The sequence below is a fragment of the Pseudoduganella guangdongensis genome, from assembly GCF_009857475.1.
Taxonomy (GTDB): domain Bacteria; phylum Pseudomonadota; class Gammaproteobacteria; order Burkholderiales; family Burkholderiaceae_D; genus Rugamonas; species Rugamonas guangdongensis.
This window is the reverse complement of the sequence record NZ_WWCJ01000005.1, coordinates 1-221,543: the sequence shown is the minus strand read 5'-3', so window position 1 is coordinate 221,543 and position 221,543 is coordinate 1. Positions and strand designations below refer to the sequence as shown.

The window sequence follows — 221,543 nt, the reverse complement described above, 5'->3', positions numbered from 1 at the left end:
CCGCCTCCAGCCGGCGGCCAAACCCGCCGCCCAGCAAATGCTCGTGCAGGATCACGTCGTCCTCGCCGACGTCGGCCACGCGCGCTGCGGCGCGCACGGCGAAGGTGGAGGACTGGGTGCCCAGCCACAGGTGCACCTTGCCATCCTTGACCTGGGCCGTGCAATTGACCGGCTCCATGGTGGCATGGGCCAGGAAAGGCGCACGGTATTCGGAGCGGATAGTGCGCAGGGCATCCTTGGCCTTCTCCATCTCGCCCACGGTGTAGTAGGTAAAGCCGTCGTCATTGGCCAGCGCCGCCGACAGCTCGGCATATATCTTCTCGCTCGACAGGGAGCCGTTGCCGCCGTCGTTCCAGCGCACCGGCAAGGCGGCTGCCGCCTGGCGCGCCTGCCAGAAGGTGCGCGCCACCACCGCCACGCCGGCGCCCGCGCCGGAGTTCTTCGGTAAGGCGCCGCTGAAATCGATCACGGCCAGCACGCCCGGCATGCCGCTCACTTCGCCCGGACTGATGCCCTGCACCGTGCCGCCCACGTAGGGCGACATGCGCAGCGCCGCATAGACCATGCCTTCCGGTCGCGCGTCGATGCCGTATTTGGCCGTGCCCTCGGACTTGATGCGCGAATCGCGCCTCGGCAGCGGCTGGCCGATCAGGCGGAAGCTGTGCGGGTCTTTGAGTTTGACTTCATGCGGCTGGCCCAGCGCGGCGCGCGCCGCCAGGGTGCCGTAGCCGGCCTGGCGCTTGCTGATATCGTGATACAGCACGCCGTTTTCGGTGCGTACCTGCGCATGCGGCACCTTCCATTCGCGCGCCGCTTCCGCCACCAGCAAGGCACGCGCCGTGGCGCCCGCTTCGCGCATCGGCTCCCAGGCGTCGGCCACGCTGGACGAACCGCCGGTGATGATGATGCCCAGCTCGCGCCCGACTTTCTCCAGCATACGCGTTGCCACGCGCCGCGTCTGGCCCATATCGTCCGGGTGGAAATGCCAGTTGTCGTGCATGACGGCCAGGTTGCTGTAGATCTTGTCGACCGGCGCCTGGATCAATTTGATCGCATCCAGCGCCACATCGAGTTCCTCCGCCACCAGCATGGCCAGCGCGGTATGCACGCCCTGCCCCATTTCCGCGCGCGGCATGGCCAGCTGCACGCTGCCGTCCGGCGCGATGGCGATCCAGCCATTCAGCGGCACCGCGCCATTTTCCACGGGCAGCGGCTCCCTGCCGCGCAAACGCTGGCGCGGCGGCATCACGCCCCAGCCGACCACCATGGCGCCGGCAACGGCAACACCGCTCAGCAAAAAGCGGCGGCGGGTAAGTTTCTTCGGTTGCAGCATATTGTTCTCGTTATGGCAGCCAGCGCTGCAGCAGGTCGTCCGGCATCACCGGGCGGCTGTAGTAAAAACCCTGCGCCTGGTTGCAGCCATGGCGCAGCAGGAAGGCCGCCTGCTGCTCCGTCTCCACGCCTTCCGCGATGACGGACAGGTTCATGCTGCGGCCCAGCTGGATAATGGCGATGGCGATGGCCTCGTCGTTGACGTCGGTCGAAATGTCCTTGATGAAGGAGCGGTCGATCTTCAGGGTTTGCACCGGCATCTGCTTCAGGTAGGCCAGCGAGGAGTAGCCGGTGCCGAAATCGTCGATCGCCAGCGACACGCCCACCGCGTGCAAGTCGTTGATGAAGGCCAGCGCATCGCCCGTGTTCATAATGACCGATTCGGTCACCTCCAGCTGCAGGCGGTGCGGCTCCAGGCCGGTCTCGCGCAGGATCTCGGCCACGGTGCCGACCATGCTGCCGCGTTCGAACTGTTTGGCCGACAGGTTGACCGCGATCTTGGGCACCACCAGGCCCGCTTCCTGCCAGCGCACCATCTGGCGGCAAGCCTCGACCAGCACCCACTGGCCCAGCTGGTTGATGAAACCCGTATCCTCCGCCAGCGGGATGAAGCGATTCGGCGGCACCAGGCCCAGCTCGGGATGGTTCCAGCGCACCAGCGCCTCCACGCCCAGCAGCTTGCCGGTATCGATTTCCACCTGCGGCTGGAAGTTGAGGAAGACCTCCTCCTTCTCGATCGAGCGGCGCAGGTAGGTCTCCAGGCGCAGGCGCTCGACGCCCTCGCCCGTCATGGATGGCTGGTAGAAGCGGTAGCCGTTGCGGCCGCGCGCCTTGGCCTGGTACATGGCCACGTCGGCATTGCGGATCAGCATATTCAGGTCGCTGGCATCGGTCGGGAACACCGAGATGCCGACCGAACAGGTCACGAACAGCTCGTGGCCCGCCACCATGAACGGATGCTCGAACATGGCCACCAGCTTTTCGGCCACCTGGCCGGCGCCGTACTGGCCTTCCACATCCTCCAGCAGGACGATGAATTCGTCGCCCCCCAGGCGCGCCAGGGTATCGCCTTCGCGCAGCTTGTCCGACAGCGCGTGCGCCACCTGTTTCAGCAGCTCGTCGCCGATGTGGTGGCCCAGCGTGTCGTTGACGTTCTTAAAGCGGTCCAGGTCGATGAACAGCAGCGCCAGCTGCTCGTTGCCGCGCACCGAGCGCTGGATGGCGTGCTGCAGGCGGTCGTGGAACAGCAAGCGGTTCGGCAGCTGCGTGAGCGGGTCGTGGTGGGCCAGGTGGTCCAGCTTTTCCTGCGACTCCTTGACCAGGGTGATGTCGCTGAACACGCCCACATAGTGCGTGGTCAGGCCGCGCGTATCGCGCACGGCGGTCAGGGTCAGCCACTCCAGGTACAACTCGCCGCTCTTGCGTTCGCTCCAGATTTCACCGCGCCAGTAGCCGTGTTCCACCAGCTCCTTCCACAGCGCGGCGTGGAATTGTTCGTCGTGGCGGCCGGAACGCGTCAGGCCACGGTCGCGGCCCAGCGACTCGGCCTCGGTGTAGCCGGTGATCTGGGTGAAGGCCGGGTTGACGGCCACGATCACGCCCTTGTCGTCGATCACCATCACGCCGTCCGCAATGTGTTCCAGCACGGTGGCCGACAGGCGCAGTTTTTCCTCCGCCTCCTTGCGCGCGGTGATGTCCGCATACACCCAGATCGAGCCTTCGTTCGGGCGGTTCTGGTCGATGGCGCAACCGGACACCATGCACCAGAACAGCGAACCGTCCTTGCGGCGGTAATGGCGCTCCTCGCTGAAATACTCGCCGCTTTGCAGCGACGGATACTGGCGCGCGCCGGCGGACTCGAAGTCAAACGCGGTCGGGAAGACAATGGCGGTGGAGGCGCCGATCATCTGGCCCGGTTCATAGCCGAACAAATCCTCGCAGCGGCGGTTAACCGAGACGATGCTGCGGTGGCGCACGAACATCACGCCGAACATCACGTTGTCCAGGATTGCGCTCTGCTCGGCCAGCAGGCCTTCGATGCGCATTTCATTGTGCTTGCGCTGGCTGATATCGGAAATGATGCCATCCACCCACGGCGCGCCGCCGGTTTCCACCGGCTGCGGCTGGCCGTTCTCGGCCACCCAGCGCTCGGTGCCGGTGGAGTCGATGATGCGGTATTCGATTTCGTAAGGCTTGCCGTCCTGGATCGCCTGCACCACCGCGCGGCGCTGGCGTTTGCGGTCTTCCGGGCAAATCAGGTTGGCCCAGGCGTGCGTGGTGCTGCGCATGAATTGCGCGGCCGAATAGCCGGAAATGTCTTCAATCGCATCCGACACGAAATCAATCGGCCCGTCCGGACGGAAACGGAATACCGCGCCCGGCACCTGGGTCACGATGGTGCGGAAGCGCTCCTCGCGCTGGGCGATGTCCTCGAACAGGTGTTTGATCGCCACCCGCATCTGGTCCAGTTGTCCGGCCAGGCGCCCCAACTCATCGCTGCCGCTCAATTCCATGCGCGTTTCGAAATCGCCGTGCGACAGGCGGTCGGAGAAGCGCATCAGTTTGCGCAAGGGCTTCAGCAGGCGCTGGTTCAGGAACAATACAATCAGCAGCAGCGACACGGTGAGCTGGGCCGCCAGCACGAACACATAGGACAGCTGTTTCTCGCGCAGCTCCTGCTGCGAGCGCGCGTCGTCCATCTCCACCATGATCTTGCCGATCTTCTCGCCGCGCACCAGGATCTCGCGCTCGGCGCGCACCACATTACCGATGGCGCGCTTGGGCGCCTCAACGTGCATGAACTGGGTATCGGCCTGGCCGGTCACCTGCACTTGCAGCACCGAGCGGTCGCGCATCACGGATTCGACCAGCGAGTGGGCCGATTCCGCATTCATATTCCACAGGGATTCCTGCATGCCGAGGGCAAGGATGTCGGCATTGCGTTGCAGGGATTCGTTCAGCGCGGTCTGCGCCGACTTTTGCTCATGGACCCCGATCAGCAGGTAGCTGCCGATAATCGCCGGAATCACCAGGCCGCCGAATACCACCAGTAACAAGGCACCGTAGATGGACAAGCCATACAGTGCGCTCAGGCGGGACCTTAATTTGTTATAAAAATTCCGAGCCATGCAAGCGGGTTCTGGTGGAAAAGATTATCCAGCAGCAATTATGCACGTAACTTGGTATGATCGCCACTCTATATCAGGAGGAGTTCCCCTATGTCGTTTTCTATGTATTCCGCGTCGATCCCGGCGTTCCGCCAGATCCTGGGCAGCCTGCTGTCCATCCTGGACAAAGCCGAGGCTCATATCGAGGAAAAGAAGCTCGACCCGAATGCGCTGTTGCAGTTCCGCCTGTTCCCGGACATGCTGCCATTTACCCGCCAGATCCAGATCGCGGCCGATTTCGCCAAAGGCGCGGGCGCCCGCCTGGCCGGCGCGGATGTGCCGGCGTTTGAAGATACTGAAAAGACCATTGGTGAACTGAAGCTGCGCATCCAGCGTACGCTGACGTTCCTGGATTCCCTGCCGCGCGAGGCGATTGAGGGTTCGGCGCAGCGCGCCATCACCACCGGTAGTGGCGAAAAGACCAAACATTGGGTGGGGCAGGAGTATTTGATGCATTACGCGCTGCCGCACTTCTATTTCCATGCCACGACGGCTTACAACATCTTGCGCCATAACGGGCTGGAAGTTGGGAAGAAGGACTATATCGGGTCGTGGAAGGCTGAGTAACCCGGTCCGGATTTCGGGTGGAGGCAGTTGATTTTTGGCGAAAGCCATGCCCCATAACCAAGTCCGGGACCGCTGCATCGCAGGGGTCAGGCACTCGTGCCTGACCCCGCCTTACCGGGTTTCAGGAATTTCGCCGCGGATACCCCTGCGCCAGAATCCGCTCCCACACCCGCTCCTTCTCCTCCGCACTCATGGCCACCCAGTGCGCGACCTCGATATAAGTGCGCCCACAGCCCCGGCAAATCTCATCAAAGGTAGTGGAGCACACCGCCACGCAAGGCGTATCCGGCCGCTCCGGCAACTTCTGGTCCGCCATCACTTGACCTTCAAGCCCAGCTTATCCCAGCCCTCGTGGCCGAGCTTCTGCATGGTCTCGATATTCTTCTCAAAGATATCCTCGGCCTCCGGGAAGGCCTCCACCGCACGGTCGATCGACGCCTCGCGCAGCAGATGCAAGGTCGGATAAGGCGAACGATTGGTGTAGTTTGAAATATCGTTCCGGTCCGTATCCGCAAACTGGTACTGCGGATGGAAGCTCGCCACCTGCAGCTCCCCGTCCAGCATCAACTCCTCCAGCGCCGCGTCGGCCACGTCCAGGAACTCGTTGTAATCCTCAAAATCCTGCAGCACCAGCGGATGGATCAGCAAAGCGGTATCCACCAGGTCCGGGTCTTCCGCCGCCAGGAACTCCAGCTCCTTGATCAAGTCCTCCAGCAGCTCCTCCGGCGTCGCCGCCTCCGACACCACATACCGCACCTGCTTCTTCACATGCACCGCTTTGGCAAACGGGCACAGGTTCAGGCCGATGACCGCCTTCTCCAGCCACTGCTCGGTGTCAGCGATAACCTCTTCATAATCCACACGGGTGTTGCTCATTTATTACATCCAAAATCGTTATCCAAGGCACCAATTATATAGCCAGTTCGACATAATTATCCAAGAAAATCAGGCACATAGCGAATTTCTTCTTGACTCTGCAGGGTTTCGACCCTACACTCCGGCCTTAGATAGTCCGTCCATTGTTTCTTGACGACAACAGCGAAACACCATGCAAGATAGACTGAAAATTGCCGTCCTGACCGCCCTGGCGCTATGCGCTGCGATCCCGACCGCCTCCTCCCTGGCAGCGACCGAAGCCGCGAAATCCGTGGTGCTTCAAGTGCCTGCCGTCGAAGAATACAAAGAAACCGATGTCTGGGGCCGCATCCGCTCCGGCTACGCCATTCCCGATGTAAACAACGCCCTGGTCAGCAAGCACGTCAAGTGGTATGCCGACCGCCAGGATTACATCAACCGCACCGTCGGCCGCGCCTCGCTCTACCTGTTCCACGTGGTGGAAGAGCTGGAAAAGCGCAATATGCCGACCGAGCTGGCCCTGCTGCCCTTCATCGAATCCGCCTTCAACCCGCAAGCCCTGTCCACCGCCAACGCGGCCGGCCTGTGGCAGTTCGTGCCGGGCACCGGGCGTGATTACGACCTGAAGCAGAACGCCTTCAAGGACGACCGCCGCTCCGTGCTGGCCTCGACCGACGCCGCCCTCAGCTACCTGCAGCGCCTGTACACCATGTTCGGCGACTGGCACCTGGCCCTGGCCGCCTACAACTGGGGCGAAGGCAATGTGCAGAAAGCCATCAAGCGCAACCAGGCTGCCGGCAAGCCAACCGATTTCGAAAGCCTGGCCGAGCACATGCCGGCCGAGACCCGCAACTACGTGCCCAAGCTGCAGGCGGTGAAGAACATCGTCGCCCATCCGGCGCAGTATAGCGTGAACCTGCCGGTGATCGACAACGAGCCCTATTTCACCGCGATCGCCAAGACGCGCGACATCGACCTGGCCCTGGCCGCCAAACTGGCCGAGATCTCGGTGGATGAGTTCAAGGCCCTGAACCCGCAATTCAAAAAGCCGGTGATTACCGGCGGCGAACAGACCAAGATCCTGCTGCCAACCGAAAACGCGGAAAAGTTCACCACCAACCTGGCCTCCTGGACCAACGCCCTGTCGAGCTGGACCACGCACAAGATCAGCAGCGCCCGCGAAAGCATCGCCTCCCTGGCCCGCAGGTTCGGCACCACGCCGGACGCCATCCGCCAGGCCAACAATATCCCGAACAAATCGGTGCTGAAAGCCGGCTCCACCATTCTGGTGCCGAGGATTTCCGCCAACGGCCCGGACATTTCAGTCGAAGCGATTGAGAACGCCGCCCTGGCAGTTGAAGCCGAGCGCGCCGGTCCAAAACGCAGCAATTACCGCCAGGCTTCCTCCTCCCGCAGCGAGTCCAAGCCGGCAGTCAGCCTGGTCAAGCCACGCATCAAGCGTGACGCGGCTGGCAAAACCAAGTCCCGCCGCAACAACTAAAACGGCTGTACCAGCCCGCCGCCCTCTTGCCAAACTTGCAGGGGTGGCGGCAGCGCGTTTACAATCCCGTTCTTGCGGTATAACCCCATTGGAGTAGATATGGCTTTCTTGCAAGGCAAAAAAATCCTGATTACTGGCGTCCTGTCCAACCGTTCCATCGCCTACGGCATTGCCAAAGCAGCCCACCGCGAAGGCGCCGAACTGGCTTTCACCTACGTTGGCGAGCGCTTCAAAGACCGCATCACTGAATTCGCCGCCGAATTCGGCAGCAATCTGGTCTTCGACTGCGACGTCTCCAGCGACGAGCAGATCGCCAACCTGTTCACCGACCTGGCCAAGAGCTGGGACAGCCTGGACGGTTTCGTACACGCCATCGGCTTCGCCCCGCGCGAAGCGATTGCCGGCGAATTCCTGGACGGCCTGTCGCGTGAAAACTTCCGCATCGCCCACGACATTTCCGCTTACAGCTTCCCGGCCATGGTGAAAGCCGCCCTGCCGCTGCTGAAGCCAGGCTCCTCCGTGCTGACCCTGTCCTACCTGGGCGCGGTGCGCGCGATCCCTTACTACAACACCATGGGCCTGGCCAAGGCATCGCTGGAAGCGTCCGTGCGTTACCTGGCCGAGAACCTGGGCCAGCACGGCATCCGTTCCAACGGCATTTCCGCCGGCCCGATCAAGACCCTGGCAGCCTCCGGCATCAAAGACTTCAGCAAGCTGCTCGGCTTCGCCGCCGGCCACGCCCCGCTGCGCCGCAACGTGACCATTGAAGAAGTCGGCAACGCCGCCGCCTTCCTGCTGTCCGACCTGTCCTCCGGCATCACCGGCGACATCATGTACGTCGACGGCGGCTTCTCGCACGTCATGGGCCTGAACTCCAGCGACTACGAGTAAAAAACTCAAGGTCAAAATTCGGGGTCAGGTCTGACAATCGGACAAAATGTCCGATTGTCAGACCTGACCCCGAATTTTTTTAATTTGACAACTCAGCAAGGTGAGACTAAAGTGATATCACTTTGATTTAACCTCTTGGGATTGATCATGACCCGTAACGAAAAGCCGTTCTCGTCTTACAGTGGATATCTGGTATTGACCGTGGTGGTTATGCTGGCGATCCTCGCGTTCCTGATGGCGCGCGCATTCCAGCCATTGCTGGCTGGACTTTGTGTGCTGCTGGCGATATTCCTGGCGCCCGGGCTCTATATGCTGCAGCCGAATGAAAGCGCCCTGCTCACCTTGTTTGGCCAATACATCGGCACCGACCGCAGCGAGGGCCTGCGCTGGGCCTTCCCTCTCTACCGCAAGCAGCGCCTGTCACTGCGCGCGCGCAACCTGAATGCGCCAACCTTGAAGGTGAACGACAAGCGCGGTAATCCGGTCGAGATTTCGGCGGCGATTGTGTGGCGCGTGCAGGATACGGCGCAGGCGATCTTCGATGTCGATGATTTTGAGCGTTACGTGGCGGTGCAGGCGGAAGCGGCCATCCGCCACCTGGCCTCGCGCTATGCCTACGATGACGGCGAGGACCTGGCGCAGGGAGAATTGACGCTGCGCTCCGGGATGGATGAAGTGTCGCAGGCGCTCAAGACCGAATTGCAGGAACGCTTCCGCGCCGCCGGCGTGGAGACGATCGATGCCAAATTAACCCACCTGGCTTACGCGCCCGAAATCGCCCAAGTCATGCTGCGCCGGCAGCAGGCGGAAGCGATCGTCAGTGCCCGCACCCGCATCGTGCACGGCGCGGTGAGCATGGTGGAGGCAGCGCTGCAAAGCCTGGCTGAACGCGAAATCGTCGAGCTGGATACGGAACGCAAAGCCGCCATGGTCAGCAACCTGCTGGTGGTGCTGTGTTCGGACAAAGAGACCCAGCCCATCGTCAACACCGGCACCCTATATAACTAAGCACCATGGCCAGCCCCGGCAAAAAAGCCTTCCCGCTGCGTATCGATCCCGCCCTGTGGGAGGAATTGCAGCGCCTGGCCGCCCAGGACTTGCGCAGCGTGAACGCGGAAATCGAGTTCCTGCTGCGCGAGTCACTGGCGCGCCGGGGCATCAAAGTGAAGGCGTCGCGCGAAGCGCCGCCGGACGACTAACGCTACAATATTGCTCTGCCGCAAACGCCAGCATAAATCTACCGCCGAGCGGCGAATTCATGTATAATTCACTTCTTGTGCGCTGCAACACACTTAACGCAGCTGTAATAAAAACACAAACAGCAGCTTCGCGAACCTACCGCCGCATCCCCAAACACTGGATGCCGCTTTAAAAAGCCCCCCCGCCTTGCGTGTCGTAGTCCAATGACACCGTCCCGGCGCAAAGCTTTTGTGCCGAAATTTCTATACAAAATAGAGTCGTTTCGTTTTGGTTTAGCGTAGCTTTTTTTCGCTTTTTACGAAAGATATACATGACTTTTGAAGCACTTGGTCTCAACACGTCCCTCCTCAACGCACTGACCGCCTCCGGCTACACGAAGCCGACCCCGGTCCAGGAGCAGGCATTGCCTGCGGCGATGGCTGGCCAGGACCTGTTGGTTTCCTCGCAAACTGGCTCCGGCAAGACCGCAGCCTTCATGCTGCCTTCACTGCATCGCCTGGCGGAAGCCGGCGCGTCCGGTCCAGCCGGCAAGACCGCAGCCCAGGAAGCACAGTCGGCGCGCGCCCGTGGCGAGCGTCCACGCTTCCGCCCGGCACAGCCAAAAATGCTGGTGCTGACCCCGACCCGCGAACTGGCCCTGCAGGTCACCACCAATACCGACAAGTACTGCTCCAACCTGCGCCATATCCGCGCGGTGGCGATCCTGGGCGGCATGCCTTACCCGAAGCAGATGCAACTGCTGGCGAAGAATCCTGAAATCCTGGTCGCCACCCCGGGCCGCCTGATCGACCATATGGAGCAGGGCAAGATCGACTTCTCCCAGCTGCAGATCCTGGTGCTGGACGAAGCCGACCGCATGCTGGACATGGGCTTCATCGAAGACATCGACAAGATCGTCGCCGCCACCCCTGATTCGCGCCAGACCATGCTGTTCTCGGCAACCCTGGAAGGCGTGGTAGGCAGCATGGCCCGCCGCATCACCAAGGATCCGCAGACCATCAAGATCAACGGCACCACCACCAAGCACGAGAACATCTCGCAGCGCGTGCACTTCGTGGACGACCTGTCGCACAAGAACCGCCTGCTGGACCACCTGCTGCGCGACGAAACCATGGACCAGGCGGTGGTCTTCACCGCCACCAAGCGCGATGCCGACACCATCGCCGACCGCCTGAACATCGCCGGCTTCTCCGCCGCTGCGCTGCACGGCGACATGCACCAGGGCGCGCGTAACCGCACCCTGGACGGCCTGCGCCGCGGCAACGTGAAGGTGCTGGTAGCGACCGACGTCGCTGCACGCGGTATCGACGTGCCGAACATCACCCACGTGTTCAACTACGACCTGCCTAAGTTCCCTGAGGACTACGTGCACCGCATTGGCCGTACCGGTCGCGCTGGCCGCAACGGTGTCGCAGTTTCGCTGGTGAACCACGCGGAAAACATGCTGGTGCGCCGCATCGAGCGCCTGACCCGTCAACCGATTCCGGTGGAAGTGGTTGAGGGCTACGAGCCTAAGCGCGCCGCAGCGCCACGCGCCGCCGGCCGTCCAAGCTGGAAACCAGGCGATGGCCGCAACGCCAAGCCGGGCCAGCGCTCGTTCTCGAACCCGCGTCCGGAAGGCGGCCACTATCGCAGCGAAGGCAACTCCTTCGGCGGCGAGCGTAAAGAAGGCGGCTTCCGTACCGAAGGCGGCTTCCGTGGCGGCGATCGCAACGAAGGCGGCTTCCGCAATCGCAACGAAGGCGGCTACCGTGCTGAAGGCGGTTTCCGTGCCGAGCGTCCGGCTGGCGGTGGTTTCCGCCCTGAGGGCAGCTTCCGCGCCGAGCGTCCGGCCGAAGGCGGCTTCCGCAAGGAAGGCGCTGGCTCCCGCGAACGCGGCGAAAGCACTTTCCGCAACCGTGATCGCGATGCCGGCGGCTTCAAGGGCCCGCGCGCCGATGCGCCGCGTCGTCCTTGGGGTGACCGTTAAACCGTAAAACCTGGAAACCAGAGTCAGGCCCGGAGGGTCTGACCCTGTCTCCTAAGGCCGCCTGGGGTAACCTGGCGGCCTTTTTCATTTGTACGTCAGCGAACAGAGCGGCGCCCCATTCAGCGCGACACTGCGGGCATGAGATCCATCCTGATTGCCTTCCTGTTAGCCAGCACGGGCGCGCACGCCGCCACGGATTCGCCCTCCCCCATCGTGCGCGCCCAAGTGCTGCTGGATCGGACCAATTTTTCGCCGGGCCAGGTCGATGGTGCTGCCGGCAGCAATATGCGGCAAGCCTTGCTGGGCTTCCAGCGTGCGCGCGGCTTGCCGGAAACGGGCAAGCCGGACCAGGCGACGCTGGCGGCGCTGGACGATGGCCAGCCGGTGCTGGCCGCCTACACCGTGAGCGAGGCCGATGTGGCCGGGCCCTTCGCGCCGGTGCCGGAGGATATGGCGGAGAAGGCGACATTGCAGGCGCTGGGTTTCGCCGACGTGGCGGAGGCGCTCGGCGAACGCTTCCACGCCAGCCCGGGGCTACTGCGCAAGCTCAATCCCGGCAAGGATTTCGCACAGGCGGGCGCACAAATCATGGTGCCGAATACCGCTGCGGCGCGCGCCTTGCCAAAAGCGGCAAGCATCGTGGTGGACCGCAGCGACGGCACCTTGTCCCTGCTCGATGCGGACGGGCGCGTGCTCGCGCAAATGCCCGCCACCACGGGCAGCGAGCACGATCCGCTGCCGGTCGGGCAATGGAAGGTGAATGGCGTGGCGCGCAACCCGCCCTTCCACTACAACCCCAAGCTCTTCTGGGATGCGCGGCCGGGTGACAGCAAGGCCACCATCCCGCCAGGGCCGAACAATCCGGTTGGCGTGGTGTGGATTGACCTGTCGATCGACCATTACGGCATCCACGGCACCCCGGAGCCGGGCAAGATCGGCAAAACACAGTCGCACGGCTGCATCCGGCTTACCAATTGGGACGCGGCGCGCGTGGCCGATGCGGTGGGGCCGGGAACGCCAGTCGTGCTGCAAGAGTGAAGGAGCGCGCCATGAGGCCTTTGGGTATATTCGGGACACTGGTGGTCGGCATCGTACTGGGCTCGGCAGGGACGTTGCTGCTGCTTAGCCGCGTGCCGCTCGACAGCCCAAAAACAGCGGCCATCAGTGCTGCGGAAACGGGCGACAGCAAACCGCGCGTCGCCGGCGCCGGCAAGGCATCCGGCGACGCGCTGGCCGGCATGCACGTGGCGGAAAGCAGCGGCGGCGGCACGTCCCTGCTGATCCCCGTGGCCGGCGTGAAACCGGCGCAACTCCGCGACACCTACAGCCAGCCGCGCGGCGATGAACGGATGCATGAAGCGCTCGACATCGTGGCGCCGGCCGGCACGCCCGTCCATGCGGTGGCGGACGGGCGCGTGGTTAAGCTGTTCAACAGCAAGCCGGGCGGTCTGACCATCTACCAGTTCGACCCCAGCGAAAAATACTCCTACTACTATGCCCACCTGGAGCGCTATGCGGACACGCTCATCGAAGGCCAGCACGTGCGGCGCGGCGATGTCATCGGCTACGTCGGCGCCACCGGCAATGCCGATCCGGCCACGCCGCACCTGCACTTCGCCATGTATGAGCTGGGACCGGAAAAGAACTGGTGGCAGGGCAAACCAATCAATCCCTACCCGCTGCTTGGTTACCAGTGACGCACGCGCCCCGTGTCCAGATGCACGAACTGTGAGGTCGGGTAGTAACCCACGCCGCCGCCCTTGAGCGCCAGGGCCGCCTTGTGCAGGCGCCCCAACTCACGCCCGGGGATGCGCACATCGATCGCCTTCCCTTCCAGGTGCATGCTGTGCTTCGCCACCCCGCCGCTGGCCTCCGCCAGCTTGCGGTTGCTCTCCGGCGAGCGATAGCCCGAAATCACATGGATCACTTCATGGTTGCTGAACTGGGCGCTGACGCGGTCCAGCAGGAGCAGCAGTTCGGTATCGATCGGCGCCACCTTGTCGTTGCGGTGGTCGCGCAGCAGGCGGTTGATGTCCTGCAGCGCCTCCGGAATGAACTGGCCATCCGCCCAGAACATGGTGCGCAAAGTCTCGCCGGTATGCGTGTTGTAAAAGCGCAGGCTGCGCTCGTGCGGCGCGGCAATGGCGGCGCGGGCCATGGACGGCAGGGCCAAGGCCGAGGCCACGGCGACGGAACTCTTGAGGAAGGATCGGCGTTGGTTCATAGCTTCCAGCTTACCGCTGACGCCGATTCCATGTTTTTATGGCGCGCGGAAAGAAGTTTCTATATACTTGACCACTCAAGCACTTTTCAATGAATAGTCATGGATAACGCACTCGAGTTTTGCCTGCGCCTGGCGCGCGCCCACGCCACCATCATCCGCCGCCTGGATACGGTCCTGGGCGGCCACCACGGCCTGAGTTTCAGCGACTTCACCCTGCTGCAAAGCCTGGCCAACGCGCCGGGCGGTCGCCTGCGCCGCGTTGACCTGGCCGAGCGCCTGGGGCTGACCGCATCCGGCGTGACGCGCACCCTGCTGCCGCTGGAGAAAACCGGCTGGGTGGCGCGCCAGGCCGACGAACGCGATGCGCGCGTCGGCTACGCCGTCATCACCGCCGCCGGCCACGCGCTGCTGGATAACGCCCAGCGCACCGCCGCCGAATACGCGGCCGACCTGATGCGCCATTCCAGCGATGAGGAGCTGGCGCCGCTGAACGCGGTGCTGGCCAACCTGACAGGTCACAAGCAATGAGGCCCAGCCTGAAAACCAATGCCAATTTCCGCTGGCTGATGGCGGGCGGCATCCTCTCCATGCTGGGCGACCAGTTCACCCTGATCGCCCTGCCCTGGCTGGTACTGATGCTGACCGGCGACCCGCTCTCGCTCGGCCTGGTGCTGGCCTTGCTGGGTGCGCCGCGCGCGATATTCATCCTGCTTGGCGGCGCGCTGGTCGACCGCTATTCGCCGCAGCGCGTCTTCATGCTGACCAAGTACGCCAGCGCTTTGCTGCTGGGCGCTCTGGCGGCGCTGACCCTGGCCGGTGCCGCCACGCTGCCGCTGGTGTACGCGCTCTCGCTCGGCATCGGCCTGGCGCAGGCCTTTGCCTATCCCTCGGGCTCCTCGATCATGCCGCGCGCCATTCCCCCGGAATTGCTGCAGGCGGCGAACGGCGCCCTGATGGGCGTGCGCCAGGTCGGCATGCTGGCGGGTCCGTTGCTGGCCGCGCTGCTGCTGGCTATGGGCGGCCATGCAGGCGGCGGGCCAAGCGGCATGTTCGCACTGGGCCTGGCGTTCGCCTTCGACAGCCTCACCTTCCTCGTCTCCGCGTGGACCTTGTCGAAGGTGGCGCCGTTGCCCGGCGCCCCGCAAGCGGTAGTGCACAATGTCTTGCGCGCCGTCGGCGAAGGCTTGCTCGCGGTCTGGCGCGACGTGGAAATGCGCACCTGCTTCGCCTATTGGGGCCTGGTCTCGGTACTGATCGGCGGAACCATGCAGGTGGCGTTGCCGGTGCTGGCCAAAGAGCGCCTGCACGACGGCTCCGCTTTCGGCATGCTGATGGCGGCGCACGGCGCAGGCATGCTGGCGGGGATGGCCTTCTCCGGCATGAGCGCGAAACGCCATGCCGGCAAGCCGCTGCGCATTGGCCTGCTGGCCTTGGGCGTGGACGCCATGGCGGGCTTGCTGGTCATTCCGCTCGGTCTGATCACGGCGGCCTGGCAAGGCGGCGTGCTGCTGCTGTCCCTCGGCGCGCTGGTGGGGCTGGTGCAGGTGGCGGTCTTCACCTGGATACAAAAACGCGTACAGCCGCAGATGATGGGGCGCACCATGAGCATCTTCATGTTCATCCTGTTCGGCCTGGCGCCGCTGTCGTCCGCCGCCACCGGCTGGATCATGCTGCATGTGACGCTGCCGCAAATGTTCGCCGGCGCTGGCGCCGTGCTGGTGCTTTGCGCTACGCTCGCGCTGTTGTTTACCCCGATGCGCCGCATCGTTACCGCTTAGGATTGCGACCATGGAAACCAAATGGCTTGAAGACTTTATCTCGCTGGTGGAAACGAATAGTTTCAGCCGCTCGGCGCAGCTGCGCCACGTGACGCAGCCGGCGTTCTCGCGGCGCATCCAGTCGCTCGAGAACTGGCTCGGCATGGACCTGATCGACCGCACCTCCTACCCGACGCGCGTGACGCCGGCCGGGCTGGTGTTCTACGAGCAGGCGCTGGAAATGCTTAGCCAGATCAACGGCGTGCGCGAGCTGTTGCGCGGCAAACGGGCGGCGGCGCAGAACAGTATCGACCTGGCGGTGCCGCACACCTTGTCGCTGACCTTTGTGCCGAAGTGGATCACGCAGCTGGAGGAGGACTTCGCGCCGATCAATTCGCGCCTGATGGCGCTGAACGTGCACGATGCGGTGCTGCAGCTGGTGGAAGGCGGTTGCGACCTGCTGCTGTGCTACCACCATCCGCGCCAGCCGGTGCAGCTGGACCCGGGGCGCTACGACATGCTGGTGCTGGGGCGCGAGGCGCTGCGTGCGTATGCGCGCTGCGATAAGGCGAAGCAGCCGGAGTTTGCGCTGCCGGGCCGGAAGGCGGCGCCGCTGCCCTTCCTTTCCTACACCACCAATGCGTACCTGGGGCGCATGGTTGACTTGGTGATGTCGGATGCGAAGCAGTCGCTGCATTTTGAGACCCACTACGAAACCGATATGGCGGAAGGGTTGAAGATGATGGCACTGGAGGGGCGCGGGATCGCGTTTTTGCCTGAGTCGGCGGTGACGCGGGAGGTCAAGCAGAAGCAGCTGGCGCCGGCCGATGGCGGGCGCGCTGAGTGGGGGATCGAGATGGAGATCCGGCTGTATCGTGAGCGGCCGAGCGCGCAGCGGCCGGGGAAGGCGATCGTGGGGCGGCTGTGGGAGCATTTGGCCGAGCGCCAGAAACCGGCATCGGCGAAGCGGCGGCTGCCGGCTTCGGACCGCTAACCCCGGTAAACCCGGGTCAGACCCAAGGGTCAGACCCTTGGGTCTGACCCAGGTTTACCGGGGTTAGCGGGGTTGTAGTTCCACTACCAAAACCAAGGTTATGCAAATTTTGCATAACCGGATGCGCACTCGGCATTGGCCTCGGGAATTGCACAGGAATAATATTCGCCGCGTTACCGAACAACTCAAGCGAGTCACACAATGACCAACCACGCCTTGCCTTCCTACCTCAACGCCGACGATCTCGGTCCATGGGGCCAGTACCTGAAACAGATCGACCGCGTCACTCCTCACCTGGGCGGCCTGTCCCGCTGGGTGGAAACCCTGAAGCGTCCAAAGCGCATCCTGGTTGTCGACGTGCCGATCGAGCGTGATGACGGTACCATTGCCCACTACGAGGGCTACCGCGTGCAACACAATATGTCGCGCGGCCCAGGTAAAGGCGGCGTGCGCTTCCACCAGGACGTGACCCTGTCCGAAGTGATGGCTCTTTCGGCATGGATGACGGTGAAAAACGCCGCCGTCAACGTGCCATACGGTGGCGCAAAGGGCGGCATCCGTGTCGACCCTAAGACCCTGTCCAAAGGCGAACTGCAGCGCCTGACCCGCCGCTACACCAGCGAGATCAGCCTGATCATCGGCCCGACCAAGGATATCCCGGCACCGGACGTCAACACCAACGAACAGGTGATGGCATGGATGATGGACTCCTACGCCATGATCGAAGGTAACCTGTCGACCGGCGTGGTTACCGGCAAGCCAATCTCGATGGGCGGCTCGCTGGGCCGTCGCGAAGCAACCGGCCGCGGCGTGTTCGTGACCGGCCGTGAAGCGGCAGCCAAGCGCGGCGTCGCCATCCAGGGCGCACGCATCGCCATCCAGGGCTTCGGCAACGTGGGCGGCATCGCTGCCAACATGTTCGCTGACGCTGGCGCCAAGATCATCGCCGTGCAGGATCACACCGGCACCGTGGTGCACCAGGGCGGCCTGAACGTGGCTGAACTGCACAAGCACGTAGCGGAAACCGGCGGCGTCGCTGGCTTCGCCGGTGCGGAAGCAACCCAGGACCGCGATTCCTTCTGGGGCATCGAGTCCGACATCCTGGTTCCGGCAGCGCTGGAACAGCAGATCACCGCCAAGAACGCCGGCCAGATCCGCACCAAGATCATCCTGGAAGGCGCCAACGGCCCGACCACTCCGGAAGCGGACGACATCCTGAACGAAAAAGACATCCTGATCGTTCCGGACGTGCTGTGCAACGCCGGCGGCGTGACCGTATCGTACTTTGAGTGGGTGCAGGACTTCTCCTCCTTCTTCTGGAGCGAGGAAGAGATCAACGCCCGCCTGACCCGCATCATGCAGGACGCATTCAACTCCGTGTGGGAAGTGTCGCAAGAGAAGAAGGTTTCGCTGCGTACCGCAACCTTCATCCTGGCATGCACCCGCGTGCTGGCTGCCCGCGAAGTTCGTGGCCTGTACCCATAATCACATAGCAAGCCGGGCGCCCGCGTAGCGCCCAGCAGCATACGCCCGCACCGGCCGCAAGGCCTGTAGCGGGCGTTTTTCGCAGAACAAAAGGAGAAGCAGTATGAGCAGTCTTGAACAAAAGGCACTGGAATACCACAAGGCCGGCAGCCCCGGCAAAGTGGCCATTGCCGTGACCAAAAGCGTCGCCAACCAGGACGACCTGGCCCTGGCCTACTCGCCCGGCGTAGCCGCGCCTTGCATGGAAATCGCGCGCGATCCGGCGCTGGCGTATGAGTACACCGCCAAGGGCAACCTGGTCGCCGTCATCACCAACGGCAGCGCCGTTCTGGGCCTGGGCAATATCGGCGCGCTGGCCGGCAAACCGGTCATGGAAGGCAAGTCCATCCTGTTCAAGAAATTCGCCGGCATCGATTCCTTCGATATCGAACTGGACGAAACCGATCCGGACAAGCTGGTCGACATCATCGCCGCCATGCACCCTACCTTCGGCGGCATCAATCTGGAAGACATCAAAGCGCCGGAGTGCTTCTACATCGAGCGCAAGCTGCGCGAACGCCTGAGCATCCCGGTGTTCCACGACGACCAGCACGGCACCGCCATCGTGGTCGGCGCCGGCATGCTGAACGCAGTGGAGATGACCGGCCGCGATATCGCCAACGTGAAGATCGTGTGCTCCGGCGCCGGTGCGGCGGCCATCGCCTGCCTGGAACTGCTGGTGGATATCGGCGCGCGCCGCGAGAATATCTTCGTCTGCGACTCGAAAGGCGTGCTGTCCAAGGCGCGCAACCTGAGCGGCGAGAAAGCCGACTGGGCGCAGGACACCAGCGCCACCACCCTGTCCGACGTGATGGAGGGCGCCGACGTCTTCCTGGGCGTCTCCGGTCCTGGCGTGCTGTCGCAAGCCGACGTGCAGCGCATGACCAAGCAGCCGATCGTCTTCACCCTGGCCAATCCGGAACCGGAACTGCGCCCGGAACTGGTGCGTGAAGTGGCGCCGGACGCGATCATCGCCACCGGCCGTTCGGACTACCCGAACCAGATCAACAACGCGCTGTGCTTCCCCTACCTGTTCCGCGCCGCGCTGGACACCGGCGCCACCACCATCAACCAGGAAATGAAGCGCGCCTGCGTGACCGCCCTGGCCGGCCTGGCGCGCAGCGATGCCCGCTTCGGCAAAGACTACGTGGTGCCAGGCCTGCTGGACGACCGCCTGCTGCCGACCGTCACGCCGAAGATCGCCCAAGCCGCCATGCGCAGCGGCGTGGCCCGCAAAGAGCTGGACATGACCGCCTACTTCGAGCGCCTGGAAGCGCTCGGCAAGCACCTGCTGTAACCGAGTAAAAAATGGGGACGTACCCCATTTTTCGCTGCGCGAAAAAATGGGGTACGTCCCCATTTTTTCTGCAACATTACACGCCCAGCACGTACTTCTCGCTCGACATGCGGCGCGTTGCGAAAGCGACCGCCGCAAACGCCAGCACCAGCGGCAAGGCGCAGGCCAGCAGGTAGGGCATCACGCCCAGCGACTGGCCGGTGGCCATGGCCTGGAACATGGTCTGGTTGCCCAGCAGCGGCACCGCGTACATCCAGTCCTTGGTGGTCAGGTCCAGCGCCGGCACGATAAACACCGGCAGCATCGGGATGAAGGTCACGATACCCGCCGTGGCCTGCGCTTCCTTGAAAGTGCGCGAATTCATCGCCATCGCCACCTGCAGCGCGCCAATCATCAGGCACAGCGGAATCGCGGTGGCAATCACCAGCAGCAGCATCGGGATATCCACACGCCACGACAGGCCGATTTCTTCCAGCGGCAGGTATTTCAGCACCGCGTGCGCCACCCCCAGCTCAAACGCCAGGCCGATCGCCGCCAGCGCGGATGCCGCCAGCCACTTGCCGGCCACCAGGTCGAAAGCGCGCATCGGCTGCGAGATCAGCACTTCCAGCGAGCGGCGTTCGCGTTCGCCGGCGGTGCTGTCGATCGCCGCCGCCAGGCCGAAGATGCAGGCCGGTACAAAGAACATGCCGAGGAACATGCCGATGCGGGTATTGGAGCGCGTCGTGCTATCCGCCGTGTCGTAGCGTTGCAGCGCAAGCGGCGACAGCGTGGCCGGCGAAACGCCGTGCGCCAGCAGGCGCGCGCCTGCGATGCCGTTGCCGTATTCGCGCAGCATGGTTTCCAGCTCGCGCCGCTGGGACGCTTTCTCCACCGAGGAATCGAACCACAGCTCCAGCGGCGCCGGGCGCAGGTCTTCGTAGTATTCGCTGAACTTCTCGCCCAGTTTCAGCACGGCGGCAGTCTTCTTCTCGCTCAGCAGCTTGGCGATGTCGGCCTCGCTCATGCTCTCTTTCGGCGTGACGTTGACGTTTTTCTGGGTCAGGTAGTTGACCAGGTTGGGCGCCTGCGCCGCGCCCACCACCACCATGTCGATGCCGACCTTCTCGGTGCTGGTGCCGCGCTTGATCTGCATGTGCAGCATGAAGCCGACCATGGCGGGATACATGAACACGAACATCAGCAGCATGTTCAGGGTGCGCTTGTCGCGGATCGCCTCGACCAGCTCTTTTTTCATTACGACTAAAAATTGCGGCATCATGCTGCGATCCCCTCTTCCGTGCCGACCAGGTGGACGAAAGCGTCTTCCAGGTTGGCGATACCAGTTTGTTCACAAAGCTGCAGCGGAGTGCCCTGCGCTACCGTTTTGCCGTTCGCGATCACGATCACGTCGTCGCACAAATGCGTCACCTCCTGCATGACGTGGGTGGCCAGGATGATGCAGCAGCCCTCCTCGCGCAGCTTGGTCAGGGCGCGGCGCAGGGCGCGCGTGCTCATCACGTCCAGGCCGCGGGTCGGTTCGTCCAGCAGCAGGTTGCGCGGGCGGTGCAGCAAGGTGCGCGCCAGGGCCACCTTGATGCGCTGGCCTTGCGAGAAGCCCTTGCAGTTACGCTCCAGGAACTCGCCCAGGCCGAGCAGCTCGGTCACTTCCTCGATGCGCTGCTTGATGGCGGCTTTGTCCATGCGGTTGATCTGGCCGAAATACTCCAGGTATTCGCGCGTGGTCAGGCGTTCGTACAGGCCGAATTGGTCGGTCAACAGGCCGATGCTGCGGCGCGCGCCCATCGGGTCCTTATCCGGATCGACGCCGTCGATGCTGACCGAGCCCCGGTCGCGTTTGAGCAGCCCAACCAGGGTGCGCATCAGCGTGGTCTTGCCGGCGCCGTTCGGGCCGAGCAGCGCGGTGGCGCGGCCGTCGGCCACGGTGAAGCTGACGCCCGCCAGCGCAGCGAAATCGCCAAAGCTCTTATGTACGTCTTCTACGTGGATCATCTTGCGTCCTTTCAGGGTTTGGCGCCGGCGTGGCCAAGCTGGAACGGGATCGGTGCGATCTCGCGCAGGCAGCTGCTGTCCACATTCGCTTCCGGTTTATCGAGGAATTCGCGCATCAGGCGCGGCACGCAGCCCAGGCGCGACACGCCATGGCCGGCATTGGCGACCACGATGTGCTTGGCCTTGCTCATGGCCTTGGCGGCGCTTTCGGCGCGGCGCGGCGGCGTGACCGGGTCCTGGGCGCCGGACAGGAGCAAGGTCGGCGCGCTGATCTGGCTCACTGCCTGCGCCGGCGCGGCGGGCACTTTCAGCAGCGGGCACAGGCTGGCGATACGGCCAGCGTGGCCGCGCAGGAAGGAACCGCGTTCATCGGCCACACGTGCCTCTTCGGTCAGGCGCGGGATGTCTTCGCTGCAGACCACGGCCAGGTGCAGCGGCATGGCGATCAGGCCTTCCGGCGAGTAGTCGGTGGTGACGTAGGCGCGCGCCAGGAACGGGCCCCAGTTGCCTTCATACGCGTTGTGGATGATGTACGGCAGGCGCTGGCTGTCATGCGGCGAGTACAGCGTGGAATGGATCACCGACACGAAGCGCAGGTTGGTCAGCGGCAGCTGCAGGCGCTTCATATTGCGCGGGTGGGCGAAGTCCAGCTTGACCGATCCGGCGTTGACGCGCGCCAGCACAGTCTCGAATTCCTTGGCAAGCTGCGGATAAGCCGCGGCGCAAGCCTTGTCCTCGGCGCAGCGTTTGAAGATACCGTCCAGGGCTTGCTGGGCATCCTGCGCGGCGGCCGGGATCACCTGCTCCGGCGCGGCCACGCCATCCAGGATCAGGGTGCGCACGCTGGCTGGATAACTGCGCGCATAATGCTGCCCCAGTCGGGTGCCGTAGGAGCCGCCGAAGATGTTCACCTTGCCATAGCCCAGCGCCAGGCGCACCTGTTCGATATCGGCGGCGGCGTTGGCGGTGGTGTACAAGTTAAGCGGCTGCTTGATCGCGGACAGGCATTTGCCGATCGCGGCGGTCATCTGGCTTTCGGTGGCCGCATCGTCCAGCTGCGGGTCGTCGCAACGCAGCTTGCCGGACAGGCCCGTGCCGCGCTGGTCGATAAAGACGATATCGCGCGTGGCGCGCAAGCGCTTGAAGGTGGATTCCAGCAGTGCCACCACGTCCGAACCGGCCTCGCCCGGGCCGCCAGCCAGCACAAACACCGGATCGCTGTTCGGAATCGGGCGGAAAGCCGGCGCCACCGCCACATGCAGCTTGAGCTGGCCCGCTTCCTTGCGCTGCGGGTCGAGCGGTACATTGATAGCGTGGCAGCGCAGGGATTCCTCGCTGCCGCGCAGGTGACAGCCGCGCCCAGGCTGGGCGGCCGCCTTGGCGTCCAGCGCCAGCAGTGCGGCCAGCGTCAGGACGAGCGCCGACCATGAAACTCGCAATTTCATTCGTTAACTCCTCGGGTAAGAATAGGTTGTGGGCGATCAGGCCCCGGGACTACGCAAACTTCGCAAGCGCTTGACCAGCCGCGCCACGCAATAGAAGCACAGCGCATGCAGGCCGACCACCATGGCAATGAGACCGGGCCTGCCGCTGCTGAGATGTTTGACCGTGTACGGCAGTTGCAGCAGGAGCGGCACGACGAACAGCCCGATCAGGTATTTGTACTTGCGCCCCATCGACTCGGCGTCGGTGAAGATTTCGGTCGTGCGCGCGGTGCCGGCCGGCGCGCGCCAGAACTGCCAGCCCAACTGCTCGTCCACGCGCTGCCAGCCGGCGTCCTCGAACAACTGCAGGTAATGGGCGTCGGCGCGGGTCAGGCGGAAGTCGATGCGGTAATTCACTGCGGCGGGTTGGCCGCGCTCGAACGCGAAGAGCATGCGCATGGCGTGCACGCGCTTCAGGTGCAGGCCCTCGCGCGCCTTTTGCTCCAGCCAGCGCTCGAAGGTGTGGTCGGCGTCATCCCAGAACCATTTGAATTTCCAGACAAGCTTCTTCATATATCGGCCATCGGTATATCGATGTCCGATATATTAGCATTTAAGTAAACGATGTCAATGCCCTTGTCGTTTTGCGATCCAGTCTTCCACCACCCGCTCCAGCACCGTCATCGGCAAGGCGCCGTGGCCCAGGATCTCGTGGTGGAATTCCTTCAGGTCGAATTTGTCGCCCAGCTCCCTGCGCGCGTGCTCGCGCAGGCCGAGGATGGTCAGCTGGCCCACCTTATAGGCCAGGGCCTGCCCGGGCGAGACGAAATAGCGCTCCACTTCGACGCTCGCCTCCTTGGGCGCCATGCCGGTGTTCTCCACCATATACGCGATGGCCTCCTCGCGCGACCAGCGCTTGTAGTGGATGCCGGTATCGACCACCAGCCGCACCGCGCGCATCATTTCATCGCGCAGGCGGCCCAGTTGGTCGAGCGGCTGCGGCGTCAGGCCCATCTCCGAGGCCAGGCGTTCGGCGTACAGGCCCCAGCCCTCCTGGTAGGCGGAGAAGGAAATGACGCGGCGGAAGAAAGGCACGCCCTTCATTTCCTGCGCCAGCGATACCTGGAAATGGTGGCCCGGCATGACTTCGTGGAACACGGTGCTGCGCATGCCGAAGCGCGGAATATCGTTCAGCGAGCGCATGTTCGCGTAGAACACGCCGGGCCGCGTGCCATCCAGCGCGCCGGGGATGTAATAAGCGGTGGGCGCGGTGGCGGCCGACTGGGTCGGCGCGGGACGCACTTCGATCGCCGTCTTCGGATGCACGAGGAAGGCGCTGGACAGCTTTTCCTCGGCCTCCTGCATGATGGCGCGGTACTCCGCCAGCATGGCTTTGCGGCCCTCCTCCGTATCCGGGAAACGGTAGCGCGGGTCGCGCATCAGGCTTTGCATGCGCTCGCCCACCGTGCCCTGCTCCAGCCCCTGCTCGGCCAGCAAGCGGTCCATGATGCCGCTCACGCGCTCCACGTCGGCCAGGCCCAGTTCATGCACGCGCTGCGGGGTCAGGTTGGTGGAGGTATGGTGGCGCACGCACCAGGCGTAGTATTCCTCGCCATTCGGCAGCGACCAGGCGCCGTTGTTGCGGCTGACGCGCCCCTGCAAGGCAACGAAATGGCGCACCAGTTCCGCGTAGGCGGGATAGACGCTCCTCTGGATTGCATCGGCCGCGCCCTGCAGCAATTCAGCGCGCACTTTCTCATCCATATCGGCCAGCGGGATCGCCTCCAGCTTCGACTTGAAGCTGGTGTACAGCATATTCTCGCGCGCCGGCCGCCCGGCAAAGCCGTGCATTTGCAGCAGCACCTTCTCGACCAGGAATTGCGGCGGCTGGATGCCGGCCGCCTCCTGCGCGCGCAGCAGTTCAAGCAATTGCTCGAATTTGCGCGGGAACTTGTGCAGGCGGGCGATATAGTCCTCGGCCTCGCCGCGCGTGGTGACCTGGTGCACGTCGGCCATGAATTCAGGCAGCGCGCTTTGCAGGCCGTGCATCTGGTTGACCGGGAAGTCGTGCAGGTAGAAACGGCCGCCCTCGATCTTGTTGGTCAGGTAGTAGTGCAAGGTGTCGTAGGACAGCTGCGCCTCGCGTCCCAGCGCATTGCGGTCGTAGCGGTCCAGCATGGCCAGGTTGTCGCGCATGTCCTGCAGGATTTCCTGCCGGCGCCCGGGCGACTCATCATCCAGACGCGTGCTATGGAAATCGAGCCAGCCGGGCAGCACGCGCAGTTGCGACATCATCTCCGGGCTTTTCAAGGCGGCCGAGGCGAAGGCGCGCATATAAAACCACTCCAGTTTGAGCGGCTTCGAATACCAGGTCTGCGTCACCAGCACCGCACCCGCGCACAGGGCCGCAGTAGCCCCGGTCAGGCCCCAGACCGCAATTTTTTTCGCGTTGATCTCCATGCGCGAAATATTACAGTATCATCCCCGTTTGCCGGCGACCAAGCTGGCAGATTTGATAACAGACCGGAGATCCCGAATGACCTTACGCCTGCTGGTACTGGGCGCCGCCGTCGCGGCAGCTACCAGTGCAGTTGCCGCCCCGCGCGGCCTCACCATCGAAGACCTGGCGAGCATGGACCGCGTCGGCAGCCCAGCGCTGTCGCCCGATGCAAGCCGCGTGGTGTACACCGTGCGCGCCACCAATATGGACAAGAACCGCGGCATCACGCAGCTGTGGATGATCGACCTGAAGGCGGCCAAACCCACGCCCGTCCAGCTCACCCAGCACGATGCCAGCAGCAGCCAGCCGCAATGGTCCGCCTCCGGCGACGCCGTCTACTTCGTGAGCGGCCGTTCCGGCTCCGCCCAGGTATGGCGCCTGCCGGTCAGCGCCGGCGGCGAAGCGGTGCGCGTGACCGACTACCCGGTGGGCGTGGAAAGCTTCCGCCTGTCGCCCAAGGGCGACCGCCTGGCCATGTCCTTCGAAGTATTCCGCGACTGCGCCGACCTGGCCTGCACCAAGAAGCGCCTGGACGACAAAGCCAAGAACAAAGCCACTGGCATGCTGTACAACGACATGTTCGTGCGCCACTGGGACACCTGGAAAGACGGCCGCCGCAACGTGCTGTACTCGGCCCCGGTCGACGCCAGCGGCAAAGCCGGCGCAGCGGTCAGCCTGAGCGGCGCGCTGGACGCCGACGTGCATTCCAAACCGTTCGGCGGCGCTGACGACTACCAGTTCAGCCCGGACGGCCAGAAGATCGTCTTCGCCGCGCGCGTCGCCGGCAAGAGCGAATCCTGGTCCACCAACTTCGACCTGTACGAAGTGGCGGCCGCCGGCGGCACCACCCCGCGCAACCTGACCGGCGAAAACCCGGCATGGGACGCCAAACCATCGTTCTCCCCGGACGGCAAGACCCTGGCCTACCTGATGATGAAGCGCCCTGGCTTTGAAGCCGACCGCTTCCACATGGTGCTGATGGACGTGGCCACCGGTAAGAAGCGCGTGCTGGCGCAGGACTGGGACCGCTCCATCGCCGACTACAAGTGGCGCGAAGACGGCAAAGCCCTGCTGGCCAACGCCGACGATATCGGCAACCACCGCCTGTTCTCGCTGGACGCCGCATCCGGCAAAGTCACCGCGCTGACTGGCAAAGGCTATGCCGGCGACTTCGACGTGAAGAAAGACACCGTCGTGGTAGCCCACGCCTCCCTGTCCGGCGGCGCCCAGCTGGTCAAGTTCAAGACCGAAGGCGCCGAGCAGAAAGGCAGCCAGCTGACCTGGGCCAACGCGGAACGCCTGAAAGACGTGAAGATGGCCGACTTCGAACAGTTCTCGTACAAGGGCGCCAACGGCGAAACCGTGTACGGCCACGTCATGAAGCCATGGAACTACGAACCGGGCAAAAAATACCCGATCGCCTTCCTGGTGCACGGCGGCCCGCAAGGCAGCTTCGGCAACAGCTGGAGCTACCGCTGGAACCCGCAGGTGTACGCCGGCGCCGGCTACGCTACTGTCTTCATCGACTTCCACGGCTCCACCGGCTACGGCCAGGCCTTCACCGACTCAATCAGCGGCGACTGGGGCGGCAAGCCGCTGGAAGACCTGCAGAAAGGCATGGCGGCAGCCGTCGCCAAGTACGACTTCCTGGACGGGAACAAGGCCTGCGCCCTGGGCGCCTCCTACGGCGGCTTCATGATGAACTGGATCGCCGGTAACTGGAGCGACGGCTTCAAGTGCATCGTCAACCACGACGGCATCTTCGACCAGCGCGGCATGGCCTACGCCACCGAAGAACTGTGGTTCACCGAATGGGAAAACGGCGGCACCTACTACGCCAACCCGCAGAACTACGAAAAGCACAACCCGGTGCACCATGTAGCGAAGTGGAAGACCCCGATGCTGGTGATCCAGGGCGACCTGGACTTCCGCGTCCCGACCACCCAGGCGTTGGGCACCTTCGCCGCCCTGCAGCGCCAAGGCATCAAGTCCCAGCTGCTGGTCTTCCCGGACGAAAACCACTGGGTACTGAAACCAGCCAACTCGATCATGTGGCACAAAACCGTGATCAACTGGCTGGATGACCACCTGAATAAGTAAAAACCAATTCGGGGTCAGGTCTGACAATCGGACAAATGGTGCCCTTGGGCACCATTTGTCCGATTGTCAGACCTGACCCCGAATTTCATTCAAAGGCGCAGGTGCGGAAACCGTTGAAGATGTCGTCGCGTTCGGGCAGGTAGAAGTTGCGGAACTTGGCCGATCCCAGGCGCGAGGGGGTGGCGAACGACGCGCCGCGCAATACCTGGTGGGTGCTGAACCAGGGCGCCGAATACTCGCGGTAGCGGTCGGCGCTGAAGCCGGGGTAGGGTTCGAACGGCGATGCGGTCCACTCCCACAGCTGGCCCCAGCGGAACGCCGGGTGGCCGTGCAAGGCGGCGTACTCCCATTCCATTTCCGTCGGCAGGCGGCGGTTGGCCCAGGCGCAGTAGGCTTGCGCTTCGTACAGGCTGACGTGGCGCACCGGCTCGTGCGCCGATAAGGTGCACAGGCGGCCGAAGCGCATGGTGCGCCATTGGCCGTTGTCGCGCTGCCAGTAGCGCGCTGCTGAACGCTCCTGCCGCAACAGCCAGTCGGCGCCGGCATTGCTCCAATACTCGCGGCGTTCATAGCCGCCATCCTCCACAAAATCGGCGTACTGGGCGTTGCTCACCAGGGTCGCGTCCATGCGGAACGGGGCGACGTAGCAGGGGTGCGCGTATTTTTCGTTGTCGAAAACGAAGCCGCCCGCTCCGGCCGGGCTGCCTAGCTGCAGCGTGCCGCCGGGAAAGCCGATGTCGCCGGGGGTGCCGGCGGCGCGTTCGTCGTGTGTCAGGTGCGCTGGCGCCTGCAGGCCGAGGGTCTGCAGCGTGTAGAGGAAGGCTTCGCCGTGCATGTCCTCGTGCGCCAGCGCCAGGCGGTAGGGGTACAGCGCTTCGTCCGTGTTGGGCTCGCGCGACAGCTTGTCCAGGACGCGGTCCAGCACTTCGTGGCAGTAGGTCTTTACGCCGCCGGTGCTCGGCAAGTCCAGGCTCCAACGGCTGCGGTGCGGCACCATATTCGAGTCGAACCAGTCGTCGCCCTTGCGCAGCAAGGAGGCGTAGAGTGCGTCCGCCGGGTGGCTGGAGACGGCTTCGCGCAGGATGAACCATTCGGCGAACCAGGCGGTATGGCCCAGCTCCCACAACGGTGGATTCACGATGCGCATTTGCGGCACACGCTGCGCAGCATCCAGGCCGGCGGCGGCAAAGCATTCGAAAAGGCTCAGCGTATAATTGCGCGCAGCCTGCAAGGCATCGGCAAGTTGCTGTGTTCGGGCGGTCCGGAACGAGGCATGGATGGCATTCATGGGTCGATTGTAGCGATATTTGCGTAAATAACACCAGTGAGCAAGCAGACTATCTGCATCGTCAGCCCGGCGCTGGCCCAAGCCAACAATGGCAACTGGCAGACCGCCCGCCGTTGGGCGCAATTCCTGCGCGCGCGTTACGACGCCGCCATCGCGTCCGACTGGGCGGCGCCGGCGCCGGCGCTGCTGATCGCCCTGCACGCGCGACGATCCGCCGCGCCGCTGGCGCGCTTCTGCGCCGAGCATCCTGACCGCCCGAGCATCCTGGTGCTGACCGGCACCGACCTGTATCGCGACATCCACATCGCCCCCGACGCGCAGGCTTCGCTGGAACGCGCCACGGCGCTGGTGCTGCTGCAGCCGGCCGGCATGGCGGAGCTGCCGCCGCACCTGCGCACCAAGGCGCACGTGATTTACCAGTCCGCACCGGCCCTGCAGCCCGCCGCACGCAGCGTCGCGCCGCACCGCCACGAGATACTGATGATCGGCCACCTGCGCGAGGAAAAGGATCCGCGCACCTTTATGGCCGCCGCGTCGCGGGTCGCCGCGCCGGGCGCGCGCCTGCTGCACATCGGTGGCGTGCTGGACCCGGCATTGGGCGAGGCGGCCGAAGCGGCGGCAGCGGCATGCCCGGCGCGCTACCAGTGGCTGGGCGCCCTGCCCCACGCCGCAACACGCCAGCGCCTGAAGCACGCGCACGCCATGGCGATCTGCTCGCGCATGGAAGGCGGTGCCAACGTCATCATCGAGGCCGTGACCAGCGGCGTGCCGGTGCTGGCCAGCGATATCAGCGGCAACCGCGGCATGCTGGGCGACGACTATCTTGGCTACTTCCCGCCCGGCGACGCGGCCGCGCTGGCGGCCCTGATCGACCGCAGCATCACCGATCCGGCCTGGTACGCGGCATTGCAGTCCCAGTGCGCTGCGCGCGCCCTCCTCTTCACGCCCGAGGCCGAGCAGGCAGCCCTGCTCGACTTGGTGGATAATCTGCTCCATACGAACAAATAGGCCCCATCATGAGCACTGAACCAATCAAACTCACCTCCTTCTCCCACGGCGGCGGCTGCGGCTGCAAGATCGCGCCCGGCGTGCTGTCCGAGATCCTGAAAAACACCAACGGCTTTCCGGTGCCGAAGGAGCTGATGGTCGGCATCGAAACCGCCGACGATGCCGCCGTCTACAAACTGAATGACGAGCAGGCACTGATCGCCACCACCGACTTCTTCATGCCGATCGTCGATGATCCGTTCGACTTCGGCCGCATTGCCGCCACCAACGCCATCTCCGACGTCTACGCCATGGGCGGCACCCCGATCATGGCGCTGGCTCTGGTCGGCATGCCGGTCAACAAACTGCCGCTCGAGGTGATCGGCAAAATCATCAAGGGCGGCGAGTCGATCTGCCACGAAGCCGGCATCCCGATCGCCGGCGGCCACACCATCGACTCCGTTGAGCCGATTTACGGCCTGGTGGTACTGGGCCTGGTGCATCCATCCAAAGTGAAGCGCAATGCCGACGCCAAGGCCGGCGACGTGCTGGTGCTGGGCAAGCCGCTGGGCGTGGGCGTGCTGTCCGCCGCGCTAAAGAAAGGCGTGTTGGGCGACGAAGGCTACCAAGCGATGATCGAGAACACCACCAAGCTGAATAAGCCGGGCAAGGCCCTGTCCGAGCTGCCGGGCGTGCACGCCCTGACCGACGTTACCGGTTTCGGCCTACTCGGCCACCTGCTGGAACTGGCGCGCGGCGCCAAGCTGACCGCCAAGCTGGATATGTCGCAAATCCCGCTGCTGCCGGGCGTGGAAAAGCTGGCGCACGACGGCTACTTCACCGGCGCTTCCGGCCGCAACTGGGATGCCTACGGCAAGGACGTGCTGCTATCGCCGAACATCACCCCGTCGCAGCACACCCTGCTGACCGACCCGCAAACCTCGGGCGGCCTGCTGGTCTCCTGCGACCCGGCCAGCGTGGATGAAGTACTGGCCCTGTTCCGCAACCACGGCTTCGGCCACGCCGCCGTGATCGGCGAAATGACCGCCGGCGAGCCGCGCGTCCAAGTCGCGGCCTAAGCCATGCTGACCCGGCTCGCCTTGTTCGACGAACTGCTTGAACAGCGCGCGCCGGCCATCGGCAAGGATTTGCCGGCGTACCGCAACCACTGCTACCGCATCATCAATTTCGCCAATGCGCTGGCCGGCGGCGATCCGGCCCAACTGGACAAGCTGGCCATTGCCGCCGCCTTCCACGATATCGGCATCTGGACCCACGACACCTTTGATTATTTGCCGCCCTCTGAGCAGCAGGCCCGAAACTGGTTGGCCAGCAAAGGAAACGCCGCGTGGTGCGATGAAATCATCGCCATGATCGCGCTGCACCACAAGATCACGGCCTGCGCGCCGCATCACACCGCATTGGTGGAGGCCTTCCGCCAGGCCGACTGGATCGACGTCACTGCCGGCGTCATATCCCACGGGCTGCCGCGCAGCTTTATCCGCCAGGTACAGGCTGCCTTTCCCGACAACGGTTTCCACCTGCGCCTGCTGCAACTCAGCGTCAAGCGCGCCTTGCGCCATCCACTCAATCCGCTCCCGATGATGCGCTGGTAAGCGCCTATTTCAGGAAACGGAAGGTCGGTTCGATATTTTTTGTGTGGAGGAAATTCACGATATCCTCCAGCGTGGCGTCTTTCAACAACAAGCCTTCTTGCGTAACTGCCGGAGTCGCGTGGGCAGCAGTTTCGCCCCCTGGCTGCAATCGGGCCAGGGCGCTGGCAAACTGCTCCGGCGCGATGCTTTCCAGGCGTTCCAGCAGGGCCAGCTGACCTGCTTCCGGCGGCTGCATTTCGAGGCCTTCATCGCCGGCGAAGGAGGCGCCCAGGCCGGGGTTGATGAAGGCGGCCCATTTCCCGCTTGCCGGGTCCAGACGCGGTGGCAGCGCCAGGGCGGATGCGGGCGCAGACGCGGAGCCATTGGCGGCCGGCTTCAGCGCCGGGCAATACGCGTTCCACAACAGCCCGGCGAACTCGCGCGCCTGCGCCAGCGGCACGGGCTGCGCCAGCGACAACCACAGGCCATAGGCGCCATCCCCGGAAATACTGACCGCCGGCGCGGGCAGCTGCAATTCGGTTTGCAACGCATTTGCCATCACGCACAGGCGCTCCCAATGCCCATCCTCCGCGTCCTCCGGCAAGCGGCGAAATGCCAGCGAGATGACGCGCGTCAGGCCGGCTGCTGCAGCCTCGGGCGTGGCCAGGTACAGCCGTTTGAGTTCTGTATTCAGTTTTTGCATGGCGCTTATTGTAACGGTGCCCGCACCGGCGTCTGGTGCAGAATCACGCGGCTATAAGTGTCCTGCACGCCGGCGCGGTCGCGCAGGGCGTCGATCAGGCTAAGCAAATGCGCCTGGTCGCGGCAGGCCACGCGCAGCAGGCCGTCGTAGTTGCCGGTCATGAGCGCCACTTCCAGCACGCCGGGAATCGTCTTCACGATTTCCTCGAATTCGCGGGTATTCATCCCGGACTTCAGTTTGATGTCGATATAGGCTTGCAGGTGCAGGCCGAGCGCGGCGTGATCCACCCGCGCTTCGAAGGCCAGGATCGCGCCTTCCGCCACCAAACGCCGCACACGGTCGGCCACCGTGTTGGCGCTGAGGCTGACGCGCTCGCCTAAATCCTTAAAACTTATCCTCGCATCATCGCGCAAAAGTTCGATTATTTCTCGGTCTATTTTATCCATAAACGCATTTTCCTCGCTAACAAGCCCATTTTAGCATCCGATAACGCGAAAACGTCGTCAATTGCCGCCAGGATTTTTCCTTGACAAGGCCAAATCCGGTACCGTACATTGGACGACATGACCTCGCATTTGCACATCTCTGCACACCTGCCAGGCGCCCTATCCCTAGGGGCGCTACTACTGGCACGCGCCTGATTTCCCCTTGCAGTATCCGCGTCGGCCGCCTTCGCGCCACGCCCCGGTTTCCAAAGAATCTGAAAATCACAGGAGTATCACCATGATGTTGAAGAACCCTGCCGCCAAATATCGCCCCTACCCAACCGTCGGCTTGACCGACCGTAGCTGGCCGAACGCGGTCATCTCCAAGCCGCCGATCTGGATGAGCACCGACCTGCGCGACGGTAACCAGGCCCTGATCGAGCCGATGAGCGTGGAGAAGAAAATCAAGTTCTTCGAACTGCTGATCAAGGTGGGTTTGAAGGAAATCGAGGTGGGCTTCCCTTCCGCATCGCAGACCGACTTCGACTTCGTGCGCAAGCTGATCGAAGAGAACCGCATTCCGGACGACGTCACCATCATCGTGCTGACCCAGGCGCGTGAAGAACTGATCCGCCGCACCGTGGAATCGTGCATCGGCGCCAAGCGCGCCATCGTCCACATGTACAACTCCACCGCCCCGGTCTTCCGCAAGGTCGTATTCGGCGCCAGCCGCGAAGAGATCACCGCCATCGCCACCAGCGGCACCAAGCTGGTCAAGGAACTCCTGGCCCAACATCCGGAAACCGACTGGACCTACGAGTACACGCCGGAATCGTTCTCCACCACCGAACTCGATTTCGCCAAGCATATCGTGGACGCCGTCTCCGCCATCTGGGAGCCGACGCCAGACAAGAAGATGATCGTCAACCTGCCGGCCACCGTCGAATGCTCCACCCCGAACGTATACGCCGACCAGATCGAATGGATGTCGCGCAAACTGCAGCGCCGCGATTCCATCATCATCTCGGTGCACCCGCATAACGACCGCGGCACCGGCATCGCTGCCGCCGAACTGGCCGTCATGGCCGGCGCCGAGCGCGTCGAAGGCTGCCTGTTCGGCAACGGCGAACGCACCGGCAACGTCGACCTGGTCACGCTGGCGCTCAACCTCTACACCCAGGGCGTACACCCGGGCCTGGACTTCTCCGACATCGACGCCGTGCGCAAGATCGTCGAGGAATGCAACCAGTTGCCGGTGCACCCGCGCCACCCGTATGTCGGCGACCTGGTGTTCACCGCCTTCTCCGGCTCGCACCAGGACGCGATCAAAAAGGGCTTCGCCAAGCAGCAGGACGGCGCGCCATGGGAAATCCCGTACCTGCCGATCGACCCGCAGGACGTGGGCCGCAGCTACGACGCCGTGATCCGCGTCAACAGCCAGTCCGGCAAGGGCGGCATGGCCTACCTGCTGGAGCAGGACTACGGCCTGGAACTGCCGCGCCGCCTGCAGATCGAATTCTCGCGCGCCGTGCAAAAAGTGGCCGACCAGACCGGCCTGGAGATCACGTCCGAGGGCATTTACCAGATCTTCCAGCGCGAATACCTGGAACAGGCCACGCCGTACGCCTATGCCTCGCACAAGATGGTGGAGGACAGCGCCAACGATGAACCGGTGCAGATCGACATTGGCCTGATCCACAACAAAGCCCCGCTCGCGCTGCAAGGCGGCGGCAACGGCCCGATCGACGCCTTCGTCGACGCGCTCGGCCTGGACGTAACCCTGATGGACTACCACGAGCACGCCATCGGCCACGGCGCCAACGCCAAGGCGGCCTGCTATGTCGAATTGCGCCTGGACGGCGGCCCGACCCTGTTCGGCGCCGGCATCGACAGCAATATCGTCACCGCCTCGTTCAAAGCGGTTCTGAGCGCCATCAACCGCCAGCTTGCGGCCCGGGCGGACGCGGCAACCAGCATAGCGCAAGCTTCGGCTTAAGCCGGACGATCCGGGCGCCCTCTAGGGGCGCCCGCCATTCTTTGCATTGAACGTGCGTTGGCAGCCTGGACGCAGGGTTTGGCAATGGCGGCAAGACCGACGTCGTCCCAGGTTCGCCACCATCGTCGGCGAACAGGCCAGCGGAACCTTGCTTGGCGCCTTTGCCGACGGCGGTACAGCGCTCGATATCGACGGTAAGGCGGTGGACACCGGCATCAGCATGGAATCGGTGGCGCTGGAATTCACCAAGTCGGCAGAGTTCGCCAAGATGTACGGCGTCAACGTCAGCAATAAAGAGATGCTGACCAAGATCTATGACTACGCCTTGCACCGCCTGCCGGACAACGACGGCTTCGCCTGGTGGCTCGATGTGCTCGACAACAAGAAGGCGAGCCTGGGCACGGTACTGTATGGCTTTAGCGAAAGCAAAGAAAACTACGCCCAGGTGATCGGCTCGATGCAGCACGGCATCGACTACATCGCCTACCAAAGCTAGTAAAACGAAAGTAACTTTTTCGGCTTGTTTTCATTGCGGGGCGGCGGCCACAGCCGCCCCGCCTCACTGCTCCCGGCAACCTTTGTTCTATACTGGTAAATCGTTTTCCAGCCGCCTTAAGGAGCAGTCATGCGTATTGCAAACCTGAAGATCGGGACCCGTCTGGGATTATGCTTCGCCATTGTCTTCGCGCTGATGGCGATGCTGATCGCGGTCGGCAGCCAAAAGTTGTCCAGCATCGGCGACTTAAGCGCCACCATTATCGACAAGGACTGGGTCAAGGCAGACGCGGCGGCGACCATCACCGCCACCACGCGCGCCAATGCGGCACTGGTCTTGCAATTGCTGATTGTCACCGAGGCGGCACAGGCGGCGGATCTGCGCAAGCAGGTCGATGCCAATAAGACCATTATCAGCGAAGCCCTGGCCACGCTGGACAAGCTGGTCTACCTGCCGGCCGGACGAGAGCTGCTGGGCCAGGTGACCACCGACCGCAGCGCCTATGTCCAATCATTCACAGGCGTCCTCAAACTGCTTGCCGACGGCCAGCGCGAGCAGGCCACGCAGCGCGCCATGGCCGAGACCATGCCGCGCCTGACCAAGCTCCAGGCGACGGTGGAAAAGCTGGCCGACTTGCAGGATTCCATCGTCACCGCCAACGGCACCCAGATCAAGCAGCACATCGGCTCCGCGCACACGATGATGATCGCCCTCGGCGTGACGGCCCTGCTGATGGGCGCCGCCTGCGCGCTGTGGGTCACACGCTCCATCACGCAACCGATCAACTACGCGTTGCAGGTAGCGCGCGCGGTCGCCGCCGGCGACCTGACCAGCCAGATCAAATCCACCACCAAAGACGAAGCGGGCCAGCTGCTGCAAGCGCTGCGCGAAATGAACGAATCGCTGTCGCAGATCGTGGGCCAGGTACGCAATGGCACGGTGGCGATCGCCTCCGCCTCCAGCGAAATCGCCACCGGCAATATGGATTTGTCGGCCCGCACCGAAAGCCAGGCCTCGGCGCTGGAAGAAACGGCATCGTCGATGGAGGAACTCACCTCCACCGTGCAGTCCAACGCCGACAATGCGCGCGAAGCGGACAAGCTGGCCAACTCCGCCTCCGCCGTCGCGCAGCGCGGCGGCGAGGTGGTGTCGCAAGTGGTGACCACCATGGGCTCGATCAACGAGTCCTCGCGCAAGGTAGTGGACATCATCTCGGTCATCGACAGCATCGCCTTCCAGACCAACATCCTTGCGCTCAACGCCGCGGTGGAAGCCGCCCGCGCCGGCGAGCAAGGGCGCGGCTTCGCCGTCGTCGCCAGCGAGGTGCGCAACCTGGCCCACCGTTCGGCCAGCGCCGCCAAAGAAATCAAGGAGCTGATTTCCAATTCCGTCGACCAGGTTGACGCCGGCGCCAGACTGGTCGCCCAGGCCGGCTCCACGATGGATGAAGTCGTGGCCTCGGTGCAGCGCGTCACCGGCATCGTCGCCGAGATTTCGATTGCCACACGCGAGCAGACCAACGGCATCGAACAAATGAATATGGCCATCATGCAGATGGACCAGGGCACGCAGCAAAACGCCGCGCTGGTGGAGCAAGCCGCAGCAGCCGCTTCCGCCATGAGCGACCAGGCCGGCGAGCTGGAACGGCTGGTCGCCCGCTTCCGCCTGCCCGGCGAACACCAGGCCGCAGCAAGCCGCAGCCCGGCCCGCCCCCTGCCTCGCCCTGCCGGGCGCCCGCGCGAACGCCTGGTTGCGTAAGAAAGTCCCTATCTGGCCAGGCGGATACCGCTGAACTGCCAACGCGCGCCGGCGGGGAAGAAGTTGCGGTAGCTGGGGCGGCTGTGGCCAGGTGGGGTGGCCAGGCTGGCGCCGCGCAGCACGTATTGGTTCACCATGAACTTGCCGTTGTATTCGCCAATCGCGCCTGCGGCGGGGCGGAAGCCGGGGTATGGGGCGTAGCTGCTGCCGGTCCATTGCCAGCAATGGCCAAACATCTGCTGCAGCCTGCGGTCGCTGGCGGCGTGCTCCCATTCCGCTTCCGTCGGCAGGCGGGCGCCGGCCCAGTGGGCGTAGGCGTCGGCTTCGTACAGGGAAACGTGGGTGACCGGAGCCGCCAGGTCGAGCGGCTGGCAGCCATGCAGGGTAAAGCTGCTCCAGCCCTGGCCCGCGCGTTGCCAGTACAGCGGTGCTTCGATGCCTTGCGCGCGGCCCCAGTCCCAGCCTTCGGCCAGCCACAGGCCCGGGTCGCGATAGCCCCCGGACTCAATGAAGGCGAGATACTCGCCGTTAGTCACCAGGCGGGAGGCAAGCTCGAATGGCGCCACGTACACCTTGTGGCGCGGCAGCTCGTTGTCGAAGCAGAAGCCGTCGCCCGTGTGGCCAATCTCACATAGACCGCCTGCAAAGCGCTGCCAGGCCTGCACTGGCGCCGGAACGGCCCCTGGCTGCGCGGCTGGCTGCGCCAGGTAGGCCGGGGCAAGCGGGTTCTGTGCCAGCAAGTGCTTTACATCCGTCAGTATCAGCTCCTGGTGCTGCTGCTCATGCTGCAGGCCGAGCGTCAGCAGCGCTGCCAGCGCAGCGTCGCTGCCGGCGCGCGCCGCCAGTGCGCTGACGCGGGCATCCACGTCGGCGCGGTAGGCGCGCACTTGCGCCATCGATGGGCGCGTCAGCAGGCCGCGCTGGGGCCGCGGGTGCTTGTCGCCAACCCCGTTGTAGTAGGAGTTGAACAGCACGCGGAACGCGGGATGGAAGGGCTGGAAGCCCTCTTCATAGCGCTCCAGGATAAAGGTTTCGAAGAACCAGGTGGTGTGCGCCAGGTGCCATTTGACGGGACTGGCGTCCGGCATCGACTGCGCGCCGCAGTCCTCGTCCGACAGCGGCGCGGCCAGCTCCAGCGTGGCCGCCCGCACCTGCAGGTAGCGCTCGATCCAGGGACAGGCGTCACGCATAGGCGGCTGCGGCGTGCATCACGGCGAACCAGTGCGCATCGTCCGTCCAGGTGCCGTCGACGCGGAAGCCGGCGTCGGCCAGCAGGCGGGTGAATCCTGCCACCGTGTACTTGTAGCTGTTCTCGGTGTGGATACGCTCGCCTTGCGCAAAGGAGCGCTCGCCGCCCTGCCATTGCACGCTCAGCGCGCAGCGCGCTTCGAGATGCATTTCAATCCGGCTTTCGGCGTCGTTGAAGAAGGCGACGTGGCGCCACTGCGCCGGTTCAAAATTGGCGCCGGCCAGGTAATTCAAATGCCGCAGCAGGTTCAGGTTGAAGGCGGCCGTAACGCCGATCGCGTCGTCATAGGCCGCATCCAGCACCGCCGGGTCTTTCACCAGGTCGACCCCGATCAGCAGGCCGCCGTCCACGCCGACGTTCTCGCGCACCTGGCGCAGGAAGGCAATCGCCTCATGCGGCGTGAAATTGCCGATCGAGGAACCGGGATAGAAGAACTGGCGGCGCGCCAGCGGCACCGAGGGCGGCAACACCAGCGGCTGCGACAAGTCGGCGACCAGGGGCGTGATCATTATCGCCGGGAAGCGCTGGCGCAGCTGGCTGACGGCCTGCTGCAGGAAGTCGCTGGAAATATCGACCGGCACGTACTGGCGCGGTTGCAGCAGGGGGAACAGGCTGGCGGCCTTGGCGCAATTGCCCGCGCCCAGGTCGACCAGCGTGGCGTCGGCGCCGATGTGGCGCGCCATGTCGGCGCCGTGCTGGGCAAAGATGGCGGCTTCGGTGCGGGTCGGGTAGTACTCGGGCAATTCGCAAATCGCCTCGAACAGGTGCGAGCCCAGGCTGTCGTAAAAATATTTGGGCGAGGTGGACGCCTGCGGCGCCAGCAGTCCGGCGCTGATGTCGGCAAGGGTGGCGGCATCGCACTGGGCAACTCCGGCTGGCTTGCTGCTGGTTTGCGGTGCGACCATGTGGATCGCAGCCGTGCGTGACAAGGTCATGGCTCTGGCTCCAGGGACATTTTTGCTATCATAGCTGAATATCCAAGACCAGGTACCGCACCCTCGCGCGAGACGTGCGGCTCGTCATTAACGTAATAATAAGGAACATCCATGTCCATCTTCTCCCTCCGCAGCGTCGTCTTTGCCACCGCGCTCTTCGCTGCCGCCGGCGCGCAAGCCCAGCAAGTACTGCGTGTTTCCGCCATTCCCGACGAGGCGCCAACCGAGCTGCAGCGCAAGTTCAAACCGCTGGGCGAGTACCTGGAGAAGAAACTGGCGATGAAGGTTGAGTTCACCCCGGTGACCGACTATGCCGCCTCGGTGGAAGGCTTGGTGAACGGCAAGCTGGACATGGTCTGGTTCGGCGGCTTCACCTTCGTGCAAGCCAACCATATGAGCAAGGGCAAAGTGGTGCCGCTGGTGCAGCGCGTGGAAGACGAGAAATTCCGCTCGGTCTTTATCACCACCAACAAATCGATCAACTCCCTGGCCGACCTGAAAGGCAAGACCCTCAGCTTCGGCTCCGAGTCCTCCACCTCCGGCCACCTGATGCCGCGCACCTACCTGCTGGCCGCCAAGATCGACCCGGACACCGACCTGAAACGCATCTCCTTCTCCGGCGCGCATGATGCCACCGTGGCTGCCGTTGCCGGCGGCAAGGTCGATGCGGGCGCACTGAATATCTCGGTGTGGGAAAAGCTGAATGAGCAGAAAAAGGTCGATCCGGCCGTGGTGCGCGTGTTCTACACCACCCCGGCCTATTACGACTACAACTGGACCGTGCGTTCCGACATGCCGGCCGCGCTGCAGAAGAAAATCGCCGACGCTTTCCTGGCGCTGGACAGCAGCAAGCCGGAAGATAAAGTCATCCTCGACCTGCAGAAGGCGTCCAAGTTCGTGACCACCAAGCCGGCCAACTACAGCGGCATCGAAGCAGCCGCCAAGAACGCCGGCCTGCTCAAGTAATCAATGTCCTCTGCCTGTTACGACCTGCAAGGCCTCGCCGTGCGCCATGTTGGCGGCACGCGCGGCCTTGCGCTGCAGGACATTTCGCTGCAATTCGAAACCGGAGAGCAGGTCGCGCTGATCGGCCCTTCGGGCGCCGGCAAGACCACCCTGCTCGCCACGCTGGCCTGCGCGCACCGGCCGGACAGCGGCCATTTCCACGCCTTCGGCACCGATCCCTGGCAGCTTTCCGACGCCGGCCGCCACGCCATGCGCGCGCGCCTGTTCCTGGCGCCGCAAACGCCGCCCCTGCCGCCGCGCCAGCGCGTGGTGACGGCGGTGCTGGCGGCGCGCCTGCCGCACTGGAGCCTGGGCCAGGCCCTGCTCTCGCTGTTCAAGCCGGCCGATCCGGAAGCGGCCTTCCGCGCCCTGGCGCGCTTTAACCTGGGCGACAAGCTGTACGCGCGGGTCGACCGCCTGTCCGGCGGCGAGCGCCAGCGCTGCGGCCTGGCGCGCCTGCTGCTGTCGTCGGCGCAGGCCTTGCTGGTGGACGAGCCCCTGTCGGCGCTCGACCCGGCCCTGTCGCAACTGACCCTGAGCACCTTGCAGCAGGAAGCGCGCGAGCGCAACGCCCTGCTGGTGTGCAGCCTGCACCAGGTGGACCTGGCGCTGGCCCATTTCCCGCGCATCGTGGCGCTGAAAAACGGCCGCGTCGCCTTCGACCTGCCGCGCGCCCAGGTCACGCAAGCCATGGTCGATGAACTCTACCTGGGCGAGCTGCCGCCCGCCAATTCCCCGCAGCCGGATGAACTGGCGGCCAAGCTGGCGGTCGGGGCCTGCCTGTAAGTGATGCATAACGTTCCCGCCGCCCCCCTCTCGCCGCACCATCCCGATCCGGCCTGGCGCCGCCGCGTGACGCTGGTCGCCGTCGGCCTGGTGTTGCTATGGCCGCTGGCGGTGGCCACCGAGTTCTATCCCTGGATCCTGTTCGACCTGCAAAGCCTGCAGGCCACCTGGCGCTTCCTGTCCGACTTCCTCAGCCCCGCGCACGACACCGAGTTCCTCGCCATGGTGGCGCGCGAGGCGTGGAAGACGGTGGCCATCGCCACCTGCGGGCTGGTGCTCGCCCTGCTGGGGGCGATTCCGGCCACCCTGCTGGTGACCGAACGCCTGTCCATTTCGCGCCTGGGCACGGGCCGCATCGCGCCCTTCCCGCGCCTGCTGCGCCAGCTGGCACGCTGGCTGCTGGTGCTGCTGCGCAGCGTGCCGGAGCTGGTGTGGGCCTTGCTGTTCGTGCGTATCTTCAGCCTGGGCCCGACCGCCGGCGTGCTGGCCATCGCCCTGACCTACTGCGGCATGCTGGGCAAGGTGTACGCCGAAATCCTGGAGTCGAGCGACCACCACGCCAGCGACGTGCTGCTGCAGAACGGCAGCGGGCGCCTGGCCGCGCTGTTTTACGGCGCCTTGCCGGAGGCGGCCTCGGAACTGGTGTCCTACACCGTGTACCGCTGGGAATGCGCGATCCGCGGCTCGGTGGTGATGGGCTTTGTCGGCGCCGGCGGCCTGGGCCAGCGCATGGAGGAGTCGACCAAGATGCTGGCCGGCGGCGAAGTCGCCACCATGCTGCTGGTGTTCGTGCTGCTGGTGGCGGCCGCCGACGTGGTTTCCAAATACCTGCGCCGGAGGCTGGGATGAACCAGATGCCCGCGCCGCCGCCGCGCAACTGGTCCGGCTGGCTGTTCGCCGCCGCCCTGGCAGCGTTGGTCATCGCCAGCTTTGCCAGCCTCTCGCTCAAGCTGGGCGAGCTGTTCACGCTGGAGGCCATGGCCAGCATGGGCAAATTCCTGGCCGGCTTCGCGCCGCCGGAAATGGCCAGCGGCTTCCTGCGCAAGACCGCCATCGCCACTCTTGAAACACTGGCCATGTCGGCCCTCGGCACCTTGCTGGCCGTGGCCGGCGGCCTGCTGCTGGCGATCCCCGGCGCGGGGCGCTTTGGCCGCGCGCCGCGCACCGTCGTGCGTGGCCTGCTGAACGTGCTGCGTTCGATCCCGGAGCTGGTGTGGGCCTCGATCCTGCTGGTGGCGGCGGGCCTGGGCCCGTTCGCCGGCACCATGGCGCTGGCTGCGCACACCGCCGGCGTGCTGGGGCGCCTGTTCGCCGATGCGCTGGAAAACGCGCCGCCGCTGCCGGAACTCAGCCTGCGCCTGAACGGTGCCACGCCGATGGCGGCCTTCTTCTACGCCACGTTGCCGCAAACCCTGCCGCAAATGCTGTCGTACACCTTATACCGCTGGGAGAACAATATCCGCGCCGCCGCCGTGCTGGGCGTGGTGGGCGCCGGCGGCCTGGGGCAGATGCTGAAATACCACCTGTCGCTGTTCCAGATGGACCGCGCGGCGACCGTGATCCTGGCCATGTTGCTGCTGGTGGCCGTGGTCGACGCCCTGAGTTTCGCATTGCGCCGCGCGCTGACAAGGTAAAACGATGCTTGAGTTACGCCAGCTGACCAAGAGCTACTCGACCGAACGGCGCGTGCTGGACCGCCTAAGCTGGACTTTTGCGCCAGGCGAGTTCATCGCCATCATGGGCGACTCCGGCGTCGGCAAATCGACCTTGCTGAATTTGATCGCCGGCCTGGACCAGCCGGATCCCAGCCCCGAGCCAGCCATCATCGTCGACGGCACACCGCTTGCGGCGCTCGACGACGATGCCGCCACCCGCTTGCGCCGCGCGCGCATGGGCTTTGTCTTCCAGGCCTTCCATGTGCTGCCGCATCTTACCCTGCAGCAAAACGTGGCCCTGCCCTTGCTGCTGAACGGCCTGCCGCAAGGGCGCGCACTGGCCATGCTGGAGGCGGTCGGCCTGGCCGGGCGCGGGGGCGACTATCCGCATCAGCTTTCCGGCGGTGAGATGCAACGTGTAGCAATAGCCCGTGCCCTGGTGCATCGCCCGGCGCTGGTGCTGGCCGACGAACCGACCGGCAACCTCGATCCCGACACCGCTAATTCCGTGTTGCAACTATTGCGGCAGGAGCTCAAATTGAGCGGCGCCACGGCCATCATGGTCACGCATTCGCCCGCCGCTGCAGCCAGAGCGGACAAAGTGCTGCGCCTCACCAAAAATGGCCTTCAAGATACAACACTCGTCAACCCTGCCGCGCAATAAATCTCATTATTTCTCACACATTTTCTTGGCTTTTTTCTTAACCAGAGTATTATTTAATTAACTTGCTTGGTTACTAATAGACCTTCAAGCCTGCTTTTTCTATCCACGTAGTGAACAACGTTAAGGAGGGAGCAAAAAATGAGCGTTAGGCAGAAAAAACTGGAGTTGATCGAGGCGATGAACAGGGCTCGCGCCCTGGAACCATCCAGTTTCGTACCGAACAAACTGCTCGACACGCTAATCGAGAAGATGCATCTGAAGAACGATGCGGAACTGTGTAGGGTGCTGGAAGTTCAGCCTCCCATCATCAGTAAAATCCGTCATCGCAAGCTGGCAGTCGGGGCTACCATCCTGCTGCGCATGCACGAAAAGTCCGAGCTCTCCATCCGGGAGCTAAAAGAGCTGTCGAATGCCTCAGTACACTGAGCGCAGCTAAGCTGAGATGCCAGGCGCCGGCATCGCATTCACCGGCGCCATTTCCCTTTCAAGGTCGCCCTAAAAATCGCCGACCATCCCGCTTCCCCTCAAACGTTGTAGTGACGCGCGTAGCGGTCATCCAGGTTCGCCAACGGCATCATCACGAACAAGTCCGCGCTTTCAAAATCAGGGTCCCAGGCCGGGGCGCCGCAAATCCACGCGCCGGAACGCAGATAGCCTTTCAGCAGCGGCGGCACTTGCGCGGCGCGCGCCGCCTCCACCTTCTCCACCGGGAACGGCAGGTGCGGCGTGACGCGATATTCCATCGGGGCCAGGTGCTTGTGGCGCAGCTGTTCGTAGACGGCGACGGCATTGTGGCCGCCGTCGGCCAGGCTGATGCTGGCGCAACCAATCAGGTACTCGCACTGGTGGCGGCGCATGTATTCGGCCAGGCCGGACCACAGCAGCATGATCACGCTGCCGCCGCGATAGTCGGGGTGAATGCAGGCGCGGCCCGCTTCCACCATGCGGCTGCGCAGGTGCTTGAGGCGGCCCAGGTCGAATTCGTTTTCGGAGTAGTGGCGGCCCAGCTTGCGGGCACCGGCGGGGTTGAGCAGGCGGTAGGTGCCGACCACTTTCAGGGTGGCGCTGTCGCGCACGATCAGGTGGTCGCAGGCGGCGTCGAATTCGTCGCTGTCCAGGCCATCCGGCGTCGCCAGGGCGGTCAGGCCCTGGGCTTCGATGAAGACTTTGTAGCGCAGGCGCTGTACCTCACGCACCTCTTCCGGGGTGGCTGCCATGCTCAGGGTCAGGCGCGGCGCGATGGCGCGTTGCTCTGCTTTTGCAATCAAGGTTTGCATGCTTCGTCCTTTTTCTGGTGTGACGAAGCCAGTTTGGCCTTCTATTGCTTCATGAACATGACAGCTTTATTGCAACGGTGTTACATCAGGCCTTCTTCGGGCGGCCAGTCTTCAGCTGCGGCAGGGAGGCCAGCACTTGCTTGAGCGTGGCCATGTCCAGGCGGCTGATCAGGGCGACGCCAATGCGCAACAGCTCGGATTTTTTTACTTCGATGCCGTTCTTCAGGCAGGCCTTTTTGACCTGGCCCAGCACCGCATATTCGCTTTCCGGCATGGTGAAGCTGTCGCGTACCAGTTTTTCCTTATGAGGCTTGGCGGCCTTTTCGACCTTGGCCGGCTTGGCGGCAGGCGCTGGGGCGGGCTTGGCGGCAGCGGCGCGCTTCACTGCGGGCTTGGCGGCAGCTTTGGCGGCTGGCTTGGCGGCAGCTGGCTTGGCAGTGGTCGGCTTGGCGGCGGCCTTGGTGGCGGCGACTGGCTTGGCGGCGGCTTTCGGTGCGGCGGCCCGGCTGGCAGCGGCTGGTTTGGCGGCGGCGGCCGGCTTGGCGGCGGCGCGCTTGACGGCCGGCTTGGCGGCGGTTTTGGCGGCGGGTTTAGTGGTGGCGGCGGCCTTTTTGCTTGCGGTCATAGGTACTCCATTTCTGAATAATATAAACAGTATATATGATTTTTACGCAACAGTGCGAACGCTGAAATCCACCCCCACCTCATCCCAGAACTCCTGCTCCTTCTCCATCCAGTAGGACAGGGTCGGATGGTTGCTGACGCAATCGCGCTTCAGCTCCAGGTCGATGCGGTTCTTCATGCGCAAGCGCAGGGCGCGGTCATCCACCTCGATGCGGCAATGCATGAACAGGATCGCCAGCCGCAGCGCCACCACCGCCTTGGCAAAATCGCTGTCGGACAGCTGCTCGCTGACCTTGCGCAGGTTGCCCTTCTGCGCCAGGATCAGGCGCCCCATCAGCTTCTGCTCGCGGGTGGTAAAGCCCGGCAGGTCGGCGTTTTCGACCATATAGGCCGCGTGTTTGTGGTATCCGGTCTGCGACACCACCAGCCCCACCTCGTGCAACTGCGCGCTCCAGGCCAGGTGGCGCGGCAAGGTGTCGCTGTTCGGCTTCATTTGCGCGAACAGGATGGCGGCGGCATCGGCCACACGGCTGCCGCGATCAGCCTCGATATGGAAGCGCGCCAGGAAGGCGCGCACCGACTCGTCGCGCCGGTCGCGCCGGGTTGAGCGCAGGTAAAGGTCCCACATCACCCCCATGCGCAAGCCGGCGTCGATCGGCTCCATGCGCTCGATGCCCAGCTCCTGCACCACCGCGATCAGGATGGCCAGGCCGCCGATCACGGTGCTGGCGCGGTCCGGCCGAAGGCCCGGCATATCGATCTTCGACACCTGGCCGAATTCAATAAAGCGCTTGCGCACCGCATTCAGGCCGGCCAGGGTAATGCCCTCGCCCAGCTTGTTTTTCTCGATGATCTCGCCGATGGCGCGGATGGTGCCGGACGAGCCGTAGGCCCGCTTCCAGTACTCCGGATGGTAAGGCGGCGCGCCATCCTCGAAATGGCTGCGCGCCGACAGCACGGCGGCTTCAAAAGAGCGCGCATCGACACGGCCATTGACGAAGAAGGACAGGCTTTGCTTGACGCTGCCCACGCTGAACGACTCCACCCGCTCGATATCCAGGCCGCGCCCGAGGATCAGCTCCGTCGAACCGCCGCCGATATCCACCACCAGCCGGCTCTCATTCGGCTGGCCGAGGGCATTCGCCACGCCCATATAAATCAGGCGCCCCTCCTCCTCGCCCGAGATGATCTCGATCGGGTAGCCGATGGCCTGCTCCAGCTGCGGCAGGAAATCCGCCGCATTGCGCGCCTGGCGCAGGATGGCGGTGGCCACCACGCGCACGCCATCAAAGCTGTAGGCGGCCAGGGCAACACGGAAATTTTTCAGGCACAGCAGAGCGCGCTGCAGGGCTTCCTCGGTGAGGTTGCCGGCGGCATCGAGTCCGGCGGCGAGCCGGATCGGTTCGCGCATACTGTTAAGCACGCGGATCCGGTCGCCATCGTGCTGGCCGATGGAGAGTCTAAAACTGTTGGAGCCCAGGTCCACTGCGGCGTACATCGAGGATTCCATTTATATCGTTTATAACGAAAATGGTAGCACAGTACGCCAGCAGTGTTACGCCCTCATGACAAGGCTTCCATGGAAAGCGGCTCGGGCGGCTGCGCCACCTGGTTTTCGCCGCGCACCTTGGCCGCCTGCAGGGCCTCGTCGGCGCGCTTGAACAGGCTCACCGTGCTGTCGTCGGCGCGGATGGTGGTGACGCCGATGCTGGCTGTCAGCTTGATGACCGCGCGCTCGGTCTTGACCGGCATCTCCTCGATGGCGCGGCGGATACGCTCCGCCACCATCAGGGCATCCTCCAGCGCGGTGCGCGGCAGCTGGATCGCAAACTCGGCGCCGCCCAGGCGGCCCATCAGGTCGGAATCGCGCAGCTGCTTCTTGCAGGTTTCCACCATGGTTTTCAGGGCGGCGTCGCCGGCGGCATGGCCGTAGCTGTCGTTGACGCGCTTGAACTGGTCCAGCGCCAGGATCAGCATGGCGGTCGGCTGGCCGGGACGGCGCGCCAGCGCCATCCACGGCGCCAGGGCCTGGTAGAAGCCGCGCCGGTTCGGCACATCGGTCAGGGGATCGATGACTTCCAGGCGCAGCAGCTCCGCTTGCAACTTTTCACGCGACAGCAGCAGGTAGCCGAAGGCGTTGGTCAGCATCATCAGGTAGAAGCCGCTGAAGCCCACCAGCTGCATCAGGTTCGGGCTGACCCAGGACAGGCCGTCCGGGTAAGCCGCCGTCAGCAGGCCGCGCCCCACCACCACCAGGGTCAGGGCGAACATGGCCACCACCAGGAAACGGCGCAGCATGCTGCCGTCGCGCCAGGCGCGCGCCAGCGCCAGCACACCGGCCAGGAAGAAGAAGCCCACCAGCAGCGAACCGAGCGCCACGCGGAGGGCGGCATCGGCTTCCAGCACCTGGGTCGCCAGCAGCACACCGCCGGACACCGCCAGCGCGGGATACAGGTATTTACGCCAGGCCGCGCGGCCGTACGCTTCCCACAGCGCGCCGGCATCGAAGGCCAGGCCGGCCAGCAACAGCATATTGGCCACCGGGCCGGCCAGCAGCTCCGGCAGCACGCCGCGGAAATACAGGAGAAGCCAGGCCACCGCCTGGCATTGCTTGGCAATGGCCCAGGTCGACAGCGTCAGCGATTTCTTGCTCTCGTACTCGAAGAAAAACAACGCCGCGCACAAACTGAGGTTGCCCAGCGCGAGGGCAAGAACCAGGGTCTTGATATCCATTGCTCAGCGGCCGTGCCGCACTCAGACTTCGTGTTCCACGTTGTTGCTGCCGTCGCCGATCTTGCTGGCCCAGGCTTTGGCGAAGAATTCTTTCTCGTCTTCGGTCGGCATGTCGTGCCAGAAGACGATCAGGGTGCCTTTATGGTCGTGCAGCTGGCTGACCTTTTCAATGAACTGCTGCTTGCCGGCGTGGTCCGCCAGCGCGGCAACATAGCCATACACGCGGGTCAGGCGCTCGATGCGGTCCGGTTCCGTGAAGCTATTGGTCGCGGTGATGGTTGGATGGTCTAAGAACATATATCGTCTCCAAGCTGCCTATGTTGGCAATGTACCTATTAATGTTGCCGATGTAAACGCAAACGCCACAGGGCGCAGCGCATCCGGTACACTGGGACCGGAGCCCGGCAGCTTAGCAGATCATCATGCTTCATAACAAGTTAGCAAAATGACTTCCGTCCCTGACAACCGGCCGCTGGTGCGTCACCGCCGTGGCCGCCTGTCGCTCGAATTCACGCCCGGCGAGGTGCAGAGCCAGATGGACCCGGCCGATCCGGACGCCCTGGTGCTGGCGTATGCGCGCGCCATGATGTGCTTTGTCCTGTTCAAACCCCGGCCGGAGCATATTGTCATGGTCGGCCTGGGCGGCGGCTCGCTGGCCAAATTCTGCTACCGCTACCTGCCCCACACCCGCATCACCGTACTTGAACTACGGGCCGACGTGATCGCCCTGCGCGAGCGCTTTGCGATTCCGCCGGACAATGAACGCTTTCGCGTGATCCAGTGCGATGCCGCAGCCTACATGAAAGAACTGAAGGGCAGCGCCGACGTGCTGCTGGTGGACGGCTTTGACGCCAACGGCCTGCCCAACGCGCTCGCCACCGAACACTTCTACGCCGATTGCCGACGTGCCCTGCGGCCGGACGGCGTGCTGGCGGCAAATGTCTTCAACTACGACCCGAAATACCGCAGCGTGCTGGTGCGGCTGGGCAATGCCTTCCATGACCGCATTTGCCAGTTCACTGGCATTGCCGGCAATAACCACATCCTGTTTGCCGTGCGGCCCGCTGGCACGCCCGGCGGCCCGGCCAGCGTCATGCAGCGCAAGGTGGCCGCCTGGGGCAGCCCCACCCCGGGTCTGGGTTTCGGCCTGGCCAATCGACTGTTGGCAATTTACACCGTTGCACGGCTGCGCAAGGCGCTTTTGTGAAAAATCTAATGGCTCTTTCCCTAAGGCTAGGAGTTTTGTGACAAACTACATTTTTTGAGCAGAAGGACACCATGGCAGGCCGGCGCAGGAGACTATCGCATTACGGTGCAGCTGCACTGACGCTAGGCGCAGGCCTGGCGGCGACCGCCGTTCTGTTTATCTCTGTCAGCGCTTTGGAATTCGGCAAGATGGAGCTGAGCTTCCAGCAGCGCGCCGGCGCCCGCGCCGCCGCCATCGAGCGCGGCCTGTCCGACGCGGTGGAAGTGCTGAATGTGACCAACCAGCTGTTCCGCACCGTGCAACCGGTCAGCCGCGAGCAGTTCCATTCCTTCACCACGCCCCTGCTGCAGCGCTACCCCTTCATCCAGGCGTTCAATTACCACCGCGTGCTGTCGCATGCCGAACGCCCGGCGTTCGAAGCGGCCCTGCAAGCGCATACGCCGGGGTTGCGCATCACCGAGCTCACGCCCGAGGGCCTGGTGACGGCGCCGGAGCGCCCTTTCTACAACGTGGTGGAATACCTGGAGCCGCTGCAGGGCAATGCGGCGGCGCTCGGGCTGAACTCCGGGCGCAACCTGCAAGTGCGGGCCGCCATCGACCGCATCCTGCACACCGGGCGCGCCGCCTCCACCGAACAGCTGCAACTGGCGCAAGACCCGGACCAACGCAACAGCTTCATCATGATCATGCCGGTGTACCAGCCCGGCATGCCGACCAGCACGCGCGCCGAACGGCACGCCGCCTGGGTCGGCGACACCGCCGCCGTGATCCGTACGCCGCACCTGGTGCACACCATCCTGCAGCAAACCGGCTTGCTGGGCGACGAAAGCCTGGGCCTGAGCGTGTATGCCGGCGACCCGTCGGAAGCGGGCAGCCTGGCCTACCGGCGCGGTCCGGTGCCTACTCCCAAGCACGAGCACTGGCTGCACCGCTGGCTCGACTTCGACTACCACAGCACTGATTTCCGCAGCTTTGCCGTGCTGGGACGCACCTGGCATATCCGCGCCGACGATTTGCCGCGCCCCTTCCTGGCCGACCACCTGGGCTCCCTCGCCACCCTGCTGGGCGGCCTGCTGTTCAGCGCCCTGGCGGCCGCCTTCGTGCACACCCTGGTGCAGCGCTCGCGCCGGGTGCAGTTGCTGGTCGATGCGCGCACGGCCGACCTGCAGCGCTCCAACCAGCGCCTGGCCGAAGACGTGGCGTCGCGCAAACGCACCGAGCGCGCCTTGCAGGAATCGGAAAACCGCTTCCGCCGCCTGCTGGCCCTGTCCTCCGACTGGTACTGGGAACAGGACACGCAATTCCGCTTCACCCATATCACCGGCGGCTTCTTTGAAAAAGGCCATGTGGCGAAGGAGAATTTCCTCGGCCGCACGCGCTGGGAATGCACGCCGGACCTGTACACCAGCAGCACCGGGCGCGACCATATCCAGATGGTGCAGGGCCGCCTGCCCTTCTCCAACTTTGAATACGCCATCGTCGGCCACGACGGCCTGACGCGCTGGTTCAACACCAGCGGCGAACCGGTGTACGACGCCCAGGGCGAATTTAAGGGCTATCGCGGCACCGGCAGCGAGATCACCGAACGCAAGGAGGCGGAACAGCGCATCCAGCACATCGCCCACCACGACGTGCTGACCGGCCTGCCCAACCGCGTGCTGCTGCAAGACCGCCTGCAGCAAGCCATTGCCTACGCCAACCGCAGCGGCCTGCCAATGTGGGTGGTGCTGATCGACCTGGATCGCTTCAAGTTCGTCAACGACAGCCTGGGTCACAAGGCCGGCGACCAACTGCTGCAAACCGTGGCCAGCCGCCTGCAATCGAGCGTGCGTGAAAGCGATACCGTGGCGCGCCTGTCGGGCGACGAGTTCGTGGCCATCCTCAGCCAGTACCCGGACGAGCAGCTGTCGCCGGCCATTATCGAGCGCGTGATGGCCGCCCTGGCGCAGCCGGTGCTGCTGGAGGGGAAAGAATTCTTTGTGACCTGCTCCATCGGCGTGGCGGTCTATGACGCCGACGGCACGCCGGCGCAGAACCTGATCGAGCATGCCGATATCGCCATGTACTCAGCCAAAAAGCTGGGCCGCAACACCTTCCAGTTCTACCGGTCGGCCATGAACGACGAAGCGCAAGAGCGGCTGCGCATCGAAAGCGCGCTGCGCAACGCGCTGGAACGCGATGAATTCGTGCTGCATTACCAGCCGCAGGTGGACCTGCAGACCGGCCAGATCGTCGGCATGGAAGCGCTGCTGCGCTGGCAGCACCCGGAACTGGGCATGGTGCCGCCGGCGCGCTTTATCAGCCTGGCCGAGGAAACCGGCCTGATCGTGCCAATCGGCGCCTGGGTGCTGCGCACCGCCTGCCAGCAGGCGCGCGCCCTGCAGGACGCCGGCTTCCCGGGCCTGCGCATGGGCGTGAACCTGTCGGCGCGCCAGTTCGCGCAGCCCGAGCTGGTGTCCAGCATCGCCGCCGTGCTGGCGGAAACCGGCCTGGACCCTTCCCTGCTGGAGCTGGAGCTGACCGAAAGCCTGTTCATGCACGACGTGGCGCAAGGCGTGAACCTGCTGTATGAACTCAAGTCGCTGGGGGTGGCGCTGTCGATCGACGATTTCGGCACCGGCTATTCCAGCCTGTCTTACCTGCGCAACTTCCCGATCGACGTGCTGAAGATCGACCGCTCCTTCGTCAACGACATCGCCACCGATGCCGACGATGCGGCCATCGTGGTCTCGGTGATCGCCCTGGCCCACAACCTGGAGTTGCGCGTGATTGCGGAAGGCGTAGAATCGGAAGAGCAACTGGAGTTCCTGCGCCGCCATGGCTGCGACGAATTCCAGGGCTTCTATTTCAGCCGCCCTGTGGAGGCGGCGCAACTGCGCCAGATGTTGCACGAGGGAAAACACTTAACCAACGCGGCCCCACGCCGGCTGCGCGCTTGAGGAGAGCGAAATGAACAGCGTAGACCTGCATCGCCAGCAAGTGCGCAGCGACCACCGCACGCGCGACATCGTCAACCAGGCCATCGCCGCCCTGCCCGAGGTGGGCTTGCGGCGCGCCGCCGAATTCCTGTTTGCCATGGGTGTGCCGCACCCGATCGCCATGCGCACGCTGGTTTATCCAGCACAGCGCCGGCCCTCCCCTTAAGCCCGGGCCTAGGCTTTTTTCATAGCCGCCGCCACCTGCTGGCGCGCGGCCTTGCGCAGCTTGGCCGCTTCGAAGCGCGCCACCTGCTCCGGCGTTTCCGGCACCAAGGTCGGCACCTTCTGCGGCTTGCGGTCCTTGTCCACCGCCACCATGGTGAAGTAGCAGCTGTTCGCATGGCGCACCAGGCGCTGCTGGATATTCTCCGCCACCACGCGTATCCCCACTTCCATCGAGCTGCTGCCGGTGTAGTTGATGGCGGCCAGGAAGGTCACCAGCTCGCCCACATGGATCGGCTGCAGGAACATCACCTGATCCACCGACAATGTCACCACGTAGCTGCCCGAATAGCGGCTGGCGCAGGCATAGGCCACGCCGTCCAGCAGCTTGAGGATGGCGCCGCCGTGCACATTGCCGGAGAAATTGGCCATATCGGGGGTCATCAGGACCGTCATCGTCAGCTCGTGGGCCGACCAGTGCATCGAGTTTTCCATCGCCGTGCGGGGTTGATTGCAATGGCTATATGCTAACCGATGGCAGCGGCGCCTGCTCGGCCCCCTGGATAATGCAGCCGGCCCAGCGCTGGATGGCGCCCTGCGCATCGCACAGCGGCGTGACCAGCAGGCGGGCCGGGCGCCGCGCTGCGTCGGCGTCGCACAGGCTGACTTCCACATCGATTTCACTGGCGCCATGCAGCGCGGCCCGCCAATGCTGCAGGATGGCCGCGCAGTCGGCGCGCTGGACGGCAAGCGGCAAGCCGTCCTCCGACAATGCGCCGGCGCTGTCGGTTTCCCAGTAGGCGCGGGCCAGGCCGCGCAACAGGCGGCGCATGCGCGTGGCGCTGGCTTGCAGCGCAGTTTGCGCGCGCGCGCGCTCGAACGCCGCGCCAATGCGCACTGCCGCATGCTCAAATAGCGCGATCTCTGGCGCGCTCCAGCTGCGTGCGCCGGGCTGGCAAGCGTGGAAAAAGCCCTGCCAATGCTGGCCGCTGCGGCACAAGGCCGACAATGAAGCCCCTGCCGCCCCGCACAGCGCCGCCATGCCCGCGTGCGCCGCGCTCTCGCCCGCGCCCCAGCGCGCCAGCACTTCGCCGCCCAGCACGGCCACCTCGGCGCTGCCTTGCAGCGGCGGCATGCCGCAGGCGTAACCTGCCAGCATGTCGAAGCGGCCAGCGTGGATGCTCGCATAGGCCAGTTGCGGCACGGCCAGGCGCCGGCCCAGCATGCGGCAGCCCAGCGCCAGCAACTGCGCCGGGTCCGACAGCGGCCGCAGGCAGTCCTCCAGATGCAGCAGGAATTGCTGGTCGCTTGCCTCCGCACGCGCCAGCGCCTGCCCCACCTGGCGTTCGCTGAAATCGAAGAAGGTCAGCACCGCGCCCAGGATGGCGCCGTCGGCCTTGCGGAACGGACGCACCCGCACGATGTAATGCAGGCCGCCGCTTGCCGTCACCTCGCGCTCCAGCGGCTGCAAGGTGGCGAAGGTTTGCGCCACATCCGCTGCCAGCTTCGGGTAGTCCAGGCGGTTGGTGATGTCCAGCAGGTGGCGCCCGACGTCGCGCTCAATCAGGTTGAAGATGCTGGCGGCGCGCGGCGTGAACTGGCGCACTTGCAGGGCCGGATCAACGAACACCGAGGCCAGGTCGGCCGACGCGACCAGGTCGTACAGGTCATCATGCGCCTTGTCGGCATGCGCCAGGCGCAGCGCAAGGTCGGCGTTGCGCTGCGACAGTTCCTTGCTGTTCGACTGCATCTTGGCCCAGCCCAACTCCGCGTCGGCCAGGCGCTCACGCATATCTGCCATCGGCGAGCGGCCGTTACGCGCGGCTGTTTGCGGCCAATGCCCTGCTGGCATCGTCCAGTGCGGCAGGTCCGGTAGCGACGCCGCAGCCGGCGCCGACTGGTACAGGCGACTCTGGCGATCGATACGTGAGAACAAGCCCGGCGCCACGTCGGCCGTTTCGGAGCCGCCCAGGAACAGGTAACCCTGCGGCACCAGCGCCAGGTGCAAGTGCTGCAGCACCTGGCATTGCGTCGGGCGGTCCAGGTAGATCAGGAAGTTGCGGCAGGCGACCAGGTGCACGCCATGGACTGGCGGCTCGCGCAGCAAGTCATGGCAGGCAAACGTGACCATGTCGCGCAGGGCCTGGCGCACACGATACTGTTTGCCAGCATGCACGAAATAGCGCGCCAGGCTGGCCGCCGGCACCTGGTCCCGGATCGATTCGGGATAGAGGCTGGCGCGCGCGAAGTCCAGCGCCTGCTGGTCGATATCGGAAGCGAACACCTCGATCGCCGGCGGGAGCGGCATGTCACGCACCATGTCGGCCAGCAGGATCGCCAGCGAATACGCCTCCTGGCCGGTGGAGCAGGCCGCCGCCCACACCCGCAGCGTGCCGCCGCCGCGCCCCCGCAGCATGGCGGGCAGCACCAGTTCGCGCAGCCGGGCAAAGGCATCGCTGTCGCGGAAGAACCCGGTTACGCCGATCAGCAGTTCCTTCAGCAAGGCGCCGGCTTCGTCGCCCTCGTCTTGCAGCCGCGTGCAGTAGGCGTCCATGCCGGCCAGGCCGAGCTCCTCCAGGCGACTCTCGACCCGGCGCAGGATGGTGGCATGCTTGTACTGGCGAAAGTCATGACCGGTGCGTTCGTGCAGCAGCGCCAGCACGTCCTGCAGCGATTGCGTTTCGCTGGCGGCGCCGGGCGCGCCATACAACAGGCGCAGGTGCGCCGCGATGTCGCTGGCCGGCAGCACCACATCGGCCTGGCCGGCATCGATCGCCGCTTGCGGCAAGACGCCGAACTGGGCATCCTGCGGCGCTTGCACAATGGCGCAGCCGCCCTGCTCACGCAGCGCCGCCAGGCCGCTGCAGCCGTCGCGCCCGAGGCCCGAGAGCAAGACGCCGCCGGCCAGCTCGCACTGCGCCCGCGCCAGCGAATGGAAGAAGCAATCAATGGCGCCGCTGCTGCCGCCTGGACCGGCATCGGTCTGCAGCAGGAAGCGGCCCGCGACTTCCAGCAGGGTGCCGGGCGAAATGACGTAGATGTGGTTAGGCTGCAACTCGATGCGCGCCCGCGCCTGCTGTATCACCGGCATGTGGCTGCACGCTTGCAGCACCTGGCCCAAGGCGCTGGCCTGGCCGGGCGCCAGGTGCATGATGATGACCAGGGAGAAGCCGGGCGCCGGCGGCAAGCCTGGCAGCAGGCTTTGCAAGGCTTCCAGCCCGCCGGCGGATGCGCCAATACCGACTAGCGGAAAGTCCACGCTGGTCAGGTCCGGCCCTGCTAGTCCCTGCTCATTCGGTGGCATCATTGGCGATTCTCGATTGCCCCCATTGTATCCCCTCCCCTGCGATTAGCATTTTCGCCATGGATCAAGTATTCTTCATGCAACTTCTTTCACGGAAAAGGAAAACAGATGAAGTTGAAAGTACTGGCAGCGCTGCTGGCCTATTCGGCCGCAGCTTATGCCCAGGCCGCACTGACGGCCGACCAGGTCAAAACCTTCACGCTGAACAACGGCATGAAGTTCATCGTGCTGGAAAGCTCGGCCATCCCGAACGCGAATATGTACACCTTCTGGAAAGTCGGTTCGCGCAACGAGGCGCCCGGCACCACCGGCCTGTCGCACTTCTTCGAGCACATGATGTTCAACGGCTCCAAGAACTATGGCCCGAAAATGTTCGACCGCACCATGGAAGCGAACGGCGGCGCCAACAACGCCTACACCAATAGCGACGTGACCGTGTACCAGGACTGGTTCCCGGCCTCCTCGTTAGAGACCGTGTTCAAGCTGGAAGGCGACCGCATCGCCCACCTCTCGATCGATCCGAAGATGGTGGAGAGCGAGCGCGGCGTGGTGCTGTCCGAGCGCAGCACCGGCCTGGAAAACTCCAATGTGCGCATGCTGATGCAGGAATTGAACAGCGTGGCCTACGTGGCCCACCCTTACGCCATCCCGACCATCGGCTGGGAATCGGACATCAAGGCCTGGACCCTGCAGGACCTGCAGCACTACTTCCGCACCTATTACGCGCCGAACAATGCGGTGTCGGTGATCGTGGGCGACGTCAAGTTCGAGGAAGTGAAAAAGCTCGCCACCAAGCACTTCGGCAGCATTCCGAAACGCGCCGCGCCGCCGGCCGTGCGCACCGTGGAGCCGGAGCAGACCGGCGAACGCCGCCTGTTCGTGGCCAAGCCGTCCGCCACCGCAGCCAACCTGATGGTGGCGTACAAGGTGCCGCAAGCGGGCACCGCGGAAAACTACGCGCTCGACGTGCTGCAAGCCCTGCTTACCGAAGGCAAGACCTCGCGCCTGTACAAGGCCCTGGTGGAAACCCAGCTGGCCACCAGCGTCGGCGCCTACAACACCGACGGCTTTGACCCGGGCCTGCTGTATATGTTCACCGTGGCGGCGGCCGGCGTGGAGCCGGCCAAGGTGGAAAAAGCCATGATCGCGGCGATCGAGAAGGTCGCCAAAGAAGGCGTGAGCGATGAGGAACTGCAGAAGGTGAAGAACGCCAAGCTGCTGGGCATCTACCGCGCCCAGGAAACCATCAACGGCAAGGCGCAAATGCTGGGTAACTACGAAGTCTTCTTCGGCGACTACAAGAAAGCCTTCGAAGCGCCTGCCGCCTATGAAAAGCTGACCGCCGCCGACATCCAGGCCGTGGCCGCCAAATACCTGAAGAAATCGCTGCGCACCGTGGGCGTGCTGGCGGCGAAGGAGGACTAATTAGATGAAGAAACTGTTTTCTATCGCCCTGACCGGCGCCGCAGCCGTGGCTGCGAGCGCCAACGCAGCGGAATTCAAGCTGCCGGCATTTGAAACCACCAAGCTGCCGAACGGCCTGACCGTCTACATGATGGAGCGCCACGATGTGCCGCTGGTGGCCGTGCGCGCGGTGGTGAAAGCCGGCGCCGTCAACGACGGCGCGCAAGCCGGCCTGGCCAACCTGACCGGCGACGGCGTGCTGCTCGGCTCGGCCAAGCATAACAAGGCGCACATCGACCAGGCCTTCGACTTCCGCGGCGCCGTGCTGGCCGGCGGCGGCAGCGTCGAGCAATCGACCGTGGCCGCCAACTTCGCTCGCAAGGACACCGACGCCCTGCTGCCGCTGTTCGCGGAGCTGGTGCAGGAGCCAAGCTTCGACGCCACAGAACTGGACAAGCTGCGCGCGCGCAAGGTCAATGGCCTCAAGCAGTCCAAGGAAAGCCCGCGCCAGGTGGTCGGCAACTACTACCGCGCCATGCTGTTCGGGAACGCGGCCTATGCCAATCCGCCGGCCGGCACCGTCAACAGCCTGTCCGCGCTCAAGCAGGACGACGTGAAGGCCTTCCACCAGCGCTACTTCCGCCCGGATAACGCGGCGCTGATCGTGGTCGGCGATTTCGACCCGGCCGAAATGCGCAAGAAGGTGGAAACCCTGTTCGGCCAATGGAAGGCCGACGGCGCCGCACCGCAGCGCGCCAACTACGGCAAGGTGCAGGCCGATAAGCCGCGCGTGTGGGTGGTGAACAAGTCCGACGCCATCGAGACCACCTTCCTGATCGGCGGCCCTGGCATTGCGCGCAATGACCCGGATTACGTGCCGCTGCAGGTGCTGAACACGGTGCTGGGCGGTCGTTTCACCTCCTGGCTGAACGACGAATTGCGGGTGAATTCGGGCCTGACCTATGGCGCCAATTCGAGCTTCGCCACGCTGTCGCAGGCCGGCACGTTCTCGATCTCCAGCTTCACCGCGCTGCCGAAGACGGAAGCGGCGCTGGACCTGGCGCTCAAGACGTATGACCGCCTGTGGAGCAAGGGTATCGACAAGGCGACCCTGGATTCGGCCAAGGCGTATGTAAAGGGTCAGTTCCCGCCGCGCTACGAAACCAGCGAGCAGCTGGCTACACTGCTGGGCGATATGTACGCCAACGATGTGGGCCGCAGCCAGATTGACAACTTCATGAAGGATGTCGACAGCCTGACGCCGGAGCGCGCCAAGCAGCTGGTCGAAAAGCACTTCCCGCGCAAGAACCTGCAAATGGTGCTGGTGGGGAAAGCGGCTGAGATTGGCAAAATCGCCAGCAAGTACGGCGAAGTGACCAATCTGGAGATCACTGCCGACGGCTTCCAGCCTTAAACCCGGTAACCCAGGGTCAGACCCAAGGGTCTGACCCTGGTGTTCCGGGTTAAATGGCCTTAGATGCCGTGGGCTTCGATATCGGCCAGCGACTCGCGGCCTTTGTCGGTAATCACCAGCACGCCATCCACCTCGGCGATGTGCGATTTCTTGCCCAGGAACAGGGCCACATCGGCGTCGATCGCCTCCCCGGTCAGCTCAACCAGCGACTTCAACGCCAGCACGCAGCGGCGCAGGAACAGGCGCTCCTTGCCGGCATCGGTCAGGATGATGCGGCCAGTGCGTTCAAATTTGATCAGTTTAATGCCCGACAGGCGCTTGCTATTGCGGCCGACGCAGGCGCTTGGCTTGCCCTGGATACCCCGGGCAATCTCCAGCAGCGCGTTGAATTCGTCCGTACTTAATTTTTCGTTTTTCATAAGCCGCCATGGTACGCGCCCGAACCGGGCACGGCAAGCTTACTTGAGCATATGCAAGGTCAGCCATACCAGTGCCGCCCCAGCCACCAAGGCACTTGCTCCCATCAGCGCCTGCGCGCGACGGCTGTGCAGGTCAATACGGGGTTTGAGGTAAATCTTGTTGTGCAGGGAATTGCCCATGGTGGCCTCCGACTGGAAAAGCGTTTGTCGATGTGCCCATTATAAAAAGCCGACAGTGACGCCACTGTGACAGCCAACACAAAACAACACAAATATTCTCTTCACGCAACGCTAATTACCTTTCAGCAAACAAGCGACAGCGTGCAGGTGGCGCTGGTAGCATCGGTGCGGAAGGAGGGTCGAGCATGGAACAAACTGTCAAACCCCAGTCCCAGCCAGAGCGGGGCAAGCATTTGATGGATGAACCGGATATCGGCAGCGGCGAGAAATCGCCGGGCGAACGGGAAACCGAGGAGCAGATCCGGCAAATTCCACCTTTGCCGGAGCATGGGCGGCGTGAGGCGCCCGGCGCTAAGCCTTCATAGGCGGCGGTTGCGGCACGGGCTCCTCGATCGGCGGTTCGCTCGGCAACGGCTGGTCGTCGGGGGGCGGGTCTTTTTCCGGCTCGGGTGGCGGGGCTTCGGGATCGGGCGTGATATGCGCTTGCAGCATGGCATGGCTCCTCGAATAATATTGCCTGTTTAAGCAGATCGGGCGCAACGCCCGAATATCAAGACCCGCCGCCGGCAAGAATTTCCTGGAGCTGGTCAATACTGACCGGCTTGACCAGGTGGTGGTGGAAGCCGGCCTCGAACGCCAGCTGGCGGTCTTTCTGCTGGCCCCAGCCGGTCACTGCCACCAGCACCGTATGGCGCAGGGCAGGCAGGCGTTTCAGGGCGCGCGCCAGGTCGTAGCCGTTCAAATGCGGCAGCCCGATATCAAGGAAGGCGTATTCGGGAGCGAACACTTCGGCCCCCGCCAGCGCCTGCTGGCCATCGTGGAAAATCTGCACCTGGTGGCCGAGCGAGCGCAGCAAGCCGCCGATGCCGTTGACGAAATCCACATTATCGTCCGCCAGCAGGACGCGGTACAGGCGCCCGTCGGCCTGCCGGGTTTCGCTCCTGGGCGCGGGCGCGCTGACCATCTGCAGCAGCGGCAGGGTCACGATGAAGGTGCTGCCCTGCCCTGCGCCGGCGCTTTCGGCGCGGATACTGCCGCCATGCAGCTCGACCAGCTTGCGCGCCAGCGACAAGCCGACACCCAGGCCGGCCGTGCTGCGTTCGAGCGAGGAATCGGCCTGGATGAACATCTCGAAAATCTCGGTTAGCAAGGCCGGCGCGATGCCGATGCCGTTGTCGCTGACGCGCAACTCCAGCTGCGCCGCCGTGGCCTGCGCCTCCAGCACGATGGCGCCGCCGCGCGCCGTGTACTTGGCGGCGTTGTGCAGGAGGTTGGACAGCACCTGCGCCAGGCGCGTGGCGTCGCCCACCAGGTAGAGCGGCTGCGGCGGCAGGCGCACGTCGAGTTTGTGGCCCTGGGCCGCGATGAAGGGGCGCGACAGCTCGAGCGCGTCGGCCACCACGTCCTGCAACACAAGCTGCTCGCGGCGGATGGTCAGCTTGCCGGTGTTGATGCGCGAGACATCGAGCAAATCGTCGACCAGGCGCACCATCTGCTTCAACTGCCGCTCCATGATGGCGCGCGCCTTTTCGCAGGCCGCCTGGTCGTTGGCGTTCACGCGCATGATGTCGAGGCCGGTGCGGATCGGCGCCAGCGGGTTGCGCAGCTCGTGCGCCAGGGTGGCCAGGAACTCGTCCTTGCGGCGGTCCGCCAGCAGCAAGGCGCGCTCGGCGCACTGGCGCACCGTCATTTCATGTTCCAGGGTAAGGTTGGCGTCCTGCAGGGCGTTGGAGCGGCGCGCGATCTCCGCCAGCATGTCGTTGAACGCGTCGACCAGGGTGCCGATCTCGCCCGTGGCGCGCTCCTGCACGCGCAGCGAATAGTCGCGCCGCTGCATGACGGCGCGCGCCACGTCGGTCACGGCCAGCAGCGGGCGCGTGATGCCGGCCTGCATCAGATGCGCGACCAGGGCCGCCAGCAGCAAGCTGCCCAGCATCACCCCGAGCAGGATCAGGGCATAGCTCTGCAGGCGGTCCAGCAGGCGGTAGGAGGCGACCAGGTAGACCGTGCCAATACGTTCGCCGCCTTCCACGATCGGGTGCGTCACCACCATCTGCCCGCCTTCAATCGCGTAGCCCAGTTGCCCGGGCTGGCGCGGCAGCGCGGGCGTGTCGAACGGCGCTTGCGCGTACGCGGCGAACAAGCGGCCATTGGCGGCGTAGATGGCGCCGGCCAGGATTTGCGGGCGCACGCGCAACAGGCCGAGGTTTTGCTGTGCGGTGCGCGGGTCGTTGAACGAGATGGCGGGGGCGGAAATGGTGGCGATCAGTTCAGCCTGCGTGGTCAAGTCGTCCACCCAGCCCTGCTGGAAGCTTTTCAGGTCGTAGACCAGCATGGCAACCGTGGTCACGACCAGGGCCAGGAAAGTGGTTGCCAGGGCGGTCAGGATCAGCTTGATGCGCACCGAACCGGCTGCCGCAGCAATCATCACTGCCCGCCTTTCTGCACGTGGTAGGCAACGGACAGCAGGCGTGAACTGAGGCGCACATTGCAGCGTTCGGCGGCCGGCAGCGAGACTTCGAAGCGCACCCGCTCATCCACCACGCGGAAATTGATGACGCTGCCGCTTTGCAGGCCGTTTTCCTGCTCGGTCACGGTGACGGTGCCGTTCTTTTCCGCCGTGCGCAGCGCTTGCCCCGGCTGCGCGGCATCCTCGCCGATGAACAGGAGTTGCAGTCCGGCCAGGGAGTCGCCCTCGCGCAGCTGACGCACCGTGATCGCCCGGTTGCCGACATTGCGCCCCACCACGATCCGCGCCAGTTCGGCGGCCACATCCTCCGCCCCCAGCACGCCCACCACCAGGGCCGGGCCCGGGTCGGCGGGAAACTCCATATAGCCGAGGAATTTGTACAGGAAGGCGGCCTTGACGCTGCGTTCCAGCACCGGCGCCGGGCTGCCCGGTTGCGTGCCGAGCGCCATGCAGCTGAAGGCGAACAGCAGCAGCACCAGCGCAATTAAGCGGGTGATCCAGCCACTGCTCACCTGGGGTGGCATGGCAGACAATGTAAGGTGGGCGCCTACCATGTTTCTAGTATCGCATGGTCAGTTTCAGGACAGCGCGCCGCTCGATCACGCTGCGCCCGGGCAGCGCGCCGAACTCAGCGTGGCGCGCGTGCAGCAGGTTATGCCCGGCCAGCGCCAGCTCGATCTGCGGGCGCACCTTCCAGACCCAGTTCACGTCCAGCTCGTGATAGGACGGCACGCTCGGCCGCGGCAGGCTGCCGGTGTAGCGCAAGGTCCAGTCCAGCTGCATGGTGTCGCCCAGTTCGTGCGAGGAGCGCAGCTGCCAATAGCTGCTCGGGTCGTTGATGGCGAGCCCGGCCGTTGTAGCATCCATGCTGCCGGGGCGGGTCCAGAGGTCGACGTCCTGCACCGTCAGGCCGGCGTTCAGGCGCCAGCGCAGGGCCGGCTGCCAGCGCGCCCAGAATTCGATGCCGCGTGTGCGGCCCTGGGCCATATTGCGGAATTCCAGCGAACCGCGATAAGCGCCGGCGATGCTGTTCGGCTCCAGCGTGCGCAGCTTGTCGTAGTCGGCCAGCCAGGCGGTGGCAGACCAGGACCAGTTGTGCGCGGGCTGGGCGCGGTAGCCCACCTCCAGCACATTGGCGGTTTCCGACACGAAATCGGGGCTGGTGCCCAGGCCGAAACGCGGCACGCCGCCGATGACGATGGGCTTGGGCGGGGCCACGATATCGCGGTCCACGCGCGCCGGCGAGCGCACGGTGCGCGACAAGGCGCCCCACAGCGTGTGCCGCTGGTCCGGGCTCCAGGCCAGGCGCAAGGTAGGCAGCCATTCGGAGCCGGTGTAGGTGTTGTGCTCGATTTTGACGCCGCCGGTGGCGCGCAGGCTGGGCGCCAGCGTGATTTCATCCTGCACGAACAGGCTGCCCCAATGCAAATTGCGATGATACGGCCAGAAGCCGTAACCGGGGCCGGGCGTGTTGTCGTCGCGCGAATGGCGGTAGCCGCCGCCCCAGGACAGTTTGTGCGCGCCGAGCCGCACATCATGCTGGCCTTCGAGCTCGATGGTGTCGAGGCGGTCGACGTAGTTGAGCGGCTGGTTGCGCTCCGTGTGGTCCAGGTTGAGCTGCAGGCGCAGGCCCATCTCGTCGGAAAACTGGCGCGTGTAGCGCGCCAGCAGGTTGGCGCCGGCAATGCGGATGTCGCGCGTGTTCAGCTGGCCCAGGTTGGCCTGGTACACGTCGCCGGACACGGTCAGGCCGCCATGCAGCATGTCCCAGTCGGCACGGAAACCGGCCTGGCGCCGCTGCATGCCGGTAAAGGTATTGAGTCCGGCCGCGCTGTCGGTATCCTCCAGCGCCATGGCCTGGGCGTAGGCCCGGTAGTTGCCGCCTCCCGCCAGGCGGCCGCCGAAGCGCAGCGTGGCATCGCCTTCGCCGCGCGAGCCGGCGAGCGACAGCAGCGTGCCCTGGCTGTCCCTGGCGTGGCGGGTAATGACGTTGATAACGCCGTTTACCGCGTTCACGCCCCAGATGGTGGAGCCGGGGCCGCTGATCACTTCGATGCGCTCGATATCCTCCATCACCACGCCCTGGGCGTCCCAGAACACGGCGGAGAAGAACGGCGAGTAGACGCTGCGGCCATCGATCAGCACCAGCAGCTTGTTGGCGAAGGGGTTATTGAAGCCGCGCGCGCTGATCGCGTAATTGCGCGCGTCGACCCGCGCCACTTCCAGGTTGGGCGCCATGCGCAGGGCTTCCGGCAGGCTGCGCACGCCGCTGCGGCGGATATCGGTGGCGCTGATAATAAAGACCGAGGCGGCGGCGTTGTTCAGCCTTTCCTCCTGGCGCGTGACCGAGGTGATGACGATTTCGTTGAGCTGTTCCAGCGTCAGGTCGGCGATGTCGCCGTCCGCCAGCGCTGCGGCATGCGCAGCCGGCGCCATGGACAGTACTGCCAATAACAACAAGGAGCGAGGTTTCTTGTTCATGGCTTGCAGTCGAATTGTCGTATGGAATTATAAACACAACTATACGACGCACGGTTGCAAATCCGCCATTCATCCCTACATGCAAGCGATCACCCCGACAGGAGCCGCCATGTTCCCCACACCGCCCCGCCCCGAACCACCGCGCAAGCCGGTCGCCATGCAAGTCGTCCAGCAGCAGGTGCGGGGCGCACGCGACACCACGCTGATTGTGGTGCCGGCGCCACCGGAACCGCTGGAATTGTCCGCTCTGCCCGCGCCTAAGGACGCGGCATCCAGCCGATAAAGCTGGCGTGCAGGCTCTGGATATAGAGGCGGTCCGCCGCTTCCAGCACGGCGGTCGTTTCGGGATACGCGCCGCTCGGGTCCTGCAAGTCGGCCAGCACCTTGCCTTCTTCATTGAAGGCGAACACGTGGCCGTAGGCTTGCGGCACCGGCCACAGGGCGCGCGGCAGGCGCAGGGTGAGCTTGCGCATGAAGGGCTTTTCAGCCAGCTTGTCGATGGTGGGATTGCGCGGCTTGACCAGGCCGACCCAGATCTTGCCGTCGCGCCCGCGCATCAGGTTATCGGGGTAGCCCGGCAGGTTGTCGAACAGGATGGCGCGCTGGCCGCTGCGGGCGTCGATCTTCCAGATGCGGTAGCGGCCCGTTTCATTCACGTACAGGGTGCGCCCGTCGGCCGACAGCGCAATGCCGTTGGCGAAGGACAGGCCGCTGGCCAGCACGCGGGTCGTGCCGCCGGCCGGATCGTAGGCCAGCACGCGGCCGGTCGCCGACTGCTCCAGGATATCGAGCACGCTGGCTTCGAAAGTGCCGCCCCACTGGGCGGGCGCGAAACGGGTCGAGGCGTCGGTGAAGTAGATCGTGCCGTCCGGCGCCACCACCACCCCGTCCGCATAGCGGATTGGATCGCCCTCTTGCACTTGCGCGGTCAGTACGGTGATCTTGCCGTCCGGTGCGATGGCCAGCAGGCCTTTCATGGCGTCGGCTGCGATCAGGCGGCCGGTGGCGTCGAAATCGAAACCGAGCACACGGCCGCCGGTGCTGGCGAACACTTCGCGCTGGCTGCCGTCGGGCGCCATGCGCAGGATTTTCCCGCTGGTGACGGCGGCATACAGCTTGCCGTCCGGCCCGATGGCCAGATGCTCAGGGCCGTGCTCCGCGCCGATATCGATCTTCTGCAGGCCGGCCAGTTTGGTGTTGGGCGCATGGACGCCGACATAGCCCGGCGCCGCTTGCGGCGTCCAGCTCACCGGTTCGGCCGGGACCGGCCACAGCAGCAAATAGCCGGCGAGCGCCGCCAGGGTCAGGCCGGCACCGGCGCTGAGTTTGTACTTGAGGGAACTGTCCAATCACACCTCCTGCATTGAAGACAGTCGCCATTTTTATCTAAAAGTCAACTTTAGTCGAGCGCCTTCTTGATCCGCAGGGCCATGTAGGGGCGGCCTGGCAGCGCGATGCTGCGGCCGTCCTTGTCGGCGAAGCTGTAGTTGTCCTGCCTGCGGAGTTCGAACACGCCCGGCACGGGGGTAATGCTCATATTCCAGGTATCGATCACTTCGGCGGTGAAGCGCATGCCGTCTTTCAGGCCGGGCTTGGCCAGGGCAAAGGGCCAGCTGACAGGAGCCTGGCGGCCAAAATAGCCCAGGTAGTACGCGCCGGGTTTGCCGGCGAACGGGTACTCCTGCCATTTGTCGATGGGTTCCAGCCCTTCGGCCGGGCTGGCGGACAGGATCTGGCGCAAGAAGGCCAGGCGCGCCGGGCTTTCGCCGCGCAGCGCGCCGCCCTTGCCGAGCCAGGACATATCGTCCGGGTCCTTGAAGATTTCGCTGTGGCCGACATAGGTGCCGGCGATGGCGCCGGTCCAGAAGCGCAGCACCATTTCCTGCGCGCTCAGCTGGCCCCAGCGCCGTTCGATATTGCCTTCATATTTGACTTCGTCGTACACCACGGGCTTCATGTACACGTCGCGCAACAGGACGGCGCGCTCAAAATCCTCGGCAATGGCGCCGCTTTGCACGCTCACGTGCGTGACCCAGGGCTTGCTGTGGTTGTACAGCACCATGGCATTGTGGATGGAGCGCAGGTGCTGGTAGGGGTCGCGCGCCTGTACGATTTCGAAATAACGGTCCCACTCGGGCATCTGCTTGTTGGTGAGGTAGTCGAACTCGTTGGCGATAGACCACCAGACATTGCGGTAGGACGCCAGGCGCGCCACGACATAGCGCAGGTAGCGTTCATTCACCTCGGCCGGCATCTGGTCGAAGCCCCAGTAGCCTTTGTCGTAGGGGTGGAACAGGATCAGGTCGGCCTGGATGCCTAGCGTGCGCAGGTCGCCCACGCGCTGCTCCAGGTGGCGGAAAAATGCGGGGTTGAAGCGGCTGAAGTCCCAGCCCTTGGGCGGCGTGCCTTCGAAGGGGAAGCGCGGCGGCTGGTGCTTGACGTCCTGGTTGGGGAAGACCAGCATGCGTACTTTGTTGAACGGGCCAGCGGCCAGGGTGGCCAGGGTCTGGCGTTCGGTTGCTTCGGGCTGGTGGGTCCAGCCGTAGCTGGTGGTGCCGACTTGCCAGAACGGCGTGCCATCGGCATAGGCGAAATGGTGCGTGCCTTTGACCTGCACCGGGCCGTGGTTGCCCTGCTGCGCGGGGCCGACCGTGAATTTGCCGCGCTTGCCGTCCAGGGCCGGGCGGTTGCTGCGGGTTTCGTACGTCCATTCGCCGACGCTGTCGGGCATGAAGCGCAGCTTGTAGCGGCCTTCGCCGTCGTAGAAGCCGTCCACCACGATGGCGCGCGCGCCCTGGCGGAAGGTGGCGGCGAGATCGACTTCCAGGAAGGGATTGCCGTCGCGCGGGCCGTCCAGGGTGAGCTCCTTGCTGCCCCAGCGCTCGACCGGGGCAGTGTCTTGCGCGTGCACCGCTGCGCCGGCCGCCGCCAACAGCAGCGCGGCCAACAGCGCGCGCATCAGCTTCATGCGTTCAGCTCCGTGTTGATGGTTTTCCCGGCAATGCGCACATTGCTTAGCTTGAGGCGTTTGACGTTGTATACGAACCACGGCTCCTCGGCATTGCGCGGCGTGCCGAAATCGGCGTCCGTGATCGAAATGTCGGACAGCGGCAGCACCGGCGTGCCGGCGGCGCCGTTAAAGCTGCTCGGCACCGGCCCCAGGACGACCATGATCTGGTTACAGGAGTAGGCGCCATCCGGGCCATTGACGTTGCTGGCGCGGACGCGCGCGATGTGGACGTGCGACACCTCGGGCGGACGGATGCGCACGATATCATCGGACGGCGCGTAATCGCAGTCGATGGTGAGCACGGCGCCGCCGCCGGTCGACGGCACTTTGGCGCTGCCCAGCAGCGTGCCCGGCAATGGTTTATAGGGGCGCGGCGTGGTCTGCACGCCGTTCGGCAAGGTGATGTCGCGCACGTAGAGATGGCGCAGGTAGCCGCCGCGGTTCATGTTGGTTTTCAGGCGGATCGCGGTCCACAGCGGGTCGCTGGCCCAGTGGGCGTTGCGGAATTCGATGTTCTGCGCGTAGATGTGCTCAATGCCGGCCGACATTTCGCTGCCGAGCGTGAGGCCGCCGTGGCCGCTGTTCATCACGCAGTTCTGGACCAGCATATTGCGCGTTGGGCCGTACTGGGTGTCACGGTTTTTGCCGGACTTGATGGCGATGCAGTCGTCGCCGGTATTGAACTCGCAGCCTTCCACCAGCACGGTGTCGCAGGATTCGGGGTCGACGCCGTCCGAATTCGGGCCGATGCTATCCATGCGCACTTTGTTGATATGGACGTTGCGCGAGTTGACCGGGTGGTGGATCCAGAACGGTGTGTTGATGACCAGGTAGCCTTGCATCAGCACGTCGCTGCAGTCGACGAACTCCACCATGCAGGGGCGCAGGGTGTGGCCCAGGCCGAAGATGCGCTTCTCGAAGGGGATGCCGGCTTCGGACAGCGCAGGCAGGTAGCGCTCGTCGCTGCGCCAGCGTTCGCCTTGGCCCTGGATGCGGGCGCGCGCGGCGTCGTCCAGGTGCGGCGCGACTTCGGCCAGCGATGCCGGATTGGCGGGGTTGGGCACGCCCTGGTGCACGGCGCCGGGCAAGGCGGCTTTCGGGTTCATGCTCCACCAGCAGGCGCCGCTGCCGTCTTCCATCGGCACGCCGGCCTGGCCGTTCAGGATGCTGGTCCAGTCCTCGCCGGTGATGGCGATGTTCTTTTGGCCGCGCGCATACACCAGGGGGCTGAAGTTCAGGCAGTCGTTGCCTTGCCAGCGCGAGAGCACCAGTTTGCCGTTCTTGCCGCAGTCGTAGTCGCCGTCGCGGGCGTAGTCTTTCGGGTCGGTGCTGAACAGGACTTGCGCGCCGGCTTTGAGGTGGACGTGCACGTTGGAGAGCAGCGTGATCGGGCCTTTCAGGTACCAGTTCCCGGCGGGGATGACAACGCGGCCGCCGCCGGCCTTGTGCGCGGCTTCAATCGCTGCGCGCAGGGCGGGATGGCTGTCATGCGAGCCGGGGGCCTGCGTATCCAGTTCGCCCTTCTTGCGGATGGTGGGGTAGCCCTGCACTTTGGCCAGCTCGCAGGGCTTGGCGCCGAAGCCGGTGATCGGATAGTCGCGCTTGGGGAAGGACAGCGGCTTGGCGAAGCGGCGCTGAATGTCCGCCGCGCGCCGCCATGGGTCGGCCGGGGTGTGCGCAGCCTTGGCGGCGGCGATGGCGGGTGCGCCGGCGGCGGCCAGTGCGCCCACGGTGGCGGCGCCTTTCAACAACGCGCGGCGGCGCGGGGAGTGCTGGGCTTCTTTAGTCATGGCTGCGGGTTCCATCCTTTTCCATTGTCATACTGCGAGAATACTTTGGCGCGGCTGTCGTAGCGGGCGGCATCGGCGGCGGGCAGCACGCGGCCGCCCCGGCGCTGCGCCAGGTCGAGCGGCTCGCCGCTCAGGCTGCTGCTGCCCACCTCCTCCCAGCCTTTGCCGTTGCGCGGCTCGCCGCTCCAGCCCTTGGCGCTGATGTGCGGGCCCAGGCGGGTGTTGATGTAGCGGACATTGTCCCAGGCCGTGACCACCCCGGGCCGCGCCAGGTAGGTGGCGCCAGGCGGCACGTCATTGCCGGCGGGACCGGGGCCGTGCGTCAGGCGGCTATTCAGGAAGACGAAGCCGGGATCGCCCTCGGCCACGGTGCGGGCCTGGACCAGGTAGCCGCCGCTGGCCGGGTTGGCGCTGTCGCCAACGGAGCGGATTTCGGATTCTTCGAACAGGGCGGCGCGGTTGTAGCCCCAGATGAAATCGACATTGCCGGACACCAGGCAGCGGTAGAACCAGGCGTAGCCTTTGACCTGGATGGTGTCTTGCTCGCTCAGGAAATCGGCGTGGGTGGCGATGAGGCGCCCTTCGCTGTTGAAGTTCAGCGCTTCGGCCTGGGCGCCGATGGTCTTGCTGCGCCAGGTGGTGTTGGCCAGGGTGAGCGTGTCGAGCCGCAGCAGGTCGGCATCTTCCACCAGCAAGACGGCGCGGCCGCCGCTGGCGCCGGGGGCCATGGCGCCCTGCCCTGTGCCGCTGCCGGGATTGACGCCATCGCTGTTTTCGCCGGCGATGACGGTGCCGCTGCGCGATTCGCCGCGCAGGGTAACGTTGTCCTTGCCGCGCAGGTAAAGCAGCCCTTCATGGCGGCCGTTGGCGAGGTGGATGGTGACGGGCTGGGTGCGCGGCACGTGCTGCATGGCGTGGTTCAGGGCGCCCTGCACGGTGCGGAAGTCGGCCTTGCCGCTGGCGGCAACGCGCAGCGAAGCGGCAGCCGCCGGGGGACGTTCGCGCGTACGGAAGGTCCAGGCGGCGGGCTTGCCGATGCCGTCGAACGGCTGCCCGGCCAGCTTGGCGCCGCCGAAGATGTTGCCGTCCACCAGCACGGTGTAGTCGGTGCCGTAGGCCAGTTTGCCGTCGTGGGGACGGATGGTGACCGTGGAGCCATCGGCGCTGATGGCCCGGTAGCGCACGACGCGCTTGATGCCGTCTTGCGCGGCGCCGATTTCGTCGAGCTCCATGCCGGGGTAAATGGTGTCGACTGTCACACCGTCGGCGCTGCGCACGATGCGGACGGAACCGTTGGCGCCGATGGCTGGCGTGCTGTCGAAGCGGAGTTGCAAACGCGTGTCGATCGGGACATCGCGCTCGCGGGCTGCGGGTTGCACGGCGCTGGCCAGCGCGTATTGGCGCGTCGAGGCAGCGAAGGCGGGGCTGACGCGAACCGCCAGCGTCAAGGCGATGTTCGGATCTTCCGCGCTGGTGAGCGTGACGGCGGTTGTGCCTTCGGCGCGCGGCTGCAGGAGCAACTGGTCGCCTTCCACCCGTGCTTCGGCGATGGCGGGATCGCCGGCAGCGGCATGGAAGCGCACGGCGCGCAGGCCGGTGCGGGCGACGGCGCGCACGTCGTAGCGTTGTGCGGGCTCGCCGGCTTGCAGCGTGAGCTGGCGGTGGCGGTGCACCAGGCCGATACTGGTGGGCGGCTGCGCCATGTCGCCGGCGCGCAGGCCGTCGATCTCGAAGGTGCCGCCTTGCGCGAGCACGCCGATGCGCGGCGGCAGCGGGTTGGGTTCGTCCACGCCGATCAGGCGGCTGCCGTTCAGGTGGGCCGTCAGCGCGGCGCCGTCCACGTCCAGGCGGATGGTGTAGGCGCTGTTGCCCGGCACCGGTTCGGTGCGGACTTGCTTGAGGAACTTCGGCTGGCCATCGATCATACGGACGATGTTGACGGCCACGCGGCCGCCGTTCGGCGCCACGTCCAGGCCGAAGCCGAGCCAGTTGCGGTCGTCGGCGTAACGGGCGATGACGTAGCCCTGCCCGGCGCCGCCGTCCGCCGGCCGGAAACGCGCTTCCACGAAGTAGGCGCCGCTGGTCGCCGCCGCCGTCTGCAAGGCGGGCACCAGCGCCACCGGTCCAGCCGGCGCGCCGGTCGCGGGCAGCACGCCGCGCGGCGCATCTTCCCCATGCAGCGCCTGCACCGGCGCCAGCCCACTGCCCTGCGCAGCGGGAGGCGCGACCGTCCACGGCGCGTTGCGGCACCATGCGGCGCCGCCGGCGCAGGCCGCGCCCTCGCCGATGCGCACCAGGCGCACCGCCATGTACGGCCGGCCAGGCAGCGCGATGCTGCGCCCGTTCTTGTCGGCAAAATTGTAGGCATCCCGCTTGCGCATCTCGAACACGCCAGGCACCGGGGTGACCGTCATATTCCAGGTATCGATAACCTCTGCACGGAAGCGCGCGCCATCGACCAGTCCCTTGTTGTGCAGGACCACCGGCCAGGAGGACGGCGTCTCGCCGCCAAAATAGCCCAGGTAATACTGCCCCCGCCGCCCCGCGAACGGGAAACCCTGCCACTTGTCGATCGGCTCCAGGCCCTGCGCCGGGCTCTCGGCCAGGATCTTGCGGAAGAACTCCAGCCGCGCCGGGCTCTCGCCGCGCAGCACGCCGCCCTTGGCCCACCACACCACCTCGTCCGGCGACAGATAGGTTTCGCTGTGGCCGACGTAGGTGCCCGCGATGGCCCCCTGCCAGAAGCGCAGCACCATTTCCTGCGGCGACAGCTTGCCCCAGCGCTGGGGGAAATTGCCCTCGTATTTAACCTCGTCATACACGACCGGCTTGTTATAGACATCGCGCAGCAGCACCGCCCGCTCGTAGTCTGCGGCCAGGGTGCCGCTTTGCACGCTGACGTGCGTCACCCACGGCTTGCTGTGGTTGTAGAACACAAAGCCGTTATGAATGGAGCGCAAGTGCTGGTAAGGATCGCTTTCCTGCACCAGCTGGAAGTAACTGTCCCATTCCGCCATCGACTTGGTCTTGACGAAATCGAACTCGTTCGCCATCGACCACCAGACATTGCGGTACGCAGCCAGGCGCGCCACGATATAGCGCAGGTAGCGCGCATTGGCCTCCGCCGGCATAGCGTCGAAACCCCAATGGCCCTTGTCGTAAGGATGGAACAGGATGATGTCGGCCTCGATCCCGAGCGCGCGCAATTGGGCGACGCGCTGTTCGAGGTTGCGGAAGAAAGCGGGATTGAATCGGCTGAAATCCCATTGCCTGGGCGCCTTGCCTTCAAAGGGATACAGCGGCGGCTCGTTTGCATTGAATTCGTAGCGCTTGGGGAACACGCCCATGCGCATCTTATTGAACGGCGACGCAGCCAGCGTGCGCAGGGTCTGCTCCTGCAGCGCGGCGGGCTGGTTGGTCCAGGAATACGCTGTGGTGCCGACCTGCCAGTAAGGCGTGCCATCGGCATAGGCGAAGTGCCAGGTGTTACGCACCCGCACCGGGCCGCGATTGCCCGTCTTGGGCGCAACTGCCTGCACCTTGCCCTTCTTGCCGGACAAGGCGCTGCGGTTGCTATGTGTTTCATACTCCCAGGTGCCGACGGCATCCGGCATGAAGCGGATCTTGTACTTGCCTTCGCCGTCGTAAAAACCTGCCACCTGCATGCTGCGCTGCCCTTGCCGGAAGGTGGCTGAAAGCTCCACCTCCACGAAGGGGTTGCCGTCCTGCGGACCGGCCAGCGCGATTTCCGCCGTGCCCCACTGCTCAACCGGATCGGCATGCGCCGCTGCCGACAACAGCAGGACGCAAGCCAGCAAAAGGCAACGCAGCATCTTAGAACTTATACTCGACCGACAGACGGTACACGCGGCCCAGCATATCCGCCATCGAGGTCACGTAACCGCCGCTATACAGGCTGTTGGAGGTCAGTGGCGGCCATTCTTCGGTCAGGTTGTTGACACCCAGGCTGATGGTGGCGTTCTTGATGCCGGTGTAACGCACGTTCAGGTTGTACTGCTGGTAAGCCTCCACCTTGGTCAGGGTCGAGCCGACGCGCGGGGTGATGTCGGTTACGCCGGTGTTATAGCGTTGCGACAGGGTCGCGGCCCATGGGCCGTTGGTGTAGGTGACCGACGCGGTGTGCTTCCAGCGCGGGTTGATCTGCGGCAGGCCGGCCAGGCCGGAGTTCGGGCCCGCGCTGCCGTAGCGGCCATCATTGGTGATGATGCCCACGTTGCTCAGCCAAGGACCGTTCTTCTCCGACTGGAACTCATACTTGTCGGTGTAAGTGCCGTCCAGTTTCGCGTCGAAGGTGCCGAAGCTGGTTTTCGGGAAGCGGTAGCTGGCCGACAGGTCCAGGCCGCGGATGCGGGTCTGGCCACGGTTTGCCTGGCTCGCCACGATGTGGTCGATCAGGCCGTCCGCGCTACGCACGAAGTTCACTTCGTACTTGGCTGGATTCTGCTGGATTTCCGTGATGGTCACGGCGCCCAGCACGTCCCGCAGTTTCAGGCCCCAGTAGTCGACGGTGAAGGACAGGTCCTTCATCGGCTCCAGGCCGAAGCCGAAGGAGAAGCCGCGCGATTTTTCCGGTTTCAGGAAATCGTTGTTCGGCGACTTGGTCCAGTAGTTGGTGGCGACGTTGCACACCTGGTCGAAGGTGTAGCCCTGCTTCGGCGTGCCGGTGCCGGGCACCAGCGGCTGGGTGCTTGGGCACAGGACCGGATCGTCCATCAGCTGGTTGCGCACTTCCGGCGTCGGGTTCTGGATGTCGATGATCGACGGCGCGCGGAAGCCGGTGTTGACGTTGGAACGCAGGACCAGCTGCGGCATCGGCTGCCAGCGGGCTGCCAGCTTAGGATTGATGGTGGTCTGTTTCAGGTCGCCATAACGGTCGGCGCGCACTGCGGCGTTCAGCAGGAACTTGTCTGTGATCGGGGCTTCCGCCTCCATCAGCAAGGAAGCAATGGTGCGGTGGATCTTCTTCGCCACGCCTTGCGGGGTTTCGCCCACCAGGTCGGTCTGCACCACGTTGCCCGAAGCATCGATATTGTAGGCACCATTGGCCTTTTTCAGCACGTAGTCGAGCGGCGCATTGAAGGTTTGCGCGCCATCGCGGCGCAGCTCACCGGCCACGGCCAGGGTTAGCGGGCCGCCCGGCAGCTCCCACAGGCCTTTGGACAAGGTCACGTCCACGCTCTGGTTGAAAGCCTTGTTCAGACGGTAGGTGTAGTCCAGCGCCTGGATGCTCTTCAGGTAGTCCACACCGGCGGCATCCTGCGGGCCGAACGGATTGAGGATACCCTTGTCAAAGCCTTCCTGCGCCTTGGAGTACAGGATGTAGCCTTCGCCGACGCGGGTGTCGCGCTTGGATTCGCCGTAGTTCAAGCCTGCGCGGTAATCCCAGCCCAGCACTTCGCCTTCGGCCGACAGTACGATGCGGTCGTTGGTCTGCTCGTCGTTACGATACGCCGGACCGAGTTCGCCTGGCCCCCACTGGAAGTAGATGGCGCGGTTGTTCATGTTCAGGTCGCTGACCGCGCCCGGGGTCTTGCTTGGGTCGATATACATGGCCGGCGTATTGCTGCCGGTGTTGCTGCCCACAACCTGCGGCAGAGGCGTAATGCCCTTGCCCGGGTAATATTTGCTGGTAGGCGACAGCGAGTAGGTGGTGAACGGCTGCGGCGTGTTCGGCACCTGCATGCCACGGAACTTCTGCACGGTGAACTCGGAATGCAGCAGATCCAGGTCCAGGCGGTGGCCGCCGGACAGGTTCAGGCTACCGCGCGCGCTGACGGTGGTGATTTCGCTGCCGTCGGTCACTGCGGTCCAATACACGGGGTTGCGCGCGCAACCTGGGGCAAAGACCGGCGAGGCGGCGGTGCTGGCCGCGCCCAGGGTTGGAATCGAGTAAGGCGATTGGCAGCCGGTGGCAAAGTTCGGGTTGTAGTTGGAGTTCGCGTTGCGCGCGAAGCCGAAGTTGGCCAGCGGGTTCGGGTTGCGGGCGTCCGGCGTAATGCCCAGGCCGAGCGTACGCAGGATGGCAGGATCATGCTGGTCCGGGCGATCGCTCTGGAACAGCGCGTCCTTCTTCTGGTGGTCGATCGCGATGTAGGCATTCCAGCCGTCGCGCGACAGTTTACCCACGCCGAGGATGGCGCCGAAGCCTTTGGTATCGCCGCCGCCGTCCTGGGTCGGGGCGTATTCGGCCTTGACGGCCGCGCCTTCGTAACCGCGCTTGGTCCAGAAGTTCTGCACGCCGCCGATCGCGTCCGCGCCGTAGATGGAGGCGGCGCCGCCGTTCAGGGTTTCCACGCGGTCGAGCGCCATGCGCGGGATCACGTTGACGGAGACGTATTGATCCTGCAACGGCTCGTTCGCCATGCGGCGGCCGTTCAGCAGGGTCAGGGTACGCATCGGGCCCAGGCCGCGCAGGTTGATCATCGGGCCGGCCGCGCCGGTGTTGGTGCCGAGCGACATGGACTGCGGCATTTCCAGCACCAGGTCTTTCAACTCGGTGTGGCCGCGCGCTTCCAGTTCGGCGGATTTGATGGTGACGAGCGGGGTGGCGCCTTCGTTCGCCACGCGGCGGATCAGCGAGCCGGTCACCACCACCGACGCGACAGGTTCCTCTGCTGGTGCTGCGTTCTGCGCGATTGCCTGGTTAGCCATTTGCAGCACGGCCAGGGCTACGGATGCAGCCAGTACCGCGCGCTTGGTTTTAGGGCCTGCGACGTAATTCATGTGTCTCCTCCATGTGTGCGACCAAATTGGTTTGATCGATTTTCGATTTTGGTATAACCACAGACTAAAGTGGTTAGGCCAATTTCACAAGCAAAAAATCCAATTCGATGCGAAAAAGCCACTTCTGGCCAGTCCAGATTGTTGTTTTGGCCTGACCAATTTAGAATTCCCGCATGGAGACGAGGCTATATAAACAGGTGGCGGACAAGATCCAGGCAATGATTGCCGCGGATGGCTATATTAGCGGCGATCGCTTGCCTTCGGAACGGGAACTTGCGGCGCGGCTGGCAGTAAGCCGCGCCTCCTTGCGCGAGGGCTTGATTGCGCTGGAGCTGACCGGGGTGGTGGAAGTGCGCAGCAATTCGGGCGTCTATATCAGCGAGGGCGCCGAGGCCACGCCTGCCCCGCCGGAAGCGGGCCCGGGGCCGTTCGAGGTGCTTTCCGCGCGGCGTGTGATTGAATGCGAGATTGCGGCCATTGCGGCGCAGCTGGCGACCGACCGCGCCATCGACGCCATCCTGCTGGCGGTGGAGGCGATGGAACGCGACCACGATGACGTGGCGACCAACGAGCAGGCCGACCGCAACTTCCACATGGCGATCGCCAATGCCACCGGCAACAGCGCCCTGGTCGGCGTCATGAACCACCTGTGGGACCAGCGCGGCCACCTGTGGCACCGGCTCAAAGAACACTTCCAGACCGAGGAGCTGCGCAAGGAAACGCTGAGCGACCATCGCGCCATACTCCAGGCCATTGCCAACCATGATCCTTCGGGCGCGCGCAAAGCCATGCGCGTGCACCTGGGGCGCGTGACCCGTACTTTTTCGACTTAGGAGACATAGATTTGAACAAGCCTAGCCAACCCCGCCGCCGCAGCCTGCTGCAAGCCGGCGCCGCCGCCCTCCTCGCCCCGCAATGGCTGCAGGCGCTGGCCGCCCCCGCCGCCTCATCCGCCGCCTCACCAAGCACGGCGCCAGCGCCGGGCGCCGCCGCCCGCGCCAAGGCCGCCGCCGCACGCAAAGCGGCCTGGCGCCGCGCCGACGCCATCGTCGCCAGGCTGCGCGCCCCGGTCAGCTTCCCCAAGCGCGACTTCCTGGTCACGAACTTCGGCGCGCAGACTTGCCAGACCAAGCAAGTGAAAGCCTGGGTCACCCACGACGACCAGGAACTGGTGCCAACCCAAGCCGACAACGCCCACGACTGCTACCCCAATTTCAAAGCCGCCATCGAAGCCTGCGCCGCAGCCGGCGGCGGCCGCGTCGTCATCCCGCAAGGCACCTGGTACTGCGCCGGCCCGATCGTGCTGCGTTCCAACGTCCATGTCCACCTGCAGGCCGGCGCCCACATCCTGTTCTCGCAATACCCGGACGACTACGCCCGCCACGGCGACTTCGACTGCGGCGAAAAAGGCAAGCTCACGCTCTCGCGCTGGCAAAGCAACGACTGCCTGAACTACTCGCCCATGATCTACGCCCTCAACGCTCGCAATATCGCCCTGACCGGCGAAGACTGGACCTCCAAGCTGGACGGCCAGGGCGGCGTCGCCTTCAATGAAGCCGGCGACTGCTGGTGGTCGTGGAAAGGCCGCAACCGCACCATGAACGCCGTCTCGCAAACCAGCGCCCCCGGCTACAAGGAAGGCCAGCCGACGCAAGTCGTGCCCAATCCCCTCAACAAGCCGCTGAACGAAATCGCCCCCAGCCTGAGCGCCGCCCAGCGCAAGCTGATCGAAGGCGAAGGCGATAAATGGCGCAGCGACGAACGCTACCTGCCCGCCCTGTCCGAGGCGGGCGTGCCGGTGGAGCAGCGCGCCTTTGGCAAAGGCCACTACCTGCGCCCGAGCATGATCCACTTCATCAATTGCACCAACGTGCTGCTGCAGGGCTACCACGTGCAGAACACCCCGTTCTGGCAGCACCACCCGGTCAACTGCCGCAACCTGGTGATCCGCAAAGTACACGCCGAAAGCCGCGGCCCGAACAGCGACGGCTTCGACCCGGAAGCCTGCGACCACGTGCTGGTGGAGGACTGCGTGTTCGATTCAGGCGACGATTGCATCGCCATCAAGGCCGGCAAGAACCGCGACACGCAATACGGCCCGACCCGCAACGTCGTGATCCAGGGCTGCACCATGCACAGCGGCCACGGCGCAGTGACCCTCGGCTCGGAGATGGCGGGCGGCATTGAGCATGTCTATGCGCGCGACCTGGTGTTCGAGAATGCGCACTGGGCCACCGACCCGCTGAACATCGCCATTCGCCTCAAGACAAATATGAATCGCGGCGGCTTCCTGCGCCACTTCTATGTGAAGAATGTGAAAGTGCCGAACGGGGTGCAACTGAGCCCGTCGCACTACGCCCTGTTGCCCGGTTCACCGATCGACACCAAAGGCCTGGCCACCGCCGCCGGCGCGGTGGTGTCCTTCGACTGCGACTACGCCCCCACCGCCGACAGCGTGCGTATCCGCCCGCCGGAAGTATCGGACGTGCATATCGAGAACGTCACCGTCGGCAACGTGAACAAGGACGGCACGCACGGTTCCTGCTACCAGGCCATCGCCATACTCGGCCCGGTGGCCAGCGACTATAACGGCCCGCAGCCGGCACCGCCCGTATTGCCGGTGCGCCGCATCAGCGTAAGCAACTGCGATTTCGGCAATCCTGTCAACGCGGCGCAGCCGATTGCGCTGTACAACGTGGCCGACCTGACACTGGAAAACGTCAAGATCAGCGGAAAACGGCGCGATACCACAATGACAAGCTGATTGGACAAGCGGCCGGATCGCCGTTATGCTGCCAAGAATGATGATGGATAGCATACTAACGCGCATCCAGGCCTCGGCCTCATCGCGCGATACGTCCCTGCTGCAGGAACTGGTCGACACCGTGCGTCCAACGCATGCCAGCGACCTGCAGCAAGCCACTAACCGCCTGCGCGCACTGGCGCACTTACTGGCGACCCAGCCCGAATGGGCGCAAGGCCTGCGCGACTACCTCGCAGGCATAATCGGCCAGCGCAAGCTGGTCCACCTGCTGACCGATACCGGCATCCTGCAGAACCAGGGCTTCTTCGGCGAGCTATGGCGCCGCCTGAATCACAAATGGCTGCCGCCCACAGTCAATGACGACTACCTGAAGGACGTTTTCGGCCAGGTGTTCGATCGTCCCGACGACTACCGCTGGATCAACGGCGTCGATCCCTCCGTCTGGCTCGCCCTGCTGCGGGCGCTCCGCTTGCCGCAGCGCGCCTGGCTGCGCGAACACGGGCTGGGCGAGCTGCTGGAGGCGGTGCAGGTGCTGTCCTACCGCATCAGCGCGATCGGGCTTGAGCCGGAGCTGGTGCGCGTGCACCCCGCTATCGAGCGCTTTGAATCGCCATTCCTGCGCCAGAACGCCGAAGTGGTGCAATTCACCGAAGCCTGGCGCGCGCGCCTGGTCGATCCCCAAACCGAGGCACCCGACGCGCGCCATATCGACGTGCTGCTCGGCCAGTGCGAAGACATCATCGGCCGCGCCAAGCGCACCGCCTCGGTACAGGGCGTATCGGTCAGCCTGACCCGCCTGCTGCTGCGCCTTACGCAAAGCATCAAGCGCCTGCGCGCCGTGCTCCAGCTGGTGGAAGCGCCATCGACCGACGCCGCCCTGCCCGGCGCAATTGAGCTGTTCGGGCAACTGGTGGAAGCGGACAACCGCAAATGGAGCCTGTCCGACCTGTTCCAGACCAACACCGAACTGCTCGCGTTGCAGGTGACCGAACACGCCGGCCGCTCCGGCGAGCACTATGTCGCCAGCACGCGCAGCGAATGGCTCTCCATCATGCGCTCCGCCTCCGGCGCCGGCTTTATCGTCGGCTTCATGGCCATGCTCAAGGTGCTGATGGCCAGCCTGGTGCTGGCGCCGATCGGCTATGCCGTGCTGTATAGCCTGAACTACGCGCTCGGCTTCATGCTGATCCACGTGCTGCACTTCACCGTGGCCACCAAGCAGCCGGCCATGACGGCGGCGCGCATTGCCGCCGCCATCAACGACGGCTCCAAGAAGCTGGACGAGCTGGCGGACCTGGTGGTGAAGGTGCTGCGCTCGCAGTTTGTCGCCATTGTCGGCAACGTCGCCATCGCCATGCCCACCGCTTTTGCGATTGCCTTCGGCTGGCAATACGCCTTCGGCAGCAAGCTGGCGGGCGCCGAGAAGTCGCTGCACCTGCTGCACGACATCGACCCGCTGCACAGCCTGGCCCTGCCGCATGCCGCGATTGCCGGCGTGTGCCTGTTCCTGGCGGGCCTGATCTCCGGCTACTACGACAACAAGGCCGCCTACAACGATATCGCCGCGCGCCTGCGCCAGCTGTCGTGGTTGCGCCGCCTGCTGGGCGAACAGCGCCTGGCGCGCGTGACTACCTACATCGGCCAGAACCTCGGCGCGCTGGCGGGCAATTTCTTCTTCGGCATCATGCTGGGGACGATCGGCACCATCGGGTATGTTTTCGGCCTGCCGATCGACATCCGCCATGTCACCTTCTCCAGTGCCAACTTCGCCTTTGCACTGGTCGGGCTGGATTATCAGCTGACGACCCAGCAATGGGTGCTGTCCTTGGCCGGCATCGCACTGGTCGCGCTGACCAACCTGGCGGTGAGCTTCTCGCTTGCCCTGATGGTTGCCCTGCGCTCGCGCCGCGTCAGCTTTGGCCAGGGCAGCGCCCTGCTTGGCCTGGTGTGGCAGCGCTTCCGCCAGTCCCCGCGCAGTTTCTTTGTGCCGCCGCGCGAGGCGGAGACGGACGGCGAGCGCCTGAATCCGCACTAAGCCACGGCAGCCGCGCGCAGCGTCATAGCACCTGCGGCCATCTTACTTCACAAGCGCTTTATCGGTGCGGCGCAGCCAGGCTTCGTGAATCACGGTCCAGGTAGCGCCGCCGTCCAGCGACGCATCCCACAGGTGGTGAATGCCGCCGGGAATCGGCTGCCACACGGTGCGGTGCAGTTCGCGCTCGCCCTTGTCATTGGTCCAGTAGCCGGTCATCAGCATGCGGTCGCCCTGCCAGCCGCCGTCGATCGGAGCGAAGTTGCCGCGCGCGCTGGTCCAGACATGGCGCCACAGCTTGTGCCGCCGATCGTACATACTCAGGCTCGTGCCCGCGCCGTTTTCGGCCCCATTGCCGCGCCACCATTCCTGCAGCACGCAGCCTTGCTCGACTTTCTCGATCAAGGTATGCCCCAGCACCTTGCCGTGGCGGTCAACCGCTTCCCAGTTGCCGACCCAAAAGTCGAATTGCTTGTACTCGGGCGCGCCGCACGGCTCTGCCGCCTGCGCGAAGCTGGCGGCCAACAGGGCAATGCTGATCAGAAGTTTGCGCAACATGGTTTTTCCTCTTTGTCTGGTTGGGATGGCGCTATTCTCAAGCTGCACGCGCGCAGTCGATAGCACATATTTGAACAACATTATTTCAAAATTGAACAACATAGGTAGAATGGCGGCATGAACACCTTTCTCACAAGCCGCCTGGCATGGAACGACTACCAGGTCATCCTGGCGGTGGCGCGCCATGGTTCGCTGTCCAAAGCGGCGGAGGCGCTCGGCTCCAGCCATCCCACCCTGTTCCGGCGCGTGCGCGATATCGAGGCCAGCCTGGGCACTGCGCTTTTCGAGCGCAGTCGCCAAGGCTACCGCCCGACCGCTGCCGCCACCGGACTGCTCGAATTGGCGGAAGAATTCGACCGCCGCCTGCGCGACATGGAGCGCGACGCGGAAATGGCCGCCGCCGGCCGCTTGACGCTGGCCACGACGGAGGTGCTGATGCCGCGCATTATGCCGCCGCTGCTGGCGCGCTGCCGGCGCGAACTGCCGCAACTGAGATTCAATGTGGTGACCAGCGAAAGCCTGGCCAATGTGCGCCAGCGCGAGGCCGACATCGCGCTGCGCTCGGGCGGTGAACCCGACGGCGACCTGATAGGCCGCGTGATATGCAATATCGAGGTGGCGATCTATGCGCCGGTCGACTGGCGCAAGGTCGCGGAAGACAAGCTGCACCAGCACGACTGGGTGACGGTAGATGAAACCCTGGGCCACCTGGCCTCGTCGCGATGGCTGGAAGCACAGGGCCTGGGGCGGCACGCCGTCGCCCGCTGCTCCAGTACGCTGGCCGTGTGCCGGCTGATCGAAGAAGGCCTGGGCATCGGCATTCTGCCTTGCCACCTGGGCGACGCCAATCCCCGCCTGCGCCGCGTCTCGTCGCTGATGACGGACTTCCGCTCGCAACTGTGGCTGCTCACGCCGCGCCAGTTGCGCGGCGTACCCAAGGTCTCGGCAACCGTCGAAAGCCTGAGCGCCGGGCTGCGCGAAATGAAGGACCTGTTCGAAGGCCGCCTAATTGGCAGCAGGCGCGCGCGATAAGGACGCGCCCTGCGTCTTGCGCGACTTGCGGTACAGCCAAGGCTCCTGCGGGTTCTGGTCGGCCCACAAGCCGGTGCGCGCAGCACGTGCCGCCGCTTCAATGCCAAGCAGGCCGATGTCGTGGTTGTACTGGCGGTAGACCCAGGCCATACCGTTGCGCACCTGGGCCGCATTAGCATTCACGCCCCCGCAATGCACCACGGCCACCATACGGCCATAGCGGTCCGTCTCACCGACATCCAGCACCGCGTTGCGGCCAAAGCACAGCAATGACAACGCCTGCTTGGAGCGCGTGCCGTATGCCTGCTTCTTCTCCGGCGCATCAATATTCGCCAGGCGCACTTTGACTTGCCGGCCATCGCGCAGCACGGTCAAGGTGTCGCCATCGGCGACGCCAACCACCTGGTCGGCATGGGACTGCGCGCAAACCAGCGCGAGAAGCAGCATAAGTTTTTTCATCGGTTCCGGCCAAATTCAAGGGAGCCGAATTGTACGCGGAACCCCGGCGCTGCGCAGCTTTATGCCCAGCCGTCGCCAGCCGATCACGACGCCGGTGATGCTCATGACTGCCCCGCCGAGGCTAAGGAAAATCAGCAGCATGTCCCACAACGGCCGGCGCTCCAGCAAGGGCAGCCAATCCCAGCTATGCAGCATGGCGAACAGCCAGCGGCTGGCGCGCTTGCCGTTGTCGCTGCGGCCCACCACGGCCCCGGTATGGGGATCGATATAGACCCAGCTCGCCTGCGCATCGGCAAACTCGGCACGCAGAACCGGCAAGGGCTTGGCGCCGCCACCGGTCATGGTATGGGCATCGCGGCTGTAGTAATACAGGTCATAAGCAGTTTGCACTTCGATGCGCTGCAAGCGGGCTGGCAGCAAGTGCGCCGCCGCAGCACGCAGGGCGGCGGGATCAAGTTGCACGGCCTGCGCGGATTGCCCATCGAGCAGCAGCGCTTGAGCACCGCTCGTATAGGCCTGCGCCACCACCCTGCCCTGCATGCGCGTCCAGCGCAACTCACGCACGCCGCCGCCCGCTGCCGCCAGCAACGCCGCCGGCGCCGCATCCGCCCCGGCCAGGGACGGCGCCCCGCCTTCAAGCGCCTCCATGCGCAAGGGTGCGGCGCCGGCATCAAAGACGCGCCATGGATTCATCGACATCAAGCCGCTGAAAATCCAGGTGATGGTGGTGAACGCAAACAACATGCCGCCGATATGGTGCCAGCGCATGAAACCCTGGTAAGGCGTGCGCGCGCCGCTGCGGTAAGGCCGCGCGAAGCGCCAGCGCATGATGCCGACCACCGTGCCGCTGAGCGCCATGGCGATGCCGGCAATCGACAGCCAGTTGACGATGTCGGTCCAATAGCGGTCGAACGCATTGCCGCGGAACGGATACAGCCAGTGTATCCACGCCCCCGCATAATTCCACAGGCGTTCGCTGCGCGCGGCATCGCGCACCACCTCCCCGGTACGGCCCGAGATATAGAGCAAGGTCTGGTCCGCATCGCCCAGCTCGACCCGATGCAGCGGCCGATGCGCATCCAGCGCGCGCGAGTGCGTGAACGCATCCTCCGCCACCACGCCCAGGTAGCGCAGGCTGGTAGCCGGCGCCGCAAACGCAGCAGCGGTGGCCAGCGCCCGCGCCTCGTCCGTGGCCGGCAGCCGCGCCCCGCTCACCGCATCAATCGCGACCGGCGCACTGCCCTTGCCCTGCGGCGTAACGACATAGGCAGGCCGGCCGCCACTGGATGCGGCCAAGCGCAACTCCTTCAACGGCCCGGCCACGCCGGCGCGCGACAAGGCGTGCGACGGCGCCAGCAGAGGCGCATCCGGCGCCAGCACAGGCAGATGCCGCAACCGCTCGGCGTCGGTCAGTTTGGGATAGCCGACATACATCATGACCGCGCCGGAGACGAACCACATCGCGAAAAAGGCGCACAGGATCACGCCCAGCCAGCGATGGACCAGGTACAGCAGCCGTTTTGAGCGGGCTCCCATGCCGGCCTCAGAACGCTACGCGCAGGGAGGCATCCACCGTGCGCGGCGCACCCAGGTAAGCCATGCTGGACGTGGTGTTCAGCGCATGCACGCGATTGCCCGCATTGCGCACGCGGCCCACCAGTGAGATATGGCGGTCGACCTGATAGCTCAAGCCCAAGTCGAGCAGCGTGTACGAAGGCCACGCGATGGTATTGGCCGCATCCGCATACACGGAACCGACATGCCGCACACCGGCCGAAGCCTTCAGCGCCGGCGTCATTGAATACGAGAGCCAGGCATTGGCCACGGTTTTCGGCGTGTTGGCAGGCGTCTTGCCAGCCAGGGAAATGCCGCCCTGGCGGAAGTCCTCATACGCGGCATCCACGCGCGTAACGTTCGCCTGCAGCGACAGCTGCGGCAGCGGCTGCAGGCCCAGCGCCAGCTCAACGCCCTTGGACGACTGCTCGCCGACCAGCACGGTCAGCGCGGTGTTGTTCGGGTCCTGCGAAGCGATGTTCTTGCGCACGATGTTATACGCCGCCAGCGTGGCCGTGCCTTTGCCAGCCCAGAACTCAAGCTTGGAACCGATTTCCGCCTGGCGCCCGGAGGTGAGCTCGCTATTGTTGCGCACATCCGCGAAGGACGCAGTGGACAGCACGCCGGACGGCGGATCGGCCGCCGTCGCGTACTGCACGTAGGCCATGGCGCCCGGCGCCACATCCCACACCAGTCCCGCGCGGCCGGTGGCCGGATGGTAGCTGCGCTCGAAGCTGGCCGGATTGGCGGCGGTCACCTCGCGGCGGTTGCGTAATTCCAGCTCGATGCTCTCCTTGCGCAAGGCCGTGACCAGGCTAAGCGTCGGCGCCAGCAGCGTGCGGTTTTCCAGGTAGGCCGCCAGCGTCTTCACCCGGTTCTCGCGGTCGGGACGATAGTCCGGCGACATCCCTGGAATTTCAAAGAAACGCTCGGTCACGAAGTTGTACGGATCCACCGTGCTGACCGTCATGGACAGGCTGTTCGGAAAGCGCGTCTGCTTGTTGCCACTAAGCTCCAGGCCAAACACCCAATCGCTGCGTTGGCCCCCAAGCGTACCCTTATACATGCCGTCGAAACGGCCGCCCGCCACGCGCTGGTCGTGGCGCTGCAGCAGCGTACTGGAACGCACCACCGCCGTATTCGATGGATTGAAGCGATAGCCCTCCACATTGCGGTAATCGCGCAGGGCATCATAGACGTACAGGGTATTCGTGAACTGCAGCGCATCTGACGCACGCCAATTGGCCACGGAACGCAACCAATGCACGCGCTGCGCATAGACGCCGTCCGCGCTGTTGTAGTTCTTGTAGCGCGTATCCTCATCGATGCGCGCGGTGCCGCTGACAGGGTTCAACAGCGGCGTGCCCCAGTAGGGGCGCGCCACATCCTCATCCTGGAACTCATAAGCCAGTGTGTGCGTGAAACGCGCGCCGATATCGGAACGAATCGAGGCCGCAAGCTGGGTGGATTTGCTGGAGCTGCCATCGATCCAGCTGCCGCTATCGCGGTGGTTGATATCGATACGGCCAAAATGCGCCACCCCATCCGCGGCATCCGACAGGCGGCGATTCAAGCCGATGGAGGCCTCCTTCAGCCGGTTGCTGCCCAGGCGCAGGCGCGCCTCGCTGAACTCGCCGCGCTCAGCGACTTTGCTAATGTAGTTGATGGAGCCACCCACGGCGCCCGAGCCATACAGGAAGCTCGACGGACCGCCGATCGCCTCCACGCGATCGTAAATCCAGCTATCCACCGGACGCGCCGCAATCGAATACTGCACGCTGATACCGTTGAAGAGCTGGCTGACGGAATTGCTGCCGAAGCCGCGATAGCTCACACCGATATTGCCCGGCGCGTTATGCGCCGTCACGCCGGGGATGGCACGCAGCACCTCCTGCGTGTCCTGCGCACCGCGCTCATCGATCAGGGCGCGGTCAACCACGCTGACGCTGGCCGGCGTTTCGCGCGCCGTCAGGCCAAGGCGGCTGCCGGTGCCCGCCGGGGCATCGAGATCAAAAACGCCGCTGGAGCGCAGCGCCGAAGCGGCCACCTCCACGGTGGGCATGGTGACGCTGGTCTGCGCCCAGGCAGGAACTGCGGCGAAAGCGCATGCAAGCGCATAAGGAAGCTGGGATGGAAAAGACATCGTAAATAACCTGGTAAGTCGCCCGAAAAAGGGACGGATTCAGTCAGCACGAGCCAATGGCAAGTGCAAAGGAGCACATGGCCGGCAAGGACCATGGACGAAGCGCGAACTTGGCTTACGCTAGCGGAGGTGCTCGTGACTGTGGGCTGGACCAGGCGGCCAGCCGGCGTGGGGAATGGAAGTAAAGCGCAGGAAAACCTTCCTGCACTTCAAGGGGATGAATGAGTGGCGCCGCCGTTGGTTCGGGCACCGAATGGTTGGCGTGCACCAGGCAGAAAGCACAATGCTCGCCTTGCATGGCGCTGGACGGATCCTTGGCGGAACCGTCATCGCTGATCTTGACCAGCTTCACGCCATCCTGCGTACACAGTTCGGCCCAGCCGCCGCCCGCGCCGGCATGGGTAATTGCCGGCGCCAGCGCAGCAAACAGCATCACCAGGCAAGCAAGCCAGGCGGCGAAGCGGTGGGCTGGGGAGGCGCGATCCATAGGGGCGCGATTCTAGCACAGGGCCGGATACGCTTACTCCACCCAGCTAAAGCCATCGCGCGCCAAAAGCGCAAACGACTCCGGCGGCCCCCAGGTGCCGGCCGCATAGGAACTGGGCTTCTCGCCCAGTTGCTCCCAACCGTTGATGATCGGCTCCGCCCACTCCCACGCCGCCTCCAGTTCATCGCGGCGCATGAAGTGCGTCAAGCGGCCGCGCACGACGTCGATCAGCAAGCGCTCATACGCCTCGGCCCGGCGCTGCGGGAAAGCCGACTGCAGATCGAGATTCAGCGCCACCTGCTGCATCTGCATGCCGCTGCCAGGCTGCTTCGCCATCAGCTGCAGCTTGATCGCCTCCTCGGGCTGCAACTCGATCACCAGGCGGTTAGCCACGCCCGCGGGATTTTCAGGGAACAGCGGGAATGGCGGATTTGCGAACTCGATCACGATCTTGGACGAACGGCGCTGCATGCTCTTGCCGGTGCGCAGGTAGAACGGCACCTTGGACCAGCGCCAGGTATCAACATAGGCGCGCAAGGCCACGAAGGTCTCCGTGCTGCTATCGGCAGGCACATTACGTTCCTCCAGGTAGCCCGGCACCTCCTGGTTGCCGCGCACCCCGCGCACATACTGGCCGCGCACCGTATCGCGCGCAATGGTGGCCAGGTTCATGCGGCGCAGCGAACGCAGCACCTTCAGCTTCTCATCGCGCACCGCATCCGGCGCCAGCGAAGCCGGCGGCTCCATCGCCACAATGCACAGCAGCTGCAGCAGATGGTTCTGCACCATATCGCGCATGGCGCCGGTGCTGTCGTAGAAGCCCGCGCGGCTGCCCACGCCCACCTCCTCCGCCACCGTGATTTGCACGCTGGTGATATTCGGCGCGCGCCACAGCGGCTCCAGGATGGAATTCCCGAAGCGCAGCACCATCAGGTTCTGCACCGTCTCCTTGCCCAGGTAATGGTCGATACGGTAAATCTGCGACTCCGCGAAATGCTTGCCGACCGCCTCATTGATCTCCACCGCCGACGCCAGGTCGCGCCCCAGCGGCTTCTCCAGCACCACGCGCGCGTTGCGGTCCACCAGACCCGCCTCGGCCAGCTTGTCGCAGATGGTGGTAAAGAGCGACGGTGCCGTCGCCAGGTAGAACACCCGCTCCGCACCCGGGCGCGAAGCCTTGGCCAAGGCCGCCATGCCGTCCTGCTGCACATCGATGCGCACGAATTCCAGCAATTGCAGGAAGCTTTGCCAAGCCTCGTTGGTGAAATTCGCCGCCGCGATAAAGGCGCGCGAATGCTCCTCCACGAAGGCCAGGTAAGCGCCGCGGTCGAACTCCTGGCGGCCGGTGGAAATGATGCGCGTGGCCGGCGGCAGGTTGCCATGCAGGTGCGCCATATACAGCGCAGGCAGCAACTTGCGCATGGCCAGGTCGCCGACCCCGCCGAAGATGATCATATCGAGGGGCAGGCTATTTTCGGCTTGGGGCGTAGAGGTCATGTCGGGCGTGGGGTCGAAATTGCAAATAGGAACTCTTATCATACTCAAAGTTGCCGCCGCCTGCTGGCATGCGCACAGGAACTATGTCAACATAAAGGCAACCCTACCGGCGGACGCCAACCAGAACACCAACCATGCAAGCCAGAGACACCATACCCCTCGCGCCGCTCGAGCCTGCGCCTTGCACCGGCTGCCGCAGCGGCGAGACCGGCGAGATCGCCTTCGAGTTTGCCTTCCAGCCCATTGTCGACATCCGGCGGCGCACCATTTACGCGCACGAGTCGCTGGTGCGCGGCCCGGAAGGGCAAAGCGCCGCCAGCGTTCTGGCCCAGGTCAACGACAGCAACCGCTACCAGTTCGACCAGGCATGCCGCATCAAGGCCGTATCCACAGCCGCCCGCTTTGGCATGCAGGAAAAGCTGTCCATCAATTTCCTGCCCAATGCCGTGTATCGGCCGGAGCTGTGCATACGCACCACGTTCGAAACCGCCGAACAATGCAAGTTTCCACTGGAACGGATCATCTTCGAAGTCACCGAAGGCGAGCGGGTGCAGGACCGGGCTCACCTGGTCAGTATCTTCCACGCCTACCGCCGGTTCGGTTTCCTCACCGCGATCGATGACTTTGGCGCAGGCTACGCAGGTTTGAACCTGCTGGCCGAATACCAGCCGCACCTGGTCAAGATCGACATGGACCTGGTGCGCAATATCGATAGCCACCGGCCGCGACAGGTGATCGTGGCCAGCATCGCCACCATGTGCCGCGATCTTGGCATCGAGATTCTGGCAGAGGGTGTGGAAACGCGCGCCGAATGCGAATTCCTGGCGCAGGCCGGCATCCCCCTGATGCAGGGCTACTGGTTCAGCAAGCCAGTATTCCAAGGCCTGGCAAGTATCGACCCCGCCGCCTGGCCCTGAACCGGTGCCAGGTCTGTCATTCGGACACGACCGCATTACCTTTGCGTCTGATCAAAGCCCTTGCTGATATTTAGGACTTCGTCACATTCCTTGTGGCTGCGCAATGGCGCACGCCGGGTTTCGCACTATCTTCGAAGTCATGAACCGGCCGCTTCGACTCGAGTTGGAGAACTCGCTGTACCACATCACCTCCCGAGGAGATCGGCGTGGCAAGATCTTTCTTTCCGACAGCGATAGGCTGGCCTGGCTTTCTATCCTAAAAGAAACCTGCGAACGCTTTGGCTTCGTCGTTTTATCGTATTGCCAGATGGGCAATCACTTCCACATCTTGCTCAAGGCTCCCCATGGCGGGTTGGCGCGCGGCATGTGCCACCTCAACGGTAAGTATTCGCGCTATTTCAATCGCGCACATGGGCTGGTCGGCCACGTTTTCCAGGGGCGCTATAAGGCGATCCTGTGCCAAAGCGAGCTATACCTATTGGAGCTCACGCGCTACATTGAGTTGAATCCGGTGCGCGCAAAGCTGGTTGCCGATCCAAGTGAGTGGGCGTGGAGCAGCTATGGCGCGAAGATGGGCATTGTCGATTCACCAGGGTGGCTTCGGTCGGGCGAGGTGCTGGAGAAATTCGGTGGCGACCTGGTCGTGGCAAGGCGGGAGTACAAAGACTTCGTCCTGGCGGGCATCGACGGCACGAGCCCCCTAGCCAAAGTAAGTGGCGAGCTAATTCTCGGCGATCCGGAGTTCACGGCGCGCATCGTTGGCCGCGCGCTTCCAGAAAACCCTTTCGAAATCAAGCGCGTGCAGCGGCGCGCGGTGGTGCGCCCACTGGCCGAATACTTCAGCGAATACAGCAATCCGAAAGAGGCGATGGCCCGCGCCTATATGTCGCTCGGGTACTCGATGCCGGAAATTGCAAGGCATGCCCGCGTCTCCGTCAAAACCGTGAGCCGTGCGATCGCCGCCTTCACAATTACGAGCGAAGCACCTTGAGAAATATCAAAGGTGCGCACCGGCTGTCCGAATGACAGACCTGGCACCGGTTTTGGCACCGTGGAAAAAGAAAAAGCCCCGATTTGCGTCGGGGCTTTTTCAGTGTTCTGGCGGAGAGGGTGGGATTCGAACCCACGGTAGGGGGACACCCTACGCCTGATTTCGAGTCAGGTACATTCGACCACTCTGCCACCTCTCCAGGTACTGCATTTAACGGTGGTCGCCGTTGAGAGCCAAGATTATAGCAGCCCTTCGAAAAAATGGAAGGGCTATTTTTAACTTTATGCGGAAAGCTTGGTCAGGCCGCCCATGTATGGCTGCAGCACGGCTGGAATGTCCACTGAGCCGTCGGCTTGCTGGTAGTTTTCCAGGACGGCGACCAAGGTACGGCCGACCGCGAGGCCGGAGCCGTTCAGGGTGTGCAGCAGCTCCGGCTTGCCGGCGGCGTTGCGGAAGCGCGCTTGCATGCGGCGGGCCTGGAAGGCTTCGCAGTTCGACAGCGACGAAATCTCGCGGTAGGTGTTCTGCGCTGGCAGCCAGACTTCCAGGTCGTAGGTCTTGGCGGCGCCAAAGCCCATGTCGCCGGTGCACAGCTGCATCACGCGGTATGGCAGGCCGAGGGACTGCAGGATGAACTCAGCGTGGCCGACCATCTCTTCCAGCGCTTCGTACGATTTCTCCGGATGCACCACTTGCACCAGCTCCACTTTGTCGAATTGGTGCTGGCGGATCATGCCTTTGGTGTCGCGGCCGGCGGAACCGGCTTCGGAGCGGAAGCATGGGGTGTGGGCGGTGACTTTGATCGGCAGCGTTTCCACGGCGACGATCTCGTCGCGCACCATATTGGTCAGCGAGACTTCGGAGGTCGGGATCAGGTAGAAGGTCTGGCCTTCGCCTTCGGCGCCGCCCTTCTTCACCGAGAACAGGTCGGCTTCGAATTTCGGCAGCTGGCCGGTGCCCATCAGCGATTCGGCGTTGACCATGTACGGGGTGTAGCACTCGGTGTAGCCGTGCTTGTCGGTGTGGGTGTCCAGCATGAATTGCGCCAGGGCGCGGTGCAGCCGTGCGATGCCGCCCTTCATGACGCTGAAGCGGGAACCGGTGAGTTTGGTGGCGGTTTCGAAGTCGAGGCCGAGCGCGACGCCGACGTCGGCGTGGTCTTTGACTTCAAAGTCGAAGCTGCGCGGGGTGCCGACGGTGCGGACTTCCACGTTGCCGGTTTCGTCGCTGCCGGCTGGCACGGAGTCGTGCGGCAGGTTCGGCACAGCTTGCAGGAAGGTGCCCATCTTTTCCTGCACCACAGCCAGTGCGGCTTCGTTATTTTTCAGCTCATCGCCGAGACCGGCCACTTCGGCCATCACGGCGGAGGTATCTTCCCCTTTGCCTTTCAACATACCGATCTGCTTGGACAGCGAGTTGCGCTTGCTTTGCAGTTCTTCGGTACGCATCTGGATGGCTTTACGCTCGCCTTCCAGGGCATTGAAGCCAGCCACGTCCAGCTGGAACTTGCGGGTCGCCAGTTTGGCGGCGACAGTATCAATGTCTTTACGGAGAAGTTGGATGTCAATCATGTTTTGGGTGCCGCTACGATCGGATTATCGAAAGGGGCAATTGTACCAAGTTGACAGCACAACGACTGAGTTTTAAGCCCTCCGGCGTTGTGCTCTCAGATCAGGGCGGCTTTTTCCGCGGCGGTCAGGCGCTTGGCGGCCACCACCACGGTTGGGATGTTGGCGTCGGCTTTGGCGACCACCGGGTCAGCGGCCACGTACAGCACTGGCGTGGTGGCGGTGGCGTAGCTGGTGACGATGCCCAGGGCGGCGGCGACAACGAAAACGGCTTCAAAGTTTTTCAGGGCTTTCATGATGTTCTCCTTCAGGTCAGTGTTTAAGTACTTCCGTGCTTCCATGGTTACACTGTACCTAAAGCCTCCCTGCCCTGCCCTGGCCTTGCGACGAACTGCCAAAAATGCGGAATGAACGGCGTTTTAGGCGCCCTTCAACCATCCCAGCACGGCGCTGTTAAACGCTTCCGGCTGCTCGCGCATGACCCAGTGGCCGCTGCGGAAGGCGATCACCTGGCTGTCCGGCTTGGCCTGGACGGCTTGCTCGAAACTGCGGGTGTGGAAGGGGAATGGCTTGCGCTTGCCGTAGATGTAGAGCATGGGCCAGCGCAGCTTGAACGGCAGCGCGCCCATGGTGGGCTGGCTGGCGCGCAGCCAGGTAATGGCGTGCGGCAGTTGCAGGCGGGAGCAGGCTTCGCGCGCTTCGCGGCTGCTGCGCGTGGCGGCGTTCAGGCGGCGGTGGGCGAAGGCCAGCTTAAGTCGGGTTTTCCAGTCGAGCGAGGCGCGGTAGGTGACTTGGCTGGAGCCGCCGATGCCGACGCCGATCACACGGCTGACCAGCTCGGGGTAGCGCAGCGCGAACTGGTAGCCGAAAATACAACCCCAGTCGCTCAGCATGAGGATAACCGGGCGGCCGCCATTCACGGCCAGCACGGTGTCGGCGTACATCTGGGTGATTTCATCCAGGCGGTGGCTCGACTTGGCGCGCTGGCTGGGAAAACTGAACCGTACGCAGCGATAGGTGGGCGAAAACGCCGCCACCTGGGCGTCCCACAGGCTGCGGTCGTACGGCCAGCCGTGGATCATCATAATGACTTCTTCCCCTGCACCATCCACATGGATGGTTACCCCATCAACTGTCAGACGCTCTGCCATCCCGCCCTCCGATATTAAAATCTTAACAACATCGTAACGCAGGGAAATGCGCAAAGTAAAGGACTTACTTACGGGCTTTTCGATCCAGTTCGCGTAAATACAGCAGTTTTTCGGCAATCTTGCTTTCCAGGCCACGCGGCACCGGTTGGTACCAGCCTGGCTCTGCCATGCCGTCTGGCAAGTAGGTTTCCCCGGCGGCATAGGCGTCGGGTTCGTCGTGGGCGTAGCGGTATTCGTGGCCGTAGCCGAGCTCTTTCATGAGCTTGGTAGGGGCATTACGTAAGTGGACCGGCACTTCGCGCGACTTGTCACGGCGCACAAAGGCCATGGCGGCGTTGTAGGCGTTGTAGCCGGCGTTGCTCTTGGCGGCCACGGCCAGGTAGATCACGGCCTGGGCCAGGGCCAGCTCGCCTTCCGGGGAGCCCAGCCGTTCGTAAGTGGCGGCGGCGTCGTTGGCCATGGTCAGGGCGCGCGGGTCGGCCAGGCCGATATCTTCCCACGCCATGCGTACGATGCGGCGCGACAGGTAGCGCGGGTCGGCGCCGCCGTCGATCATGCGGCAGAACCAGTACAGGGCGCCGTCCGGGTTGGAGCCGCGCACGGATTTGTGCAGGGCCGAGATCTGGTCGTAGAAGTTGTCGCCACCCTTGTCGAAGCGGCGCGCGTTCAGCGTCAGCGCGTTCTGCACGAAGTCGCCGGTGACCTTGTCGGTGCGGGCGGTGGCGGCGGCGGTCTTGGTCTGTTCCAGCAGGTTCAGGAAGCGGCGCGCGTCGCCGTCGGCGTAACCGATCAAGGTGTCGATGGCCAGTTCGTCGAACTCCAGGTCGGGCATGGAGCGTTGGCGGGCGCGCGCCAGCAGCTGGCGCATTTCCTCTTCCGTCAGCGCTTTCAGCACGTAGACCTGGGCACGCGACAGCAGCGCCGAGTTCACTTCGAACGAAGGGTTCTCGGTGGTGGCGCCGATCAGGGTCACCAGGCCCGATTCCACATACGGCAGCAGCGCGTCCTGCTGCGCCTTGTTGAAGCGGTGGATCTCGTCGATGAAGAGGATGGTCTGCTTGCCGTTGGCGACGAACTGTTCCGCCTGTTCGATGGCGGCGCGGATATCCTTGACCCCGCCCAGCACGGCCGAAATGGCGATGAATTCACAGTCGAAGGCACGCGCGCTCAGGCGGGCCAGCGTGGTCTTGCCGACGCCCGGCGGCCCCCACAGGATCATGGAGTGCGGCTTGCCGGACTTGAATAGCAGGTTGAGCGGCTTGCCTTCGCCCAGCAGGTGGCTCTGGCCGATCACGTCCGCCACAGTGTGCGGGCGCAGCGCTTCGGCCAGGGGCGGGGTGGGCTCGGGGGCGAACAGGTCTTGCGTCATCATGATTCCTTAATTGTTGATGACGTCCGCACCCTTTGGCATGACAAATTTAAAGCTTGCTGCATTCAGCGCTGGATTTTTTTCAAACTTCTTGAACGACAGGATGGAAGTCTGGCCGAAACTGTCTTTCAGCTCCATCGCTTCCGGGGTGCCGTTCCTCAAACCGATCAGGATTTGCTCGAAGCTGGAATCCTTGGACTTGGGGGTGGCTTTCAGCCATTCCAGGCCGTCGCGGCTGCCCGCATCGGACAGGGTGAAGTTCTTTTCCAGGTCGTTGGAGCCGAACAGGATGGCGGCCGGCGAGGAGCCCAGGGCGTCGCCCAGCTTGCGCACCGTGACCTGGTTCAAGTCCTTGTCGTAGATGAAGAGCTGTTCGCCGTCGGCCTGCAGCACCTGTTCGAAAGGCTTGACATAGCTCCAGATGAATTTGCCGGGACGGGCGAAGGTGAAGCTGCCGGACGATTGCTTGTCCTTGCCGCCCTGCGCCACGACTTTTTGCGTGAACTCGCCCTTGGCGGCCTTGGTGCTGGCGACAAAGGTCTTGAACTGGTCCAGCGCTGCAGCGCTGGCGCTGCTTGCAAAGAGCAGGCCGGCGGCCAGGGCCGCCGCGAATTTGTTGTGTTTCATAGAATTCCTTATTCCGCCGAGGCGGTAGGCGCGATGATTTCGCGGTTGCCGTTCGATTGCATGGCCGATACCACGCCGCTGTTCTCCATCTGCTCCAGCAGGCGCGCGGCCCGGTTGTAGCCGATGCGCAGGTGGCGCTGCACCAGCGAGATCGAAGCTTTGCGGTGCTTCAGCACCACTTGCACGGCCTGGTCGTACATCGGGTCGGACTCGCCGCCGCCCTCGCCGCCACCGCCGGCCATGGCGCCGTCGCCGCCGCCCTCTTCCAGCGTGCCGCCTTCCAGGATGCCTTCGATGTAATTCGGTTCGCCCTGGGCTTTCAGGTGGCTCACCACGCGGTGCACTTCGTCGTCGGAGACAAAGGCCCCGTGCACACGCACCGGCAGGCCGGTTCCAGGCGGCATGTACAACATGTCACCCATACCCAGCAGGGCTTCCGCCCCCATCTGGTCAAGAATGGTGCGCGAGTCGATCTTGGACGATACCTGGAACGCGATACGGGTCGGGATATTCGCCTTGATCAGGCCAGTAATCACGTCCACAGATGGGCGCTGGGTCGCCAAAATCAAGTGCAGGCCGGCCGCGCGCGCCTTTTGGGCGATACGGGCGATCAGTTCTTCCACCTTCTTACCGACCACCATCATCAGGTCGGCCAGCTCGTCGATGATGATGACGATGGTTGGCAATTTTTCCAAAGGCTCCGGCGCGTCAGGGGTGATCGAGAACGGGTTCGGGATCTTCTCTTCGCGCTTGGCCGCTTCGGCGATCTTGGCGTTGTAGCCGGCCAGGTTACGCACGCCCAGCTTGGACATCAGCTTGTAGCGGCGCTCCATTTCGTTCACCGCCCAGTTCAGGGCATGGCCGGCCTGGCGCATGTCGGTCACCACCGGCGCCAGCAGGTGCGGAATGCCTTCGTAGACCGACATCTCCAGCATTTTCGGGTCGATCAGGATCATGCGCACATCATGCGGGTCGGCTTTGTACAGCAGCGACAGGATGGTGGCGTTAATACCGACCGACTTACCGGAGCCGGTGGTGCCCGCCACCAGCAAGTGCGGCATCTTGGCCAGGTCGGCCACCACCGGCTTGCCGGCGATGTCCTTACCCAGCGCCACGGTCAGTGGCGACGCATTGTCGTTATAGATCTTGGAGCCGAGAATCTCGGTCAGGCGCACGATCTGGCGCTTAGGATTCGGCAGCTCCAGCGCCATATAGTTCTTGCCAGGGATGGTCTCGACCACGCGGATGGAGGTCAGCGACAGCGAACGCGCCAGGTCGCGCGCCAGGTTGACGATCTGGCTGCCCTTGACGCCGGTGGCAGGCTCGATCTCGTAGCGGGTCACGACGGGACCCGGATAGGCGGCGACCACCTTGGCTTCCACGCCAAAGTCGGACAGCTTTTTCTCGATCAGGCGGCTGGTGAATTCCAGCGTTTCCACCGCCACGGTTTCCTGCTGCGGCGGCGCGTCGTCCAGCAGCGACAGCGGCGGCAGGTCGGTATTTTCGATTTCCTGGAACAGGGCACCCTGCTTTTCCTTGATGGCGCGCTCGGACTGCACCACCTGGGTCATCTGCGGCTCGATCTTGACGATAGGCGGCGGCGGGGCCTCCGGCGGCAGGTCGGCCGGCTTCGGATGCTTCTCTTCGTGCTTGACGCGTTCCTTGACGACCTTTTCCTCGCGCTGCACCACGGCGACGTCGCCCTGGCGGCGGTCTTCGCGCATCTCCATGCGGGCGCGGAACCAGTCGATACCCAGCTCGATGCCCTCGCCGATCTTTTCGGCCACCGACATCCAGGACACGTGGAAGAACAGGCTGAAACCCGTGCCGAACAGGAGCAGCAGCACCAGGGTGGCGCCGGTAAAGCCCAGGCCCACATGGGCGCCATGGCCGATCAACTCGCCCAGCACGCCGCCCGGCGCGCGCGGCAGCTGCACCTTGAGGGTGTACATGCGCAGGAATTCCAAGCCCATGGAGCCGACCAGCATCAGGCCAAAGCCGATCACGCGGATGATGCCGACCTGGTGGTGCTCAGGATCTTCTTCCTTCTCCAGCACGAACTTGCGGGTCAGGCGGCGGTAGCCCTGCCAGACCACGCGCAGCATATAAACGCACCACCACCAGGCGGAGAAACCGAAGATGAACAGCATCAAATCCGACAGCCAGGCGCCGCCGCGGCCGCCCAGGTTGTAGACCTGCGCCACCACATTGTTATGCGACCAGCCCGGGTCATGCCGGTTATAACTGGCTAAAATCAGGATGAAGTACAGGCAAACGACAAACAGCGCGAAAAATCGCGCTTCGGACAGCAGGCGCACCAGCCGGTTCGGCAAAGGCTGGCGTTCGGTAACATTGCGAGTGTAACCAGAAGTTGTCTCTTGACTCTTCTTACTCATTCGACGGGTTGCTTGGATGCAAAAATTCCATATTGCGCTTATTCTAAGCTATTAGTTGGGCCAAAGGGTGTTCGCTTATAATCTCGGTTTGCCCGGCGGCGCCGACTTGTAGCATCCGCGCCCCACCCCATATACGAGACATACTAACCAAGTAAAGAATCCGCCATGACTACTACCAAACACGCCAAAGTCCTGATTCTTGGCTCCGGTCCTGCAGGCTACAGCGCAGCGATCTACGCCGCGCGCGCCAACCTGAACCCGATGCTGGTGACCGGCGTCGAACAAGGCGGCCAGCTGATGACCACCACCGACGTGGAAAACTGGCCGGCCGACCCGATGGGCGTCCAGGGTCCGGACCTGATGCAGCGCTTCTTGCAGCACGCAGAGCGCTTCAAGACCGAGATCGTGTTTGACCACATCCACACCACGCACCTGAACGAAAAACCGATCCGCCTGATCGGCGACAGCAATGTCTACACCTGCGACACCCTGATCATTTCCACCGGCGCCTCGGCCCAGTACCTGGGGCTGCCGTCCGAGCAGGAGTTCATGGGCCGCGGCGTGTCCGCTTGCGCCACCTGCGACGGCTTCTTCTACCGTGGCCAGGAAGTGGCCGTGGTTGGCGGCGGCAACACCGCTGTTGAAGAAGCGCTGTACCTGTCCAACATCGCCACCAAGGTCACCCTGGTGCACCGCCGCGACAAGTTCCGCGCCGAGCCTATCCTGGTCGACCGCTTGATGGCCAAGGTCGCCGAAGGCAAGATCGTGCTGAAGCTGAACGCCAACCTGCATGAAGTCAAGGGCGAGCAGTCGGGCGTCACCGGCATCGAGATCAAGCACAATAGCGGCGAACTCGAACAGATCGCCGTGCACGGCCTGTTCATCGCCATCGGCCACAAGCCGAACACCGGCATCTTCGAAGGCCAGCTGGAGATGAAGGATGGCTACATCAAAACCCGCACCGGCACCGAAGGCATGGCGACCGCCACCTCCGTTCCGGGCGTGTTCGCCGCCGGCGACGTGCAGGACCACATCTATCGCCAGGCCATCACCAGCGCCGGCACCGGCTGCATGGCCGCACTGGACGCGCAACGCTACCTGGAAGCGCAAGAGTGAAAAGCTTCGCCGACCTGAAAGGCCTGGGCAAACAGCTCAAGGAACAACACGAGCAGCGTGAGGTTGAGGAACGGGAGCGCGCCAAGCAGGCCAAGGCCGCTGCCGCCGCAGCCAATGTGTTCCAGTCCTCGATGGCCGGCGTGCAAAAGATGAAGCCGTCCGACCGCTACGTGCCGCCCGTGAAGGCGCCGGTCGTGGCCGGCCGCCCTGCTTTGGGCGGCAAGCGCGGGCCGCTGACGGCCGAAGAGCAGGCCGCGGACGACGCCCGGGTGCTACAGGAATCCATGCTGTCCGACCTGTTCGACGTCGACCATTACATGGAAGAGGACCCGGCGCTGAACTACAGCGCGCCCGGCATCGGCCCGGACGTGATGAAGAAGATGCGCAAGGGCCACTGGCCGGTGCAGGATGAGCTGGACCTGCACGGCAAGCGCCGCGACGAGGCGCGCCAGGCGGTGGACGACTTCCTGCTGAAGGCCGCACGCCGCAACTACCGCTGCGTATGCGTAATCTACGGCCGCGGCTTCGGCTCGCGCGGCGGCGAACCGGTGTTGAAGTCCATGGTCCACTCCTGGCTGGTGCAGACCGACGGCGTGATCGCCTTCTGCCAGGCGCGCGCCGAAGAAGGCGGCGAAGGCGCCATCATGGTGCTACTGCGCGCCGCCCTGGCTCCCCCTAGATAGGCGAATTAAGCCTTTTCGCCTTGCAATGCTGATTTAATACATCCCTCGAATCCGATTCTAACGAGTCGGATACTTACTAATACGCTACCGAGAATATGCGCAAGCTAATAATTGCTTCCGTCGCTTATCTGTCCTGCTGGGCTGTTATTTTACACCTACTCAACAAGTTTGGGATTAGTGGTGACTATGTTGCTAGCGGCACTACAGCCGTTGTTGGTTACCTCGCATACCTTGTCTTTGAACTCGGTCAAATAAGTCAATTAAGAAGCGCCGCAAAGATCCTTGTTTTAGACATTCGAAATGCTGAAGATGCGCATGGTGCAGTTCGTGGTGGTGCAAGTTTTGCTGCCTGGTCAAAAGTAGTTATTCCTGAAAATAACTGGCCAAAGTTAAAACAGAACTTTGTATCCGTTTTAAACAGTGATGAATTTAAGATTTTCGACCAGTTCTTCCATACTTGGTCCGAACTCGCCTCGGCAAAAAAAAGGTGGGAAGAGTTCCAATTTTCAGGTATTGCAGCTAAGGCCCAATATGTTCAACAGAAATTGATTGACTTGGAAAGCTTGGATTCAGCAGAACTTGAGAAACGACGGCGATCAATTATAGATCGCGTCAACGGGGAGAAGTTCTTGTTTGAACCTGACCTTGCATCTCACCAGCTGTCCCATTTTCTGACAACACTAACACCACTTACAGGGACAACCGGATTTGAGAAACTGCGAAAAGTTGCTGGAATTCGATAATGAAGACCTAGTCGGCTTGAGAAGGGTTGGGCCAGAAGGCCCCGCATCTATCGCTGCCTATGTGTGATTCACGCGCGCGGCTTCGGCTCGCGCGACGGCGAGCGGTGCTGAAGTGCTCCACTCGTGGCTGGAGCAGACCGACGGCGTGATCGTCTTCTAACAGCCCCGCGCCGGAAAGGGCGTCGAAATAGCCATATAGTCGTCGCCACCCCTTATGGCGCCAATATTTGCGTTAACAACTCAGCGCAAGGCGCAGATCTCTGCAGCAAAATTTGACATATGCATTCAGTAAGCGCTCCAAGATCCGCCAACGACGACTAGGATCGCCTACCCACTTCCCCAGTTTCAGGATCCATTTCTTCTAGTGCAGACGCCCGCAAGAAGCCGATATCTCGCATCCGGACAAGCAGTGTTGCCGCTTCTATGATCATTCGTTGCTGATTTTCGACCTGCCCGTTCAAATTTTTGTATGGATGGGATATCGCGTATTCCATCAACGCCCGTCCCCATGCCTCGCCTTTGCGCACATCCGTTAAACCTACTTGACTAAGCACTTTCCAAAGATCGTTGTTATTCTTAATATCAACAGTCATCTCATTTAGCTTTTTCGACACCGATTCAAGGAAGTCTTTGTCGACATTCAATTTCTCAGCATATTTTTGCGCAATGTCAAGCAGTTCGGAGTCACTAAAGTTTTCGCACTCAATATCCGGGGAAGATATGAAGAATCTACCAAAGAAGACTTTTTCCTTGGCGGCCTTTTTTACCATCCGTATATAATCGTCATTATCTCCATCAATCATGATCACACTAAAAACCCCTGCTGCATGATCGGCCTTTAAATTACTTAGAAACGCCAAGCTCTTTTTCTCAGCCACCCTTCCACGCAAGTTTACTAATTGAACGTGAGGAAAATCATCAACCGCATGAGCCAGCGCACCATACTCTGACTCACCTTCTACATAGCATCGAACTTTTACGCCGAAGTCTAATCCAAATATTTGAAGGTAATCCCGCAACTGGTCCTTTGGCGCATCGAACACTCGCTCAGTTCCATAAAGTAGCCTTCTTGCACCGTCCATCCATTGGCCTGGTCCGATTTCGTCTTCCTCCGACAACTCTCTTTCAAATACCAGCTCACCAACTCTGCGAATGCATTCCGCCATTGATAAAATGTGCATCGCAGCTCCCAACGAGCCTTTCAGCTTTGATCTCTCGCGCGCATTCATTAGCCTAAGTAAAACGTGAATCGAACGATTATCATCAAACCTGCCTGCAGTCCACGCTAGCTCTTGGCGAATTTTCTCGACTTCGTCAACGCCGACCTCGCGAAGTACATTATCAACCTTCGCATATATTAGTTTCCGTTCCACCTCGAACAACAACGGTGTCGTCACATCTGAAAAGACAATGGGATAGCAAAGCCTTTCAGTAACAATTGCAAGCTCTGCGAAACAGTTCCAATCGCTGAATCGGGACCGGAATTCTGGTTTTGATGTCCAACGCTTTATGTGTCCGATTTCCAATTCGAAGATCCGCCTAGTCCCCTCTTCATACTTAAGAAACTGTGTTTGACTTACGCTTAACGAAAAGACTCGCGCAACATGATGAAGAACATAAATCCTAAACGGATGGAATAGTGGGGTTATGCCATCGTATTTCTGTCGACTTTCACCATCCCCGCCATAGCCATTTTCCCTAACTGCGAGGCAACGCGTATCAACGAAAAAAAAATCATCGACATCATTGCAAACAAACTCGATGCCCATCTCATTTGATTTAGCCGAGCCCTCGACTAAATCCGCCCTAAGCAGCCCTATCTCCCAGAGGAAAAGGACGTCATCATCTGAGAAACCAGATAAACCTAGTTGCCCAGCTAGTTGCGCTAAGCCTTGTGCTGTAAGGAGGCGTCGCTGAGTATTCTTATCGATGCGTATGACCTCTTTACGCGCTTCGTTCAACAGGAACTCATTCATGCTGTATCCCATCTCGGTTGAGTTGCGACAATGTACGCCCAATGTTAATCTCTTGGCCATCACGACTGATTAATTTATGCAATGAAAATAGTCCCCGCCGTCTCCCTCATCACCATCATCGAGGTCGTGGCAATCCTGGTTGGGGCATTCTCCGGCTTTATCGAAGCGCGCCGTAAGCGGATGGACATCGTGGGCGTCTTCATCGTCGCCTTCATCACCGCCTTTGGCGGCGGCACCATCCGCGACATCCTGCTTGACCGCCGCCCGCTGTTCTGGGTGGCGCACCAGGAATACACCATCCTGCTGTTTGTAGTGGCGCTGGTGGCGGCCCCCTTCGTCAAGCAGATCCGCCATATCGTTTCCGAACGCCTGATCGTGATTGCCGACGCGGTCGGCCTGGGCCTGTTCGCCGTGGCCAGCGTGTCCACCGCGCTGGCGGCCGACATGCCGATCTTCGTGGCCGTGATGATGGGCGTGATCACCGGTATTTTCGGCGGCGTCCTGCGCGACATTATCTGCAACGAGGTGCCGATGGTGTTCCGCGACGGGAAGCCGTACGCGCTGTGCGCCTTCTTCGGCTGCTGGTTCTACATCGCCCTGCAGTACACCAGCGTGTCGGACGAAGTGGCCTTGTGGTCCAGCGCGGCCCTGATCACCATCCTGCGCCTGCTCGCCTGGCGCTTCGACCTGAAGATCGGACGACCCTGACGGCGCGGCCTGGCGCGGCTTGGCTTTTAGTTACCCTAAGCTGGACTAGTTATAATGGGGTAACTTTCAAGTCCGCCAGTAACCCGTGTTTGTCTTCGACCTTGCCACCGCCATCACCCTGATCGGGTTCCTCTCGATCATGGTCGCCTGCACCTTTCGCGGCGTGCATGATCGCGCGCTCGGCACCAGCGCGGGCGGGCAATGGGCCCTGTCGGCGCTATTCGGCGGGATGGCGGCGCTGGCCGCCGCATCGGCAAGGGAACTGCCCTACTTCGTCGAAACGGTGGTCGACAACACCCTGCTGGTCATTTCCCTCGCCTTCATTCATCGTGGCACCGCGATTTTTACCGGCACGCTGCGCCCGCTCTGGCACTACGCCGCCTTCATCGCCCTGGCCGGACTTGGCTTTGCCTGGCTCAGTTACGTGGCCCCCAACGTCGACCATCGCATCGCCCTGATCTGCGCCTGCCGCGCCTTCTGCTACCTCGATTGCATACGCATGCTGCGCCGCCCCGGCCTGCCGCAGGGCACGCGCTACCTGCTCGCCGTGCTGGCGCTCGGCGCGCTCTGGAGCCTGCTGCGGCTGGCCCACGTGCTGCTGGCGCCAAGCCAGATCAACACCTTCCTCGCGGGCGGCACCGAACTGGCCCTGCTGGTATCTGCCGGCGGCATCCTGCAGGTGCTGATCAACGCCACCCAGTTCCGCCTGGAGAGTGAACGCATCCGCGACGACCTTGCCCACCACGCGCAGCGCCTTGAGGCCCAGCGCGACGCCTTGCGCAATGAAGTCACCGAACGCACGGCGGAACTGACCCGCCTCGCCACCACCGACAGCCTGAGCGGCCTGGCCAACCGGCGCCATTTCATGGAGAGCGGCCAGCGCGAAATGGCGCGCGCCCGGCGCCACAATCGCCCGCTCGCGGTGCTGATGCTCGACATCGATCACTTCAAACGCATCAACGACAGTTTCGGCCACGCCGCCGGCGACAGGGTGATCGAGCAAGTCGCACAAGCCTGCCGCGCGCGCACCCGCAACATCGATCTGGCCGGACGCCTGGGCGGCGAGGAATTCGCGCTGCTGCTGCCGGAGACCGGCGCGGCCGCCGCCCAGGTGCTGGCGGAACGCATCCGCCATGCCGTCGCCACCCTGGATGCGGGCCGGCACGGCCTGCCCGCCCCCGTCAGCGTCAGCGTCGGCATCGCCGTGCTGGAAGCGGGCGACGCCTCGCTGGAAGCCCTGCTGGCGCGCGCCGACCAGGTGCTGTACCGCGCCAAGTCGCTGGGCCGCAACCAGGTCCAGATGGCAGAAGCGGCATGAGCAGCCTGCACGTCGGCACTTGCGCCCTCGCCCTCGGCCTGGCCAGCCTGGCCGTCGGTATCGCATTTTTCGGCTTGCGGGCCGAGCGCGGCGGCCGCACGGCTGGCTCCAACTGGAGCATGGCCGCTTGCTGCCAGGGCCTGGCCTGGATCCTGATCGGCCTGCGCGGCCAATTGCCCGATGTTGCATCCGTCATGGTCGGCAACCTCCTGATCGCCGCCAACAGCATCTTCCTCCTGCGCGGCGCGCAGCGCTATGCCGGCCGCAAACATACCCTGGGCCTGGCCGGCAGCCTGGGTGTGCTGCTGGTATCCGGCATCGGCTACGCCTGGTACAGCTATATCGACATCGGCCTGCACGGCCGCATCATCGTCACCTCCGCCGTGCGCGTGCCACTGCTACTGGCCGCCATCTGGTGGCTGTGGCAGCATGCGCCGCGCCATGGCCGCAACAGCCTGGTGCTGCTGTTCGCCATCGACGCGGCATGGCACGTGGTGCGCGGCGCCGCCAGCGCCGGCAATGCGATCCCGATCCACGACTTCCTCGATTCCGACGGCATCCAGGCCGCCACCTTCCTGCTGCGCGCCGCCTGCATCATCCTGATCATCGCGACCCAGTTCCGCATCGAGAGCGATGGCGCGCGCACCGCCCTGCAAACCTGGGCGCGCGAGCTGGAGGAAGAAAGCGCCAGCCTGGAAAAGACGGTCGAAGAACGCAACCGCGAATTGCTGGCACTGGCCACCACCGACTTCCTGAGCGGCATCGCCAACCGGCGCCAGTTCCTGCGCCAGGCAGAGTCGGAAATTGCGCGCGCGCGGCGCTATGGGCACCCGCTGTCCGTGCTCATGATCGACATCGACCACTTCAAGTCGATCAACGACCGCTTCGGCCACCTGGCCGGCGACCGCGCCATTGCCGCCATGGGCAAGCTGTGCGCCGGCATCGGCCGCAGCAGCGACTTCGCCGGCCGCCTGGGCGGGGAGGAGTTTGCAGTGTTATTGCCCGAATCCGGGCCGGGGGAGGCGCAGGTTTGCGCGGAACGGCTGCGCCAGGGCGCCCGGGCGCTGGCACTGTCGCATGAGGGCCAGCCCGTGGCGGTCACGGTCAGCATCGGCATCGCCAGCCTGCTGCCGGAAGACCTGGAGCCGGCCGCCCTGCTGGTGCGCGCCGACCTGGCCCTATACCAGGCCAAAGCCGCCGGACGCGATTGCGTACGCGGCGGCGCAGTGGCTTAAAAGGCGTTAAACCGCATCCGCCCCGGTTTCGCCGGTGCGGATGCGGATCACCTGCTCGACATTCTGCACAAAGATCTTGCCGTCGCCGATCTTGCCGGTGCGGGCAGCCTTGATGATCGCATCCACGGCGGTATCGACCACGCTGTCGTCGACCACCACTTCCACCTTCACCTTCGGCAGGAAATCGACCACGTATTCCGCACCGCGATACAGCTCGGTGTGGCCCTTCTGGCGGCCGAAGCCCTTTACCTCGGTCACGGTCAGGCCGGTGACATTGACTTCAGCCAGCGACTCGCGCACTTCGTCCAGCTTGAATGGCTTGATGATGGCGGTAATTTGCTTCATTGCGTTCTCCTTATAGTGATCAGGCGTCGGGCACAGTCTTCAGGTTTTCCAGCCAGGCCGCCGACTCAGAGTCGCTCGGTGCGCGCCAATCGCCGCGCGGCGACAGCGAACCGCCGGAGCCCACCTTCGGCGCGTTCGGCACGCATGTGCGCTTGAACTGCGACGTCTGGAAGAAACGCTTCAGGAAAATGCCCAGATTGTGTTTAATATCTTTCAGCGCGTACTGGTTGCGCGCCACATGCTCGTCATCCGGCCACGCGCCAACATCGCGATCCTGCCACGCGTGCAGTGCCAGGAAGGCCACCTTGGACGGCGCAAAGCCGAAGCGCAGCGTGTAATACAGGTTAAAGTCCTGCAGCTCATACGGTCCGATCACGTTCTGCGTGATCTGGGCCGGGGCCTCATCGTCCGCCTTGCCCGGCACCAGCTCAGGACTGATTTCCGTGTTGACCACCGCCAGCAGCACGCTCGAATTCACATCGCCGAACTGCTTGCTCTCCGCCACCCAGCGCACCAAGTGGGTGATCAGCGTTTTCGGCACGCTGGCATTCACGTTGTAGTGCGACATATGGTCGCCCACGCCGTAGGTGCACCAGCCCAGCGCCAGCTCGCTCAGGTCGCCGGTGCCGATCACAATGCCGTTGTGGTGGTTCGCCATGCGGAACAGATGGTTGGTGCGTTCGCCCGCCTGCACGTTTTCGAAGGTGATGTCGTATTCTTCCTTGCCCTCGCTGTAGGGGTGGCCGATATCCTTCAGCATCTGGATGCAGCTTGGGCGGATATCCACTTCCAGCGCCGTGCAGCCGACGAACTGCATCAGTGCGCGCGCCTGGTCCAGCGTGCGCGAGCTGGTTGCAAAGCCCGGCATGGTGGCGGCGATAATGTTCGCGCGCGGCAGGCCCAGGCGATCCATCGCCTTGGCGCAGACCAGCAGCGCATGGGTCGAATCCAGGCCGCCCGACACGCCGATCACCACCTTCTTGATGCCCGAGGTGGACAGGCGCTGCACCAGCGCGCTGACCTGGATGTTATAGACCTCCATGCAGCGCTTATCGCGCACCGCAGGGTTGGACGGCACATAGGGGAAGCGCGCCACCCTGCGTTCCAGCGGCAGCACGCGGTGTGTCGGCACCTCGACCGGGAAGCGCACGGTGCGGAACTGCTGCACTTCGTCCCGATGGCGGCGCGCGGACTGGCCGAAGGTGGTGGTGCGCATGCGTTCGCGCGACATGCGCTCCAGGTCCACGTCGGCAAAGATCAAGTGGGATTCATCGGCAAAGCGCTCGGACTCCGCCAGCATCTCGCCGTTTTCGTAAATAAGCGCCTGGCCGTCCCAGGCCAGGTCCGTGGTCGACTCGCCGCGCCCGGCGGAGGAATACAGATAGGCCGCGATACAACGCGCCGACTGCTGCCCCACCAGCTGGTGGCGGTAATCCGACTTGCCGACCAGGATATTCGACGCCGACAGGTTCACCAGCACCGTCGCCCCGGCCAGGGCTGCGAAGGACGACGGCGGGATCGGCACCCACACATCCTCGCACACCTCGATATGGAATTTAAACAGCGGCAGGTTTTCCAGCTCAAACAGCTGGTTCGCACCGAAAGGAACGCGCTGGCCGAGCAGCGTCATCTCCGTCGCAATCGCCTCATCCGCCGCGCTGAACTGGCGCGCCTCATAAAACTCGCCATAGTTCGGCAAGTAGGACTTAGGCACCACGCCCCGGATCGCACCGCCCGCCACCACGATCGCGCAATTGAACAGCTGATGATCCACACGCAGCGGCGCACCCACCACCATCGCCGCCGGGATGCGGGTCGACGCCTCCACGACTGCGGCCAGCCCTTGCAGAACGCTGTCCAACAAAGCCCGCTGATGGAACAGGTCATCACAGGTATACGCCGACAGCCCCAATTCCGGGAAAGCCACCAGCACCGCCCCGCGCGCCGCCGCCTGCTCCGCCAGCGCAATGGTCTGCGCCGCATTAAACAAAGGATCCGCCACCTTACAACGCGGCACACCCACCGCCACGCGTGCGAAATCATGGTGATACAAATTATGGAACGAATGCGACATAGCTGAGCCAAGCCAATAGAGATGCCGAAGATTTTAACATCGCGAAGAAATGTCCACTTTTCTTCCTGACCCCAAAGTGGACATTTCGCTAGAATGGCTGGATGGAATATCGTTCTAACGTCCTTTCTTCACTTTCCGAGGTCAGCCCCGCCGCGTGGGACCGGCTGGCGGGGGGCAATCCTTTCCTGTCTCACGCCTTCTTGCATGCGCTGCATGCGTCGGGCAGCGCAACGGCGGAAACGGGCTGGCAGCCGCAGTTCCTGGCCGTCCATCGCGGCGATGAGCTGGTGGCGGCCATGCCGCTTTACGTGAAGTCGCATTCTTACGGCGAGTACGTCTTCGATTGGGCCTGGGCCGACGCTTATCACCGCAACGGCATCGAGTACTACCCCAAGCTGCTGTCGGCCATCCCTTTTACGCCGGTGACCGGATCGCGCCTGATGGCGCGCGATGCGGCGGCGCGGGCGGCGTTGCTGGCCTTCCTGTGCGAACAGCAGCAGGTGGCGGGGATGTCGTCCACCCACGTGCTTTACCCGCCCGAACAGGAGGTGCTACTGCTGCAGGAGGCGGGCTTCATGCTGCGCGCCGGGGTACAGTTCCATTGGCTGAACCAGGGCTACCAGAACTTTGAGCAGTTCCTGCAAACGCTGGAACATAAGAAACGCAAGAACATCCGCGCCGAACGGCGCAAGGTACAAGAGGCGGGCATCACGCTGCGCCAGCTGCGCGGCGCCGAGGCCAGCGAGGCCGACTGGCGCTTCTTCCATCGCTGCTACTGCAACACCTACGCCGAGCACCGTTCCTCGCCCTACCTGAACCTGGACTTCTGGCTGCGCCTTGCGCGCACCATGCCGCACCACCTGCTGCTGGTGCAAGCCGAGCGCGACGGCCTGCCGGTGGCGTCGTCGCTGGTCATCCACACCGCTGATACGCTTTACGGACGCTATTGGGGCGCCATGGAGCACATCCCTTGCCTGCATTTCGAGACCGCGTACTACCAGCCGATCGAATTCTGCATCGCCAACGGCATCCGGACTTTCGAAGGCGGCGCGCAGGGTGAGCACAAGATGGCGCGCGGCTTCCTGCCGCAAAAGACCTGGTCCGCGCACTGGCTGGCGCATCCGGCATTCAGCGATGCGGTCGAGCGTTTCCTGGAGCGCGAAACCGGCGGCATCGACGATTACCTCAGTGAGCTGAACGAGCGCACGCCCTTCCGCCGCGGCCAAGGGGAATCCTAGGCGTCCTTTTCCACAAAGCGCTTGAGGCGTTGCAGCGCCTGTTCCCACTGGCGGCCGATGGCTTCCAGCGATGCGCGCGCTTCCTCGATGCGGTCCGGCTCCAGCTGCCACAGGCGTTCGCGCCCGACGCGGATATCGCGCACCAGACCGGCCTCGGCCAGCACGCCAAGGTGCTTGGTCACACCCTGGCGGCTGATCTCGGTGCTTTGCGTGAGGTGGGTGATCGAATGCGCGCCGCCCGCGCACAGCTGGGCCACCAGCTTGAGCCGGGTCGGGTCGCCCAGCGCGGCGAACACCGGCGCCAGCTTTTCTTCACTTGCTCGCATGGCGCTTGATGTTCTCCAACTGTGCTTCCCATCCCTGCGAATGCATCTGGAAGGCCTTCGCGCGACGCTGCGCAGGCAGTTTGTCAAAGCCGCTCTCCACCACTGTCAGCAGGGTGGCGTTGCCCGGGGCCTCGCGCAGCGTGAAGGTGACCAGGGTCGGCTCGTCGTTCACCAGGTCGGCCGCCGGGTCGATCGGGTACGGCACCCAGCGGTAGGACAGCAGTTGCGGCTCCTCCATCCGTTCAATCACGGCGTCGAAGGCATAGGCACTGTGCTCGGGGTGGGTGAAGTTGCCGCGCACGCGCTGGCCCGGCGTGAAGTGCTGGCCGGCCAGGTTGGCGCCGAACCATGCGCCAAACTCCTCGGCGCTCGACAAGGCACGCCACACGCGTGCGCGCGGCGCATTAATTACGATGCTGCGTTCGACGCGATCTGTATCGCTCATGCTGCTTCCCTTTCTTTGATATACGGGGTGCCCGTGCCGGTTTCCGCATATTGCCGCAAACTGGCGAGGAAGTGTTGCCAGCCCTGGAGGCAAATGCCATAGCATTCCAGCGATGGCAGCAGGCCGTGGTGCTCAAAATGCAGGTCGGTGCCACCCTTGCCGTCAGGCGTCAGCGTGAATACCGGCTCGGTGCCGAGCCACTCGGCGTGGTGCGCGATCCCGGTCACGTCGATATGCGCCCGCGTACAGTGCCAGCGTACTTCACGCCCCGGTTGCAGGCTGGCTACGCGCATGTCCTTGAAGCAGCTGCCAAAACGGAAGTGGATCGTCTGGCCGACGCCGGCCGCGCCGTCGCATTCCTGGGTCCACCAGCCGCGCAGGCCGTCGATCGTGGTAAGGGCGGCGTACACCGATTCGGGCTTTGTTGCGATGTTGAGGTCCTGCTGAAAATGTTCCATTTCGCATCTCCCACAATGAGCAACCAAATGGTTGCATCACCATCTTAGGACGCGGCCCGGATAAATGCAACCAAAAGGTTGCGCTGGCAGGCAAATAAAAAGCGCGCAGCCTTGCGGGCTTGCGCGCTCTTTGCTTAAACAGGAATGGGGCTTATACGCCAGCGTCCTGCTTCTTGCCCTGCTCAACGCCGTGCATGATTTCCTTCTTGGCCTCTTCCGGGCCGTACCAGCCTTCAACCTTGACCCACTTGCCTGGCTCCAGGTCTTTGTAGTGCTCGAAGAAGTGCTGGATCTGCTGCAGGCGCAGGTCTTGCAGGTCTTCCGGCTTCTGCCAGTGCTTGTAGATCGGCAGGATCTTATCGACCGGCACTGCCAGCACTTTTGCATCCTGGCCGGCTTCGTCGGTCATCTTCAGGACGCCGATGGCGCGGCAACGCACCACCACGCCTGGGATCAGCGGGAATGGGGTGATGACCAGCACGTCGACTGGATCGCCGTCGTCGGACAAGGTGTTCGGGATGTAGCCGTAGTTGCATGGGTAATGCATGGCAGTGCCCATGAAACGGTCGACGAAGATGGCGCCGGATTCTTTGTCCACTTCGTACTTGATCGGATCCGCGTTCATTGGGATCTCGATAATGACGTTGAAATCGTTCGGCAGGTCTTTACCGGCCGGTACTTTGTTCAGGCTCATGTTTTTCCTCGGTTAATGCATTTTAATCAGTAGAACCTTGCAATTATAGCCTGTAGGGCGGGTTTTGGGCCCGCCCGGAAATTACAGGATAGTCGCTAAGGCGCACTGGCGATAGTGGTTCGCCGCTTCTTCCGGCTGGGTCAGTGCTTCGTGCAACTGGGCCAGCTTGAGGTGGGATTCGCGCACCATGCGCGGTTCGGAGGCGTCGGACAGGGCCTGCTCCAGGTAGCGCTGCGCCTTGCCCCACAGCTTCTGCTTCAGGCACAGGGAACCCAGGGTCAGCGCCAGTTCGGCGTCGTTCGGGCGCTCGCGTACCCAACCTTCGCAGTGCTCGATCTGCACCAGCAGCGCGGAGGAGCCAGCCGGGGCGGCGGCGTCGCGGTAGGCGCGCACCACGCGGTCGTCCCAGTTGGCGGCCAGCGCTTCTTCGCACACCACGCGCGCTTCGTCGTGCAGGCCGCGCGCATTCAGTGCGGTGGCGGCGCGGCAGGCGACGAAGGGCTTGATGCGGTCCGTCGTCGGGATGGTGACCCAGACGCGCTGCAGCGATTCCGCATCGTGCGCGTTATCGGCCAGCAGGTCGTCGTAAGCCAGCTCGCGCAGGCGCGCCGACAGGGCTGGATGCAGGGCCTTGTGCTTGTCCAGCAGGCGCACCAGGCGCAGCACTTCCGGCCAGTTCTTGGCTTGCTGTTCGGCCTTGAGCGACCATTGCAGGGCGTGGATGTGGCGGGTGCCGCTGGCATTCAGTTCGCGCACCGCTTCCAGCGCCGCTTCCGGCTGGTGGTCGTCCACCAGCAGTTCGGTCATGGTCATCAGGCGCGCGGTTTTCATGCCGTTGTCGCTGGCGATGCGGGCCAGCCACTGGTCGCGGCGCGCTTGCTGGCGCATGCGGTGCGCGGCGCGGGCGCCGATCAGGGCCGCGACGCCGGCGTTTTCCGGCAGCTCCGCCGCGCGCAGGGCGGCCTTCTCGGCGTGGCCGAAACGGCCTTCGAACAGCGCTTTCAGAGCGTCGCGCAGGCCTTTATTGCCGTCGCGTTCACGCTTGTGCTGGCGGTAGGCGGCCACCTTGCGCGGCATATTCACGGTGGCGTTGAAGGCGCGCACCATGAAGTACACCAGCAGGAATGCCGCAACCAGCAGCACCATGAAGAAGTTGAGCGACAGGTCCACCCGGTACGGCGGGTAGAACAGCACCACATTACCCGGGTTGAAGCGTGCCGTCACGGCGATACCGATGGCCGCAGCCATCATCACAACGAGCCAGATAAAGAGACGCATTATGGCTTCGCCTTGTAGTTACGGACGGCGTTCAGGCTATCGGCCAGCGTCGGCATCTCGATCGACAGGTTGCTGCCTTGCAGTTGGCGCAGCAATTGCTGCGCGGTCTGGGTCTGGCGCGTCTTGGTGTCGAAGTACTTGGCCAGCGATTCCTGCGCGGCCAGCAGGTCGGCGCGGAAGGTGGCTTCATTGCGCGACAGCAGGGCCATGCGGGCGTTCAGCAGGCGCAGCTTCAGGTTCTCGCGCAGGAAGTAGGCTTCTTCCGGCGCCATCATGATCGCGTCCGGATTATCAACGCGGCGCACGCGCACCAGGGTCGAGACTTCGGCCCACATTTCGCTGCTCCAGTCCTGCCACACGGCCTTGGCGCGGCTGCCCCAGCCCTCTTCCTCCGCCACCACGGGCGCGGAAGCGGCGTCCTTGCCTTTGGCCTTGGCTGGCGCGTGCGATTTGCGCAGCGGCGGCGCGGCCGGCGTCGGCTTGGCGTCGGACATCATCGGCAGGCCGTCGACCTGGGCGATCACGTTATCCAGGCGCACCGCCAGGCCGACCGAGTCGACGTTCGGCAGCGCCTTCAGGCGTTCGATATCCTTGGCGATGGCGCGGCGGATGGTGATGAATTGCGGCTTGTCGGAGCGCGACAGGCTGCGGTCGGCGTTCTGCAGCGCGATCAGCGCGCCCGGCACGTTGCCGGCCAGTTGCAGCTGCTGGCTGGCGGTGGACAGCACTTGCTCGATCTCGGCCAGCGCCCACTCGTCGCGGTTCTTCGACATGTCGTTGTACAACTGCTCCAGCGCCATTTGCTGCGCCTGGGCTTCCTGCTGGCGGTTTTCCAGCACGCCGATCTTGAGCTGGATCTCGCGCGTGGTTTCCTGCACGCCCTTGGCCAGCTGGCTGGTCTGGCCGTTCAGCGAATCGCCCTGCTGCAGGCGGCGCGCCATTTCCTCGCGCAGGCGGAACACCTGGTTCTTGGAATAGAAGGCTTGCGCGGCCAGCAGGATGCCAAGCACCACCACCGCAATCGTCAGCGGTTGGCGGAAGGCGTCGCGCTCCGCAGCCGGCGGGTTCGCGGGCGTGGCTGGAGCGGCTGGAGGGGTGTCGACGGCCGGCGTAACTTGCGGGTTTGGCGGGGCGTCTTTGTTGTCTGTTTGATTAGGCAAATCGTTCATGGACGTGATTGTAACGCGGCGAGCACTCGTTCGTCGCCTGAACCTGTAAGGGTCACATTTTGGCACCCCATTTCGCGTGCCGTGTCGGCAATGCGCGAGTGGGGCACGATCAGGTGTTGGTGTTGCATGGACGCAACTAAATTAGCATTGTTTAATTGCCGTAGCAAGCCTGCCAGGCCGCGCAGGGCTTCGGAGCTGGTGATGATCCAGTCGGCGTCGGCGGCCAGCAGGGCTGGCAGGCGCTGGGCCAGCGCGGGCGTCAGTTCGGGCACGGCGCGGCGGTAGGCCGGCAGCAGCGTGACCTCGGCGCCGGCGGCGCGGAAGGAGTCGGCCATCAGCTCGCGGCCGGATTCGCCGCGCACGAGCAGCACTCTGGCGCCGCGCAGGGCAGGCAGGTCGAGCACCTGCAGCAGGTGTTCGGTGTCGCTGTGAGCGGGGTCGGCGGGGCTGGCGATCTGGCTGGTGGGGACGCCTTTCGCGAGCAGCGCTTGCCGGCTGCCCTCCCCGACCACGGCCGCGCGCAGCCCCTCTGGCCAGCTTGCGATGTGGGCGAAGGCGGCGTCGATGGCGTTGGGGGAGACGAAGGCCACCAGGTGGTAGGTGGCCAGCGACGCCAGCACGTTGCGCAGAGGCGCCTGGTCGGGCAGCGGGCTGATTTCGAGCAAGGGCAATACCTCAACCTCTCGCCCAAGGGCGCGGATGCGGCCGGCCAGGGGCTCGGCCTGCGCAATCGGGCGGGTGAGGATGACGGGGCGGTGCATTTAGAACCTGTAACGCCGGGAAACCACTGAAAGCGCTGAAACGGCCATCTATGCCGACGGCGCAGCGTTAGGGTTCATCCCATCCGCCTGTTCAGCGGCGCAAACGGCAAGGATCGCCTCCGCATCCTGCGTCCGCAACTGCTCTGCCACGGCCGCGCCCAGCACCTCCGCATCCACCGCCGCGCCATGGACTTCAGCGCGCGCGACACGGGTGCCATCCGGCGTCGCCACCATGGCGCGCAGGTGCATCTGGCCGCCTTCAACCGTGGCGAAAGCCGCCAGCGGCACTTGGCAGGAGCCGCCAAACACCTTCGACACCTTGCGCTCCGCCGCCACCGCCTGCGCCGTCGGCAGGTCGTTCAGCGGCGCCAGGATCGCTTTCAGGTCCAGGCCATCCTTACGTTCGGCGATTTCAATCGCCATCGCCCCCTGCCCTGCGGCCGGCAGCGAATCCTCCGGCGACAGCAGCGATTTGATGCGCTGCGGCAGGCCAAGACGCTTCAGGCCGGCGGCCGCCAGGATAATCGCCGCGTAGTCGCCGCGATCCAGCTTGCCCAGGCGGGTATCCAGGTTGCCGCGCAGCGGCTTGATCACCAGGTGCGGGTAACGCGCCGAAATCAGGGCCTGGCGGCGCAGGCTGCTGGTGCCGACAATCGCCCCCGCCGGCAATTCGGCCAGCGAAGCATAATCGTTGGAGACGAAGGCATCGCGCGGATCTTCGCGCTCCAGCACCGCCGCCAGGGTAAAGCCCTCCGGCAGCTCCATCGGCACGTCTTTCAGCGAATGGACAGCCAAATCAGCGCGGCCTTCCTCCATCGCCACTTCCAGTTCCTTCACAAACAGGCCCTTGCCGCCGACCTTGGACAGGGCGCGGTCGAGGATCTGGTCGCCCCGGGTTGTCATGCCCAGGATCTCAATGCTGCACTGCGGATATAATAAAGACAAGCGCGCGCGAACATGCTCCGCCTGCCACATGGCGAGGCGGCTTTCGCGCGATGCGATCACCAATTTGGAAGGGAGCTGTTGGGCCATTTCGGGAGTATTCAAGACCAGTTCTTTCGCTGTTGCTAGCGCCAAACCGGCGTTCACCAGTTCATTGCGCATGATTAGGACCACAAATTCTAGCATGTGCGCCCTCTATGCAGACCGTGGCCACAAGCCTTTTGCACGACCATTCTTATCTTTTGACTGATTAACTATGGCAAATCAAGTAAGTGCAACAGACGAACATCACCAGAGCGCAGATAAAGACGCGCCATTGAAAGAAGATATCCGCCTGCTGGGCCGCCTGCTGGGCGATGTCCTGCGGGAGCAGGAGGGCGAGGAAGTCTTCGCCGTTGTCGAGACCATCCGCCAGACCGCCGTACGCTTCCGCCGCGAAGCTGACGCCGGCGCTGCCAAGGAACTGGACGGCATGCTCAAGATCCTGACGCGCGAGCAAACCATCACGGTAGTGCGCGCCTTCTCTTATTTCTCGCACCTGGCCAATATTGCGGAAGACCAGCACCACATCCGCCGCCGCCGCGCCCACTTGCTGGCCGGCTCGGCGCCGCAAAAAGGCAGCATCAGCTTTGCACTCGACAAGCTGAAAGAATCCGGCGTCGGACTCGACACCGTGACCAGCTTCTTTAAAGAAGCCCTGATCTCCCCCGTCCTGACCGCCCACCCGACCGAGGTGCAGCGCAAGTCCATCCTGGATGCGGAGCACGACATCGCCCGCCTGCTGGCCCAGCGCGACCTGCCGCTCACGCCGAAGGAACGCAACGCCAACCTGCACATGCTGCGCGCCCGCATCGCCACGCTGTGGCAGACGCGCATGCTGCGCTACTCCAAGCTGACCGTGGCGGACGAGATCGACAATGCCCTGTCCTACTACCGCATCACCTTCCTGCGCGAGCTGCCGGCGCTGTACGACGATATCGAGTCCGAGATCGCCGAACACTTTGGCGCCGCACCGGCCGCCATCGATGCGTCGTATGTGCAGATGGGCAGCTGGATCGGCGGTGACCGCGACGGCAACCCGAACGTCAACGCCGGCACCATGCAGCACGCGCTGGAGCGCCAGGCCACCACCATCCTCGACTTCTACCTCGACGAAACCCACGCGCTGGGCGCCGAGCTGTCGGTGTCGACCCTGATGATCGGCTGTTCGCCGGCGCTGCAAGCGCTGTCCGACGCCTCCACCGACACCTCCGACCACCGCTCGGACGAGCCGTACCGGCGCGCCCTGATCGGCATCTACGCCCGCCTGGCGAGCACCGCGCGCGCCCTGGGCGCGACCAATATCCTGCGCAAGGAAGTCGGCCACGCCGAGCCTTACCCCTGCCCGGCCGACTTCTCGGCCGACCTGCAGGTGCTGATCGAATCGCTGGACGCCAACCACGGCGCGGTGCTGGCCCGCCCGCGCCTGACCACCCTCAAGCGCGCCGCCGATATCTTCGGTTTCCACCTGGCGTCGCTCGACATGCGCCAGTCGTCGGATATCCACGAGCGCGTGCTGGCCGAGCTGTTCGCCAAAGCCGGCGCGCAGGCCGATTACGCCTCGCTCGACGAGGATGCCAAGGTCAAATTGCTGCTGGCCGAGTTAGCGCAACCACGCCTGCTGTACTCGCCCTATATTGAGTACTCGGATGAGACCACCTCTGAACTGAGCATCCTGCGCACCGCGCGCGATATCCGCCAGCGCTACGGCAAGCGCGCCATCCGCAACTACATCATCTCGCACACCGAGACCGTGTCCGACCTGCTGGAAGTATTCGTGCTGCAGCAGGAAACCGGCCTGCTGCGCGTGAATGCGGAAGGCGAACGCACGTCCGACCTGATGGTGATCCCGCTGTTCGAAACCATCCCCGACCTGCAGCGCGCCGCCGGCATCATGGAAGCGCTGATGGCCGTGCCGCTGGTGAAGGCGCTGATCGAAAAGCAGGGCCAGATCCAGGAAGTCATGCTGGGCTACTCCGACTCCAACAAGGACGGCGGTTTCCTGACCTCCAACTGGGAGCTGTACAAGGCGGAACTGGGCCTGGTGGAAGTCTTCGCCAAGGCCGGTGTCAAACTGCGCCTGTTCCATGGCCGCGGCGGCACCGTCGGCCGCGGCGGCGGCCCAAGCCACGAGGCCATCCTGGCGCAGCCGAAAGGCACCGTCAACGGCCAGCTGCGCCTGACCGAACAGGGCGAAATCATCGCCTCCAAGTTCTCCAACGCCGAAATCGGCCGCCGCAACCTGGAGCTGCTGGTCTCGGCCACCCTGGAGGCAAGCCTGATGCCGCCGCCGGCCGACGCCTGCCACGGCCCGCGCCTGGCCGGATTCGAAGCCGTGATGGGCGAGATTTCCGAACTGGCCTACAGGGCTTACCGCAACCTGGTGTACGAGACCCCGGGCTTCACCGACTACTTCTTCTCGGCCACGCCGATTGCGGAAATCGCGGAACTGAACCTCGGCTCGCGCCCGGCCTCGCGTAAATCCACGCGCCGCATCGAAGACTTGCGTGCCATTCCATGGGGCTTCAGCTGGGGCCAATGCCGCCTGCTGCTGCCGGGCTGGTACGGTTTCGGCTCCGCCATCGGCGCCTGGATCGCTGCCGGCCCGCGCGAGGAACGCGTGGCGCAGCTGCGCGACATGTTCCAGCACTGGCCGTTCTTCGCCACCCTGCTCTCCAATATGGACATGGTGCTGGCCAAGACCGACCTGGCGATCGCCTCGCGCTACGCCGAGCTGGTAACGGACAAGGAACTGCGTGAACGCATCTTCAAGCGCATCACCGAGGAATACCACCACACCCTCGAATGCCTGGAATCGATCACCGGCCGCCAGGACCGCCTGGCAGGCAATCCGCTGCTGGCGCGTTCGATCACCAACCGCTTCCCTTACCTCGACCCGCTCAACCACTTGCAGGTGGAACTGATCAAGCGCCGCCGCGCGCTGGGTAATGAACAGGAGAAGGCTGACCCGCGCGTCAATCGCGGCATCCACCTCTCCATCAACGGCGTCGCCGCCGGCTTGCGCAACACCGGCTGACGCTACGCATGGCAGGCCCGGCGCAATGCCGGGCCTTGTACTACTAACAGGAGTTTGTATGTTTCGTTCGATGCTGCTTGCTGCCCTGCTGTTCCCCGCCATCGCCCTCGCCGACGAGCAGGTGCGCAAGCTGGATGCCTTCTACGGCATCAATGTAAAAGGCCCGATCAACGTCTATGTCGATGTCGGCAAGGCGCAAAACGTCACGATCAGCGGCCGCAAGGAATACCTGGACAAAGTCAGCACCGTGGTCGAAGGCGGCGTGCTGCGTGTCGTGTACGAGAACACCAAGAAGGGTTCCGTCACCATCAAGGAAAGCGACAAGCTCACCGTCACCGTGCCGGCGCTGACCAGCTTCCGCGTGCTGGGCGCCGGCGAATCGCGCGTCACCAACATCCACGGCGAGCGCATCGACATCAGCTTCGAAGGCGCCGGCGCGCTGCACGCCAGCGGCAAGGTCAAGCTGCTGCGCATGAAGGGCCAGGGCGTGGGCCAGGTCGACGCCAAAGGCCTGAAAGCCGAACGCGCTGACGTGAACTTCGCCGGCATGGGCGACATCAGCGTGTACGCCAGCGACACCCTCAACCTGATCGTCGAAGGCATGGGCAACTTCACCTACTACGGCAACCCCAAGCACCTGAACAAATCGGTGACGGGCTTGGGCAATATCAGCGCGGGCAAATAAGGCGCGCGTGCGGCAGCTCGCGGGTTGCCGCAAAGCCCATCGAACGGTACAGCGCCTGGGCACGGGCGTTGGCCGCGCCCACATGCAGCATGGGGCGCACGCCCTGCTGCTGCATGCCGTGCATGATGTACTCCACCAGCCGACGCGCATAACCGCGCCCGGTAAAATCGGGATGGGTGCAAACCGCGCTCACCTCGCGCAGATGGCCCAGGTCCATGCGCTCACCGCTCAACGCCACCAGGCGCCCGCCCTCGTCGTGGATGCCGGCGTATTTGCCCATTTCGCCGGTACGCTTGCGGAAGTAGCCGGGAAAGGCGATGTCGGTCAACTGCACCATCGCCGGGTCGTCGGACGCCAGCACGCGGATGCCCTCGCCGCTGGGCGGCGCCACCGGGCCGCACTCGTAGACCATCTGCAGCACGCCGGACAGCGGCTGCAGCGACCAGCCGGGCGGCAGGGTAGGCATCGCGCCCAGGAAGTAGTAGCTGCCGTCGGCAATACCCGCCAGGTCGCCGGCCGCTAGCGGCACGCCCTCTTCGGCCACAGCGCAGAAAGGCGCCACATCGGCCGGATAGCGCCGGGCCGCGCCAGCCGCAATGCTAAAATGCTGCTGCGCTGAGTTCAGCGCGGCCCAGATCGGGTTTTCCAGTTCCTGCATGTGATATCCCAAATGAGTAATTTCCCAGCCTGCCCAAAATGCCAGTCCGAGTATACCTACGAAGACGGCGACAACTATGTTTGCCCTGAATGCGCCCACGAGTGGCCGCAGCAGGCCGCCGAAACGGCCGGCGAAGCAGCGCGCGTCTACCGCGACGCGGTCGGCGCCATCCTGCAGGACGGCGACACCGTCACCGTGATCAAGGACCTGAAGCCGAAGGGCTCCGGCGGCGTGATCAAGCAAGGCACCAAGGTAAAGAATATCCGCCTGGTCGACAGCGACCATGATATCGACTGCAAGATCGACGGCTTCGGCGCCATGAGCCTGAAATCCGAGTTCGTGCGCAAAGTCTGACTTGTATATTTTTTAGCAATCTTCAAGTATAGTGGCCCGGTCGAAAAATCAGACCGGAGTCCACTGCCATGCATCGCGCCGCACTGATCATCCCCCTCCTGCCGCTCCTCCTGGCACTGCCGCTGAGCGCGCATAGCGCCGGCCCGATGGGCGAACGCCAGACCGAATCCAGCACCACCACCGGCATCAACGCCTCTGGCGAATGGGTCGGGGAGATCAAGGACGAAAGTGGGCGCCGCCGCGCCATCCTCATGTCGCAAGGCCGCCGCTTCGAGATCGGCACACTGGGCGGCAGCGACAGCACCGCCAACGCCATCAACAACCAGGGCACCGTCACCGGCGGCGCCCTCACCGCCAGCAACGCCTGGCACGCCTTCCGCTACGACCAGGCGCACGGCATGCGCGACCTCGGCACCCTGGGCGGCAACAGCAGCGTCGGCACAGCCATCAACGAAGCAGGCCACATTGCCGGCTATGCCGACACGGCCGACGGCAATTACCACGCCTTCGTCGACAACGGGGTCGGCATGCTCGGCCTGGGCACCTTCGGCGGCAAGAACAGCTACGCCACCGCCATCAACGCCAGCGGCCACGTGGTCGGCGCCGCCCAGCTGCCGAACGGCTACCGCCGCGCCTTCCTCTACAAGCCGGGCAGCGGCATGTTCGAACTGCCCACGCTGGGCGGCCGCGTCAGCGTCGCCACCGCCATCAACGATGCCGGCATCGTGGTCGGCAGCGCAGAGATGGCGGACCGAAGCTGGCATGCTTTCATGTACGACGGCAAGCGCATGATCGACCTGGGCGCCATGATTTCGCAGGGTTCCAGCTTCGCCAACGGCATCAACGCCAACGGCGACATCGTCGGCACGGTCAAGATCAAAGACCACGACGCCCCGCACACCTTCATCTACCGCAATGGCAGGATGCAGGTGCGCTTCGGCCCCGACAGCCTGTACCTGACGCGCGACATCACCGACGACGGCCACGTGATCGGCTCCACCTACACCGGCCACGTGCTCAAGTCCGGCAGTGTCGACGCCGACCACACCGGACGCCAGATGCGCTGGGACGACTGGCTGGCGATCGCCTTCCTGGCCGGATCGGCCATCGTCGCCGCCTACAAGGTGCGCGACCGCATCCGCAAGGGCCTCGATTTCGGCGTGCGGCTGGTATCGTTCGCTTGAGCGTGTAACGTTATGTTTCCCAGGCCCCGCCGATGGTGGCGATGCCCATTACCTGTGAAATACTGATGCCTCTTGGACCTATAAAAAAGAGAATCAGATGAAGACAATCCGCATCATCCCCGCACTGCTGCTGGCAGCCGGCTGCGCCTTCGCGCAAGACAAACCGGCGGCAGACGCCAAGCCCGCCGCCGAACGCCCGGCCGACACCAAAGCCTACGACCGCCTGCTGAAGGCCGAATCGGCCGTCAGCAAGAACAGCAGCGTCACGATCAAGGGCAAGCAGGTGCCGTACAAGGTCACCGCCGGCACCCAGCCGGTGTGGGACAAGGACGGCAAAGTGATCGCCTCCCTCTTCTACACCTATTACCAGCGCAGCGACGTCGGCGACAAGTCGCGCCGCCCGCTGGTGCTGTCGTTCAACGGCGGCCCGGGCTCGGCCTCGGTCTGGATGCACATCGCCTACACCGGCCCGAAAATCCTCAACATCGACAGCGAAGGCTACCCGGTCCAGCCCTACGGCGTGAAGGACAACCCGCACTCCATCCTGGACGTGGCCGACATCCTCTACATCGACCCGGTCAACACCGGCTTTTCGCGCGTGCTCGACCCGAAAGCCGACCGCGCCACCTTCTTCGGCGTGAATGCCGACATCAAGTACCTGGCCGACTGGCTGCAAGCCTTCGTCTCGCGTGAAGGGCGCTGGACCTCGCCCAAATACCTGATCGGCGAAAGCTACGGCACCGCGCGCGTCTCCGGCCTGGCGCTGGAACTGCAGAATGCCCATTGGATGTACCTGAACGGCGTGGTGCTGGTCTCGCCCACCGGCCTGGGGTTGAAACGCGAAGGCCCGGTCGGCCAGGCGCTGTCCCTGCCGTACTACACCGCAGCCGCCTGGTACCAGAAAGCCCTGCCGGCCGACCTGCAGCAAAAGGATTTGAAAGACGTGCTGCCGGAAGCGGAGTCGTTCGCCGTGAACGAACTGATTCCAGCACTGGCCAACGGCGGCTTCCTCGACGCGCAAAAGCGCAGCGCCGTCGCCGCCAAAGTGGCGCGCTACTCCGGCCTGTCCGAGAAGGTGGTGCTGCAGAATAATTTGAGCGTGCCGGTCGGCACCTACTGGAAGGAACTGCTGCGCGACAAGGGCTACACCATCGGCCGCCTCGACTCGCGCTACCTCGGCATCGACAAGAAGGACGCCGGCGACAAGGTGGACTACAACGCCGAGCTGACCTCCTGGCTGCACTCCTTCACGCCCGCCATCAACTACTACCTGCGCGACGTGCTGGGTTACAAGACCGACCTGACCTACAATATGTTCGGCAACGTCCACCCGTGGGACAACAAGGACGACAACACCGGCGAGAACCTGCGCCAGGCCATGGCCGCCAACCCTTACTTGAAATTACTGGTGCAAGCCGGCTACTTCGACGGCGCCACCACCTACTTCGACGCCAAATACACCATGTGGCAGCTCGACCCGAGCGGCCGCATGAAGGACCGCATGCGCTTTGAAGGCTACCGCAGCGGCCACATGATGTACCTGCGCGCCGAAGACCTGGTGAAATCCAACGACGACCTGCGCGACTTCATCCAGAAGTCGCTGCCCGCCGCCGGCGTGCCCGCCAAGTACTGACGTAAAAAAAATGGGGACGTACCCTATTTTCCGCCGAAGCGGAAAATGGGGTACGTCCCCTTTTTTTCCTTTTTTTACTTCTCGGTCAGGAACGTCTTCAGCTTGTCCGAGCGCGAAGGCTGGCGCAGTTTGCTCATAGCCTTGGCTTCGATCTGGCGGATACGCTCGCGGGTCACGTCGAACTGCTTGCCCACTTCTTCCAGCGTGTGGTCGTTGGACATCTCAACGCCGTAGCGCATGCGCAGCACCTTGGCTTCGCGCGGGGTCAAGGAGTCCAGCACTTCCTTGATCACATTGCGCATGGAGGCGTGCAGCGCGGCGTCCAGCGGTGCCAGGGTGGTGTTGTCTTCGATGAAGTCGCCCAGCTGGGAGTCGCCGTCCTCGCCCATCGGGGTTTCCATGGAAATCGGCTCCTTGGCGATCTTCATGATCTCGCGCACTTTGGATTCCGGCATTTCCATCTTCACCGCCAGGGTTGCCATATCCGGCTCGGAGCCGGTTTCCTGCATGATCTGGCGCGAGATGCGGTTCATCTTGTTGATCGTTTCGATCATGTGCACCGGCACGCGGATGGTACGGGCCATGTCCGCGATGGAGCGGGTGATGGCCTGGCGAATCCACCAGGTGGCGTAGGTCGAGAACTTGTAGCCGCGACGGTATTCGAATTTGTCCACCGCCTTCAGCAAGCCGATATTGCCTTCCTGGATCAGGTCCAGGAACTGCAGGCCGCGGTTGATGTACTTCTTCGCGATCGAAATCACCAGGCGCAGGTTGGCCACGGTCATTTCGCGCTTGGCGGTGCGCGCGCGCTTTTCGCCGGCCGCCATCTGCTTGTTGATCTTGCGCAGGTCCGCCAGCGGCAGCGCCACGCGTTCCTGCAGGTCGATCATCTTGTTCTGCAGTTCTTTGATGGCAGGCACGTTACGGCCCAGCACTGCGGAGTACGGGTAGCCCGCGCCGACTTCGCCGTCCACCCAATCCAGGTTGGTTTCATTGCCCGGGAAGACCTTGATGAAGTGCGCGCGCGGCATGCCGCAACGGTTCACGCACAGCTCCAGCACGGCGCGTTCGATCGAACGCACTTGTTCCATCTGGCCGCGCAAGGTGTCGCACAGCTTTTCCACCACTTTCGCGGTGAAGCGGATGCCCAGCAGCTCGTTGGAGATGATGTCCTGCGCCTTCACGTAGGTCGCGTTACCGTAAGCGGCTTTGCGCATCTTGTCGAACTGGGTCGAGATCAGGGCGAATTTGGCCAGCGCGTCGTTGCGCAACTGCACCAGCTGCTCGGTCGAGTAGCCGGCGGCGCCGCCATTGACGTCGCCGTCTTCCTCTTCCTCGTCTTCCAGCTCTTCCTCATCCTCGTCATCGTCGGAAGCGGCAGGCGCCTTGACCGGGCCCGGGGTCGGCGCGCTTTCGTTCAGGTCGACAAAACCGTCCACCACGTCGTCCACCTTCATTTCGTCCTTCTCGATCTTCTCCGCCAGGGTGAGGATCTCGGAAATGGTGGTCGGGCAGGCCGAAATCGCCTGGATCATGTCGCGCAGGCCGCCTTCGATACGCTTGGCGATCTCGATCTCGCCTTCACGCGTCAGCAGCGCCACGGCGCCCATTTCACGCATATACATGCGGACCGGGTCGGTGGTGCGGCCGAAGTCGGAATCGACGGTCGACAGCGCGGTGGCGGCGGCGGCTTCCACTTCATCATCGCTGGCGGCGGTCGGCACGTTATCGGACAGCAGCAGCGCTTCCGCATCCGGCGCGCGCTCGTAGACGGCGATGCCCATGTCGTTAAAGGTCGCGATAATGCCTTCAATCGCTTCCGGGTCGACGATGTTTTCCGGCAGGTGGTCGTTGATCTCGGCGTACGTCAGGTAGCCGCGGTCCTTGCCCAGGTTGATCAGGTTCTTGAACTGGGTGCGGCGCTTTTCCAGCTCGTCCGCATTGGCGCCGTCGTTCATGCCGAAGGCATCCAGGCCCTTGGCCTTGCGCTCGCGCGCCTTGGACGCGGCCTTCAGTTCGGCGCGTTCCACGGCGTTCAGCGCCGCCACTTCATCGTTTTCCGGGGTGAATTCGCTTGGCTTGCGGCCACGGCGGCCCGGCACCTTCACTTGCGGCAGCAGGTAGCCGGAAGTGTCGATCGAGGCCAGCACGGCGGCGTCGCGCACTTCGGTCACGGCGGCCGGACCGGTGGTCACGGTCACAGGCGCCACTTCGGCAGCCGCTTTCGGCTTGCGGCCACGCTTGGCAGGGGCCGGCGCAGGCGCCTCCTCGGCCACCACGGCCAGCGACACCGGCTTGGCTTCAGCGGTCTTGCGGGCGCGGGTTTTCACGACTGGTTCGGCCGGCGCGGCTTCCACCGAGGCTTCCGCCACCGGCACCGCAGCCAGGCGCGAACGGGTTTTCTTTACAACCGTGACTTTGCCTGCTTCCTCTTGAGCGTTGTCGATCACATAGGAAAGGCTGGTTTTCGGCACAGCCAGCGGTGCGCTGGTGGTGGAGGAACCAGTGGATTTCTTGGCGGACAACGTCAGGGTCTTAGGTTTGGTCATTCAATATCTCTCTGCGCGCTCCCGGCGGGGCGCTCTCGATGGCTCGGGTTCAGGGATGATCCGGAAAAGAAAAAGCCCGCTGTAACGGGCCCGCTTCCGATGATTCAGTGCGTGGAGAGGGCACATGCCCTGTAACTGGACTTCACAGGGCTGCTGGGCCCCGGCCGAAAACTCTTTGCAAAACTGAATTCGCACCGTCCTGCATTTGGTGCGTCGGTCATTATACAAGCTTTTGGGCCGCGCCGCACGCGATATATCGATATCAAAACAACATCGTGACAGGAAAGACAATGCGTCGAGGCGGCGCCTCGTGGTATGCTGGCGGCTCTTGCTTAATCAATGAAGTCGATGAACACTAGTCTCACCCCTCAGCAGCCGGCCGAAGAAACCACCGCCGGCGCGCCAGCCGCCCCGAGTTCCGCACGCGCCCTGCTCAAGCAATTGCAGCAACAGTATGCCCCGTTCCGCGACAGCCTGCCGCTGTCGATCGGTATCGACAAGCAGCTGATCGCCGCGCAACCGGAGATCAACCGCAAGCTGATGCGCGCTGCGCTGGGCATCCACACCTCCTCGCAGCGCTACCTGCGCGCGATGGAAAAGGCCACCGTGCGCTATAACCTGGACGGCAGCGCCGGCGCCGAAGCGACCGACGAGCACCGCAAGCACGCCAAGGAAACCCTGGCCGAGCGCCACAAGAAGGAAATGGAACGCCGCAAGGCTGAACGCGCGGCCGAACGCGAGGCCGCAGCCGCTGAAGAAGCCGACCGCCGCCGCGCGGAGAAGCTGCAAGCGCTGACCGCCAAATTCTCCAAGAAGTAATGCACCACGAGGCGCCAGGAGCCGTGCCCGAGCTGCCGCCGTACCAGGGCATCCGGCTGGCCGATGTGCGCCTGGTGAAAAGCGCCGCCGACGCGCAGGCCGCCCAGGCGGCCTTGCTGGCGGCGGATGCGATCGGCTTCGACACGGAATCCAAACCCACCTTCGTCAAAGGCGAAAACTCGAACGGGCCGCACCTGATCCAGTTTGCCGACGACCGCCAGGCCTGGCTGTTCCAGGTCGGCGATACGTTTGCCCACACGGCGGTGGTGAAGGCCATCCTGGAATCGGATATGACGCTGAAGATCGGCTTCGGCCTGTCGGACGACGTCAAGCGCGTGCGCGCCAAACTGGGCATCGAACCGTTGAAGGTGGTGGATCTGGGCGTGGTGCTGCGCGTGCCGGGCCAGAAGAACGATTTGGGCGCCAAGAGCGCGGTCGCCAAATACTTCGGTCAATCCCTGACCAAGTCCAAAAAGATCTCCACCACCAACTGGGCGGCGTCGCGCCTGAACGAAAAGCAGATCCTGTACGCCGCCGACGACGCGCAAGTGGCTTTGCGCGTATACCGCCACTGGCTCGGCCTGGGCAACGTGCTGCCGCCGATCAAGCCGCCGAAGAAGCCGCGCACGCCGCGCGCGCCAACGCCCCTAGCATAGCCACGGCGGCAGCCTGCCGCGCATCCCATGCGTGCCCGTAATTCAAGCGGACGCAATTCCTGAAGGCCCGCTTGGCGCTGAACATCGGCCCCGGCGCAATGCTGATGCCCTGTGCCAGCGCCCGCCGGTGCAATTCCAGCGCATCGACCGACTGCGGCAGCACCACCCACAAGAAATAGCCGCCCTGCGGCTGCGTCACCCGCGTCCCCGGCGGGAAATGCTGCTCGATTGCCGCCAGCATCTGCTGCTGTTGCCCCGCCAGCGCGGCGCGCAGCTGGCGCAGGTGACGCTCATAGCCGCCCTGCCCCAGGTACTCCGCCAGCGCCAGCTGCGACGGCATGGCCGCCGCCAGGCTGGTGGTCAGCTTCAGCCGCTCCACCTGGCGCGCAAAGCGGCCCGCCGCCGCCCAGCCCACGCGAAAGCCCGGCGCCAGGCATTTGGAAAATGAGCTGCAATGCATGACCAGGCCCTTGCCGTCGAAGCGCTTGGCCAGGGCCGGCCGCTGCGCGCCAAAATACAGCTCGCCATACACGTCATCTTCGATCAGCGGCACGTCGTGCGCCGCCAGCAGCTCGACCAGCGCCTGCTTTTTCTCGGGCGGCATCAGGCTGCCCAGGGGATTCTGGAAGCTGGTCATCAACCAGCAAGCGCGCGGCTGGTGCTGCCCAATGGCGGCGGCCAGCGCGCCCAGGTCGATGCCATCGCGCGGATGCGTCGCCACCTCCACCGCTTTCAGGCCGATGCGCTCCAGCGCCTGCAAAGCCGCATAAAAACTGGGCGACTCCACCAGCACCGTATCGCCCGGCCGCGTCACCGCTTGCAGGCACAGGTTAAGCGCCTCCAGCGCACCATTGGTGATGACGATGTCGTCCGGCGCCACCTGCACCCCATCGAGCTGGTAGCGCAGCGCGATCTGGCGCCGCAACTCCGCATTCCCCGGCGGCAGGTCGGCCACCGTGCTCCAGGGATCGATGTGGCGCATGCTGTTGGCGACCGCGCGCCCCAGCTTATCGAGCGGGAACAGCAAGGGGCTGGGGAAAGCCGAACCGAAAGGCACGTTACCCGGTGCGCGGCTGGCCTCCAGCACCTGGAATACCAGCTCGCTGACATCGACCAGGGTGGACGCCGGGTCCGGGCGCGACACCTCCGGTTCGGGCGTCGCCGCAAAGCGCCGCGCCGCCACATAGTAGCCCGAGCGCGGGCGCGACTCGATCAGGCCGCGCGCCTCCAGCTGGTAATAAGCCTGGAACACGGTGGACGGGCTGACGCCGCGCCGCTCCTGCTGCTGGCGCACGGAGGGCAGCTTCTCGCCCGGCCGCAACACGCCTTGCGCCATCAAACCAGCCAGTTCGTCAGCCAGCGCCTCGTACAGCTTCAAACTGATACCCTCTTTCCCTGGCTAATCTGAGCCTGTTAATCGGCGCCCCGCAGGCGTATCCTTGACGCATCACAAGAAAAACGGATTCATCATGCGCATTTTCTCACGCATTGCCGTCGCCATGGCCGCCATGGCGAGCACGGTGGCCGCCCTGCCCGCCGTGGCCGCGCCGGGCAAGCTGCCGGACACCATGGAACAGCGCGTGGCTGCCTGCATCGCCTGCCACAAAGCCAATGAACAGGGCGACGCCTTCTTCCCGCGCATTGCCGGCAAGCCCGCCACCTACCTGTACAACCAGCTGCTGAACTTCAAGCAGGGCCGCCGCCACTACCCGATGATGACCTATATGGTCGACCAGCTGCCGGACGCCTACCTGCGCGAGATCGCCCAGTACTTCTCCGAACAGCACGCCCCTTACCCGCCGCCGGCGCCCACCAGCGCCACGCCGCAGATGATTGAGCGCGGCCGCGTGCTGGTGCACCAGGGCGAACCCGCGCGCAAAGTGCCGGCCTGCGTCGCCTGCCACGGCCAGGCCATGACCGGTCTCGCCCCCGCCATTCCCGGCCTGATCGGCCTGCCGCGCGACTACATCAATGCCCAGTTCGGCGCCTGGCGCAACCAGAAACGCAAAGCCCACGCTCCCGACTGCATGGCCGACATCGCCAACCGCCTGAGCGACGCCGACGTCGCCGCCGTCTCCGGCTGGCTGGCCGCCCAGCCGGCCGACCCGAACGCCCGCCCCGCCACCGCCCTGCCCCAGCCGCTGCCGATGGAATGCGGCGGTCTCCCCACACAGAAGAGCGACAAATGAAGCGCAACACGAAAATCGCCATCGCCGCCCCCCTGCTGCTGCTCGTCGCGGCGGTCGGCTTCATCTGGCCCAAGCACGACACCGGCCCCGCGCCCAGCGCCGCCGCGCAAAACATGCCGATCACCGAAAAGATCGCACGCGGCGCCTACCTCGCCAAGGCCGCCGACTGCATGGCCTGCCACACCACGCGCGGCGGCCAGGCCTACGCCGGCGGGCGCGCCCTGCAAACCCCGTTCGGCAACGTCATCTCGCCCAACATCACACCCGACCAGGAGACCGGCATCGGCAACTGGAGCGCCAACGACTTCTGGAACGCCCTGCACAACGGCAAAGCCAAGGACGGCCGCCTGCTCTACCCCGCCTTCCCGTACACGAACTACACCGCGATGACGCGCGACGACTCGGACGCGATGTACGCCTACTTCCAGACCATCACGCCCGTGAAGCAGGCCAGCCGCCCGCATGAACTGCGCTTCCCCTACAACCAGCAAGCCATGCTGGCCGCCTGGCGCGCCCTCTACTTCAAGCCCGCCGTCTACACCCCCGACACCAGCCAGTCCGCCGAATGGAACCGCGGCGCCTACCTGGTGCAAGGCCCCGGCCACTGCATCGCCTGCCATAGCGAACGCAATGCACTGGGCGCCAGCGACAAGAGCCTGTCCGGCGGCCTGATACCGGTGCTGGGCTGGTACGCCCCCTCGCTCACATCCGACCGCGAAGCCGGCCTGGGCGACTGGGAAATCAAGGACATCACCGACCTGCTGAAAACAGGCATTTCACAACGCGCCACCGTATTCGGCCCGATGGCCGAAGTCGTGCGCGAAAGCCTGCAGCACCTGAGCGACGAAGACGTCCGCGCCATGGCGGTGTATTTGAAATCGCTGCCGAACGAAGCCGGCAAACGCGCACCGTATGAACCCTCGAAGGAAGCGGCAGCCATCGCCTTCCTGGCCGCCGGGGAAAAGATCTACCGCAAGCAATGCATGGACTGCCACGGCGCGCAGGGCGAAGGCATCCCGCCCCACTACCCGCCGCTGGCCGGCAACCGCGCGCTGACGATGGACGAAGCGGTCAACCCGATCCGTATCGTGCTGAACGGCGGCTTCGCCCCTGGCACCGCCGGCAACCCGCGCCCCTACGGCATGCCGCCCTTCAGCCACGCCCTGAACGATGTGGAAGTGGCGCAGGTCGTCTCCTACCTGCGCGCCGCCTGGGGCAACAACGCCCCGCCGGTCGCCAGCACCACCGTCAACCGCTACCGCAACGTCCCGCTGGAGTAAAGAAGCGAACCGGTTTTTCTTAAGCGAAGCCCAGCCGGTCGGTGGTGGCGTGGCGGGCGTCTTCGATGCTGACCTTTTTCTCGGCCAGCAGCTTGCGCAGGCATTCGTTCATGGTGTAACAACCCGGCGCGGCTTTGTGCTCCATCATATTGCGCAACTCGGCCACGCTGCCGCTTTCGATCACGGCGGCGACTTCGGGGTTGACGGTCAGGCTTTCGGTGGCGAGGTAGTAGCGGTCGCCATCCAGGGCCGGCATCAGGGCCTGGCACAGCAGGCCGCGCAGGGCGTGCGCCAGGGCCTGGCGCTGTGGCTCGGTGTTGCCCAGCAGGCGGATCATCTTTTGCAGGCCCAATTCGGTCGAGCGGGCGTGCAGCGAGGCCAGCACCAACGGGCCGGATTCGGCCAACGCCAGCGCTTCATGCGCGGTCTCGGCATCGCGGATCTCGCCGATGACAATCACGTCGGGGCGCTCGCGCAGGGCATCCTTGGCGCCCAGGTCGAACGATTCCACGTCGCCGTCGTAGCCCACCTCGCGCTGGGTGATCACGCATTTGCGCTGCGGGATCAGAGTTTCCACCGGGTCTTCAATGGTGATGATGTGGCCCGAGCGGTTCTTGTTGATCTCATCCAGCATGGACGCGATGGTGGTCGACTTGCCCTGGCAAGTGTCGCCGATGATCAGGAGCAGGCCGCTGGAGAGCTGGGCGAACTTTTCTTCCGCCGGGCGCAGGCCGAGTGTGGACAGCGCCAGCGGTTCCTTCGGGAAGCGGCGGATCACACAGCCCAGGCGCTTCTTGCCCTGGAAGGAGAAGCAGTTGGCGCGGATGCGGGCGGTGTGCAGGTCGATCGCGCGGTCGAAGGCGCGGTCCTGGATGCGTTCGCGCCAGTTCGGTTCGACCACTTCAAAGAACTCTTCCAGCTCTTCGCGCGTGATGGGGGAGTCGGTGACGGCCACCAGGCCCTTGGGCTGGCGGAGCAGCAAGGGGCTGTTCTGGTGGATCAGGATGTCGGAGAACACTAACTTCGAGTTCAGCAGGTGCAGGATTTGCTCGACGAGGGTGCCGAATACCGGGTGGTCTTCGTTCTCGATGTAGGAAAGGGTGCGAATTTGCGAGTGTTCCATGTGCCTGTGCTCTCGGAAAAGGTTCGCACGATTCTATTGCATTTGCCTCATGGAATGTAAGTGGCTTGAGTACAACATTTATTTCGGATACTCAAAGCCGGTGCGGATGTCGTAGGGGAAGCTGCGGCCGCGCTCGCTCACCATCAGGCGTTGCGGCGGCTCCTCGCCAGCCAGGGCACGCGATTTCACATGCAGGCCCTCGCCTTCGCGGATCAGCTTGTCGCACCGTTCATACACGTTCGGGCAGCCGGTTTCCGCGATCAGGGCCTGCACGATGCCAATCTTCCACGCTTCCACGGCGGCCGACTGGAACCGGCAGACCAGGTAGCCGTCTTTGCCGCCATAGCTTTCCACCAGCAGGCCGGACAGCCCGTCTTCGTCGCCCAGCACGATCGGCACCAGCTCGTCCGGCCGGGCCGCCTGCAGGGAATGGAGGCGGCGCGCAAGGGCGGCGCGCACACGGCGCTTCACCATGGCATGGTCCACCGGCTCGTCTTCGCGCAAGGTCCAGACGCGGGCGGCAATCTGCGACTTGGCGTTGTAGGCGGCGCGCGCCAGGAATTTGCGCGAGGACGTGACCACGGTGGCCGTGGCGCCGGGCTTGTTCTTCTCGGCCGGGCGCCCGTCCACGCGCTCGATGGCGGACAGGTAGATATAGGGGTCGCCGGCAAGGATGGATTTCTCCTTGCCCTGTTTGATAACGATAGTAAGCATGGGCGAAATGATACAGGAGCGGCGCCCTGTCCCCGGGAAATGCATTCTATTCCCGGATGCAAGCACCCTGTCGCATCGTGCAGGCGCCCTGGCGGCCGGTGGGATACGATCCCACCATCGAAAATTGCATACCCCGAGGAGAAAACGATGAAAATGTCTGCTGCAGTGCGCAACGCGCTGGTCGCCGCGTCCGTCTTTGCGGCTGTTGCCGCCCCAGCCACCCTGGTGTCGGCATCGCCACTGGGCTGGTTTGCCGGGGAGCGGGTGCAGGGCAATGGCAATATTTCCAAGCAGGTGCGCGAGGTCAGCAACTTCAGCGGCCTCGGCCTGGGGCTACCAGGCAGCGTGGAGGTCCGCATCGGCAATACCGAAAGCGTGACCATCGAGTCGGATGACAATATCCTGCCCCTGGTCGAAACCGTGGTCGAGGATGGCACCCTGAAAATCCGCCCGGCCCGCCGTAACCTGAACCTGGATACACGCAACCTCAAAGTGACCATCGTCGTCAGGAAGCTTGAGCGGATTTCGGTAGGCGGTTCGGGTTCGGTCGATGCCGAGGGCATTCGCGGCGGCAAGCTGTCGTTCGATGTGGGCGGCTCCGGCTCCATGAGCCTGCGCGATATCGAAGGCGAGTCGGTGACCGTCTCGCTGGGCGGCAGCGGCAACCTGAAAGCTAGCGGCTCGGCCGACAAGCTGAAGGTGTCGATCGGCGGCTCGGGCAAAGTCAGCACCGGCCAGTTGGCGACCAAGGATGTCGCCGTCAGCATCGGCGGCTCGGGCCAGGCGGTGGTCTGGGCCAAGCAGTCGCTGACCGTCAGTGTGGCCGGCTCAGGCGATGTGGCGTATTACGGCGAACCGCAAGTGACCAAGAATGTGATGGGTTCCGGCACGGTCAAACGCATGGCGGGCAATCCGAACTAATCCGTATTATCGGCAGGCCCGTGACGCTCCGGCGTTAACAGGCCTGCCCCCCCAACCACCGCTGCGATTGATTCGCCTGCGACCACGCGCCGCATCCAATTCTCCAGCTCGGGCAGGCCGGCATTGGCAACTTTGGTGGCGACATCGTTCGCTGCCACCTGCGCCTTGCACGCTTTGCCGAGCACATCCCGCAAAGCCTCTTGCCGCCCCTCCAAAGCCCCTTCTCGCTTGGCCTCGGCCCGAGGCCAAGCAAGAATGGCCTCCGGCACCACCATCACCGAACCCAGGCCGTCTGCGATCACTGAACCGCCCGCGCGCCCCTCGTCAACCAGGAAAAACACTTGCTCCTCCTTGAGCGGCTTGAACCAGGATGCCTTGCTTGCCCGGGCCCTGCGCCATTTGCGGCGAGCCGAATAGACTACGACCGACACGGTCGTGAAAAGTTCCTGCCTTTTAGCGCAAAAGAAACGCCCCGACTGGCGGGGCGTTTTTGCGCTGAGGCGGGACTGTCAGTGCGGCTTGGGTGCGGTATAGCTGAGCGGCTTGACCGGCACTTGCAGCTCCAGCGTCTCGCGCTTCTTGCCCTTTTTCTCAAACACCAGCGTCATGGGCACGGTTTCACCAGCCTTCATCTGGCGCTTCAAATCCATCATCATGATGTGGTAGCCGCCGGAAGCCAGCGCCACCGGCTTGCCCGCAGGCAGGTCGATATAATCCACCGCCGACATCATCATGCGGTCACCCTGCATCGACATCTGGTGGATTTCAACGATGCCAGCCGCCGGCGTTTGCACTTCCACCAGGCGGGCATCCTGCGCGGACTGTAATTGCATGAAGGCGCCCGTCGCCTGGCCCGCCGGCACCGTAGCGCGAATCCATGGCTCGCGCACGCTGATTTGCGCCGCTGCGGAAGCGGCAATGGCGAGCAGCATTACCGCCGCAAAGAACTGCTTTTTCATAGATCCCCTCAAGCGAATACAGGCGGAAATTATAGCCTAGCGCCCCGCTTCCAGCGCAGCCGCCAGCTGGTTCGCCGCGCGCACGCGCATGGCTGGCGAGGGGTGGAACAAACTGCGGAAGTTCGGCGCGTGGCTATGCCGTTCAAGCTTGCGGAAGAAGCGCGCCAGCGCCGCCGGCTGCCAACCGGCACGCACCGCCAGGCGCATGCCTTCGCGGTCCGCCTCTTCTTCCTGGATGAAATTGATTTGCGCCAGCTTGCGCATCAAACCGTAGTCGTGATCGATGGCGTGTTCAAGCTCGGCGTACGGCCGCTCGGCCCAGTGCGGCTCCAGGCGCATGGCCTCCTCCGCTTCGCGCAGGTTATGCTGCAGCACCGCATGGGCCATCTCGTGCGCCAGCAGCATGGCCAGCTCCGCATCGTTCAGCACCAGCCGGTCCACGAACGCCGCCCCCACCAGCAGCTTGCCGCCCGCCATGGCAAAGGCATTCTCCGCCTCGTCGGATGTGGTATGCAACTCCCAGGGCCAGCTAGCGCTCTCCGGGTAATCGCGCTTCGCCTGTTCGATCAAGGGCTTGGCGATGGCGGCAACCCGCTCGCCAAAACGGGCGTTGTCATCCAGGCGATGGCCGGCACGCAGCTGCGCCAGCTGTTCCGCATACAGTTTGCCGGCGCCCGCTATGACCTGCGCCTGTGTCACCTGCCCCAGTGCCGGCGCCGCTGCGCCCAGTGCGAACAGCAAGGCGGCAATGGCGGCACGGGCAGCGGGCGGGCGCATATCAAGCCTTCCAGACCTCGCGCGGGATTTCCACGGTGGTTTCGCCGTCGGTGAGCCAGATCTGGCCGTCCTGGATCGTGCATTGCAATTGCATCGAGCGCTGCGCCATCTTCTCAAGCGCGGCGCTGGTTTCGGCGTCGATGTTGACCACGCTGACGTTCTTGGCGCGGTCGATCTTGCTGGCCAGCTGCTTCCACCACACATGGGAGGCGGCGCTGTAGGAGTACACCATCACCTTCTCGGAGCGGCCGGATGCTTTCAGCAGGCGGCGCTCGTCTGGCTGGCCGATTTCAATCCACAGCTGGATCGCGCCGGTCAGGTCCATTTGCCACAAGTCCGGTTCCTCGGTGTCGGACAAGCCTTTGGCGTTCACCAGCGCCTCGTCGGCGTGGATGGCGAAGGCCAGGACACGGATCATCAGGCGCTCGTCCGTCTCGGACGGGTGGCGCGCCAGGGTCAGCAAATGGGTTGCGTAGTAGTTGCGGTCCATGTCCGCGATGGACAGTTCCGCTTTATAGATTGTCGATTTGAGAGCCATTACCTATTACTTGAAAATTACAGTGCGGTCGCCGTTCAGCAAAATGCGGTGCTCGACGAACCATTTGACCGCGCGCGCCAGTACCACGCATTCCACGTCGCGACCGATGGCGGTCAGCGCGTCCGAATCCATGGCGTGGTCCACGCGTTCCACATCCTGCTCGATGATCGGGCCTTCATCCAGGTCGCCGGTCACAAAGTGGGCGGTGGCGCCGATCAGCTTCACGCCGCGCTTGTGCGCCTGCGCGTACGGCTTGGCGCCCTTGAAACTAGGCAGGAAGGAATGGTGGATATTGATCGCCTTCCCTTTCAGGCGCTCGCACATCGAGGGCGACAGGATCTGCATATAGCGCGCCAGCACCACCAGGTCCACCTGGTGCGTTTCCATCAGTTCGACAACACGCGCTTCCTGGGCCAGCTTGGCCGATTCCGGCGCGCCGGTCGCCAGCGGCAGGTGGTGGAAGGGAATATTATAACTGGCCGCCAGCTGGTAGAAGTCCATGTGGTTGGAAACGATGGCCGGAATCTCCACCGGCAGCAGCCCGCTCTTGTAGCGGAACAGCAGGTCGTTCAGGCAGTGCCCGATCTTCGACACCATCAGCATCACGCGTGGCTTGGCGTGGCCGTCGTGCAGCGCCCATTCCATGCCCATGGCATTGGCCAGGCCGGCAAAGTCCTCGCGCAGCATGGCATCGCTGACCGCCCCGTCCTCGCGCGCAAAGTGCACGCGCATGAAGAAACGTTGCGTCTCCGCGTCGCCAAACTGGGCGGAGTCGATAATATTGCAACCATGCTCCGCCAGGAATCCGGATACGCGATGGACAATGCCGCGCTGGTCGTGGCAGGAGAGCGTGAGGATGTATTCTGGATGAATCATGTTGTCGCCATGTCATGAGTGGGACAATATTGTCGCATGAACATTGCCCCGTCCGGGAAAATACGGAATAGAATGACCGTACTATTTCACAAAAGGAGACAGCATGGAGAATACCCAGTTCCGCCTCGCCGCCCGTCCGGTGGGCATGACCAAGGATAGCGACTGGCAGGTCACGCGCGAAGCCGTGCGCGAGCTGGCCGACGGCGAAGTGCTGGTCAAGACCCAGTACCTGTCGCTCGACCCCGCCATGCGCGGCTGGATGAACGAGGGCAAATCCTACATCCGCCCGGTCGCCATCGGCGAAGTGATGCGCGCCGGCGGCCTGGGCGAGGTCATCGCGTCGAAATCGGCGCGCTTTGCCGTGGGCGACCAGGTGGCCGGTGGTCTGGGCGTGCAGCAGTACTGGATCGGTGCCGCCGACGACCGTAGCGCCGCCCTGACCAAAATCGATACCCGCCTGGCTCCCGCCACCACCTGGCTCAACACGCTGGGCATGCCCGGCATGACGGCCTATTTCGGCCTGCTGGAAGTGGGCCAGCCCAAAGCCGGCGAAACCGTGCTGGTCTCGGGCGCGGCCGGCGCCGTGGGCCAGACCGTGGGCCAGGTGGCGAAGCAACTGGGCTGCCGCGTGGTCGGCATTGCCGGCGGCAAGGACAAATGCGACTTCGTGGTGAACGAACTGGGCTTCGACGCCTGCATCGATTACAAGGGCAGCGATGTGCGCGCGGGCCTGAAGGAACACTGCCCAAATGGCGTTGACGTATACTTTGATAACGTTGGTGGCGAGATCCTCGATATGGTTCTCACGCGCATCAACCTGAAGGCCCGCATCGTCGTTTGTGGCGCTATCTCACAATACAACAACACGACGCCGGTCAAGGGGCCGGCCAACTACCTGGCCCTGCTGGTGAACCGCGCACGCATGGAAGGGATGGTCGTCTTCGATTATGCCGACCGCTACCACGTTGCCGTTGCCGCGCTCGGCAAATGGCTGCAGGAAGGTAAGATCAAGAGCCGGGAAGACGTGGTGCGCGGCATCGAGAATTTCCCGCAAGCGCTGAACATGCTGTTCGAAGGCAAGAACTTCGGCAAGCTGGTGCTGCAAGTGGCCTGATCCCCCGCCCTGGCGGCTCCTTTGCGCGGTCCCACCGACGCCCCCAAGGAGCCAGCATGAGCCAGCAAAAATCCAACGCCACGGCAAGCGATGCCGTGGCGCTTCTCACCTCCGACCACGACAAGGTCAAACAGCTTTTCCGTGAGTTCGAGCAATGCGGTGCCAACGACCAGGAATTGCAACATGACCTGGCGCTGCAGATCTGCATGGAACTGACCATCCACGCCACCATCGAGGAAGAAATCTTCTACCCTGCCGTCCGCGCCGAAACAGGTGCGATGGAGCAGGTCGAGCAAGCGCTGCAGGAGCATGCCAGCGCCAAAGAACTGATCGCATACATGCGCGGCATGGCCGCCGGCGACAGCGAGCTGGCCGGCACCATGCGGCAGTTGCGCGAGAGCGTGGAGCACCACCTGACCGAGGAGGAACAGGTAATCTTCCCCAGCCTGCGCGCCAGCGATGCCGACCTGGAAGAATTGTGCGCCCGGCTACAGGAGCGCAAGGAAGAGCTGGAGCACGATTTCGGTGCAACCCCGATGCGCGGCAACATTACCCCCGAAGCGGAAGGCGAGCGTTCGGCCACCGGCCAGGCTGGATCATAAATATCGAAAAATAAATTGAACTATGCTGTTGGCCTCCCCTCAAAGCCCGTAAGCAGCCGCTGCGCTGCTTACGCTCCGGGCGCGCGCCCGGTTTATCAGGCACTTTGAGGGAGATGAACAATGACAACTCACGACGAACAGGCCAGGGGCCGTCGCAGCAAGCGCGGCTTCGCGGCGATGGACAAGGAAACCCAGCGCATGATCGCCAGCAAAGGCGGCCAGGCGGCCCACCAAAAAGGCACGGCGCACGAATTCACGCCGGATGAGGCCCGGCGCGCCGGGCAGAAAGGCGGGGAGGCAGTCAGCCGCGACCGCGAGCACATGGCGGAAATCGGGCGCAAGGGCGGCGAGAGCCGGCAAACCGCGCGCAATGGCAACCGCCAGGGCGGCGAGCCGGAAGCCAAGCCCAACCCGTCCCAGGGATGATGAGGGTGCCGGGGACGCGGCGCCCTATTCCGGTACGCCGATGATGACGCTGGAGGCTTTGAACAGGGCTGTCGCTTGCCCGCCCATTTCCAGCTCAAGCGCCTGTTCGCTGTCGCGGGTAACGGTGGCGGCGATGGTGCCGCCACCGGGCAAGGCAAGGGTCACCTCCGAGTTGACCGCGCCCGGCTGCACGCGGCAGACCGTGCCGCGCAACTGGTTGCGGGCGGACAGCTTGCCGCCCTCGCCCGTGGCCAGGATGATGGACGAGGCCTTGACCAGTGCAAACGCGGCACCGCCTTCGCGCAGGCCCAGCGCCTCGGTGCTTTCATGCGTAATGATGGCGACGATCGCCTGCCCGCCGACAATATGCAGCAGGATCTCGTCATTCACCGCACCGTGCTTGATGGCCGCCACGGTGCCGGAGAATTGGTTGCGCGCACTGGTTTTCATCTTCATCGTTTGCAACAGGAGGAAATCATCGGCCAGCCCTTGCGACTGGCGGCTCAGGTGCTGCATGAACACATTGTGCTCGTGTTCAATCCGGCGGAAGTTGGCCACCAGCTGGGCGCCGCGCCGCGTCAGGCGGGTACCGCCGCCACCCTTGCCGCCGGCGGCACGGTCCAACAGCGGCTCGCCGGCCAGGTTGTTCATGGCGTCGATCGCATCCCACGCCGCCTTGTAGCTCATGCCGATGGCCTTGGCGCCCTGGGTGATCGAGCCGTGTGCGGCAATGCTGGCCAGCAGGGCCACGCGCTGGTGACCGCCAAAGTTCTGGCCATCGAGGGTAATCCAGACCTCGCCCTGCAGCGCCACTTCCTTGCTCATCGTGCGCCCTCCCCGGCGACGCGGCCGTCCGCCATGGTTAACACATGGCCGCCGAAGGTGGCGGCATCTTCCGGGTCGTGCGTGATCAGCAGCAGCGGGATATCCAGCCGGCGCTGCAAGGCGTCGAGTTCGCTGCGCATGCGCACGCGCAGCGCCGGGTCGAGCGCCGCGAACGGTTCATCCAGCAGCAGCGCCGCCGGCTCGCACACGATGGCGCGCGCCAGCGCCACCCTTTGCCGCTGCCCGCCCGACAACTCGCCCGGGCGCTGGTGCGCCACGTCGGCCAGGCCGAACGCTTCCAGCCAGTAGCGCACCGCTTCCGGCTCGCCGCGCGGCGCCGGATTGAACCAGCCGCGCTGCAGGCCGAAGCCGATGTTCTGGCGCACGGTCAGGTGCGGGAACAGGGCGTAATCCTGGAACAGGTAGCCGACGCGCCGCCCCTGCGCCGGCACGTCAATGCCCGCGCCGCTGTCGTACAGGCGCCGGCCATCGAGCTCGATCACGCCGCTGTCCGGGCGCGACAGCCCGGCCACCGCCTTCAGCATCTGGCTCTTGCCCGCGCCGGAGGCGCCGTAGATCACCACGCGCTTGTTGGCCGATTCGAATTGCGCGTCGAGCTGGAAGGTGCGCTGGCCGGCGCGCAGCGTTTTGCGGATATCGACGCGGATCGTCATGCCGCCCCCTGCACGCGGTTTGGCGCCAGCCGGTTGGCCGCCACCAGCACGATGATGCAGGTGATGGAGGTGATCAGCACCAGCAGGTTGGCCGTATCGTCCTGCCCGGCCTGCACCGCCTCATAGACCGCAATCGAGAGCGTCTGCGTTTTGCCGGGAATACTGCCCGCCACCATCAGCGTGGCGCCAAACTCGCCCATCGAGCGGGCAAAGGCCAGCAGAGTGCCGGCCAGCACGCCGCGCCAGGCCAGCGGCAGGCTGACGCGCAGGAAGACGCCGAGCGGCGACACCCCCAGCACCCGCGCCGCCTGCTCCAGCTGCACATCGACCGCTTCGAACGCCGAGCGCGCGCCTTTCAGCACCAGCGGGAACGCCACCACGGCGGCGGCGATAACGGCGCCCTGCCAGGTGAAAATCAGGTTGATGCCGAAGTAATGCTGCAGCCAGTGGCCAATCGGGCCGTTACGCCCGATCAGCACCAGCAGGTAATAACCGAGCACGGTCGGCGGCATCACCATCGGCAAGGTCAATACGGCATCCAGCAACTCGCGCCCGGGGAAGCGCTTGCGCGCCAGCAGGTAGCCCAAGCCCAGGCCCAGCACCAGGTCGATCGCCGTCGCCCACAGAGCCACCTTCAGCGACAAGCCCAGCGCGATCAGCGCAGCATCCATTTGCAGCCGCCCTTCTTACGGTTTGCCGAAGCCGTGGCGCGCCAGGATGGCCTGGCCGCCGGGCGACATGATGAAGTCCGCGAACCCGCGCGCGCCAGCCGCATTCGGCGCATCCTTCAATACCGCCAGCGGATAGCTGATCGGCGCGGTGGTCGGCACCGCCAGCACCGCGCGCACCTTGTCCGCCTGCGATGCGACGTCGGTCTGGTACACCAGGCCGGCCTCCACCTCGCCGCGCGCAATGTAGTCCAGCGCCTGGCGCACATTGGTGGCGAACACGAACTTGGGTTCCAGCGCCTGCCACTGGCCCGCCTTTTCCAGCGCGGACCTGGCATAGCGGCCGGCCGGCACGCTGGCCGGGTTGCCGGTGGTCAGGCGCTGCACGCCCGGCTGGCCCAGGTCGGCCAGCGTGCGCCACTGCAGCTTGCTGGCAGCCGGCGCCGCCACCACCAGGCGGTTGCTGGCGAAATCGCGGCGCGTGCCCTGCGCCACATGGGGCTGGGCCTTGTCCATGGCCTCCTGGTCGGCGGACGCGAACACATCGACCGGCGCGCCCTTGGCGATCTGCGCCACCAGCGCGTCGGACGCGCCGAAATTCAGCCGGACCTTGTGACCCGGGTGCGCCGCCTCATAGGCCGCCGCCGCCTCGCGAAAGGCGTTGTTCAGGCTGGCCGCCGCCGACACCGTGATATCGGCCGCCGCCGCATGCCCGGCAGTGCACAGTGACAGCAAGAGTGCGCTCATACGTCCCATCTGCATTCCTTTCCCAAAGCGCAATATATTTGATTATATAGCGCTTGATGGGCCGCAGGTATACGGCCTTGGGCAATCCTTATAGTGGGATAAGTCGATACCTCAGGCCGCCCGCGTGACTTCGGGGTGGCTGGGACGCGCGTCCTCGTGGAACAAGTCGCCGAGATAGAGGGCCAGGTCGTCTTCGGCGACATCGTGCGGGATCACGAAGTCGGCCGCGCGGCGCTTGCCGTCCGTGCCTGGATAGAAGGCAGCCCACTGCGTGCCGCGCCGTTCGACATGCACGTGCGTGCCGAACACATTGAATTTGATCGCCATTACAGCTCCTCGATGCGAAGGACACCCGACGCGAGCGGACGCACGAGAATATTGTATACATCGATATCGAAGCGCGGCTGCGCGGCGCCGCGGCCCGGCGCGCCCAGGTAGCACCAGCCGTCCACCAGCGCGCGCTGGCGCAGGCCGTCCGATTCCTCGACGATGGCGACCGCGCCCGCATACGGCCAGGGCGTCACCTGCAAGGGTTCCAGCGCCAGCCGCACGCGCACCGCATGGTCGGCCGCCGACTCCTCGCCGGTGCACGCTCCCCGGCAGCGCCCCACCTGCCGCGCAAAACAGGGCCGCCCCGGCAGCCCTTTTTCCAGGCCGGTCGCCACCGTGCACAAATCGCGCGCCTGCGCCACATCGCGCAGGATTTCGAGGGCGGCCTTGCGGCTGGCGAACAGGCCGAAAAGATGCGCCGTGCGGGCGAAGTCCACCTCACGCGCAAAGACGATTTGCGGCGTATCGCCGGCCATGCTGATCGAGCACATTTCGCGCTGGCGCCGCAGCCTGGAGTTGAAGACCGGCTGGTGCAGCTTGACCAGCTCCGCCTCGCGCAGCAAGGCGCAGATCTCGCCGCCAGTGCGCTCGAAGTCGATGCGGGCGGTGCGCACCAGCATCTGCATCTCCCCTGCCGTGCGCATGTGCGACAGCACCCGCGTGCGGATGTTCACGCTCTTGCCGATATACAGCGGCGTGCCGGCGCCGTCGCGGAAAATATAGACGCCCGGCAGCGACGGCAAGGCATCGATGCAGTCGCGGGGGATGTGGGCGGGATAGCTGAAGTTCAATGCGGGGTCGCTGACCACCAGCAGTCCCACCGAATTGACGTGGGTGCGCATGGGCTCATGATACCATTCGGCCCGTCATGAAATACCTCAGCGCCTACTCAGAACAGACACTCTCCCAAGTCCGCCAGGTGATAGAACAGGGCCGCCTGGGCGAAGTGCTGTCGAAACGTTATCCAAAAGCCCACGATATCCGCACCGACCGTGCGCTGTACGACTACGTCCAGGATTTGCGCGCAGAGCACCTGCGCAATGCCGCGCCGATCGACAAGGTGGCCTACGACAGCAAGATCCACGTGATCAACCACGCGCTCGGTCTGCACACCTCCATCTCACGCGTCCAGGGCGGCAAGCTGAAGGCCAAGCACGAGATCCGCGTGGCGACCATGTTCAAGGAAGTGCCGATGGAATTCCTGCGCATGATCGCGGTGCACGAGCTGGCGCACGTCAAGGAAAAGCAGCACGACAAGGCGTTCTACAAGCTATGCACGTACATGGAGCCGAACTACCACCAGTACGAGTTCGACCTGCGCCTATACCTCACCCACCTCGACACGCCCGGCGGCCAGAAGCTCTGGTAAGCGGCGCTTCAGCAGCGTGGCTGCCAGCCGCACCTGCACGCCATACACGATCAGCGCCGCCAGGCCGCCCATACCGGGGTGCAGGCCGTAATTCATCCCGACAAAGAGCATTGCCGCCAGCAGCGACACGGCTGTCAGCACGTACACGGCAGTGCGCATCGCATCGCGCATGGCAAGGTTGACGATGTAGTGGGCCTGCGGCAGCGCCAGCTGGTTCAAGGCGGGGAACCAGCGGCGCCACAGCGGCATGAGCAGCGCCCGGTGCACGGTGCGCTTTGGCTGCTGGCCAGCGTCCGGAGCGCTCATTTCAGGCGCTCCACCAAGGCCGCCGGATCGGACTCGACCCGCACCAGCGCCGCGTGCTGCGGCTTGATGAAGCCCTCGTCGCGGGCGTGGTCGATGAAGCCGACCAGCTTGTCGTAAAAGCCGTCCACATTCAGCAGGCCGACCGGCTTGTTATGGATGCCAAGTTGCGACCAGGTCAGCATCTCGAACAGTTCTTCCAAGGTGCCCATGCCGCCCGGCATGGCGATAAAGCCGTCCGACAGCTGCGCCATCATGGCTTTGCGTTCATGCATATCCTTGACGATGAACTGGCGCGTCAAGCCGGTGTGGCCAACTTCGCGCTCGACCAGCGCGGTCGGGATCACGCCCGTCACCTCGCCGCCCAAGCGCAGCACTTCATCGGCGATCACGCCCATCAGGCCCACATTGCCGCCGCCGTACACCAGCGACAGGTTGCGGCTGACCAGGGCCGCCGCCAGGGCGCGCGCCTGTTCGGCATAGCGGGGCGAGGCGCCGGCATTGGCGCCGCAGTACACGCAAATCGATTTCATTTGAGTTTCTTCAGGTATTCTTCGGACAGTTTCTGGAACAGCAGGCTGGTTTCGCCGCGCAAGTAGGGGCCGACCTGGGACAGGACCTGGTAGCAGCCGCGCGCCAGCGCATCTGCCATCGACTGCTGCTCCGAATATTTGCGCGGGTTGCGCACGTATTCATAGGACAGCCAGTACGTCGCCACCACCACCATATTCACCGACATGGCGTCGATTGCCATGTCATGCGCCTCCAGCGAGCCTTCGCTGCGCAGGTCCAGGCACAGGTTGCGCGCCACCTTGATCTTGTGCGCCAGCAGCTCTTTGAACTCCAGCTCCAGCTTGCGGTTGCGCGACAGCAGGTCGTTCAGGTCGCGGTAGAAGAAGCGGTAGCGCCAGATCAGTTCAAACATCAGGTGCAGGTAGAGCCATACGTCTTCGATATTCGAGCGGCGTCCGCTCGGCACCTGCAGCATGCGCTCGGCCTCCGCCTTGAACTGGACGAAGATCGAATTGACGATATCGTCCTTATTCCGGAAATGGTAATAGAGGTTCCCCGGGGAGATATTCATCTCCTCGGCGATAACGGTGGTCGTGATATTGGGCTCGCCGAACTCGTTGAACAAGCGCAGCGAGAGTTCCAGGATGCGTTCGCGGGTTCGTCTTGGCGCTTTTTGTAGCATAAAAGGGGAAGCTCTATTGATTCCCCTGCAAGGATATCACTATTAGAAGTTTTCCAGAAGTTACGCTTTTTTCGTTGTGGTCTTTTTGGCGGGCTTTTTGGCGGCGGCCTGCAATTCGGCCACCTGGCGACTGAGCGCATCCACCCGCTCGATCAGGGCATTGATGTCCTGCCGCATCGGCACCCCGATCGAATGCAGGGCCCTGGTCACCCGTTCCTCGAACACTTTTTCCAGCGTATCGACCGTTTCGCGCACATGGCCGGCGCGGTCGCCCTCCACGGCGCGGGCGCGCTGTTGCAGGTCGCTGAAGGCGCCCAGGCCCGCCTTCCAGATCTCCTGCGCCGATTCGCGTACTGCCTTGGTCAGCCGTTCTTCGCTCTCCGCAAACGATTTGCTCTTTTTACCCATGGCGGCGGCTCCGGTAATTGTTATGAAGGAATTGTACGGCGCGCCCCTAGAACCGTGCTTCTAATACGTTCTACAATGGCCGCATGGGGCCGAAAATCCTGTGGGTGCTGCTGCCGTTGGCGGTGTATGCCGCCCTGCTCGCGCTGGTCTGGCGCGGCAAGGCGCCGTCACGCCTGGCCTTGAACGTGCACAGCAGCTTGCTGTTGATGGCTTACCTGCTCACCACGGCGGGCCTTGGCCTGTTCTGGGTCGCCAACCAGCAGTTGCCGGTGTTCGACTGGCATTACCTGTTCGGCTATGCGACTTTGCTGCTGCTGTCGCTGCACCTGTTCCTTAACCTGCCGACCGCCCTGCGCTGGCTGCGCCAACGCCGCAGCAGCGCGCCAGCCGCGGCGCCGACCGGCCCCTTGCCCTGGCGCGGCGCGGCGCGCCAGGCCGGGGCGGTTGCCGCCATGGCGCTGGCGTTTGCGCTCGGCGTGCATTGGGGCGGGCGCAGCGCCGCCCCCGTCCCCTCGCTCGCAGCAGGCGGTGCGGAGGACGGCGTACGGACGGTGCTGCAATACCACGCCGCTTCGGCCTCCTCGCGCAGCGCGGTATTCGGTCATGCGCCGCCGGTCGATTGGGGCGGCCAGCCGGCGCCGTTCAAGTCTTACCCCGGCCTGCCGCAAGTGGCGCTGGCGCGCGCGACGCCTGCGCTCGACGGCGTGCGCTCGCTGGGTGCAATGCTGCGCGCGCCAGCCGCTCACGCCACAGCGCCCGGCCCGGCCATGCTGGACATCACGGCGGTGGGCCAATTCCTGCACCTGACGGCAGGCGTCACGGCGCGGCGTGGCGGCTTGGCTTTGCGCGCCGCCCCATCGTCCGGCGCCCTATTCCCCGGCGAGCTGTATCTACAGGTGCGGCGCGTGCAGGGCCTGCAGCCAGGCTTGTACCACTTTGATGCGGACGCCCACCGCCTGGCCCGGCTTGGCGGCCTGCCGGCCGGCGCCGGTGGGCCGGACTTGCTGCTGGTCGTGGGCGCCGTGTTCCAGCGCACCGGCTACAAGTACCGCAATCGCGCCTACCGCTACGTGGCGGCGGACCTGGGCCACCTGCTCGAAAACGCGCGGCTGGCGGCGCACTACGTGGGTGCGCGGGCGGAGTTGCCGCCGCTGTTCGACGAAATGGCGCTGGCGCAGGTGTTCGGGCTGGATGGCCGGCAGGAAGGCGTGATCGCCGTCGTCGCGCTGAATGGCCGCGCCGGCGCTGCCGGCGGGTTGCCAGCGGCCAGCGCGCCCCGTGCCTCGCCGCCGCCATTGGATCTTGGTGTGACCGGCAGCGTCCACGCCGCCACTTCGCTCGCGCCCGCGCCGCCCCCGCCACTGGCGGCAGCCGCCGGCGCCGGGCCGCTGATCGCATTGCCGCCTGGCGAGCAAGCTGCGATGGACCTGGCGCGCGTCATCCTGCAGCGCCGCAGCCAGCGCCGCTTCACAACGCAGCCGCTGCCGCTGCAGCAACTGTCCTCGATGCTGGCAGAGATGGCGCAAGCGCCGCTGCTATCGGGCGCGCTGCAGGCCGACCTGGTGCTCAACCGCGTGGCAGGCATCCAGCCCGGCGTCTACCGCTACCTGCCCGGCCGGCACGCGCTGCAAGCCGTGGCGCTGGGCGACTTTGCCGCGCAAGCGCGCCAGGCCGCGCTCGACCAGGACGTGATCGGCGACGCCGCCGTCGTCCTGCTGCTATCGGCCGACAGCGCGCAAGCCCTGCGCAGCGGCGCGCGCGGCTACCGAATGGCGTTCCTGGAAGCGGGATTGATGGGGGAACGCTGGCTGCTGGGCGCGGTGGCGCGCGGCCTGGGCGCCTGCCCGGTCGGCGCCTTCTACGACGACGAGGCAGCGCAACTGGTGAAAGCGGCGCCAGGGCGCTGGGTGCTGCACTTCGCCGCCCTGGGCCAGGTGGCGCCGGATTAGTGCAGCTGCGGCGCGCGCAGCTGCGAGTGCAGGCGGAAGCCCTCGCGGATATTCTCGCGCAGCACCGCCCCCTTCCACGGCTTGGTGTAGAAACGGTCGATTGCGCCGTGGTTGATGGCCGCCATGATCGGCGTCAGGTCCGCATAGGCCGACAGCATGATGCGGAAGGTATCCGGCGCCAGGTTTTTGACCCGCTCCATGAACTCCGTGCCCGTCATCATCGGCATGCACTGGTCGCACAGGATGACCTGCACCCGGTGCCGCGCCAGCACGTCAAAGCCCTCCGCCGCCGTTTGCGCCGTCAGGATGCGGTAGCCATCCTGCGCCAGGAAGTCGCTCAGCACATCGAGCATGAAGGCGTCGTCGTCGACGATCAGCAAGGTTTGCTGGTCCACGATGTTATCGTCGCTCGGCGCCTGCAGGTGCCGCCCTTCGCGCAGCATCTGCACAAAGTCCGGCTCCTGCAACGGCCGGCTGAAATAATAGCCCTGCATCTCGTCGCAATCATGGCGCCGCAGATAGGACAGCTGGGCATCCTTCTCCACCCCTTCCGCGATCACCTTCAGCTTCAGGCTGTGCGCCATATTGATAATGGCCAGCACAATCGCCGCATCATCCGGGTTGCTGGTGACTTCGCGCACGAAGGCGATGTCGATCTTCAGCTTATCGATCGGGAAGCGCTTCAGGTAAGCCAGCGAAGAATAGCCGGTGCCGAAATCGTCGATGGAAATTTTCACCCCCAGCGCCTTCAGGTTCTGCAGCACCGTGATGGTTTCCTCCGCGTTCGACATCAGCGAGCTTTCAGTCAGCTCCAGCTCCAGCAGCTCCGGCGAGATGTCGTTGTCCTTGATGGCGCGCATCACCTCCTCTTCCAGCCCGCCGACAAAGAACTGGATACCCGACACGTTGACCGACAAATGCACCGCCCCGACCTGGGTCTTCGCCCATTCGGCGATCTTGCGGCAGGATTCCTGCAGCACCCAGCTGCCGACCCGCACGATCAGGCCGGTCTCCTCCAGCAGCGGGATGAACAGCGCCGGCGACACCATGCCGTGGCCCGGGCGGTTCCAGCGCAGCAGCACTTCGGCGCCGCTGATGCGGCCCGTGGCGATATGCACTTTGGGCTGGTAGAACAGCACGAACTCATTGTTGTCGATCGCGCGCCGCAGTGCGTTCTCCATGTCCAGCCGCGCCAGCGATTGCGCGTTCATCTCCGCCGTGAAGAAGCGGAAGGCATCGCGCCCCGCCTCCTTGGCGCGGTACATCGCCGTATCGGCGTACTGGATCAGGATATCGGGATCATTGCTGTCCTCCGGGAAAACGGAGATGCCGATACTGGCTGTCACCGTCACCTCATGCCCCTTCAAGTCAAAGGGCTGGCGCATCGCATCGCGGATCTTGTCCACCACCGCAATGGCGTTCTGCGCCCCTTCCGGCAGCATCAGGATGGCGGCGAACTCGTCGCCGCCAAAGCGGCCGATGGTGTCGCGCACGCGCAGGCATTCCACCAGGCGGCTGGAGAACTGGCGCAGCAGCTCGTCGCCGATGGTGTGGCCCAGCGTGTCGTTGATGTTCTTGAAGCGGTCCATGTCGAGGAACAGCACCGCCAGCGCCCAGCCATGCTCGCCCGCCTGCTTCAGCGACAACGTCAGCGAATCGTAGAACTGGCTGCGGTTGGGCAGCCCGGTCAGGGTGTCGAAGTGAGCCAGCTTGAGCAGGCGCTTCTCGGCCTCCTTGCGCTCCGTGATATCGCGCGCGACCGCGACCAGGATCCAGTTCTGGCCCGAGCGCAGGGTGCGGCGCTGCACCTCCACCGACAAGGGGGCGCCATCCTTACATTCGAGCAGCAGCTCCGCCATGGCACCGCTCTGGTCGCCCGCCAGCAGCTTGTCGTATAAATCGCGTAGCGGCTGCAAGCCCGCCTCCGGCGCGCGATCGGGCCCGATTTTCAGGAAATCCTCGCGCGCGAAACCCAGCATGCGGCACGCCGTCACATTGACGTCGATGAAGCAGCTGTTGGCGCGGTCGACCAGGAAAATCGCGTCGGCCGTCGCGTCCATCGCCAGGCGGAAGCGGCGCAAGTCCTCGTCCAGGCGGATGCGCGCATTCATGTCCAGCTGCAGCTGGGCGTGGTGGCGGCGGATTTCCTCGTACAGCAGCAGGTTCTCGTACGCGACCGAAATCTGCGCCGCCACCGTCACCGCCACCCGCTCGTCCACCTCATTGAATTCCTCGGACCCCAGCTTGTCCACCAGGTACAGCCAGCCGTGCACCCGCTCGCGCGAGGCGATCGGCACGCCCAGGAAGGAATGGATCGGCGGGTGCGCGGACGGCAGGCCGATTTCGCGCGGATCGCCGCCCAGGCGGCTCATGCGCACCGGCTGCCGCTGCTTGAGCAGGCTGTCCAGGATGCCGGCGCGCGCTTGGCTTGCCACCACCTGCGCCTGCTCGCCCACGCCGCAGGAAGCGAAGAAGCTGGCCTCCTGCGCATCCTGTTCCAGCACGCCGATGCAGGCAAAACGCGATACGCAAATATTCTGCGCCACGCGCACGCCGATTTCCACCAGCGCCTGCGCGTCGCGCTCCGCGCCCAGTTCAATCCCCAGCTCGATCAGCGCCGTCAGGCGCAGGCTCACCGCCTGCAGGCTGGAGAGGGAGCGCGACAGGCGCTCCGTCATCTGGCTCAAGTGCTCCGGCTCGTTCTCATTCGAATCGCCGTTGTTGGCGAAGCGCGTGATCGACTGGCTGCTCGACTCCACCTCGTCGATATACTCGGCCACCTTGTGCTCGATCTCGAACAGGCGCCCCTGGCCGGGCGGCTCCGGCGCAAAGGCCGGCAGCGTCTCGTCCTGGGCCGACATGCCGAGCGCCTGGTGCACCGTCTTCAGGATCACATCCGGGTCGGACGGCTTGGGCAGCACCCAGCGCACGCCGCACGCCTCGGCCACCGCCATCGCCTCGCGCTCGCGGTAGGTGGCGGTGTAGAAAATAATCGGCACCTGCGCCAGCTCCGGCTGGCTGCGGATGCGGTTGACGAATTCATAGCCATCCATGTTTGGCATCAGGATGTCCGAGATCACCAGGTCCGGCTTCTCGCTCTCCATCACCTTCAAGCCTTCGATGCCGCTGGAAGCTTCCAGCAGGCGGTGCCCGCTGTAACCAAGAAGCGTCATCAGGAACTCGCGGTTAAGCACATGGTCGTCGACGATCAGGATCGTCGCGATGTCGTTCGCATTACGGGGCGACATCTCCCCCGGCAAAAAAGACTCGATTTGCGTCACGAAGGTATCGGGCTCGATCGGTTTGCCGATGTAGCCGTCAAAGCCGGCAGCCAGCAGCTTTTCGCGGTCGCCGACCATGGCCAGCGCGGTCACGGCCAGGGTCGGGATTTCTTTCAGGGCCGGGTCCTGCTTCAACTGCGCCACCACGCCGTAGCCATCGAGTTTGGGCAGGTGCACGTCGCAGATGATCAGGTCGGGCGCCTCGCGCCGCGCCACTTCCACGCCCTCTTCCCCGTTATGGGCGAGCAGCGGCTGGTAGCCGAACGCGCGGAGCAGGTACACCATCAGCTCCATATTGGTTGGGTTGTCTTCGATAATCAGGATGCGTGCTGACATTGGTACTCCAGTCACTGTGTCGCCTCTAGTATCCGCTATTCCACCGGCAGTGACAGCACAAAAATGCTGCCGTTGCCCGGCTTGTCGAAATAGCGTATCGATCCATTCAATAACGCCGCCAGTTTGTGGCTCAGGTGGATGCCCAGCTGCTGCAGGCTGTCCTCCGTGACGCCGCCGCCGGTATCGCTCACGCTCACTTGCACCACCGACTGGCCCTCCAGGTAGCTGCGTTCCAGGCCAATATTAATCTCGCCGCGCTCGGTAAACTTGATCGCATTCCTCATAAGGTTCATCAGGATTTGCTGCAGCGCGCGCCGATCGGTGCGCAGCATCAGCGCCTCCTGCGGCGCGCGCCACTGCAGCAGCAGGCCTTTTTGCCGCGCCTGCGGCCGGAATACCAGCGCCAGCTCCTCCACAATCGCGCGGCAGTTCAAGGGTTCCAGGTGCAGCTCCAGCTGGCCCGAGCCCAGTTTGGTCAGGTCCAGCAAGTCGTTAATCAGCGACAGCAAGTGGCGCGCACTGGACTGCACCGTGCGCAACTGCTTTTCCTGTTCCTCGTTCAGGGGACCCGGCAATTGCATCAGCATGGTGCCGGTAAAGCCGAGAATGGCATTCAGCGGCGTGCGTAATTCGTGCGACATGCTGGCCAGGAAGCGGTCTTTGGCCTGGCCCGCCTTGACCAGTTCAGTGATATCGCGCACCGCGTACAGCTGCAGCGGACCGAGCGCGCCCGGCATGCTGCTGCGCCGCACCTCGACCGGGAATTCGCTGCCGTCCTGGCGCAGGCCGCGGTGGGCGCCGCCGGGCAGCAGGCTGGCCAGCGGCACGCCGCGCAACTCGCCGGCAGCGTAGGCGAACAAGGCGCAGGCCAGATGGTTGGCCTGCACCACGCGCTCGCCGGCGTCGGCTACCAGGATCGCGTCCGGCATGGATTCAAGCAGGCTGCCGACGCCGTCTTCCGCGTCCAGGGTGTCCACATGATCGGTCTTGCCGAAGTCGGTCGCCATCGTCCTGCTTTCTGAATGAAACTCACTGAATTTCACATCCTTTACAGCAGCGGCAATTGCCTAGCCTCAAGACAGTCTAAGTGATCCCCATAATCTCCGCAAGAATGTGCTGGGCGATCGCGGGATGGCGGCCCAGCGCAACATGGCCGATGCCGTGCAGCGCGATATTGCGCGCGCCCGGCAAATGGCAGGAATCCTGGGGCGCGATGATGTTGTCGTGCCAGGAGTAGATGGAAGTCATGAGGCCGCGCTGGCTGCGGTCGTCAGCGTCGAGCTGCGCCAGCCACTCCGCGTCGCGCCGCATCTGGCGCGCATTGTCGCCCGGTCCCATATGCGCCAGGTCGGTGCCAAAGTGCGGCGTGCCAAGCGTGATGATGCGCGCCACGCGCGCCGCACCAAAACGGCGCAGCCAGGCGCGCGCCACCAGCCCGCCCATGCTGTGCGCCACGATCACCAGCCGGGCGCTGCCGCTGGCTGCCAGCAAGGCCTGCGCCGCCCGCTCCAGCTGCAGCGCGTAATCCTCGATATCGCCGAACACCGGCTCCAGGTCCACCGTGGCGTAGCTCAAACCCTGCGCCTCCAGCTGCGCCGCCAGGTGCACCCAGAAGCCGCCATTGGCACCGTAACCGTGCACCATCAGCACCGGCAAGCCGCGCGGCGCGCTGGCAAGGTGCAGGCGCGGACGGTGGCGCAGCATATGCCAGGAGGTCACTGCCATGGTCGACATATACTCGTGCAAGAACAGTTGCAAACGCTGCAGCCAAGCCAGTTGCGCATGCTGCGGCACGGGCCGCGCGGCCATGCGGAAATTGTTGGCGGAAATCGCCATGCGTACCATCAGTACAACGGTGACCGCCAACAACAAGGCCACATCGGCCGGCACCAGGCGTGCCAGCAGCCACGCCAGCGCGCCGGCCACGGTCACTTGCAACGCCATCACCAGCCATAGCATGCGCTTGACCATGGCCCGCCGCCTCAGCCCTTGCCGCCCAGGCGTTGCGCCAGGCCGCTCGCCAGTCTGGCCGTGATGCCGTAGATCGACAGCTGGGGATTGGCGCCGATCGAGGTCGGGAACAGCGATCCGTCATGGACAGACAGGTTGCCGATGCCGCGATACAGGCCGTCCGGCGCCACCACGCCGGTCAGCGCATCGCCCGACATGGCGCAGCCGCCCATCACGTGCGCCGACACCACGCGCGTCAGCAGCTTTTGCATCGGCAGCGCGGCAATGGCTTGCTTGGCCGCGTTCCAGTCCCGGTAGGGCTGGTCCACCAGCTCGTGCACCGGGCGCACGCCGTCGGCGCCGGCGGCGAACTGGATTTCAGCCATGGTCAGCAGCGCGCGCCGCGCGCCGTCCCAGAAATACGGCGTGAGCGGGTAGTCGAGTTGGGGCGAACCGTCGCCGTTCAGCGTCACGCGGCCGCCCGCCGATTCGGGATGGAAGCCGTCGCGCAGCAGCGCCAGCAGGCCCTGGATATGCGCAAAGCGCCCCATCAGCTGCGCGTGGGCCGGACCGAAGGCCGACACCGTGGTACCGGCCAGCACCGGGTGCAGCGGACCGACTTCCAGCTTGTAGCCCATCGGGCCATCGAGCGCCTGCGTGTGCAGGAAATGGTCGGAGTACACCGTTTGCGGCGCACCGCTGAACGCTTCCACCGGCTGCCGGTAGGTGCCGATCGACAGCACCACCGGATGCAGGAAGGTGCGCTGGCCCAGCACCTGGTAGGGGTCGGGCGCGCCGGAGCGCAGCAGCAGCGCCGGCGAGTTGATCGCGCCGCCCGCCACCACGAAATGGCGCGCCTTGAGCGTGATGCGGCGACCGCTGGCCGCCAGCCCGTCCGCCGTCAACGCCGCGCACTCGAGCGCGCTGGCCTGGCCGCCGGCCAAGGTAAAGCGCTCGGCGCGCGCGCGGGTCAGCAAGATCGCGCCCTGCTCCAGCGCGGCCGGGATGGTGGTGACCAGCATCGACTGCTTGGCGTTGGTCGGGCAGCCCATGCCGCAGTAGCCCAGGTTCCAGCAGCCGTTGACGTTGCGCCGGATCAGGCCGGTGGAGATGCCCAGCTTCTCCGCGCCGCGCCGCAGCAGGTCATTGTTCTCGTTGGGCGGGGTTGGCCAATCACTGATGTGCAGGCGCTCTTCCATTTTCTGGAACCACGGCGCCAGCGCGTCCGCGCCATAGTCTTTCAAGCCGTATTTGGCCTGCCACCAATCCAGGGTCGCGGCCGGCGTGCGGAAGCTCGACGTCCAGTTCACCGTGGTCGAACCGCCGACAGTGCGCCCCTGCAGGATGTTGATGGCCTTATCGGCCGTCTTGCGCGCCGCCGCATCCTGGTAGAGCGCAGGGTAGGCATCGGCCTCGCGCATCTTGAAGTCTTTGGAAGACTTCAACGCGCCCTCCTCCACCAGCAGCACCTTCAAGCCGGCGTTGGCCAGGATTTCCGCCGTGACGCCGCCGCCCGCGCCGGTGCCGACGATGACCACGTCGGCGTCGTAGCGGCGGTCCTGCTGCAGGGTGGACGCATCGATGACCTGCCAGCCGGCCGCGATGCCGGCCTGGATTGGATCCGGGATGGGACTCGTCATGCGCTCAGCTCCTTCATCGGACCGTGATAGCCGCTCCCGACCCAGGAGGAAGGATCGGCATACCAGCCGCCCAGCACCAGGTCATGCAAGCCATGGTAAGCCGTTTGCAGCATCTCGGTGCGATGGGTGCGCCAGTTTTGCAGGAAAGCCGCCACCTGCGCCGGCGACGCCTCCGGCCAGGCCGGCACGCCCGCCAGCAAGCGCCGCGTGGGCGCCATGGTCAGCAAGCCGAACAGGTCGCTGATTTCCTTCTGCATGGAGAGCGGCAGGGCCGCGATCGCCCCCGCCACCCGCTCGATCCCCGCCGCCAGCGCCGGCGGTGCCGGCTGCAGCCCGGTAATGGCCGGTATCAAGGCCGCCAGCATGGTGCGTCCCGGCTGGTCCAGCGCGAAGCGCTGCGGTGTCGCCGGCCGAAAATGCCGATAAGCCGCCCCGCCCGCCGCCAGCGCCAAGCCGCCCAGCAGCCCGGCCTTCAAAAAAGTCCTGCGTTGCATCGTGTCTCCCTTTTTTGTCCACCTTTCTTCCTGACCCCGAAGTGGACATTTCTTTGATTTAAGGGGGATTCTAAGGATGCCGGCGGCTTGCGGCTAGAGCGAAGGCTCTAATCCTGGCGCTTGCGGGCGGCCTGCGCCACCATCTGGCGCGCGATGCCGCGCAGGATGTTGACCTCTTCCGCTTCCAGCCCGGCGCGCGCGAACAGGCGCTTCAGGCGCGGCATCAGCTTGCGCGGGTTGTTGGCGTCGAGGAAGCCGATCTCGACCAGGGATCGTTCCAGGTGCTCGTACATGCCTTCCACCGCTGCCGCGCTGGCGGCTGCGCCGTGGAAGCCGACCGGGCTGGCGGCGTGCTGGCCGTCCAGCGCGGCCATGCGGCATTCGTACACCAGCACTTGCGCCGCCTGCGCCAGGTTGAGCGAGGAGTAGTCGGGGTTGGCCGGGATATTCACCAGCACATTGCACGGCTCCACGATCTCATTGGGCAGGCCGAAGCGCTCGTTGCCGAAAATCAGGGCCGCCTGCAGCTCGCTGCCGCCCGCCAGCTGGCCGGCGAATGCGCGCGGCGTCACCACCGGCGGCGAAAACTCGCGCAAGCGCGCCGACACCGCTGCCGTGAAGTTGATCCCCTCCAGCGCTTCGGCCATCGAAGCGACCACGCGTGCCGACTGCAAAATATCCTGCGCGCCGGAGGCAAAGGCCACCGCCTCCTCATGTTCGCAGGCCCCGTCAAAGCGCGGATTGACCAGCACCAGGTCGGAAAAACCCATGGTTTTCATGGCGCGCGCCACCGCGCCGATATTGCCCGGGCGGCTGGTTTCGACCAGCACGATGCGCAGGCGTTGGAAGGCGGAGGATGCGGATTCGGTCTGCTTCATTTATAATCGCGGGATTCTGCGTTGGGCGTGCATTTTACTCCGCCGGCACAACGCGCCGCTCTTTTTCAATCTTGTCATCATTTCCGCTGCCGGATGCGCGAAGCGTTTCCGTGGGCGGCAATGGCTATTTTACGGAAGCTAGTATGCACCCAATGCTGAATACGGCCATCAAGGCCGCGCGCCGTGGCGCCGCAGTAATCAACCGCGCCTCCTTCGACCTGGACCGCGTCAACGTAACTGAAAAGCAACACAACGACTTCGTCACCGATGTGGACCAGGCTGCTGAACAGGCCATCATCGAAGTGCTGCTGAAAGCCTACCCGGAGCACGCCATTTTTGCCGAAGAATCCGGCATCACCGGCACCGTAAATGACGAGAGCGAATACGTGTGGATCATCGATCCACTGGACGGCACCACCAACTTCATGCACGGCTTCCCACAGTACGCCATCTCGATCGCCCTGCAGCAGCGCGGCGTCGTGACGCAGGCCGTGGTGTACGATCCGGTGCACAACGACCTGTTCACCGCCAGCAAGGGCGCCGGCGCCTACCTGAACGAAAAGCGCATCCGCGTCAACAAGCTGGACCGCATCAGCGGCGCCCTGCTGGCCTCCGGCTACAAGCCAGGCTCGCCGGCTGCCATCGCGGAATTCGCCAAGATGTTCACCATCATGGCCGAGCGCTCGCACGGCATCCGCCGCGCCGGCTCCGCCGCCCTGGACCTGGCCTACGTGGCCTGCGGCCGCCTGGACGGCTACTACGAAAAGAACCTGAAGCCATGGGATATCGCCGCCGGCGCCCTGCTGGTGACGGAAGCGGGCGGCATCGCCGCCGAGTTCAACGGTGAAACCAACTATATGAACAGCGGCAACATTATCGCCGCCTCGCCCAAAGTCTTCGGCCAAATGATTGGCCTGTTGGCAGAGTTTGCATAAAGTTAAGCCCGAATTCACTACAAAAGAGGCCCTGCGGGGCCTTTTTTATTGTTGCTGTGCGTCAAGGCATAAAACTTTACTGATATACTTTGCCTAGCGCCGACGTTTCCATGCGGCAATAGTTTTCTCACAATTTACAGAATAACCACATAATATGTCTTTCTCCGATCTCGGCTTGTCTGATGCCATCGTGCGTGCGGTAGCCGATACCGGCTACACAGCCCCTACCCCGATCCAAAGCCAGGCCATCCCTGCCGTATTGAACGGCGGCGACCTGCTGGCCGGCGCCCAGACCGGCACCGGCAAGACCGCCGGCTTCACGCTGCCGGTGCTGCATCGCCTGTCCACCGACGCCGTCGGCAGCAAGCTGGCCAACAATACCGCGCCGCGCGCCATCCGCGCCCTGGTCCTGACCCCGACCCGCGAACTGGCAGCCCAGGTGGAAGAAAGCGTCAAGACCTACGGCAAGCACACCAAGCTCAATTCGGCCGTGATTTTTGGCGGCGTCAGCATCAACCCGCAGATCAAGCTGCTCAAGCACGGCGTCGACATCCTGGTGGCCACCCCGGGCCGCCTGCTGGACCATATGCAGCAAGGCACCGTCAACCTCGACAAGATTGAAATTCTGGTGCTGGACGAAGCCGACCGCATGCTGGACATGGGCTTCATCCGCGACATCCGCAAAGTGCTGGCCGCGCTGCCGCCAAAACGCCAGAACCTGCTGTTCTCGGCCACCTTCTCGGACGAGATCAAGGCCCTGGCCGACGGCCTGCTGGACAACCCGAAGACCATTGAGGTGGCGCGCCGCAATTCAACGGTGGAAATCATCTCGCAGAAAATCCACCCGGTCGACCGCGACAAGAAGCACCCGATGCTGTCGCACCTGATCCGCACCAACAGCTGGACCCAGGTGCTGGTGTTCACCCGCACCAAGCACGGCGCCAACAAGCTGGTCGAGCAGCTGGGCAAGGATGGCGTGAAAGCCATGGCGATCCACGGCAACAAGAGCCAGACCGCGCGCACCCGCGCCCTGGCCGAGTTCAAGGATGGCACCCTGCAATGCCTGGTCGCGACCGACATCGCCGCGCGCGGCATCGACATCGACCAACTGCCGCACGTGGTCAACTACGACCTGCCGAACGTGCCGGAAGACTATGTGCACCGCATCGGCCGCACCGGCCGCGCCGGCGCCAAGGGCGAGGCGGTATCGCTGGTCTGCGTGGATGAACACGCGATGCTGCGCGACATCGAGCGCCTGATCAAGCAAACCCTGCCGCGCGAAGTCATCCCCGGCTTCGAACCGGACCCGAATGCCAAAGCGCAGCCGATCCAGCTGCGCAGCGGCAATGGCCGCCACCAGAACCGCCCACCGCGCCCCGTCGCGGGCGCCGGCGGCGGCAATGGCAATGGCGGCGGCAACCGCAGCCAGGGCACCCCAGGCAAGCCGCGCGTCGCCGCCAATGGCAACCGCGACGGCGCCCCACGCAGCGCCGCCCCTGCCGGCATCCGCCGCGACGCCCGCCCAGCCGGCGGCAGCGGCGGCCAACGCCCCGCCAACGCCCCCCGCCAGCGCACCCGCTAAAGCAAAATGTCCACTTCGGGGTCAGGAAGAAAGTTGGACATTTCCTCGAGAAATGTCCACATTTCTTCCTGACCCCGAAGTGGACATATAATCTGCGGCATGCCTAAATTTGCCGCCAACCTGTCCATGCTGTTTACCGAGGCGCCGTTTATCGAGCGCTTTGGCTTGGCGCAGGCGGCGGGTTTCCGCGGCGTCGAATTCCTCTTTCCGTATGCTTTCGATGCGGATGACATCCGGCAGCGCCTGGAGCGCCATCAGCTGCAGCTGGTGCTGCATAACTTGCCGCCAGGCGACTGGCAGGCCGGCGAGCGCGGCATGGCGTGCGATCCGCGCCGCTTCGAGGAGTTCCAGGACAGCGTGGGCCTGGGCCTGGAGTACGCGCGCGAACTCGGCACGCCGCGCGTGCATTGCATGGCTGGCATCCTGCCGGGCGGCCTGGCGCCGGAACGGGCGCGCGAGGCGTATATCCGCTCCTTGCAGTACGCGGCCGACCAGTTCGCCCCGCTCGGGGTCGAGGTGCTGGTGGAGCCGCTCAACCATTTCGACATCCCCGGCTATTTCCTGAACCATAGCCGGCAGGCGCTGGAAATCCTGGCCGCGGCGGCCCGCCCCAACCTGTTCCTGCAATACGACATCTACCATATGCAGCGCATGGAGGGCGAGCTGGCCAACACCATCCGCGCCTGCCTGCCGAATATCCGCCACATCCAGCTGGCCGATACGCCGGGCCGCCACGAGCCGGGCAGCGGCGAAATCAATTATCCCTTCCTGTTCGGCCTGCTCGACGCGCTCGGGTATGAAGGCTGGATCGGCTGCGAATACCAGCCCCGCACGCACACCGGCGCCAGCCTGGCCTGGCTCGCGCCCTACCTGCACGCCTGACCTTTGCGCTGGCGCAAACGCGCCCGCCGCGCCTTGGCGCAAGATGGTCCTTGCCGCCCGAGGAGACCATCATGAAACGCTACCTGTGCTTACTGTTGTGCTTGCTACTGGCGGCCTGCGCCAGCAATCCGCGCTTGAAGGAGGTGCGCAGCCTGGCCGATGAGGCGCCCGCGCTGGCGGCGTTCAGCGACCTGAGCCAGCGCTTCCGCGACACCTACCAGCGCGCACAACCCTACCTGTCCAGCGCCGCCGCCCAGCGCGAGGAGGCCATCGACCGCAAGCGGCGCGATGCCTACCCCGACTTCATCGCGCTGCAGGCGGCCGCCGCCACCTACCTGCGCGCCCTGGGCGCCCTGGCCGGCGGCGCCACCTTCCACTACGGCGACCAGGTCAAGCAATTGGCCGAGGGCGTCAAGGCCTGGCCGGACACCGGCCTCAGCGACCGCCACGTCAACGCCTATTCCGCCCTGGTGCGCCTGTTGCTGCGCGCCAGCACCGGGCGGGCCCAGGACCAGGCGCTGCAAGCCATGCTGCGCGAGGGCGGCGAGCCGCTGCAAGGCACGCTGGACGCCATGCACACCCTGCTGCGCTACTTCAATAAGCAGCATGACAACGAACAGCGCATCGTGCTCGGCATGCTGGAGGTGGAAATCCCCTATGCCGATGCGCCGCGCGACCGCCTGCTGGCGGCCCTGGCGCGCGCCCACCAGCAGGAAAAGGTGCGCGAGTACCGCCTGCTCGGCCTGCGCCACACCCTGGCCGCCCAGCACATCGAACAGATGCGCGCGCGCCACGCCGCCCTGCTGCAGGGCCTCGATCCGCAGCCCGCCGCCGCGCCCCCCGCCACCTTGCAAGGAGCCCAGCCATGAGCTTGACCGCCACCCTGCCGCACGACCTGGAAGCCCTGGCCGACAGCCTGTCGGCCAGCGCCGATGAACTGCACACGCGCATCATGCGCGGCATCCGCCAGCAGCAGCACCTGGCCGGCAACAACGGCCTGGGCGGCGCCAGCCCGCTCACGCACGGCGCGGCCCAGGCCCTGTTCGAGAACGAGGTGGCGCTGCGCCAGCAAGCCAACAGCCTGTATGTGGATGCCGCCAGCCATACCCTGGAAGGCATGGGCGTCACGCTGGAGGAACTGCTGCGCCTGGCGGCCGAGGCGCGCGACGCCATGCGCCGCATCGAGCGGGTCAAGGAACTGGCCGCCCTCAGTGCCGATTTGCTGGCGGTGGCGGCGGCGATCGCGGCGGCGCGCCCGGAACACCTGGTGGCGCCGCTGCGCAGCCTGAAACAGCAGCTGGCCGCACGGCTGCCGCGCGGGAGTGCGTAAACCGCGCCGCAGGCTTACAATGGTCTTCCGAACAACGGATTCGTGGAGACCGTCATGGGCCTGTCGCGCGAACAGCTTGCCTCAATGCAAGCCGCCCTGGAGCAACGCAAGCTGACGTTGCTGCAGCAGCTGGCCGGCCGCATGGACGGCGAACTGGCGCGCGTGCCCGCGGTGGAGGAAATCGAAACCTCGCCCGCCGACAGCGCCAGCAACCGCACCCTCAACCAGCTGGAGCTGGAAGCCGACGAGCACAAGCAGGCCCAGCTCAGCAGCGTGCGGCACGCCCTGGCCAAGATCGAGGACGGCAGCTACGGCCTGTGCGATAACTGCGGCAATGAAATCCCCTTCTCCCGCCTGAATGCCCGGCCCGAAGCGCCACTGTGCATCGCCTGCCAGACCCGGCTCGAGAAAGCAACCGCCGCCTTGCGCTGAGGCGCCGGAGGCTCTATGGCTTACAAGACCATCCTGGTGCATGTCGATGAAGCGCCGCACAGCGCGGCGCGCATCCTGCTGGCGGGCGAACTGGCGCTGCAGGAAGGCGCCCACGTGGTGGGCGTGGCCACCACCGGCGTGTCGCGCTTCCTGTACCAGAACGAAACGGTGGACGAGCACGACCCCAACCTGGCGCGCCACCTCGACATCCTGCGCGAGCGCGCCGGCCGCGCCCTGGCCGAATTCGCGCCGCGCCTGCAGGCGCTGGGCGTGCAATCGCTGGAGCAGCGCATCCTGGACGACGACGCGAGCGCCGGCCTGAGCCTGATGGCACGCCATGCCGACCTGGTCATCGTCGGCCAGCTCGATGCGCGCCAGCGCGGCCCCGACGTGCCGGCCGAAGTGCTGGCCGCGAGCGGCAAGCCGGTGCTGGTGGTGCCCCTGTCGGCGCGCCCCTCAGGCACCATCGCCGTCACGCGGGACGGCATCGCCAGCAGCGGCGGCCCGGCGCCGGCGCGCCACATCCTGGCGGCCTGGAACGCCAGCCGCGAGGCCGGGCGCGCGCTGCAGGACGCCCTGCCCCTGTTGCGCCGCGCCGAGCGCGTGACCGTCGCCATTTTCGATGCCGAGACGCGCCCCGGCGTGTTCGGCGAGCCGCCCGGGGCCGACATCCTGGCCTGGCTGGCGCGGCACGGCGTGAGCGCCCACCTGGTGCTGGGCCAGGGCGAACGCCAGGGCTTGCTGAAACGCGGCAGCGACATCGGCGGCCAGTTGCTGGCCCTGGCGGCCGAGCGCGATTGCGATTTACTGGTGATGGGGGCGTACGGCCACTCGCGCCTGCGCGAGACGCTGCTGGGCGGCGTCACGCGCAGCGTGCTCGATGCGATGACGCTGCCGCTCCTGATGTCGCATTAAGCTTAATCGTCCGCCAGCCAGGCCTGGCCGCGGATCTTGGCCACCTGGCGCTGCGCCAGCCACTTCCAGATCTGCAGCGCGTCCTCCTGCTTGCAGCGCATGCGGCGCGGCGTGGCCAGCGCGATTTCGCAATCGCGGTCGGACCACTCCTCGTAGCGCACGGCGCCGTCGGGATCGACCTCCACCTGGTACATCAAGCCATCGTCATAGCCGAACTTCAGGGTGGCGCTGCCGGGCACGCCGTCCGGCGCGTGGATCTTGCCGCCGTACACATCCGACAATGCCGCCACCAGTTGGGCTTCGGTCGGGGCCGAAACATCACGCCGGTCCGGGCGCGACAGTACTACCCATGCCTGTGTCATTGACGCTCTCCCCTCAAAACAAAGCGATCGCTTCTTGTGGCAGATGATGTACTGGACGGCGCACCGTGGTCATGATCCACGTCTAGTCGGCTGCAGGTTCGCTGCTTTTATTGTAGCAACTATCATAGCGGAAATTACTTTTCGCAATAGGGGCGTTTGCATTCCGCAACAACCGGCGCTACACGAATTGCGGCACTGACAAGGGATTGAAATCTTTCCAATCCCCGTCCTCGATCGTGCCCTCGGCGCGTTCCACCTGCTGCGCGCCCTGGCCGCGTAGCAGGGCGATGGCGCGCCCCTCCTCGGCGTCCGCCACCGCCACGGCCACCAGCATGCCGGCCGGGCGCGGCGGCGGGCCCGATGCCTCCCGCTCCTCGAGCTCGGAGAAGCTATACAGCGAACCGACATGGGCCCCGACCAGGCCGCCCAGCACCGGCCCCACCGGTCCGGCCAGCGGAATGCTGGCCGCGCCCAGGGCCGCGCCCACGGCGGCGCCGGTCACCTCGCCCTTGGCCAGCCCGTGCGGCGTATCCTGCGCCCCGGGCGAGACGACGCGGTCGCCGCCGCTCGGGATCACCGCGTGCTGCCCGGGCGGATTGGCGTAAAACGTACTCACGCGCCCGGCGGCAAAGCCGGCCGCCTGCAGCGCGCTGCAGGCTTGCTGGCATTCGTCCTGGGTCTGGAAATGGGCGGCAATAATGGTGCGCATGGCATTCTCCTCAAAAAGCACCAGCCTGCCCAAGCTGCCGCCATGCGACAGTTAAGTAGCGCACACGCGCGGATTTGATTGCCGCGCCGTATAATCGATTTGCCCCCACCAGATGCCACTTTTACATGAGTAGCTTCCACCACGAAAGGACGGTCGAGCACGCAACCGTAGCCCTGTCGGAGCTGCTGGACGGGCACCCGGTGGCCACCTTTGTCATCGACAACGCCCATGTCATCACCCATTGGAACAAGGCCTGCGAGCATTTGCTCGGCTGGAGCACGCAGGAGATGGTGGGCACGCGCCACCACTGGCGCGCCTTTTACACCCGCCCGCGCCCGCTGCTGGCCGACCTGATCGTGGATGCGGTCGATCCCGCCAGCGACCGCAATTTCCGCGACAAATACCGCCCTTCCACCCTGATCGACGGCGCCTACGAGGAGGAGGATTTCTTCCCGAATATCGGCGCCGCCGGCCACTGGCTGCAACTGACGGCGGCCCCGCTGCGCGGGCACGACGGCCGGCTGGCGGGCGCCATCCAGAGCCTGCGCGACGTGACCGAGCGGCGCGTGGCGGAAAACGCGCTGCGCCAGGCGCACGACAAGCTGGAACACACGGTGCGCCAGCGCACCGCCCAGCTCACGCGCACCCAGCAGCAGCTGGTGCAGTCCGACAAACTGGCCTCGATCGGCCAACTGGCGGCCGGCGTGGCGCACGAAATCAACAACCCGATCGGCTACATCTTTTCCAATTTCGGCACCCTGCAAGGCTACCTTGACAGCCTGTTCACCATGCTCGACGCCTACCGCGCGGCGGAAGCGGCGCTGGCCGACCCCGCGCTGGCGCAGCGCCTGCAAGCCCTGCGCCAGCAGGTCGAACTCGACTTCCTGCGCGAGGACATCCCGACCCTGATGCAGGAATCGCGGGAAGGCATCGTGCGCGTGCGCCACATCGTGCAGGACCTGAAGGATTTTTCGCGCGTCGACAGCGCGCAGGAATGGGTCTGGGCCGACCTGCGCCAGGGCCTGGACTCGACCCTGAACATCGTCGCCAACGAAATCCGCTACACCGCCGAGGTGGTGCGCGAGTACGGCGAGATCCCCGACATCGAATGCCTGCCGCTGCAGCTTAACCAGGTGGCCATGAACCTGCTGGTCAACGCGGCGCACGCCATCGGCCCGGCGCGCGGGCGCATCACGCTGCGTACCGGCTGCGACGGCGAGCAAGTCTGGTTCAGCGTGGGCGACAACGGCTGCGGCATTGCGCCGCAAGACCTGGGCCGCATCTTCGACCCGTTTTTCACCACCAAGGAAGTCGGCAAGGGCACCGGCCTGGGCCTGTCGCTGTCGTACGGCATTGTGCAAAAACACCAGGGCCGCATCGAGGTCGAATCGGCGCTCGGCCAAGGCAGCACCTTCCGCGTCACCCTGCCGCGGCGCCGCGCCGCCACTGAGGAAAGGAAGCCAAGTGACAATGACCATCCTGTGCGTTGACGACGAACCCAACATCCTGTCGGCGTTGCGCCGCCTGTTGCGCGGCAAGGGCTACCAGGTGCTGACGGCCGACAGCGGCGCCGAGGGCCTGGAGCTGCTGGCGCAGCAGCCGGTCGACCTGGTGATCTCCGACATGCGCATGCCGGTGATGGACGGCGCGCGTTTCCTGGCCCAGGTGCGCGAGCGCTGGCCCGGCACGGTGCGCCTGCTGCTGACAGGCTACTCGGACGTGCAGTCGATCCAGGACGCCATCAATTGCGGCGAAATCTACCGCTACATCACCAAGCCCTGGGACGACAACGACCTGCTGCTGATCGTGCGCCATGCGCTGGAGCGGCGCGCGCTGGAGCAGGACAAACTGCGCCTGGAGGCGCTCACGCGCCAGCAGAACGAGGAGCTGCGGCTGCTGAACGCCAGCCTGGAGCAAAAGGTCGAGCAGCGCACGCACCAGCTCAAGGCCAACTTCCTCACCACCATCAAGATCCTGTCCGGCATTGCCGAGATGCGCGGCAGCAGCCTGCCCGGCCACACGCGCCAGGTGGCCGAACTGGCGCGCCGCATCGCCGTCCAGCTCAAGCTCGAGGCGCGCGAGGTGCAGGATGTCTTCATCGCCGGCCTGCTGCACGACCTGGGGCGCATCGGCTTTGCCGACGATGTGCTGCGCACGCCGGTCACCGCCCTGCAGGGCGACGCGCTGGCGCAGTACCGCAAGCACCCGGTACGGGCCGAGCACCTGTTGATGCCGCTGGCCGACCTGGCCGGCACGGCGGCCATCGTGCGCCACCAGCTGGAACGCTTCGACGGCCAGGGCTTCCCCGACCGCCAGCTCGGTTTCGCCATCCCGATCGGCGCCCGCATCCTGGCGCTGGCGGCCGACTATTACAACCTGCAGCAGGGCGCCCTGGTGCAGCGCCACTTGCGCGCGGAGGAAGCCAAGTCGCTGATCCTGGACGGCGCCGGCAAGCGCTACGACCCGGCCGTGGTGCAGGCGTTCCGCCAGGTGGTGGACGGCGGCGTGCGCGGCGTGGCCGAGGCGCACGACCTGGAACTGCTGTCGGGCGAACTGGTGCCGGGCATGGTGCTGTCGCGCGATGTGGTCAGCCGCGACGGCCTGATGCTGCTGGCGGCCGACCATGTGCTGGACGCGCGCATGATCCAGCAACTGCAGGATTTCGAGAAGAAGAGCGGCAGCCGCCTGCCTATTTTTGTGCAGCGCTCACGGGTAGATGCAGCGTGAAGGCGGAGCCCTTGCCCGGCTCGGAGATGACGGCGATGCGGCCGCCGTGCTTGTGCACGATGCCGTAGGCCAGGTAAAGCCCGAGCCCGGTGCCGCTGCCGACCGGCTTGGTGGTGAAGAAGGGATCGAAGATGCGGCCCAGGTGTTGCGGCGCGATGCCGGCGCCGTTGTCCTGGATGCGCACCCACACGCCGTCGCGGTCGGTGCCGGTGATGACGCGGATGATGCCCTGCTCCGCAATGGCTTGCACGGCATTCAGCAGGATGTTGCGGAAGGCCTGGTTCAGTTGCGCCGGCTGGCAGGCCAGCAGCGGCAGCTGGCCGTAGTGCTTTTCCACGCGCGCCTTGAAACGCAGCTGGCTGGCCAGGGCGTCCAGCGTGCTGTTCAGCCCCTGGTGCAGGTCGGCCGCCTGCTGCCACTGGCTGTCGCCGACGGCGGAAAAATCCTTGAGTGCCTGCACGATATCGCGCACCCGGCGCAAGCCGTCCAGCGACTCGCGCACCAGGGCCGCCGTGTCCTCCTTCAGGAAGGCGAAATCGGCCTGCGCCAACTGCTCGGCGCTGGCGCTGCGCTCGACCAGCTCGAACAGGGTCTCGGCATAGGATTTCAGGCTGCCCAGGTTGGAGGTGACGAAACCGACCGGGTTATTGATTTCATGCGCCACGCCGGCCGCCAGCTGGCCGATCGAGGCCATATTCTGCGCCTGCAGCAGGCTCTCTTCCATCTGCTTGCGGTCGGTGATGTCGGTCAGGGAACCGATCACCTCCAGCGGCGCGCCCTGCGCGTCGCGGATCAGGCGCAGTTGGTCGTGCATCCACAGGTAGCGCCCGTCGGCGGCGCGGAAGCGGTACTCGTAGGTGCGCTCGCCCACGCTGAAGATCTGCGCCAGGCTGGAAAAGATCTGCGGCGCGTCATCCGGGTGGATATGGTCGAACCAGAAGTTGGGGTCGGCCAGCATCTCCTCCGGCCGGTAACCGAGCACATTGAGCGCGTTGGCGCTGACAAAGGTCATTTTGAAGTCGCCGCTCGGCACCGTGCTGTAGATGATGGCCGGCGTGTTGTCGACCAGGTACTTCAGGCGCTGGAGCGGATCGGCCGGCGCCTTGCTGCTGGCCGGCGTATCGCTGCTGATGAAGTCGAAGTCCTCGAAATCCATGCCTGCTTACCAGTCGGCCCAGGCATAGGAGCGCGCCGCTTGCGGCAGCGCCAGCAAGGCCGGCTCGGGCGCGGGCGGCGGCGGCGCCGCCAGCCAGTCGCGCGGGTCGACCCGGAAATACTGCCGCAGCTCCGCGTACAGGGCGGCATGGCGCTCGGCCAGTTGCCAGGGGCGGGTGAAGAAGGTTTCCGTGGCCACGGCAAAGAACTCGGCCGGGCTGGTGGCGCCATAGTGGTCCAGCACGCTGTCCTGGCGCCCCAGCCACGCCTCGTGGCGCAGGTTGGCGTAATCGCGCGACAGCACCGCCGACCAGCTGCGGTAGCTGTCCGGGCTGCCCAGGTAGGGCGCGCCGTTGGTGCTGCCCGACTCGCTGTCGAGCTGGTGCGCGAACTCGTGCAGCACGACGTTGTTGCCGCCCTGCCAGTCCTGCGTGCCGCGCGCCACATCGTCCCACGACAGCACAATGCGGCCATCGCTCCACGACTCGCCCAGCATGTGCTGGCGCACCGGCGTCACCACCCCGCCCGGCCCCATTTCGGGACGGTCGGCAATGAAGGCGCCGGGGTACAGCAGGATGGTGCGCAATTCGCGGTACACCTTGCTCGGCTTGTTCAGCAACAGCAGGCAGGCCTGGGCCGCGATGGTCAGGCGCATGGCGTGCGTGACGTCCAGGCCGGCGCAACCGATGAATTTTTTCTGGTGCAGGAACTGCACCACCATGCGCTGCAACTGGCGCTGCAACTCCGGCGCCAGGCTGCGGTAGAACGGGATGCTGCCCTCGATGACCGCCAGTTCGGCGGGCGACAACACGCGCGCCAGGGCGCGCTGTCGCGCCCAGCGAAGATACAACCAGGGCGCCGCGATTGCCAGCGCCGCCACAAGAGGCCAAAGCCAAGCTTCCATATTGCCGTCCATAACAGAACTCGTTCCGCCACAGATGGGGCTACTTAACGGCTTTTCAACGTGCCGTCACCCTGGGAAGCTTAGCACCGTTTTGCTTTATGGCTGGGCCTTTTGCAACGAGCCGGGCACGCCGAACAGGGCGGCCACCAAGGGGTCGCGCTGCACCGGGCCGCGGTTGACGCGGATTGCATAATGCGTGTCATCGGCCAGGATATGGAAGTGGCGGCCATTGCCGGCCATGCTCTGCTCGCGCAGGCTGGGGCGTTCCTTGCGGGGCGGCGCGCCTTCGCGCTTTGGCTGGGCGATCGCGGCCAGGAAGGCTTGCACGCGCTCGGCATCCGGGGTCAACTGGTATACCGCCTTGCCCAGATAGGTGGCGGTGCCTTCGATATAGCGCGCCAGCTCGATCACGCCGGCCTCGCGCAGGTCGCGGATGTATTTGCGGGCGCCCGAGGGCGAGAACTTCAGGAACCAGGCGATTTCGTCGGCCAGCATTTCGTGGTTTTGTAGTTCCGCCACCAGCTTTTGCATGTTTTCGATGCGGCGCAGGGTTGCCGAGGTGGAACGGACGCGCTCGATCGGCGCCAGGGACAGGGCTTTGCGCTCCGTCACGGGGCCGGGGCGTTCGACCAGCGCCAGGCGTGGACGGGCTGGCACGGCCGGCATCGGGGCCGGCAGTTCCTGGTTAGCTTCGATTTCGAGGCCGTGGGACGATTCTCTGATTGCGTGCATTTGGTCACTCCTTGTAAATGCCAGGGTGGATTCGCAGGCTCCAGAGTGCCCGGCCGCAGCTCAGCGGTCTGTGCGGCAGCGAACATACAAACACATTAAACTTGATTAATTAGCACTTTTATCGCAAGCGGGGCGCCGCTGTGTGCGTTCGCGAACGGAGCCGCCGGGCGCCGCGCCCTATGCTGGAGCCAGCTTCACTCACCTGGAGGATCCAAGATGAAATATTCCGTACTCCTCGCAGCCCTGGCCCTGGCCGGCCTGAGCGCCTGCGAAAAGACCGTCACCAATAACCCGCCGCCGGTGGTGGAACCGGCGCCGCCGCCCGCCGTCGTGCCAGGCCCGCCAGGGCCGCAAGGCGATCCGGGCGCGCCCGGCCCGCAGGGCGAACCCGGCAAACCCGGCGATACCGTGATCGTGCAGCCGCAAACGCCGCCGCCGGCGCCGGCGGAACCCACCAAACAGTAAGGTGGGGCGACCGCCGTCCATGCCCGTTTGGACGGCGGTTTGCCAATCGCGCAATACTAAAAGTTGCGCCCACGTTGTAGAAATGCTACATACTTGCTATAATCCAAGGTGATTGTGCGCTAGCGCACTGATTCGGGGCGTCCTCAACGCCTACACTGAACCCACAGCAAGTAACACAGCTGGGAAAGGGAGTCGCGTCCTTTTCCGCGACTTTTCTACTCAAAAATAACGGGAGTTAACTAGTGAATAAGATTAAAAATATCGCCATCGTCGCTGCGCTGATGTCGGCTTCTTTCGCCGCCACCGCCCAGGAAACCCTGCTCAACCAGAACTGGTACGTCGCACCGACCGTCGGCGTGATGCGTCCGGACAGCGCTTGGGCCGTGTCGAAAGACGACGCCGCCTATGGCCTGCGCGTCGGCAAAGCCCTGAACGAGAAGTGGGACCTGCAGATCGGCACCTCCTACGCGTCCAGCACCGACTACGGCCAGCGTTACACCCAGAAACTGCTGGGCGTTGACGGCCTGTACCTGTTCTCCCGCAAGAACATCCGTCCGTTCCTGCTGGTTGGTGCCGGCGCCGAGCGCGACAAGTCCAACCTGCTGAGCGGCGCCGAGCCGGCCCGCACCTCGCCATACCTGGCCGCCGGCCTGGGCGTGCAAGCCAACATCACCCCGCGCCTGTTCTTCCAGGCTGACCTGCGCAACGTGCACGGCTTCATCCGTGGCGAGCAGTTCAACAACTCGAAGTCGGACAACAAGTACCTGAACTTCTCGCTGAACTACCTGCTGGGCGCAGCGCCAGTCGCAGCCGCCCCGGCACCGGCCCCGGCCCCAGTGGCGGCGCCAGCACCGGCCCCGGCACCAGCCCCAGCCCCAGCGCCAGCTCCGGCACCAGCACCGAAGTTCGAAAAAGTCACCATGGCGGCTACCGAACTGTTCGCCTTCGACAGCGCCAACCTGGCACCGAACCAGCCTAAGCTGGACGAAATGGCCAAGCTGCTGAACGACAACCCATCGATCGGCAACGTGGTCATCACCGGCCACACCGACCGCCTGGGTTCGGACAAGTACAACCAGAAGCTGTCCGAGCGTCGCGCCGAGTCCGTCAAGTCCTACCTGGTAGGCAAAGGCGTGGCCGCTTCCCGCCTGTCGGCACAAGGCAAGGGCAAAACCCAGCCAGTGGTGCAGTGCAACGACAAGAAGCAAAAGCGCGCTGACCTGATCAAGTGCCTGGAGCCAAACCGTCGCGTGGAAGTGGAACAAGTGACCGTGGAACGCCGCGTGAACTAAGCCATTGCTGACGTAAACAACCAAGGGGCCTGCGGGCCCCTTTGTTGTTTGTGCCCTGGCGCACGGTGGCCAGGCGCGGCGCGGGGTAAGGTTTCCCCATGAGCTGGAGACGATACCCCCACATCGTGCGCAAGCTGCCCCTGGTCGCCTGGTGCGCTGTCACCGAATGGTTCGCGCACCGCGCCAGCAGCAAGGGCGCCGCCCTCGCCTTCTACACCCTGTTCTCGCTGGCGCCGATCCTGGTGCTGGTGATCGCCATCGCCGGCCTGTTCTATGGCAAGGAGGCGGCGCAGGGCGAGCTGTTCTTCCAGCTGCGCGGCCTGGTCGGCAGCCAGGGCGCGGAGGCGATCCAGCTGATCCTGTCCGGCGCCAGCAACGAGGAACAAGGGCTGCTGGCCGCGGTGGTCGCGGGCGCCCTGCTGCTGTTCGGCGCCACCAGCGTGTTCGCCGAACTGAAAAGCAGCCTGGATGAAATCTGGCAGCTGCCGCCGGTGCTGGACAACGGCCTGTGGGACACGCTGCGCACGCGCCTGCTGTCCTTCGGCATGGTACTGGTGCTGGCTTTCCTGCTGCTGGTATCGCTGGTGGTCAGCGCCGCCCTCACCCTGCTCGAGAAGAAGATGGGCGCCTACTGGCGCGACGCGGCGCAGCTGCTGACCCTGCTCAACCAGGCCATCAGCTTTTTCGTGATTGCCACCCTGTTCGGCGTGATCTATAAAATGCTGCCGCGCATCCGCCTGTCCTGGCACGATGTCACCATTGGCGCCCTTGGCACGGCGGCCCTGTTCACCTTGGGCAAATACGCGATCGGGGCGTATATCGGCAACAGCGGCATCACCGACAGTTTCGGCGCCGCCGGCTCCCTGATCGCGCTGCTGCTCTGGGTGTACTACTCGGCCCAGATTTTCTTCCTGGGCGCCGAGTTCGCGCGCCAGTACGCGCTGCAGTTGGGCAGCCTCACTCACCGAGCAACTCGGCCACCACCTCCAGCCCCTCCACCTTCTCCGCCACCACCTTGAGGATCACCACCAGCGGCACGCCCAGCAGCAAGCCCCACACGCCCCACAGCCAGCCCCAGAACAGCAGGCTGACAAAGACGGCGGCGGCGTTCATGCGCGCGATGCGGCCCGTCATCCAGGTGGCGATGCCGGTGCCGACCAGGGTCGCGATGGCGATCGAGGCCAGCACCACCAGCAGCACCAGCTGCAGCGATTCCGCCTGCAGGTAGGCCGCCACGCCCAAGGCACAGGCGATCAGCAGCGGGCCGAAGTACGGCATCAGGTGCAGCAGGCCGGCCACGATGGCCCAGGCGCCGGCGTTCTCCAGGCCGAGCGCATGGAGCGCCAGCCACATCAGCAGCGCCAGCAGCACATTGGTCACCAGCAGCATGAACATATAGCCCTGGATCGAGCTGTTGATCTCATCGAGGATGTGCACCGTCACCTTCTTGCGCGACAGCGAAGGCCCGGCCAGCTTGACCAGCTTGCGCTTGAAGGTGTCGCCCGACAGCAGCAGGAAGAACACCAGGAACACCACCATCGTGGCCTGGCTCAGGAAGGCCAGCAGGCCGCGCGAGCCGGCCCAGACCCAGTCGATCACCTTGATGTGGCTGCCCTCCTGGGTCAGCAGCGCCACCGGCTTGCGCGCCGGCGCGCTGGGCTTGCCGGCCGTGGCCTGCTCGATCTGGGTCGCCACATCCTGGATGCGCCGCAAGGTGCTGTCCTTGGCGTTGGTGGTGCTGGCCACCAGGCGCGACAGCTTGCGCCCGGCCTCGGGCAGCTCTTCGATGATGTTGGAAAATTCGAGGTGCACCTTCTCCGCCGTCACCGCCATGCCGAACAGGATGGCGCAGGTGACGATGGTGGTACCGAAAGCGCGCCGGATATGCAGGCGCTCCAGCCAGCCCACCAGGGGGTTCAGCGTGTAGGCCAGCAAAATGCCCAGCAGCAGGGGCACGAGGAAATCGCGGCCCCACTGCAAGGCATACAGGAAGGCAACGGTGGCGAGGATGGTCTGCGCCAGGCGCATGGTAACCCCGGCCACCCGTGCTTACTTGACGCGGATGTCGTTCTTCACTTCTTTCACGCCTTTGACGCCGCGCGCGATTTCACCGGCCTTGGTGATGTCGGCAGGCTGGGCGACAAAGCCGCTCAGCTGCACAGTGCCTTTAAAGGTCTCGACATTGATTTCCGTCGATTTCAGCGTGGGCTCGTTGAAGATGCTGGCTTTGACCTTGGTGGTCAGGGCGGTATCGTCGATGTACTCGCCGGCACTTTCGCGGGTTGGGCTGGAGGCGCAACCAGCCAGACCCAGAGTCGATGCGATGAATACGGCAGTAGCAAACGTGTGTACGATTTTCATGGCGTTTCTCCTAAGTGAAGGTGGGTGTTCCGGGCACTAGTGTCCAGCTAACAAGCCCTTCCTTCTGTTCGGTACCGAACATTGTGCGGAATCGCACAGACAAGCGCGACATGCAAGCCTAGGCTCATGCTATCCCACCTAAAGGAGGAGACGCTATGAAACCGACTGCACCCCTTATCGCCCTGATGCTGGCCGTGGCGGCGCTGGCCAGTGGTTGCGCCAGCAATTCGTCCTACCCGCAAGCGACCGATTATTCCACCATGTCCGACGCTGCCACCTACGGCACCATCGATTCGATCCGCGTGGTGCGCGTTGACCCGGCCACCAGCGGCGCCGGCGCCGTGGCTGGCGGCCTGCTGGGCGCGCTGGCCGGCAGCCAGATCGGTTCCGGCTCCGGCCGCACCGCCGCCACCGCCGCCGGCGCCATTGGCGGCGCGGTAGTCGGCAACCGGGTCGAGGAGAGCCGCAACATGCCGCGCGATGTGTACCAGATCAGCGTGCGGCTGGATAACGGCGACTACCGCACCATCAACCAGGACAGCGCCTACGACCTGCGCATCGGCAACCGCGTGCGCGTGGTCGACGGCCGCGTCTACCGCTACTAAGGGGAGCCTGCCATGACCACCATCCTGCTGATCCTGCTGGTCCTGATCGTCATTGGCGCCTTGCCCACCTGGCCGCACAGCCGCAGCTGGGGCTATGCCCCAAGCGGCGTGGCCGGGCTGATCGTCGTCGTCCTGCTCATCCTGCTGCTGACCGGCAGGCTCTAGCCCAAGGAGGCCGTCATGAAACTGCTGATTGGCGCCGCCCTGGCCCTGGCTTGCACAGGCCAGGCCGGCGCCCAGGTCACGCCGCCGGAGATCGCCCGGCAGCAGCTGCAAGAAATCCAGCGCGGCGACCCGCCGCGCTGGTCGCGGCCGGACCGCACTGAAGCGGCCCAGCTGGCCACACTGCGCAAGGAAATCAACGCCGCCTTGCGCGAGGCACTCGAAGCTTGCAAACAGCAAGGTGCCGGTACCCACAGCGCGTGCGTGAAAGCGGCGCGCGCCACCCACCGTGACGATTTGGCAAATTTGCGTCAAATTCATGTAGCATCACGAGATTTATCGCGCACATACGAGACCAGCGGCAAATAAAATTAGGCGGCCACAACCCCAAGTTATGGCCGCCTAATAAAAAGTCATCCTGACCAAAGGTCAGCTCGGGTATGATGCCCGCATGCCAGAAGCGTACCAATTCCAACGAGAGCAGCACCGCGCGACCACCGTGAGCCGGTTGGGCATTGGCACGGACTTATACGACAGGTATACCGCGCTGAGCGCGCCCTACGTCAGTCCGGTGCGCGTGCGCAAGGGCACCATCCTGCAGGAAGCCGGCGTCCGGGCCACCCACTATTACTGGATCGCCAGCGGCGTAGCGCGGCGCGGCCATATTTCCGTGGCCGGCGAAGACCTGACGCTGGGCTTTATCACCGAAGGCGAAAACACCGGCTCCCACACCGATATGATGGGCGGCCTGCAGGGCGAGCCGGCGCGCGAGTTCTTTGTCGCCGAGACGGCGGTGGAAGCCTGGCGCATCGACTGGGCCGCCATGCAGCGCCACAAGGCCGAGCACGGCTTTGTCCACGAGTACTACCTGAAGATTATCGAATGCAGCATCCGCCGCTATGCGGCCAACCTGCAAATCCGCAGCCACACCTCGGCCGAAGCGCGGCTGGAAGCCTTCCGCAGCCAGTTTCCCGGCCTGGAGCAGCGCCTGACCCAGCGCGCCCTGGCGTCCTACCTCGGCGTCACCACCCAGTACATGTCGCGCCTGCGGCGCGCGCCGTAAGCGCCGCGCTCACGCCTGGTCGCTTGGCTTGCGCCGCACCAGCCAGGTAACCCCGGCGGCCACCAGCACGCCCACCGCCAGCGCCGGCTTCCACAGCTTGCGCCGGCGCCCCATCCAGGAGGCCGCCGTCATCAGCAACGGCAGCGCGGTCTTGAAGTTGATGCCGGACAGGCCGCCGCCCGCACCGATGAAATGGCCGAGCCGCGCCTGCAGCGCGCCGATGGCCTGGTCGACCGCCCCGTGCAACATGGCTTGCGGCTGCAAGGCATTGATCACCTCATGTTTGGAGCGCAGCGTGCTCAGGCGGTACAACTCGCCCTCCCGCACCAAGCGCTCCTTGGCTACCGCCAGTGCCGCCAATTCCTTTTTGGACGCCATGGTTCCCCTTTCAAAGCAGCATATCGCGGTCGGACTTGAGTTCGACCATGGTCGCCGTCAAGCCCAGCTTGCCTTGCCGCACCACGCTGCGCGCCCACAGCACCAGGGCAACGGCCAGCACGGCGAACACGCCCGCCAGCACGGGCAGGATCCGCCAGCCCATTGCTTCCCAGCACAGGTAGATCAGGGTCGCCGTGCCGAAGGCAATGGCGAACCAGGCCGCCAGCATGGCGACGGCAAACACCAGGGTCAGCTGCAGCAAGGTGTCGCGCACCTCGGTCAGCTCGAGGGCTGCGAGTTCCAGGCGCGACAGTAAAAGGTGCAGGCAGTTTTTGGCAAGCCCGGCCAGTGAGGCAATCAGGCCGGGGGGTGGTGGGACCTGGTGCTCGGCGGACATTATTTACGGCCGAGGATAACGCCCACCAACAAGCCGACGCCGGCGGCCACGGCAATCGAACGCCACGGATTTTCCTTGACGTAGGCATCGGTGGTCGCGGCCGCCTGCTTGGCGCCGGCCACGGCGCTCGCTTGCGCTTCATGCACCTTGGACAGGGCCGTGTCGAGCGCCTTCATGCCGCGCCCGCGCAGCTCGTCCGCCTTTTCGCCGGTCAGGGCGGTGGCGGCCGTAAACAGCGCCTGTGCATCCTTGACCAGGGTCTTCACGTCGTTGTTGACGGTACTGATATTCTGTTCCAGCATGGTAGGACTCCTCTCTGGTAAGTACTTAAGTTACGCCAATAGGTCCCGCATATCGTCGGCGTGTTCTTCTTCCACCGCCATGATTTGCGTCAAGAGTTGCTTCGTTGTCGGGTCGCTGTCGCCGATCAGTTCGATCATCTGGCGATAGCTCTCGATGGCCACCCGTTCCGCCACCAGGTTGGCACGCACCATCGCTTGCACCTCCCTGGAGTCATCATACTCGGCATGGCTGCGGTCGAGCAACGTTGCTGGATTGAAATCAGGCTCGCCATTCAGCTGCACGATGCGCTCGGCCAGCCAGTCGGCATGTTCCTGCTCCTGCACCGCATGCTCCAGGAACTCGGCCTTGATGCCGGCGTTGCCCAGCCCGGTCACCGTGTAGTAGTGGCGCTTGTAGCGCTGGATGCACACCAGCTCGGTGGCCAGCGCCTCGTTCAACATTTGCAGCACCAGGGCGCGGTTGCCCTTATAGCCTTCGGTCACCGGACCGTCGGCCATATTGCGGGCTGCCGCGCGGATCGCGTTCTTGTCGATCATAAAATCTCCCTCGGTTTAGCGGCGGGTGGTGACCGGGCGCCCGGCTTCGGACAGCACGATCTCGACCCGGCGGTTGAGCTGGCGCTCGCCAGCCGTGGCATTGCCGGCCACCGGATAGGCTTCGCCATAGCCGCGCGTTTCAATGCGCGCGCGGTCCACGCCCATCTGGCTCAGGGCGCTGCGGATTGCTTCCGCGCGGCGCTGCGACAGCTGCAGGTTGTAGGCATCGCTGCCGGTGCTGTCGGTAAAGCCCTCCACCAGCACGCTGCGCTCCGGGTGGTCGCGCAACACGTCGGCCAGGCGCTGCGCGGTGGCCAGGCCTTGCGCGGTCAGGTTGGCCTGGTCCACATTGAACAGCACATCGCCAAAGGTGATCACGATGCCGCGCTCGGTTTGCTTGGCCTGCAGCTCGGACAGGGCGTTGGCCAGGGCGGCGGCGCGCGCCTGCGCATCGCGCGTTGCGGCCTCGGCGCTGGCGGCCTGGTTCTGCGCGGCCTGGGCCTGGTTCTGCGCCGCCTCGGCCTCCATGCGCGCCTGCTCGGCGCGGCGCTTGGCCGCTTCCGCCTCGGCGGTACGGGCGTCCAGCCGCACCTGGTCGCGCTGCGCGGCCGCATCCGTCATCCGGTCCTCGGCGGCGCGTGCGCGCGCGTATTCCTCGGCGCTGGCGATCTTCTGCTTGGCGACATAGGCCAGCTGGTCGATATTGGCCAGGCTTTCATTTTTCGCAGCGGCCGTATTGGCCTGGTCCAGCGCGCGCGTGGCGGCCGCCAGTTCGGTATTGGCGTACTTGGCCACCAGCGGGTTGCCCTGCGCTTGCGCGTAGTTGGCGCGCGCCAGCTCCAGCTCGGTGGTGGTGGTGGGCGCGGTGCTGCAGGCGGCCAGCAGAATGGCGGCGGCCAGCGCCGCGGGTTGGAACAATGGCTTGGACATGATGGCTCCTTTCTCAGCGCGTTGTGGTGCTGCTGTTGGCACGGTCAAGCTCTTCACGCAGGATGCGGATGTCTTCCTGCAGCCGATTGGCGGCCTCGGTGGCTTTCGCGCTGCTGGCTTTGCTTTGCGCCAGCTTGGCGTCGGCCTGGGCCTGCACCGCCAGGTCCTGTGCGGCGCGGTAGTCCTTGGCCGCCAGCGCCTGGTTGGCGCGCAGCACCTTGTCGCGCGCCGCCGCCATTTCGGCCGGCGCCAGTTCCGGCGCGCCGCTGGCGGCGGCGGCCTCGACCGCCGTACGCGACGAGGCCACTTCGGCCGTGGCCGGGGTCTTCATGCTGCTGCAACCGGCCAAGGCAAGGACGCACGCGGCGCCGATGGCGGGCAACAGCGGGTGGCAAGCTAAGCGATTAGGCGAATCCATTCTTGTTCTCCTCAAAGCGATTGGGGTACCGCAGTTATATAAGCTGCCGCGTTCGGGTTCAGTACGGTGCCGCACATTGCAGCAGGGCGGCGCGGTGTAGCCTTGTATCCATGGCACCTACTCTTTCTCGCCGTAGCAAGATCAGCCTGGCAGTACTGGGGGTCCTGCTGGCCATTCCGGCGGTGGCCCTGGTCCTCCTGCTCACCTATGACTGGAACCGCGCCCGTCCCTGGCTGGGCGCGCGCGCCAGCGAAGCACTGCAGCGGCCGGTGGAATTGCGCGGCGACTTGTCCCTGACCTGGCAGCGGACGGCGGGACCGCCTGTCGGCAGCTGGCGCGACCACATCCCGTGGCCGCACCTGGTGGCGCACGATGTCCACGTCGGCAATCCCGCGGGCTTGCCGCGCGGCGACACGGCATCCGCGCAGAAGCTGGCGTTTGCGCTCAGCCCCTTCGCCCTGCTGGGACGCACCATCGCCATTCCCGAACTGCGCTTCGAGCAGCCGCAGCTGGCCCTGCTGCGCCAGGCGGATGGGCGCAACAACTGGACCTTGCCGCCACGCCAGCCCTCGGCCTGGCGCGTCGAGCTGGAGCGCGTGGTGTTCACGCGCGGCACCATCCAGCTCGACGACGCGCAGCAGAAGATCCAGGCCACGGCCCGCCTCGACACGCTCGACAAGGACCCACGCTACGGCGTGCGCTGGACCCTGGACGGCCAATGGAACCGGCAGCCGATCGGCGGCCGGGGCAAAGCCGGCGCCGTGCTGGCCCTGCGCGACGGCGGCCAACCCTTCCCGATCCAGGCCGATGCCAAGCTCGGCCTGGTCAGCGTGGCAGCCGAGGGCACCCTGACCAACCCGGCCCGGCTGGCCGCCATCGACTTGCAGCTCAAGGTGGCGGGCGCCTCGGCCGCGCGCCTGTACCCGCTGACCGGCCTGCTGCTGCCGGAAACCCCGCCCTTCAGCACGGCCGGGCGTTTGCGCGGCCACCTGGCCCAGGGCGCCAGCCAGTGGACCTATGAGAAATTCACCGGCCGCGTGGGCGACAGCGATATCGCCGGCACCCTGTCCTACCAGCAGCGCCAGCCGCGCGGCTTGCTGACCGGCGCCCTGCATTCGCGCCTGCTGCAGTTCAGCGACCTGGGCCCGCTGGTGGGCGCCGACAGCAACGCCAGCAAGGCCGAGCGCGGCGTGGCGGCGGTGCAGCCGGCCGGCAAGGTGCTGCCGGTCGAAACCTTCCGCACCGAACGCTGGAAGGCGCTGGATGCCGATGTCAGCTTCCGCGCCGAGCGCATTGTGCGCACCAAGGAGCTGCCCCTCAGCCAGTTGCGCACCGCGTTCCACCTGAAGGATGGCGTGCTGCGCCTGGCGCCGCTCGACTTCGCCTTTGCCGGCGGCCAGGTCGCCTCCAAGGCCACGCTCGATGGCAGCAGCGGCGAGGCCGTGGCCGCCACGCTGGAAGCCAGCGCGCGCCGCGTCAAGCTGCACCAGCTGCTGCCCAAGCTGCCCGAACTCAAACAAGCGACCATCGGCGAAATCAATGCCTCGACCAAGCTCACGGCCAAGGGCAACTCGGTGGCCACCCTGCTGGCGCACTCGAACGGCGAGCTGAAGATGCTGGTGAACGATGGCACGGTGAGCAAATTGCTGCTGGAGCAGATGGGCCTGAATATTGGCAATATCGTGCTGACCAAGCTGTTCGGCGACAAGCCGGTGCACCTGAATTGCCTGGCCGGCGATTTCGCCGTGCGCGACGGCCTGGCGCAGACGCGCTACTTCCTGGCCGACACCGAGGATGCCACCGTGCGCATCCAGGGCACGGTCAACCTGGCCAGCGAGAACATCGACCTGACCCTGAAACCGGACAGCAAGGGCTTGCGCATCATCTCGCTGCGCGCGCCGATCTATGTGCGCGGCACGCTCAAGCAACCGGATGTCGATATCGACAAGGGCGTGATTGCCATGCGCGCCGGCGGCGCCCTGGCGCTCGGCGCGCTGGCGGCGCCGGCGGCCCTGATCCCCTTGATCAGCGCCGGCGGCCAGGGCGATAACCAGTGCACGGCGCTGCTGGCCGATGCGCGGCAAAAACCCAAGGCGCCGCCGCCCGGCACCAGGCAAAAGTAACAAACCGTTACAGCGTGAAATAGCGTACAGATCACTGCGCGGGCTCTGCGTAAGCTAGGAAACGTAATCCCTTACGGAGGACTCATCATGAAAACCACACAATTGACCAGCCGTATCGCCCTGCTTGCCGCCCTGCTGGGCCTGGGCGCCTGCTCCTCGATGTCGAACCAGGACAAGAATACCGCCATTGGCGCCGGGGTCGGCGCGGTGGCAGGCTCGGTGCTGACGGGCGGTTCCACCACCGGTGCGGTGGGCGGCGCCGTGGTCGGCGGCGTGATCGGCAACCAGGTGGACAAACCGCGCCGCTAAGAAGGAGCGCGCACCTGTTGGTAGCAATGGCAGGACACCGCTTCCAGGCCAGCCGGGTCCAATATTTCGATATTGCCCCGGCTGTAGCTGATCAGGCCCTGGCCTTGCAGTGCGCTGGCGGCCTTGGTCACGCCGACCCGGCGCACGCCCAGCGCGTGCGCCAGGAATTCGTGGGTCATGTGGAAGCGGTCCGATTGCAGGCGGTCGCGCGTCACCAGCAGGGAACGCGCCAGGCGCGCCTCCAGCACGTGGAAGCGGCTGCACACGGCGATCTGGATCGCTTGCGCCAGCAGGCCGTCGGTGTAGCGGTGCAAGAGGCGCTGCAAGGATTCCATCTCGGCGAACTCGGCGACGAAGTCGGCCGCCTCCATGCGCAAGGCGCTGCCGCTGCGCTGCACCACGGCGCGCACTTGGGCCCAGCGCTGGCCGAGCGCGACCGACGCGCCGACCATGCCTTCGCGCCCGGCCGAACCGACTTCCAGCGTCATGCGCCCTTCGGCCACCGCCAGCAGCGAGACCAGGGCTTCGAACGGGAAGTAAATGAAATCCATGGCTTGGCCAGCCTCGAACAGGATGTCGCCGGCCTCGAGTTCGACCAGTTCGCACAAGCCTTCGAGGTGTTCAAGGTCGTCTTCCGGCAAGGTGGCCAGAAGGCGGTTGCCAATACGGGGGGGTGGCGATTCACTGCTTGGAACGGTATGAAGATTCAAAGTCATTGCCGTCAGCCTGGAGAAGTTTAGGCGGAGCGTATCGGCTAACGCCGGGCCTGTATGTACGCTGACGCACGGAACCCTGCCCTGCCCGCCACCACAATATTTTCATCCATCAAAAACGGAGTCAAACATGGACAACAACAATATGCGCTACACCAACCATCCGGCGCTGCTGATTGCCGCCATTGCGGTGGTGCTGTTCTGCGGTGTCGGCATCGCCGCCATCATGGGTTGGCTGCCGCAGTCCGGCGCCGGCATGGGGCCGCCCATGGCCGAAGCGCCGGTACAGGTTGGCACCCAGGACATGGGGCCGCCGCCGCCGCCCGCCCACGCCCTGGCCGGCGAATCCGGCGCAGGCAGCTACGGCGGCGCCACGCGGTCCGCGCCCGCGCCGGCGCCGGTAGCAGCGCCCGCCCAGGTAGCAGCGCCTGCGGCCCCGGTCGCAGCGCCCGCTCCCGCCATTTGCCGCAGCTGCGGCGTGGTGGAGTCGGTGCGCACCATCAAGCAGCGCGCTGAGGGCAGCGGCCTGGGCGCGGCTGGCGGCGCCATCCTGGGCGGCTTGCTGGGCAACCAGGTCGGCAGTGGCTCGGGCCGCAAAGTCGCCACCGTGGCGGGCGCTGTCGGCGGCGCCGTGGTCGGCAACCAGGTCGAAGGCAATATGAAGGCCAGCACCCACTACGAAGTACGGGTGCGCATGGACGACGGCAAGCTCCGCACCATCAACAGCAACGCCGCCAGCTGGCAGCCCGGCGATGCGGTGAAGGTCGTCAAAGGCCGCCTGCAACGCCGCTGATGTTCGGCAGCGTACAGAAGCCAGCCGTGGCAGGGACAATAATGCAGCCAGGACTTCAGATAATGAGAGGAATACATCATGCTTTACACCATCGCTGTTGTGCTCATCGTCTTGTGGCTGCTGGGTCTAGTGACCTCCTACACCGTGGGTGGTTTCATCCATATCCTGCTGGTTGTGGCCGTCATCATGATCCTGCTGCGCCTGATCAGCGGACGCGGCATCTGACGAGCCGGCCCAGCCGGCATCCCAACCGGGGCGGGCACTGCAATGCAGGCCCGTCCCGTCTTTTTTCGCGCTAAAATTTCAATAAGGAGAATCCCATGCCATCGAAAACCCTGGTCGCGCTGCTGATTGCAGCCCTCGCAGCCACCGGCTGCGCCGATATGAACGCCACCCAGCGTGGCACCGCAACCGGCGCCGGTGTCGGCGCCGGCCTGGGCGCCGTGCTGGGCGCGGCCACCGGACCGGGCGGCGGCAAGCGCGCCGCCGGCGGCGCCGTGCTGGGCGCCGCAGTCGGCGCGGTGGTCGGCAATGTCTGGTCCAAGCGCATGGAAGCGCAAAAGCAGCAAATGGAACAGGCCACCCAAGGCACCGGCGTGCAAGTGAGCCAGACTGGCGACAACCGCCTGAAGCTGGAAATCCCGAGCGACATTTCATTTGACACCAACCGCTCCGACATCAAGCCCGACTTCCGCCCCATCCTCGACCGCTTCGCCACCACCCTGAACGAGAATCCGGCGACCACGGTCAACATCATCGGCCACACCGACAGCACCGGCAGCACCGCCATCAACCAGCCCTTGTCGGTGGACCGTGCCGCCCATACGCGCGACTACCTGGCCACGCGCGGCGTCGCCGCCAGCCGCATCGTGATCGAAGGCCGCGGCGCGCAGGAGCCGATCGCCTCCAACGACGATGCCGCCGGCCGCGCGCGCAACCGCCGCGTGGAAATCTACGTGGCCGAGCCACGCCCGCCGCAAGGCTAAGGAGGGGCCATGAGAAAGACCGCTATGCTGCTGCTATGCATGGCCGCCCTGCCGGCCATGGCGCAAACCCTGAAGCCAGGCTTGTGGGAGATGAATAACCGCATTGCGTCCGCCAGCCCGGAAACCATGGCGGTCATGCAGGCGGCCCAGCAGCAGTTGGGGAATATGGCGCCCGAGCAGCGCAAATCGCTGGAGCAAATGATGGCGCGCCACGGCGTCAACCTGAACCTGGGCAATGACGGCGGGGTGAAAGTGACCTATTGCCTGACCAAGGAAATGGCCGAGCGGCAGGAACTGCCGACCGGCCAGCCGGGCCAGTGCAGTGCCACGCGCACGCCGGTGCCGGGCGGCATGAATGTCGCCTTTACCTGCGCCCGGCCGCAATCGAGCGGCAATGGCCAGGTGATCTTCAATGGCGACACCGCCTTCAGCATGCGCATGAACGTCAACAGCGCGGCGCATGGCAAGCCGCAGACCATGCTGGTGGAAGGCAGCGGCCGCTGGCTGGGCGCCGATTGCGGCAGCGTCCAGCCGCCGGCCCCCATGGCCCCGATCAGCAAGCCGGGGCCGGATGTGAAGCCGCTTACTCGCCCCGCTCCATAAAGGCCCAGTACAGCTCGCGCGCCTTGCTGGCCACCGGGCCGGCCGGCAGGGTGCGGCTGTTATAGCGCACGCAGGGCGTGACCTTGCCGAAATTGCCGGTGTTGAAAATCTCGGTAGCGCTTTCCAGCTCTTCCGGCTTGACCGTGCGCTGTTCCACCGCGATCCCCGCCTCCGCCAGCAGCTGGATGACGCGCGCGCGCGTGATGCCGGCCAGGAAAGTGCCGTTCAGCGCCGGCGTCACCACCTTGCCTTGCGGCGTGACGAAAAACAGGTTGGCCGTGGCAAACTCGGCGACATTGCCCTGGCTGTCGCACATCACCGCATTGTCGTAACCGCGTTCCTTCGCTTCGCGCAGCACGCGGGTGGAGTTGGCGTACAGGGCCGAGGCTTTGGCATCGGTCGGCGCCATGTCCGGGTCGGGGCGGCGCAGGGCCGTCAGACAGGCCGAGAAACCGGTAAACGGCGGCAGCGGCGCGTCAAACAGGGTCAGCGCAAAAGACGCCTTGTCCGACACCGGGATCAGCAAGCCATCGGTAGCGAACACCAGCGGGCGGATATACAGCTCGGCATCGGCCGGGAAGCGCGCCACGCCCTCCTTCACCAGCTTTTCCATTTCCTCCACGCTGAGCGGGCATTCCAGGCCCAGGCTCTTGGCCGAGCGGATGACACGCTCCAGGTGCGGCCGCAGGTCCGGCAGTTTGCCGCGCACGGCGCGCGCGCCGTCAAAGACCGAGGAGCCCAGCCAGACGCTGTGGTCCATGGCGCCGAACACCGGCGCATTGCCTTCGACCCAGTTTCCATTGAAGTAAGTCAGATACATTGCATTCCCCGCGAAAAGTTCCAGCGGAAGAATGTAGCACATCAGAAAGCGTGGCGCAGGCCGATACTCAAGGCGCGGTTGCTTCTGCCGGCGTCGACGCCGGTGCCGTGCTGGTGGCGGATATGGGAAACGGCGGCATGTACCGCGCTGCGCTTGCTTAAGGCATAGGTCATGCCGATGGCGGCTTGCCGCGCATCCTGGTTGGGCCGGCTGCGGTCGTCTTTCTGGATGACGGAGGCCATGAAGGTGGCGCGGCCACTGGTGTAGGACACGCCGGCCAGCATGTCATGGCTGTACAGCGAAGGCATGGGCAACACCAGCGCACCGTAGGGATTGGCCGGGTCCCAGGGCGAGCTGCCAAGGCCGCGGTTGATGCCATAGCCGGCATATACGCTGGTGGCGCCGAAGTTCAGGGTGGCGGCCAGCAGGGTATTGCGCGAGGACAGATCCACCGGCTGGGTGGTGCCCACCGCTTCGATCGGGTTGCGCTTGCGCTGGTGGGCGATGCGAATATTGAAGATGCCATCCTTATACCCCAGCAGCGCGCCGTATGACCGGTTGCGCGAGGTGCTGAAGGCGGATTCGTCAAAGCTGTAGAGCGCGCTGGCGCTCCAGTGGCGGCTGATGGGCTGGGGGCGCCCCGCCGCTTGCGATTTCTTTTCGTCCTCCTCCAGCCGGAACAGCGCCGTCCGGTCCGTGCCGCGCAGCGGATCGCGGGCCAACAGGCCGCCCGCATCGCCGGTTCCGTAGGACTGGATGCCTTGGCCCGCCGCCAGCACGGGCATCATGAGCAGGATGGCAAGAACTTTCATGTTGTCAGCTTAGGGTAAGCAGGGTCGTGCAATCTGTGCGGACACAAACATAAAAGCGGAGACCGGTATGTCCAGCAAGCGTTGCAGTGCCGCCGAGGCGGTTCGCCTGGTGCGTGATGGCGATATGATCATTGTCCCGACCGGCGCGGGCGAGCCGCCCACCTTGCTGCATGAGCTCTCGGCCCAGCGCCGCAACTTCCACGGCGTGCAGGTGGCGCAAATCCTGGCCATGCGCAAATACGCCTATTTCGATCCGGAGACGGCGCACCATGTGCGGCACTGCGCGCTGTTCTTTGGCGGCGCCTCGCGGGCGGCGGGCCAGGCCGGCTGGGCCGACTTCATTCCGGCGTATTTCTCCGAGATCCCGGCCCTGATCGAACGCGGGCAAATGCCGGCCGACGTGGTGTTCGCACTGGCGTCGGCAATGGACGAGCACGGCAACTTCGCCCTCAGCCTGGGCGCCGACTACACCATGGCAGCGCTGCAGAAGGCGCGCGTGATCGTGCTGGAATCGAATCCCCATGTGCCGTTTGCCCATGGACAGTGCCATATCCATATCTCGCAGGTGACGGCGGTGGTGGAGAGCAGCGAGCCGGTGATCGAGGTTGGCTTGCCGCAGATTGGCGCGGTGCAGGAGGCCATTGCCGCCCATGTGGCGCCGATGATCGAAGATGGCTCGACCTTGCAGATCGGCTATGGCGGCATTCCCGATGCGGTCGTGATGCAGCTGACCAACAAGCAGGACCTGGGCATCCATACCGAAATGATCGGCGACGGCATCCTCAAGCTGGTGGAAGCCGGGGCCGTGACCAACCGCCGCAAGTCCTTCATGCCGGGCCGCATGGTGGCGACCTTTGCGCTCGGTTCGCGCAAGCTGTACGACTTCATGCACCACAACCCGATGCTGGAAATGCATCCGGTCAGCTTTACCAACGATCCCTACATCGCCGGCCAGAACGACAAGCTGGTGTCGATCAACGCCAGCCTGCAGGTCGATCTGCTGGGCCAGTGCGGCTCGGAAAGCCTGGCCCACCTGCCCTACTCCGGCACCGGCGGCCAGGTCGACTTTGTGCGTGCCGCCAACCGCTCGCGCGGCGGCAAGTCCTTCATCGTGCTGCCGTCCACGGCCAAGGACGGCAGCATCTCGCGCATCGTGCCGACGCTGTCGCCAGGCACGCACGTGACCACCAGCAAAAACGATATCAACTATGTGGTCACCGAATACGGCGTGGCGCAATTGCGCGGCAAATCGGCCAAGCAGCGGGCGGAAGCCTTGGCCGGCATTGCCCACCCCGACTTCCGCGCCGAGTTGCGGCGCGAGGCGGCGCGGCTGAACTACAGCTGACTATGTTCGCCAGCGAACAATCAAACGTTCGCGGCTGTCATAGACTGGCCCCCGGAGGTGTTCCAATGAGGGCAAATCAGGTGCTGGTCATGATCCTCGCAAGCTGGTCCTTGCTGGCTTGCGCGTCGCTGCCGGAGGTCGATGCGGACCGCACCAAGCAGCGCGCATCCGCCGTGCCGCACGTGGTGAACGCGTCCGGCAAGCTGCCGCGCCAGACGACGGAACAATTGCTGAAGAAGCGCTGGGCCAAGTCCACCCTGGACCTGAAGGCCCAGGCCGCGCTGGAAGAAGCGGCCACCGGCGTGCCGCTGATCGCCGGCAATAAGGTGCAATTGCTGTTCGACGGCCCGCAAACGATGGCGGAGATGATGAAGGCCATCGCCGCCGCCCGCAACCATATCAACTTCGAGACCTATATTTTCGACCAGGACGAGCTGGGCGAGCAGTTTGCCGATTTGCTGGTGCAAAAGCAGCGCGAAGGCGTGGTGGTGAATGTGATCTACGACAGCGTGGGGACGCTGGGCGTGCCGCAAGCCTTCTTCGACCGCATGCGCGAAGGCGGCGTGCGCCTGATTGCGTTCAACCCGGTGAATCCGGCCAAAACGCGCGGCAATGGCTGGAAGCTGAATAACCGCGACCATCGCAAGATGCTGATCGTGGATGGCAAAGTGGGCTTCACCGGCGGCATCAATATCAGCGACACCTACGCCAAGAGTTCCCCCTTCCGCTCGGGTTCGGGCGCCGGCCGCAAAGCGCGCGCCGAGGGCGAAGAGGATGTCGGCTGGCGCGACACCCATGTGCGCATCGAAGGGCCGGCGGTGCAGGCCATGCAGTGGCTGTTCATACAAACCTGGATCGAGCAGGATGCCGAGGATTTGCGCGATGCGAACTATTTCCTGACGGTGCCGGCGGCCGGCGACAAAGTCATGCGGGTGCTCGGTTCCAAGCCGGATGGCCACTTCGAAATCTACAAGGCCTTGCTGCTGGCGATCCAGGAGGCGAAAAAGTCGGTTCATATCACTTGCGCCTATTTCGTGCCGGATGACCAAACCTTGCAGGCGCTGGTCGATGCGGCCCGGCGCGGGGTCGAGGTGAAGCTGGTGCTGCCCAGCGTGTCGGACAGCGGGCTGGTGTTCCATGCCGGGCGCGCCTCCTATCAGCCGCTACTGGAAGCGGGCGTGAAGATTTATGAGCTCAAGCTATCCGTGCTGCATGCCAAGACGGTTGTCATCGACGGCGTCTGGTCCACGGTCGGCTCCACCAATATCGACCGCCGCAGTTTCCAGCACAACAGCGAGGTCAATGTCATTGTCATGGGCGACGTGTTTGGCCAGGAGATGGAGAGCGCCTTCAAGGAAGACCTGCGCAACTCAAGCGAGGTCACCCTCGCCAGCTGGAAAAAACGCCCGCTCACCATGCGCCTCAAGGAGTGGATGGCGCAGGTGTGGGATTACTGGCTGTGACGTTTGATCGTTTGGAAGTGCTGGGCGTATTCTAGGCAGCAGGGCGCCAGACGTCGCCCTGGCGGCGGAAGTTGTCGGTGGCGGCGAGGATGAAGCCGCTTCCCTCGCTCCAGGCATAGCGCTGGACCTGGATCGCATCATGCTCAACGCGCAGCACATTGAATGAGTTGGTCTCGCCCCGGCTGCGGGTCGAGGTGGCGGTGCCGGCCTGCACCACCAGCGCCGCGTAGCCATCCATCTCGTAGCGTTCTTCCGTATTGTGCGTGTGGCTGGTGTGCAGGTGCCCGGCCAGCAGCAAGTCCACCCCGCAGCGGGAAAACGCCTCCATCGCCATCGGCGCCCGGTCCACCAGGTCATCGTGGTCCAGGTGTTGCGGCAAATCGAAGGGATGATGGGTCACCACCACCCGCGTCACCGTGCGCGGCAGTTGGGCAAAACGCTGCCGCAGGTAGTCGACCTGGCGCCGGTTGACGCGGCCATCCTTGAACGTCAGCGAACGGGCCGTGTTCAGCCCCAGCACCGCAATCTCGTCATCCACATACTCCGGTGCCAGGTCGCGCGTGATGTAACGCCGGTATTTGACCAGCGGCTGGAAGAAGCGCGCCACCACGTTGTAGAGCGGGACGTCGTGGTTGCCCGGCACCACGATCTGCGGCATCGGCAACGTGTCGAGGTACCGGCGCGCCTGGCGGAACTGGGCGCTGCGGGCCCGCTGGGTCAGGTCGCCCGACACCACCACCACGTCCGGCCGCAGATCGCCGATCAAGGTGCGCAAGGGCGCCAGCAACTGCGTATCGATACGGCCGAAATGCAGGTCGGAGATATGGACCAGGGTTCGCATCATTCCTCCTGTGGACGAGGCACGATCACCGACAGGGCCGCCGGACGGATGCGATAGCGCAGCGGCGGCGCCATCACCGTCACTTCACCATCGGTCGCCACACGCAAGCGGCGATGGCGCGTTTCGATAGTCATCTCACGCGCCTGGAAAACATCGAACTCGCGCGCCTGGCGCAGGCGGCCAAACAAGGCACGCAGGGCCAGCTTCAGCAAACCAAAGCGGGTTGGCCGCTGCGCCACATATACGCTCAGCATACCGCCATTGATGCGCGCCCGTTCGCCGATATTGAAGCCTTCCATCTGGTATTCATTGTTACCGATAAAGACGAAAGGCGTGCGCCGCGCATGGTCGGCATCGCCCACGGCCAGCCGCACGCTAAGGAAGGGAAAGCGCCGCAACGCCGCCAGCGTGGCCCAGCCGAACGCGGTCCATTTGCCGCGCCCCAGGCGGCGCTGCTGCCGCTGCCGGTCGCGCACGATGTCGGGATACAGGCCAAGGCTGGAGTTATTCAGGAAGATACGGCCATTGACTTCGCCCACATCGATCCGCGTCACATGGCCCGCCGCCAAGGTGGCAATGGCCGCATCAAGCTGCGGCGGCAGGCCGAGGTCGCGCGCGAAATGGTTCAGGGTCCCCATCGGCAGCACGCCAAACACGGCGCCGCTATCCAGCACCACCGAGGCAACGGCGTTGATGGTGCCATCGCCGCCGCCAGCCACCACCACGCGCGCACCGGCCGCCAGCGCCGCGCGCGCCGACTCCAGCATGTGGTTGGCATCCACCGCCAGCGTCACCTCGGCCTGCAAGCCGTGGTCGGCAAAGCGCTGGACCAGCGTTGCCTGCCAGCCCGGTTCGTAACCAGCGCCGGCGCCGGCATTCACGATCACGGCCATGCTGCTCATGCCAGCCCCCGCTCACGGTGGCGGCGCAGGCTGGAAACCGCCGTCACGCACACGGCCAGCCAGCCCAGCCCTTCCGCCACGCCGGCCACCACATCGGTCAGGTAATGCACGCCGAGGTAAAGCCGGCTGAACGCCACCAGGCCCACCATCAGCACCGCCCCCAGCGCCACGCCAGCGCGTTGGGCCCTGCTTTGCGCGCAGGTCCACAGATAGCAAGCCAGCACGCCGTAAAACACGGTGGCGGCCAGGGCGTGGCCGCTGGGGAAACTATACGTGGACAAGGTCAGCAAGGGCGCATCGAAGCTGGGCCGCGCCCGCTGGTAGCTGTGCTTCAGCAGGACATTCAGCAGCATGCCGGGCGGCACGGCCAGCGCCAGGGTCAGCATCCAATAGCGCGCCTGGCGCCGCCACAAATGCCAGGCCAGCAGCAGGGACAGGAAAGCGATGCCGGCCGTGCTATGGAGGTGGGTGAACACCATCACCATGCTGGTCAGGGGCTCGCTGGCGCGCGCGTACAGCCAGTGGGCCACCGCCGCATCAAGCGCCGCCAGTTGCGCGCCGGGGCCGAGCGCGGCACCGGCAATGGCGTGGAAGGCGGCGGCGGCCAGGACCAGCAAGGCAAAGCCGGCCACCAGGTGCAGCGGCAAGCGGATTGAATCTCTCATAGTGCTCCAAAAACAACGATTAGCAAAAAAACCTGATTTTTCATCCAGTACTGTTGATTCATACAGTATTTGTGTTATTCTGATGACTCGTTAAACACATCACAGCAAAAGGATTCAGTCATGACCACGATGAACAGCACCTTCGGCTCCCGCTTTGGCCTGGAATATGCCCCTATGTCTTTCCTGGTTCGCTTCGGCAAACGTGAAGTGCTGGTGTGCCGTGATTTCCGCAAGCGCTTCTATGCGGTGAACCCGATCATCGAATGCGATACCGGCGTGCAGCCAGGCCACCTGGAAGTACTGCTGTTCAGCCGCTGGCTGCTGATTTTCTCCAAGGCCGGGTACTAAGTCTCGCACAGCTGTTCATACTGAGCGCGCAAATAGTCGCGCAAACGAATCACGACGGGCGTGACCTGCGAGCGATGCATGCAAACCAGATGTAATGGCACCTCTTCACCCATTACATCCGGTAGCAACAACTGCAAGCGGCCGGCTTTCAGGTCGGCGGTCACGTCCAACCGTGATTTATAGGCAATCCCCTGCCCTGCAAGTGCCCAGCGGCGCACCAGGTCGGCATCGTCGCTACTGCGATTGCCGCGCACCTGGACTACCTTGCCCTGGGCCGGGAAGGCCCACCTGTCATACAGCATGTCATCCAGCGCGAAGCGCAGGCAGTTGTGCCGCGTCAGCTCGTCCAGGTTGGCCGGACTGCCGTGCTGGCGCAGATAGGCGGGCGCGGCCACCAGCACGCGCCGGTTCGCCGCTGCAATCGGCATGGCCACCAGGCTGGAATCATCCAGTTTCCCGTAACGCAGGGCCAGGTCGACTGGCTGTCGGTACATATCGGCCACGCGGTCGCTGACGAATAACTGCAGGCTGATGGCCGGGTACGCCGCCTGGAAGCCGTCGAGCCAGGGCAGCAGCACATTGCGCCCCACGTCGGATGGCATCGAAATCTTCAGCAAACCGGCCAGTTCCTGCTGGCCTTGCCGTATTGCCTCATAGCCCTCCCGCAGCTGCCGCACTGCCTCGCGCGCGTGGCGCAGGTACTGCTCGCCTTCCGGCGTCAGGCGCAGCGAGCGCGTGGTGCGCGCGAACAAGCGCAACTGCAGGCTTTCTTCCAGGCGTTTCAGGGCGGCACTGGCCAGGGCGGGAGAAATATCGAGGGCGCGCGCGGCGGCCGACAGGCTGCCCTGGTCGGCAGTGCAGACAAAGATATCGAGGTCGTCCAGGCGCAGCATTATCAGCATTTCATTGAAAGTGTTTCGTTGATTTTAGTCTTTTTCTTGAAGCCGCGATGGTCCAAGATGCATCCATCGCTACTTTTTTAGAAGGACACCCGAAATGAAAGCTGTTGCCTACCGCGCCTCTCTGCCTATCGATCACCCGGACGCCCTGCTGGACGTGGAGCTGCCCGCCCCGGTGGCCACCGGGCGCGACCTGCTGGTGGAAATCAAAGCCGTTTCCGTCAACCCGGTCGACACCAAGATCCGCCGCAACGTCGCCCCTGCAGCGGGTGAGGACAAGGTGCTGGGCTGGGACGCCAGCGGCATCGTGCGCGCCATCGGCCCCGACGTGACCCTGTTCAAGGTCGGCGATGAAGTCTGGTACGCGGGCGCCCTGACCCGCGCCGGCACCAATGCCGAACTGCACCTGGTGGACGAACGCATCGCCGGCCACAAGCCTGCCAAGCTCAGCTTCGCGGAAGCCGCCGCCCTGCCCCTGACCGCGATCACCGCCTGGGAACTGCTGTTCGACCGGCTCGGCGTCAGCCGCGATTCGGCGCGCGAAGCGGGCAAATCGCTGCTGGTCACGGGCGCCGCCGGCGGTGTCGGCTCGATCCTGGTGCAACTGGCACGCCAGCTGACCGGGCTGACCGTGATCGGCACGGCATCGCGTCCCGAGACGGCGGACTGGGTCAAATCGTTGGGCGCGCACCACGTGATCGACCACAGCAAGCCACTGGAGGAAGAAATGCGCCGCCTTGGCCTGCCGCCGGTCAACTACATCGCCAGCCTGAACGAAACCGAGCGCCACTTCGGCGCGCTGGCGGAGCTGGTGGCACCGCAAGGCAAGCTGGCCCTGATCGACGATCCGGCCCAGGTCAACGTCAGCCTGCTGAAACGCAAGAGCGTATCCCTGCACTGGGAATTCATGTTCACCCGCTCCATGTTCGAAACCGAGGACATGGCGCAGCAGCACGCGCTGCTGAACGATGTGGCGCGCCTGGTGGATAGCGGCGTGCTGAAGACAACACTGGGGGAGCGCTTCGGCAGCATCAACGCCGCCAACCTGAAGCGCGCGCACGCCCTGCTGGAAAGCAACCGCGCTCGCGGCAAGATTGTGCTGGAAGGCTTTTAAGCGTCGAGGCCGGCGGCCACGCGGGCGGCATGGGCGGCCGCGCTGGCCGCGCCCGCCTGCTGGATGGCATGCTCCTGCTGGCGGATGGCCAGCGCGCGGCGGTCATGCTCGTCCACCGCCGTCATCAGCAATTGCGAGCGGCGGCATGCCTCGTTCACCGCCGTGTCAAAGCGGTCGCGGCAGCGCCGCAACATGCCTGATTCGTAGCCGAAGGCGCTGAACATGGCGCAAATCTCCACGCACAAGTCGCGCAAGGCGCGCATGGATTCGCAGGCGCCTTCGATGTCGCCACGCATCTTGCGGTCCAGGTCGATAAACTCGCTGCGGCCGTGCTCGTGGGCCGAGAGCTCGCGCACGGTTGCAGTCCAGCCTTCGATCTTGCCGCTGATGCGGCTGATGCCGGCGTTCTTTTCCCGCAGCATCAGCGCGTACTGCAGCGCCAGCAGGGTCACCGGCAGGCAGGCGAGGAAGGCCGGGATACCCACCTTCCGCATGGACGACTCCAGCTCTTTGCAGCGGCGCAGCACCGCCGCGATATTGCCGCTCAGGGAATGGTTGCGCATGGCCCGTCTCCCGACAATCCGCCATGCGAAGGCACGGCGCGACAGACCAAGTATAGGCAGCAGGCCGCCGGCGCGAACGCGCGCGGGATTGATGCAGATTAAAGGTTGGGCGATTAAGCGGCTCTAAGCGCCGTTGAGCCAGGCTTGTTCGTGCTCGCGTTCGCGGCGGCGGCGCTCGGCCGGCGCGTCGAAGTCGCGCAAGTACTGGATATGGCGGCGTTCCAGGGCCGTCATGTCGCGCTCGATGGCGTCGATCTCGGCGCGGTCGGGCGAGTGGTGCAGGTAGTTGGCCTTCTCGCGGCGCAAGCCCTCCTGCTCGTCCTGCACGGCTTGCAGGCGCGCTTCGCAGCGTTGCACGGTGCGGCGCAGTTTTTCCGGAGTCAGGCCCTGGCTGCGTAAATCCGTTTGCACCGCCAGGTCGCCGCGCACAGCGTTGGTCCGCTTTTGCAGCTCGGCGATCTCGCCGTTGACTTCTTCGATGGCGGCGGCGTCCTTGTCGGCATAGGCCTGGCGGCGGCGCTCGCCCAGCAAGGCCATTTCAGCCTCCAGCAGCTGGTACTCGTCGCGGAAGGGGCGCTCGAAATTGACCAACTGGGCGCGGCACGATTCCATCTGTTTTTCCAGCGCCACCACTTCCAGCTGCAGTTTGGCGATCGGCATGTCGTAGCGGCGCTGGGCACGTTCTTCCAGCGCCTTGTTGGCGGCCAGCAGGCGTGCTTCGTAGCGCACGGTCGAAAATTTGCGGCGCGCCTCCTCCTCGTGGGCGGCACGCAGCACGCGCTCATAAGCGCGGTAGGCTGCCGGCATGCGCAGCTTGCGGTACCAATTACGTATCCAATTCCACATAGGCAGGAATATAGCCTAGGCGGAGGCGCGTGTCATGTCTGCCAGGGCCGGGGCGAGCAAGGATGCGACATTGATGGCGTTGCTGGCATGGGGAACGGTATCGCAGCTGGCGGTGCGCGCCACGCCGGCCGCCGCCAGCTCCTCGTAGGCGCTGCCGGCGAACAGCGGATGCACGGCGACGCAGACCGGCGCCGGCAGGCCGGCTTTGCGCACGTGGCCGACGGCGGCAATCATGGTGCGCGCGGTCGATGCAATATCGTCAACGATGACCGGCGTGTGGTGCTGCCAGCGTTCGGTGTCCGGCACCGAGACTTCCACATCATGGTCGCCGCGCCGGACTTTTTCCAGCACGATGCAGGGGCAGCCTGCGCCGCGCGCCACTTCCGCCGCCCATTGCTCGCTTTCGGAATCGGGTCCGATCACCAGGGGCTGCGGCACGTTGGCGGCGATCCATTGCGAGATAAGCGGTGCGGCGCGCACCACGCGGGTGGGAATGGTGTAGATCTCGGCCAGGTCGTGGTGGCGGTGCAGGTGCGGGTCGATCGTCACCATCCAGTGGAAGACGCCCGACACCAGGCGCGCAAAATGGGCCGACGTGATGCCCTCGCCCGGATTGAAGATGGCGTCGTGCCGCATATACGCCAGGTAGGGCGCCACCAGGCCGACACTGGCCGCGCCCAGATCGCGCGCGATGCTGGCAGCGAAATAGAGGGGCATGAAGCGGTCGTCCGGCCGGTCCAGGGTGCACACCAGGACAACCTGGCGCCCTTTCACGTCCGAGTGGTAACGGACATAGGACTCACCGTCCGGAAACCGCCGCACCTGCAAACTGCCCTGCTCCCAGCCCAGCTGTTCCGCAAGTTGGGCGGTGCAGGCTTCATTACCAGGCAGTGCGAACAGGATTGGCGGCATATCGGTCTCCCACAGATTAGTGACTATTTATTCTACCTCCTACCCATATCGTTGCCCCAGCAGGGGGAACGCCATTCCGTTAATCTTGCAATTCAGGCAGCAATTCCCACGCCCTGTCGCACGGCGCGGGAATTGTGCGGCACAGCGCTCCAGAATGGCGTCCAACACAAACCATGGAGAATCGCATGACCGTTCCGCGCCAACTGGCCGCCGCCCTGGCCTTGATGTTCGCAGCCGCCGCCTCTGCCTCCGCCGCTAACGCAGCGCTGCTGCAGGAGGTGGGTGGCCGCAAGGTCGAAGTGCTCAAGATACACAAGGCGGGCAACGTGCCCACGGTCGTCTTCGAGAACGGTTCGCGCAGCACGCTCGATAAATGGGACAAGGTGATTGCCGAGGTGGCGAACGAGGCGACCGTATTCGCCTACAACCGCCCGGGTTACGGCAAGAGCGATAAACCTTCCACGCCGCGCGACGGAAAAACCGTGGTGGAGGAACTGCGCCAACTGCTGCGCGAGCAAGGCTTGCAGCCGCCGTACGTGCTGGTGGGCCACTCGCTGGGCGGCCTGTACATGCAAATGTATGCGCGCAGCTATCCGCAGGAAGTCCAGGGCGTGGTGCTGGTCGATGCGCTCTACCCCGGCATCATCAAGAAGCCGGAGGACTTTCCGCTCATGACGCGCTGGGCGAAAAACCTGTTCATGAATGCGGCAATGGCGGCGGAAGTGGACCAGATCAACAGCACCGGCCAGACCATGCTGGACTTGCCATGGAATGACGCGATCCCGATGGTGCGGCTGATTAATGTGCCGAAAGGGCCAGGCGCGATTCCGGTGGACCTGGGCGTGACCAATAACGACGACAAGACGCGCACTATGGTCAAAGCCATGTACCCCAAGGCCTGCAAGGTAATCGTGGATTCCGACCACCAGATGCAGCTGGCCACGCCCGAAGTCGTCAGCAACGCCATCCGCGACGTGATCCATGCGCGTGATGACAAGCGCCAGCCCGCCTTGCCGTGCAGCTGATCTTGCACCGAAATTGCAAATAACGCATCATTGCAGCATGAGCAGAATCATCTCCGCACTGATCGCCAGCCTGCTGCTGGCCTCCTTAGCCCACGCCGATATCGATCCCGCATTGCAGCGCGAGCTGCTACAGATGAAGGAGCGCGACCAGGCGGTACGCACCGCCCAACCGATCGATTTCGAGAAATTCCGCGCAGTGGACAGCGCGAACACGCAGCGCTTGAAGGAAATCATCGCGCAGTATGGCTGGCCGTCCATCTCAAAAGTCGGCAAGCCCGCCGCGCGCGCCGCCTGGCTGCTGGCGCAGCATGCGGACGAGGACCGCGACTTCCAGCGTTCCGTGCTGGCCCTGCTGGAGAAGCTGCCGGCCGGCGAAGTGGAGCCGCGCAATTTCGCCTACCTGCACGACCGTGTCACGACACCGCAACGCTACGGCACGCAGGGCAGTTGCGATGACTCGGGCAAATGGGTCGCCTTCGAAATCGAAGACCCGGCCGGACTTGACCAGCGCCGGGCCTCAGTCGGACTGGGGCCGCACGCCGAGTACATCCCCCTGGTCAGCCAGTACTGCTCTCGCACAGCTCCTTGACCGGGGCTGCGGGCGCGGCCTGCTCACCATGGTGGAACGGCGCGTACCAGGTGACGATGAAGGATGGAATGGTGGCCGCCATCACCAGCCAGAAGTAATTCACGTAACCCATGGCTTCCTGCAGGTGCCCGCTCACAATGCCGGTCAACATGCCGCACAGGCCCATTAAACCGGTGCCGAAGGCGTAGTGGGTAGTGGTGTATTTGCCCGGCGCTAGTTGCTGCATCAGGTAGATCATGAAGCCGACGGAGCCAAAGCCGAAAGTGAATTTTTCGATCACAACACCGGCGCCGATCACCCACAGGTTGGTGGGCTGGTAGATCGCCATCAGCAGGAAGGTGGCAATCGGGATATTCAGCACGCAGCACAGTTTGAACAGCACCGGCTTCAAGCCATGGCGCGCAAGATACCAGCCGCCTGCCAGCGAGCCGGCCAGCACGGCCAGCAGGCCATACGTGCCGTAGACGATGCCCAGCAGTTCGTTGGACATGCCCAGACCGCCCTTCGCCACCGGATCGACCATGAAGAAGGGGCCGATCTTTTCCAGCAGGCCGATGGACACGCGGTACAGCAGCGCAAACGCCATCATGGTCCAGACGCCGCGCTTCTCGAAGAAGGTCTTGAAGGCATCGCGCAGGATGAAGCCCGCCTGGCCCAGGTTTTCCGGCGTGTCGGCGGCGCGCGCGCCCTCCGGCATGACGCGCCAATGCCAGGCCGTCATCGCCAGCAGCAGCACCGCCACCGCGATGAACACCATGCGCCAGGCGCCCAGCCAATCCATGCCGTGGGAGGTGTGCAGGTAGCCGCTCAGGTAGACCAGCACGCCGGACGCCACCACCGGGCCGATATTCCAGCTCAGCCCCTGCACGCCGCAGTACAGCGACTGGCTGCGCGAGTCGAGCGAGGTGACATAGACGCCGTCGCTGGCAATGTCCATGGTGGCGCCGATGAAGGACATGATCCAGAACAGCACCATCATCATCGCCATGGCGCCGGGCATGCCCATGACCAGGGCCACCGCGCCAAAGCCCAGGCCGAGCAGCAGTTGCATGCAAATGACGAAGAACTTTTTGGTGCGGTACATCTCCACCACCGGCGCGAACAGCGGCTTGATGGTGTAGGCCAGGATCAGCATGCTCGAATACTGGGCGGCCTGGCCGTTGTCCATGCCCAGGTTCTTGAACATGATGGCCGTGACGCTGGTCAGCATGATGTAGCCCATGGCCATGGAGAAGTAGCCGGAGGGCACCCACAGCAAGGGAGAACGGTTCATGAACGTTGGGCCTTGATGAATTCGCGGTACCAGTGCGCGCTGTCCTTCAGGGTGCGCTTCTGGGTCGCATAATCGACATGGACGATGCCGAAACGCTTGGCGTAGCCGGAATCCCATTCGAAGTTATCAAGCAGGCTCCACATGAAGTAGCCCTGCACATCCACGCCCTGCTCCACGGCGCTGGCCATGGCGTCGAAGTGGCGGCGGATGAAGGAAATTCGCTCCTCGTCGTGGTCGGGCGTGCTGCTAGCCATGCCGTTCTCGGTGATATAGATCGGCGGCAGCTCGTACTCGCCTTTCAGTTTGAGCAGCAGCTCGGTCAGGCCCTGCGGATAAATTTCCCAGCCCATGTCGGTGCGGCCGTTTTCCAGCGGCGGCGTGCGCGGCGGGTCTTCGGCGCTGCAGAAGGCGCGGAAGTAGTAGTTCACGCCGAGGAAATCGATCGGCTGCTGGATCACAGCCATATCGCCCGGCTCGACATGCGGCGCGTTGCCGCCGTGGCCGCGCAAGGCCAGTTCTGGATAGCGTCCTTTGAAAATCGGGTCCATGAACCATTGTACCGAACGCGCGTATTCCCATTCGGCCAGGGCGCGGTCGTCCGCGCTGTCGGTGGCCGGGTCGGCGGTCCACTGATTCAGGACGATGCCCAGCTTGGCCTTTTTACCGACGGCGCGCATGGCGGTCATGGCCAGGCCGTGCGACAGCAACAGGTGGTGCGATACCTGCACGGCAGCTTTGGCGTCGCGCACGCCGGGTGCGAACTGGCCGTTGCCATAGCCTAGGTTGGCGGTGCACCAGGGTTCATTATGCGTGGCGATGCTGGCCACCCGGTCGCCGAAGCGGCGCGCCACTTCCGCCGCATAGGCGGCGAAGTGGTAGCAGGTGTCGCGATTAAGCCAGCCGCCCTCTTCCTGCAGGCCTTGCGGCAAGTCCCAGTGATACAGCGTGACATAGGCTTGCTTGCCCTTCGCTTCCAGCTCGTCGATCAGGCGTTCGTAGAAGGCGAAGCCGGCTTCGTTCCAGGCGCCCTTGCCTTGCGGCTGCACGCGCGACCAGGCGATGGAGAAGCGGTAGGCATCCACGCCGAGCGAATCGATGATGCCCACGTCTTCGCGGTAGCGGTGGTAATGGTCGCAGGCGACGCTGCCATCGCTGCCGTCCTTGATCTTGCCGGGCGTGCTGCAGAATACGTCCCAGATGGAGAGGCCTTTGCCGTCCTCCTGGTTGGCGCCCTCGATCTGGAAGGCGCTGGTGGCTACGCCCCAGAGGAAGTCGGGTGGCAGGCGTGTGTCTTTCATGCTGATTTCTTAGATGGATGCGGGGGAAAGGAAGGTGGCCTGCCCCGGGGGACGAGGCAGGCCGGTTGCCACGGGCTTAGAAGTCTATGCCCGCGTTAACACCGATGGTGCGTGGTGGCAGGTACTGCGCCACCCACACATTGCCGCCATTCATGGCGCTAGTCTTGATACGTTTGTCGCCGACGTTACGCACGAAGGCGTCCACCCAGAACTGCTTTGGCCCCTGGTAGCGCAGGCCGATGTCGAACTTGGTGTAAGCCTTTTGCTGGTCTTCCGGTCCCAAGTTGAAGACCGACAGCTCGGACTTGGTCTCGTAGTGCGCCGAAACACGCGGCACCAGGGAATTGCCGTCCGCCAGGCGGAAGGTGTGCTGGTAGTTCAGTTGCATCGAGAACTTGGGCGCGTGCGGCATGGTATTGCCGGTCACGTCCAGGCAGGTGGCGTTCAGCTCTGGGCAGAACGGCAGCGAGTAGTCGTTGGAACCGGCCACCAGGTAGCCCAGTTTGGTGTTGGTGTACGCCAGCGCCAGCGCCACTTTGTCGTCCGGCGACAGCTTGGCCTGGATTTCCGACTCCAGGCCCCAGACCTTGGCGCCGTCCACATTGCTGGTGACGAAGGTGTGCGAGCCATCCGGATTGGTGACCGGCGACGAGAACTGGAAGTCCTTGAAGTCCAGGTAGTAGGCTGCGTTATTGATACGCAGCGCGCCGCCCAGGAAGGTGCTCTTGCTGCCGAACTCGTAGTTGGTCAGGGTCTCCGCGCCGTAGGTACGGCCGCCGTCCTGCAGGCCGCCCGATTTGTAGCCGGTGGAAACGCTGGCGTACAGCATGTGGTTCTTGTCGATGTCGTAGCTCAGGCGCGCCAGGCCGGTCATCTTGCTGCCCTTGTAGCGGCCATCATTGGAAGGCACGCTCGGGTTGTAGCCTTGGCCCGGCTTGGTCGGGTCGATGTTCGGCGTGACCGGCAGCTGCGGCACGTTCGGGTCGTAGTTCCAGGTGTAGCCGTTGCCGCCTTCGTTGGTGCGCTTGTCCGAGGTGTAGCGCAAGCCGCCGGTCACGTGCCAGCCACCCGCCAGGTTCCAGGTTGCCTGACCGAAGATGGCGCGCGAATCCACCGTCTCTTTCGGCTGGATAAAGGAGCCCTGCCACACCACGCTGCCGTCCTGGGTGCCGTGCATGATCGGGATGTCGAAGCGGATGCCGTTGTCTTCCGCCGCATAGTAGGCGCCGATCTGCCAGTCGATTTCGCGGGTGCCGGTCGATTGCAGCTGCAGCTCGTGGCTGTTGCTCTTGTATTTGGACCAGACCGTGTTATTGGCCTGGAAATCGCCGCCGGTGGTGAAGCTGGTCGGCAGCAGGCGTCCGCCGTCCTGGTCATAGGTGGAGGAACCGGAGAACTTGGAGAAGCCGGCGATATAGGCAAAGGCGATATCCGGGTTCACCAGGTAGTCCACGCGGCTGCGCACTGTGTTTACATTACGGTGCAGGAAAGGCGCGGTGTCGATCAGGGCCGACCATTCGTCCTGGCCAGCGCGCGGGGTCTGCATCAGGTTCATGCTCGGGGTGCCGCGATCCTGGAAGCGCTCGTAGGAGATGTTCCACTTCAGGCGGTCGCTCGGCTGGTACAGCCAACTGACCCGCACGCCGCTCTGGTTCTGCGCGTTGTAGCGCGGGCCGTTGGTGACGTAGTTGTTGGGGTTGATCGGCTTGAACTTGGCCGGGTCGCCGCCGCTGGCAAGGTAGGCGGCGCGCTGGTCGGCGATCGAAATATTCGGCAAGGTCTGGTACTTCACATAGCCGTCGTGCTCTTCATGGATCAGGGCCACGCGCAGGGCGGAGTGTTCGCCGGTCGGCACATTCAGCGCGGCGCGCGCGCCCATGCGGGAGTAGTCGCCCAGGCCGCCCGACACGGTGCCCGACACCACGCCCAGCTTCGGCTTGACGGTCTGCATATTGACCGCGCCGACGGTGGAGTTGCGGCCCCACAGCGTACCTTGCGGGCCGCGCAGCACTTCAATCGCGTCCACGTCGAACAGCAGCGCGGTGGCGCCTTCTGGGCGCGGCGAGTAGATGCCGTCCACGAAGAAGGCCACTTCCGGGTCGGCGTATTCGGTCTTGGCGGAGTCGTTGCCGACGCCGCGCATGGTCATGGTGATGACGCCGTGGTCGCCCTGGCCGGTGGCCTGGAAGCTCGGCACCAGGTGGGTCACGTCCTGGATGGTCTGCACGTGGGCGTCTTCCAGCGCCGCTGCGTCCAGGGCGGTGACCGCCACCGGAGTCTTTTGCAGGGAGGTGGTGCGCTTGGTCGCCGTGATCAGCACTTCCGGCACGACGGTGGATTCGTTGTTGGCCGCCTGGGCGGCAGGCGCGGCAGCTTGTTGCGCATATGCGCCATTGGTCGACGCGAGCAGGGCCAGCACCCCGACCTGGATTGCAGAAAACTTCATTGTTGTCTCCGTTGTAGGTATGAAAACGATTTCTTATTTCTTGAAAACGATTTCATAGTACATTTCATAAAAATAAAAAGTCAACAGATTTTTTGACATCGTAGGAACAAGGCGCCACGCCGGCTGCAGCGGCATCAGCTTGCTGTGCACTGCGTTGGATTTCTGGTAATCTCGCGTGAAAAGCTTTTCAGGAAGAGAACAACCGTTGAACGCCCCCGCCACACTGACTGACGTCGCCCGCCGCGCCGGCGTCTCCCCTGCCACCGTCTCGCGCATCCTGAACGGCACCGCCAAGGTGGCCGACGACAAACGCCAGGCCGTGCTGGCCGCCATCAGCGAACTGAATTTCGCGCCCAACCAGATGGCGCAAAGCCTGAAACATGGCCGCACGATGACGATCGGGATTGTGGTGCAGGACATTGCATCGCCCTTCTTCGACGAAATCCTGCACGGTGTGGACGATGGGCTGAAAGGCACCGGCTACGCCTCCGTGATCGTCAGCGGCCACTGGAATGCCGACGAAGAAGCGGAGCGCATACGCCTGCTGCTGGCGCGCAAAGTGGACGGCATCATCCTGCTGACCGGCCGCATGACGGACGACACGGTGCTGCGCTTTGCCGAGCAGCGCCCCATCGTCTCCCTGGGCCGCGTGCTGCAAACCGAGCGCGCCGTCGGCTACAAGCTGGATAACGAACACGGCGCCTGGCTGGCCGTGCGCCACCTGATCGAACTGGGACACCGCCGCATCGCCCACTTGAGCGGGCCGGTGGAAAACCGCGACTCGGTGGAGCGCCTGGCCGGCTACCAACGCGCACTGAAGGAAGCCGACATCGCCTTCGACCCGGCGCTGGTGGTGGAAGGCACCCTGCATGAAAGCGGCGGCCTGCTGGCCATGAACCGCCTGTACGACAGCGGCCAGCCCTTCACCGCCGTCTTCGCGGTGAACGACCAGACGGCCTACGGCGCGCGCCTGTTCCTGTACCGCAAAGGCATTCGCGTGCCGGACGACGTGTCGCTGGTCGGCTTCGATGATCTGCCCGGCTCCTCCTACACCACGCCGCCGCTGACCACCGTGCGCCAGCCGCTGTACGTGATCGGCCAGACCGCCGTGCAGTCCATGCTGCGCCTGATCAACGGCGAGCCAGCGGACGGCGCGATCCCGCCGGTGGAACTGGTGGTGCGCGAGACTACGCGGCGCTCCGCATAGCAGGTAAGCGGCGCCGCCAGGCGCTTCCCCGCCCGTTAAAACACCAAAGCTACTAATCAGTAGCATTTATTACTGGTTAGTAGTACCATGGGCAGCAAGATAACTCACCCTCTCACGAAGATGACGCTTGCACCGACCACCACCCCTTCCCGCCCATCCTATTTCGCGCTAGCCGCATGGTTGGTCGTGACCTTCGCCTTTGCCGCGATAGGTGCCGCCGGCTCCGCCCAGGCGCCCAGCTTCTACGCCCAATTGGTACGTCCCGACTGGGCGCCGCCCGCCTGGCTATTTGGCCCGGTCTGGACTGTTTTGTACGCGCTGATGGGATTTGCCGCCTGGCGGTCGTGGAGCCGTGCGCACGAAGGCCGTCTGCCCCCGGCGCTGATGTACGTGCTGCAGCTGGTGCTTAACAGCTTATGGAGCTGGCTGTTCTTCGCATGGCACCTCGGCGCCATGGCCAGCTTATGCATTGTGCTGATGTGGATTGCGATTGTGGCGACGATGGTGCTCTTTGCACGGCGCGAACGCTTGGCCGCGATCCTGCTGGTGCCCTACCTTGCCTGGGTCAGCTTCGCAGGCGTTCTCTGCTACCGAATCTGGCAGCTCAATCCAGGCCTGCTGGCCTAACGCACAACCCGCCCTGTGAGACACACCATGGCCACATCCTACATACCCGTCAGCGAGAACGAAACGATGCCGGTATCGGCTCGCATCCGGGCCCGCCTTATGGCGAGCAAAGAGCGGTTTCACGCCAATGACAATATCGCGCACCACATCATTCCCGGCGAACTGGAGGAATTACTGGATGAAGTCAGCCAGCGCATGCAAGGCGTGCTCGAAAGCCTGGTGATTGACACCAGCAGCGACCACAATACGCAGGACACTGCGCGCCGCGTCGCCAAGATGTATCTGCAGGAAGTCTTTGGAGGACGTTACACGCCAGAACCGGCGGTCACCGAATTCCCCAACGTGGCCCACCTGAATGAACTGATGATCATTGGTCCGGTCACGGTACGCAGCGCCTGCTCGCACCACTTTTGCCCGATCATGGGCAAAGTCTGGATTGGCGTCATGCCCAATCAGCACTCCAACCTGATTGGACTTTCGAAATATGCGCGCCTTGCAGCATGGGTCATGAACCGCCCACAGATCCAGGAAGAGGCAGTGAAGCAACTGGCGGATCTGCTGCAGGAAAAAATGCAGCCGGACGGCCTGGCCGTCATCATGGAGGCCGAGCACTTCTGCATGCACTGGCGCGGCGTGAAAGACACCGACGCGCTGATGGTCAACAGCGTCATGCACGGCTCCTTCCTCAAGGACCCCGCATTGCGCCGAGAATTCCTGTCCCTGATCAAACGCTGACCGCACCTTACCAGGAGCCCTAAATGCTCGTGCAACTTCTTTACGCTAGCCGCGCGGTGTACGGTGCCGACACGGCCACCATCAACGCCATCCTGCAAAAGGCCAGGCTGCACAATCCGGACGCCGGCATCACAGGCGTGCTATGCCACAGCCAGCACTACTTTCTGCAACTGCTGGAAGGTGGACGCGACCAGGTCAACCAGCTCTACGCACGCATCTTGCGCGACCAGCGCCATAGCGACGTGACCTTGCTCCACTATGAGGAGATCCAGGAGCGGCATTACTCGGGCTGGGTGATGGGCCAGACCAACCTCGACAAACTGAACGCCGCCACGGTGCTGCGCTACTCGCCCTTGCCGGTGTTTGATCCGTACGCTATGCCGGCAAGCAGTACGCTCGCCCTGATCGAAGAATTGGCCTCCTCCGCCGCAGTCCAGGGAGGCGCCTGACCGCACCGGTGCCGCGCTTTCTGCCAAGGCTTGGCTGCGGCGCGGTGAATTCTGTATAATGCGGCACTCCGGAAGCGTGGCCGAGTGGTTGAAGGCAGCAGTCTTGAAAACTGCCGACGGTTAATCCCGTTCGTGAGTTCGAATCTCACCGCTTCCGCCAACAGCAAGCTAACAGCCTGAATTTAAAGGGCTTTTCGCAAAACAGTGAGACGTGAAGCGACGTGTCGCCCACCAGAACACCAACGCTGACAAGCTAACCGCCGCGCCCAGCTGACATACACCTTGCCAGCCCGCATGCGCGTAAGTCACCGTCGTCCCAATCGCCCCCAGACCGCTACCTACCGCGTAGAACAGCATATATAGCCCGACCAACCGGCTATGTGCTTCCGGCCTTGTGCGGAATATCATGCTCTGGTTGGTCACGTGCAGCGCCTGGCCACCCAAATCCAGTACGATGATCCCGATCACCAGCGCGCCAAGCGAGCGCTCCATCAGCGATAACGGCCACCAAGCCGCCAGCAATGCTATCAGGGCAAACGCACTGGTGCGGTCGGCGTAGCCACGATCGGCCCAATGTCCTGCACGCATGGCGGCCAAGGCGCCAATCGCGCCTGCCAGCCCGAAAGCTCCGATGGCGGTGTGCGAGAAGCCATATGGGGGTGCAGTCAATGGAAACACCAGCGCACTCCAGAAGATGTTAAAGGCGGCGAACATCAGCATCGCAAGCACGCCTCGCACTTGCAGGACTTTCTCTTCCTTAAGCAGCGCCGCCATGGAGGCAAGCAGGCGCGGGTAACTCAAGGCGTCCGGCTTGACCGGCAATGCGGGCAGCCGCCGCCACAATGGCAACGCAATCGCCAGCATCAGTACCGCCGCACCAAGGTACACGCCGCGCCAACCCAGCATGTCGTTGACGGCGCCGGAGAACACGCGTGCCAGCAGCAATCCAATGAACACGCCACTTTGCGCTGCGCCGACAACACGCCCTTGCTCATGGGGCGTAGCTGCGCTGGCTGCGTAGGCGATCAAGCCCTGCGTCATGGCGGTACCCAGCATGCCTACGACAAGCATGCCAGCCATCAGCGCCGGCGCTGAGCGTGCGATGCCAACTGCGGCCAATGCCGCCACCAACAACATCAGTTGCAGCGCCATCAGACGGCGGCGCTCGATGCGGTCACCCAGGGGAACCAACAACAACAGCGCCAGGGCGCAACCGAGCTGCGTGGCGGTGACCACGCTGCCGACTGCAGCGTGGGTGATGCCGAAGTCGCGCGCCAACGTATCCAACAGGGGCTGGGCGTAATACACGTTTGCCACGCTCAAGCCGCTGGCAATGGCGAATAGCCAGACCAGGCTACGAGGCATGTCCGACGGCCGAGGCGATGCATTGTTTGTTTTCATCATGTTCACTCTCTGCAAACCAGTTTCAAATTAAAACCAGTTGAAGGGTAGAGCATGTAGTTTTAAAATGCAACCACCATAACCTGATGGAGACTGCATGCCATCCCGCAAACCAATAAGCGACGAGCCGTGCCCGGTCGCGCGCTCGGTCGACCTGATCGGGGATCGCTGGTCGCTTCTGATCGTGCGCGATGCCTTTGACGGAACGCGCCGCTTCGGCGACTTCCAGCGTAGCCTGGGCGTGGCGCGGAACATTTTGTCGGACCGCCTGCGCGGCCTCGTGGAAGCAGACATTCTTGCGTTGCAGGATGCGTCGGATGGCACGGCCTACCAGGAGTACGTACTGACGGCCAAAGGGGAAAGCCTGTTTCCGATTGTGGTGGCGCTGCGCCAATGGGGTGAGCAGCACTTGTTCCAGCGTGGTGAGCGCCATTCCGTACTGGTCGATAAACGCAATGGCAAGCCAGTTCCACGCATGGAGCCACTGGGCAGGGATGGCTCCGCCCTCCCTCCCTCCGCAACGCTGGTGCGCCGCGTGCCCGGTGACGAGCGTGAGGGGCGGTGATAAAATCGCCCAGCTTACTTTTAAGGAATACTATGACTGCAGCACGCCGCTACAACAAACGTCAACTCAAGAAAAAACACCTCGGTGAGTTCCAGGAACTCGGCTTTATGGTCGATGCGAAACTGGTCGGCAACCCTTCCGAATCTGAGCGCGATGGCCTGCTGATGCGCTTCCTGACCGAAGCGATTGAAGCCAATGGCCTGGCTTTTGGTGGCGGCTACAGCGCTGAATTCAGCGGTTTCGTGGTGTCGCACAAGGCCTACGGCAAGGTCGAGGATAGCCACCGTAAGCTGGTGCAGGATTGGCTGGCGAAGCAAGGCCTGCTGACCGACGTGAAAGTCGGCGAACTGCGCGACGCTTGGTACGGTTGGGGTTGAGCCGCACGCGTCGTTGCGTGTCGGAAATTTTTACACTCCCTGAGCACTTTTCCAGGAACCCTGGATTAACTCATTGAAAACGTTGGCTTTCCCGCAATAGGCACGTTAGTTGCTATAGCGTAGGTTCCGATTATTTTTTGACAAATAATATGAACCTGAAACAGAAAACCTTCGCTTCCATCCTCATCGCTGCGGCCTCCCTGGCCGGCAGCGGTGCAGTCCAAGCTGGTGTCATCTCCCAATGGGGCAGCAATGTCATCGGCTTCAGCACCCAATACAACACCTCCTCCTGGGCTGCGGCACAAGCCTTGGGCGCGCCAAATCGCCCCACCTATGGCGATATCGCTGGCGCCTGGGCGCCGCAGTATCGTGGCGGCACGCTGGAATGGCTGTCGATCGGCTTTGATACGGCAGTCTATGCGACCGGCGCGGTGATCCGCGAAGTGTCCGGCAACGGCTTCGTCTACCAGGTCGATGCGATCGATACCTTCGGCAACCTGCATAAGGTATGGAGCGGCGCAGACACCAGCCTGGCCAATACGCCGCATAACTTTGCGGTGAACTGGAGCGAGACCGCCTTTACCGTGAAAGGCCTGAAGGTGTACGTCGACACCAGCCGCCACGGCGATTGGGAGGAGATCGACGCGATCCAGCTGGTCGGCAACGAGGCGCGCACCGCGCCGGCGGATGTGCCGGAGCCGGCATCGCTGGCCCTGCTGGGTCTGGGCCTGGCGGGCCTGGCTGCGGCGCGCCGCAAGAAGCAATAAGCTTTCCATTCCACCCACTGAAAAGGCGGCCCGGAGGCCGCCTTTTTTGTCACCATGAAACCGCTCCCTGCCCTATTCCTGGCAGCGCGACAATCGCGCTAGCAGCCCTTGGGTTTGACTGCGGCGAACTGGCAGTCCAGCGGCTGGAAGAACTCGCGCGAAGTCCCGTAGGCCTTGGCGTAGCGTTCGAACAAGCGGTCCATGTCACCGGATTTGTAGAGGGCGGCGATGCCGCGCTCGAAGGCGTCGCGCTGTTCGGCCAGCCGGAACACGAACCAGTATTCATTCGGCTTGCCGATGATGTCGTGATAGGCCAGGTCGAAGTCGCCGTCGCGCTGGTAGGACTGGCGGTGCAGGTAGTAGTGGAAGATGTCCTTCTGCGAGATCACCACGTCCACCTGGCGCAGCACCAGCAAGGGCGATTGCAGGGTCTTCGGTTCCTGGTAGCGCGGGTTGCGCAGGGCGGCATCGCGGTAGGCCTGGCCTAGCATTTCGGCGGCGCCAAAGAAGGCGGACACGCGGTAGCGCGCCAGGTCGGCCACGGAGTCGAGGCGCGGCAAATGGGCGCGCCGTGTGATCGCCTGGTTGTGGAAGCTGGTCACCGGCCAGCGGCTGAAAACGCCCGGCAGCGGCACGGCGGGCTTGCCGCTGGTGGAGACGTCCACCAGGCCGCTGCGCAGGGCTTCTTCGGTGCGTTTTTTGGGCAGGTAGATGAATTCGGCGGTGACGCCCTGCGTGGCCATGGCGTCGCGCAGGACATCGACCAGCAGGCCGCTGTGGCGGTCGGGCATGACGAAGGGGGCGATGTCGTCCTGTACGCCGAATTTGATGCGGGGGCGGGCGTCGTGCGCAGCCCCCTGCCCTGCCGCCTGCATGCTGCAGGCAAGGAGCAAGGCCAGGGCGGCGGCGCGTTTCATGGTCAGCTCGCGTTGGCGGCGACGGCTTGCGGTGGCGCCCAGTTCTGCACCAGCGCCTTTTCAAATTCCTGCGCCGGCAAGGGGCGCGAGAACAGGTAGCCTTGCACTTCGTCGCAGCCGGAGTCCTTGAGGAAGGCCAGCTGCTCCACCGTTTCCACGCCTTCGGCGATCACCTTGTGCTTGAGCTGCTGGGCGATGCTGATGATGGTGCTGGCGATGGCGCAGTCGTTGGTATCGACCGGGATGCCGGTGGTGAAGGAGCGGTCGATCTTCAGCGTGTCGATCGGGAAGCGCTTCAGGTAGGACAGGCTGGAATAGCCGGTGCCGAAGTCGTCCAGCGACAGGGTGATGCCGTGCGCCGTCAGGCGGTCCATGATGCCGATCACGCGCTCGATATTGTGCATCAGGGTCGATTCGGTGATTTCCAGCTCCAGCCAGGACGGCTCCAGGCCGTAGCGCTGCAGGGTTTCCATCACGCGCCCCGGCAGGGCCGAAGTAAATTCGCGCGCCGATACGTTGACCGCCAGGCGCACCGGCGGCAGGCCTTTTTCCTTCCAGGCCTGGGCTTGCGCGCAGGCGGCTTCCAGCACCCATTCGCCCACCTGCACCACCAGGCCGGTGGCTTCCGCCAGGGGAATGAATTCGGCCGGCGGCACCAGGCCGCGCTCGGGGTGCTTCCAGCGGACCAGTGCTTCGGCGCCGATGATCTTGCCGGAGCTGATTTCAAATTTGGGCTGGTAGTGCAGCAGCAGCTGGCCGTTGCCCAGCGCCTGGCGCAGGCCCGATTCAATGCGCATGCGTTCCTGCATGCCCTTGTTCATATCCTGGCTGTAGAAGGCGATGTGCTCGCCCTCGGTGCTGGCGTTCTGCTTGGCGCGGTACATGGCGATATCGGCCAGGCGCAGCAGGGTTTCGGCGTCGTTGCCGTCTTGCGGATAGACGCTGATGCCGATCGAGGCGCTCACGCGCAGGTCGTGGCCGTCGATCAGGAATGGTTCGTTCAGCGCTGCCAGCAGCTTGTTGGCCACCATGCTCGCTTCGTAGTGCTGGTTGATGTCGAACAGGCCGACCGCGAATTCGTCGCCGGACAGGCGCGCCACAATATCCTGGTCGCGCAGCGCCATGCGGAAGCGCTGCGACACTTCGCGCAGCACGGCGTCGCCGATGGTGCGGCCCAGCGTGTCGTTAATCAGCTTGAAGCGGTTCAAATCAATGAACATGACGCAGCCGTGCAGCTTGCTGCGCTGGGCCACGGTCAGGGCCTGGTCCACCAGCTTGGTGAGCAGGGAGCGGTTGGGCAGGTTGGTCAGCGCGTCGTAATAGGCCAGGTGGTGGATGCGCTCCTCCGCCTGTTTGCGCTCGGTGATGTCGGTCAGGTAGGCGATCAGGCCGATCGAGCGGTCTTCCATATCGCACAAGGGCGACAGCGACAGGCTGGCCCAGAAGATTTCGCCGTTCTTCTTTTTGCGGCGCACTTCCATCAGGCGGCCGCCGTCGGCCAGGAAGGAGTCGTCGAAGGTTTCGTCTTCGTCGTCGTACAGGAAGATGATGTTGCGCCCGACCGCCTCCACCGCCGAATAGCCAAACAGGCGCTCGGCGCCCTTGTTCCAGCTGGTGATGAAGCCGTTCAAGTCCATCGTCAGCACCGATTCGTGGATCTGGTCCAGGATTTGCGATTGATGCTGGAGCCGCGCTTCCACCTGCACATAGGCGTGGGTGGTGCGCTGCGCCACCGAATGCACCTGCAATACGCTGCCGGCCAGGCTGGCCAGACTGGCCAGGTGCTGCCTGGTCGTATCAGTGTAGCTGTCGCGGCCCGATACTTCAAAGCGGCCGAAGTAATTGTTATCAAATTGGATCAATTGCGACAGGCCGCTCTCCCAGCCAGGCAGGCCGGCGGCGGGCGTCATATCCTGCGGCACGTAGCGGCCATGCGGGCTGCCGGTGACGTCGCGCACGATGCGGCCCATCTCCTCCACCAGGGCCGGGCCGCGCAGGCGCAGCACGGCGTCGCACAAGGCGGCGCTGCTGGTGAGGAAGTCGGACACTGGCGGGACGTGCATCGTTACACGTTCCGGCTAACTTGCAGCGCCCACTGGTAGGCCTGCAACAGGCTGCGCCAGTAGGTTTCGTTGTCGATGCCGACATCGGCCAGGGCGCTGCTTTGCGGTTCGTGCATTTCCACCAGGGCCAGCATCTCGCCCAGCTGGCCGCTGCGATCGAGCAGGGCTGCCACCACGTCCAGATCCAGGTTCAGGGCTGAAACGATTTCCGTCATCGGCATGGCCAGCAGCACGTCCAGCAGCGAGAACACGCCGACCAGGAAGGCCAGGTCCTGCTCGTCGCGGTCGCCGTCTTTCAGCTTGCACAGGGCTTCCATTTGCGCCGCGCGCAGGGCGGCCAGCGGCAGCAAGGCGTTGGCCTGGCCGTCGTCCTGCTGGCGCGCGTACAGCAGCAGCTGCAGCCAGCGTTGCAGCTGGCGGCGGCCCAGCATGTTGATGGCCTGGCCGAAGTTGTGGATTGGGTTGCTGTTCGGCGCGAAGGCGGCCGAATTCACCAGCTTCAGGAGCTGGTAGGACAGGGCCGGGTCTTGCTTGAGCAGGGTTTCCAGTTCGCGCGAATCGGCGTCCTGCGCCAGCAGGCCAAGCAGGGCAAGCAGGCGTTTGCGCGAGGTGCCGTCGCCCTGCCCTGCATCGTGCTCCTCGGCGCGCGGCAGCTCGCCGCGCAGCAGCGCAAAGCCGGGCGGCATGGCATACGCGTTACGGGCCAGGTGCGGGCCGGGCAGCGTCATCATGGCCAGGGCGCTGGGCAGCGCGTCGGCGCAGTCGACATCCAGGCCGCGGATGCCGCATTGGGCGGCGGTGATATTCACTTCGCCGTCGGCCATCAGGCGCAGGCCGCGGTCGGACAATTCCTTGCAGCGCCGTTGCACGGCGCCGTCGGCCAGGCTGGCGGCGGGCACGGTGAGGACCATGCGGCTTAGCGGCAGCGCATCGAGCTGCGCCGGCTCCAGCGCCAGCGGGTCGGCCAGGGGAATGTAGTAATCAATGGCACCCAGTTCCTGGGATTCTTCGCATCCCAACAGGGATTGCAGCGCCGGCACGGTGGCGGCGCACGGCATTTGAAGCGCTAGTCCGGCCCATTGGTTCTGGGCGTTGAGGACAGGCTTGATTCCCACCAGCGGAAACGAATTTGAATCAGGCGCAAACATCGGAATCTCGGTGCGGTTATTGCAACAATGGTAAATGTTTTATTGATGTAAAGCAACCATTGTGCGCTCACTGCCACACCCGTGTTACAAGACTTGGGGAATATAACAGAAATTGCTCAAAAGTCAGGTTTCCGCCCATAGAGGAGAGCATCGAATTGCCGGCTTTGTACCCGCAACGATACATAAATGATTAATTCTGCAATTATTACTTCCCGAATTGTGCGTGTTGCACGGCAAACTTGATCAATTCTGCCTGGCCTTCGATGCCGAGCTTGCGTTTGATGTTGAGGCGGTGGGTTTCCACCGTGCGCACGCTCAGGTCGAGTTCGCGCGCGATATGCTTGTTCGATTCGCCGTTGGCCAGATGGCGCAGCACTTCCGCCTCGCGCGAGGTCAACTGGTTGTCCTGCGCCAGCGGCTTGGCCAGTTGCTGCGCCAGGTTGGCGCTGTAGTAGATGCCGCCGCCCATCACGGTCTCGATGGCGACCACGATGTCCTTGCCCGGCGCGTCTTTCAGCACGTAGCCGCGGGCGCCGGCCTGGATGGCCTGGCTCACATATTCCAGCTTGTCGTGCATGGACAGGATCAGCACCGCGATCTGCGGGAACTGCTGCCTGAATTGCGCGGTGGCCTCGATGCCGTTGGTGCCGCGCATATTGATGTCCATCAGGACCAGGTCGGGCTGGTGCTGGCGCGCCGCTTCCAACGCCTCGGCCGCGCTGCCGGCTTCGCCCACGACTTCAAACTGCGCCATCGCTTCCAGCCGCGCGCGCAGGCCGTCGCGCACGAGGGGATGGTCGTCCACTAACAAAATCCTGGTCATTCTTTGCTCCGGTTTTCCACAAGGGCCAGCACCACCGTGCCGGCCGGGGAGGATTCGATGCGAAACTTGCCGCCGATGGCCTCCATCCGTTCCATCATATTGCGCAAGCCGATGCCGCGCTTGGGGTGGCCGGCGATGCCTTCCGCGTCGAAGCCGCAGCCGTTGTCGGCGATGCGCAGCGAGACGCGCTCGGCATCGGCTTCCAGGTCGATGCTGATGCGGGTGGCGCCGGCGTGGCGCTCGATATTGGTCAAGGCTTCCTGGGCGATGCGGAACAGCACCGTGTTGGCCACGTCCGGCAGGCGGTCGGTGCAGCCGTTGGCGGAAAACGCCACCTGCACGCCGCTGTGCACGCGGAATTCATCGGCCAGGTGGTCCAGCGCGGCGGCCAGGCCCAGGTCGTCCAGGATGGCGGGGCGCAGGTTGTGCGAGATGCGGCGCACCTCGCCCAGCACATTCTTCAGCTGCTCCACCGTGTGTTCGAAGGCGGCTTTGGCCTTGTCCTGCTGGCCGGGGTTGGCGAGGCGGATGATGGCCGCTTCGATCTGCAGCTTGATCGATACCAGCCACTGGCTGATGCCGTCGTGCAGGTCGCGCGACAGGCGCGCCCGCTCCTCCTCCTGCGATTCGACCACGCGCTGCGCCAGCGCCTTGAGTTTGGCGTCGGCCACGCGGTTGTCGCGGATGTTGAGCGCCAGGCCCGACACGCCCACCGCCAGCAGCGCCAGCGCCGCAATGGCCGCCATCCACAGCAAGGTGTTGCGGATATTGCCGCGCTGCTGCGCGTCCACCTTGGCCAGGGCGGCGTCCACATCGTCCAGATAGATGCCGGTGCCCAGCATCCAGCCCCACTCCTTGACCGGCACCACGTAGCCCAGCTTGGGCGCCGGCTTGTGGCTGGACGGCTTGATCCAGTTATAGCGTTCCAGCCCGCCGCCTTCGCGCGCGCGCGCCAGCAGGCGCTGGATGGTGGGGTTGCCTTCCTGGTCCTTCAGCAGGAACAGGTTCTGCCCGACCAGCTCCGGCTGGCGCGGATGCATGAGGGAGTTGCCCTGCATGTCGTAGACGAAGAAGTAGCCGTCGTCGCCGAAACTCAGGGTGGACAGGATGCGCTTGGCCTCGGCCAGGGTAGCCGCGTCTTTGCGGCCGGACTGCACCAGGTGCGAAATCGAGTGCGCAGCCAGCGCCACGTAGTGCTTCAGCTCCGCCTCCTTGCTGGCCAGGTAGGCCTGCTGGATGGTGTCGCGCTGCTGCTGGGCGAGCGTGACCGCCTGGTAGCGCACGGCGACCGCAATCGCGCACAGGGCCAGGATCAAGGGCGCAAGGGCCAGGAACAGGAACTTCTGCCGCAGCTTCATGCAGGCGATTGTAAGCCCCCGAGCGCCCGCCTGTCCTACGTAGTTCTACGCAGCGGCTTTGCGTAGTGGTGCGCTTGTGACAGATATTCAATTCCTGAATACTGGCCATTCATCCATGGAGGAGACCCCAATGAACCCCGTTTTTAAGAAAATTGGCTGGGCAGGCTTGTCGCTGCTGGGCGCCGGCGCCCTGGGCGTCGTGGCGCTCAAGCGCGGCGAGCCAATCAGCGCCATCTGGCTGGTGATCGCCGCCGTCTGCGTCTACCTGATCGCGTACCGCTTCTACAGCCTGTTCATCGCCACCAAGGTCATGGGGCTGGAAGCCAACCGCCTGACCCCGGCCTACAAATTCAACGATGGCCTGGACTACGTGCCGACCAATAAAAACGTGCTGTTCGGCCACCACTTCGCCGCGATTGCCGGCGCCGGCCCGCTGGTGGGCCCGGTGCTGGCGGCGCAGATGGGCTACCTGCCCGGCATGCTGTGGATCCTGGCGGGCGTGGTGTTTGCCGGCGCCGTACAGGACTTCATGGTGCTGTTCATCTCCACCCGCCGCGACGGCCGTTCGCTGGGTGACCTGATCAAATCCGAACTGGGCCCGATTCCGGGCAATATCGCACTGCTGGGCACCTTCATGATCATGGTGATCATCCTGGCCGTGCTGGCGCTGATCGTGGTGAAAGCGCTGGCGCACTCGCCGTGGGGCTCCTTCACCGTGATGGCCACCATCCCGATCGCGCTGTTCATGGGCGTGTATTCGCGCTATATCCGCGTGGGCCGGATCGGCGAAGTGTCGCTGATCGGCTTTGTGCTGCTGATGCTGGCCATTGTCGGCGGCCAGTGGGTGCAGGAAAACCCGGCCCTGGCGCCGATGTTCACCTTCTCCGGCACCGAACTGACCTGGATGCTGATCGGCTACGGTTTCATCGCCTCCGTGCTGCCGGTGTGGCTGCTGCTGGCGCCGCGCGACTACCTGTCCACCTTCCTCAAGATCGGCACCATTGCCGGCCTGGCGCTGGGCATCATCATCGTCGCACCGATGCTGCAAATGCCGGCGGTGACCAAGTTCATCGACGGCACCGGTCCGGTATGGTCGGGCAATATGTTCCCCTTCCTGTTCATCACCATCGCCTGCGGCGCGGTGTCCGGCTTCCACGCCCTGATCTCCTCCGGCACCACGCCCAAGATGATCGAGAACGAAACCCACGCCCGCTTCATCGGCTACGGCGCCATGCTGATGGAATCCTTCGTCGCCATCATGGCGCTGATCGCCGCCTCCACCATCGAGCCGGGCGTGTACTTCGCCATGAACTCCCCGGCCGCTCTGATCGGCACCACCGCCGAATCGGCCGCGCAGGCGATTTCCGCCTGGGGCTTCCGCGTCACGCCGGAAATGCTGACGCAGATGGCCGCCGACGTAGGCGAGAGCACCATCATCTCGCGCGCCGGCGGCGCACCGACGCTGGCTGTGGGCATGGCGCACATCCTGTCCAACGTGGTGGGCGGCAAGGCCATGATGGCCTTCTGGTACCACTTCGCCATCCTGTTCGAAGCGCTGTTCATCCTGACCGCCGTTGACGCGGGCACGCGCGCCGGCCGCTTCATGCTGCAAGACTTGCTGGGCACTTTCTCGCCATCGCTGAAGCGCACCGACTCCGTGTTCGCCAGCCTGCTGGCGACCGGCCTGTGCGTCGCCGCCTGGGGCTACTTCCTGTACCAGGGCGTGGTCGACCCGCTGGGCGGCATCAACACCCTGTGGCCGCTGTTCGGCATCGCCAACCAGATGCTGGCCGCCGTGGCGCTGATCCTGGCCACCTGCGTGCTGTTCAAGATGAAGCGCGCCAAATACGCCTGGGTCACCATCACACCGACCGTGTGGCTGCTGCTGTGCACCCTGGTGGCCGGCTGGCAGAAGATTTTCGACGCCAACCCGAAGATCGGCTTCCTGGCGCACGCCGCCAAATACCAGGCCGCGCTGGCCGAAGGCAAGGTACTGGCGCCGGCCAAGTCGCTGGAGCAGATGCAGCAAGTGGTGTTCAACGACTACCTGGACGCCGGCCTGGCCGCCTTCTTCATGGTGGTGGTGATCAGCGTGCTGGTATTCGGCGCCCGCACCGCGCTGGCCGCCTGGAAAGCCAGCCGCCCGACCCACAACGAAGCCCCGGCGCAGTACTCCACTGCGGCCGCGGCCAAGTAAAGCCATGTTCGGCGAACTCGCCAAGGCGGGCCGCTACCTCGGGCAGAGCATGCGCCTGATGTGCGGCCTGCCCGAATACGACACCTACCTCGCCCACCGCGAGACGACCCACCCCGGCGAACCCGTGATGAGCTACGAAGAGTTCTTCCGCGAACGCCAGGAAGCCCGCTACGGCGGCGCCGGCAAGCGCGGCGGCTGCTGCTAAGCAAGCAATGTCCGTTTTGGGGTCAGGAAGAAAAGTGGACATTTCCAAAAGAAATGTCCACTTTTCTTCCTGACCCCAAAACGGACATTTTGCTTACTGCAACGACAAAGTTAGAGCCAGATCAAAGCGTCGAATTGCTTAGCATTTATTCTTTGCCCGATGGAATCGTCCAACGGCGGCGAAAATGCTCAACTTCGAACGCTCCGGCTTAAGCCAGAAACTGACCATCATCTCGGTACTCACCACCGGCTGCGCCCTGCTGCTGGTGTTCCTGGCGTTCGCCGTCACGTCCATCCATGCCCATACCAGCGAGGAACGCAAGCAGCTGACTTCCCTGGCGGATGTCATCGGCGCGAACAGCGTCGCTTCCCTGCTCTACGCCGACCGGCCCACGGCCGAACAAGCCTTGGCGGCGCTGGCGGTCAAGGGCGACATCACGCGCGCCGCCCTGTTTGACCGCGAGGGCCAACTTTTTGCCAGCTACACAGGCGCCACCGAGCCGGCGCCAAATGCGCCTGAGGCTCTGGATCGGGGGCGCTTGCGGCAGCTGGCGAACGGCGAGCTGGCGGAGCGCGATGGGCCGCCCTGGGCGCCGTTGCTGCGGCTGTACCGTCCGGTGCGGGTGCGTCAGCATGTGGTCGGGGTGGTGATGATCGAGGCCGGCCAGGCGTCGCTGTGGCTCGGGGTGCTGCGCAACCTGGGCATCACCGCTGCGGCGACGGGCTGCTCGTTCTGGCTGGCGCTGGTGCTGTCGGCGCGCTTCCGCAAGGGTATTACGCAGCCGATCGGGCAGTTGATCGCGGCGGCGGATAGGGTGAGCAGCAGCCAGACCTACGCGCAAGTGCAGCATGCGCGCAGCGATGAACTGGGTACGCTGATCGATAGCTTTAACGGCATGCTGGCGCAGATCGAGAGCCGCGACAGCAAGCTGGCGCAGTATCGCGGCGAGCTGGAACGCCAGGTCAGCATCCGCACCGCGCAGCTGGAGAAGGCGAAGGACGCGGCGGAGGCGGCGAGCCAGGCGAAGAGCGCTTTCCTGGCCAATATGTCGCACGAGATCCGCACGCCGATGAACGGGGTGCTGGGCATGGCCGAGCTGTTGGCGGCGACCGAGCTGACGGAAACCCAGCGCCATTACACCAGCATGGTGCGCCGTTCGGGCGAGCATCTGCTGGTGATCATCAACGATATCCTGGATTTCTCGAAGGTGGAGGCGGGCAAGATGACGGTGGAGTACATCAACTTCAACCTGCGCGAGCTGCTGGACGATATCGAGCATGTCTTTGCGCCGCAGGCGCAGGCTAAGGGCATCGAGCTGGAGTTCGCGGTGGCGAACGATATCCCGTTGGCGATCTGCGGCGATCCGAACCGGCTGCGCCAGGTGATCGTCAACCTGCTGGGCAATGCGATCAAATTCACGGACCAGGGACGCATTACGGTGGCGGTGCGGGTGGCGCAGGAGGATGCGCAGTCGGCGCGGCTGCGGGTGGAAGTGCACGATACCGGCATCGGCGTGGCGCGCGAGGCGCGTTCGCATATCTTCGATTCCTTTTCCCAGGGTGACGGTTCGACCACGCGCAAGCATGGCGGCACCGGCTTGGGGCTGGCCATTTCCAAGCAGCTGGTGGAGCTGATGGGCGGTACCATCGGGGTCGATAATGCGCTGGGGCGCGGTTCGGTGTTCTGGTTCACCGTGCAGTTCGACAAGCGCCGGGTCGCGGCCGATGATGAGGGCTTCCAGCAGAAGACGAGCAAGGGCTTGCGCGCTTTGGTGGTGGATCGCCAGGCCGAGCGCGCGCTGGCGCTGCGTGCCTTGCTGGTGCGCTGGCACCTGCAGGTGGCGTGCGCGCCCAGCGCGGCCGATGCCTTGCGCGACCTGCATGCGGCGGCGGCGCGCGGGGCGCCGTTCGATGTGGCGCTGCTGGATATGGGGCTGGACGATATCGGCGGGCTGGCGCTGGCGGCGGAAATCAAGTCCGATGCCGATATCTCGGCGGTGCGGCTGATCCTGCTGGCGAGCGAGCGCGATGCGGCGGACCCGCTGCAGCGGCGCGCGGCGGGCGTGGCGTTCCAGCTGATTAAGCCGGTGCGCGAGCCGGACCTGTACGATTGCATCGTCTCGCCGGCGCGCAGCAATGAAGGCGTGGGGGCGGCGGCGCTGGCGGGCGTGGCGCCGGCGTACGCGGCGCCGCGCGGGCGCCCGGGCCAGCGGCCGCGCGCTTTGCTGGCCGAGGATAATCCGGTCAATGTGGAGGTGGCGTCGGCCATGCTGCGCGGGCTGGGCATGGAGGTGGCCTGCGCGGCCAACGGGGAGGAGGCGCTGGCCGCCGTGCGCGCGGGCGACTACGACCTGGTGCTGATGGATTGCATGATGCCGGTGATGGACGGCATGGCGGCCACCGCTGAAATCCGGCGCCTGGAGCAGCAGCGCGGCCGTTCGCGCGCGACGCCGATTGTCGCCATCACCGCCAATGCCTTGCAGGGCGACCGCGAGCGCTGCCTGGCGGCGGGCATGGATGATTACATCAGCAAGCCCTTTTCGCAGCAGGCGCTGGCCGATACGCTGGGGCGCTGGATCGCCCTGCCCCGCCTGGCGCCCAGCGCGCACGCGCCGCCGACGTCGCCCCCGGCGGCCGCCGCGCAGCATGCCGACTGCCAGGTCCCCGGCGCGCTGCTCGCTGCAGCAGCCCATCCGCTGCCGGCCGCGGGACTCAACCCACGCGCGCTGGACGCCATCCGCGCCTTAAGCGCGGGCCAGGGCGACGCCCTGCTACACCGCGTGCTGCGCGCCTTCCTGCAAGACACCCCGCGCCAGCTGGCCGCGTTGCGCGACGCGATCGGCGCCAGCGATCCGGACACCATCCGCAAAATCGCCCACAGCCAAAAGTCGAGCGCCGCCAACGTCGGCGCGGACGCGCTGGCAGGCTTATTCAAAAGCATGGAACAACTGGGCCGCGCCGGGCAGACCCAAGGTACGACAGACCTGCTGGCGCAACTGGAGCGCGAGTTCCAGTCGGTCCGGCAACCGCTCGGTATCATCCTCGCGAAGGGAGCGTGACATCATGGCAGCCCTGTATTCCCCCAAACGCGGCACCGTGCTGGTGGCGGACGACGATCCCGTCATGCGCTTGCTGATGCTGGAGATGCTGTCCCAGGTCGGCCTGGACGCGGTGGAGGCCGGCGACGGCCGCGCCGCGGTGGCCAGCTTCCGCGACAATGCGCCCGACCTGGTGCTGCTGGACGTCGACATGCCGCTGCTGGACGGCTTTTCGGTCTGCCGCGCCATCCGCAAGCTGGAGGGCGCGGGCTCGGTGCCGGTCATCATGGTGACGGGCGGCGACGACCTGCAGGCCGTCACGCAAGCCTACGAAGCCGGCGCGACCGACTTCGTTTCGAAGCCGATCAACTGGCCCATCCTCGGCCACCGCGTGCTGTACGTGCTGCGCGCCAGCGACGCCATCGCCCGCCTGCGCATCGCCGACGCCCACAACCGCGCCGTGCTGGCGGCCATCCCTGACACCTTCTTCCGCCTCAGCGCGGACGGCTACTACCTTGACTACGAGGAGGGCCACGAGCCCGGCGCCGATTTCGCCAGCCGCGAATGCGTCGGCCGCCACATCCGCGACGTGCTGCCGCCGGCCATCGCTACGCGCATGCTGGACCAGTTGTCGGCCGTGCTGCACTCCACCGCCGTACATTCGGTGGACTACGAGCTTACGCGCGGCGGCGTCACCCACCATTTCGAGGCGCGCCTGGTCGGCACCGCCGCCGGCGAGGTGCTGGGACTGGTGCGCGATATCAGCGAGCGCAAACGCACCGAGGAGCAGATCCGCAAGCTAGCCTATTGCGACAGCCTGACCGGCATCCCCAACCGCCAGGCCTTCCTCGAAACCCTGGAGCGCGAGCTGGCGCGCTCGCAGCGCGAGCAGCGCAAGTTCGCCATCCTGTTCATGGACCTGGACTCGTTCAAGCGCATCAACGACACGCTGGGCCACAATCTCGGCGACCTGCTGCTGCAGATCGTCACCGAGCGCCTGCGCGAGACGATCCGGCCGGGCGACCACTTGTGCAGCCTGGCGCGCCTGGGCGGCGATGAATTCACCATCCTGCTGCCCGATATCGAGCGGGTGGACGACGCGCTGGCCGTGGCGCACCGCGTGAAAGACGCCATGCGCCGCCCCTTTGCGCTGGAAAGCCACGAGATCTTCGTCACCGCCAGCATCGGCATTTCGCTCTATCCGGAGGACGGCGAAGACTGCACCTCGCTGCTCAAGTTCGCCGACACCGCCATGTATCACGCCAAGAACTGCGGCAAGAACAACGCCAAGTTGTACAGTTCCTCGCTGACGATGCAGATCATGAGCCACGTCAAGCTGGAGGTCGGCCTGCGCAAGGCGCTGCAGAACAATGAGCTGTACCTGCTGTACCAGCCGCAGGTGGACGTGCCCAGCGCGCGCATCGTCGGCGTGGAGGCGCTGGTGCGCTGGCGCCATCCCGAGCACGGCGTAATCCCGCCCAATGAATTCATCCCGCTGGCGGAGGAGACCGGCTTGATCGTGCCGATCGGCGAATGGGTGCTGCGCACCGCCTGCCAGCAGGCACGCGCCTGGCACAGCCAGTTCGGGCAAGCGGTGCGCATGGCCGTCAACCTGTCGGCGCGCCAGTTCAAGGACGAAAACCTGGCGCAAACCGTGCTGGCCGTGCTGCAGGAAACCGGCCTCGATCCGAGCCTGCTGGAGCTGGAACTCACAGAGGGAACGCTAATGGACAATGCGCTGGCCACGCTGGCCACGCTGGAGCAGTTGCGCGGCGTCGGCGTGCTGTTGTCGATCGACGATTTCGGCACCGGCTATTCGTCCATGAGCTACCTGAAACGCTTCGACGTGCGCGCGCTAAAGATCGACAAGAGCTTTATCAGCGGCCTGCCGCAGGACAGCGAGAACGCCGCCATCACGCGCGCCATCATCGCCATGGCGCACGGCCTGAAAATGGTGGTGGTGGCGGAGGGCGTGGAAACGCGCGAGCAGCTCGACCTGCTCAAGCACTACGGCTGCGACATGGCGCAAGGCTACCACCTGGGCCGACCCGCCGCGCAGGACGCCATCAGCCAGATGCTCGGCAATGTGGGATCAGGTGCTGCGGCGGTCTAGCATGGCGCGGGCGATGGTGCCGGCGTCCACGTATTCCAGCTCGCCGCCGACCGGCACGCCGCGCGCCAGGCGCGTCACGGTCAGGCCGCGCGCTTTCAGCATTTCGCTGATGTAGTGGGCGGTGGCTTCGCCTTCGTTGGTGAAGTTGGTGGCCAGGACCACCTCCTCCACCACGCCGTCGGCGGCGCGCGCCAGCAGCTTTTCCAGGTGGATGTCCTTGGGGCCGATGCCGTCCAGCGGCGACAGGCGGCCCATCAGCACAAAGTACAGGCCCTTGTAGGTCAGCGTGGACTCGATCATCACCTGATCGGCCGGCGTCTCCACCACGCACAGCATGCGGCGCTCGCGCGTTTCGTCGGCGCAGGTGTCGCAGATATCGGTTTCGGTGAAAGTGTTGCACTGGGCGCAGTGGTGCACCTGCTCCACCGCCTGGTACAAGGCGCGCGACAGCATGGCCGCGCCATCGCGGTCGTGCTGCAGCAGGTGAAAGGCCATGCGCTGGGCCGACTTGGGCCCGACGCCGGGCAGGCGGCGCAGCGCCTCCGTCAGGAATTCAAAGGACTTCGCCATGGGTCAGGCTTGCTTGAAGGCGCTCAGGGAATCGACCGCCATGGTGGGGACGAATTCGGTGATCGTGTAGCTGGCGGCGCCGGCTTCGTTGAAGGGGTCGAGCTCGATCACCGCCTCGATATCGGCCCGGCTGTCGGCCGTGGCCAGGATGACGCCGCCCGTGCGCGGCACCTGGCGTCCGGACATCAGGAACATGCCGTTGGCATATTGCTCGCGCAGGTACTCGCGGTGCGCGGCGAGGAGCTTGTCGATCTCCTCGGCCGGCTTCAAGTACGTGAGCGTGATGATGAACATGGCCAGGGCGTGCTGCTTTAGAACGGCATCTTGAAGCCTGGCGGCAGCGGCAGGCCGGCGGTCAGGCCGCTCATTTTCTCGGCAGCGGTGGCTTCGGCCTTGCGCACGGCGTCGTTGAAGGCGGCGGCCACCAGGTCTTCCAGCATGTCTTTGTCGTCGCCCAGCAGGGACGGGTCGATCGTGACGCGCTTGACGTCGTTCTTGCAGGTCATCACGACCTTGACCATGCCGGCGCCGGACTGGCCTTCGACTTCGATCAGGGCCAGCGATTCCTGGGCCTTCTTCATATTGTCCTGCATGGCTTGCGCTTGTTTCATCAGGCCGGCCAGTTGGTTCTTCATCATGGTGTGGTTCTCCGTATTTCGGTGTTGAGTATTGGGTTCAGTGCGCGGGCGTCATCGGGGCCACGATCGAGCCGGGCACGATGAAGGCGCCGAAGTCGCGCATCATAGCTTTGATAAACGGGTCGGCGGCGACGGTTTCTTCCGCCGCACGCTGGCAGTTGTCGCGGTGTGCCTGGGCTTCGACGCTGGTGGTGTACCAGGCCTTGCCGATTTCGGTGTCGACGCGGCATTGGCGACCGAAACGCTCATTCAGGGCGCCGGTCAGTTTTTCCACGTTGGCCGGCGTGGCCCAGGTTTCGATCGGGCAGCGGATGCGGAATACCGCCATATTGCCGTCGAAGGCACAGTTCACCAGTTCGGCCTGGGTCGCCAGTTGCTGCGCCACGCCGCGCAGCGGCAGGTGGGCGGCCAGCGCGGGCCAGTTGCCGTCCCAGCCCAGCTCCGGCACGGGGGTAATCACGTATTCGTAAGGAGCCTTGGCTGGCGCGGCGCCGCGTTGCTGGGGCGCTTGCTGCGGTGCCTGGTGCGACATGCCGCCAATGTGGTCGGCGCCGGCTGGCATGGCGGCGTCTTCCGAGAAGCCGGTGACCCAGGGCGGCAAGTCGTCTTCTTCCACTTGCTGCTGCGGCGGCGCTTCCATCACGGCGGCGCCGCCCTGCTCGTCCCATGGCGCCGGCTGGGACGCGGAGGGTGCACTTGGGGCCGGGGCGTCTTCCCACGGGGCCGGGGCGCGGGCGGCGGCTTGCGCGGCAGGCGCGCTGTAGGCCGCGCTTGGCGCGGACGGTGCCGGCGCCATCGGCGCGGATGGTGCCGACA

General features: G+C 64.5%; 215 protein-coding genes, 2 tRNA genes and 1 pseudogene (1 of these 218 running past the window's edge). 100 read left to right on the top strand and 118 right to left on the bottom strand.

Translation table 11 applies throughout. From position 1 onward, the window contains the following. A protein-coding gene (locus GTP41_RS08820) for a xanthine dehydrogenase family protein molybdopterin-binding subunit (RefSeq protein ID WP_161025204.1) crosses the window boundary here: on the bottom strand, positions 1–1,333 show its 5' portion. 935 nt of this gene lie to the left of the window's left edge; only the first 1,333 of its 2,268 coding nucleotides appear in the window; the start codon lies at positions 1,331–1,333; the stop codon falls past the left edge of the window. Positions 1,334–1,343: 10 nt separating this feature from the next. Continuing rightward, on the bottom strand, positions 1,344–4,460 hold the full coding sequence (locus tag GTP41_RS08815) for an EAL domain-containing protein (RefSeq protein ID WP_161025203.1): 3,117 nt from the start codon (positions 4,458–4,460) through the stop codon (positions 1,344–1,346). 90 nt (positions 4,461–4,550) lie between these two features. On the opposite strand from GTP41_RS08815, the gene GTP41_RS08810 reads away from it, so the two are divergent. After that, on the top strand, positions 4,551–5,066 hold the full coding sequence (locus GTP41_RS08810; protein ID WP_161025202.1) for a DUF1993 domain-containing protein: 516 nt from the start codon (positions 4,551–4,553) through the stop codon (positions 5,064–5,066). A gap of 121 nt (positions 5,067–5,187) precedes the next feature. Here GTP41_RS08810 and GTP41_RS08805 read toward each other — a convergent pair whose 3' ends face one another. Together GTP41_RS08805 and GTP41_RS08800 are read right to left on the bottom strand one after the other, a co-directional pair. Next, positions 5,188–5,382, bottom strand: coding sequence for a DUF1289 domain-containing protein (locus GTP41_RS08805; RefSeq protein WP_161025201.1), 195 nt, complete (start codon positions 5,380–5,382; stop codon positions 5,188–5,190). Next, complete coding sequence (locus tag GTP41_RS08800) at positions 5,382–5,942, bottom strand: DUF1415 domain-containing protein (protein ID WP_161025200.1); 561 nt, start codon at positions 5,940–5,942, stop codon at positions 5,382–5,384. The genes GTP41_RS08805 and GTP41_RS08800 overlap by 1 nt, the downstream gene beginning before the upstream one ends. A gap of 172 nt (positions 5,943–6,114) precedes the next feature. Here GTP41_RS08800 and GTP41_RS08795 point away from each other — a divergent pair, with 172 nt between their 5' ends. The 7 genes from GTP41_RS08795 to GTP41_RS08765 all read left to right on the top strand — a co-directional run bounded on the left by GTP41_RS08795 (position 6,115) and on the right by GTP41_RS08765 (position 13,179). After that, complete coding sequence (locus GTP41_RS08795; protein ID WP_161025199.1) at positions 6,115–7,422, top strand: transglycosylase SLT domain-containing protein; 1,308 nt, start codon at positions 6,115–6,117, stop codon at positions 7,420–7,422. 99 nt (positions 7,423–7,521) lie between these two features. Then, entirely contained in the window at positions 7,522–8,313 is a 792-nt protein-coding gene (gene fabI / locus GTP41_RS08790; protein ID WP_161025198.1) for an enoyl-ACP reductase FabI, read from the top strand. 147 nt (positions 8,314–8,460) lie between these two features. Then, positions 8,461–9,321 carry an SPFH domain-containing protein gene (locus GTP41_RS08785; RefSeq protein WP_161025197.1) on the top strand — a complete coding sequence of 287 codons (861 nt, stop codon included), beginning with the start codon at positions 8,461–8,463 and terminating at the stop codon, positions 9,319–9,321. A 5-nt stretch (positions 9,322–9,326) separates the two neighbouring features. After that, positions 9,327–9,512, top strand: coding sequence for a type II toxin-antitoxin system antitoxin (locus GTP41_RS08780; protein ID WP_161025196.1), 186 nt, complete (start codon positions 9,327–9,329; stop codon positions 9,510–9,512). Positions 9,513–9,823: 311 nt separating this feature from the next. Next, the gene (locus tag GTP41_RS08775) at positions 9,824–11,482 is read left to right on the top strand and encodes a DEAD/DEAH box helicase (protein ID WP_161025195.1); all 1,659 of its coding nucleotides are present in this window, start codon (positions 9,824–9,826) and stop codon (positions 11,480–11,482) included. 138 nt (positions 11,483–11,620) lie between these two features. Then, complete coding sequence (locus tag GTP41_RS08770; protein ID WP_161025194.1) at positions 11,621–12,520, top strand: L,D-transpeptidase family protein; 900 nt, start codon at positions 11,621–11,623, stop codon at positions 12,518–12,520. 11 nt (positions 12,521–12,531) lie between these two features. Beyond that, positions 12,532–13,179, top strand: coding sequence for a M23 family metallopeptidase (locus tag GTP41_RS08765; RefSeq protein ID WP_161025193.1), 648 nt, complete (start codon positions 12,532–12,534; stop codon positions 13,177–13,179). Here GTP41_RS08765 and mepK read toward each other — a convergent pair. Further along, on the bottom strand, positions 13,170–13,706 hold the full coding sequence (gene mepK / locus GTP41_RS08760; protein WP_161025192.1) for a peptidoglycan L,D-endopeptidase MepK: 537 nt from the start codon (positions 13,704–13,706) through the stop codon (positions 13,170–13,172). The genes GTP41_RS08765 and mepK overlap by 10 nt on opposite strands. 99 nt (positions 13,707–13,805) lie before the next feature. Here mepK and GTP41_RS08755 point away from each other — a divergent pair, with 99 nt between their 5' ends. The 5 genes from GTP41_RS08755 (at position 13,806) to GTP41_RS08735 (ending at position 19,278) form a co-directional block, all read left to right on the top strand. Next, positions 13,806–14,234: a MarR family winged helix-turn-helix transcriptional regulator gene (locus tag GTP41_RS08755; protein WP_161025191.1), complete on the top strand. Its 429-nt coding sequence runs from the start codon at positions 13,806–13,808 to the stop codon at positions 14,232–14,234. Beyond that, positions 14,231–15,484: an MFS transporter gene (locus GTP41_RS08750; protein ID WP_161025190.1), complete on the top strand. Its 1,254-nt coding sequence runs from the start codon at positions 14,231–14,233 to the stop codon at positions 15,482–15,484. Before GTP41_RS08755 ends, GTP41_RS08750 begins: the two co-directional genes overlap by 4 nt. 10 nt (positions 15,485–15,494) lie before the next feature. Next, positions 15,495–16,457: a LysR substrate-binding domain-containing protein gene (locus GTP41_RS08745; protein ID WP_161025189.1), complete on the top strand. Its 963-nt coding sequence runs from the start codon at positions 15,495–15,497 to the stop codon at positions 16,455–16,457. A 201-nt stretch (positions 16,458–16,658) separates the two neighbouring features. After that, the gene (locus GTP41_RS08740) at positions 16,659–17,942 is read left to right on the top strand and encodes a Glu/Leu/Phe/Val family dehydrogenase (RefSeq protein WP_161025188.1); all 1,284 of its coding nucleotides are present in this window, start codon (positions 16,659–16,661) and stop codon (positions 17,940–17,942) included. Positions 17,943–18,045: 103 nt separating this feature from the next. Further along, complete coding sequence (locus GTP41_RS08735; protein ID WP_161025187.1) at positions 18,046–19,278, top strand: malic enzyme-like NAD(P)-binding protein; 1,233 nt, start codon at positions 18,046–18,048, stop codon at positions 19,276–19,278. 76 nt (positions 19,279–19,354) lie between these two features. Here the strand turns inward: GTP41_RS08735 and GTP41_RS08730 are convergent, their stop codons facing one another. Genes GTP41_RS08730 through GTP41_RS08710 form a run of 5 tightly spaced genes read right to left on the bottom strand, consistent with a single transcriptional unit; the run spans position 19,355 to position 25,154 of the window. Then, complete coding sequence (locus GTP41_RS08730; RefSeq protein WP_229502789.1) at positions 19,355–20,515, bottom strand: ABC transporter permease; 1,161 nt, start codon at positions 20,513–20,515, stop codon at positions 19,355–19,357. Between the two features lie 20 nt (positions 20,516–20,535). Beyond that, positions 20,536–21,270 carry an ABC transporter ATP-binding protein gene (locus tag GTP41_RS08725; RefSeq protein ID WP_161025185.1) on the bottom strand — a complete coding sequence of 245 codons (735 nt, stop codon included), beginning with the start codon at positions 21,268–21,270 and terminating at the stop codon, positions 20,536–20,538. Positions 21,271–21,281: 11 nt separating this feature from the next. Continuing rightward, the gene (locus GTP41_RS08720) at positions 21,282–22,715 is read right to left on the bottom strand and encodes an alpha/beta hydrolase (protein ID WP_161025184.1); all 1,434 of its coding nucleotides are present in this window, start codon (positions 22,713–22,715) and stop codon (positions 21,282–21,284) included. A 36-nt stretch (positions 22,716–22,751) separates the two neighbouring features. After that, complete coding sequence (locus tag GTP41_RS08715; RefSeq protein ID WP_161025183.1) at positions 22,752–23,267, bottom strand: DUF2812 domain-containing protein; 516 nt, start codon at positions 23,265–23,267, stop codon at positions 22,752–22,754. Positions 23,268–23,321: 54 nt separating this feature from the next. Beyond that, positions 23,322–25,154, bottom strand: coding sequence for a DUF885 domain-containing protein (locus tag GTP41_RS08710; protein ID WP_161025182.1), 1,833 nt, complete (start codon positions 25,152–25,154; stop codon positions 23,322–23,324). Between the two features lie 76 nt (positions 25,155–25,230). On the opposite strand from GTP41_RS08710, the gene GTP41_RS08705 reads away from it, so the two are divergent. Beyond that, positions 25,231–27,294, top strand: a complete 2,064-nt coding sequence (locus GTP41_RS08705) for a S9 family peptidase (RefSeq protein WP_161025181.1) — start codon at positions 25,231–25,233, stop codon at positions 27,292–27,294. Between the two features lie 85 nt (positions 27,295–27,379). Here the strand turns inward: GTP41_RS08705 and senA are convergent, their stop codons facing one another. Next, complete coding sequence (gene senA / locus GTP41_RS08700; protein WP_161025180.1) at positions 27,380–28,582, bottom strand: selenoneine synthase SenA; 1,203 nt, start codon at positions 28,580–28,582, stop codon at positions 27,380–27,382. A gap of 36 nt (positions 28,583–28,618) precedes the next feature. Here senA and senB point away from each other — a divergent pair, with 36 nt between their 5' ends. Genes senB through GTP41_RS08685 form a run of 3 tightly spaced genes read left to right on the top strand, consistent with a single transcriptional unit; the run spans position 28,619 to position 31,185 of the window. Further along, positions 28,619–29,590: a selenoneine biosynthesis selenosugar synthase SenB gene (senB, locus tag GTP41_RS08695; RefSeq protein WP_161025179.1), complete on the top strand. Its 972-nt coding sequence runs from the start codon at positions 28,619–28,621 to the stop codon at positions 29,588–29,590. Positions 29,591–29,598: 8 nt separating this feature from the next. Next, a complete protein-coding gene (gene selD, locus GTP41_RS08690) occupies positions 29,599–30,648 on the top strand; it encodes a selenide, water dikinase SelD (RefSeq protein ID WP_161025178.1) in 1,050 nt (349 codons plus the stop codon). A 3-nt stretch (positions 30,649–30,651) separates the two neighbouring features. Further along, the gene (locus GTP41_RS08685) at positions 30,652–31,185 is read left to right on the top strand and encodes a hypothetical protein (protein WP_161025177.1); all 534 of its coding nucleotides are present in this window, start codon (positions 30,652–30,654) and stop codon (positions 31,183–31,185) included. A gap of 4 nt (positions 31,186–31,189) precedes the next feature. Here GTP41_RS08685 and GTP41_RS08680 read toward each other — a convergent pair whose 3' ends face one another. Next, positions 31,190–31,867 carry a hypothetical protein gene (locus GTP41_RS08680; protein ID WP_161025176.1) on the bottom strand — a complete coding sequence of 226 codons (678 nt, stop codon included), beginning with the start codon at positions 31,865–31,867 and terminating at the stop codon, positions 31,190–31,192. A 5-nt stretch (positions 31,868–31,872) separates the two neighbouring features. Then, entirely contained in the window at positions 31,873–32,313 is a 441-nt protein-coding gene (locus tag GTP41_RS08675; protein ID WP_161025175.1) for an Lrp/AsnC family transcriptional regulator, read from the bottom strand. A 277-nt stretch (positions 32,314–32,590) separates the two neighbouring features. Here GTP41_RS08675 and leuA point away from each other — a divergent pair, with 277 nt between their 5' ends. The 3 genes from leuA to GTP41_RS08660 all read left to right on the top strand — a co-directional run bounded on the left by leuA (position 32,591) and on the right by GTP41_RS08660 (position 36,542). Beyond that, positions 32,591–34,288, top strand: coding sequence for a 2-isopropylmalate synthase (leuA, locus tag GTP41_RS08670; protein ID WP_161025174.1), 1,698 nt, complete (start codon positions 32,591–32,593; stop codon positions 34,286–34,288). A 148-nt stretch (positions 34,289–34,436) separates the two neighbouring features. Further along, entirely contained in the window at positions 34,437–34,784 is a 348-nt protein-coding gene (locus GTP41_RS08665) for a DUF4214 domain-containing protein (RefSeq protein WP_161025173.1), read from the top strand. A gap of 129 nt (positions 34,785–34,913) precedes the next feature. After that, positions 34,914–36,542: a methyl-accepting chemotaxis protein gene (locus tag GTP41_RS08660; protein WP_161025172.1), complete on the top strand. Its 1,629-nt coding sequence runs from the start codon at positions 34,914–34,916 to the stop codon at positions 36,540–36,542. 8 nt (positions 36,543–36,550) lie between these two features. On the opposite strand, the gene egtB is transcribed toward GTP41_RS08660, so the two are convergent. Beyond that, complete coding sequence (gene egtB, locus GTP41_RS08655) at positions 36,551–37,732, bottom strand: ergothioneine biosynthesis protein EgtB (RefSeq protein WP_161025171.1); 1,182 nt, start codon at positions 37,730–37,732, stop codon at positions 36,551–36,553. Further along, positions 37,725–38,726, bottom strand: a complete 1,002-nt coding sequence (egtD, locus tag GTP41_RS08650; RefSeq protein ID WP_161025170.1) for an L-histidine N(alpha)-methyltransferase — start codon at positions 38,724–38,726, stop codon at positions 37,725–37,727. Before egtD ends, egtB begins: the two co-directional genes overlap by 8 nt. Positions 38,727–38,837: 111 nt before the next feature. Here egtD and GTP41_RS08645 point away from each other — a divergent pair, with 111 nt between their 5' ends. From GTP41_RS08645 to GTP41_RS08620, 6 genes are all read left to right on the top strand, one after another. Then, positions 38,838–39,692: a putative selenate ABC transporter substrate-binding protein gene (locus GTP41_RS08645; RefSeq protein ID WP_161025169.1), complete on the top strand. Its 855-nt coding sequence runs from the start codon at positions 38,838–38,840 to the stop codon at positions 39,690–39,692. Between the two features lie 3 nt (positions 39,693–39,695). Beyond that, positions 39,696–40,517, top strand: coding sequence for a phosphonate ABC transporter ATP-binding protein (locus tag GTP41_RS08640; protein ID WP_161025168.1), 822 nt, complete (start codon positions 39,696–39,698; stop codon positions 40,515–40,517). Positions 40,518–40,520: 3 nt separating this feature from the next. After that, positions 40,521–41,366, top strand: coding sequence for a PhnE/PtxC family ABC transporter permease (locus tag GTP41_RS08635; RefSeq protein ID WP_161025167.1), 846 nt, complete (start codon positions 40,521–40,523; stop codon positions 41,364–41,366). Positions 41,367–41,371: 5 nt separating this feature from the next. Further along, a complete protein-coding gene (gene phnE / locus GTP41_RS08630; protein WP_229502802.1) occupies positions 41,372–42,151 on the top strand; it encodes a phosphonate ABC transporter, permease protein PhnE in 780 nt (259 codons plus the stop codon). Between the two features lie 4 nt (positions 42,152–42,155). Continuing rightward, positions 42,156–42,836, top strand: a complete 681-nt coding sequence (locus GTP41_RS08625) for an ABC transporter ATP-binding protein (protein ID WP_161025165.1) — start codon at positions 42,156–42,158, stop codon at positions 42,834–42,836. Between the two features lie 138 nt (positions 42,837–42,974). Then, positions 42,975–43,262 carry a hypothetical protein gene (locus tag GTP41_RS08620; protein ID WP_055934583.1) on the top strand — a complete coding sequence of 96 codons (288 nt, stop codon included), beginning with the start codon at positions 42,975–42,977 and terminating at the stop codon, positions 43,260–43,262. Positions 43,263–43,360: 98 nt separating this feature from the next. Here GTP41_RS08620 and GTP41_RS08615 read toward each other — a convergent pair whose 3' ends face one another. The 5 genes from GTP41_RS08615 to GTP41_RS08595 all read right to left on the bottom strand — a co-directional run bounded on the left by GTP41_RS08615 (position 43,361) and on the right by GTP41_RS08595 (position 47,767). Next, on the bottom strand, positions 43,361–44,113 hold the full coding sequence (locus GTP41_RS08615; RefSeq protein ID WP_161025164.1) for a GNAT family N-acetyltransferase: 753 nt from the start codon (positions 44,111–44,113) through the stop codon (positions 43,361–43,363). 85 nt (positions 44,114–44,198) lie between these two features. Continuing rightward, complete coding sequence (locus tag GTP41_RS08610; RefSeq protein WP_161025163.1) at positions 44,199–44,738, bottom strand: hypothetical protein; 540 nt, start codon at positions 44,736–44,738, stop codon at positions 44,199–44,201. A 42-nt stretch (positions 44,739–44,780) separates the two neighbouring features. Then, entirely contained in the window at positions 44,781–46,235 is a 1,455-nt protein-coding gene (locus GTP41_RS08605) for a Ppx/GppA phosphatase family protein (protein ID WP_161025308.1), read from the bottom strand. A gap of 65 nt (positions 46,236–46,300) precedes the next feature. Beyond that, positions 46,301–47,470, bottom strand: a complete 1,170-nt coding sequence (locus GTP41_RS08600; protein WP_161025162.1) for a GGDEF domain-containing protein — start codon at positions 47,468–47,470, stop codon at positions 46,301–46,303. Positions 47,471–47,491: 21 nt separating this feature from the next. Beyond that, positions 47,492–47,767: a hypothetical protein gene (locus tag GTP41_RS08595; protein ID WP_161025161.1), complete on the bottom strand. Its 276-nt coding sequence runs from the start codon at positions 47,765–47,767 to the stop codon at positions 47,492–47,494. Positions 47,768–47,915: 148 nt separating this feature from the next. On the opposite strand from GTP41_RS08595, the gene GTP41_RS08590 reads away from it, so the two are divergent. From GTP41_RS08590 to GTP41_RS08580, 3 genes are all read left to right on the top strand, one after another. Continuing rightward, the gene (locus GTP41_RS08590; RefSeq protein ID WP_161025160.1) at positions 47,916–48,677 is read left to right on the top strand and encodes a spermine/spermidine synthase domain-containing protein; all 762 of its coding nucleotides are present in this window, start codon (positions 47,916–47,918) and stop codon (positions 48,675–48,677) included. Positions 48,678–48,748: 71 nt separating this feature from the next. Then, positions 48,749–51,616: a bifunctional diguanylate cyclase/phosphodiesterase gene (locus GTP41_RS08585; RefSeq protein WP_161025159.1), complete on the top strand. Its 2,868-nt coding sequence runs from the start codon at positions 48,749–48,751 to the stop codon at positions 51,614–51,616. A 10-nt stretch (positions 51,617–51,626) separates the two neighbouring features. After that, complete coding sequence (locus GTP41_RS08580) at positions 51,627–51,821, top strand: hypothetical protein (protein WP_161025158.1); 195 nt, start codon at positions 51,627–51,629, stop codon at positions 51,819–51,821. A gap of 8 nt (positions 51,822–51,829) precedes the next feature. Here the strand turns inward: GTP41_RS08580 and GTP41_RS08575 are convergent, their stop codons facing one another. Next, positions 51,830–52,300: an acyl-CoA thioesterase gene (locus tag GTP41_RS08575; protein ID WP_161025157.1), complete on the bottom strand. Its 471-nt coding sequence runs from the start codon at positions 52,298–52,300 to the stop codon at positions 51,830–51,832. 37 nt (positions 52,301–52,337) lie between these two features. Beyond that, positions 52,338–55,124 (bottom strand): CheR family methyltransferase, encoded by a 2,787-nt coding sequence (locus GTP41_RS08570; protein ID WP_161025156.1) that lies wholly within the window; start codon positions 55,122–55,124, stop codon positions 52,338–52,340. Between the two features lie 105 nt (positions 55,125–55,229). Here GTP41_RS08570 and GTP41_RS08565 point away from each other — a divergent pair, with 105 nt between their 5' ends. Further along, the gene (locus GTP41_RS08565; RefSeq protein WP_161025155.1) at positions 55,230–56,546 is read left to right on the top strand and encodes a M16 family metallopeptidase; all 1,317 of its coding nucleotides are present in this window, start codon (positions 55,230–55,232) and stop codon (positions 56,544–56,546) included. 4 nt (positions 56,547–56,550) lie between these two features. Next, positions 56,551–57,939 (top strand): M16 family metallopeptidase, encoded by a 1,389-nt coding sequence (locus GTP41_RS08560; RefSeq protein WP_161025154.1) that lies wholly within the window; start codon positions 56,551–56,553, stop codon positions 57,937–57,939. A gap of 59 nt (positions 57,940–57,998) precedes the next feature. Here GTP41_RS08560 and GTP41_RS08555 read toward each other — a convergent pair whose 3' ends face one another. Then, the gene (locus tag GTP41_RS08555) at positions 57,999–58,358 is read right to left on the bottom strand and encodes a hypothetical protein (protein WP_161025153.1); all 360 of its coding nucleotides are present in this window, start codon (positions 58,356–58,358) and stop codon (positions 57,999–58,001) included. A gap of 39 nt (positions 58,359–58,397) precedes the next feature. Next, the gene (locus GTP41_RS27090) at positions 58,398–58,538 is read right to left on the bottom strand and encodes a hypothetical protein (protein WP_202419668.1); all 141 of its coding nucleotides are present in this window, start codon (positions 58,536–58,538) and stop codon (positions 58,398–58,400) included. Between the two features lie 185 nt (positions 58,539–58,723). Between GTP41_RS27090 and GTP41_RS08550 the strand changes: the two genes are divergently transcribed. Continuing rightward, a complete protein-coding gene (locus tag GTP41_RS08550; RefSeq protein WP_161025152.1) occupies positions 58,724–58,903 on the top strand; it encodes a hypothetical protein in 180 nt (59 codons plus the stop codon). A gap of 185 nt (positions 58,904–59,088) precedes the next feature. Here the strand turns inward: GTP41_RS08550 and GTP41_RS08545 are convergent, their stop codons facing one another. The 8 genes from GTP41_RS08545 to GTP41_RS08510 form a co-directional block, all read right to left on the bottom strand. After that, positions 59,089–60,966, bottom strand: a complete 1,878-nt coding sequence (locus GTP41_RS08545) for a sensor histidine kinase, YfiR-like protein-associated (protein WP_161025151.1) — start codon at positions 60,964–60,966, stop codon at positions 59,089–59,091. Continuing rightward, a complete protein-coding gene (locus GTP41_RS08540) occupies positions 60,966–61,532 on the bottom strand; it encodes a TOL_0243 family YfiR-like periplasmic protein (protein WP_229502801.1) in 567 nt (188 codons plus the stop codon). The genes GTP41_RS08545 and GTP41_RS08540 overlap by 1 nt, the downstream gene beginning before the upstream one ends. Before the next feature lie 34 nt (positions 61,533–61,566). Continuing rightward, positions 61,567–63,489: a TOL_0244 family TonB-dependent receptor gene (locus GTP41_RS08535; RefSeq protein ID WP_161025149.1), complete on the bottom strand. Its 1,923-nt coding sequence runs from the start codon at positions 63,487–63,489 to the stop codon at positions 61,567–61,569. A gap of 257 nt (positions 63,490–63,746) precedes the next feature. After that, positions 63,747–64,838: an SMP-30/gluconolactonase/LRE family protein gene (locus GTP41_RS08530; protein WP_161025148.1), complete on the bottom strand. Its 1,092-nt coding sequence runs from the start codon at positions 64,836–64,838 to the stop codon at positions 63,747–63,749. 50 nt (positions 64,839–64,888) lie between these two features. Further along, positions 64,889–66,457, bottom strand: coding sequence for a DUF5060 domain-containing protein (locus GTP41_RS08525; RefSeq protein ID WP_161025147.1), 1,569 nt, complete (start codon positions 66,455–66,457; stop codon positions 64,889–64,891). Next, positions 66,454–68,289: a glycoside hydrolase family 28 protein gene (locus tag GTP41_RS08520; RefSeq protein WP_161025146.1), complete on the bottom strand. Its 1,836-nt coding sequence runs from the start codon at positions 68,287–68,289 to the stop codon at positions 66,454–66,456. Before GTP41_RS08520 ends, GTP41_RS08525 begins: the two co-directional genes overlap by 4 nt. Then, entirely contained in the window at positions 68,286–72,122 is a 3,837-nt protein-coding gene (locus GTP41_RS08515; RefSeq protein WP_161025145.1) for a pectinesterase family protein, read from the bottom strand. The genes GTP41_RS08520 and GTP41_RS08515 overlap by 4 nt, the downstream gene beginning before the upstream one ends. A 1-nt stretch (position 72,123) precedes the next feature. After that, entirely contained in the window at positions 72,124–75,033 is a 2,910-nt protein-coding gene (locus GTP41_RS08510; protein WP_161025144.1) for a TonB-dependent receptor domain-containing protein, read from the bottom strand. A 173-nt stretch (positions 75,034–75,206) separates the two neighbouring features. Here GTP41_RS08510 and GTP41_RS08505 point away from each other — a divergent pair, with 173 nt between their 5' ends. Genes GTP41_RS08505 through GTP41_RS08495 form a run of 3 tightly spaced genes read left to right on the top strand, consistent with a single transcriptional unit; the run spans position 75,207 to position 79,832 of the window. After that, complete coding sequence (locus GTP41_RS08505; RefSeq protein ID WP_161025143.1) at positions 75,207–75,866, top strand: FadR/GntR family transcriptional regulator; 660 nt, start codon at positions 75,207–75,209, stop codon at positions 75,864–75,866. An 11-nt stretch (positions 75,867–75,877) separates the two neighbouring features. Then, positions 75,878–77,797 carry a glycoside hydrolase family 28 protein gene (locus tag GTP41_RS08500; RefSeq protein ID WP_229502788.1) on the top strand — a complete coding sequence of 640 codons (1,920 nt, stop codon included), beginning with the start codon at positions 75,878–75,880 and terminating at the stop codon, positions 77,795–77,797. Positions 77,798–77,822: 25 nt separating this feature from the next. After that, positions 77,823–79,832, top strand: coding sequence for a site-specific recombinase (locus GTP41_RS08495; protein WP_202419667.1), 2,010 nt, complete (start codon positions 77,823–77,825; stop codon positions 79,830–79,832). Positions 79,833–79,874: 42 nt separating this feature from the next. Here GTP41_RS08495 and GTP41_RS08490 read toward each other — a convergent pair whose 3' ends face one another. Next, entirely contained in the window at positions 79,875–80,387 is a 513-nt protein-coding gene (locus tag GTP41_RS08490; RefSeq protein ID WP_161025142.1) for a hypothetical protein, read from the bottom strand. Between the two features lie 117 nt (positions 80,388–80,504). Here GTP41_RS08490 and GTP41_RS08485 point away from each other — a divergent pair, with 117 nt between their 5' ends. Further along, positions 80,505–81,419, top strand: coding sequence for a LysR family transcriptional regulator (locus tag GTP41_RS08485; protein WP_161025141.1), 915 nt, complete (start codon positions 80,505–80,507; stop codon positions 81,417–81,419). On the opposite strand, the gene GTP41_RS08480 is transcribed toward GTP41_RS08485, so the two are convergent. The 5 genes from GTP41_RS08480 to zwf all read right to left on the bottom strand — a co-directional run bounded on the left by GTP41_RS08480 (position 81,393) and on the right by zwf (position 87,559). Beyond that, positions 81,393–81,878, bottom strand: a complete 486-nt coding sequence (locus GTP41_RS08480) for a thermonuclease family protein (RefSeq protein WP_161025140.1) — start codon at positions 81,876–81,878, stop codon at positions 81,393–81,395. The genes GTP41_RS08485 and GTP41_RS08480 overlap by 27 nt on opposite strands. Before the next feature lie 15 nt (positions 81,879–81,893). Then, positions 81,894–83,414 (bottom strand): PepSY domain-containing protein, encoded by a 1,521-nt coding sequence (locus GTP41_RS08475; protein WP_161025139.1) that lies wholly within the window; start codon positions 83,412–83,414, stop codon positions 81,894–81,896. A gap of 7 nt (positions 83,415–83,421) precedes the next feature. Further along, entirely contained in the window at positions 83,422–85,575 is a 2,154-nt protein-coding gene (locus tag GTP41_RS08470) for a TonB-dependent receptor (protein ID WP_371867305.1), read from the bottom strand. Positions 85,576–85,690: 115 nt separating this feature from the next. Beyond that, positions 85,691–86,062, bottom strand: a complete 372-nt coding sequence (locus tag GTP41_RS08465) for a DUF2946 domain-containing protein (protein ID WP_161025138.1) — start codon at positions 86,060–86,062, stop codon at positions 85,691–85,693. 33 nt (positions 86,063–86,095) lie between these two features. Next, a complete protein-coding gene (gene zwf, locus GTP41_RS08460) occupies positions 86,096–87,559 on the bottom strand; it encodes a glucose-6-phosphate dehydrogenase (protein WP_161025137.1) in 1,464 nt (487 codons plus the stop codon). Positions 87,560–87,693: 134 nt separating this feature from the next. Between zwf and GTP41_RS08455 the strand changes: the two genes are divergently transcribed. Continuing rightward, positions 87,694–88,476, top strand: a complete 783-nt coding sequence (locus tag GTP41_RS08455; protein WP_161025136.1) for an EAL domain-containing protein — start codon at positions 87,694–87,696, stop codon at positions 88,474–88,476. Positions 88,477–88,579: 103 nt separating this feature from the next. Then, positions 88,580–89,467 (top strand): transposase, encoded by an 888-nt coding sequence (locus GTP41_RS08450; RefSeq protein ID WP_229502787.1) that lies wholly within the window; start codon positions 88,580–88,582, stop codon positions 89,465–89,467. Positions 89,468–89,575: 108 nt separating this feature from the next. On the opposite strand, the gene GTP41_RS08445 is transcribed toward GTP41_RS08450, so the two are convergent. From GTP41_RS08445 to GTP41_RS08415, 7 genes are all read right to left on the bottom strand, one after another. Further along, positions 89,576–89,666, bottom strand: a tRNA-Ser gene (locus tag GTP41_RS08445). 82 nt (positions 89,667–89,748) lie between these two features. Beyond that, positions 89,749–91,038, bottom strand: a complete 1,290-nt coding sequence (gene serS / locus GTP41_RS08440) for a serine--tRNA ligase (RefSeq protein WP_161025135.1) — start codon at positions 91,036–91,038, stop codon at positions 89,749–89,751. A 95-nt stretch (positions 91,039–91,133) separates the two neighbouring features. Continuing rightward, positions 91,134–91,331 carry a hypothetical protein gene (locus GTP41_RS08435; RefSeq protein ID WP_161025134.1) on the bottom strand — a complete coding sequence of 66 codons (198 nt, stop codon included), beginning with the start codon at positions 91,329–91,331 and terminating at the stop codon, positions 91,134–91,136. A gap of 123 nt (positions 91,332–91,454) precedes the next feature. Beyond that, entirely contained in the window at positions 91,455–92,120 is a 666-nt protein-coding gene (locus GTP41_RS08430; protein WP_161025133.1) for an alpha/beta fold hydrolase, read from the bottom strand. Between the two features lie 130 nt (positions 92,121–92,250). Further along, positions 92,251–93,558, bottom strand: a complete 1,308-nt coding sequence (locus GTP41_RS08425) for a replication-associated recombination protein A (RefSeq protein ID WP_202419666.1) — start codon at positions 93,556–93,558, stop codon at positions 92,251–92,253. 6 nt (positions 93,559–93,564) lie between these two features. Continuing rightward, entirely contained in the window at positions 93,565–94,182 is a 618-nt protein-coding gene (gene lolA, locus GTP41_RS08420) for an outer membrane lipoprotein chaperone LolA (RefSeq protein ID WP_161025132.1), read from the bottom strand. An 8-nt stretch (positions 94,183–94,190) separates the two neighbouring features. Further along, the gene (locus GTP41_RS08415) at positions 94,191–96,578 is read right to left on the bottom strand and encodes a DNA translocase FtsK (RefSeq protein WP_161025131.1); all 2,388 of its coding nucleotides are present in this window, start codon (positions 96,576–96,578) and stop codon (positions 94,191–94,193) included. 165 nt (positions 96,579–96,743) lie between these two features. Here GTP41_RS08415 and trxB point away from each other — a divergent pair, with 165 nt between their 5' ends. From trxB to GTP41_RS08400, 3 genes are all read left to right on the top strand, one after another. Continuing rightward, complete coding sequence (gene trxB / locus GTP41_RS08410; protein WP_161025130.1) at positions 96,744–97,694, top strand: thioredoxin-disulfide reductase; 951 nt, start codon at positions 96,744–96,746, stop codon at positions 97,692–97,694. Continuing rightward, a complete protein-coding gene (locus GTP41_RS08405) occupies positions 97,691–98,377 on the top strand; it encodes a Smr/MutS family protein (protein WP_161025129.1) in 687 nt (228 codons plus the stop codon). The genes trxB and GTP41_RS08405 overlap by 4 nt, the downstream gene beginning before the upstream one ends. 95 nt (positions 98,378–98,472) lie before the next feature. Next, the gene (locus GTP41_RS08400; RefSeq protein ID WP_161025128.1) at positions 98,473–99,120 is read left to right on the top strand and encodes a hypothetical protein; all 648 of its coding nucleotides are present in this window, start codon (positions 98,473–98,475) and stop codon (positions 99,118–99,120) included. 317 nt (positions 99,121–99,437) lie between these two features. Here GTP41_RS08400 and GTP41_RS08395 read toward each other — a convergent pair whose 3' ends face one another. Beyond that, a complete protein-coding gene (locus GTP41_RS08395; RefSeq protein ID WP_161025127.1) occupies positions 99,438–101,096 on the bottom strand; it encodes a hypothetical protein in 1,659 nt (552 codons plus the stop codon). Between the two features lie 81 nt (positions 101,097–101,177). Between GTP41_RS08395 and GTP41_RS08390 the strand changes: the two genes are divergently transcribed. The 3 genes from GTP41_RS08390 (at position 101,178) to GTP41_RS08380 (ending at position 104,357) form a co-directional block, all read left to right on the top strand. Then, positions 101,178–101,804 (top strand): trimeric intracellular cation channel family protein, encoded by a 627-nt coding sequence (locus tag GTP41_RS08390; protein WP_161025126.1) that lies wholly within the window; start codon positions 101,178–101,180, stop codon positions 101,802–101,804. Between the two features lie 85 nt (positions 101,805–101,889). Further along, complete coding sequence (locus GTP41_RS27630) at positions 101,890–103,122, top strand: GGDEF domain-containing protein (RefSeq protein ID WP_161025125.1); 1,233 nt, start codon at positions 101,890–101,892, stop codon at positions 103,120–103,122. Then, positions 103,119–104,357, top strand: a complete 1,239-nt coding sequence (locus GTP41_RS08380) for a GGDEF domain-containing protein (RefSeq protein ID WP_161025124.1) — start codon at positions 103,119–103,121, stop codon at positions 104,355–104,357. Before GTP41_RS27630 ends, GTP41_RS08380 begins: the two co-directional genes overlap by 4 nt. Positions 104,358–104,363: 6 nt before the next feature. On the opposite strand, the gene GTP41_RS08375 is transcribed toward GTP41_RS08380, so the two are convergent. Both GTP41_RS08375 and GTP41_RS08370 read right to left on the bottom strand, forming a co-directional pair. Beyond that, a complete protein-coding gene (locus tag GTP41_RS08375; RefSeq protein ID WP_161025123.1) occupies positions 104,364–104,702 on the bottom strand; it encodes a P-II family nitrogen regulator in 339 nt (112 codons plus the stop codon). A 19-nt stretch (positions 104,703–104,721) separates the two neighbouring features. Then, the gene (locus tag GTP41_RS08370) at positions 104,722–106,776 is read right to left on the bottom strand and encodes an NAD(+) synthase (protein WP_161025122.1); all 2,055 of its coding nucleotides are present in this window, start codon (positions 106,774–106,776) and stop codon (positions 104,722–104,724) included. A 101-nt stretch (positions 106,777–106,877) separates the two neighbouring features. Here GTP41_RS08370 and GTP41_RS08365 point away from each other — a divergent pair, with 101 nt between their 5' ends. Then, on the top strand, positions 106,878–108,014 hold the full coding sequence (locus tag GTP41_RS08365) for a GNAT family N-acetyltransferase (RefSeq protein WP_161025121.1): 1,137 nt from the start codon (positions 106,878–106,880) through the stop codon (positions 108,012–108,014). On the opposite strand, the gene GTP41_RS08360 is transcribed toward GTP41_RS08365, so the two are convergent. The 8 genes from GTP41_RS08360 to hemC all read right to left on the bottom strand — a co-directional run bounded on the left by GTP41_RS08360 (position 108,011) and on the right by hemC (position 114,177). Continuing rightward, entirely contained in the window at positions 108,011–108,340 is a 330-nt protein-coding gene (locus tag GTP41_RS08360) for an ArsR/SmtB family transcription factor (RefSeq protein WP_161025120.1), read from the bottom strand. The genes GTP41_RS08365 and GTP41_RS08360 overlap by 4 nt on opposite strands. Beyond that, the gene (locus tag GTP41_RS08355; RefSeq protein ID WP_161025119.1) at positions 108,327–108,785 is read right to left on the bottom strand and encodes an SRPBCC family protein; all 459 of its coding nucleotides are present in this window, start codon (positions 108,783–108,785) and stop codon (positions 108,327–108,329) included. The genes GTP41_RS08360 and GTP41_RS08355 overlap by 14 nt, the downstream gene beginning before the upstream one ends. Further along, on the bottom strand, positions 108,782–109,243 hold the full coding sequence (locus GTP41_RS08350) for an SRPBCC family protein (protein WP_161025118.1): 462 nt from the start codon (positions 109,241–109,243) through the stop codon (positions 108,782–108,784). The genes GTP41_RS08355 and GTP41_RS08350 overlap by 4 nt, the downstream gene beginning before the upstream one ends. Positions 109,244–109,394: 151 nt before the next feature. Beyond that, on the bottom strand, positions 109,395–109,937 hold the full coding sequence (gene ppa, locus GTP41_RS08345) for an inorganic diphosphatase (RefSeq protein ID WP_161025117.1): 543 nt from the start codon (positions 109,935–109,937) through the stop codon (positions 109,395–109,397). Positions 109,938–110,018: 81 nt separating this feature from the next. Beyond that, entirely contained in the window at positions 110,019–111,215 is a 1,197-nt protein-coding gene (locus tag GTP41_RS08340) for a heme biosynthesis protein HemY (protein WP_161025116.1), read from the bottom strand. After that, a complete protein-coding gene (locus GTP41_RS08335; RefSeq protein WP_161025115.1) occupies positions 111,215–112,384 on the bottom strand; it encodes a uroporphyrinogen-III C-methyltransferase in 1,170 nt (389 codons plus the stop codon). The genes GTP41_RS08340 and GTP41_RS08335 overlap by 1 nt, the downstream gene beginning before the upstream one ends. After that, complete coding sequence (locus tag GTP41_RS08330) at positions 112,381–113,145, bottom strand: uroporphyrinogen-III synthase (RefSeq protein WP_161025114.1); 765 nt, start codon at positions 113,143–113,145, stop codon at positions 112,381–112,383. Before GTP41_RS08330 ends, GTP41_RS08335 begins: the two co-directional genes overlap by 4 nt. 48 nt (positions 113,146–113,193) lie before the next feature. After that, positions 113,194–114,177 (bottom strand): hydroxymethylbilane synthase, encoded by a 984-nt coding sequence (gene hemC, locus GTP41_RS08325; protein ID WP_161025113.1) that lies wholly within the window; start codon positions 114,175–114,177, stop codon positions 113,194–113,196. Positions 114,178–114,343: 166 nt separating this feature from the next. Between hemC and ppc the strand changes: the two genes are divergently transcribed. Together ppc and GTP41_RS08315 are read left to right on the top strand one after the other, a co-directional pair. Then, complete coding sequence (gene ppc, locus GTP41_RS08320) at positions 114,344–117,163, top strand: phosphoenolpyruvate carboxylase (protein ID WP_161025112.1); 2,820 nt, start codon at positions 114,344–114,346, stop codon at positions 117,161–117,163. A 58-nt stretch (positions 117,164–117,221) separates the two neighbouring features. Then, positions 117,222–117,848 (top strand): head GIN domain-containing protein, encoded by a 627-nt coding sequence (locus GTP41_RS08315; protein ID WP_161025111.1) that lies wholly within the window; start codon positions 117,222–117,224, stop codon positions 117,846–117,848. Here GTP41_RS08315 and GTP41_RS08310 read toward each other — a convergent pair. Then, positions 117,832–118,506 carry a GNAT family N-acetyltransferase gene (locus tag GTP41_RS08310; RefSeq protein WP_161025110.1) on the bottom strand — a complete coding sequence of 225 codons (675 nt, stop codon included), beginning with the start codon at positions 118,504–118,506 and terminating at the stop codon, positions 117,832–117,834. The genes GTP41_RS08315 and GTP41_RS08310 overlap by 17 nt on opposite strands. Before the next feature lie 12 nt (positions 118,507–118,518). On the opposite strand from GTP41_RS08310, the gene GTP41_RS08305 reads away from it, so the two are divergent. The 3 genes from GTP41_RS08305 to GTP41_RS08295 all read left to right on the top strand — a co-directional run bounded on the left by GTP41_RS08305 (position 118,519) and on the right by GTP41_RS08295 (position 121,677). Next, complete coding sequence (locus tag GTP41_RS08305) at positions 118,519–118,860, top strand: zinc ribbon domain-containing protein YjdM (RefSeq protein WP_161025109.1); 342 nt, start codon at positions 118,519–118,521, stop codon at positions 118,858–118,860. A 68-nt stretch (positions 118,861–118,928) separates the two neighbouring features. Further along, positions 118,929–120,044, top strand: coding sequence for an HAF repeat-containing protein (locus GTP41_RS08300; RefSeq protein WP_161025108.1), 1,116 nt, complete (start codon positions 118,929–118,931; stop codon positions 120,042–120,044). 97 nt (positions 120,045–120,141) lie between these two features. Beyond that, on the top strand, positions 120,142–121,677 hold the full coding sequence (locus GTP41_RS08295) for a S10 family peptidase (protein WP_161025107.1): 1,536 nt from the start codon (positions 120,142–120,144) through the stop codon (positions 121,675–121,677). Between the two features lie 74 nt (positions 121,678–121,751). On the opposite strand, the gene rpoD is transcribed toward GTP41_RS08295, so the two are convergent. After that, positions 121,752–124,226, bottom strand: coding sequence for an RNA polymerase sigma factor RpoD (gene rpoD / locus GTP41_RS08290; RefSeq protein ID WP_161025106.1), 2,475 nt, complete (start codon positions 124,224–124,226; stop codon positions 121,752–121,754). A gap of 339 nt (positions 124,227–124,565) precedes the next feature. Here rpoD and GTP41_RS08285 point away from each other — a divergent pair, with 339 nt between their 5' ends. Together GTP41_RS08285 and GTP41_RS08280 are read left to right on the top strand one after the other, a co-directional pair. After that, positions 124,566–125,045, top strand: coding sequence for a ProQ/FINO family protein (locus tag GTP41_RS08285; RefSeq protein WP_161025105.1), 480 nt, complete (start codon positions 124,566–124,568; stop codon positions 125,043–125,045). Beyond that, a complete protein-coding gene (locus GTP41_RS08280; RefSeq protein ID WP_161025104.1) occupies positions 125,045–125,701 on the top strand; it encodes a 3'-5' exonuclease in 657 nt (218 codons plus the stop codon). The genes GTP41_RS08285 and GTP41_RS08280 overlap by 1 nt, the downstream gene beginning before the upstream one ends. Here the strand turns inward: GTP41_RS08280 and GTP41_RS08275 are convergent. Next, positions 125,649–127,079 carry an aminotransferase-like domain-containing protein gene (locus GTP41_RS08275; protein WP_161025103.1) on the bottom strand — a complete coding sequence of 477 codons (1,431 nt, stop codon included), beginning with the start codon at positions 127,077–127,079 and terminating at the stop codon, positions 125,649–125,651. The two genes, GTP41_RS08280 and GTP41_RS08275, sit on opposite strands and share 53 nt — an antisense overlap. 91 nt (positions 127,080–127,170) lie before the next feature. Here GTP41_RS08275 and GTP41_RS08270 point away from each other — a divergent pair, with 91 nt between their 5' ends. Together GTP41_RS08270 and GTP41_RS08265 are read left to right on the top strand one after the other, a co-directional pair. Then, on the top strand, positions 127,171–127,890 hold the full coding sequence (locus GTP41_RS08270) for a c-type cytochrome (RefSeq protein ID WP_161025102.1): 720 nt from the start codon (positions 127,171–127,173) through the stop codon (positions 127,888–127,890). Beyond that, positions 127,887–129,170, top strand: coding sequence for a c-type cytochrome (locus GTP41_RS08265; RefSeq protein ID WP_161025101.1), 1,284 nt, complete (start codon positions 127,887–127,889; stop codon positions 129,168–129,170). The genes GTP41_RS08270 and GTP41_RS08265 overlap by 4 nt, the downstream gene beginning before the upstream one ends. Before the next feature lie 19 nt (positions 129,171–129,189). Here GTP41_RS08265 and GTP41_RS08260 read toward each other — a convergent pair whose 3' ends face one another. Further along, entirely contained in the window at positions 129,190–130,293 is a 1,104-nt protein-coding gene (locus GTP41_RS08260) for a type IV pilus twitching motility protein PilT (RefSeq protein WP_161025100.1), read from the bottom strand. Positions 130,294–130,371: 78 nt separating this feature from the next. After that, the gene (locus GTP41_RS08255) at positions 130,372–131,007 is read right to left on the bottom strand and encodes a class I SAM-dependent rRNA methyltransferase (RefSeq protein WP_161025099.1); all 636 of its coding nucleotides are present in this window, start codon (positions 131,005–131,007) and stop codon (positions 130,372–130,374) included. Positions 131,008–131,154: 147 nt separating this feature from the next. Here GTP41_RS08255 and GTP41_RS08250 point away from each other — a divergent pair, with 147 nt between their 5' ends. After that, positions 131,155–131,928 (top strand): head GIN domain-containing protein, encoded by a 774-nt coding sequence (locus GTP41_RS08250; RefSeq protein WP_202419665.1) that lies wholly within the window; start codon positions 131,155–131,157, stop codon positions 131,926–131,928. Here GTP41_RS08250 and GTP41_RS08245 read toward each other — a convergent pair. From GTP41_RS08245 to purU, 5 genes are all read right to left on the bottom strand, one after another. Continuing rightward, positions 131,925–132,359, bottom strand: a complete 435-nt coding sequence (locus GTP41_RS08245) for a hypothetical protein (RefSeq protein ID WP_161025097.1) — start codon at positions 132,357–132,359, stop codon at positions 131,925–131,927. The genes GTP41_RS08250 and GTP41_RS08245 overlap by 4 nt on opposite strands. 78 nt (positions 132,360–132,437) lie before the next feature. Then, positions 132,438–132,887 (bottom strand): copper chaperone PCu(A)C, encoded by a 450-nt coding sequence (locus tag GTP41_RS08240; RefSeq protein WP_161025096.1) that lies wholly within the window; start codon positions 132,885–132,887, stop codon positions 132,438–132,440. A gap of 36 nt (positions 132,888–132,923) precedes the next feature. Continuing rightward, on the bottom strand, positions 132,924–133,664 hold the full coding sequence (locus GTP41_RS08235; protein WP_161025095.1) for a M48 family metalloprotease: 741 nt from the start codon (positions 133,662–133,664) through the stop codon (positions 132,924–132,926). A 1-nt stretch (position 133,665) separates the two neighbouring features. Continuing rightward, positions 133,666–134,202, bottom strand: a complete 537-nt coding sequence (locus GTP41_RS08230; protein WP_161025094.1) for a YaeQ family protein — start codon at positions 134,200–134,202, stop codon at positions 133,666–133,668. A gap of 6 nt (positions 134,203–134,208) precedes the next feature. Then, on the bottom strand, positions 134,209–135,078 hold the full coding sequence (gene purU / locus GTP41_RS08225; RefSeq protein ID WP_161025093.1) for a formyltetrahydrofolate deformylase: 870 nt from the start codon (positions 135,076–135,078) through the stop codon (positions 134,209–134,211). 103 nt (positions 135,079–135,181) lie between these two features. Here purU and GTP41_RS08220 point away from each other — a divergent pair, with 103 nt between their 5' ends. The 3 genes from GTP41_RS08220 (at position 135,182) to GTP41_RS08210 (ending at position 137,220) form a co-directional block, all read left to right on the top strand. Beyond that, positions 135,182–136,192: an NADP-dependent oxidoreductase gene (locus GTP41_RS08220; protein ID WP_161025092.1), complete on the top strand. Its 1,011-nt coding sequence runs from the start codon at positions 135,182–135,184 to the stop codon at positions 136,190–136,192. A gap of 56 nt (positions 136,193–136,248) precedes the next feature. Continuing rightward, on the top strand, positions 136,249–136,794 hold the full coding sequence (locus tag GTP41_RS08215) for a hemerythrin domain-containing protein (RefSeq protein ID WP_161025091.1): 546 nt from the start codon (positions 136,249–136,251) through the stop codon (positions 136,792–136,794). Between the two features lie 120 nt (positions 136,795–136,914). Next, a complete protein-coding gene (locus GTP41_RS08210) occupies positions 136,915–137,220 on the top strand; it encodes a KGG domain-containing protein (RefSeq protein WP_202419664.1) in 306 nt (101 codons plus the stop codon). Positions 137,221–137,244: 24 nt separating this feature from the next. Here GTP41_RS08210 and GTP41_RS08205 read toward each other — a convergent pair whose 3' ends face one another. The 6 genes from GTP41_RS08205 to GTP41_RS08180 all read right to left on the bottom strand — a co-directional run bounded on the left by GTP41_RS08205 (position 137,245) and on the right by GTP41_RS08180 (position 141,306). After that, positions 137,245–138,045, bottom strand: a complete 801-nt coding sequence (locus GTP41_RS08205) for a TOBE domain-containing protein (RefSeq protein ID WP_161025090.1) — start codon at positions 138,043–138,045, stop codon at positions 137,245–137,247. Further along, entirely contained in the window at positions 138,042–138,719 is a 678-nt protein-coding gene (locus GTP41_RS08200; RefSeq protein ID WP_161025089.1) for an ABC transporter ATP-binding protein, read from the bottom strand. Before GTP41_RS08200 ends, GTP41_RS08205 begins: the two co-directional genes overlap by 4 nt. Continuing rightward, the gene (modB, locus tag GTP41_RS08195; RefSeq protein WP_161025088.1) at positions 138,716–139,390 is read right to left on the bottom strand and encodes a molybdate ABC transporter permease subunit; all 675 of its coding nucleotides are present in this window, start codon (positions 139,388–139,390) and stop codon (positions 138,716–138,718) included. Before modB ends, GTP41_RS08200 begins: the two co-directional genes overlap by 4 nt. A 15-nt stretch (positions 139,391–139,405) precedes the next feature. Continuing rightward, positions 139,406–140,134: a molybdate ABC transporter substrate-binding protein gene (gene modA / locus GTP41_RS08190; protein WP_229502785.1), complete on the bottom strand. Its 729-nt coding sequence runs from the start codon at positions 140,132–140,134 to the stop codon at positions 139,406–139,408. Between the two features lie 111 nt (positions 140,135–140,245). Beyond that, the gene (locus tag GTP41_RS08185; RefSeq protein ID WP_161025086.1) at positions 140,246–140,461 is read right to left on the bottom strand and encodes a DUF7661 family protein; all 216 of its coding nucleotides are present in this window, start codon (positions 140,459–140,461) and stop codon (positions 140,246–140,248) included. Beyond that, on the bottom strand, positions 140,461–141,306 hold the full coding sequence (locus tag GTP41_RS08180) for an endonuclease (RefSeq protein ID WP_161025085.1): 846 nt from the start codon (positions 141,304–141,306) through the stop codon (positions 140,461–140,463). The genes GTP41_RS08185 and GTP41_RS08180 overlap by 1 nt, the downstream gene beginning before the upstream one ends. A gap of 26 nt (positions 141,307–141,332) precedes the next feature. On the opposite strand from GTP41_RS08180, the gene GTP41_RS08175 reads away from it, so the two are divergent. Continuing rightward, positions 141,333–141,833 carry a YgjP-like metallopeptidase domain-containing protein gene (locus tag GTP41_RS08175; RefSeq protein ID WP_161025084.1) on the top strand — a complete coding sequence of 167 codons (501 nt, stop codon included), beginning with the start codon at positions 141,333–141,335 and terminating at the stop codon, positions 141,831–141,833. Here GTP41_RS08175 and GTP41_RS08170 read toward each other — a convergent pair. The 4 genes from GTP41_RS08170 to GTP41_RS08155 are packed head-to-tail and all read right to left on the bottom strand — an operon-like array spanning position 141,786 to position 143,739. Further along, entirely contained in the window at positions 141,786–142,139 is a 354-nt protein-coding gene (locus GTP41_RS08170; protein WP_161025083.1) for a hypothetical protein, read from the bottom strand. The two genes, GTP41_RS08175 and GTP41_RS08170, sit on opposite strands and share 48 nt — an antisense overlap. After that, positions 142,136–142,669 (bottom strand): LOG family protein, encoded by a 534-nt coding sequence (locus GTP41_RS08165; RefSeq protein ID WP_161025082.1) that lies wholly within the window; start codon positions 142,667–142,669, stop codon positions 142,136–142,138. Before GTP41_RS08165 ends, GTP41_RS08170 begins: the two co-directional genes overlap by 4 nt. Beyond that, positions 142,666–143,331 (bottom strand): TetR/AcrR family transcriptional regulator, encoded by a 666-nt coding sequence (locus GTP41_RS08160; RefSeq protein WP_161025081.1) that lies wholly within the window; start codon positions 143,329–143,331, stop codon positions 142,666–142,668. The genes GTP41_RS08165 and GTP41_RS08160 overlap by 4 nt, the downstream gene beginning before the upstream one ends. A 60-nt stretch (positions 143,332–143,391) precedes the next feature. Further along, positions 143,392–143,739: a phasin family protein gene (locus GTP41_RS08155; protein ID WP_161025080.1), complete on the bottom strand. Its 348-nt coding sequence runs from the start codon at positions 143,737–143,739 to the stop codon at positions 143,392–143,394. Positions 143,740–143,822: 83 nt separating this feature from the next. On the opposite strand from GTP41_RS08155, the gene GTP41_RS08150 reads away from it, so the two are divergent. After that, complete coding sequence (locus GTP41_RS08150; protein WP_161025079.1) at positions 143,823–145,688, top strand: SagB/ThcOx family dehydrogenase; 1,866 nt, start codon at positions 143,823–143,825, stop codon at positions 145,686–145,688. Here GTP41_RS08150 and GTP41_RS08145 read toward each other — a convergent pair. From GTP41_RS08145 to GTP41_RS08120, 6 genes are all read right to left on the bottom strand, one after another. Then, entirely contained in the window at positions 145,685–149,305 is a 3,621-nt protein-coding gene (locus GTP41_RS08145) for an EAL domain-containing protein (RefSeq protein WP_161025078.1), read from the bottom strand. The genes GTP41_RS08150 and GTP41_RS08145 overlap by 4 nt on opposite strands. A gap of 35 nt (positions 149,306–149,340) precedes the next feature. After that, positions 149,341–150,312, bottom strand: coding sequence for a sensor histidine kinase (locus tag GTP41_RS08140; protein WP_161025077.1), 972 nt, complete (start codon positions 150,310–150,312; stop codon positions 149,341–149,343). Positions 150,313–150,388: 76 nt separating this feature from the next. Continuing rightward, positions 150,389–151,276, bottom strand: a complete 888-nt coding sequence (locus GTP41_RS08135) for an esterase/lipase family protein (protein ID WP_161025076.1) — start codon at positions 151,274–151,276, stop codon at positions 150,389–150,391. 11 nt (positions 151,277–151,287) lie between these two features. After that, a complete protein-coding gene (locus GTP41_RS08130; protein ID WP_161025075.1) occupies positions 151,288–152,895 on the bottom strand; it encodes a GMC family oxidoreductase in 1,608 nt (535 codons plus the stop codon). Next, a complete protein-coding gene (locus tag GTP41_RS08125) occupies positions 152,892–153,389 on the bottom strand; it encodes a hypothetical protein (RefSeq protein ID WP_161025074.1) in 498 nt (165 codons plus the stop codon). The genes GTP41_RS08130 and GTP41_RS08125 overlap by 4 nt, the downstream gene beginning before the upstream one ends. Before the next feature lie 107 nt (positions 153,390–153,496). Next, positions 153,497–154,267, bottom strand: coding sequence for an RNA methyltransferase (locus tag GTP41_RS08120; RefSeq protein ID WP_161025073.1), 771 nt, complete (start codon positions 154,265–154,267; stop codon positions 153,497–153,499). Positions 154,268–154,419: 152 nt separating this feature from the next. Here GTP41_RS08120 and GTP41_RS08115 point away from each other — a divergent pair, with 152 nt between their 5' ends. From GTP41_RS08115 to GTP41_RS08085, 7 genes are all read left to right on the top strand, one after another. Continuing rightward, positions 154,420–155,202 (top strand): inositol monophosphatase family protein, encoded by a 783-nt coding sequence (locus GTP41_RS08115; protein WP_161025301.1) that lies wholly within the window; start codon positions 154,420–154,422, stop codon positions 155,200–155,202. 154 nt (positions 155,203–155,356) lie between these two features. Further along, on the top strand, positions 155,357–156,784 hold the full coding sequence (locus GTP41_RS08110; RefSeq protein ID WP_161025072.1) for a DEAD/DEAH box helicase: 1,428 nt from the start codon (positions 155,357–155,359) through the stop codon (positions 156,782–156,784). A gap of 99 nt (positions 156,785–156,883) precedes the next feature. Continuing rightward, positions 156,884–157,666 (top strand): 2-oxo-tetronate isomerase, encoded by a 783-nt coding sequence (gene otnI, locus GTP41_RS08105; protein ID WP_161025071.1) that lies wholly within the window; start codon positions 156,884–156,886, stop codon positions 157,664–157,666. A 71-nt stretch (positions 157,667–157,737) separates the two neighbouring features. Further along, positions 157,738–158,535, top strand: a complete 798-nt coding sequence (locus tag GTP41_RS08100; RefSeq protein ID WP_161025070.1) for a hypothetical protein — start codon at positions 157,738–157,740, stop codon at positions 158,533–158,535. Continuing rightward, a complete protein-coding gene (locus GTP41_RS08095; protein ID WP_161025069.1) occupies positions 158,532–158,996 on the top strand; it encodes a hypothetical protein in 465 nt (154 codons plus the stop codon). The genes GTP41_RS08100 and GTP41_RS08095 overlap by 4 nt, the downstream gene beginning before the upstream one ends. Before the next feature lie 54 nt (positions 158,997–159,050). Then, positions 159,051–159,428, top strand: coding sequence for a TraR/DksA family transcriptional regulator (locus GTP41_RS08090; protein ID WP_229502784.1), 378 nt, complete (start codon positions 159,051–159,053; stop codon positions 159,426–159,428). Between the two features lie 15 nt (positions 159,429–159,443). After that, entirely contained in the window at positions 159,444–160,343 is a 900-nt protein-coding gene (locus tag GTP41_RS08085) for a universal stress protein (protein ID WP_161025068.1), read from the top strand. A 2-nt stretch (positions 160,344–160,345) separates the two neighbouring features. On the opposite strand, the gene GTP41_RS08080 is transcribed toward GTP41_RS08085, so the two are convergent. Together GTP41_RS08080 and GTP41_RS08075 are read right to left on the bottom strand one after the other, a co-directional pair. Next, the gene (locus GTP41_RS08080) at positions 160,346–160,705 is read right to left on the bottom strand and encodes a hypothetical protein (RefSeq protein ID WP_161025067.1); all 360 of its coding nucleotides are present in this window, start codon (positions 160,703–160,705) and stop codon (positions 160,346–160,348) included. Positions 160,706–160,883: 178 nt separating this feature from the next. Then, positions 160,884–161,414 carry a hypothetical protein gene (locus GTP41_RS08075; RefSeq protein ID WP_161025066.1) on the bottom strand — a complete coding sequence of 177 codons (531 nt, stop codon included), beginning with the start codon at positions 161,412–161,414 and terminating at the stop codon, positions 160,884–160,886. Between the two features lie 125 nt (positions 161,415–161,539). Between GTP41_RS08075 and GTP41_RS08070 the strand changes: the two genes are divergently transcribed. After that, on the top strand, positions 161,540–162,904 hold the full coding sequence (locus tag GTP41_RS08070; RefSeq protein WP_161025065.1) for a PAS domain-containing sensor histidine kinase: 1,365 nt from the start codon (positions 161,540–161,542) through the stop codon (positions 162,902–162,904). Further along, positions 162,885–164,141, top strand: a complete 1,257-nt coding sequence (gene nosR, locus GTP41_RS08065) for a response regulator c-di-GMP phosphodiesterase, NosR family (protein WP_161025299.1) — start codon at positions 162,885–162,887, stop codon at positions 164,139–164,141. Before GTP41_RS08070 ends, nosR begins: the two co-directional genes overlap by 20 nt. Here the strand turns inward: nosR and GTP41_RS08060 are convergent. From GTP41_RS08060 to GTP41_RS08050, 3 genes are all read right to left on the bottom strand, one after another. Next, positions 164,104–165,297, bottom strand: a complete 1,194-nt coding sequence (locus GTP41_RS08060) for a PAS domain-containing sensor histidine kinase (protein WP_161025064.1) — start codon at positions 165,295–165,297, stop codon at positions 164,104–164,106. The two genes, nosR and GTP41_RS08060, sit on opposite strands and share 38 nt — an antisense overlap. 6 nt (positions 165,298–165,303) lie before the next feature. Next, positions 165,304–166,200: a M90 family metallopeptidase gene (locus GTP41_RS08055; RefSeq protein WP_161025063.1), complete on the bottom strand. Its 897-nt coding sequence runs from the start codon at positions 166,198–166,200 to the stop codon at positions 165,304–165,306. Between the two features lie 96 nt (positions 166,201–166,296). Further along, positions 166,297–166,866 carry a winged helix-turn-helix domain-containing protein gene (locus GTP41_RS08050; protein WP_229502796.1) on the bottom strand — a complete coding sequence of 190 codons (570 nt, stop codon included), beginning with the start codon at positions 166,864–166,866 and terminating at the stop codon, positions 166,297–166,299. A gap of 282 nt (positions 166,867–167,148) precedes the next feature. On the opposite strand from GTP41_RS08050, the gene GTP41_RS27790 reads away from it, so the two are divergent. The 3 genes from GTP41_RS27790 to GTP41_RS08035 all read left to right on the top strand — a co-directional run bounded on the left by GTP41_RS27790 (position 167,149) and on the right by GTP41_RS08035 (position 169,708). Beyond that, positions 167,149–167,397 carry a hypothetical protein gene (locus tag GTP41_RS27790; RefSeq protein WP_202419663.1) on the top strand — a complete coding sequence of 83 codons (249 nt, stop codon included), beginning with the start codon at positions 167,149–167,151 and terminating at the stop codon, positions 167,395–167,397. Between the two features lie 242 nt (positions 167,398–167,639). Continuing rightward, a complete protein-coding gene (locus GTP41_RS08040; protein WP_161025062.1) occupies positions 167,640–168,689 on the top strand; it encodes an OmpA family protein in 1,050 nt (349 codons plus the stop codon). Positions 168,690–168,787: 98 nt separating this feature from the next. Then, positions 168,788–169,708: a YihY/virulence factor BrkB family protein gene (locus tag GTP41_RS08035; RefSeq protein WP_161025061.1), complete on the top strand. Its 921-nt coding sequence runs from the start codon at positions 168,788–168,790 to the stop codon at positions 169,706–169,708. Here the strand turns inward: GTP41_RS08035 and GTP41_RS08030 are convergent. Both GTP41_RS08030 and GTP41_RS08025 read right to left on the bottom strand, forming a co-directional pair. Beyond that, complete coding sequence (locus GTP41_RS08030; protein ID WP_161025060.1) at positions 169,647–170,717, bottom strand: AI-2E family transporter; 1,071 nt, start codon at positions 170,715–170,717, stop codon at positions 169,647–169,649. The two genes, GTP41_RS08035 and GTP41_RS08030, sit on opposite strands and share 62 nt — an antisense overlap. A gap of 21 nt (positions 170,718–170,738) precedes the next feature. After that, positions 170,739–171,050: a BON domain-containing protein gene (locus GTP41_RS08025; RefSeq protein ID WP_161025059.1), complete on the bottom strand. Its 312-nt coding sequence runs from the start codon at positions 171,048–171,050 to the stop codon at positions 170,739–170,741. A gap of 155 nt (positions 171,051–171,205) precedes the next feature. On the opposite strand from GTP41_RS08025, the gene GTP41_RS08020 reads away from it, so the two are divergent. The 4 genes from GTP41_RS08020 (at position 171,206) to GTP41_RS08005 (ending at position 172,880) form a co-directional block, all read left to right on the top strand. Then, positions 171,206–171,655, top strand: a complete 450-nt coding sequence (locus GTP41_RS08020) for a glycine zipper 2TM domain-containing protein (RefSeq protein ID WP_161025058.1) — start codon at positions 171,206–171,208, stop codon at positions 171,653–171,655. A gap of 12 nt (positions 171,656–171,667) precedes the next feature. After that, entirely contained in the window at positions 171,668–171,820 is a 153-nt protein-coding gene (locus GTP41_RS08015) for a DUF3309 domain-containing protein (RefSeq protein WP_161025057.1), read from the top strand. Between the two features lie 15 nt (positions 171,821–171,835). Next, the gene (locus tag GTP41_RS08010) at positions 171,836–172,186 is read left to right on the top strand and encodes a hypothetical protein (RefSeq protein WP_161025056.1); all 351 of its coding nucleotides are present in this window, start codon (positions 171,836–171,838) and stop codon (positions 172,184–172,186) included. Positions 172,187–172,268: 82 nt separating this feature from the next. Continuing rightward, on the top strand, positions 172,269–172,880 hold the full coding sequence (locus tag GTP41_RS08005; RefSeq protein ID WP_161025055.1) for a Crp/Fnr family transcriptional regulator: 612 nt from the start codon (positions 172,269–172,271) through the stop codon (positions 172,878–172,880). 9 nt (positions 172,881–172,889) lie between these two features. Here the strand turns inward: GTP41_RS08005 and GTP41_RS08000 are convergent, their stop codons facing one another. Genes GTP41_RS08000 through GTP41_RS07975 form a run of 6 tightly spaced genes read right to left on the bottom strand, consistent with a single transcriptional unit; the run spans position 172,890 to position 175,842 of the window. Next, the gene (locus tag GTP41_RS08000; RefSeq protein WP_161025054.1) at positions 172,890–173,258 is read right to left on the bottom strand and encodes a hypothetical protein; all 369 of its coding nucleotides are present in this window, start codon (positions 173,256–173,258) and stop codon (positions 172,890–172,892) included. 10 nt (positions 173,259–173,268) lie between these two features. Continuing rightward, positions 173,269–173,655 (bottom strand): phage holin family protein, encoded by a 387-nt coding sequence (locus tag GTP41_RS07995; protein ID WP_161025053.1) that lies wholly within the window; start codon positions 173,653–173,655, stop codon positions 173,269–173,271. After that, positions 173,655–173,957: an ElaB/YgaM/YqjD family protein gene (locus tag GTP41_RS07990; protein ID WP_161025052.1), complete on the bottom strand. Its 303-nt coding sequence runs from the start codon at positions 173,955–173,957 to the stop codon at positions 173,655–173,657. The genes GTP41_RS07995 and GTP41_RS07990 overlap by 1 nt, the downstream gene beginning before the upstream one ends. A 30-nt stretch (positions 173,958–173,987) precedes the next feature. Further along, entirely contained in the window at positions 173,988–174,494 is a 507-nt protein-coding gene (locus GTP41_RS07985; RefSeq protein WP_161025051.1) for a ferritin-like domain-containing protein, read from the bottom strand. 15 nt (positions 174,495–174,509) lie between these two features. After that, entirely contained in the window at positions 174,510–175,424 is a 915-nt protein-coding gene (locus GTP41_RS07980) for an OmpA family protein (protein ID WP_161025050.1), read from the bottom strand. A 13-nt stretch (positions 175,425–175,437) separates the two neighbouring features. Continuing rightward, positions 175,438–175,842 carry a DUF4398 domain-containing protein gene (locus GTP41_RS07975; RefSeq protein ID WP_161025049.1) on the bottom strand — a complete coding sequence of 135 codons (405 nt, stop codon included), beginning with the start codon at positions 175,840–175,842 and terminating at the stop codon, positions 175,438–175,440. 110 nt (positions 175,843–175,952) lie between these two features. On the opposite strand from GTP41_RS07975, the gene GTP41_RS07970 reads away from it, so the two are divergent. Continuing rightward, entirely contained in the window at positions 175,953–177,965 is a 2,013-nt protein-coding gene (locus GTP41_RS07970) for an AsmA family protein (protein WP_161025048.1), read from the top strand. Between the two features lie 87 nt (positions 177,966–178,052). Beyond that, entirely contained in the window at positions 178,053–178,274 is a 222-nt protein-coding gene (locus tag GTP41_RS07965; RefSeq protein WP_161025047.1) for a YMGG-like glycine zipper-containing protein, read from the top strand. On the opposite strand, the gene GTP41_RS07960 is transcribed toward GTP41_RS07965, so the two are convergent. After that, positions 178,271–178,990, bottom strand: a complete 720-nt coding sequence (locus tag GTP41_RS07960; protein WP_161025046.1) for a Crp/Fnr family transcriptional regulator — start codon at positions 178,988–178,990, stop codon at positions 178,271–178,273. The genes GTP41_RS07965 and GTP41_RS07960 overlap by 4 nt on opposite strands. Positions 178,991–179,117: 127 nt before the next feature. Here GTP41_RS07960 and GTP41_RS07955 point away from each other — a divergent pair, with 127 nt between their 5' ends. The 4 genes from GTP41_RS07955 (at position 179,118) to GTP41_RS07940 (ending at position 181,369) form a co-directional block, all read left to right on the top strand. After that, on the top strand, positions 179,118–179,780 hold the full coding sequence (locus tag GTP41_RS07955) for a glycine zipper 2TM domain-containing protein (RefSeq protein WP_161025045.1): 663 nt from the start codon (positions 179,118–179,120) through the stop codon (positions 179,778–179,780). Positions 179,781–179,858: 78 nt separating this feature from the next. Beyond that, on the top strand, positions 179,859–180,005 hold the full coding sequence (locus GTP41_RS07950; protein WP_161025044.1) for a lmo0937 family membrane protein: 147 nt from the start codon (positions 179,859–179,861) through the stop codon (positions 180,003–180,005). Between the two features lie 95 nt (positions 180,006–180,100). After that, a complete protein-coding gene (locus tag GTP41_RS07945; RefSeq protein ID WP_161025043.1) occupies positions 180,101–180,766 on the top strand; it encodes a YiaD family glycine zipper/OmpA-like lipoprotein in 666 nt (221 codons plus the stop codon). Positions 180,767–180,775: 9 nt separating this feature from the next. Next, positions 180,776–181,369, top strand: coding sequence for a DUF3617 domain-containing protein (locus GTP41_RS07940; RefSeq protein ID WP_161025042.1), 594 nt, complete (start codon positions 180,776–180,778; stop codon positions 181,367–181,369). On the opposite strand, the gene GTP41_RS07935 is transcribed toward GTP41_RS07940, so the two are convergent. Continuing rightward, complete coding sequence (locus GTP41_RS07935; protein WP_161025041.1) at positions 181,350–182,189, bottom strand: branched-chain amino acid aminotransferase; 840 nt, start codon at positions 182,187–182,189, stop codon at positions 181,350–181,352. The two genes, GTP41_RS07940 and GTP41_RS07935, sit on opposite strands and share 20 nt — an antisense overlap. Positions 182,190–182,230: 41 nt before the next feature. Further along, entirely contained in the window at positions 182,231–183,001 is a 771-nt protein-coding gene (locus GTP41_RS07930) for a porin (protein ID WP_161025040.1), read from the bottom strand. A gap of 67 nt (positions 183,002–183,068) precedes the next feature. Here GTP41_RS07930 and GTP41_RS07925 point away from each other — a divergent pair, with 67 nt between their 5' ends. Together GTP41_RS07925 and cls are read left to right on the top strand one after the other, a co-directional pair. Further along, positions 183,069–184,346, top strand: coding sequence for an acetyl-CoA hydrolase/transferase family protein (locus GTP41_RS07925; RefSeq protein ID WP_161025039.1), 1,278 nt, complete (start codon positions 183,069–183,071; stop codon positions 184,344–184,346). A gap of 65 nt (positions 184,347–184,411) precedes the next feature. Beyond that, the gene (gene cls / locus GTP41_RS07920; RefSeq protein ID WP_161025038.1) at positions 184,412–185,809 is read left to right on the top strand and encodes a cardiolipin synthase; all 1,398 of its coding nucleotides are present in this window, start codon (positions 184,412–184,414) and stop codon (positions 185,807–185,809) included. Positions 185,810–185,840: 31 nt separating this feature from the next. On the opposite strand, the gene GTP41_RS07915 is transcribed toward cls, so the two are convergent. The 3 genes from GTP41_RS07915 to GTP41_RS07905 are packed head-to-tail and all read right to left on the bottom strand — an operon-like array spanning position 185,841 to position 188,217. Then, complete coding sequence (locus GTP41_RS07915) at positions 185,841–186,650, bottom strand: metallophosphoesterase family protein (protein WP_161025297.1); 810 nt, start codon at positions 186,648–186,650, stop codon at positions 185,841–185,843. After that, complete coding sequence (locus GTP41_RS07910; RefSeq protein ID WP_161025037.1) at positions 186,650–187,552, bottom strand: diacylglycerol/lipid kinase family protein; 903 nt, start codon at positions 187,550–187,552, stop codon at positions 186,650–186,652. The genes GTP41_RS07915 and GTP41_RS07910 overlap by 1 nt, the downstream gene beginning before the upstream one ends. Further along, positions 187,549–188,217 (bottom strand): phosphatase PAP2 family protein, encoded by a 669-nt coding sequence (locus GTP41_RS07905; RefSeq protein ID WP_161025036.1) that lies wholly within the window; start codon positions 188,215–188,217, stop codon positions 187,549–187,551. Before GTP41_RS07905 ends, GTP41_RS07910 begins: the two co-directional genes overlap by 4 nt. Positions 188,218–188,337: 120 nt before the next feature. Between GTP41_RS07905 and GTP41_RS07900 the strand changes: the two genes are divergently transcribed. Beyond that, the gene (locus tag GTP41_RS07900) at positions 188,338–188,565 is read left to right on the top strand and encodes a hypothetical protein (RefSeq protein WP_161025035.1); all 228 of its coding nucleotides are present in this window, start codon (positions 188,338–188,340) and stop codon (positions 188,563–188,565) included. Here GTP41_RS07900 and GTP41_RS07895 read toward each other — a convergent pair. Continuing rightward, positions 188,562–189,458: a LysR family transcriptional regulator gene (locus tag GTP41_RS07895; protein WP_161025296.1), complete on the bottom strand. Its 897-nt coding sequence runs from the start codon at positions 189,456–189,458 to the stop codon at positions 188,562–188,564. The genes GTP41_RS07900 and GTP41_RS07895 overlap by 4 nt on opposite strands. 103 nt (positions 189,459–189,561) lie before the next feature. On the opposite strand from GTP41_RS07895, the gene GTP41_RS07890 reads away from it, so the two are divergent. After that, complete coding sequence (locus GTP41_RS07890) at positions 189,562–190,578, top strand: zinc-binding alcohol dehydrogenase family protein (RefSeq protein ID WP_161025034.1); 1,017 nt, start codon at positions 189,562–189,564, stop codon at positions 190,576–190,578. Here GTP41_RS07890 and GTP41_RS07885 read toward each other — a convergent pair. The 3 genes from GTP41_RS07885 to GTP41_RS07875 form a co-directional block, all read right to left on the bottom strand. Beyond that, positions 190,575–191,141 (bottom strand): hypothetical protein, encoded by a 567-nt coding sequence (locus GTP41_RS07885; RefSeq protein ID WP_161025033.1) that lies wholly within the window; start codon positions 191,139–191,141, stop codon positions 190,575–190,577. The two genes, GTP41_RS07890 and GTP41_RS07885, sit on opposite strands and share 4 nt — an antisense overlap. Positions 191,142–191,264: 123 nt before the next feature. Next, the gene (locus tag GTP41_RS07880) at positions 191,265–191,987 is read right to left on the bottom strand and encodes a hypothetical protein (RefSeq protein WP_161025032.1); all 723 of its coding nucleotides are present in this window, start codon (positions 191,985–191,987) and stop codon (positions 191,265–191,267) included. A gap of 15 nt (positions 191,988–192,002) precedes the next feature. Beyond that, entirely contained in the window at positions 192,003–192,899 is an 897-nt protein-coding gene (locus GTP41_RS07875; protein WP_161025031.1) for a ribose-phosphate pyrophosphokinase, read from the bottom strand. 185 nt (positions 192,900–193,084) lie between these two features. Between GTP41_RS07875 and GTP41_RS07870 the strand changes: the two genes are divergently transcribed. Further along, a complete protein-coding gene (locus GTP41_RS07870) occupies positions 193,085–193,924 on the top strand; it encodes an alpha/beta fold hydrolase (RefSeq protein WP_229502783.1) in 840 nt (279 codons plus the stop codon). A gap of 37 nt (positions 193,925–193,961) precedes the next feature. Next, positions 193,962–194,513: a DUF6624 domain-containing protein gene (locus GTP41_RS07865; RefSeq protein ID WP_161025030.1), complete on the top strand. Its 552-nt coding sequence runs from the start codon at positions 193,962–193,964 to the stop codon at positions 194,511–194,513. On the opposite strand, the gene GTP41_RS07860 is transcribed toward GTP41_RS07865, so the two are convergent. The 3 genes from GTP41_RS07860 to GTP41_RS07850 all read right to left on the bottom strand — a co-directional run bounded on the left by GTP41_RS07860 (position 194,482) and on the right by GTP41_RS07850 (position 199,530). Beyond that, positions 194,482–195,786: an MFS transporter gene (locus tag GTP41_RS07860; protein WP_161025029.1), complete on the bottom strand. Its 1,305-nt coding sequence runs from the start codon at positions 195,784–195,786 to the stop codon at positions 194,482–194,484. The genes GTP41_RS07865 and GTP41_RS07860 overlap by 32 nt on opposite strands. Next, complete coding sequence (locus GTP41_RS07855) at positions 195,783–197,084, bottom strand: GH1 family beta-glucosidase (protein WP_161025028.1); 1,302 nt, start codon at positions 197,082–197,084, stop codon at positions 195,783–195,785. The genes GTP41_RS07860 and GTP41_RS07855 overlap by 4 nt, the downstream gene beginning before the upstream one ends. 76 nt (positions 197,085–197,160) lie before the next feature. After that, positions 197,161–199,530, bottom strand: a complete 2,370-nt coding sequence (locus GTP41_RS07850; protein WP_161025027.1) for a TonB-dependent receptor — start codon at positions 199,528–199,530, stop codon at positions 197,161–197,163. A 205-nt stretch (positions 199,531–199,735) separates the two neighbouring features. Between GTP41_RS07850 and GTP41_RS07845 the strand changes: the two genes are divergently transcribed. The 5 genes from GTP41_RS07845 to GTP41_RS07825 all read left to right on the top strand — a co-directional run bounded on the left by GTP41_RS07845 (position 199,736) and on the right by GTP41_RS07825 (position 202,708). Beyond that, positions 199,736–200,737, top strand: coding sequence for a LacI family DNA-binding transcriptional regulator (locus tag GTP41_RS07845; RefSeq protein ID WP_229502782.1), 1,002 nt, complete (start codon positions 199,736–199,738; stop codon positions 200,735–200,737). 87 nt (positions 200,738–200,824) lie between these two features. Further along, positions 200,825–201,364: a TspO/MBR family protein gene (locus tag GTP41_RS07840; RefSeq protein ID WP_229502781.1), complete on the top strand. Its 540-nt coding sequence runs from the start codon at positions 200,825–200,827 to the stop codon at positions 201,362–201,364. Between the two features lie 27 nt (positions 201,365–201,391). After that, entirely contained in the window at positions 201,392–202,099 is a 708-nt protein-coding gene (gene folE, locus GTP41_RS07835; RefSeq protein ID WP_161025026.1) for a GTP cyclohydrolase I, read from the top strand. 23 nt (positions 202,100–202,122) lie between these two features. Beyond that, positions 202,123–202,548, top strand: coding sequence for a BLUF domain-containing protein (locus GTP41_RS07830; RefSeq protein WP_161025025.1), 426 nt, complete (start codon positions 202,123–202,125; stop codon positions 202,546–202,548). Positions 202,549–202,618: 70 nt separating this feature from the next. Further along, positions 202,619–202,708 (top strand) — tRNA-Ser (locus GTP41_RS07825). Between the two features lie 8 nt (positions 202,709–202,716). On the opposite strand, the gene GTP41_RS07820 is transcribed toward GTP41_RS07825, so the two are convergent. After that, positions 202,717–203,913 carry an MFS transporter gene (locus GTP41_RS07820; RefSeq protein ID WP_161025292.1) on the bottom strand — a complete coding sequence of 399 codons (1,197 nt, stop codon included), beginning with the start codon at positions 203,911–203,913 and terminating at the stop codon, positions 202,717–202,719. 133 nt (positions 203,914–204,046) lie between these two features. Between GTP41_RS07820 and GTP41_RS07815 the strand changes: the two genes are divergently transcribed. From GTP41_RS07815 to GTP41_RS27360, 3 genes are all read left to right on the top strand, one after another. Further along, positions 204,047–204,514 (top strand): winged helix-turn-helix transcriptional regulator, encoded by a 468-nt coding sequence (locus tag GTP41_RS07815; protein WP_161025024.1) that lies wholly within the window; start codon positions 204,047–204,049, stop codon positions 204,512–204,514. A 32-nt stretch (positions 204,515–204,546) separates the two neighbouring features. Further along, positions 204,547–204,891, top strand: coding sequence for a YggL 50S ribosome-binding family protein (locus tag GTP41_RS07810; RefSeq protein ID WP_161025023.1), 345 nt, complete (start codon positions 204,547–204,549; stop codon positions 204,889–204,891). Positions 204,892–205,040: 149 nt separating this feature from the next. Continuing rightward, a complete protein-coding gene (locus tag GTP41_RS27360) occupies positions 205,041–205,658 on the top strand; it encodes a PEP-CTERM sorting domain-containing protein (RefSeq protein ID WP_161025022.1) in 618 nt (205 codons plus the stop codon). A gap of 98 nt (positions 205,659–205,756) precedes the next feature. Here the strand turns inward: GTP41_RS27360 and GTP41_RS07800 are convergent, their stop codons facing one another. The 5 genes from GTP41_RS07800 to GTP41_RS07780 form a co-directional block, all read right to left on the bottom strand. After that, positions 205,757–206,575 carry a substrate-binding periplasmic protein gene (locus GTP41_RS07800; RefSeq protein ID WP_229502780.1) on the bottom strand — a complete coding sequence of 273 codons (819 nt, stop codon included), beginning with the start codon at positions 206,573–206,575 and terminating at the stop codon, positions 205,757–205,759. A gap of 2 nt (positions 206,576–206,577) precedes the next feature. Further along, the gene (locus GTP41_RS07795; RefSeq protein WP_161025021.1) at positions 206,578–208,638 is read right to left on the bottom strand and encodes a putative bifunctional diguanylate cyclase/phosphodiesterase; all 2,061 of its coding nucleotides are present in this window, start codon (positions 208,636–208,638) and stop codon (positions 206,578–206,580) included. Between the two features lie 2 nt (positions 208,639–208,640). Beyond that, on the bottom strand, positions 208,641–209,696 hold the full coding sequence (locus GTP41_RS07790; RefSeq protein ID WP_229502779.1) for an HDOD domain-containing protein: 1,056 nt from the start codon (positions 209,694–209,696) through the stop codon (positions 208,641–208,643). A gap of 295 nt (positions 209,697–209,991) precedes the next feature. Beyond that, a complete protein-coding gene (locus GTP41_RS07785) occupies positions 209,992–210,609 on the bottom strand; it encodes a response regulator transcription factor (protein WP_161025019.1) in 618 nt (205 codons plus the stop codon). Beyond that, positions 210,606–211,967, bottom strand: a complete 1,362-nt coding sequence (locus GTP41_RS07780) for a cache domain-containing protein (protein ID WP_161025018.1) — start codon at positions 211,965–211,967, stop codon at positions 210,606–210,608. The genes GTP41_RS07785 and GTP41_RS07780 overlap by 4 nt, the downstream gene beginning before the upstream one ends. Positions 211,968–212,097: 130 nt before the next feature. Between GTP41_RS07780 and GTP41_RS07775 the strand changes: the two genes are divergently transcribed. The 4 genes from GTP41_RS07775 (at position 212,098) to GTP41_RS07760 (ending at position 219,519) form a co-directional block, all read left to right on the top strand. After that, entirely contained in the window at positions 212,098–214,164 is a 2,067-nt protein-coding gene (locus tag GTP41_RS07775) for a carbon starvation CstA family protein (RefSeq protein ID WP_161025017.1), read from the top strand. Positions 214,165–214,168: 4 nt separating this feature from the next. After that, positions 214,169–214,369, top strand: coding sequence for a YbdD/YjiX family protein (locus GTP41_RS07770; protein ID WP_161025016.1), 201 nt, complete (start codon positions 214,169–214,171; stop codon positions 214,367–214,369). A gap of 184 nt (positions 214,370–214,553) precedes the next feature. Next, positions 214,554–217,427 (top strand): response regulator, encoded by a 2,874-nt coding sequence (locus GTP41_RS07765; protein ID WP_161025015.1) that lies wholly within the window; start codon positions 214,554–214,556, stop codon positions 217,425–217,427. A gap of 4 nt (positions 217,428–217,431) precedes the next feature. Continuing rightward, a complete protein-coding gene (locus GTP41_RS07760; protein WP_161025014.1) occupies positions 217,432–219,519 on the top strand; it encodes a putative bifunctional diguanylate cyclase/phosphodiesterase in 2,088 nt (695 codons plus the stop codon). On the opposite strand, the gene recR is transcribed toward GTP41_RS07760, so the two are convergent. The 4 genes and pseudogenes from recR to GTP41_RS07740 form a co-directional block, all read right to left on the bottom strand. Then, positions 219,499–220,089: a recombination mediator RecR gene (gene recR / locus GTP41_RS07755; RefSeq protein WP_161025013.1), complete on the bottom strand. Its 591-nt coding sequence runs from the start codon at positions 220,087–220,089 to the stop codon at positions 219,499–219,501. The two genes, GTP41_RS07760 and recR, sit on opposite strands and share 21 nt — an antisense overlap. A gap of 3 nt (positions 220,090–220,092) precedes the next feature. Beyond that, positions 220,093–220,383: a YciI family protein gene (locus GTP41_RS07750; protein WP_161025012.1), complete on the bottom strand. Its 291-nt coding sequence runs from the start codon at positions 220,381–220,383 to the stop codon at positions 220,093–220,095. Between the two features lie 17 nt (positions 220,384–220,400). After that, complete coding sequence (locus tag GTP41_RS07745) at positions 220,401–220,727, bottom strand: YbaB/EbfC family nucleoid-associated protein (RefSeq protein WP_161025011.1); 327 nt, start codon at positions 220,725–220,727, stop codon at positions 220,401–220,403. Between the two features lie 37 nt (positions 220,728–220,764). Beyond that, positions 220,765–221,543: pseudogene (locus tag GTP41_RS07740) on the bottom strand (DNA polymerase III subunit gamma/tau); the annotation flags it as partial.

Excerpts from the sequence above, each read along its gene's own strand:
- GTP41_RS08815 (WP_161025203.1), bottom strand. The coding sequence starts at position 4,460 with ATGGCTCGGAATTTTTATAACAAATTAAGGTCCCGCCTGAGCGCACTG.
- GTP41_RS08810 (WP_161025202.1), top strand. The coding sequence starts at position 4,551 with ATGTCGTTTTCTATGTATTCCGCGTCGATCCCGGCGTTCCGCCAGATC.
- GTP41_RS08805 (WP_161025201.1), bottom strand. The coding sequence starts at position 5,382 with ATGGCGGACCAGAAGTTGCCGGAGCGGCCGGATACGCCTTGCGTGGCG.
- GTP41_RS08800 (WP_161025200.1), bottom strand. The coding sequence starts at position 5,942 with ATGAGCAACACCCGTGTGGATTATGAAGAGGTTATCGCTGACACCGAG.
- GTP41_RS08795 (WP_161025199.1), top strand. The coding sequence starts at position 6,115 with ATGCAAGATAGACTGAAAATTGCCGTCCTGACCGCCCTGGCGCTATGC.
- fabI (WP_161025198.1), top strand. The coding sequence starts at position 7,522 with ATGGCTTTCTTGCAAGGCAAAAAAATCCTGATTACTGGCGTCCTGTCC.
- GTP41_RS08785 (WP_161025197.1), top strand. The coding sequence starts at position 8,461 with ATGACCCGTAACGAAAAGCCGTTCTCGTCTTACAGTGGATATCTGGTA.
- GTP41_RS08780 (WP_161025196.1), top strand. The coding sequence starts at position 9,327 with ATGGCCAGCCCCGGCAAAAAAGCCTTCCCGCTGCGTATCGATCCCGCC.
- GTP41_RS08775 (WP_161025195.1), top strand. The coding sequence starts at position 9,824 with ATGACTTTTGAAGCACTTGGTCTCAACACGTCCCTCCTCAACGCACTG.
- GTP41_RS08770 (WP_161025194.1), top strand. The coding sequence starts at position 11,621 with ATGAGATCCATCCTGATTGCCTTCCTGTTAGCCAGCACGGGCGCGCAC.
- GTP41_RS08765 (WP_161025193.1), top strand. The coding sequence starts at position 12,532 with ATGAGGCCTTTGGGTATATTCGGGACACTGGTGGTCGGCATCGTACTG.
- mepK (WP_161025192.1), bottom strand. The coding sequence starts at position 13,706 with ATGAACCAACGCCGATCCTTCCTCAAGAGTTCCGTCGCCGTGGCCTCG.
- GTP41_RS08755 (WP_161025191.1), top strand. The coding sequence starts at position 13,806 with ATGGATAACGCACTCGAGTTTTGCCTGCGCCTGGCGCGCGCCCACGCC.
- GTP41_RS08750 (WP_161025190.1), top strand. The coding sequence starts at position 14,231 with ATGAGGCCCAGCCTGAAAACCAATGCCAATTTCCGCTGGCTGATGGCG.
- GTP41_RS08745 (WP_161025189.1), top strand. The coding sequence starts at position 15,495 with ATGGAAACCAAATGGCTTGAAGACTTTATCTCGCTGGTGGAAACGAAT.
- GTP41_RS08740 (WP_161025188.1), top strand. The coding sequence starts at position 16,659 with ATGACCAACCACGCCTTGCCTTCCTACCTCAACGCCGACGATCTCGGT.
- GTP41_RS08735 (WP_161025187.1), top strand. The coding sequence starts at position 18,046 with ATGAGCAGTCTTGAACAAAAGGCACTGGAATACCACAAGGCCGGCAGC.
- GTP41_RS08730 (WP_229502789.1), bottom strand. The coding sequence starts at position 20,515 with ATGAAAAAAGAGCTGGTCGAGGCGATCCGCGACAAGCGCACCCTGAAC.
- GTP41_RS08725 (WP_161025185.1), bottom strand. The coding sequence starts at position 21,270 with ATGATCCACGTAGAAGACGTACATAAGAGCTTTGGCGATTTCGCTGCG.
- GTP41_RS08720 (WP_161025184.1), bottom strand. The coding sequence starts at position 22,715 with ATGAAATTGCGAGTTTCATGGTCGGCGCTCGTCCTGACGCTGGCCGCA.
- GTP41_RS08715 (WP_161025183.1), bottom strand. The coding sequence starts at position 23,267 with ATGAAGAAGCTTGTCTGGAAATTCAAATGGTTCTGGGATGACGCCGAC.
- GTP41_RS08710 (WP_161025182.1), bottom strand. The coding sequence starts at position 25,154 with ATGGAGATCAACGCGAAAAAAATTGCGGTCTGGGGCCTGACCGGGGCT.
- GTP41_RS08705 (WP_161025181.1), top strand. The coding sequence starts at position 25,231 with ATGACCTTACGCCTGCTGGTACTGGGCGCCGCCGTCGCGGCAGCTACC.
- senA (WP_161025180.1), bottom strand. The coding sequence starts at position 28,582 with ATGAATGCCATCCATGCCTCGTTCCGGACCGCCCGAACACAGCAACTT.
- selD (WP_161025178.1), top strand. The coding sequence starts at position 29,599 with ATGAGCACTGAACCAATCAAACTCACCTCCTTCTCCCACGGCGGCGGC.
- GTP41_RS08685 (WP_161025177.1), top strand. The coding sequence starts at position 30,652 with ATGCTGACCCGGCTCGCCTTGTTCGACGAACTGCTTGAACAGCGCGCG.
- GTP41_RS08680 (WP_161025176.1), bottom strand. The coding sequence starts at position 31,867 with ATGCAAAAACTGAATACAGAACTCAAACGGCTGTACCTGGCCACGCCC.
- GTP41_RS08675 (WP_161025175.1), bottom strand. The coding sequence starts at position 32,313 with ATGGATAAAATAGACCGAGAAATAATCGAACTTTTGCGCGATGATGCG.
- leuA (WP_161025174.1), top strand. The coding sequence starts at position 32,591 with ATGATGTTGAAGAACCCTGCCGCCAAATATCGCCCCTACCCAACCGTC.
- GTP41_RS08660 (WP_161025172.1), top strand. The coding sequence starts at position 34,914 with ATGCGTATTGCAAACCTGAAGATCGGGACCCGTCTGGGATTATGCTTC.
- egtB (WP_161025171.1), bottom strand. The coding sequence starts at position 37,732 with ATGCGTGACGCCTGTCCCTGGATCGAGCGCTACCTGCAGGTGCGGGCG.
- egtD (WP_161025170.1), bottom strand. The coding sequence starts at position 38,726 with ATGACCTTGTCACGCACGGCTGCGATCCACATGGTCGCACCGCAAACC.
- GTP41_RS08645 (WP_161025169.1), top strand. The coding sequence starts at position 38,838 with ATGTCCATCTTCTCCCTCCGCAGCGTCGTCTTTGCCACCGCGCTCTTC.
- GTP41_RS08640 (WP_161025168.1), top strand. The coding sequence starts at position 39,696 with ATGTCCTCTGCCTGTTACGACCTGCAAGGCCTCGCCGTGCGCCATGTT.
- GTP41_RS08635 (WP_161025167.1), top strand. The coding sequence starts at position 40,521 with ATGCATAACGTTCCCGCCGCCCCCCTCTCGCCGCACCATCCCGATCCG.
- phnE (WP_229502802.1), top strand. The coding sequence starts at position 41,372 with ATGCCCGCGCCGCCGCCGCGCAACTGGTCCGGCTGGCTGTTCGCCGCC.
- GTP41_RS08625 (WP_161025165.1), top strand. The coding sequence starts at position 42,156 with ATGCTTGAGTTACGCCAGCTGACCAAGAGCTACTCGACCGAACGGCGC.
- GTP41_RS08620 (WP_055934583.1), top strand. The coding sequence starts at position 42,975 with ATGAGCGTTAGGCAGAAAAAACTGGAGTTGATCGAGGCGATGAACAGG.
- GTP41_RS08615 (WP_161025164.1), bottom strand. The coding sequence starts at position 44,113 with ATGCAAACCTTGATTGCAAAAGCAGAGCAACGCGCCATCGCGCCGCGC.
- GTP41_RS08610 (WP_161025163.1), bottom strand. The coding sequence starts at position 44,738 with ATGACCGCAAGCAAAAAGGCCGCCGCCACCACTAAACCCGCCGCCAAA.
- GTP41_RS08605 (WP_161025308.1), bottom strand. The coding sequence starts at position 46,235 with ATGTACGCCGCAGTGGACCTGGGCTCCAACAGTTTTAGACTCTCCATC.
- GTP41_RS08600 (WP_161025162.1), bottom strand. The coding sequence starts at position 47,470 with ATGGATATCAAGACCCTGGTTCTTGCCCTCGCGCTGGGCAACCTCAGT.
- GTP41_RS08595 (WP_161025161.1), bottom strand. The coding sequence starts at position 47,767 with ATGTTCTTAGACCATCCAACCATCACCGCGACCAATAGCTTCACGGAA.
- GTP41_RS08590 (WP_161025160.1), top strand. The coding sequence starts at position 47,916 with ATGACTTCCGTCCCTGACAACCGGCCGCTGGTGCGTCACCGCCGTGGC.
- GTP41_RS08585 (WP_161025159.1), top strand. The coding sequence starts at position 48,749 with ATGGCAGGCCGGCGCAGGAGACTATCGCATTACGGTGCAGCTGCACTG.
- GTP41_RS08580 (WP_161025158.1), top strand. The coding sequence starts at position 51,627 with ATGAACAGCGTAGACCTGCATCGCCAGCAAGTGCGCAGCGACCACCGC.
- GTP41_RS08575 (WP_161025157.1), bottom strand. The coding sequence starts at position 52,300 with ATGCACTGGTCGGCCCACGAGCTGACGATGACGGTCCTGATGACCCCC.
- GTP41_RS08570 (WP_161025156.1), bottom strand. The coding sequence starts at position 55,124 with ATGATGCCACCGAATGAGCAGGGACTAGCAGGGCCGGACCTGACCAGC.
- GTP41_RS08565 (WP_161025155.1), top strand. The coding sequence starts at position 55,230 with ATGAAGTTGAAAGTACTGGCAGCGCTGCTGGCCTATTCGGCCGCAGCT.
- GTP41_RS08560 (WP_161025154.1), top strand. The coding sequence starts at position 56,551 with ATGAAGAAACTGTTTTCTATCGCCCTGACCGGCGCCGCAGCCGTGGCT.
- GTP41_RS08555 (WP_161025153.1), bottom strand. The coding sequence starts at position 58,358 with ATGAAAAACGAAAAATTAAGTACGGACGAATTCAACGCGCTGCTGGAG.
- GTP41_RS27090 (WP_202419668.1), bottom strand. The coding sequence starts at position 58,538 with ATGGGCAATTCCCTGCACAACAAGATTTACCTCAAACCCCGTATTGAC.
- GTP41_RS08550 (WP_161025152.1), top strand. The coding sequence starts at position 58,724 with ATGGAACAAACTGTCAAACCCCAGTCCCAGCCAGAGCGGGGCAAGCAT.
- GTP41_RS08545 (WP_161025151.1), bottom strand. The coding sequence starts at position 60,966 with ATGATTGCTGCGGCAGCCGGTTCGGTGCGCATCAAGCTGATCCTGACC.
- GTP41_RS08540 (WP_229502801.1), bottom strand. The coding sequence starts at position 61,532 with ATGCCACCCCAGGTGAGCAGTGGCTGGATCACCCGCTTAATTGCGCTG.
- GTP41_RS08535 (WP_161025149.1), bottom strand. The coding sequence starts at position 63,489 with ATGAACAAGAAACCTCGCTCCTTGTTGTTATTGGCAGTACTGTCCATG.
- GTP41_RS08525 (WP_161025147.1), bottom strand. The coding sequence starts at position 66,457 with ATGAAGCTGATGCGCGCGCTGTTGGCCGCGCTGCTGTTGGCGGCGGCC.
- GTP41_RS08520 (WP_161025146.1), bottom strand. The coding sequence starts at position 68,289 with ATGACTAAAGAAGCCCAGCACTCCCCGCGCCGCCGCGCGTTGTTGAAA.
- GTP41_RS08515 (WP_161025145.1), bottom strand. The coding sequence starts at position 72,122 with ATGCTGCGTTGCCTTTTGCTGGCTTGCGTCCTGCTGTTGTCGGCAGCG.
- GTP41_RS08510 (WP_161025144.1), bottom strand. The coding sequence starts at position 75,033 with ATGAATTACGTCGCAGGCCCTAAAACCAAGCGCGCGGTACTGGCTGCA.
- GTP41_RS08505 (WP_161025143.1), top strand. The coding sequence starts at position 75,207 with ATGGAGACGAGGCTATATAAACAGGTGGCGGACAAGATCCAGGCAATG.
- GTP41_RS08495 (WP_202419667.1), top strand. The coding sequence starts at position 77,823 with ATGCTGCCAAGAATGATGATGGATAGCATACTAACGCGCATCCAGGCC.
- GTP41_RS08490 (WP_161025142.1), bottom strand. The coding sequence starts at position 80,387 with ATGTTGCGCAAACTTCTGATCAGCATTGCCCTGTTGGCCGCCAGCTTC.
- GTP41_RS08485 (WP_161025141.1), top strand. The coding sequence starts at position 80,505 with ATGAACACCTTTCTCACAAGCCGCCTGGCATGGAACGACTACCAGGTC.
- GTP41_RS08480 (WP_161025140.1), bottom strand. The coding sequence starts at position 81,878 with ATGAAAAAACTTATGCTGCTTCTCGCGCTGGTTTGCGCGCAGTCCCAT.
- GTP41_RS08475 (WP_161025139.1), bottom strand. The coding sequence starts at position 83,414 with ATGGGAGCCCGCTCAAAACGGCTGCTGTACCTGGTCCATCGCTGGCTG.
- GTP41_RS08470 (WP_371867305.1), bottom strand. The coding sequence starts at position 85,575 with ATGTCTTTTCCATCCCAGCTTCCTTATGCGCTTGCATGCGCTTTCGCC.
- GTP41_RS08465 (WP_161025138.1), bottom strand. The coding sequence starts at position 86,062 with ATGGATCGCGCCTCCCCAGCCCACCGCTTCGCCGCCTGGCTTGCTTGC.
- zwf (WP_161025137.1), bottom strand. The coding sequence starts at position 87,559 with ATGACCTCTACGCCCCAAGCCGAAAATAGCCTGCCCCTCGATATGATC.
- GTP41_RS08455 (WP_161025136.1), top strand. The coding sequence starts at position 87,694 with ATGCAAGCCAGAGACACCATACCCCTCGCGCCGCTCGAGCCTGCGCCT.
- GTP41_RS08450 (WP_229502787.1), top strand. The coding sequence starts at position 88,580 with ATGGCGCACGCCGGGTTTCGCACTATCTTCGAAGTCATGAACCGGCCG.
- serS (WP_161025135.1), bottom strand. The coding sequence starts at position 91,038 with ATGATTGACATCCAACTTCTCCGTAAAGACATTGATACTGTCGCCGCC.
- GTP41_RS08435 (WP_161025134.1), bottom strand. The coding sequence starts at position 91,331 with ATGAAAGCCCTGAAAAACTTTGAAGCCGTTTTCGTTGTCGCCGCCGCC.
- GTP41_RS08430 (WP_161025133.1), bottom strand. The coding sequence starts at position 92,120 with ATGATGATCCACGGCTGGCCGTACGACCGCAGCCTGTGGGACGCCCAG.
- GTP41_RS08425 (WP_202419666.1), bottom strand. The coding sequence starts at position 93,558 with ATGATGACGCAAGACCTGTTCGCCCCCGAGCCCACCCCGCCCCTGGCC.
- lolA (WP_161025132.1), bottom strand. The coding sequence starts at position 94,182 with ATGAAACACAACAAATTCGCGGCGGCCCTGGCCGCCGGCCTGCTCTTT.
- GTP41_RS08415 (WP_161025131.1), bottom strand. The coding sequence starts at position 96,578 with ATGAGTAAGAAGAGTCAAGAGACAACTTCTGGTTACACTCGCAATGTT.
- trxB (WP_161025130.1), top strand. The coding sequence starts at position 96,744 with ATGACTACTACCAAACACGCCAAAGTCCTGATTCTTGGCTCCGGTCCT.
- GTP41_RS08400 (WP_161025128.1), top strand. The coding sequence starts at position 98,473 with ATGCGCAAGCTAATAATTGCTTCCGTCGCTTATCTGTCCTGCTGGGCT.
- GTP41_RS08395 (WP_161025127.1), bottom strand. The coding sequence starts at position 101,096 with ATGAATGAGTTCCTGTTGAACGAAGCGCGTAAAGAGGTCATACGCATC.
- GTP41_RS08390 (WP_161025126.1), top strand. The coding sequence starts at position 101,178 with ATGAAAATAGTCCCCGCCGTCTCCCTCATCACCATCATCGAGGTCGTG.
- GTP41_RS08380 (WP_161025124.1), top strand. The coding sequence starts at position 103,119 with ATGAGCAGCCTGCACGTCGGCACTTGCGCCCTCGCCCTCGGCCTGGCC.
- GTP41_RS08375 (WP_161025123.1), bottom strand. The coding sequence starts at position 104,702 with ATGAAGCAAATTACCGCCATCATCAAGCCATTCAAGCTGGACGAAGTG.
- GTP41_RS08370 (WP_161025122.1), bottom strand. The coding sequence starts at position 106,776 with ATGTCGCATTCGTTCCATAATTTGTATCACCATGATTTCGCACGCGTG.
- GTP41_RS08365 (WP_161025121.1), top strand. The coding sequence starts at position 106,878 with ATGGAATATCGTTCTAACGTCCTTTCTTCACTTTCCGAGGTCAGCCCC.
- GTP41_RS08360 (WP_161025120.1), bottom strand. The coding sequence starts at position 108,340 with ATGCGAGCAAGTGAAGAAAAGCTGGCGCCGGTGTTCGCCGCGCTGGGC.
- GTP41_RS08355 (WP_161025119.1), bottom strand. The coding sequence starts at position 108,785 with ATGAGCGATACAGATCGCGTCGAACGCAGCATCGTAATTAATGCGCCG.
- GTP41_RS08350 (WP_161025118.1), bottom strand. The coding sequence starts at position 109,243 with ATGGAACATTTTCAGCAGGACCTCAACATCGCAACAAAGCCCGAATCG.
- ppa (WP_161025117.1), bottom strand. The coding sequence starts at position 109,937 with ATGAGCCTGAACAAAGTACCGGCCGGTAAAGACCTGCCGAACGATTTC.
- GTP41_RS08340 (WP_161025116.1), bottom strand. The coding sequence starts at position 111,215 with ATGCGTCTCTTTATCTGGCTCGTTGTGATGATGGCTGCGGCCATCGGT.
- GTP41_RS08335 (WP_161025115.1), bottom strand. The coding sequence starts at position 112,384 with ATGAACGATTTGCCTAATCAAACAGACAACAAAGACGCCCCGCCAAAC.
- GTP41_RS08330 (WP_161025114.1), bottom strand. The coding sequence starts at position 113,145 with ATGCACCGCCCCGTCATCCTCACCCGCCCGATTGCGCAGGCCGAGCCC.
- hemC (WP_161025113.1), bottom strand. The coding sequence starts at position 114,177 with ATGGCCCAACAGCTCCCTTCCAAATTGGTGATCGCATCGCGCGAAAGC.
- ppc (WP_161025112.1), top strand. The coding sequence starts at position 114,344 with ATGGCAAATCAAGTAAGTGCAACAGACGAACATCACCAGAGCGCAGAT.
- GTP41_RS08315 (WP_161025111.1), top strand. The coding sequence starts at position 117,222 with ATGTTTCGTTCGATGCTGCTTGCTGCCCTGCTGTTCCCCGCCATCGCC.
- GTP41_RS08310 (WP_161025110.1), bottom strand. The coding sequence starts at position 118,506 with ATGCAGGAACTGGAAAACCCGATCTGGGCCGCGCTGAACTCAGCGCAG.
- GTP41_RS08305 (WP_161025109.1), top strand. The coding sequence starts at position 118,519 with ATGAGTAATTTCCCAGCCTGCCCAAAATGCCAGTCCGAGTATACCTAC.
- GTP41_RS08300 (WP_161025108.1), top strand. The coding sequence starts at position 118,929 with ATGCATCGCGCCGCACTGATCATCCCCCTCCTGCCGCTCCTCCTGGCA.
- GTP41_RS08295 (WP_161025107.1), top strand. The coding sequence starts at position 120,142 with ATGAAGACAATCCGCATCATCCCCGCACTGCTGCTGGCAGCCGGCTGC.
- rpoD (WP_161025106.1), bottom strand. The coding sequence starts at position 124,226 with ATGACCAAACCTAAGACCCTGACGTTGTCCGCCAAGAAATCCACTGGT.
- GTP41_RS08285 (WP_161025105.1), top strand. The coding sequence starts at position 124,566 with ATGAAGTCGATGAACACTAGTCTCACCCCTCAGCAGCCGGCCGAAGAA.
- GTP41_RS08280 (WP_161025104.1), top strand. The coding sequence starts at position 125,045 with ATGCACCACGAGGCGCCAGGAGCCGTGCCCGAGCTGCCGCCGTACCAG.
- GTP41_RS08270 (WP_161025102.1), top strand. The coding sequence starts at position 127,171 with ATGCGCATTTTCTCACGCATTGCCGTCGCCATGGCCGCCATGGCGAGC.
- GTP41_RS08265 (WP_161025101.1), top strand. The coding sequence starts at position 127,887 with ATGAAGCGCAACACGAAAATCGCCATCGCCGCCCCCCTGCTGCTGCTC.
- GTP41_RS08260 (WP_161025100.1), bottom strand. The coding sequence starts at position 130,293 with ATGGAACACTCGCAAATTCGCACCCTTTCCTACATCGAGAACGAAGAC.
- GTP41_RS08255 (WP_161025099.1), bottom strand. The coding sequence starts at position 131,007 with ATGCTTACTATCGTTATCAAACAGGGCAAGGAGAAATCCATCCTTGCC.
- GTP41_RS08250 (WP_202419665.1), top strand. The coding sequence starts at position 131,155 with ATGAAAATGTCTGCTGCAGTGCGCAACGCGCTGGTCGCCGCGTCCGTC.
- GTP41_RS08240 (WP_161025096.1), bottom strand. The coding sequence starts at position 132,887 with ATGAAAAAGCAGTTCTTTGCGGCGGTAATGCTGCTCGCCATTGCCGCT.
- GTP41_RS08235 (WP_161025095.1), bottom strand. The coding sequence starts at position 133,664 with ATGCGCCCGCCCGCTGCCCGTGCCGCCATTGCCGCCTTGCTGTTCGCA.
- GTP41_RS08230 (WP_161025094.1), bottom strand. The coding sequence starts at position 134,202 with ATGGCTCTCAAATCGACAATCTATAAAGCGGAACTGTCCATCGCGGAC.
- purU (WP_161025093.1), bottom strand. The coding sequence starts at position 135,078 with ATGATTCATCCAGAATACATCCTCACGCTCTCCTGCCACGACCAGCGC.
- GTP41_RS08220 (WP_161025092.1), top strand. The coding sequence starts at position 135,182 with ATGGAGAATACCCAGTTCCGCCTCGCCGCCCGTCCGGTGGGCATGACC.
- GTP41_RS08215 (WP_161025091.1), top strand. The coding sequence starts at position 136,249 with ATGAGCCAGCAAAAATCCAACGCCACGGCAAGCGATGCCGTGGCGCTT.
- GTP41_RS08210 (WP_202419664.1), top strand. The coding sequence starts at position 136,915 with ATGACAACTCACGACGAACAGGCCAGGGGCCGTCGCAGCAAGCGCGGC.
- GTP41_RS08205 (WP_161025090.1), bottom strand. The coding sequence starts at position 138,045 with ATGAGCAAGGAAGTGGCGCTGCAGGGCGAGGTCTGGATTACCCTCGAT.
- GTP41_RS08200 (WP_161025089.1), bottom strand. The coding sequence starts at position 138,719 with ATGACGATCCGCGTCGATATCCGCAAAACGCTGCGCGCCGGCCAGCGC.
- modB (WP_161025088.1), bottom strand. The coding sequence starts at position 139,390 with ATGGATGCTGCGCTGATCGCGCTGGGCTTGTCGCTGAAGGTGGCTCTG.
- modA (WP_229502785.1), bottom strand. The coding sequence starts at position 140,134 with ATGAGCGCACTCTTGCTGTCACTGTGCACTGCCGGGCATGCGGCGGCG.
- GTP41_RS08185 (WP_161025086.1), bottom strand. The coding sequence starts at position 140,461 with ATGGCGATCAAATTCAATGTGTTCGGCACGCACGTGCATGTCGAACGG.
- GTP41_RS08180 (WP_161025085.1), bottom strand. The coding sequence starts at position 141,306 with ATGCGCACCCACGTCAATTCGGTGGGACTGCTGGTGGTCAGCGACCCC.
- GTP41_RS08175 (WP_161025084.1), top strand. The coding sequence starts at position 141,333 with ATGAAATACCTCAGCGCCTACTCAGAACAGACACTCTCCCAAGTCCGC.
- GTP41_RS08170 (WP_161025083.1), bottom strand. The coding sequence starts at position 142,139 with ATGAGCGCTCCGGACGCTGGCCAGCAGCCAAAGCGCACCGTGCACCGG.
- GTP41_RS08165 (WP_161025082.1), bottom strand. The coding sequence starts at position 142,669 with ATGAAATCGATTTGCGTGTACTGCGGCGCCAATGCCGGCGCCTCGCCC.
- GTP41_RS08160 (WP_161025081.1), bottom strand. The coding sequence starts at position 143,331 with ATGCTACAAAAAGCGCCAAGACGAACCCGCGAACGCATCCTGGAACTC.
- GTP41_RS08155 (WP_161025080.1), bottom strand. The coding sequence starts at position 143,739 with ATGGGTAAAAAGAGCAAATCGTTTGCGGAGAGCGAAGAACGGCTGACC.
- GTP41_RS08150 (WP_161025079.1), top strand. The coding sequence starts at position 143,823 with ATGGGGCCGAAAATCCTGTGGGTGCTGCTGCCGTTGGCGGTGTATGCC.
- GTP41_RS08145 (WP_161025078.1), bottom strand. The coding sequence starts at position 149,305 with ATGTCAGCACGCATCCTGATTATCGAAGACAACCCAACCAATATGGAG.
- GTP41_RS08140 (WP_161025077.1), bottom strand. The coding sequence starts at position 150,312 with ATGGCGACCGACTTCGGCAAGACCGATCATGTGGACACCCTGGACGCG.
- GTP41_RS08135 (WP_161025076.1), bottom strand. The coding sequence starts at position 151,276 with ATGGTCAAGCGCATGCTATGGCTGGTGATGGCGTTGCAAGTGACCGTG.
- GTP41_RS08130 (WP_161025075.1), bottom strand. The coding sequence starts at position 152,895 with ATGACGAGTCCCATCCCGGATCCAATCCAGGCCGGCATCGCGGCCGGC.
- GTP41_RS08125 (WP_161025074.1), bottom strand. The coding sequence starts at position 153,389 with ATGCAACGCAGGACTTTTTTGAAGGCCGGGCTGCTGGGCGGCTTGGCG.
- GTP41_RS08120 (WP_161025073.1), bottom strand. The coding sequence starts at position 154,267 with ATGAAGCAGACCGAATCCGCATCCTCCGCCTTCCAACGCCTGCGCATC.
- GTP41_RS08115 (WP_161025301.1), top strand. The coding sequence starts at position 154,420 with ATGCTGAATACGGCCATCAAGGCCGCGCGCCGTGGCGCCGCAGTAATC.
- GTP41_RS08110 (WP_161025072.1), top strand. The coding sequence starts at position 155,357 with ATGTCTTTCTCCGATCTCGGCTTGTCTGATGCCATCGTGCGTGCGGTA.
- otnI (WP_161025071.1), top strand. The coding sequence starts at position 156,884 with ATGCCTAAATTTGCCGCCAACCTGTCCATGCTGTTTACCGAGGCGCCG.
- GTP41_RS08100 (WP_161025070.1), top strand. The coding sequence starts at position 157,738 with ATGAAACGCTACCTGTGCTTACTGTTGTGCTTGCTACTGGCGGCCTGC.
- GTP41_RS08095 (WP_161025069.1), top strand. The coding sequence starts at position 158,532 with ATGAGCTTGACCGCCACCCTGCCGCACGACCTGGAAGCCCTGGCCGAC.
- GTP41_RS08090 (WP_229502784.1), top strand. The coding sequence starts at position 159,051 with ATGGGCCTGTCGCGCGAACAGCTTGCCTCAATGCAAGCCGCCCTGGAG.
- GTP41_RS08085 (WP_161025068.1), top strand. The coding sequence starts at position 159,444 with ATGGCTTACAAGACCATCCTGGTGCATGTCGATGAAGCGCCGCACAGC.
- GTP41_RS08080 (WP_161025067.1), bottom strand. The coding sequence starts at position 160,705 with ATGACACAGGCATGGGTAGTACTGTCGCGCCCGGACCGGCGTGATGTT.
- GTP41_RS08075 (WP_161025066.1), bottom strand. The coding sequence starts at position 161,414 with ATGCGCACCATTATTGCCGCCCATTTCCAGACCCAGGACGAATGCCAG.
- GTP41_RS08070 (WP_161025065.1), top strand. The coding sequence starts at position 161,540 with ATGAGTAGCTTCCACCACGAAAGGACGGTCGAGCACGCAACCGTAGCC.
- nosR (WP_161025299.1), top strand. The coding sequence starts at position 162,885 with ATGACCATCCTGTGCGTTGACGACGAACCCAACATCCTGTCGGCGTTG.
- GTP41_RS08060 (WP_161025064.1), bottom strand. The coding sequence starts at position 165,297 with ATGGATTTCGAGGACTTCGACTTCATCAGCAGCGATACGCCGGCCAGC.
- GTP41_RS08055 (WP_161025063.1), bottom strand. The coding sequence starts at position 166,200 with ATGGAAGCTTGGCTTTGGCCTCTTGTGGCGGCGCTGGCAATCGCGGCG.
- GTP41_RS08050 (WP_229502796.1), bottom strand. The coding sequence starts at position 166,866 with ATGCCGGCCGTGCCAGCCCGTCCACGCCTGGCGCTGGTCGAACGCCCC.
- GTP41_RS27790 (WP_202419663.1), top strand. The coding sequence starts at position 167,149 with ATGAAATATTCCGTACTCCTCGCAGCCCTGGCCCTGGCCGGCCTGAGC.
- GTP41_RS08035 (WP_161025061.1), top strand. The coding sequence starts at position 168,788 with ATGAGCTGGAGACGATACCCCCACATCGTGCGCAAGCTGCCCCTGGTC.
- GTP41_RS08030 (WP_161025060.1), bottom strand. The coding sequence starts at position 170,717 with ATGCGCCTGGCGCAGACCATCCTCGCCACCGTTGCCTTCCTGTATGCC.
- GTP41_RS08025 (WP_161025059.1), bottom strand. The coding sequence starts at position 171,050 with ATGAAAATCGTACACACGTTTGCTACTGCCGTATTCATCGCATCGACT.
- GTP41_RS08020 (WP_161025058.1), top strand. The coding sequence starts at position 171,206 with ATGAAACCGACTGCACCCCTTATCGCCCTGATGCTGGCCGTGGCGGCG.
- GTP41_RS08015 (WP_161025057.1), top strand. The coding sequence starts at position 171,668 with ATGACCACCATCCTGCTGATCCTGCTGGTCCTGATCGTCATTGGCGCC.
- GTP41_RS08010 (WP_161025056.1), top strand. The coding sequence starts at position 171,836 with ATGAAACTGCTGATTGGCGCCGCCCTGGCCCTGGCTTGCACAGGCCAG.
- GTP41_RS08005 (WP_161025055.1), top strand. The coding sequence starts at position 172,269 with ATGCCAGAAGCGTACCAATTCCAACGAGAGCAGCACCGCGCGACCACC.
- GTP41_RS08000 (WP_161025054.1), bottom strand. The coding sequence starts at position 173,258 with ATGGCGTCCAAAAAGGAATTGGCGGCACTGGCGGTAGCCAAGGAGCGC.
- GTP41_RS07995 (WP_161025053.1), bottom strand. The coding sequence starts at position 173,655 with ATGTCCGCCGAGCACCAGGTCCCACCACCCCCCGGCCTGATTGCCTCA.
- GTP41_RS07990 (WP_161025052.1), bottom strand. The coding sequence starts at position 173,957 with ATGCTGGAACAGAATATCAGTACCGTCAACAACGACGTGAAGACCCTG.
- GTP41_RS07985 (WP_161025051.1), bottom strand. The coding sequence starts at position 174,494 with ATGATCGACAAGAACGCGATCCGCGCGGCAGCCCGCAATATGGCCGAC.
- GTP41_RS07980 (WP_161025050.1), bottom strand. The coding sequence starts at position 175,424 with ATGTCCAAGCCATTGTTCCAACCCGCGGCGCTGGCCGCCGCCATTCTG.
- GTP41_RS07975 (WP_161025049.1), bottom strand. The coding sequence starts at position 175,842 with ATGGATTCGCCTAATCGCTTAGCTTGCCACCCGCTGTTGCCCGCCATC.
- GTP41_RS07970 (WP_161025048.1), top strand. The coding sequence starts at position 175,953 with ATGGCACCTACTCTTTCTCGCCGTAGCAAGATCAGCCTGGCAGTACTG.
- GTP41_RS07965 (WP_161025047.1), top strand. The coding sequence starts at position 178,053 with ATGAAAACCACACAATTGACCAGCCGTATCGCCCTGCTTGCCGCCCTG.
- GTP41_RS07960 (WP_161025046.1), bottom strand. The coding sequence starts at position 178,990 with ATGACTTTGAATCTTCATACCGTTCCAAGCAGTGAATCGCCACCCCCC.
- GTP41_RS07955 (WP_161025045.1), top strand. The coding sequence starts at position 179,118 with ATGGACAACAACAATATGCGCTACACCAACCATCCGGCGCTGCTGATT.
- GTP41_RS07950 (WP_161025044.1), top strand. The coding sequence starts at position 179,859 with ATGCTTTACACCATCGCTGTTGTGCTCATCGTCTTGTGGCTGCTGGGT.
- GTP41_RS07945 (WP_161025043.1), top strand. The coding sequence starts at position 180,101 with ATGCCATCGAAAACCCTGGTCGCGCTGCTGATTGCAGCCCTCGCAGCC.
- GTP41_RS07940 (WP_161025042.1), top strand. The coding sequence starts at position 180,776 with ATGAGAAAGACCGCTATGCTGCTGCTATGCATGGCCGCCCTGCCGGCC.
- GTP41_RS07935 (WP_161025041.1), bottom strand. The coding sequence starts at position 182,189 with ATGTATCTGACTTACTTCAATGGAAACTGGGTCGAAGGCAATGCGCCG.
- GTP41_RS07930 (WP_161025040.1), bottom strand. The coding sequence starts at position 183,001 with ATGAAAGTTCTTGCCATCCTGCTCATGATGCCCGTGCTGGCGGCGGGC.
- GTP41_RS07925 (WP_161025039.1), top strand. The coding sequence starts at position 183,069 with ATGTCCAGCAAGCGTTGCAGTGCCGCCGAGGCGGTTCGCCTGGTGCGT.
- cls (WP_161025038.1), top strand. The coding sequence starts at position 184,412 with ATGAGGGCAAATCAGGTGCTGGTCATGATCCTCGCAAGCTGGTCCTTG.
- GTP41_RS07915 (WP_161025297.1), bottom strand. The coding sequence starts at position 186,650 with ATGCGAACCCTGGTCCATATCTCCGACCTGCATTTCGGCCGTATCGAT.
- GTP41_RS07910 (WP_161025037.1), bottom strand. The coding sequence starts at position 187,552 with ATGAGCAGCATGGCCGTGATCGTGAATGCCGGCGCCGGCGCTGGTTAC.
- GTP41_RS07905 (WP_161025036.1), bottom strand. The coding sequence starts at position 188,217 with ATGAGAGATTCAATCCGCTTGCCGCTGCACCTGGTGGCCGGCTTTGCC.
- GTP41_RS07900 (WP_161025035.1), top strand. The coding sequence starts at position 188,338 with ATGACCACGATGAACAGCACCTTCGGCTCCCGCTTTGGCCTGGAATAT.
- GTP41_RS07895 (WP_161025296.1), bottom strand. The coding sequence starts at position 189,458 with ATGCTGCGCCTGGACGACCTCGATATCTTTGTCTGCACTGCCGACCAG.
- GTP41_RS07890 (WP_161025034.1), top strand. The coding sequence starts at position 189,562 with ATGAAAGCTGTTGCCTACCGCGCCTCTCTGCCTATCGATCACCCGGAC.
- GTP41_RS07885 (WP_161025033.1), bottom strand. The coding sequence starts at position 191,141 with ATGCGCAACCATTCCCTGAGCGGCAATATCGCGGCGGTGCTGCGCCGC.
- GTP41_RS07880 (WP_161025032.1), bottom strand. The coding sequence starts at position 191,987 with ATGTGGAATTGGATACGTAATTGGTACCGCAAGCTGCGCATGCCGGCA.
- GTP41_RS07875 (WP_161025031.1), bottom strand. The coding sequence starts at position 192,899 with ATGCCGCCAATCCTGTTCGCACTGCCTGGTAATGAAGCCTGCACCGCC.
- GTP41_RS07870 (WP_229502783.1), top strand. The coding sequence starts at position 193,085 with ATGACCGTTCCGCGCCAACTGGCCGCCGCCCTGGCCTTGATGTTCGCA.
- GTP41_RS07865 (WP_161025030.1), top strand. The coding sequence starts at position 193,962 with ATGAGCAGAATCATCTCCGCACTGATCGCCAGCCTGCTGCTGGCCTCC.
- GTP41_RS07860 (WP_161025029.1), bottom strand. The coding sequence starts at position 195,786 with ATGAACCGTTCTCCCTTGCTGTGGGTGCCCTCCGGCTACTTCTCCATG.
- GTP41_RS07855 (WP_161025028.1), bottom strand. The coding sequence starts at position 197,084 with ATGAAAGACACACGCCTGCCACCCGACTTCCTCTGGGGCGTAGCCACC.
- GTP41_RS07850 (WP_161025027.1), bottom strand. The coding sequence starts at position 199,530 with ATGAAGTTTTCTGCAATCCAGGTCGGGGTGCTGGCCCTGCTCGCGTCG.
- GTP41_RS07840 (WP_229502781.1), top strand. The coding sequence starts at position 200,825 with ATGGGCAGCAAGATAACTCACCCTCTCACGAAGATGACGCTTGCACCG.
- folE (WP_161025026.1), top strand. The coding sequence starts at position 201,392 with ATGGCCACATCCTACATACCCGTCAGCGAGAACGAAACGATGCCGGTA.
- GTP41_RS07830 (WP_161025025.1), top strand. The coding sequence starts at position 202,123 with ATGCTCGTGCAACTTCTTTACGCTAGCCGCGCGGTGTACGGTGCCGAC.
- GTP41_RS07820 (WP_161025292.1), bottom strand. The coding sequence starts at position 203,913 with ATGCCTCGTAGCCTGGTCTGGCTATTCGCCATTGCCAGCGGCTTGAGC.
- GTP41_RS07815 (WP_161025024.1), top strand. The coding sequence starts at position 204,047 with ATGCCATCCCGCAAACCAATAAGCGACGAGCCGTGCCCGGTCGCGCGC.
- GTP41_RS07810 (WP_161025023.1), top strand. The coding sequence starts at position 204,547 with ATGACTGCAGCACGCCGCTACAACAAACGTCAACTCAAGAAAAAACAC.
- GTP41_RS27360 (WP_161025022.1), top strand. The coding sequence starts at position 205,041 with ATGAACCTGAAACAGAAAACCTTCGCTTCCATCCTCATCGCTGCGGCC.
- GTP41_RS07800 (WP_229502780.1), bottom strand. The coding sequence starts at position 206,575 with ATGAAACGCGCCGCCGCCCTGGCCTTGCTCCTTGCCTGCAGCATGCAG.
- GTP41_RS07795 (WP_161025021.1), bottom strand. The coding sequence starts at position 208,638 with ATGCACGTCCCGCCAGTGTCCGACTTCCTCACCAGCAGCGCCGCCTTG.
- GTP41_RS07790 (WP_229502779.1), bottom strand. The coding sequence starts at position 209,696 with ATGCCGTGCGCCGCCACCGTGCCGGCGCTGCAATCCCTGTTGGGATGC.
- GTP41_RS07785 (WP_161025019.1), bottom strand. The coding sequence starts at position 210,609 with ATGACCAGGATTTTGTTAGTGGACGACCATCCCCTCGTGCGCGACGGC.
- GTP41_RS07780 (WP_161025018.1), bottom strand. The coding sequence starts at position 211,967 with ATGAAGCTGCGGCAGAAGTTCCTGTTCCTGGCCCTTGCGCCCTTGATC.
- GTP41_RS07775 (WP_161025017.1), top strand. The coding sequence starts at position 212,098 with ATGAACCCCGTTTTTAAGAAAATTGGCTGGGCAGGCTTGTCGCTGCTG.
- GTP41_RS07770 (WP_161025016.1), top strand. The coding sequence starts at position 214,169 with ATGTTCGGCGAACTCGCCAAGGCGGGCCGCTACCTCGGGCAGAGCATG.
- GTP41_RS07765 (WP_161025015.1), top strand. The coding sequence starts at position 214,554 with ATGCTCAACTTCGAACGCTCCGGCTTAAGCCAGAAACTGACCATCATC.
- GTP41_RS07760 (WP_161025014.1), top strand. The coding sequence starts at position 217,432 with ATGGCAGCCCTGTATTCCCCCAAACGCGGCACCGTGCTGGTGGCGGAC.
- recR (WP_161025013.1), bottom strand. The coding sequence starts at position 220,089 with ATGGCGAAGTCCTTTGAATTCCTGACGGAGGCGCTGCGCCGCCTGCCC.
- GTP41_RS07750 (WP_161025012.1), bottom strand. The coding sequence starts at position 220,383 with ATGTTCATCATCACGCTCACGTACTTGAAGCCGGCCGAGGAGATCGAC.
- GTP41_RS07745 (WP_161025011.1), bottom strand. The coding sequence starts at position 220,727 with ATGATGAAGAACCAACTGGCCGGCCTGATGAAACAAGCGCAAGCCATG.